Origin of the sequence: Flavobacterium sp. LM5 (assembly GCF_002017945.1) — a bacterium.
In the GTDB taxonomy this organism is placed as follows: Bacteria; Bacteroidota; Bacteroidia; order Flavobacteriales; family Flavobacteriaceae; genus Flavobacterium; species Flavobacterium succinicans.
On the sequence record NZ_MUFX01000003.1, the window covers coordinates 1 to 230,686 of the forward strand.

174 protein-coding genes, 13 tRNA genes, 4 rRNA genes and 3 pseudogenes (1 of these 194 cut by a window edge) are annotated in these 230,686 nt (G+C 35.9%); 80 read left to right on the top strand and 114 right to left on the bottom strand.

Features of this window, described 5'->3' with window-relative positions; translation table 11 throughout:
• Window positions 1-54 precede the first annotated feature (54 nt).
• From BXU11_RS10710 to BXU11_RS10730, 4 genes are all read right to left on the bottom strand, one after another.
• Window positions 55-128 (bottom strand) — tRNA-Ala (locus tag BXU11_RS10710).
• Between the two features lie 88 nt (window positions 129-216).
• Window positions 217-290, bottom strand: a tRNA-Ile gene (locus BXU11_RS10715).
• Window positions 291-419: 129 nt separating this feature from the next.
• Window positions 420-1,933 (bottom strand): 16S ribosomal RNA (locus tag BXU11_RS10720).
• Between the two features lie 1,025 nt (window positions 1,934-2,958).
• A complete protein-coding gene (locus tag BXU11_RS10730; protein WP_078212541.1) occupies window positions 2,959-4,149 on the bottom strand; it encodes an ectonucleotide pyrophosphatase/phosphodiesterase in 1,191 nt (396 codons plus the stop codon).
• A 159-nt stretch (window positions 4,150-4,308) separates the two neighbouring features.
• Between BXU11_RS10730 and BXU11_RS10735 the strand changes: the two genes are divergently transcribed.
• The 6 genes from BXU11_RS10735 to BXU11_RS10760 all read left to right on the top strand — a co-directional run bounded on the left by BXU11_RS10735 (window position 4,309) and on the right by BXU11_RS10760 (window position 8,943).
• Window positions 4,309-4,509, top strand: a complete 201-nt coding sequence (locus BXU11_RS10735) for a hypothetical protein (protein WP_078212542.1) — start codon at window positions 4,309-4,311, stop codon at window positions 4,507-4,509.
• A gap of 205 nt (window positions 4,510-4,714) precedes the next feature.
• Window positions 4,715-6,085, top strand: a complete 1,371-nt coding sequence (gene rmuC / locus BXU11_RS10740) for a DNA recombination protein RmuC (protein ID WP_078212543.1) — start codon at window positions 4,715-4,717, stop codon at window positions 6,083-6,085.
• Window positions 6,086-6,090: 5 nt separating this feature from the next.
• The gene (locus tag BXU11_RS10745; RefSeq protein ID WP_078212544.1) at window positions 6,091-6,456 is read left to right on the top strand and encodes a 6-phosphogluconate dehydrogenase; all 366 of its coding nucleotides are present in this window, start codon (window positions 6,091-6,093) and stop codon (window positions 6,454-6,456) included.
• A 3-nt stretch (window positions 6,457-6,459) separates the two neighbouring features.
• On the top strand, window positions 6,460-7,005 hold the full coding sequence (locus BXU11_RS10750) for an acyl-CoA thioesterase (protein WP_078212545.1): 546 nt from the start codon (window positions 6,460-6,462) through the stop codon (window positions 7,003-7,005).
• Window positions 7,006-7,093: 88 nt separating this feature from the next.
• Window positions 7,094-7,636 (top strand): YceI family protein, encoded by a 543-nt coding sequence (locus BXU11_RS10755; RefSeq protein WP_078212546.1) that lies wholly within the window; start codon window positions 7,094-7,096, stop codon window positions 7,634-7,636.
• An 11-nt stretch (window positions 7,637-7,647) separates the two neighbouring features.
• A complete protein-coding gene (locus BXU11_RS10760; RefSeq protein WP_024982072.1) occupies window positions 7,648-8,943 on the top strand; it encodes a TIGR00341 family protein in 1,296 nt (431 codons plus the stop codon).
• A 213-nt stretch (window positions 8,944-9,156) separates the two neighbouring features.
• Here BXU11_RS10760 and BXU11_RS10765 read toward each other — a convergent pair whose 3' ends face one another.
• The 4 genes from BXU11_RS10765 to BXU11_RS10780 form a co-directional block, all read right to left on the bottom strand.
• Window positions 9,157-10,617, bottom strand: coding sequence for a peptidoglycan endopeptidase (locus tag BXU11_RS10765; protein ID WP_078212547.1), 1,461 nt, complete (start codon window positions 10,615-10,617; stop codon window positions 9,157-9,159).
• Window positions 10,618-10,854: 237 nt separating this feature from the next.
• Window positions 10,855-13,623, bottom strand: a complete 2,769-nt coding sequence (locus BXU11_RS10770; RefSeq protein ID WP_078212548.1) for a bifunctional aconitate hydratase 2/2-methylisocitrate dehydratase — start codon at window positions 13,621-13,623, stop codon at window positions 10,855-10,857.
• Between the two features lie 331 nt (window positions 13,624-13,954).
• Window positions 13,955-14,908 (bottom strand): MoxR family ATPase, encoded by a 954-nt coding sequence (locus tag BXU11_RS10775; protein ID WP_024982069.1) that lies wholly within the window; start codon window positions 14,906-14,908, stop codon window positions 13,955-13,957.
• 76 nt (window positions 14,909-14,984) lie between these two features.
• On the bottom strand, window positions 14,985-16,388 hold the full coding sequence (locus tag BXU11_RS10780) for a peptidylprolyl isomerase (RefSeq protein ID WP_078212549.1): 1,404 nt from the start codon (window positions 16,386-16,388) through the stop codon (window positions 14,985-14,987).
• A gap of 317 nt (window positions 16,389-16,705) precedes the next feature.
• Here BXU11_RS10780 and BXU11_RS10785 point away from each other — a divergent pair, with 317 nt between their 5' ends.
• Window positions 16,706-18,295: a peptide chain release factor 3 gene (locus BXU11_RS10785; RefSeq protein WP_078212550.1), complete on the top strand. Its 1,590-nt coding sequence runs from the start codon at window positions 16,706-16,708 to the stop codon at window positions 18,293-18,295.
• Window positions 18,296-18,383: 88 nt separating this feature from the next.
• On the opposite strand, the gene BXU11_RS10790 is transcribed toward BXU11_RS10785, so the two are convergent.
• The 19 genes from BXU11_RS10790 to BXU11_RS10880 all read right to left on the bottom strand — a co-directional run bounded on the left by BXU11_RS10790 (window position 18,384) and on the right by BXU11_RS10880 (window position 36,004).
• A complete protein-coding gene (locus BXU11_RS10790) occupies window positions 18,384-18,686 on the bottom strand; it encodes a DUF3467 domain-containing protein (RefSeq protein ID WP_078212551.1) in 303 nt (100 codons plus the stop codon).
• Window positions 18,687-18,794: 108 nt separating this feature from the next.
• Window positions 18,795-23,105 (bottom strand): DNA-directed RNA polymerase subunit beta', encoded by a 4,311-nt coding sequence (gene rpoC, locus BXU11_RS10795; protein WP_024982065.1) that lies wholly within the window; start codon window positions 23,103-23,105, stop codon window positions 18,795-18,797.
• Window positions 23,106-23,353: 248 nt separating this feature from the next.
• Window positions 23,354-27,166, bottom strand: coding sequence for a DNA-directed RNA polymerase subunit beta (rpoB, locus tag BXU11_RS10800; RefSeq protein WP_078212552.1), 3,813 nt, complete (start codon window positions 27,164-27,166; stop codon window positions 23,354-23,356).
• Window positions 27,167-27,431: 265 nt separating this feature from the next.
• Window positions 27,432-27,800 (bottom strand): 50S ribosomal protein L7/L12, encoded by a 369-nt coding sequence (rplL, locus tag BXU11_RS10805; protein ID WP_024982063.1) that lies wholly within the window; start codon window positions 27,798-27,800, stop codon window positions 27,432-27,434.
• Window positions 27,801-27,888: 88 nt separating this feature from the next.
• Window positions 27,889-28,389 (bottom strand): 50S ribosomal protein L10, encoded by a 501-nt coding sequence (rplJ, locus tag BXU11_RS10810; protein ID WP_024982062.1) that lies wholly within the window; start codon window positions 28,387-28,389, stop codon window positions 27,889-27,891.
• A gap of 22 nt (window positions 28,390-28,411) precedes the next feature.
• A complete protein-coding gene (gene rplA, locus BXU11_RS10815; RefSeq protein WP_024982061.1) occupies window positions 28,412-29,101 on the bottom strand; it encodes a 50S ribosomal protein L1 in 690 nt (229 codons plus the stop codon).
• A gap of 13 nt (window positions 29,102-29,114) precedes the next feature.
• Window positions 29,115-29,552, bottom strand: a complete 438-nt coding sequence (rplK, locus tag BXU11_RS10820) for a 50S ribosomal protein L11 (protein WP_024982060.1) — start codon at window positions 29,550-29,552, stop codon at window positions 29,115-29,117.
• 66 nt (window positions 29,553-29,618) lie between these two features.
• Window positions 29,619-30,170 carry a transcription termination/antitermination protein NusG gene (gene nusG, locus BXU11_RS10825; protein ID WP_024982059.1) on the bottom strand — a complete coding sequence of 184 codons (552 nt, stop codon included), beginning with the start codon at window positions 30,168-30,170 and terminating at the stop codon, window positions 29,619-29,621.
• A 10-nt stretch (window positions 30,171-30,180) separates the two neighbouring features.
• Window positions 30,181-30,378 (bottom strand): preprotein translocase subunit SecE, encoded by a 198-nt coding sequence (gene secE / locus BXU11_RS10830; RefSeq protein WP_024982058.1) that lies wholly within the window; start codon window positions 30,376-30,378, stop codon window positions 30,181-30,183.
• Window positions 30,379-30,401: 23 nt separating this feature from the next.
• Window positions 30,402-30,472 (bottom strand) — tRNA-Trp (locus tag BXU11_RS10835).
• Between the two features lie 55 nt (window positions 30,473-30,527).
• A complete protein-coding gene (gene tuf / locus BXU11_RS10840; protein WP_024982057.1) occupies window positions 30,528-31,712 on the bottom strand; it encodes an elongation factor Tu in 1,185 nt (394 codons plus the stop codon).
• A 54-nt stretch (window positions 31,713-31,766) separates the two neighbouring features.
• Window positions 31,767-31,838: transfer RNA gene (locus tag BXU11_RS10845), tRNA-Thr, on the bottom strand.
• 67 nt (window positions 31,839-31,905) lie between these two features.
• Window positions 31,906-31,986: transfer RNA gene (locus tag BXU11_RS10850), tRNA-Tyr, on the bottom strand.
• A gap of 45 nt (window positions 31,987-32,031) precedes the next feature.
• Window positions 32,032-32,105: transfer RNA gene (locus BXU11_RS10855), tRNA-Thr, on the bottom strand.
• An 89-nt stretch (window positions 32,106-32,194) separates the two neighbouring features.
• Window positions 32,195-32,497: a ribosome hibernation-promoting factor, HPF/YfiA family gene (gene hpf, locus BXU11_RS10860; protein ID WP_024982056.1), complete on the bottom strand. Its 303-nt coding sequence runs from the start codon at window positions 32,495-32,497 to the stop codon at window positions 32,195-32,197.
• Window positions 32,498-32,533: 36 nt separating this feature from the next.
• Window positions 32,534-33,472 carry a tyrosine-type recombinase/integrase gene (locus BXU11_RS10865; RefSeq protein ID WP_369803206.1) on the bottom strand — a complete coding sequence of 313 codons (939 nt, stop codon included), beginning with the start codon at window positions 33,470-33,472 and terminating at the stop codon, window positions 32,534-32,536.
• A gap of 28 nt (window positions 33,473-33,500) precedes the next feature.
• Window positions 33,501-33,698, bottom strand: coding sequence for a 30S ribosomal protein S21 (gene rpsU, locus BXU11_RS10870; protein WP_024982054.1), 198 nt, complete (start codon window positions 33,696-33,698; stop codon window positions 33,501-33,503).
• A 161-nt stretch (window positions 33,699-33,859) separates the two neighbouring features.
• Window positions 33,860-35,029: an acyl-CoA dehydrogenase family protein gene (locus BXU11_RS10875; protein ID WP_078212553.1), complete on the bottom strand. Its 1,170-nt coding sequence runs from the start codon at window positions 35,027-35,029 to the stop codon at window positions 33,860-33,862.
• A gap of 27 nt (window positions 35,030-35,056) precedes the next feature.
• Window positions 35,057-36,004 carry a helix-hairpin-helix domain-containing protein gene (locus BXU11_RS10880; RefSeq protein WP_223253724.1) on the bottom strand — a complete coding sequence of 316 codons (948 nt, stop codon included), beginning with the start codon at window positions 36,002-36,004 and terminating at the stop codon, window positions 35,057-35,059.
• Window positions 36,005-36,130: 126 nt separating this feature from the next.
• Between BXU11_RS10880 and BXU11_RS10885 the strand changes: the two genes are divergently transcribed.
• Entirely contained in the window at window positions 36,131-37,600 is a 1,470-nt protein-coding gene (locus BXU11_RS10885; RefSeq protein ID WP_024982051.1) for an APC family permease, read from the top strand.
• 60 nt (window positions 37,601-37,660) lie between these two features.
• On the opposite strand, the gene BXU11_RS10890 is transcribed toward BXU11_RS10885, so the two are convergent.
• From BXU11_RS10890 to BXU11_RS10930, 9 genes are all read right to left on the bottom strand, one after another.
• Window positions 37,661-37,888 carry a hypothetical protein gene (locus tag BXU11_RS10890; RefSeq protein ID WP_024982050.1) on the bottom strand — a complete coding sequence of 76 codons (228 nt, stop codon included), beginning with the start codon at window positions 37,886-37,888 and terminating at the stop codon, window positions 37,661-37,663.
• Window positions 37,889-38,131: 243 nt separating this feature from the next.
• Window positions 38,132-39,400 (bottom strand): DUF2851 family protein, encoded by a 1,269-nt coding sequence (locus tag BXU11_RS10895; protein WP_078212554.1) that lies wholly within the window; start codon window positions 39,398-39,400, stop codon window positions 38,132-38,134.
• A 57-nt stretch (window positions 39,401-39,457) separates the two neighbouring features.
• The gene (locus BXU11_RS10900) at window positions 39,458-39,940 is read right to left on the bottom strand and encodes a 3'-5' exonuclease (RefSeq protein ID WP_024982048.1); all 483 of its coding nucleotides are present in this window, start codon (window positions 39,938-39,940) and stop codon (window positions 39,458-39,460) included.
• A gap of 10 nt (window positions 39,941-39,950) precedes the next feature.
• The gene (locus tag BXU11_RS10905; RefSeq protein WP_078212555.1) at window positions 39,951-41,312 is read right to left on the bottom strand and encodes a pyridoxal-phosphate dependent enzyme; all 1,362 of its coding nucleotides are present in this window, start codon (window positions 41,310-41,312) and stop codon (window positions 39,951-39,953) included.
• A gap of 12 nt (window positions 41,313-41,324) precedes the next feature.
• The gene (locus BXU11_RS10910) at window positions 41,325-43,271 is read right to left on the bottom strand and encodes a putative porin (RefSeq protein ID WP_078212556.1); all 1,947 of its coding nucleotides are present in this window, start codon (window positions 43,269-43,271) and stop codon (window positions 41,325-41,327) included.
• Window positions 43,272-43,401: 130 nt separating this feature from the next.
• Window positions 43,402-44,955 (bottom strand): RagB/SusD family nutrient uptake outer membrane protein, encoded by a 1,554-nt coding sequence (locus BXU11_RS10915; RefSeq protein ID WP_078212557.1) that lies wholly within the window; start codon window positions 44,953-44,955, stop codon window positions 43,402-43,404.
• A gap of 11 nt (window positions 44,956-44,966) precedes the next feature.
• Window positions 44,967-48,041: a TonB-dependent receptor gene (locus BXU11_RS10920; protein WP_078212558.1), complete on the bottom strand. Its 3,075-nt coding sequence runs from the start codon at window positions 48,039-48,041 to the stop codon at window positions 44,967-44,969.
• A gap of 520 nt (window positions 48,042-48,561) precedes the next feature.
• The gene (locus tag BXU11_RS10925) at window positions 48,562-50,031 is read right to left on the bottom strand and encodes a RagB/SusD family nutrient uptake outer membrane protein (RefSeq protein ID WP_078212559.1); all 1,470 of its coding nucleotides are present in this window, start codon (window positions 50,029-50,031) and stop codon (window positions 48,562-48,564) included.
• Between the two features lie 52 nt (window positions 50,032-50,083).
• Entirely contained in the window at window positions 50,084-53,182 is a 3,099-nt protein-coding gene (locus tag BXU11_RS10930) for a TonB-dependent receptor (RefSeq protein ID WP_078212560.1), read from the bottom strand.
• Between the two features lie 197 nt (window positions 53,183-53,379).
• Here BXU11_RS10930 and BXU11_RS10935 point away from each other — a divergent pair, with 197 nt between their 5' ends.
• Complete coding sequence (locus BXU11_RS10935) at window positions 53,380-54,039, top strand: ribonuclease HII (RefSeq protein ID WP_078212561.1); 660 nt, start codon at window positions 53,380-53,382, stop codon at window positions 54,037-54,039.
• Window positions 54,040-54,050: 11 nt separating this feature from the next.
• Here the strand turns inward: BXU11_RS10935 and lipB are convergent, their stop codons facing one another.
• The 3 genes from lipB to BXU11_RS10950 form a co-directional block, all read right to left on the bottom strand.
• Window positions 54,051-54,758, bottom strand: coding sequence for a lipoyl(octanoyl) transferase LipB (gene lipB, locus BXU11_RS10940; protein WP_078212562.1), 708 nt, complete (start codon window positions 54,756-54,758; stop codon window positions 54,051-54,053).
• 187 nt (window positions 54,759-54,945) lie between these two features.
• Window positions 54,946-55,692, bottom strand: coding sequence for a hypothetical protein (locus BXU11_RS10945; protein WP_078212563.1), 747 nt, complete (start codon window positions 55,690-55,692; stop codon window positions 54,946-54,948).
• 149 nt (window positions 55,693-55,841) lie between these two features.
• Complete coding sequence (locus BXU11_RS10950; protein ID WP_078212564.1) at window positions 55,842-56,576, bottom strand: hypothetical protein; 735 nt, start codon at window positions 56,574-56,576, stop codon at window positions 55,842-55,844.
• 179 nt (window positions 56,577-56,755) lie between these two features.
• Between BXU11_RS10950 and BXU11_RS10955 the strand changes: the two genes are divergently transcribed.
• The 3 genes from BXU11_RS10955 (at window position 56,756) to lysS (ending at window position 60,867) form a co-directional block, all read left to right on the top strand.
• The gene (locus tag BXU11_RS10955) at window positions 56,756-57,988 is read left to right on the top strand and encodes a hypothetical protein (protein WP_223253725.1); all 1,233 of its coding nucleotides are present in this window, start codon (window positions 56,756-56,758) and stop codon (window positions 57,986-57,988) included.
• A 17-nt stretch (window positions 57,989-58,005) separates the two neighbouring features.
• Window positions 58,006-59,016 carry a hypothetical protein gene (locus BXU11_RS10960; RefSeq protein ID WP_223253726.1) on the top strand — a complete coding sequence of 337 codons (1,011 nt, stop codon included), beginning with the start codon at window positions 58,006-58,008 and terminating at the stop codon, window positions 59,014-59,016.
• 147 nt (window positions 59,017-59,163) lie between these two features.
• Entirely contained in the window at window positions 59,164-60,867 is a 1,704-nt protein-coding gene (lysS, locus tag BXU11_RS10965) for a lysine--tRNA ligase (RefSeq protein ID WP_078212566.1), read from the top strand.
• Window positions 60,868-60,935: 68 nt separating this feature from the next.
• On the opposite strand, the gene BXU11_RS10970 is transcribed toward lysS, so the two are convergent.
• Window positions 60,936-61,862: a glycerophosphodiester phosphodiesterase family protein gene (locus tag BXU11_RS10970; RefSeq protein ID WP_139363493.1), complete on the bottom strand. Its 927-nt coding sequence runs from the start codon at window positions 61,860-61,862 to the stop codon at window positions 60,936-60,938.
• Between the two features lie 377 nt (window positions 61,863-62,239).
• Here BXU11_RS10970 and BXU11_RS10980 point away from each other — a divergent pair, with 377 nt between their 5' ends.
• The 7 genes from BXU11_RS10980 to BXU11_RS11005 all read left to right on the top strand — a co-directional run bounded on the left by BXU11_RS10980 (window position 62,240) and on the right by BXU11_RS11005 (window position 69,495).
• Window positions 62,240-64,348, top strand: coding sequence for a ribonucleoside triphosphate reductase (locus BXU11_RS10980; protein WP_078212569.1), 2,109 nt, complete (start codon window positions 62,240-62,242; stop codon window positions 64,346-64,348).
• A gap of 217 nt (window positions 64,349-64,565) precedes the next feature.
• A complete protein-coding gene (gene nrdD / locus BXU11_RS17690) occupies window positions 64,566-64,724 on the top strand; it encodes an anaerobic ribonucleoside-triphosphate reductase (protein WP_074917703.1) in 159 nt (52 codons plus the stop codon).
• Window positions 64,708-65,397 carry an anaerobic ribonucleoside-triphosphate reductase activating protein gene (locus BXU11_RS10985; protein ID WP_078212570.1) on the top strand — a complete coding sequence of 230 codons (690 nt, stop codon included), beginning with the start codon at window positions 64,708-64,710 and terminating at the stop codon, window positions 65,395-65,397. Before nrdD ends, BXU11_RS10985 begins: the two co-directional genes overlap by 17 nt.
• A 269-nt stretch (window positions 65,398-65,666) precedes the next feature.
• On the top strand, window positions 65,667-66,188 hold the full coding sequence (locus BXU11_RS10990) for an outer membrane beta-barrel protein (RefSeq protein ID WP_078212728.1): 522 nt from the start codon (window positions 65,667-65,669) through the stop codon (window positions 66,186-66,188).
• A gap of 318 nt (window positions 66,189-66,506) precedes the next feature.
• Window positions 66,507-67,436, top strand: coding sequence for a quinolinate synthase NadA (gene nadA / locus BXU11_RS10995; RefSeq protein WP_078212571.1), 930 nt, complete (start codon window positions 66,507-66,509; stop codon window positions 67,434-67,436).
• Entirely contained in the window at window positions 67,436-68,977 is a 1,542-nt protein-coding gene (nadB, locus tag BXU11_RS11000) for an L-aspartate oxidase (RefSeq protein ID WP_024982027.1), read from the top strand. Before nadA ends, nadB begins: the two co-directional genes overlap by 1 nt.
• A gap of 71 nt (window positions 68,978-69,048) precedes the next feature.
• Window positions 69,049-69,495, top strand: a complete 447-nt coding sequence (locus BXU11_RS11005) for a hypothetical protein (RefSeq protein ID WP_024982026.1) — start codon at window positions 69,049-69,051, stop codon at window positions 69,493-69,495.
• 53 nt (window positions 69,496-69,548) lie between these two features.
• Here BXU11_RS11005 and hemL read toward each other — a convergent pair whose 3' ends face one another.
• From hemL to BXU11_RS11025, 4 genes are all read right to left on the bottom strand, one after another.
• Entirely contained in the window at window positions 69,549-70,838 is a 1,290-nt protein-coding gene (hemL, locus tag BXU11_RS11010) for a glutamate-1-semialdehyde 2,1-aminomutase (protein WP_078212572.1), read from the bottom strand.
• A gap of 60 nt (window positions 70,839-70,898) precedes the next feature.
• The gene (locus tag BXU11_RS11015; protein WP_078212573.1) at window positions 70,899-71,696 is read right to left on the bottom strand and encodes a glucosaminidase domain-containing protein; all 798 of its coding nucleotides are present in this window, start codon (window positions 71,694-71,696) and stop codon (window positions 70,899-70,901) included.
• Window positions 71,693-72,583 (bottom strand): 1-aminocyclopropane-1-carboxylate deaminase/D-cysteine desulfhydrase, encoded by an 891-nt coding sequence (locus BXU11_RS11020; RefSeq protein ID WP_078212574.1) that lies wholly within the window; start codon window positions 72,581-72,583, stop codon window positions 71,693-71,695. The genes BXU11_RS11015 and BXU11_RS11020 overlap by 4 nt, the downstream gene beginning before the upstream one ends.
• A gap of 111 nt (window positions 72,584-72,694) precedes the next feature.
• Entirely contained in the window at window positions 72,695-73,036 is a 342-nt protein-coding gene (locus BXU11_RS11025; RefSeq protein ID WP_078212575.1) for a hypothetical protein, read from the bottom strand.
• A gap of 101 nt (window positions 73,037-73,137) precedes the next feature.
• On the opposite strand from BXU11_RS11025, the gene BXU11_RS11030 reads away from it, so the two are divergent.
• The 5 genes from BXU11_RS11030 (at window position 73,138) to ilvA (ending at window position 78,554) form a co-directional block, all read left to right on the top strand.
• A complete protein-coding gene (locus tag BXU11_RS11030) occupies window positions 73,138-73,326 on the top strand; it encodes a DUF5522 domain-containing protein (RefSeq protein ID WP_078212576.1) in 189 nt (62 codons plus the stop codon).
• A gap of 683 nt (window positions 73,327-74,009) precedes the next feature.
• Window positions 74,010-75,995 (top strand): urocanate hydratase, encoded by a 1,986-nt coding sequence (locus BXU11_RS11035; protein ID WP_078212577.1) that lies wholly within the window; start codon window positions 74,010-74,012, stop codon window positions 75,993-75,995.
• Window positions 75,996-76,022: 27 nt separating this feature from the next.
• Window positions 76,023-76,559 (top strand): DUF4136 domain-containing protein, encoded by a 537-nt coding sequence (locus tag BXU11_RS11040; protein ID WP_078212578.1) that lies wholly within the window; start codon window positions 76,023-76,025, stop codon window positions 76,557-76,559.
• A gap of 312 nt (window positions 76,560-76,871) precedes the next feature.
• Complete coding sequence (locus BXU11_RS11045; RefSeq protein ID WP_078212579.1) at window positions 76,872-77,300, top strand: hypothetical protein; 429 nt, start codon at window positions 76,872-76,874, stop codon at window positions 77,298-77,300.
• A gap of 9 nt (window positions 77,301-77,309) precedes the next feature.
• The gene (gene ilvA / locus BXU11_RS11050) at window positions 77,310-78,554 is read left to right on the top strand and encodes a threonine ammonia-lyase IlvA (protein ID WP_078212580.1); all 1,245 of its coding nucleotides are present in this window, start codon (window positions 77,310-77,312) and stop codon (window positions 78,552-78,554) included.
• A 59-nt stretch (window positions 78,555-78,613) separates the two neighbouring features.
• Here the strand turns inward: ilvA and BXU11_RS18100 are convergent, their stop codons facing one another.
• Complete coding sequence (locus BXU11_RS18100) at window positions 78,614-81,730, bottom strand: Ig-like domain-containing protein (RefSeq protein ID WP_223253727.1); 3,117 nt, start codon at window positions 81,728-81,730, stop codon at window positions 78,614-78,616.
• 239 nt (window positions 81,731-81,969) lie between these two features.
• Here BXU11_RS18100 and BXU11_RS11070 point away from each other — a divergent pair, with 239 nt between their 5' ends.
• The 6 genes from BXU11_RS11070 to BXU11_RS11095 all read left to right on the top strand — a co-directional run bounded on the left by BXU11_RS11070 (window position 81,970) and on the right by BXU11_RS11095 (window position 90,343).
• Complete coding sequence (locus BXU11_RS11070) at window positions 81,970-82,353, top strand: group III truncated hemoglobin (protein WP_189318527.1); 384 nt, start codon at window positions 81,970-81,972, stop codon at window positions 82,351-82,353.
• A 358-nt stretch (window positions 82,354-82,711) separates the two neighbouring features.
• Window positions 82,712-85,543, top strand: a complete 2,832-nt coding sequence (locus BXU11_RS11075) for a TonB-dependent receptor (RefSeq protein ID WP_078212581.1) — start codon at window positions 82,712-82,714, stop codon at window positions 85,541-85,543.
• 24 nt (window positions 85,544-85,567) lie between these two features.
• Complete coding sequence (locus tag BXU11_RS11080; protein WP_078212582.1) at window positions 85,568-86,878, top strand: DUF5690 family protein; 1,311 nt, start codon at window positions 85,568-85,570, stop codon at window positions 86,876-86,878.
• A gap of 15 nt (window positions 86,879-86,893) precedes the next feature.
• Window positions 86,894-88,054: a TIGR03364 family FAD-dependent oxidoreductase gene (locus BXU11_RS11085; RefSeq protein WP_078212583.1), complete on the top strand. Its 1,161-nt coding sequence runs from the start codon at window positions 86,894-86,896 to the stop codon at window positions 88,052-88,054.
• Between the two features lie 4 nt (window positions 88,055-88,058).
• A complete protein-coding gene (locus BXU11_RS11090; RefSeq protein WP_078212584.1) occupies window positions 88,059-88,733 on the top strand; it encodes a phosphonatase-like hydrolase in 675 nt (224 codons plus the stop codon).
• A 71-nt stretch (window positions 88,734-88,804) separates the two neighbouring features.
• Window positions 88,805-90,343: a fibronectin type III domain-containing protein gene (locus BXU11_RS11095; RefSeq protein ID WP_078212585.1), complete on the top strand. Its 1,539-nt coding sequence runs from the start codon at window positions 88,805-88,807 to the stop codon at window positions 90,341-90,343.
• Between the two features lie 5 nt (window positions 90,344-90,348).
• On the opposite strand, the gene BXU11_RS11100 is transcribed toward BXU11_RS11095, so the two are convergent.
• Complete coding sequence (locus BXU11_RS11100; RefSeq protein ID WP_078212586.1) at window positions 90,349-90,924, bottom strand: helix-turn-helix domain-containing protein; 576 nt, start codon at window positions 90,922-90,924, stop codon at window positions 90,349-90,351.
• Window positions 90,925-91,160: 236 nt separating this feature from the next.
• Complete coding sequence (phnW, locus tag BXU11_RS11105; RefSeq protein ID WP_078212587.1) at window positions 91,161-92,258, bottom strand: 2-aminoethylphosphonate--pyruvate transaminase; 1,098 nt, start codon at window positions 92,256-92,258, stop codon at window positions 91,161-91,163.
• A 514-nt stretch (window positions 92,259-92,772) separates the two neighbouring features.
• On the opposite strand from phnW, the gene BXU11_RS11110 reads away from it, so the two are divergent.
• The gene (locus tag BXU11_RS11110) at window positions 92,773-94,536 is read left to right on the top strand and encodes an aromatic amino acid hydroxylase (protein WP_078212588.1); all 1,764 of its coding nucleotides are present in this window, start codon (window positions 92,773-92,775) and stop codon (window positions 94,534-94,536) included.
• Between the two features lie 117 nt (window positions 94,537-94,653).
• Here the strand turns inward: BXU11_RS11110 and BXU11_RS11115 are convergent, their stop codons facing one another.
• Window positions 94,654-95,274 (bottom strand): DUF4230 domain-containing protein, encoded by a 621-nt coding sequence (locus BXU11_RS11115; protein WP_024982007.1) that lies wholly within the window; start codon window positions 95,272-95,274, stop codon window positions 94,654-94,656.
• 2 nt (window positions 95,275-95,276) lie between these two features.
• A complete protein-coding gene (locus tag BXU11_RS11120) occupies window positions 95,277-96,233 on the bottom strand; it encodes a GSCFA domain-containing protein (protein ID WP_139363494.1) in 957 nt (318 codons plus the stop codon).
• An 80-nt stretch (window positions 96,234-96,313) separates the two neighbouring features.
• Here BXU11_RS11120 and BXU11_RS11125 point away from each other — a divergent pair, with 80 nt between their 5' ends.
• Window positions 96,314-96,691, top strand: a complete 378-nt coding sequence (locus tag BXU11_RS11125) for a RidA family protein (RefSeq protein WP_078212589.1) — start codon at window positions 96,314-96,316, stop codon at window positions 96,689-96,691.
• 59 nt (window positions 96,692-96,750) lie between these two features.
• Here the strand turns inward: BXU11_RS11125 and alaS are convergent, their stop codons facing one another.
• A complete protein-coding gene (gene alaS / locus BXU11_RS11130; RefSeq protein ID WP_078212590.1) occupies window positions 96,751-99,381 on the bottom strand; it encodes an alanine--tRNA ligase in 2,631 nt (876 codons plus the stop codon).
• Between the two features lie 193 nt (window positions 99,382-99,574).
• On the opposite strand from alaS, the gene BXU11_RS11135 reads away from it, so the two are divergent.
• The 6 genes from BXU11_RS11135 (at window position 99,575) to BXU11_RS11160 (ending at window position 105,838) form a co-directional block, all read left to right on the top strand.
• Window positions 99,575-100,552: a M23 family metallopeptidase gene (locus tag BXU11_RS11135; RefSeq protein ID WP_078212591.1), complete on the top strand. Its 978-nt coding sequence runs from the start codon at window positions 99,575-99,577 to the stop codon at window positions 100,550-100,552.
• Window positions 100,553-100,618: 66 nt separating this feature from the next.
• Window positions 100,619-100,951: a MerR family transcriptional regulator gene (locus BXU11_RS11140; protein ID WP_024982002.1), complete on the top strand. Its 333-nt coding sequence runs from the start codon at window positions 100,619-100,621 to the stop codon at window positions 100,949-100,951.
• A 62-nt stretch (window positions 100,952-101,013) separates the two neighbouring features.
• On the top strand, window positions 101,014-101,601 hold the full coding sequence (locus tag BXU11_RS11145; RefSeq protein WP_024982001.1) for a LemA family protein: 588 nt from the start codon (window positions 101,014-101,016) through the stop codon (window positions 101,599-101,601).
• 58 nt (window positions 101,602-101,659) lie between these two features.
• Window positions 101,660-102,097, top strand: coding sequence for a TPM domain-containing protein (locus BXU11_RS11150; protein WP_078212592.1), 438 nt, complete (start codon window positions 101,660-101,662; stop codon window positions 102,095-102,097).
• Window positions 102,097-102,912 (top strand): YgcG family protein, encoded by an 816-nt coding sequence (locus BXU11_RS11155; RefSeq protein WP_078212593.1) that lies wholly within the window; start codon window positions 102,097-102,099, stop codon window positions 102,910-102,912. Before BXU11_RS11150 ends, BXU11_RS11155 begins: the two co-directional genes overlap by 1 nt.
• 367 nt (window positions 102,913-103,279) lie before the next feature.
• The gene (locus BXU11_RS11160; protein ID WP_078212594.1) at window positions 103,280-105,838 is read left to right on the top strand and encodes a TonB-dependent receptor; all 2,559 of its coding nucleotides are present in this window, start codon (window positions 103,280-103,282) and stop codon (window positions 105,836-105,838) included.
• Between the two features lie 78 nt (window positions 105,839-105,916).
• Here BXU11_RS11160 and BXU11_RS11165 read toward each other — a convergent pair whose 3' ends face one another.
• A complete protein-coding gene (locus tag BXU11_RS11165) occupies window positions 105,917-106,705 on the bottom strand; it encodes an SDR family oxidoreductase (protein ID WP_078212595.1) in 789 nt (262 codons plus the stop codon).
• A gap of 87 nt (window positions 106,706-106,792) precedes the next feature.
• Here BXU11_RS11165 and BXU11_RS11170 point away from each other — a divergent pair, with 87 nt between their 5' ends.
• Window positions 106,793-107,521: a DUF2490 domain-containing protein gene (locus BXU11_RS11170; RefSeq protein ID WP_223253728.1), complete on the top strand. Its 729-nt coding sequence runs from the start codon at window positions 106,793-106,795 to the stop codon at window positions 107,519-107,521.
• 45 nt (window positions 107,522-107,566) lie between these two features.
• Here BXU11_RS11170 and der read toward each other — a convergent pair whose 3' ends face one another.
• Window positions 107,567-108,877, bottom strand: a complete 1,311-nt coding sequence (gene der / locus BXU11_RS11175; protein WP_024981997.1) for a ribosome biogenesis GTPase Der — start codon at window positions 108,875-108,877, stop codon at window positions 107,567-107,569.
• A 139-nt stretch (window positions 108,878-109,016) separates the two neighbouring features.
• Between der and BXU11_RS11180 the strand changes: the two genes are divergently transcribed.
• Window positions 109,017-109,514 carry a hypothetical protein gene (locus tag BXU11_RS11180; protein ID WP_078212596.1) on the top strand — a complete coding sequence of 166 codons (498 nt, stop codon included), beginning with the start codon at window positions 109,017-109,019 and terminating at the stop codon, window positions 109,512-109,514.
• 20 nt (window positions 109,515-109,534) lie between these two features.
• The gene (locus tag BXU11_RS11185) at window positions 109,535-110,302 is read left to right on the top strand and encodes a TlpA disulfide reductase family protein (RefSeq protein ID WP_078212597.1); all 768 of its coding nucleotides are present in this window, start codon (window positions 109,535-109,537) and stop codon (window positions 110,300-110,302) included.
• 301 nt (window positions 110,303-110,603) lie between these two features.
• Here BXU11_RS11185 and era read toward each other — a convergent pair whose 3' ends face one another.
• Window positions 110,604-111,485 (bottom strand): GTPase Era, encoded by an 882-nt coding sequence (gene era, locus BXU11_RS11190; RefSeq protein WP_078212733.1) that lies wholly within the window; start codon window positions 111,483-111,485, stop codon window positions 110,604-110,606.
• Between the two features lie 151 nt (window positions 111,486-111,636).
• Between era and BXU11_RS11195 the strand changes: the two genes are divergently transcribed.
• Window positions 111,637-111,709 (top strand) — tRNA-Met (locus BXU11_RS11195).
• A 35-nt stretch (window positions 111,710-111,744) separates the two neighbouring features.
• A tRNA-Met gene (locus BXU11_RS11200) sits at window positions 111,745-111,817 on the top strand.
• Between the two features lie 125 nt (window positions 111,818-111,942).
• On the opposite strand, the gene BXU11_RS11205 is transcribed toward BXU11_RS11200, so the two are convergent.
• A complete protein-coding gene (locus BXU11_RS11205; RefSeq protein WP_024981993.1) occupies window positions 111,943-112,761 on the bottom strand; it encodes a hypothetical protein in 819 nt (272 codons plus the stop codon).
• A 180-nt stretch (window positions 112,762-112,941) separates the two neighbouring features.
• On the opposite strand from BXU11_RS11205, the gene BXU11_RS11210 reads away from it, so the two are divergent.
• Window positions 112,942-113,430: a DUF1761 domain-containing protein gene (locus BXU11_RS11210; protein ID WP_078212598.1), complete on the top strand. Its 489-nt coding sequence runs from the start codon at window positions 112,942-112,944 to the stop codon at window positions 113,428-113,430.
• A 467-nt stretch (window positions 113,431-113,897) separates the two neighbouring features.
• Window positions 113,898-114,731, top strand: coding sequence for an 8-amino-7-oxononanoate synthase (locus BXU11_RS11215; RefSeq protein WP_369803207.1), 834 nt, complete (start codon window positions 113,898-113,900; stop codon window positions 114,729-114,731).
• A gap of 60 nt (window positions 114,732-114,791) precedes the next feature.
• Here BXU11_RS11215 and BXU11_RS11220 read toward each other — a convergent pair whose 3' ends face one another.
• From BXU11_RS11220 to BXU11_RS11235, 4 genes are all read right to left on the bottom strand, one after another.
• Entirely contained in the window at window positions 114,792-116,735 is a 1,944-nt protein-coding gene (locus tag BXU11_RS11220) for an OmpA family protein (RefSeq protein ID WP_078212599.1), read from the bottom strand.
• 9 nt (window positions 116,736-116,744) lie between these two features.
• Window positions 116,745-117,656 carry a type IX secretion system membrane protein PorP/SprF gene (locus BXU11_RS11225; RefSeq protein WP_078212600.1) on the bottom strand — a complete coding sequence of 304 codons (912 nt, stop codon included), beginning with the start codon at window positions 117,654-117,656 and terminating at the stop codon, window positions 116,745-116,747.
• Window positions 117,657-117,717: 61 nt separating this feature from the next.
• Window positions 117,718-127,179 carry a gliding motility-associated C-terminal domain-containing protein gene (locus BXU11_RS11230; RefSeq protein ID WP_189318528.1) on the bottom strand — a complete coding sequence of 3,154 codons (9,462 nt, stop codon included), beginning with the start codon at window positions 127,177-127,179 and terminating at the stop codon, window positions 117,718-117,720.
• A gap of 813 nt (window positions 127,180-127,992) precedes the next feature.
• Window positions 127,993-129,906 (bottom strand): ABC-F family ATP-binding cassette domain-containing protein, encoded by a 1,914-nt coding sequence (locus tag BXU11_RS11235; RefSeq protein ID WP_078212602.1) that lies wholly within the window; start codon window positions 129,904-129,906, stop codon window positions 127,993-127,995.
• Window positions 129,907-129,970: 64 nt separating this feature from the next.
• Between BXU11_RS11235 and BXU11_RS11240 the strand changes: the two genes are divergently transcribed.
• The gene (locus BXU11_RS11240; protein ID WP_078212734.1) at window positions 129,971-130,351 is read left to right on the top strand and encodes a DUF983 domain-containing protein; all 381 of its coding nucleotides are present in this window, start codon (window positions 129,971-129,973) and stop codon (window positions 130,349-130,351) included.
• 1 nt (window position 130,352) lies between these two features.
• On the opposite strand, the gene BXU11_RS11245 is transcribed toward BXU11_RS11240, so the two are convergent.
• The 7 genes and pseudogenes from BXU11_RS11245 to topA form a co-directional block, all read right to left on the bottom strand.
• Complete coding sequence (locus tag BXU11_RS11245; protein WP_078212603.1) at window positions 130,353-131,405, bottom strand: FAD-binding oxidoreductase; 1,053 nt, start codon at window positions 131,403-131,405, stop codon at window positions 130,353-130,355.
• A 79-nt stretch (window positions 131,406-131,484) separates the two neighbouring features.
• Window positions 131,485-132,474 (bottom strand): gliding motility protein GldN, encoded by a 990-nt coding sequence (gldN, locus tag BXU11_RS11250; RefSeq protein ID WP_078212604.1) that lies wholly within the window; start codon window positions 132,472-132,474, stop codon window positions 131,485-131,487.
• 41 nt (window positions 132,475-132,515) lie between these two features.
• A pseudogene (gene gldM / locus BXU11_RS11255) lies at window positions 132,516-134,053 on the bottom strand (gliding motility protein GldM).
• A gap of 50 nt (window positions 134,054-134,103) precedes the next feature.
• Window positions 134,104-134,748, bottom strand: a complete 645-nt coding sequence (gene gldL / locus BXU11_RS11260; RefSeq protein ID WP_024982270.1) for a gliding motility protein GldL — start codon at window positions 134,746-134,748, stop codon at window positions 134,104-134,106.
• 46 nt (window positions 134,749-134,794) lie between these two features.
• On the bottom strand, window positions 134,795-136,195 hold the full coding sequence (gldK, locus tag BXU11_RS11265) for a gliding motility lipoprotein GldK (protein ID WP_078212605.1): 1,401 nt from the start codon (window positions 136,193-136,195) through the stop codon (window positions 134,795-134,797).
• Window positions 136,196-136,303: 108 nt separating this feature from the next.
• A complete protein-coding gene (locus BXU11_RS11270; protein ID WP_078212606.1) occupies window positions 136,304-137,455 on the bottom strand; it encodes a formimidoylglutamase in 1,152 nt (383 codons plus the stop codon).
• A gap of 3 nt (window positions 137,456-137,458) precedes the next feature.
• Window positions 137,459-139,978 (bottom strand): type I DNA topoisomerase, encoded by a 2,520-nt coding sequence (gene topA, locus BXU11_RS11275; protein ID WP_078212607.1) that lies wholly within the window; start codon window positions 139,976-139,978, stop codon window positions 137,459-137,461.
• A gap of 322 nt (window positions 139,979-140,300) precedes the next feature.
• Between topA and miaB the strand changes: the two genes are divergently transcribed.
• The 7 genes from miaB to groL all read left to right on the top strand — a co-directional run bounded on the left by miaB (window position 140,301) and on the right by groL (window position 147,012).
• On the top strand, window positions 140,301-141,746 hold the full coding sequence (gene miaB, locus BXU11_RS11280; protein ID WP_078212608.1) for a tRNA (N6-isopentenyl adenosine(37)-C2)-methylthiotransferase MiaB: 1,446 nt from the start codon (window positions 140,301-140,303) through the stop codon (window positions 141,744-141,746).
• A gap of 88 nt (window positions 141,747-141,834) precedes the next feature.
• The gene (locus BXU11_RS11285; protein WP_078212609.1) at window positions 141,835-143,088 is read left to right on the top strand and encodes a sigma 54-interacting transcriptional regulator; all 1,254 of its coding nucleotides are present in this window, start codon (window positions 141,835-141,837) and stop codon (window positions 143,086-143,088) included.
• A 70-nt stretch (window positions 143,089-143,158) separates the two neighbouring features.
• Complete coding sequence (gene lptE, locus BXU11_RS11290; protein ID WP_024982276.1) at window positions 143,159-143,662, top strand: LPS assembly lipoprotein LptE; 504 nt, start codon at window positions 143,159-143,161, stop codon at window positions 143,660-143,662.
• A gap of 28 nt (window positions 143,663-143,690) precedes the next feature.
• A complete protein-coding gene (locus BXU11_RS11295) occupies window positions 143,691-144,551 on the top strand; it encodes a tetratricopeptide repeat protein (RefSeq protein ID WP_078212610.1) in 861 nt (286 codons plus the stop codon).
• Window positions 144,552-144,554: 3 nt separating this feature from the next.
• Window positions 144,555-144,893, top strand: coding sequence for a preprotein translocase subunit SecG (gene secG, locus BXU11_RS11300; protein WP_024982278.1), 339 nt, complete (start codon window positions 144,555-144,557; stop codon window positions 144,891-144,893).
• 140 nt (window positions 144,894-145,033) lie between these two features.
• Complete coding sequence (gene groES, locus BXU11_RS11305) at window positions 145,034-145,309, top strand: co-chaperone GroES (protein WP_024982279.1); 276 nt, start codon at window positions 145,034-145,036, stop codon at window positions 145,307-145,309.
• Between the two features lie 71 nt (window positions 145,310-145,380).
• The gene (gene groL / locus BXU11_RS11310; RefSeq protein WP_078212611.1) at window positions 145,381-147,012 is read left to right on the top strand and encodes a chaperonin GroEL; all 1,632 of its coding nucleotides are present in this window, start codon (window positions 145,381-145,383) and stop codon (window positions 147,010-147,012) included.
• Window positions 147,013-147,137: 125 nt separating this feature from the next.
• Here groL and BXU11_RS11315 read toward each other — a convergent pair whose 3' ends face one another.
• From BXU11_RS11315 to xrtF, 8 genes are all read right to left on the bottom strand, one after another.
• The gene (locus tag BXU11_RS11315; RefSeq protein ID WP_024982281.1) at window positions 147,138-147,809 is read right to left on the bottom strand and encodes a DedA family protein; all 672 of its coding nucleotides are present in this window, start codon (window positions 147,807-147,809) and stop codon (window positions 147,138-147,140) included.
• Between the two features lie 142 nt (window positions 147,810-147,951).
• Entirely contained in the window at window positions 147,952-148,296 is a 345-nt protein-coding gene (locus BXU11_RS11320) for a heavy-metal-associated domain-containing protein (protein WP_078212612.1), read from the bottom strand.
• A gap of 25 nt (window positions 148,297-148,321) precedes the next feature.
• Window positions 148,322-150,331 (bottom strand): TonB-dependent siderophore receptor, encoded by a 2,010-nt coding sequence (locus BXU11_RS11325; RefSeq protein WP_078212613.1) that lies wholly within the window; start codon window positions 150,329-150,331, stop codon window positions 148,322-148,324.
• A 230-nt stretch (window positions 150,332-150,561) separates the two neighbouring features.
• Window positions 150,562-150,975, bottom strand: a complete 414-nt coding sequence (locus BXU11_RS11330; protein WP_078212614.1) for a hypothetical protein — start codon at window positions 150,973-150,975, stop codon at window positions 150,562-150,564.
• Window positions 150,976-151,026: 51 nt separating this feature from the next.
• Window positions 151,027-152,382 (bottom strand): MBL fold metallo-hydrolase RNA specificity domain-containing protein, encoded by a 1,356-nt coding sequence (locus BXU11_RS11335; RefSeq protein WP_078212615.1) that lies wholly within the window; start codon window positions 152,380-152,382, stop codon window positions 151,027-151,029.
• A gap of 28 nt (window positions 152,383-152,410) precedes the next feature.
• Window positions 152,411-153,238, bottom strand: a complete 828-nt coding sequence (locus BXU11_RS11340) for an ATP cone domain-containing protein (protein ID WP_078212616.1) — start codon at window positions 153,236-153,238, stop codon at window positions 152,411-152,413.
• Window positions 153,239-153,290: 52 nt separating this feature from the next.
• Window positions 153,291-153,731: an exosortase F system-associated protein gene (locus BXU11_RS11345; protein WP_078212617.1), complete on the bottom strand. Its 441-nt coding sequence runs from the start codon at window positions 153,729-153,731 to the stop codon at window positions 153,291-153,293.
• On the bottom strand, window positions 153,706-154,272 hold the full coding sequence (gene xrtF, locus BXU11_RS11350; protein ID WP_369803208.1) for an exosortase family protein XrtF: 567 nt from the start codon (window positions 154,270-154,272) through the stop codon (window positions 153,706-153,708). Before xrtF ends, BXU11_RS11345 begins: the two co-directional genes overlap by 26 nt.
• Window positions 154,273-154,327: 55 nt before the next feature.
• On the opposite strand from xrtF, the gene BXU11_RS11355 reads away from it, so the two are divergent.
• From BXU11_RS11355 to rpe, 10 genes are all read left to right on the top strand, one after another.
• Window positions 154,328-154,783 (top strand): GAF domain-containing protein, encoded by a 456-nt coding sequence (locus BXU11_RS11355; protein ID WP_024982289.1) that lies wholly within the window; start codon window positions 154,328-154,330, stop codon window positions 154,781-154,783.
• A gap of 10 nt (window positions 154,784-154,793) precedes the next feature.
• Complete coding sequence (locus BXU11_RS11360) at window positions 154,794-155,738, top strand: energy transducer TonB (protein ID WP_162150407.1); 945 nt, start codon at window positions 154,794-154,796, stop codon at window positions 155,736-155,738.
• Window positions 155,739-155,895: 157 nt separating this feature from the next.
• On the top strand, window positions 155,896-156,165 hold the full coding sequence (rpsO, locus tag BXU11_RS11365) for a 30S ribosomal protein S15 (protein WP_024982291.1): 270 nt from the start codon (window positions 155,896-155,898) through the stop codon (window positions 156,163-156,165).
• Between the two features lie 246 nt (window positions 156,166-156,411).
• Window positions 156,412-158,547, top strand: a complete 2,136-nt coding sequence (locus BXU11_RS11370) for a polyribonucleotide nucleotidyltransferase (protein WP_078212618.1) — start codon at window positions 156,412-156,414, stop codon at window positions 158,545-158,547.
• Between the two features lie 198 nt (window positions 158,548-158,745).
• The gene (locus tag BXU11_RS11375; RefSeq protein ID WP_078212619.1) at window positions 158,746-159,195 is read left to right on the top strand and encodes a hypothetical protein; all 450 of its coding nucleotides are present in this window, start codon (window positions 158,746-158,748) and stop codon (window positions 159,193-159,195) included.
• A gap of 108 nt (window positions 159,196-159,303) precedes the next feature.
• Window positions 159,304-161,028, top strand: coding sequence for a tetratricopeptide repeat-containing sensor histidine kinase (locus BXU11_RS11380; RefSeq protein WP_078212620.1), 1,725 nt, complete (start codon window positions 159,304-159,306; stop codon window positions 161,026-161,028).
• A 1-nt stretch (window position 161,029) separates the two neighbouring features.
• Window positions 161,030-161,776, top strand: coding sequence for a LytTR family DNA-binding domain-containing protein (locus BXU11_RS11385; RefSeq protein ID WP_078212621.1), 747 nt, complete (start codon window positions 161,030-161,032; stop codon window positions 161,774-161,776).
• Window positions 161,777-161,927: 151 nt separating this feature from the next.
• Window positions 161,928-162,176, top strand: coding sequence for a hypothetical protein (locus tag BXU11_RS11390; RefSeq protein WP_024982296.1), 249 nt, complete (start codon window positions 161,928-161,930; stop codon window positions 162,174-162,176).
• A 151-nt stretch (window positions 162,177-162,327) separates the two neighbouring features.
• Window positions 162,328-163,191, top strand: a complete 864-nt coding sequence (locus tag BXU11_RS11395; protein WP_007804760.1) for an RNA polymerase sigma factor RpoD/SigA — start codon at window positions 162,328-162,330, stop codon at window positions 163,189-163,191.
• Window positions 163,192-163,741: 550 nt separating this feature from the next.
• Window positions 163,742-164,407, top strand: coding sequence for a ribulose-phosphate 3-epimerase (rpe, locus tag BXU11_RS11405; protein WP_024982298.1), 666 nt, complete (start codon window positions 163,742-163,744; stop codon window positions 164,405-164,407).
• A gap of 62 nt (window positions 164,408-164,469) precedes the next feature.
• On the opposite strand, the gene BXU11_RS11410 is transcribed toward rpe, so the two are convergent.
• The 17 genes from BXU11_RS11410 to BXU11_RS11490 all read right to left on the bottom strand — a co-directional run bounded on the left by BXU11_RS11410 (window position 164,470) and on the right by BXU11_RS11490 (window position 182,475).
• The gene (locus BXU11_RS11410; RefSeq protein WP_024982299.1) at window positions 164,470-164,889 is read right to left on the bottom strand and encodes a CBS domain-containing protein; all 420 of its coding nucleotides are present in this window, start codon (window positions 164,887-164,889) and stop codon (window positions 164,470-164,472) included.
• A 124-nt stretch (window positions 164,890-165,013) separates the two neighbouring features.
• Entirely contained in the window at window positions 165,014-165,823 is an 810-nt protein-coding gene (locus BXU11_RS11415; RefSeq protein WP_078212623.1) for a zinc-dependent peptidase, read from the bottom strand.
• A 69-nt stretch (window positions 165,824-165,892) separates the two neighbouring features.
• Window positions 165,893-165,966, bottom strand: a tRNA-Arg gene (locus BXU11_RS11420).
• A gap of 62 nt (window positions 165,967-166,028) precedes the next feature.
• On the bottom strand, window positions 166,029-166,478 hold the full coding sequence (locus BXU11_RS11425; protein WP_078212624.1) for a GatB/YqeY domain-containing protein: 450 nt from the start codon (window positions 166,476-166,478) through the stop codon (window positions 166,029-166,031).
• 196 nt (window positions 166,479-166,674) lie between these two features.
• Window positions 166,675-168,627 carry a cell division protein FtsZ gene (ftsZ, locus tag BXU11_RS11430; RefSeq protein WP_078212736.1) on the bottom strand — a complete coding sequence of 651 codons (1,953 nt, stop codon included), beginning with the start codon at window positions 168,625-168,627 and terminating at the stop codon, window positions 166,675-166,677.
• Window positions 168,628-168,706: 79 nt separating this feature from the next.
• Complete coding sequence (ftsA, locus tag BXU11_RS11435; protein WP_078212625.1) at window positions 168,707-170,104, bottom strand: cell division protein FtsA; 1,398 nt, start codon at window positions 170,102-170,104, stop codon at window positions 168,707-168,709.
• 6 nt (window positions 170,105-170,110) lie between these two features.
• Window positions 170,111-170,833, bottom strand: a complete 723-nt coding sequence (locus BXU11_RS11440) for a cell division protein FtsQ/DivIB (RefSeq protein ID WP_078212626.1) — start codon at window positions 170,831-170,833, stop codon at window positions 170,111-170,113.
• Window positions 170,820-172,169, bottom strand: a complete 1,350-nt coding sequence (murC, locus tag BXU11_RS11445; protein WP_078212627.1) for a UDP-N-acetylmuramate--L-alanine ligase — start codon at window positions 172,167-172,169, stop codon at window positions 170,820-170,822. Before murC ends, BXU11_RS11440 begins: the two co-directional genes overlap by 14 nt.
• 36 nt (window positions 172,170-172,205) lie before the next feature.
• A complete protein-coding gene (gene murG / locus BXU11_RS11450; RefSeq protein WP_078212628.1) occupies window positions 172,206-173,297 on the bottom strand; it encodes an undecaprenyldiphospho-muramoylpentapeptide beta-N-acetylglucosaminyltransferase in 1,092 nt (363 codons plus the stop codon).
• Window positions 173,298-173,338: 41 nt separating this feature from the next.
• On the bottom strand, window positions 173,339-174,631 hold the full coding sequence (locus BXU11_RS11455) for an FtsW/RodA/SpoVE family cell cycle protein (RefSeq protein WP_078212629.1): 1,293 nt from the start codon (window positions 174,629-174,631) through the stop codon (window positions 173,339-173,341).
• A 33-nt stretch (window positions 174,632-174,664) separates the two neighbouring features.
• A complete protein-coding gene (gene murD / locus BXU11_RS11460; protein ID WP_078212630.1) occupies window positions 174,665-175,996 on the bottom strand; it encodes a UDP-N-acetylmuramoyl-L-alanine--D-glutamate ligase in 1,332 nt (443 codons plus the stop codon).
• Between the two features lies 1 nt (window position 175,997).
• Window positions 175,998-177,236, bottom strand: coding sequence for a phospho-N-acetylmuramoyl-pentapeptide-transferase (mraY, locus tag BXU11_RS11465; protein ID WP_078212631.1), 1,239 nt, complete (start codon window positions 177,234-177,236; stop codon window positions 175,998-176,000).
• Between the two features lie 69 nt (window positions 177,237-177,305).
• Window positions 177,306-178,769 (bottom strand): UDP-N-acetylmuramoyl-L-alanyl-D-glutamate--2,6-diaminopimelate ligase, encoded by a 1,464-nt coding sequence (locus BXU11_RS11470; protein ID WP_024982310.1) that lies wholly within the window; start codon window positions 178,767-178,769, stop codon window positions 177,306-177,308.
• Window positions 178,766-180,772, bottom strand: coding sequence for a penicillin-binding protein (locus tag BXU11_RS11475; RefSeq protein ID WP_024982311.1), 2,007 nt, complete (start codon window positions 180,770-180,772; stop codon window positions 178,766-178,768). Before BXU11_RS11475 ends, BXU11_RS11470 begins: the two co-directional genes overlap by 4 nt.
• The gene (locus tag BXU11_RS11480; RefSeq protein ID WP_024982312.1) at window positions 180,763-181,110 is read right to left on the bottom strand and encodes an FtsL-like putative cell division protein; all 348 of its coding nucleotides are present in this window, start codon (window positions 181,108-181,110) and stop codon (window positions 180,763-180,765) included. Before BXU11_RS11480 ends, BXU11_RS11475 begins: the two co-directional genes overlap by 10 nt.
• Before the next feature lie 8 nt (window positions 181,111-181,118).
• Window positions 181,119-182,027 carry a 16S rRNA (cytosine(1402)-N(4))-methyltransferase RsmH gene (rsmH, locus tag BXU11_RS11485; RefSeq protein WP_189318530.1) on the bottom strand — a complete coding sequence of 303 codons (909 nt, stop codon included), beginning with the start codon at window positions 182,025-182,027 and terminating at the stop codon, window positions 181,119-181,121.
• Window positions 182,002-182,475, bottom strand: a complete 474-nt coding sequence (locus BXU11_RS11490; protein ID WP_078212633.1) for a division/cell wall cluster transcriptional repressor MraZ — start codon at window positions 182,473-182,475, stop codon at window positions 182,002-182,004. The genes rsmH and BXU11_RS11490 overlap by 26 nt, the downstream gene beginning before the upstream one ends.
• Before the next feature lie 333 nt (window positions 182,476-182,808).
• On the opposite strand from BXU11_RS11490, the gene BXU11_RS11500 reads away from it, so the two are divergent.
• Both BXU11_RS11500 and yihA read left to right on the top strand, forming a co-directional pair.
• On the top strand, window positions 182,809-183,582 hold the full coding sequence (locus tag BXU11_RS11500; protein WP_024982315.1) for an alpha/beta fold hydrolase: 774 nt from the start codon (window positions 182,809-182,811) through the stop codon (window positions 183,580-183,582).
• Window positions 183,583-183,598: 16 nt separating this feature from the next.
• Window positions 183,599-184,219, top strand: coding sequence for a ribosome biogenesis GTP-binding protein YihA/YsxC (yihA, locus tag BXU11_RS11505; protein ID WP_078212635.1), 621 nt, complete (start codon window positions 183,599-183,601; stop codon window positions 184,217-184,219).
• A gap of 62 nt (window positions 184,220-184,281) precedes the next feature.
• On the opposite strand, the gene murF is transcribed toward yihA, so the two are convergent.
• Entirely contained in the window at window positions 184,282-185,568 is a 1,287-nt protein-coding gene (murF, locus tag BXU11_RS11510) for a UDP-N-acetylmuramoyl-tripeptide--D-alanyl-D-alanine ligase (RefSeq protein ID WP_078212636.1), read from the bottom strand.
• Between the two features lie 67 nt (window positions 185,569-185,635).
• A complete protein-coding gene (gldJ, locus tag BXU11_RS11515) occupies window positions 185,636-187,321 on the bottom strand; it encodes a gliding motility lipoprotein GldJ (protein WP_078212637.1) in 1,686 nt (561 codons plus the stop codon).
• Window positions 187,322-187,526: 205 nt separating this feature from the next.
• Here gldJ and porU point away from each other — a divergent pair, with 205 nt between their 5' ends.
• The 5 genes from porU to BXU11_RS11540 all read left to right on the top strand — a co-directional run bounded on the left by porU (window position 187,527) and on the right by BXU11_RS11540 (window position 195,976).
• Window positions 187,527-191,360 carry a type IX secretion system sortase PorU gene (gene porU / locus BXU11_RS11520; RefSeq protein ID WP_078212638.1) on the top strand — a complete coding sequence of 1,278 codons (3,834 nt, stop codon included), beginning with the start codon at window positions 187,527-187,529 and terminating at the stop codon, window positions 191,358-191,360.
• 37 nt (window positions 191,361-191,397) lie between these two features.
• Window positions 191,398-192,546 (top strand): type IX secretion system outer membrane channel protein PorV, encoded by a 1,149-nt coding sequence (gene porV, locus BXU11_RS11525; RefSeq protein WP_078212737.1) that lies wholly within the window; start codon window positions 191,398-191,400, stop codon window positions 192,544-192,546.
• 135 nt (window positions 192,547-192,681) lie between these two features.
• Window positions 192,682-193,164: a cytidine deaminase gene (cdd, locus tag BXU11_RS11530; RefSeq protein ID WP_078212639.1), complete on the top strand. Its 483-nt coding sequence runs from the start codon at window positions 192,682-192,684 to the stop codon at window positions 193,162-193,164.
• Between the two features lie 169 nt (window positions 193,165-193,333).
• A complete protein-coding gene (gene pdhA / locus BXU11_RS11535; protein WP_024982322.1) occupies window positions 193,334-194,332 on the top strand; it encodes a pyruvate dehydrogenase (acetyl-transferring) E1 component subunit alpha in 999 nt (332 codons plus the stop codon).
• Between the two features lie 6 nt (window positions 194,333-194,338).
• Window positions 194,339-195,976 carry a dihydrolipoamide acetyltransferase family protein gene (locus BXU11_RS11540; RefSeq protein WP_078212640.1) on the top strand — a complete coding sequence of 546 codons (1,638 nt, stop codon included), beginning with the start codon at window positions 194,339-194,341 and terminating at the stop codon, window positions 195,974-195,976.
• A 57-nt stretch (window positions 195,977-196,033) separates the two neighbouring features.
• On the opposite strand, the gene BXU11_RS11545 is transcribed toward BXU11_RS11540, so the two are convergent.
• Window positions 196,034-197,266: a glycosyltransferase family 4 protein gene (locus BXU11_RS11545; RefSeq protein ID WP_078212641.1), complete on the bottom strand. Its 1,233-nt coding sequence runs from the start codon at window positions 197,264-197,266 to the stop codon at window positions 196,034-196,036.
• A gap of 111 nt (window positions 197,267-197,377) precedes the next feature.
• Here BXU11_RS11545 and BXU11_RS11550 point away from each other — a divergent pair, with 111 nt between their 5' ends.
• Together BXU11_RS11550 and BXU11_RS11555 are read left to right on the top strand one after the other, a co-directional pair.
• Window positions 197,378-197,959 (top strand): tRNA-(ms[2]io[6]A)-hydroxylase, encoded by a 582-nt coding sequence (locus BXU11_RS11550; protein WP_078212642.1) that lies wholly within the window; start codon window positions 197,378-197,380, stop codon window positions 197,957-197,959.
• Window positions 197,960-197,982: 23 nt separating this feature from the next.
• Complete coding sequence (locus tag BXU11_RS11555; protein WP_078212643.1) at window positions 197,983-200,730, top strand: AsmA-like C-terminal region-containing protein; 2,748 nt, start codon at window positions 197,983-197,985, stop codon at window positions 200,728-200,730.
• A gap of 150 nt (window positions 200,731-200,880) precedes the next feature.
• Here the strand turns inward: BXU11_RS11555 and pncB are convergent, their stop codons facing one another.
• From pncB to BXU11_RS11605, 10 genes are all read right to left on the bottom strand, one after another.
• Window positions 200,881-202,065, bottom strand: coding sequence for a nicotinate phosphoribosyltransferase (gene pncB / locus BXU11_RS11560; protein WP_078212644.1), 1,185 nt, complete (start codon window positions 202,063-202,065; stop codon window positions 200,881-200,883).
• 265 nt (window positions 202,066-202,330) lie between these two features.
• A tRNA-Leu gene (locus BXU11_RS11565) sits at window positions 202,331-202,416 on the bottom strand.
• A gap of 6 nt (window positions 202,417-202,422) precedes the next feature.
• Window positions 202,423-202,495: transfer RNA gene (locus BXU11_RS11570), tRNA-Phe, on the bottom strand.
• A gap of 57 nt (window positions 202,496-202,552) precedes the next feature.
• Window positions 202,553-202,661, bottom strand: a 5S ribosomal RNA gene (gene rrf / locus BXU11_RS11575).
• 155 nt (window positions 202,662-202,816) lie between these two features.
• Window positions 202,817-205,696, bottom strand: a 23S ribosomal RNA gene (locus tag BXU11_RS11580).
• Between the two features lie 191 nt (window positions 205,697-205,887).
• Window positions 205,888-205,961 (bottom strand) — tRNA-Ala (locus tag BXU11_RS11585).
• Window positions 205,962-206,049: 88 nt separating this feature from the next.
• Window positions 206,050-206,123 (bottom strand) — tRNA-Ile (locus BXU11_RS11590).
• 129 nt (window positions 206,124-206,252) lie between these two features.
• A 16S ribosomal RNA gene (locus tag BXU11_RS11595) occupies window positions 206,253-207,765 on the bottom strand.
• The 16S, 23S and 5S rRNA genes sit together here with 4 tRNA genes alongside, the layout of an rRNA operon.
• A 784-nt stretch (window positions 207,766-208,549) precedes the next feature.
• Window positions 208,550-209,776: an ABC transporter permease gene (locus BXU11_RS11600; protein ID WP_078212645.1), complete on the bottom strand. Its 1,227-nt coding sequence runs from the start codon at window positions 209,774-209,776 to the stop codon at window positions 208,550-208,552.
• Between the two features lie 25 nt (window positions 209,777-209,801).
• On the bottom strand, window positions 209,802-210,296 hold the full coding sequence (locus tag BXU11_RS11605; RefSeq protein ID WP_024981989.1) for a YkgJ family cysteine cluster protein: 495 nt from the start codon (window positions 210,294-210,296) through the stop codon (window positions 209,802-209,804).
• A gap of 57 nt (window positions 210,297-210,353) precedes the next feature.
• Here BXU11_RS11605 and BXU11_RS11610 point away from each other — a divergent pair, with 57 nt between their 5' ends.
• Together BXU11_RS11610 and BXU11_RS11615 are read left to right on the top strand one after the other, a co-directional pair.
• A complete protein-coding gene (locus tag BXU11_RS11610; protein WP_078212646.1) occupies window positions 210,354-211,064 on the top strand; it encodes a bifunctional 2-polyprenyl-6-hydroxyphenol methylase/3-demethylubiquinol 3-O-methyltransferase UbiG in 711 nt (236 codons plus the stop codon).
• Entirely contained in the window at window positions 211,064-211,609 is a 546-nt protein-coding gene (locus tag BXU11_RS11615; RefSeq protein ID WP_078212647.1) for a YfiT family bacillithiol transferase, read from the top strand. Before BXU11_RS11610 ends, BXU11_RS11615 begins: the two co-directional genes overlap by 1 nt.
• Before the next feature lie 11 nt (window positions 211,610-211,620).
• On the opposite strand, the gene BXU11_RS11620 is transcribed toward BXU11_RS11615, so the two are convergent.
• From BXU11_RS11620 to BXU11_RS11660, 8 genes and pseudogenes are all read right to left on the bottom strand, one after another.
• Entirely contained in the window at window positions 211,621-212,016 is a 396-nt protein-coding gene (locus BXU11_RS11620; protein ID WP_078212648.1) for an energy transducer TonB, read from the bottom strand.
• Between the two features lie 200 nt (window positions 212,017-212,216).
• Complete coding sequence (locus tag BXU11_RS11625; RefSeq protein ID WP_078212649.1) at window positions 212,217-212,849, bottom strand: 7-carboxy-7-deazaguanine synthase QueE; 633 nt, start codon at window positions 212,847-212,849, stop codon at window positions 212,217-212,219.
• A 127-nt stretch (window positions 212,850-212,976) separates the two neighbouring features.
• Complete coding sequence (locus tag BXU11_RS11630) at window positions 212,977-214,638, bottom strand: tetratricopeptide repeat protein (protein WP_024981984.1); 1,662 nt, start codon at window positions 214,636-214,638, stop codon at window positions 212,977-212,979.
• Window positions 214,639-214,655: 17 nt separating this feature from the next.
• Entirely contained in the window at window positions 214,656-215,564 is a 909-nt protein-coding gene (locus BXU11_RS11635) for a PstS family phosphate ABC transporter substrate-binding protein (protein ID WP_024981983.1), read from the bottom strand.
• A gap of 232 nt (window positions 215,565-215,796) precedes the next feature.
• Window positions 215,797-216,594: an energy transducer TonB gene (locus tag BXU11_RS11645; RefSeq protein WP_024981981.1), complete on the bottom strand. Its 798-nt coding sequence runs from the start codon at window positions 216,592-216,594 to the stop codon at window positions 215,797-215,799.
• Window positions 216,595-216,630: 36 nt separating this feature from the next.
• A pseudogene (locus BXU11_RS11650) lies at window positions 216,631-217,187 on the bottom strand (ExbD/TolR family protein).
• Window positions 217,188-217,211: 24 nt separating this feature from the next.
• Complete coding sequence (locus tag BXU11_RS11655) at window positions 217,212-217,826, bottom strand: biopolymer transporter ExbD (RefSeq protein WP_035717748.1); 615 nt, start codon at window positions 217,824-217,826, stop codon at window positions 217,212-217,214.
• A gap of 58 nt (window positions 217,827-217,884) precedes the next feature.
• Window positions 217,885-218,715, bottom strand: a complete 831-nt coding sequence (locus BXU11_RS11660) for a MotA/TolQ/ExbB proton channel family protein (RefSeq protein WP_024981979.1) — start codon at window positions 218,713-218,715, stop codon at window positions 217,885-217,887.
• Between the two features lie 363 nt (window positions 218,716-219,078).
• Here BXU11_RS11660 and BXU11_RS11665 point away from each other — a divergent pair, with 363 nt between their 5' ends.
• The 3 genes and pseudogenes from BXU11_RS11665 to BXU11_RS11675 all read left to right on the top strand — a co-directional run bounded on the left by BXU11_RS11665 (window position 219,079) and on the right by BXU11_RS11675 (window position 221,471).
• On the top strand, window positions 219,079-220,596 hold the full coding sequence (locus tag BXU11_RS11665; protein ID WP_078212650.1) for a helicase HerA-like domain-containing protein: 1,518 nt from the start codon (window positions 219,079-219,081) through the stop codon (window positions 220,594-220,596).
• A gap of 3 nt (window positions 220,597-220,599) precedes the next feature.
• Window positions 220,600-220,968: pseudogene (locus BXU11_RS11670) on the top strand (DMT family protein).
• A 143-nt stretch (window positions 220,969-221,111) separates the two neighbouring features.
• Window positions 221,112-221,471 (top strand): cupin domain-containing protein, encoded by a 360-nt coding sequence (locus BXU11_RS11675; protein WP_078212651.1) that lies wholly within the window; start codon window positions 221,112-221,114, stop codon window positions 221,469-221,471.
• 208 nt (window positions 221,472-221,679) lie between these two features.
• Here the strand turns inward: BXU11_RS11675 and BXU11_RS11680 are convergent, their stop codons facing one another.
• Both BXU11_RS11680 and BXU11_RS11685 read right to left on the bottom strand, forming a co-directional pair.
• A complete protein-coding gene (locus tag BXU11_RS11680) occupies window positions 221,680-223,026 on the bottom strand; it encodes an NAD(P)/FAD-dependent oxidoreductase (protein ID WP_078212652.1) in 1,347 nt (448 codons plus the stop codon).
• 61 nt (window positions 223,027-223,087) lie between these two features.
• Entirely contained in the window at window positions 223,088-225,478 is a 2,391-nt protein-coding gene (locus tag BXU11_RS11685) for a penicillin acylase family protein (protein ID WP_078212653.1), read from the bottom strand.
• A gap of 246 nt (window positions 225,479-225,724) precedes the next feature.
• On the opposite strand from BXU11_RS11685, the gene BXU11_RS11690 reads away from it, so the two are divergent.
• Both BXU11_RS11690 and BXU11_RS11695 read left to right on the top strand, forming a co-directional pair.
• Entirely contained in the window at window positions 225,725-226,363 is a 639-nt protein-coding gene (locus BXU11_RS11690) for a flavin reductase family protein (protein WP_078212654.1), read from the top strand.
• A gap of 151 nt (window positions 226,364-226,514) precedes the next feature.
• Window positions 226,515-228,314, top strand: coding sequence for a hypothetical protein (locus BXU11_RS11695; protein WP_078212655.1), 1,800 nt, complete (start codon window positions 226,515-226,517; stop codon window positions 228,312-228,314).
• A gap of 135 nt (window positions 228,315-228,449) precedes the next feature.
• On the opposite strand, the gene kynU is transcribed toward BXU11_RS11695, so the two are convergent.
• Window positions 228,450-229,739: a kynureninase gene (kynU, locus tag BXU11_RS11700; RefSeq protein WP_078212656.1), complete on the bottom strand. Its 1,290-nt coding sequence runs from the start codon at window positions 229,737-229,739 to the stop codon at window positions 228,450-228,452.
• Between the two features lie 617 nt (window positions 229,740-230,356).
• Between kynU and BXU11_RS11710 the strand changes: the two genes are divergently transcribed.
• Window positions 230,357-230,686, top strand: partial view of an IS1182 family transposase gene (locus tag BXU11_RS11710; RefSeq protein ID WP_078212658.1) — the start only. 1,119 nt of this gene lie beyond the right edge of the window; 330 of the gene's 1,449 nt are visible here — the first part of the coding sequence; it begins with the start codon at window positions 230,357-230,359; its stop codon lies off the right edge, out of view.

Here is a 230,686-nt window from a genome sequence, read left to right on the forward strand (position 1 = left end):
GTACTAAGACCTTATTGTCTTAATTCTTGATACTATCATCTTGATACTATCTTGTGGAGAATAACGGAGTCGAACCGTTTGACCTCCTGCGTGCAAGGCAGGCGCTCTAGCCAGCTGAGCTAATCCCCATTTTTTGTAAAATTCCAAATTTTTAAATTCCAAATTCCAAAAAAAAAGGATTTCAACCTCTAGAATTTCCTAATTAAGTGTAAATAGTAGTCCCGGGCAGACTCGAACTGCCGACCCCTACATTATCAGTGTAGTACTCTAACCAGCTGAGCTACGAGACTCTGTTTTTTACTTAATTCTTTATTCAATTTCTTTAAATTAACAGCAAGAGTAATATAATCGGTGTCATAGCACCTTTAAAATCTTCTTCTTTTTCCTTAGCGTGCTTTACGCTAACACTAAGGCTCTAGAAAGGAGGTGTTCCAGCCGCACCTTCCGGTACGGCTACCTTGTTACGACTTAGCCCTAGTTACCAGTTTTACCCTAGGCAGCTCCTTGCGGTCACCGACTTCAGGCACCCCCAGCTTCCATGGCTTGACGGGCGGTGTGTACAAGGCCCGGGAACGTATTCACCGGATCATGGCTGATATCCGATTACTAGCGATTCCAGCTTCACGGAGTCGAGTTGCAGACTCCGATCCGAACTGTGACCGGCTTTGTAGATTCGCTCCTGGTCACCCAGTGGCTGCTCTCTGTACCGGCCATTGTAGCACGTGTGTAGCCCAAGGCGTAAGGGCCGTGATGATTTGACGTCATCCCCACCTTCCTCACAGTTTGCACTGGCAGTCTCGTTAGAGTTCCCGACATGACTCGCTGGCAACTAACAACAGGGGTTGCGCTCGTTATAGGACTTAACCTGACACCTCACGGCACGAGCTGACGACAACCATGCAGCACCTTGTAAATTGTCTTGCGAAAAGTCTGTTTCCAAACCGGTCAATCTACATTTAAGCCTTGGTAAGGTTCCTCGCGTATCATCGAATTAAACCACATGCTCCACCGCTTGTGCGGGCCCCCGTCAATTCCTTTGAGTTTCATTCTTGCGAACGTACTCCCCAGGTGGGATACTTATCACTTTCGCTTAGCCACTGAACTTGCGCCCAACAGCTAGTATCCATCGTTTACGGCGTGGACTACCAGGGTATCTAATCCTGTTCGCTACCCACGCTTTCGTCCATCAGCGTCAATCCATTAGTAGTAACCTGCCTTCGCAATTGGTATTCCATGTAATCTCTAAGCATTTCACCGCTACACTACATATTCTAGTTACTTCCTAATAATTCAAGTCTAGCAGTATCAATGGCCATTCCACCGTTGAGCGATGGGCTTTCACCACTGACTTACTAAACCGCCTACGGACCCTTTAAACCCAATGATTCCGGATAACGCTTGGATCCTCCGTATTACCGCGGCTGCTGGCACGGAGTTAGCCGATCCTTATTCTTACAGTACCGTCAAGCTCCCTCACGAGGGAGTGTTTCTTCCTGTACAAAAGCAGTTTACAATCCATAGGACCGTCATCCTGCACGCGGCATGGCTGGATCAGGCTTGCGCCCATTGTCCAATATTCCTCACTGCTGCCTCCCGTAGGAGTCTGGTCCGTGTCTCAGTACCAGTGTGGGGGATCTCCCTCTCAGGACCCCTACCCATCGTTGCCTTGGTAAGCCGTTACCTTACCAACTAGCTAATGGGACGCATGCTCATCTTTTGCCGTTGTGACTTTAATGTGAAAATGATGCCATTCTCACATACTATGAGGTATTAATCCAAATTTCTCTGGGCTATCCCTCTGCAAAAGGTAGATTGCATACGCGTTACGCACCCGTGCGCCGGTCTCTAGTTCCGAAGAACTATACCCCTCGACTTGCATGTGTTAAGCCTGCCGCTAGCGTTCATCCTGAGCCAGGATCAAACTCTTCATCGTATATTGTGCGCTTAATAAATTAAGCTATTTTTATGCGAATCCAATTCTATCGGTGTTTATTCTAATCTCTCGATTATCTTACTCTTTTTTTCTTTGTCTTATCTTTCAATAAGACGGCTGTCAATTCAATATGTCTAGGAACGTATTCTTCTTGTTTTCTGCGCTTTTCGTTGTCGCGATTAGCGGGTGCAAAAGTAGAAATTCTTTTTTTAACTGGCAAGAAAAAAATGAAGTTTTTTTTGAGATTTTTATCTCGTTTAAATCATTCTCTCTTATCAATCTCTCAAGGAACTTCCCGTGTTTTGCGGGGTGCAAAGGTAAATAACTCTTTTATTTCTCACAAGCTTTTTTTGATTTTTATTTTTGAAAATCTCTTTTCTTTTGTATCAATCGCTTGCCAGTTTTTAAAAGAACGTTGCCGTTGTTGCGGGTGCAAAAGTAGACCCTTTTTTCGTTTAAACAAGGCCTTTTTAAAACTTTTTTTGATTTATTTTTTAATAATTCAATAAAGCTCTGATAATCATTATTTAACCAAAACTTTACGAATTGAAAAAACTTCATTATTCAACAACTAATCCTAAATCACTAGTAAAATACACTTTTCATACTCTATCTATACTTTATCCATACAGTATATATAGTGTATAAACAGCTTTTACAGTATAAAATATAGAGTTTGAGGCTAGAGGACAAAACCACTCTCTTTATATTTATTTTATCTCCATACATATAAAGCATTAGTCCATATACAGGATTAGCGCTTAGATACGACTTTACGCGTTAGGGATAGTAGTGAAAAGCCCACAGACTAGTGTAGTGAGAACGAAACTAGTCGAGGACTTGTAGCGGATAGCCCGGCTCCTTATATATAGTAGCACATAAATTCTGGCTTAAAACCAAACTTCTCTATATATAAGGAGAACGCCATAACAATTGTATACACCACGATTGCACTAAATGTATAGCCTGAGGATTTGTGCAGTAGAAAGGATGATGTATGAACTACATTGTAAGTCTAATGGAAATTAGTTACGCAACATCGCTTTCACCTCGGCCAAATCTCCATCTATTGTTTCTGTTTTCAGTCCTAGGATTTCGGCAATTAAGGGATAAACACTAACGTTACGAAACGATTTTGCTTTTTTTCCTATTTTAAAGTTGGGGCCTTTGGCATAAAAAATTGCTTGCATATCTTGTATATCGTTATCATAGCCATGTGTACCACCGCTAACTTTTTGATCGGGTTTATAAACCAAACTAAATCCTTCCTCGGCCTCTATCACAAAGTCGAGTGCTCTTGGATTGGCGCCAAAATGCAGTCGCTTAGGTACTTTTGCCGAAGGATACCATTTAATGTTAGGCACTTTTTTTAAAGCATTGGCAATAGCCTCAGTATATTCTGGTTTTGCTTCAAGACTCATAATGGGATTGATTACGGCAGCATATCCGTACCATTCTGGTTGAAGGTAATCGAGAATGGCTACTTTTTTGTCATTGCTAATTGATGCCATTCCGTGGTCTGAGAGCACAATGAGATTGATTTCTTTACCGATAGGAAGCGCATCAAGCCGCTGCATCAATTGTCCAATTACTGCATCCACTTCAGTAACTGTTTTTTTATTTTCGGCTGATAAAGGACCAAAATCATGCCCAGTTTTGTCGGGTTGATCAAAATACAAGGTGATTAAGTGTGGTCTTTCGGATTCTGATAGACTAAGCCAATCGATAACGGTATTAATACGACTTTCGTAACTTACTGTATCATCATATATTTTAAAGATACTCGGACTCTTTACTCCTGTATCCGAACCGGGCCAGTAGTAACAAGCGGTTTTTACTCCCTGCTGTTCCGCTAGGTTCCAAATCGGATTTCCTCCATAAAAATGCGCTTCTCTTTTGACTGCCGTTTTTAAGGTAAATACTTTTTGTATCTCCTTATCATAAAAATTATTGTTTACTATTCCATGATGATCCGGGTATAACCCTGTGACAATGGAGTAATGATTAGGAAATGTTTTGGTAGGATAACTGGGCTGCATGGACTTGGCTTTTACACCATTTTGGGCCAAACGATCCAAATTTGGAGTATCAAATATATCGGGATAGTCCCATCTGAATCCGTCTAATGACACTAAAACGACATAGGGCTTGGCAACCTTCTGACTAAACCCGTTGCAAAAAGAAAGCAAAAAAATGGATATTACTAGTATTCTCATGTTTAAAATTTGTCCACAAAGATACAACAAGACAGCAAAACAAAGCGATCCAAACCAAAATCAACCACAGTTAATAGCTGCGGTTGATGCTCGTACTTGAGATAGGCATGTGTTTTGATAGTATTACACTTATTAATAACTACTTAAACTTTTATTCCCATGTTAAAAAAGACCCTTTTAATAGAAAACAAATCTTCTATTTCAGCCAAAAATTTACAGCTCATTGTTAAATCAGAAACTAGAGAAGGAACGGTGCCCATTGAGGAAATCGGTTTTTTGGTTTTGGATCATCCTGAAATTTATATTAGTATTCCTGCAATGAATATATTAATTCAGAACCATACTAACATTAAATTTTAAAGCAATAACATTATAAACAAAAAGTCCTCAACTAGAGCAACCATACAATAAAAATGATGCATTACAAATCCTTTTACTCCATTTATTCAAGTAGAAAATATAAATACCTTTAGTCCTGCTTCGGTGGGACTTTTTTTATTGACAAACTCCAACTTGTCACTCCATATTAAATTCTTACTTTTACTTTTCTAAAAAAAACACCTCTATGTCTGAATTATTTTCTTTTTTACTGGTTTTTATCGTTGCACTTGGCCTTGGATTTTTCATAGGAAAACTGTTGTTTTCAGCTCGTTTTGAGTCACAAAAAATAAGCTTGGAAGAGAAAATCAATACTGCACAACATTTGCTACAACAACAAAAAGAACAAGCTACAATCGATAAAACTACTTTTGAAAAACAATTACAAAGTAGCCTTCAAGAAAAAGAAGCCATTCGAAATGAAAAAGATAGTTTAGCCATTCAACTTTCTAAAAAAGAAGTGGATTTTGATAATTTACTTGAGCGTCATAAAGAACAAAAAAATGAAGTGGAACAACTTCAAGAAAAATTCACCAAAGAATTCGAAAATTTAGCCAACAAAATTCTAGACGAAAAATCGAATAAATTCACCGAACAGAATAAGGAAAACATGAAGAATATCTTGAGTCCGCTTCAAGATAAGATTCAGTTATTCGAGAAAAAAGTAGAAGATACCCATAAAGAAAGTATTGATTATCACGCGGCGTTACGTCAGCAAATTGTGGGTTTGCAACAAATGAATCTTCAAATGAGTAAAGAAACCTTAAACCTTACCAAAGCATTAAAAGGAGATAGTAAAATGCAAGGAAATTGGGGTGAACTCATATTGGAAAGGGTTTTGGAAAAATCGGGGTTGGAAAAAAACCGCGAATATTTTGTACAACAATCGCATACTACTTCTGAAGGAAGCAGAGTATTTCCCGATGTTGTTATCAATCTACCCGACGGCAAAAAAATGATTGTGGACTCTAAAGTGTCTTTGACCGCCTACGAAAAATACATTAATGAAGAAGACGATAATTTAAAGGCTGGATATCTAAAAGAACATATTCTCTCTATAAAGCGCCACGTAGAGCAATTAGGTGAGAAAAATTATCAGGATTTGTATCAGATGGAAAGTCCTGATTTTGTTTTGCTATTCATTCCGATAGAGCCGGCATTTGCCATTGCACTAAATGAAGATACAGGCTTATACAATAAAGCCTTTGAGAAGAATATTGTGATCGTTACTCCATCGACTTTATTAGCCACATTACGCACCATTGACAGCATGTGGACCAACCAAAAACAACAAGAAAATGCGGTAGAAATTGCGCGCCAAGCGGGTGCTCTGTATGATAAATTTGAAGGATTTGTTGGCGATTTGATCAAAATAGGAAAGAAAATTGATGAAAGTAAAGTTGAATATGGAGCCGCGATGAATAAGCTAGTGGAGGGCAAAGGCAACCTAATTGTAAGTGTAGAAAAATTAAAAAAAATGGGCGCCAAAGCCAAAAAAGCTTTGCCTGAAAATGTTCTAAAAAGAGCTGAAAATGACACAAACAACCTTATAAACTAAAACAAATGAAAAAAATTGCTGCTTTATTACTACTCGCTGGAGTGCTAATCGTTTCTATTTATATGGCCTTTATTTATTACATTCCTGTTAGCGATGGCGTGCGTTCTGGAGAATTAATCCGTTTGAGTCATAAAGGTGTGGTCATCAAAACTTGGGAAGGCGAATTGAGCCAAGGCATTTCGGGAGCACAAATTTTTCGCTTTTCAGTTTTAGACAAAGACAAAGCAGTTATCGATAGTTTAAAAGTGTTACAAGGTCATTATGTTCGCTTAACCTATGAAGAAAAAAAGCGCACTTTTATGTGGTGGGGCGAAACTCGTTTTTTTATAACCTCAGTACAAAAAGAAGTCTCTCCATTTAATAATCGATAATTCATGACCTCTATATTCAAATCTGTTTCAGCTTCTCATATTACCATTTCTGAACTAATGCTCCCCTCGCACACCAATTTTAGCGGTAAAATCCATGGAGGATATATCTTATCGTTGCTAGACCAAATTGCTTTTGCAAGTGCTTCTAAATTTTCCGGACACTATTGTGTTACTGCTTCTGTTGATACAGTCAATTTTCTACAACCTATTGAAGTGGGCGAATTGGTCACTATGAAAGCCTCAGTGAACTATGTAGGTAGAAGTTCAATGATTGTAGGCATTAGAGTCGAATCCGAGAACATACAAACAGGCCTTGTCAAACATTGTAATTCGTCTTACTTTACGATGGTTGCCAAAAATGAATTAGGAAAAAGCGTCAGCGTACCCGGTTTAATTTTAAGAACCGAAAATGACGTACGCCGTTTTAGCAATTGTTTGAAGCAAATTGAACTCAAAAAAATCCATGAAGAACACGAAGAAGTGTTTGATTTTTATTCCCCAGAAAATCTAAAAAACATAACCAAATACAATATTAAGTTAGAATTATAACTTCATTAACAGACAAAGCGGTTAAAAAAAATTAATTTGCTCAACATACATATAAAGTGTAACTTTAAGTGAACCTATTGTTCATCACATGACAAAAAACACTTTGATTTTTCTCTGTATGTTCAGCCTGCTGGCGCAAGCTCAAAATGAATGGTCAACTACCAAAGGATCGATTCATTTTGAAGCCTCTGTACCTTTTTTTGAAGAAATCAAAGCAACAAATAACGAAGTATCTTGTTCGGTGATTTTAACCACAAATGAAATTAATTGTACCGTTTACATACAACAATTTCGGTTTAAACTCCCATTGATGCAACAACACTTCAATGAAAATTATTTAGAAAGTGACCGCTACCCCAAAGCCTCTTTTATTGGGAGAATAGAAAAATTAAATTATGAATCCCTTACAGAAAAACCCAACGAATATACCATTAAGGGCATCATTAAAATACATGGAAAATCGAAGCCTGTGTTTTGCAAAGCTTGGATCGACAAATCCAACAATGGCCTATCGCTTTCTACCACTTTTATTTTAAACACGGAAGATTTTAACATAAAAATACCCGTAATTATTACCTCAAAAATATCAAAACAAGTTAGCACCACCCTCAAGGTAACGCTAACAGAATAAAAAACAACACAATGAATCGAATACAAAGTTTTTTAGATCTACACACTGGCGAAGAAGACAAACAAAAAGTACTTGAAAACGTAAAAGCCAACATCTCTTTTAGGGGATCTACTGTTTGGATTTTGGCTTGTGCCATAGTCGTAGCGTCAGTAGGTTTAAATGTAAATTCAACTGCAGTGATTATTGGTGCGATGTTGATCTCGCCGTTAATGGGACCGATTGTTGGCGCAGGTTTTAGTTTAGGTATATTTGACTTTGAATTACTAAAGAAAGCCGCCAAAAATCTCTTGATTGCGACTCTTGTAAGTTTGTTAGTATCGACTATTTATTTCATGCTAACGCCTTTTAAAGAAGCCCAAAGTGAGCTTTTAGCACGTACAGCGCCCAATATTTACGATATTCTTATAGCCTTTTTTGGAGGATTAGTTGGCGTTATAGCCATTACGCGAGTTGAAAAAGGAAATCCGATTCCTGGTGTTGCAATTGCCACAGCTTTAATGCCGCCATTGTGCACTGCTGGTTACGGACTAGCTATCGGGAATTGGAAATATTTTCTTGGGGCACTTTTTTTGTACACCATCAACTGTGTTTTTATCTGTATTTCAACCTTTGTAATTGTAAAATATCTTAAATATCCTGAAGTCAAAATTGTTGATCAACGCTACCGTAAGAAAATAAAATACACCATTTCGACCATAATCTTATTACTGATTTTGCCAAGTGTGTATTTTGCTTACTTATTAGCTCAAGAAAAAAAATACCATCAAAGGATTGAATTGTATTTAAATCAAGAATTTATAGAGAACGGCTTCACTATTGTCTATCAAAAAATAAATTACAAAGCCAATCCCAAAAGCATCGAGTTGGCCTTTCTAAATAAAAAAGTAAGTAGTCAGGAGGAAAAAAAACTGAATGCTTCTCTAAAAAAATACAAAATAGAAAACACTAAACTTATCATCAAACAAGATACGACCGACATAAAGAAGTTAATTTCCGAGAATTATATCAACGAGAATTCGAAGGAAACCAAAAAAGATTTAATCATTGTGAATTTAAAGAATAAACTAAAAAGCAACTCATTTGACAATAAAGGATTAAGAGGAGAAATTAGCATTTTATTTCCAGATATAACCAACCTTTCTATTGCCAATCATACGTACAACGAAAACACGGATAGTACACTTATCAAAACCGTAGCGGTATATAACAGCAGAAAGCCTTTGACTACCAATGATGAAAAAAAACTAAAAGAATGGCTAAAGAAAAGAGTTCAAAAAAACAATGTAATTCTACTCCGAGAAAATTAATGGATTAGACTTACTTCTATACTAAACAGCAATTTTTTCATCTCGCTATTTGGGCGTTACTACAAGGGTCGGGCTTTTTCGTTACAATCTTTTTGAGACCGAAAAAGCCTAAAAAAGGATTTTCACTGCAAACGAAGTTCACTGAACTCCTATGAAAATAGCATGAGTGAAGTAATGCCTAACGCAAAAAATGCTAATAAAAAGACAATTGGTCTATTTCAATACACGATTAACTTGTGCAAAGTTTCGTTGGTAATAATTTTCTTTTGTTGAAGAAATAATCACACCGTTAGATGTAGAAGAGTGAATAAATTTAATTTCGTTACCTTCGACTTCTACTACCATTCCCACATGGTTAATACGACCACTACCACGAGTTTTAAAGAAAATCAGATCCCCTTTTTGAGCTTCTTGGGGTGCTATTTTTAAACCAACATTGGCTTGTTCGAAAGAAGATCTAGGCAATTTAATATCAAAGGCATCAAAGGTTGTATACATCAATCCTGAACAATCAAAACCTGCTCTTGAAGTACCACCAGATCGGTAACGAATGCCTAAATTATCAGAAGCTTTTTCTATTAAATGATCCGCAACTGCAAAATCTCCAAAAAATTTAGTAGCACTTTCTTCATTAGAAGATACTACCTCGTTTTTAGCACTTCCGATCGCAATTGCATCTGTAGTTGAAGACTTACCCTCATTTATTTTTAAAACCAAACCAACTCTAAGCGTGTTTTTAATCGAAGGATTTAAACGTTCTAATTCGGCAACAGTGATATTGTACTTCTTTGCAATTCCAAATTTTGTTTCTTTTGGCATAACTTGATGCACTGAGGCTTCAACTGATTTAGTTATAGCTACTTCGTTTTCTGTAGCTTTATCTTCAACTTTTACAACAGCTTGATCTTGTCCCGCCAAAGTAACAGCTCCTTGAGTAGTAGCAGAAGACGGCTCACCGACAGGTACTGTAGTCACTTGTTTATCTTGTAAAGGGACATTCAACATTTGTCCAATGGCCAAGTTTTTATTAATTAGATTGGGATTTAATTGCTCCAATTCTGCAACTGAAATATTATATTTTTTAGATACTCCATACTTGGTTTCCGTTGCCAATACTGTATGAGGTTGAACGGCTTTGTGTTCGGCAACAATAGCACTTACATTTTGAGTTTCCTTACTACTTGCAGCATTTTCACTTATGAGACTAACACTATCTCTATCCACAACCGCCACTTCAGGACTTAGCACAAAATTTGCAGGAACAATGAGTTTAATTTTCTTTCCTACTTTTAAACCCACTAGATCAATCGATGGATTACTTTTTTTAATATCATCAACTGAGAGACTATGTTTTTTGGCAATCCCATACAAAGTTTCTTTGGGTAAAACTTCATACTCAATTGTTTTGGAACGTTTCATTTTGGCCGCTAATTCTTTTTGAGCCAACTCTTTTTTATAGTTTTTATTTGGAATTTTCAAAACCGATTTCAATTTTAAAACTCCTGAAGCTTTTGGATTCAATTCAAAAATAACCTTTTGACTTACATGGTATTTTTCGGCTATTGTTGAAATGGTTTCACCTTGTGAAATTTGATGTTGAATGTATTTTTCTTGCGAAAAAAGAGTAGAGGTAGCAGTACTAAAAAACAATAAAATTAAGCCAAAATATTTCATGAATTTTTCTTTAAAAATTGGGGGCGATTTTTATCAAAAACGGAGTTAATCTAAATTTCACACAAAAAAAGCATGATTTTATACGCAAAAAACAAACTTTTCTCAACAATTACAAATATACTTATTTAACTAAATAATAGTGTTAAAAACACAATAAATTAGAGCTGCATTTAACAAAGAAAAATAAAAAAGCCTGAGTTTAAAACTCAGGCTTTACAGTTAAAATACAGCAATTAATTAAATCAACTGCTTATTTGAGGGTGTGAATTTAGTCAAATTGATTCCTTTAACAGCCGCTATGTATTCTTCAATAGTTGGTGTTCTACCCAACACGGTTGAAAGCACTACTACAGGCGTAGAAGACAATAAAGATTCTCCTTTTTTACCATCAGTATCCTCCACCACTCTTCCTTGAAACAGACGCGTTGAAGTAGCCATCACCGTATCACCTTTTTCAGCTTTTTCTTGGTTACCCATACAAAGATTACAACCTGGTCGCTCTAAATACAACATATTCTCGTATTTAGTTCGTGCTGCACCTTTAGGTGCGTTATCATCAAACTCAAACCCAGAATATCTTTTTAAAACTTCCCAATCACCTTCGGCTTTTAATTCATCTACTATATTGTACGTTGGCGGAGCTACTACAAGTGGTGATTTGAATTCAACTTTACCTTGTTGCGCTTCAACATTCTTAAGCATTTGAGCCAAAATCTTCATATCTCCTTTATGTACCATACAGGAACCAATGAATCCAAGATCTACTTTTTTAGTGCCACCGTAAAAAGATAATGGTCTGATCGTATCATGAGTGTATCGCTTAGAAACATCCACATTATTTACATCTGGATCTGCAATCATTGGTTCAACAATTTGATCCAAATCAATTTCTACTTCTGCATAATACTTAGCTGTTGCATCTGGTCTCAAGGCAGGTTTATCTCCTGATGTAATCTCAGCAATTCTAACATTCGCTTTGTCAATTAAGCCTTGAAGCACATGATTATAATTATCCATCCCTTTATCAATCATGATTTGGATTCTGCTTTTAGCAATCTCCAACGATTCGATTAAAGTTGCGTCCTCAGAAATACAAATAGCCGCTTTTGCTTTCATTTCAGCAGACCAGTCCGTAAAAGTAAAGGCTTGATCAGCTGTAAGCGTACCCAAATGAACCTCGATTACACGACCTTGAAATACATTTTCGCCACCAAATTTCTTAAGCATTTGTGCTTGTGTAGCATGGACCACATCTCGAAAATCCATGTATTCTTTCATCGTTCCTTTAAAAGTCACTTTTACTGAATCCGGAATTGGCATAGACGCCTCACCTGTAGCCAAGGCTAACGCAACAGTACCAGAATCTGCTCCAAATGCAACGCCTTTAGACATTCTAGTATGCGAGTCGCCACCAATAATGATAGCCCAATCATCTATAGTAATATCGTTCAATACTTTATGGATAACATCCGTCATAGCATGATATACACCTTTAGGATCACGCCCCGTGATTAATCCAAAGTCATTCATAAATTTCATCAATTTTGGGATATTAGCCTGCGCTTTTTTATCCCAAACCGAAGCTGTATGACATCCCGATTGATACGCACCGTCTACTATTGGCGATATTACAGTTGCTGCCATAGACTCTAATTCCTGAGCTGTCATCAATCCTGTCGTATCTTGTGAACCTACAATATTCACAGTAACTCTTACATCAGAGCCTGCATGTAATACTTTTTTAGAAATAGTACCTACAGCGTTTTTGTTAAATATTTTCTCTACTGCTGTAAGACCCTGTCCGTCAATAGTTATTTCTTTGGACGGAGCATACACTAATGGAATATCGATTCCTAAAAGATTAGCGGCAAATGTTTGTAGTTTTTTTCCAAACACAATAGCATACGATCCTCCAGCTTTAATAAATTCCATTTTTTGAGGAGTAAAAGCTTTTGAAATATCAATAAGCTCTTGGTCTCCTTTATATAATTTCTTTTTCTTAGTATTAATGGTAAGTACCGTTCCTGTGGCTACAGAATATACTTCTTCTAAAATAGGGTCACCGCTTTCGTTCAACACAGGTTTTCCATCTGCATCTAATTTTTTAACCCAGTTTTTCAAATCAATCCCAATTCCTCCAGTAACATCTACTGTAGTTAGAAAAATAGGTGAAATTCCATTGGTTCCTCCAACAATAGGCGCAAAGTTTACAAAGGGTACATAAGGACTAGATTGCTTACCCGTCCAAAGTGCCACGTTGTTTACCCCTGACATTCTTGAAGACCCTACACCCATGGTACCTTTTTCAGCAATTAGCATCACTGATGCATCAGGATGTTGTGCTTGTAAGGCTTTGATTTCTTCTTGGGCCTGAGGTGTTATCATGCATTTTCCATGCAACTCACGATCCGATCTAGAGTGTGCTTGATTCCCTGGAGAAAGTAAATCTGTAGAAATATCTCCTTCGCCAGCAATAAAAGTAACCACTTTTATCTCTTCCTCTACTTCTGGTAATTGAGTAAAAAACTCGGCCTGTGCGTAACTTTTAATAATATCAATTACAATCTCATTTCCATTCTCATAGCCTTCTTTAAGTCTCGCCATATCTGCATCGTAAAGATACACTTGTGTTTTTAAAACTTTAGCTGCTTCGATGGCTATAGCTTTATCTTCCCCTAAAACTAAGTCAAGTAAAACTTTAATAGAAGGACCACCTTTCATGTGCGATAACAATTCAAAAGCAAAAGAAGGTTGTATTTCTTCAACTACTACTTCTCCAAGAATAATTTCTTTTAAAAACTTCGCCTTAACATGAGCCGCACTAGTAGTTCCTGGTATGGTATTATAAATAAAAAACTGCAGCGAATCTTTACGATCTACATGATTTACATCTTTAATTTGTGCAATAATCTCAGACAACAATTCTGCACCATCAATAGGTTTAGGATGTAGCCCTTGTAGTTTTCGTTCTTCGATTTCTTTAATGTAATCGCTATAAGTGTTCATAATGGAAAGGTTTATAAAGTTAATGGCTAATTGTACTTATTTTTCGATTACCAAAAGCCATAAATAAGGTTTTAAATTGCATGAGCAAAGCTAGGAATTAAAGCGGAAACTTAAAAAAAATTTAATAGAAGTCTTATTTTTGAAAATTATTATTACCAAAACAACTCAAACATTATCTTTTATTAATAAAAATTTATTTTTTTATTAAAATATTATGTATTCAGTATTTAAAGAAGGTATTTTTAAGAATTTCAAAATACAGCACAGCTAAAAAAAAGGCTCTTAGCTATCATTTTAACTAAGAACCTTTCTAAATAACAAAACTACAACGTTATAAAAGCTTTGCTATGATCATTTCTTCAGAAATTCCTTCTGCATCGGCTTTATAATTTTTGATGATTCTATGGCGCAAAATTCCAACTGCAACAGCCTTCACATCTTCAATATCTGGAGAAAACTTTCCATGAAATGCTGCATTGGCTTTGGCCGCAATAATTAAGTTTTGTGACGCTCTAGGGCCTGCTCCCCAATCTAGGTAATTCTTTACAAACTCATTCGACAACGGATTATTTGGACGCGTTTTACTAACCAACGTTACCGCATACTCAATAACATTATCCGCAACAGGAATACGACGAATTAGATGTTGGTATTCAATAATTTCTTCAGCACTAAACAAAGGATTAATCGTTAATTTAACATCAGAAGTAGTGTTTTTTACCACTTGCACTTCTTCCAAAAAAGAAGGATAATCTAACTTGATCGCAAACATAAAACGATCCAACTGTGCTTCTGGCAAAGGATAAGTACCTTCTTGCTCAATTGGGTTTTGAGTAGCTAATACAAAATAAGGCAAATCTAATTTATAGTTATGCCCTGCAATAGTCACCGCACGTTCCTGCATGGCTTCCAACAAAGCTGCTTGCGTTTTTGGAGGCGTTCTATTAATTTCATCTGCCAAAATGATATTCGAAAAAACAGGTCCTTTAATAAATTTAAACTGTCGATTTTCATCTAAAATTTCACTCCCTAAAATATCAGAAGGCATTAAATCAGGCGTAAATTGAATTCGCTTGAAATCTAAACCTAGTGCTTGCGCCAGTGTATTTACCATTAATGTTTTGGCCAAACCCGGCACCCCAACAAGCAATGCATGACCACCTGAGAATATAGAAAGTACGATTTGATCAATCACATCGTCTTGACCTACAATTATTTTAGCAATTTCAGTTTTGAGTTGGTTTCGCTTTTGAACTAAAGCATGAATCGCATCGACATCCGACATATAAATGGATTTAAATTAAAAAAGAGTTAGTACTATGAAATCATAAAACTAACTCTTTTTATTTATTTTATAAAAATTATTTTTTCAACCAGTTATTGGTAAAAGCACAATCTCTGTACTCACCGTTGATCTTAATATAGGTTTCTTTAATTTTTTCATCAAACCATTTCCCTACTGCTTTGATCTGTTTTTCTTTCAAAGCTAAATCTTTGATTTTGATGTAGTCTTTGGAGTAGTCGGCGGTATGTTCGTCGATTCTATTGGTAACTGTAATAATTTTGAAAGTTTTTTTACCTTGCTCTTCTTCCATAAAGGGTTGAGAAATCTCTTGATCTTTAAGATTTGACACTCTACTGTATAGACTTGGATCCATTTTGGTTAATTCGAAACGAGTATCTTGGGTTTTTGGATTAATCAAAGCACCACCATTAGCTCTAGTTTCTTTTTCATCAGACGTTGTTCTTGCAGCTTCTGCAAAAGTAATTTCTTTATCGATGATACGTTTTCTAATCAATTCAATTTTTTCTTTAGCTTCTCTAATAGAAGTCTCAGTAACTGTAGGCGTAAGCAAGATGTGTCGCAATTCTAATTCTTGTCCTTTTATTTTTTCAACCATAATAATATGGAATCCAAAATCAGTTTCAAATGGCTCAGAAATTTCACCCTCAGCAAGCTTGAAAGCAACTTCTTTAAATTCTTTAACAAAAGGTGTTTTTCTATTCATTTTGTAAAAACCTCCTGTAGCTCTTGAACCGGGATCTTGAGTATACAAAACGGCTTTGGTAGAGAAACTAGCACCTGCCTCCACTTCTTTTTTAAACCCTTTCAAGCGATCGATGACTTTTTGTTTGTCCTCTTGAGTCACTACTGGTGCGACTACAATTTGAGCTACTTCCATCTCCGCTCCGAAAAAAGGTAAATCTGCTTTAGGAATAGCTTTAAAGTAATTACGAACTTCTTCCGGTGTAATCTCCACACCATCAACAATTTTTTTACCCATTTCTGAGCTTAATTTTTGTTCCTTTAGTACATCAAAAAAAGTCGATCTTAAATCTTCTTCAGTTCCTTTTTTGTACATGGCAATCACTTTATCCATGGATCCTAGACTTTCTACCATATAATTCAAACGCTCTTCCATCATTCCTTTGATCTCAGCGTCAGAAACTACAATACTGTCTTGAATGGCTTGATGCGCGTACAATTTATCTTCCAATAATTTACCCAGCATCTGGCATCTAGTAATCCCGCTTACCGATCCTCCTCCGGCTGTTATCTCTAAAAATGATTTGTCTATATCAGAATCTAAAACAATATAATCACCAACCGTTGCAATAACTCCGTCCACTTTTTGACGCTTAGATCGGACTTCTTCAACCTTATCAATTGCTTTATCTTTTATTATTTCCTGTGCCACTGCAGCAGAAGAAAACAGAATAACTAAACAGAAAGGAAGTGCAAAATTGTATTTTAAAAACTTCATCGAAAAAAGGTTAAATTTATGGGTGTTATATTTTTTTTTGAATTACTAAAGTCTGTAGCATAAAGCAAAACAGCACAACCTTAACTAAATAAGTAAACTCTTAAAAGGCTATACTCTTTTGTTAAATGACAAGTAAATTGCAAACAAAAATAACAATTCAAAGAGATAATACAACTATCCCACCTACTATTAACATAAAATTATTACGTTAATTGATATAGTAATCACTACACCTGCTAATTTGACAATAGAAATAGCCTTACATTTTTTTAAATCGCATATTTAAATAGTATTTTTGCAAACTATTTAGAGTATATATGAGTTTTTTAAAAGAAATACATCGCAGAAGAACATTTGGCATCATTTCACATCCTGATGCTGGAAAAACGACACTAACCGAAAAATTATTGCTTTTTGGAGGGGCCATTCAAGAGGCTGGTGCCGTTAAAAACAATAAAATCAAAAAAGGGGCTACGAGTGACTTTATGGAAATTGAGCGCCAAAGAGGAATCTCTGTTTCTACTTCGGTATTGGCCTTTAATTATAAAGAAAAAAAAATCAATATCTTGGACACGCCAGGTCACAAGGATTTTGCCGAAGACACCTTCCGCACCTTGACGGCTGTTGATAGTGTAATTGTAGTAATTGACGTTGCAAAAGGAGTCGAAGAACAAACCGAGAAATTGGTCGCTGTTTGTAGAATGAGAAACATTCCGATGATTGTTTTCATTAACAAATTAGACCGTGAAGGTAAAGATGCCTTTGATTTGATGGATGAAGTAGAACAAAAATTAGGCCTCACGGTAACACCATTAAGTTTCCCTATCGGTATGGGGTATGATTTTCAAGGTATCTACAACTTATGGGAACAAAACATTAATCTTTTTAGTGGAGATAGCCGCAAAAATATTGAAGAAACCATCGCTTTCTCAGACGTACAAAGTCCTGAGTTAGAAAAAATAATTGGTCAAAAACCAGCAGACAAACTTCGCGAAGAATTAGAATTGATTGACGAGGTATATCCAAAATTTGACCGTCAGGATTATTTAGATGGAAAATTACAACCTGTCTTTTTTGGTTCAGCTTTGAACAACTTCGGTGTTAGGGAATTATTAGACTGCTTTGTTGCCATCGCTCCATCACCAAGAGCAAAAGAATCTGAAACCCGTTTGGTAGACCCGAAAGAAGAAAAGATGGCTGGCTTTGTGTTTAAAATTCATGCTAACATGGATCCTAAACACCGAGATCGCTTGGCGTTTATAAAAATTGTTTCTGGAACTTTTGAAAGAAACAAACCTTACTATCATGTTCGTCAAAAGAAAAATCTAAAATTTTCTAGCCCGAATGCCTTTTTTGCTGAGAAAAAAGAAATCGTTGACATCTCCTATCCGGGTGATATTGTCGGTCTTCATGACACAGGTAATTTCAAAATTGGTGACACCTTAACCGAAGGAGAAATCATGAGTTTTAAAGGTATTCCAAGTTTCTCACCAGAACACTTTAGATACATCAACAACGCAGATCCATTAAAAGCAAAACAACTAGACAAAGGAGTGGACCAATTAATGGACGAAGGTGTCGCGCAATTATTCACCCTTGAAATGAACAATCGTAAAATCATTGGTACGGTTGGAGCGCTACAGTATGAAGTTATTCAATACCGTTTAGAGCATGAATATGGTGCAAAATGTACCTATGAGAACTTTCCGGTTCACAAAGCATGTTGGGTAAAGCCTGATGATGCTAAAAATGAGGAGTTCAAAGAATTTAAACGTATCAAACAAAAATTTTTGGCCAAAGACAAATACAATCAATTAGTATTTCTGGCCGATTCGGATTTCACCATACAAATGACACAAAGTAAATTTCCAAGCGTAAAATTATTTTTCACTTCAGAATTTGAATAATACAAGAAAGCCAACTATAAAAAGTTGGCTTTTGTTTTACTTATAATTCCAAACAAAAAAAGACTTCATAACGAAGTCTTTTTTGCATTTAAGCTTGTCCAGCTGGACCAAAATTTAAAGGAATTGGCGCTTGTTCAGTATCTTTGATTTCCCCATTAGCCACTTCAAAACGATGTACATTATCCGCCAATGCCTTTATTAATCTTTTGGCATGTTGAGGCGTTAGAACAATTCGTGACTTTACTTTAGCTTTAGGCAAACCTGGCATGATACTTACAAAATCCAAAACAAACTCAGAAGAAGAATGATTGATAATTGCTAAGTTAGAATATACTCCTTCAGCAATCGTTTCATCTAATTCAATATTAATTTGTTCTTGTTGATCTTTCATCTTATAGAAAATTTAATGATTAGTAAACAATGATTAGTAACGCAATAATAGCAAAAAGTGATTAGCCAAAAGACTAATCACTTTTTGCTATCTGCTAATTACTAAAAATTAGTATATGTACTCTTCTTTGTTAGCCATCATATCATTGTAGTCGTCTTTTGACCCCACAATGGTATTGTCATACTCTCTCATACCAGTACCTGCAGGAATTCTATGACCTACAATTACATTTTCTTTCAATCCTTCTAAGTAGTCAATTTTACCTGCAACTGCAGCTTCGTTTAACACTTTAGTTGTTTCTTGGAAAGAAGCAGCAGAGATAAATGATTTCGTTTGTAACGATGCTCTTGTAATACCTTGTAAAATTGGAGTAGCAGTTGCTGTTATAACATCACGAGCTACTACCAAGTTTTTATCGGTACGTTTCAATAAAGAGTTTTCATCACGCAACTCACGTGGAGTAACGATTTGACCTGGTTTCAATACTGCAGAATCACCTGCATCTTCCACCACTTTCATTCCGTAAAGATTATCATTTTGAACGATAAAATCTTTGGTATGAATCAATTGATCTTCTAAGAATAAAGTATCTCCTGGATCTTGAACTCTTACTTTACGCATCATTTGACGGATAACCACCTCAAAGTGTTTGTCATTGATTTTTACCCCTTGTAAACGGTACACCTCTTGAATTTCATTCACTAAGTATTGTTGTACCGCAGCTGGACCTTGAATTCTCAAAATGTCATCTGGAGTAATAGCACCATCAGACAATGGCACACCTGCTCTAACGAAGTCATTTTCTTGAACCAAAATCTGGCTTGATAATTTCACCAAGTATTTTCTAACATCACCAAATTTAGATTCGATGATAATTTCGCGGTTACCTCTTTTGATTTTTCCAAAAGAAACTACCCCGTCAATTTCAGAAACTACAGCTGGATTAGATGGATTACGAGCTTCTAACAACTCTGTAATTCTAGGTAATCCTCCCGTGATATCGCCTGATTTAGAAGAACGACGTGGAATTTTTACCAATACTTTACCTGCTTTAATTTTCTCCCCGTTATCTACCATTAAGTGAGCACCTACTGGTAAGTTGTAAGAACGGATCAATTCACCATCTTTACCGTAAACCAATAAAGTTGGGATTAATTTTTTGTTTCTTGACTCAGAAATTACTTTTTCTTGGAAACCAGTTTGCTCATCGATTTCAACCATGAACGATTGTCCTTGCTCTAAATCTTCGTATGCAATTTTACCAGTGAATTCAGAAACGATAACACCATTATATGGATCCCACTTACAAATTACTTCACCTTTAGCAACAGATTGACCATCGGCTACATAAATACTAGAACCGTAAGGTATATTGTGTGTACTTAATAAAATTCCGGTCTTTTCGTCTACTAATTTCAATTCAGTAGAACGAGAAACCACGATATCAACTGCATTACCTTCGTTATCTTCTCCTTTAACTGTTTTTAAATCTTCAATTTCAAGTTTACCTCCAAAACGAGCAATAATACTAGAATCTTCAGAAATACCTCCAGCAACCCCTCCAACGTGGAATGTACGCAATGTCAACTGTGTACCTGGCTCACCAATAGACTGTGCAGCAATAACACCAACAGCTTCACCTTTTTGGGTCATCTTACCGGTAGCTAAGTTTCTACCGTAACATTTTGCACAAATTCCTTTTAAAGCTTCACAAGTTAATGGCGAACGTACTTCTACTCTTTCTACTGGAGAAGCTTCGATCGCTTTCATGATTGCTTCGGTAATTTGTTGACCTGCACTAACCAAAACTTCGTTAGTTAATGGATTCACAACTTCTTGTAAAGCCACACGACCTAGAATTCTTTCTCCTAAAGATTCAACGATTTCCTCATTTTTCTTCAAAGCAGAAACTTCAACACCTCTTAAGGTACCACAATCTTCGATGTTTACAATTACGTCTTGAGAAACGTCATGTAATCTACGTGTTAAGTATCCAGCATCTGCCGTTTTCAACGCCGTATCCGCAAGACCTTTACGAGCACCGTGCGTAGAGATAAAGTACTCTAAGATCGAAAGACCTTCCTTAAAGTTAGAAAGAATCGGGTTTTCAATAATCTCTCCACCACCAGCAGTAGATTTTTTAGGCTTAGCCATCAAACCACGCATACCAGTTAACTGACGAATCTGTTCCTTAGAACCCCTCGCCCCAGAGTCAAGCATCATATACACCGAGTTGAAACCTTGTTGGTCTTCTCTAATATTTTTCATTGCTAATTCTGTCAATTGAGCATTGGCAGAAGTCCATACGTCAATAACTTGGTTGTAACGTTCGTTATTGGTAATAAGACCCATGTTGTAGTTAGCAGAAATACCTTCTACTTGCTCTCTTGCATCAGCAATTAATTTTGTTTTTTGTTCTGGAATTCTAATATCACCTAAAGAGAAAGATAGACCCCCTTTGAAAGCGAACTTATAACCCATGTTCTTCATATTATCCAAGAAGGCAGCTGTAGTAGGTACATCAGTCGAGCTTAATACGTGACCGATAATATCTCTTAAGTTTTTCTTAGTTAATACATCATTGATATATCCTGCAGCTTCAGGCACTACTTCATTAAATAATACACGTCCTGCAGTAGTTTGAATGATTTGGTAAACTAATTCACCATTTTCATTAAAATCTTTTGCTCTAATTTTAACTCTAGCATTCAACTCTAATCTACCTTCATTCAAAGCGATATTCACCTCTTCAGCAGAATAGAAAGTTAAGCCTTCACCTAAAATGGTTAATTCAGGAGTAGTTAAACGCTCTTTGGTCATATAATATAGACCCAAAACCATATCCTGAGATGGTACCGTAATTGGAGCACCATTGGCAGGGTTCAAAATATTATGTGACGCTAACATCAACAATTGCGCTTCCAAAATTGCTTCTGGTCCTAATGGCAAGTGAACTGCCATCTGATCCCCATCAAAATCCGCGTTAAACGCCGTACATACTAATGGGTGCAATTGGATCGCTTTTCCTTCAATTAATTTTGGCTGGAATGCTTGAATACCTAAACGGTGCAAAGTAGGAGCACGGTTAAGCAATACAGGATGTCCTTTGATTACATTCTCAAGAATATCCCAAACCACTGGCTCTTTTTTGTCAATAATTTTCTTAGCCGACTTAACTGTTTTTACAATACCTCTTTCGATTAATTTACGAATCACAAAAGGTTTAAACAATTCAGCTGCCATATCTTTTGGCAATCCGCATTCGAATAATTTTAACTCTGGTCCTACAACAATAACCGAACGAGCAGAATAATCCACACGTTTACCTAATAAGTTTTGACGGAAACGACCTTGTTTCCCTTTTAACGAGTCAGATAAAGATTTTAATGGACGATTCGATTCTGTTTTAACTGCAGAAGCTTTTCTAGTATTGTCAAATAATGAATCTACAGATTCTTGCAACATACGTTTTTCGTTTCTCAAGATTACTTCAGGAGCTTTAATCTCCATTAATCTTTTCAAACGATTGTTACGAATGATTACACGACGATACAAGTCATTTAAATCAGAAGTTGCAAAACGACCACCATCTAGCGGCACCAAAGGACGTAATTCAGGTGGAATAACTGGAACTACTTTCATAATCATCCATTCAGGACGGTTTTCACGGTTCAAGTTAGATTCTCTGAAAGACTCAACCACTTGTAATCTTTTTAACGCTTCCGTTTTACGTTGTTTAGATGTTTCGTTATTCGCACTATGACGCAAGCTGTATGACAACTCATCTAAATCAATACGCGCTAACAAATCCATAATACACTCTGCTCCCATTTTGGCAACAAATTTATTAGGATCAAAATCATCTAAATATTGGTTTTCCATTGGAAGGGTATCTAAAATATTCAAATACTCTTCTTCAGTTAAGAAATCAAGACGTTTCAACGATTCGCCTTCGGCATTTTTAGCAATACCTGCTTGAATTACTACGTATCTCTCGTAGTAAATAATCATGTCTAATTTTTTAGAAGGTAATCCTAAGATATAACCAATTTTATTTGGCAAAGAACGGAAATACCAGATATGCGCAATAGGCACTACCAAATTGATATGCCCTACTCTATCTCTTCTTACTTTCTTTTCCGTAACTTCTACACCACAACGGTCGCAGATAATTCCTTTGTAACGGATTCTTTTATATTTACCACAAGCACATTCAAAGTCCTTAACTGGACCAAAAATTCTTTCACAAAACAAACCGTCACGTTCTGGTTTGTGCGTTCTGTAGTTGATAGTTTCAGGCTTCAAAACTTCTCCTCTTGACTCTTTCAAAATAGACTCAGGAGAGGCCAATCCTATCGAAATTTTATTGAATCTTTTTACAGGATTCTTATCTTTATTGTTGTTTCTATTATTCATCATAGTTTTTACTATTGATTTATTTGCAATTAAAAATTGATTTTAGATTGATGAGTACAAGTATTTTAATTTAAAAAACTCGACTCATTAAGCTCTATTACCACGACTTACTTCTCAAAACTTCTCTCTGAAGTGCTAGTTATATGAACATTCATATAAAAAATCGGAACGGTTTACGGGTATAAATCCTAAAAACTTCTATAAATGAGTAATCAGCTCCAATTTAATTGAAGCTGACTACATTCTTTTTGTTATTCTTCTAAACGCAAGTCAAGTCCAAGACCTTTCAACTCATGCATCAATACATTGAAAGATTCTGGCAATCCTGGTTCTGGCATAGTTTCGCCCTTAACGATAGCTTCGTAAGTTTTAGCTCTACCAATTACATCATCAGACTTCACTGTTAAGATTTCTCTAAGTGTACTAGAAGCTCCATACGCTTCTAATGCCCAAACCTCCATCTCTCCAAAACGCTGACCTCCAAATTGCGCTTTACCACCTAAAGGTTGTTGCGTAATTAATGAGTATGGTCCGATAGAACGTGCGTGCATCTTATCATCAACCATGTGACCTAATTTCAACATGTAAATTACCCCCACAGTTGCTGCTTGATGGAAACGTTCTCCAGTACCACCATCATAAAGGTGTGTATGTCCAAAACGTGGTACACCAGCCTCATCTGTCAAAGCATTGATTTGATCTAACGAAGCACCATCGAAAATTGGAGTAGCAAATTTTCTACCCAAATTCATTCCAGCCCATCCTAAAACAGTTTCATAAATCTGACCGATGTTCATACGTGAAGGTACCCCAAGTGGATTCAATACGATATCAACAGGCGTTCCATCTTCCAAGAAAGGCATATCCTCATGACGAACGATACGAGCAACAATACCTTTGTTACCGTGACGACCCGCCATTTTATCCCCAACTTTCAATTTACGTTTTTTAGCGATATACACTTTTGCTAATTTCAAGATTCCAGATGGCAATTCATCACCAACAGTAATCGTGAATTTCTCTCTACGTAATGCTCCTTGTAAATCGTTCAATTTAATTTTATAGTTATGAATTAAATCATTAACCATTTTATTAGTTACATCATCTGCAACCCATTGACCTTTACTTAAGTGAGCAAAATCTTCAACAGCATAAAGCATTTTTTGAGTGTATTTTTTACCTTTTGGTAATACTTCTTCACCCAAATCATTCATTACACCTTGAGACGTTTTTCCATTAACGATCAAGAAAAGTTTTTCAATCAATCTGTCTTTTAATTCAACAAATTTAACTTCAAACTCCATTTCTAAAGCGCCTAAAGCATCTTTATCTTGTGTACGTTTACGTTTATCTTTTACCGCTCTTGCAAATAATTTTTTATCTAAAACAACACCGTGTAATGAAGGAGACGCTTTTAATGAAGCATCTTTTACATCACCAGCTTTGTCACCAAAGATAGCACGAAGTAATTTTTCTTCTGGAGTTGGATCTGATTCTCCTTTTGGAGTAATCTTACCAATCAAAATATCACCAGGTTTTACCTCGGCACCAATTCTGATCATACCATTTTCGTCCAAATCTTTAGTCGCTTCCTCAGAAACGTTAGGAATATCATTAGTCAATTCCTCGTTACCTAATTTAGTATCTCTAACTTCTAATGAATAATCATCAATATGAATAGAAGTAAAAATATCATCACGAACTACTTTTTCAGAAATTACAATCGCATCCTCAAAGTTATATCCTTTCCATGGCATAAACGCCACTTTAAGGTTACGACCTAAGGCTAATTCACCATTTTGAGTAGCATATCCTTCAGATAAAACTTGACCAAGAGTAACTCTGTCCCCTTTTCTTACGATAGGTTTCAAGTTGATACTTGTTCCTTGGTTGGTTTTTCTAAATTTAATTAAATTATATGTTTTTTCATCAGCCTCAAAACTCACCATTCTTTCTTCTTCAGAACGGTCATATTTGATAGTTATGATGTTTGCATCTACATATTCTACAACTCCATCTCCTTCAGCATTAATCAAAACACGAGAATCTGAAGCTACTTGACGCTCTAAACCAGTTCCTACAATAGGAGCTTCTGGGCGAATCAAAGGTACTGCTTGACGCATCATGTTAGATCCCATCAACGCACGGTTCGCATCATCATGCTCCAAGAAAGGAATTAACGAAGCTGAAATCGATGCAATCTGATTAGGAGCAACGTCAGCATAATCAACTTGAGTAGGCTCAATAACTGGGAAATCACCTTCTTGTCTTGCAATAACGTTATCAGCAGTGATTTTTCCAGTAGCATCCATTTCAATGTTTGCTTGAGAAATCATCATACCTTCTTCTTCTTCTGCACTAAGATAAACAGGAGTTGATTCTAAATCAACTACACCATTCGTTACCTTACGGTAAGGCGTTTCAATGAATCCCATTCCGTTTACTTTCGCATAAACACCAAGAGAAGAAATCAAACCAATGTTTGGTCCCTCAGGAGTTTCAATAGGGCATAAACGACCATAGTGCGTATAGTGAACGTCACGAACCTCAAAACCAGCTCTCTCTCTTGAAAGACCACCTGGTCCTAGAGCAGAAAGTCTACGCTTGTGCGTGATCTCGGCCAATGGATTCGTTTGATCCATAAACTGAGATAACTGATTCGTTCCAAAGAAAGAATTGATTACCGACGATAATGTTTTTGCATTGATCAAATCGATAGGTGTAAACACCTCGTTATCTCTAACGTTCATACGCTCTCTAATGGTTCTAGCCATACGAGCTAAACCAACACCGAATTGTTGTGACAATTGTTCACCAACTGTTCTAACACGACGGTTTGATAAGTGATCAATATCATCAATCTCAGCTTTTGAGTTGATCAATTCGATCAAATATTTAACGATAGTAATGATATCCTCTTTGGTAAGCACTTGCTTTTCCATTGGGGTATCAAGACCTAATTTTTTATTAATTCTATAACGACCTACTTCACCTAAATTGTAACGTTGGTCAGAGAAAAACAATTTATCAATAATACCACGAGCCGTTTCTTCATCAGGCGGTTCAGCGTTACGTAATTGTCTATAGATATGCTCAACAGCTTCTTTTTCAGAGTTGGTTGGATCCTTTTGTAAAGTATTATGAATAATAGAATAATCTACTAAATTGTTATCTTCTTTGTGTAACAAAATAGACTTCACATTAGAATCGATAATTTCCTCAACATTATCTTTATCGATAATAGTATCTCTATCTAAAATAATTTCGTTACGTTCAATAGATACTACTTCACCAGTATCCTCATCTACGAAATCTTCGTGCCATGTATTCAATACACGAGCCGCTAATTTTCTTCCGATGTATTTTTTAAGACCTGTTTTAGAAACTTTAATTTCCTCAGCAAGGTCAAAAATTTCAAGGATATCCTTGTCTCTTTCAAAACCAATCGCACGGAATAAAGTAGTAACAGGTAATTTTTTCTTTCTATCGATATAAGCATACATTACGCTATTGATATCAGTAGAAAACTCTATCCATGAACCTTTAAAAGGAATTACTCTGGCAGAATATAATTTAGTTCCATTAGCATGGAAGGACTGTCCAAAGAAAACACCAGGAGAACGGTGTAATTGAGAAACTACAACACGTTCAGCACCATTAATTACAAATGTACCACTTGGCGTCATGTAAGGTATTGTACCAAGATAAACATCTTGAACGATAGTTTCAAAATCTTCGTGTTCAGGATCTGTACAATATAGTTTTAATCTTGCTTTTAAAGGCACACTATAAGTAAGTCCTCTTTCAATACACTCTTGAATGGTATAACGTGGTGGATCTACGAAATAATCTAGGAACTCCAATACAAAGTTATTTCTTGTGTCTGTAATTGGAAAGTTTTCCATGAAGGTATTGTATAAACCTTCGTTGCCTCTTTCGTCAGATTTAGTTTCTAATTGAAAAAAATCTTTAAACGACTTTACCTGAACATCTAGAAAATCTGGATAGTCAGGAATATTTTTTGTGGAGGCAAAATTCAATCTTTCAGTCTGATTTGTTAACATCTATGGACAAAATTTTGATTAAAAAAAAGTAATTTTTTTGTGTAAAACACTGTTTAAACTATACTTTCTTTTTGAATCAATACCTCTTTAAAAATAAAATAAGAGTATACTCTTTTTAAATTTTCTTTCTTCGTATTGATTTAAAAAACACTCTTGTATTTTAAACTATTTGATAATAAAACGGATATTTTTATTATACGAAAAAGGGTTTAGGTCATTGGAACTTAATCCAAGACCTAAACCTAGTTCTCAAAACTGAGTTTAACTATTTAAGCTCAACTACAGCTCCAGCCTCTTCTAAAGATTTTTTAAGACCTTCAGCCTCTTCTTTAGAAACACCTTCTTTAACGTTGCTTGGAGCACTATCAACTACATCTTTAGCTTCTTTCAAACCTAAACCTGTAAGTTCTTTTACCAATTTAACTACAGCTAATTTAGAAGCTCCAGCTTCTTTCAATACAACTGTAAATTCTGTTTGAGCTTCTTCAGCAGCAGCTTCTCCACCACCTGAAACTACTACAGCTGCAGCAGCTGGTTCGATTCCGTACTCATCTTTTAATATTGTTGCTAATTCGTTAACTTCTTTTACAGTTAAGTTAACCAATTGTTCTGCGAATTGTTTCAAATCTGCCATTTTTTCTATCGTTTTAAAATGATTTGTAAAAATATAATTTATTTATTGTGCGCTAAATAAGCAACAAGGATAACCCTTGTTTTGAGTATTATGCCCCAGTCTCTTCGCTGTTAGCGAATTGATTTTGTAAAGCAGAAATAACTCTTTGAGCTGGTGATTGTAATAATCCAATGATTTCACCAATAAGCTCTTCTTTAGATTTAATTGTAGCTAAAGCATCTAATTGATCATCACCAATATAAATTTCAGAGTTAATATAAGCTCCTTTTAATACAGGTTTTGCTGATTTTTTTCTGAAATCTTTGATAATTTTACCAGGTGCATTTGCAACATCTGAAATAAAGATAGCACTGTTACCAGTCAAAACTGATGGTAAATCACCATAATCATTATCAGAAGCTTCCATTGCTTTTGCAAGCAAAGTATTTTTTACAACCTCTAATTTAATACCTGCTTTAAAACAAGCTCTTCTCAAGTTTGAAGTAGTTTCTGCATTTAATCCAGAAATATCAGATACATATACAATGTTTGTACCAGCTAACTGTGCAGTTAATTCTTCAATCGCGATTGATTTTTCTTCTCTAGTCATACTAAAAATTATTAACTACCAATTATACTGCTTTTGGATCCAATGCAATAGCAGGACTCATAGTGCTTGTAAGGTGAATACCTTTAATATAGGTACCTTTAGCAGCAGTTGGCTTAAGTTTGATTAATGTTTGAATAATTTCGTGCGCATTGTCATAAATTTGCTCAGCTCCAAAAGAAACTTTACCAATTCCTGCATGAACAATACCAGTTTTATCAACTTTAAAGTCGATCTTACCAGCTTTTACCTCAGCAACAGCTTTTGCAACATCCATAGTTACAGTACCTGTTTTAGGGTTTGGCATTAAACCTCTAGGTCCTAAAATACGCCCTAATGGACCTAATTTACCCATAACAGCAGGCATAGTGATGATAACATCAACATCTGTCCAACCATCTTTAATTTTTTGTAAATAGTCATCAAGACCTACGTAATCAGCTCCAGCTGCAGTAGCTTCTGCTTCTTTATCTGGAGTAACTAATGCTAATACTTTTACATCTTTACCAGTTCCATGAGGTAATGTTACAACACCTCTCACCATTTGATTCGCTTTTCTTGGATCAACACCCAAACGAACTGCGATATCAACAGACTCATCAAATTTTGCAGAAGCAATTTCTTTAATCAATGCAGCAGCATCTTTCAAAGAGTACAATTTGTTCTTTTCAATTTTTGAAGCAGCCTCTTTTTGCTTTTTTGTCAATTTTGCCATGTTTTTCTCTTAATTAAAAAGGAGAATCTCCTGATACAGTTATACCCATAGATCTAGCTGTTCCAGCAACCATACTCATAGCAGACTCCATAGTGAATGCATTTAAGTCAGGCATTTTGTCCTCAGCAATAGCTCTAATTTGTTCCCAAGTAACACTAGCTACTTTTTTACGATTAGGCTCTCCTGAACCAGATTTTAGCTTTGCAGCTTCCAATAACTGAACAGCTGCTGGAGGAGTTTTTACAACAAAATCAAATGATTTGTCTTTATACACAGTAATTTGTACTGGGCATATTTTGCCAGGTTTATCTTGAGTTCTAGCATTAAATTGCTTACAGAACTCCATGATATTAACCCCAGCAGCTCCTAAAGCAGGTCCAACCGGTGGCGACGGATTCGCAGCACCTCCCTTAACTTGTAGTTTAACTACCTTACTAATTTCTTTAGCCATTTTTTAAAAAATTTAACACGGCAATCATTGGAAGCGATTGCAGTGGTTATTATAGTGTAACAAAAATTATACTTTTTCTACTTGCATAAAACTCAATTCCAAAGGTGTTTTTCTTCCGAAAATTTTCACCATAACTTCAAGTTTACGCTTTTCTTCATTGATTTTCTCAACGGTACCATTGAAACCATTGAAAGGACCATCAATAACCTTAATCGTTTCACCAACACTAAAAGGAATTGCACGAGTATCTGTATTTACAGTTAACTCATCAACTTTTCCTAGCATTCGATTCACCTCTGAAATCCTTAAAGGAACCGGCTCACCGCCTTTAATTTCTCCTAAAAACCCAATAACACTTGTGATAGACTTAATAATATGAGGTACTTCACCAACCAAGTTTGCTTCTATCATTACATACCCAGGAAAATAAACTTTATCTTTTGCAATTTTCTTTCCTTCCTTTACAGTCACTACTTTTTCAGTAGGAACCAATACTTGAGATACATAATCCTCCATCCCTAATCTAGCGATTTCAGTCTCGATATAGGCTTTTACTTTATTTTCTTGCCCGCTTACCGCACGAACGACATACCACTTTTTTAAATTATTTTCAGTCATCCCAAGAAATTTATGCTTTCAACCAGTTAAAAAATCCTTCTAATGCTTTTGCAAACATTTCATCTACTCCCCATGTCGCCAAAGCGAATAGCACTGAAAAAACAGCAACAACAATTGTTAGACGTTGAACCTCAGCCCAAGCTGGCCAAGTAACATTTGATTTCAATTCTTCAAATGCCTCTGAAATGTAATTAACAACTTTTGCCATATTTATACTGTGTGTTTATTTTGCACGGGCGGAGGGATTCGAACCCCCATCAACGGTTTTGGAGACCGCTATTCTACCCTTGAACTACGCCCGTAGTTAAGCCAGTACCAATAAAGTTACTGGCTCATTATATCAATTATAGCTTAAAACTATAGGATTTCAGTCACCTGACCTGCTCCAACAGTTCTACCACCTTCACGGATAGCAAAACGTAAACCTACGTTTAATGCAATTTCGCTTAATAATTTAACTTCAATAGTTAAGTTATCTCCAGGCATAACCATCTCTACACCAGCTGGTAAAGAAATAATACCAGTTACGTCAGTTGTACGTACGTAGAATTGTGGACGGTAGTTATTGTGGAATGGAGTGTGACGTCCACCTTCTTCTTTTTTCAAGATATACACCTCAGCTTTGAAGTGATCGTGAGGCTTAACAGAACCTGGTTTACAGATTACCATTCCTCTTTTGATATCTTCTTTTTGAATACCTCTTAACAAGATACCAACGTTATCTCCTGCTTCACCTCTATCAAGGATTTTACGGAACATCTCAACTCCAGTAATAGTAGAAGTTAATTTCTCAGCTCCCATACCAATGATTTCAACTGGATCTCCAGTATTAGCAACACCAGTTTCGATACGACCTGTAGCTACAGTTCCACGACCAGTAATTGAGAATACGTCTTCAACAGGCATCAAGAAAGGTTTTGCAACATCTCTTTCTGGCTCTTCGATCCAAGCATCAACAGCTTCCATTAATTCAAGAATTTTAGGAACCCAAGCAGCATCATTATTCAATCCACCTAAAGCAGAACCTTGAATAACTGGACCGTTATCTCCATCATACTCGTAGAAAGATAATAAGTCTCTGATTTCCATCTCAACTAATTCTAACAACTCAGCATCATCAACCATATCCACTTTATTCATGAATACAACGATTCTTGGAATACCAACCTGACGTCCTAAAAGGATGTGCTCACGAGTTTGTGGCATTGGTCCATCAGTAGCAGCAACAACAAGAATAGCACCGTCCATTTGAGCAGCACCAGTAACCATGTTCTTAACGTAATCCGCGTGACCTGGACAGTCAACGTGAGCGTAGTGACGGTTAGCCGTTTCGTACTCTACGTGAGAAGTGTTAATTGTAATACCTCTTTCTTTCTCTTCTGGAGCATTATCAATTTGATCAAATGATTTTGCTTGACAGTAACCTGCGTCAGACAATACTTTCGTAATTGCAGCAGTTAATGTAGTTTTTCCGTGATCCACGTGCCCAATTGTACCAATGTTCAAATGGGGCTTGTTACGGTTAAAATTTTCCTTTGCCATTTTACTTAATTTTTAATCTTAGTTATATATTTATTTCAATTTCCTACTTACTTGAGCCAACTACGGGAATTGAACCCGTGACCTCTTCCTTACCAAGGAAGCACTCTACCTCTGAGCTAAGTCGGCAGAATCCTTAATTAAGAAGTTTAAAGCTTAAAAAACTCTACATCAATAATCATTATTCTATAATTTGTGGGGAGAGCAGGATTCGAACCTGCGAAGTTCACACAGCAGATTTACAGTCTGCCCTCGTTGGCCGCTTGAGTATCTCCCCTTAACCCATTACTTTAAAGAACCTATTTTTTTTAAGAAAAACTTGAGCCGGCGGAGGGACTCGAACCCACGACCTGCTGATTACAAATCAGCTGCTCTAGCCGACTGAGCTACGCTGGCAAATATTAAAAAAAGCCCGCTATTTCTAACGGACTGCAAATGTATAGATTTTATCTCTTAATCAAAACATTTTTTAAAAAAAATTTGAATTAAATATGAGATCTTATTTTTTCTTTCCTTTTTACCAGCAAACGCTCGACTGATTCTGCTGCCAAATCAACCGCTTCTTCAAAACTCTTACACTGTTTTTTAACTACAAAATCGTCTCCTGGGACATTAATCTTAAGCTCTACAATTTTATTCTCCTTTTCACTAGTCTTTTCTACCTTCATAAATACATCAGAAAAAACCACTTTATCATAGTACTTTTCCAACTTATCCATTCTCACTTGAACAAAGTCTACTAGCTTTTTGTCTACAGTAAAGTTAACTGCATGAACATTTACCTTCATAATCATTACATTTTGGGTTAAACTTGAGTTTTTAAACTATTTCCTATTTCTTGGATGCGCCTCTTTATACACTCTTTTAAGCTCTGCCAAACTACTATTGGTATAAACCTGAGTAGACGCTAAACTAGAATGGCCCAATAATTCTTTAATTGAATTTAAATCAGCCCCATTATTCAACATGTGTGTAGCAAAGGAATGCCTTAACACATGAGGACTCTTTTTTACCTTTTCAGATACTTTACTAAAGTACAAATTAATTGTTCTATAGACAAAAGATTGACTTAATTTTAACCCTTTGGTCGACAGAAAAAAATAATCCTCATCCAACACCACTTCCAAACTCTCCCTCTCAACAAGATACAAACGAATCAAATCAATCACAGCATCTAACAAAGGAACCAATCGCTCTTTATCTCTTTTCCCAAAAACCTTAACCAACCCCTCCTCACAATCAACATTAGCCAACCGCAATTCAATCAATTCAGACCTTCGCATTCCCGTAACGTAAAACATCTCCACCATCAACCTATTTCTGATCGCTTCAAAACCCATCAACCCTAAACCATCATCCACCTTCATTTCTTTTTCTGAAAAAGGAATCTGAACATTCCTAACCACTTTCAATGCCCTATGTTTCACCAAAGGACTTATCTGAAGCTGTTTTGACTTTATCAAGAACTTATAAAAAGCTTTTAAAGAAGCTATTTTTCTATTCACCGTAACATTAGCCACACCTGAGTCCACCAAATAAACTACCCAACTTCTTATATGACCATAAGCCACATCTTCCAATCGAACATCTACCGCAGTTTGCTCCAAAAATCCTTCAAAAGCATCCACATCTTCTACATATGCTTTTTGCGTATGCACCGAATACTTTTTCTCCAAAGCTAAATACTCTCGAAATGCTATTTTATTTAAAACCATAGTAAACAAAAAAAAACCGTTAGCATCAAAGTTATTAACTTTAATCACTAACGGTTATAATTTTTATAAAAAAGTATTAGATATTCTCTAATCCGTCTTTCATGTTTTGAATGTAAGCTGCTTTTTGAAACTTCATTCTATTGATAACTGATGGCTTTATAAAAGCAGTACGCGCTCTTAATTGACGAACAGTTCCAGTTTTGTCAAATTTTCTTTTATAGCGCTTTAATGCTCTATCGATATTTTCTCCGTCTTTAATTGGTATAATTAACATAATTTTATCACCCCCTTTCGTTAAGTGCGCAAAAGTAAGTATTAATTATTAATTATGAATCATAAATCATGATTTTTTTTTACCCTAAGCACAAACAAAGTCCCTTCACTCTAAAAACTAAAATCCAACTGTTATCCTTCTAACTTGATTATGGAGAAATATTATTTCACTGCAGGTTCATAATTTTGATTATCAATAATCATTTTTCCTAAAATCTCTTTTAAGATTTCTGACGTCCCTCCTCCAATAGGCCCTAGACGACTATCCCTAAACAAGCGTGCCAATGGATACTCTTCCATATAGCCGTAACCTCCTAGCATTTGCAAACAACTATAAATAGTTTCATCGGCCACTTTTGTAGATTTCAATTTTGCCATTGTTGCTTCCTTTACCACATACTCGCCTTTATCAAGACGCGCTACAGCAGCATAATTGAAAACTTTACAATGCTCAACCTCAGTTGCATGTTCTACAAGAGTATGTCGTAAAGCCTGAAACTTACTGATTTTCATCCCAAAAGCTTCGCGATGAGACATATAATCTATAGTGTAATCAATAGCATATTCAGCTCTAGCATGTGCATTGATTGCCATAATCAAACGCTCTAAGGCAAAATGCTGCATGATATAAGAAAAACCTTTTCCTTCCACACCCATTAAGTTAGCCACAGGCACTTCCACATTATCAAATGCAATTTCAGCAGTATCTGATGCTCGCCAACCCAATTTATCAAGTTTAGTAGCCGAGACTCCTTTTGAAGCCGTATCCATCAAAAATATACTAATGCCTTTATTACCAAGATTAGGATCCGTCTTTGCAGCTACTATATAATAATCCGCATAGACACCATTAGTAATAAACGTTTTTGAACCATTAATTATATAAGTATCACCATTTTTTACTGCAGTAGTTTTCATACCAGCAACATCGCTGCCACCAAAAGGCTCAGAAATGCACAATGCACCTATCTTTTCTCCAGCAATACTTGGCACCAAATAGTCTTTTTTAATTCTTTCATCACCTTCAGCATTTAAATGCGTCATCGCAAGGTAAGCATGAGCCCAAATAGCAGCTGCAAAACCTGAAGATTTAATTTTTTGCAACTCTTCTAACAAAATAACGGTGTAAAACAAATCCAAGTTTAATCCTCCATATGCCTCGGGATAAGAAATTCCAAAAAAACCCATCTCTCCAAATTTTTTCCAAATAAAACGATCAATAGTTCCTGTTTTTTCCCATTTCTCAATATGTGGAACCACTTCTTTTTGCAAAAAGTCTCTCAAACTCGTTCTAAATAAATCATGTTCTTCTGAAAAATATACTGAATTCATAAAATGTGCTTTTTATTTATTTTTTTTTTAGAACTTCAAATATAATGCAATTATTTTAGCTTTATCTACAGGAAAACCTTTGATTTTTGACAAATCCTCAATATTAACAAAATCACCATTCATACTTCTAGAAATTAATATTTGTTTAACCAGCGAATATTTGAAGTAATAAAATTGTGACAGTTCCTTTTGAGAAGCATTATTTATATCGATCAAACTCAAAGACGGAAGCCTCGTTATAGAAAAACTAGTTTCAATTTCACTTATCACCTCAGGCTTCAAGCCCCAAACTTCATTTAATTGTTCCATCGAGACAAATCCTCCTAAAGTATTTCTATGCGTAATGATTCGATTCGCCATCACATCACCTACACCATAAACTTTGATCAATTCCTCAAGAGTGGCCAGATTGATGTCTTTTTTTAGCTTACGAGATGCAACACTTGTATATTTTTTATAACCATTCGCTTTCTTGGGATGGGTAATCCAATCAGGAAACTTAAAAAAAGGAGCTATAGCATGCAACAACGAATCAGAAACACCAGTTACTTGTTGAAATTCTTCGGCTGAATTTACATATTTATCTTTTTGGCGAAAAGCGTGAAGTTTATCTATTTCTTGAACAGACATTCCTAATTTGTAGCCTTTAAAATCGGATATAAAATTTGGATTAAAAGCATACATTTTTGAGGTTTTAGTGGAGAATTCATTGAAAGTAGAAATAGTATCTTGCAAAGAAAGCCACTTGTTTTTAGTTAAATCACTTGACTTATCTGGAGTAAAATCGACAAACCAATACATAAATTGTAACAAAACTATAACAATAACCAAAGCAAAAATTCCTTTTCTTTGCCCGCTTGAAAATGAAAAAAAGGAGAAATTGTTTTTAAACATGATTGAAAGCACTAATGAATTAATGTTAAAAATAGAAAAAAGGGAATTGATTTCAAACAAAACACTTTCTTTACCATCCATTTAACCAAAAGTTTATCAGAAAAGATTCTGATAATCTAAAATAAAGCAAGGTAAAATGAGATATTTTTTTTATTTTTTATAAAAAACAATACATTTGAAACTTAATAACTAAAACAAAAAGTAACCATGTCAATTTGGAGAGTTAAACCAATATCTGCCTTTGAAGCAGATATGAAAAAAAGTGATTTAAAAAGAGTTCTTGGAAAATGGAGCCTTACTGCCATTGGAGTTGGAGCCATTATTGGTGGAGGGATCTTTGTACTAACCGGTACAGGAGCATATTATCATGCTGGGCCTGCATTAGCAATTTCGTTCATAATAGCAGGAATTGCTTGTGTATTTGCCGCCTTATGTTACTCAGAATTTGCTTCCATTTTACCTGTTGAAGGCTCTGCTTATGCTTATGCCTACGGTACTGTAGGTGAAATTTTCGCCTGGATTATCGGTTGGGGATTGATTCTTGAATATGCCATGGGTTCCATGACGGTCGCTGTTTCGTGGTCGGGATATTTCAATAAAATGCTCAAAATGTTTCACATTGAACTTCCTGATTATCTAACAACAGATCCTGCAAGCTATACAGGAGAAGGTTTTTCAATGAATCTACCGGCTTTTTTAATTGTTTTACTAGTAATTTCAATTTTAATAAAAGGAACAAAAAGCGCGGCCAAAGCCAACAATATGATTGTTTTACTTAAAGTTGCAGCTGTATTATTTGTAATCATTGCTGGAGTTTTCTTCATCAATACAGACAACTGGTCTCCATTCATACCTGAGGCTACACAAATCATTGATAAAGAATCTACTCATAATGCATATGGATTAAAAGGAATTGTGTCAGGAGCTGCAGCAATCTTTTTTGCTTACATTGGTTTTGATGCTGTATCTACTCAATCTGGCGAAGCTATAAACCCTAAAAAAGATGTTCCTTTTGCAATTATTGCCTCTTTATCAATTTGTACCGTTCTATACATTTTAGTTTCTTTGGTATTAACAGGTATGATGAACTATCAAGATTTCAACCCACTAGGAAAATATCCAGATGCCATCAAAGCTCCAGTAGCTTACGCTTTTGACATCGCTGGACAAGGATGGGCAGGCTTTATTATTACTTTAGCAGCCACTGTAGGTTTGGTATCTGTATTGATGGTTATGATCATGGGACAATCTAGAATTTTCTTAGGTATGTCAAAAGATGGATTAATCCCTCAAGTGTTTTCAAAAGTAAACCCAATTTCTGGAACACCAAGAACCAACTTAATGATTTTAGGAGCAATAATCGCTATTGTAGCTGCTTTTACCCCAATTAACGAATTAGCCGACATGACCAGTTTTGGTACTTTGTTTGCCTTTACAATGGTTTGTATTGCGGTTTGGATTCTAAGAGTAAAACAACCTAATTTAACGAGAACCTTCAGAGTTCCTGCGCTACCAGTTATTGCGATTTGTGGTATTTTAATCAACACATATTTGATGTATAATTTGAGTGTAAAAGCCCAAATGTTTTCTGGTGCTTGGCTAATCATAGGAATTATTGTTTACTTTGGCTATAGCAAAACAAGATCAAAATTAAATGATGATAATTCGATAGAATAATTCTTTAACCTATAAGACATTCAATAAAAAACTCCAACATCAAGTTGGAGTTTTTTGTTTTTATAAGTCAAATACTGAGGATCTTTTGGCGCGAATTAAGTCTTTTAAGCGGATCCAAAACGCAAAGGTAAGGTAGACCGCAAAGCCCAAACCTACGGTTACAAATGATAGGTAAATAAAAAAAATACGAACGTTACTTGCTCGCATACCTAATTTATCTGCTACTCGAGAGGAAACATGGAATCCATGTTTTTCTAAAAAATATTTTAATTTTAGAATGACTGCCATAGGTGCTTTACTTTTTTAATACTTTTGGGACAACAAAAATAATTGATTAAAATTAAACTACTCTTGTTTTGCTTTAAAATGAAAATAAAATAGCCAATTACCGCTCCTTAGCCCCGATTGCTTCGCTAATTCGCTACGCTCGAGTGTAGTGGAAATCCTTTTTTTTTACACCTGACAGGTTTCTAAAAGCTGTCAGGTGTAAAAAAAATTGTAGCGGAAAGCGGGACTTTGCTCCAAATGAAATTAAGTCTTTAACAATTGGTCACCAACAGCACACTGAAAGCATTTGTTTTTTTGACAATATTCTGTCTTGAGTTGTAATAAAGCCTGAGTTTGAAACGCATTTGAACTTGAAACTCCATAGCTTTTAAACTTGTCGACTATAGCATTTTTCTCGGGCGATAACTCACGCATGAGTGATACTAAGTCCTCGGAGATTTCTTTACCGTGTTGCTTTGCATAAGCAAATTGAATAGGAATAACGGTATTAATTAGCACTAATTCGATAAAAGAGGTACTTATTTTTTTGCTTTTTCGAGGACTTTCTTTATCGAATTGATAGTGAGTTTCCCAATACTTTGAAGGGCTGACTGCAAATTGTTGGTATAACTTAAGTAATGAAAACTCATGAATACTGGTTGAAAACAATTGAACTCTAACATGATACAATGCAGCCAATTGAGCTAAGCGAATCGTGGGGAAATTATCCGGACGATGTTTAAAAAACTGCAACGGGGCAAGCACAGGTTTGGACAAAGCGTGTTTTTGCAACAAATAATAGAAGCGAAATTGTAAATCCTTATAATAAACATCCTCTTTATCTTGTTCAAGTAAACCGCCCATGCCGAAGAGAAGCGCTTCGAGGTTTTGTAAATCAGATGTTTCTTTTCGAACTACACTGAAAGGAATTGATTGTGCGATTTTACAAAATGAGTCGCCATTAGTATTGAGGCCAAAATTTTTAGCTAGACTTATAAAAAAAACTGCTTCCCAATCGTTGTTGGTTTGTGACAAACTATCAAAAATGAATTGCGATTTACGCTCTAAACGCTCAAAAAAAAGTCGTTCTTGCCAATTGGACCATACAAAAGGATCGATGGCACCAATTGTATTTTGACAGTAAATCCATGACTTAGGAGAAAGCAAAGAATGGTATTTAAGTATTAAATCAGGAACTAGATAGCTTTGGAGCTCTACCACAGGAATTTCAGTATTATCGGGGCCATACACAGCGGTATCGTATTCCCAAACAACATGAAGAATAACATTATTATAGGCATCATCTCGTTCGTGATGGTGTACATACCAATCAGAAGATTTAACGTGAACTTCTATATTACCTGCCCATTTTTGACCGTCAATAGTGACTTGAGCATTAAAAAAATCAGGACCCGCTAATTCATGAAAAACACCAGGATGTAGTATAGTAACAGTATTGTTTTGGACTGTTTTTAACTGCAGGGTATTGATTTTTTGATATTTCCAGATATAGTGTAAAAAATCTTCTTTCATAATCTCCAAATAGTCAACAAATTAACCCCGAAGATAATTAAAAAATAAGAAAGAAAATTATTTCAATAAATATAATTGAGCACAAGCTCTGGCATCAGAAAGGGCTTCGTGATGACGCAAAGGAATATTCATGATTCTACAACAATCGCTCAATTTGGCAGGTTTCAATCCTTTGGCTTTGTAGATTTTTACAGTACATTCCCAACGAGAAGCAATGTTTAAGTCTTCATAATGCAAACCTGAAAAGGCCATAGCCTTGATTAAAACATTACGATCAAAACTTTCGTTATGTGCTACAACAATTTGATTTTGAATTCGTTTTTGAATTTCAGGATAGACTTCTGCAAAAGTTTTGGCATCAGCAGTATCCTTAGGATAAATGCCATGCACTTGAATCGTATAGGGATTGTAACTGTTGTTCGGCGGCTGTATGAGCGATACAAATTCGTCTACAATTTCGCCATTTTCAACCACTACAATCCCTACTGAACAAGGATGATATCCTGAAGCAGTTTCAAAATCGATAGCAACGAAGGATATCATACTATGCTTATTTTATAGATCCAATGATATCATATTTGGTAATAATATGATGTTTCCCATTTCCTAAATCGATCAAAACGGCCGCATTTTCTCTGGTAAATAATTTTGACACCTCTTCAATCGGTGTTCCCATGGCTACTATAGGATAAGGCGCACCCATAATTTCACGCAAAGGACGTTCGGCAGAATTCTTGTCATTGATATAACTTTGAAACAACAACGACTCATCCACTGAACCAACAAATCCGTTGACATCTACTACTGGAATTTGTGAAATTTTATATTTACGCATACGTTCAATAGCATGCGAAACTAATTCTTCTGTTCTAGCAATGATAAGTGATTTATCCAAATGATCTTTAATCACATCTTCTGCTTTGGTAATTTCTTCTTCTAAAAACCCGCGTTCACGCATCCAATCGTCGTTAAACATTTTTCCCACATAACGACTTCCTGAATCATGAAACAAAACCACCACAACGTCTTCTGGCTTAAAATGATCCTTTAATTGCAACAATCCTTTCACAGCAGCACCAGCTGAATTGCCCACAAAAATCCCTTCTTCAAGCGCAATTTTACGAGTATACACCGCAGCATCTTTGTCGGTTACTTTAGTGAAACCGTCGATTAATGAAAAATCAACGTTCTTTGGTAAAATATCTTCCCCAATACCTTCAGTGATATAGGAATAGATTTCGTTCTCATCAAAAATTCCAGTTTCATGATATTTTTTAAACACCGAGCCATAGGTGTCAATGCCCCAAATTTTGATGTTTGGATTCTTTTCTTTTAAGTATTTTGCGACACCAGAAATAGTACCACCAGTTCCTACTCCTACAACAAAATGGGTAATTTTGCCTTGTGTTTGCTCCCAAATTTCCGGACCAGTTTGCTCATAATGTGCTATTGCATTCGATGGATTGTCATACTGATTCACATACCATGAGTTAGGCGTTTCCGTAGCCAATCGTTTAGAAACTGAATAATAAGAGCGTGGATCGGTAGGTTCAACATCTGTAGGACAAACGACAACCTTGGCCCCAACCGCTCGTAGTATATCCATCTTTTCTTTGGATTGCTTGTCCGATATTACACAGATCAGTTTATAGCCTTTCACAATCGCTGCCAAAGCTAATCCCATACCAGTATTTCCAGACGTTCCTTCGATAATGGTGCCTCCAGGCTGCAAACGACCATCTGCCTCAGCATCTTGAATCATTTTTACCGCCATACGATCTTTTACCGAATTTCCAGGGTTGAAAGTTTCTACTTTTGCTAAAACTAACGCATCAATACTAGCCACTACTTTGTTTAATTTTACTAAAGGAGTATTACCTATCGTTCCTAATATGTTTTCGGAATAATTCATTATAAAAAAATATTAATTAAAGAAATTCCAAATTAAACCAAAACGAATCGTAAAATCGCGATAAGGTGTATTTGGAGCTGAAAAATAATTGTTTTTACTAAAAACAGAATTGAAATGTTCTGCTTTTAGATAAATTCGAGTACGCTGTATTTTGGCATTGACAAAGAAGTCCAACATCGGAAAATTTCCGATCTTTTTATCATTCTGCACAAAAAACTCACCAACAACTGGATTATAGTCGTTAGCATAATATGAAGTAAAGTAGTTTAACACAAAACCCGTCTGCAAGAACAACGCGTTGTTTTTGAAAAAATAATCCGAAAAATAAATGGCATTTCGGAATGTAAAATCAGGAACATTTAGAATAAAATCAGATTGCTTCACCTTTTGATACAATAAGGTATTATCTAAAGCAAATTTACCAAATGTAAATTCTCGACTAGCTTTTAAAGAAAAATAATTGATCGCATTATTGTATTGGTTTGGAGCTATGATTTGTTGTCTCAGGTTTTTTTGTGCTGCTGTTGTCACGTCTTCAAAATACAAATAATCATTTAAAACGGTATACTGACCAGAAAAGTTCAACCATTGAGTGTCGGCTTTGACAGTGAATGTTGTATTTTTTTCATTCTTAAAATCATTGGACCAATTGTAGTTCACAAAACTAGATTGAAACAAGTTAAAGGTATTATTGGCTATTTTGTTTCGGTTTTGAAACGCAACTGAAAATTGATTTTCATCATCTAAATCAAAGGTCAGTTTGGCTTCTAGATTAGATAATGACTGATTAGTAATCGATCTAGTATAGCTAAAGTCGCCATTCCATTTGCCTTTATTATACAAATATTGACCTCCAAAACTATTGATATTTTGACTCAACAAGCCCGGAATTACACCTGAGTTTAAAATTAATATTTTGCCGTAGTAAAAGTTACTTCTAAAATCATCCACGAAGAAATTGAACTTTCCTAAAGTTAGATTTTCATAAGCAAGACCTACTCGATTATACATCTTATTATAATGTGTTTGATCGTTCATTCCGCTAGACACGTACGATTCTCCAAATCGTAACACAGGAGTATTCCCAACTGTAGAAACAACCGTAGCTTGATTGTATTCAAAAAGTTTATTTTCGTAATTAAACTGGTGATTCAACCACAGATTATGTTCTACTTTTTTGGAGTTGATTCTGAATTCATGATCAAGAAACAACCTTCTTCCTATTAAGAACGACTTAGCATCGGTTAAGAAAACTTCTAATCGAGCTCTATTGTCATAATTAGGATCTTCACCTTCAAAATCTGAAAGCGTAGTGATCCCACTATTCTCACCATTCAAAATGTCTTGATACGTAAAATGAAAATTGGCCAAATATCTTTTGTTCAAGGTATGATAACTGGTCGTAAACCTAAAATTCCCGGAACTTGACAATTGATTAATATAATTCCCCAAAGATCGAAGACCTCGATAAGCGATAGAAAAATTAAGATTTTCATTGACATTCACCGTAAAATATGAATCCAACGATTGTCCTTGTTGAATAGTGGTCTTAAAATATAACTCCGTTACCGGTGTTGCCACAGATGCGTACCGAATTTGGTTGGCTTCCATGAAGTTGAAATGCTTGGCTTTGAAACCCATTTCTGGAAAAATATCATTTTTCACTAAACCATATTGCAGTGTATTAAACGTTTGCCCATCATTAGAAAATGACAACAACCCAAAATTATCCTTACGCAAGTAATTGTGAGAATACTCTTTTTTGATGGTTAACGAAGTATCAATATAGGTGGTATCCTTCTCGAGCGTAATGATGCGATATAAGTCGATTGGGGCAACTTTGTTTTTTATGGTATCAATGGGTTTACTACTCTCGTTTTGAGTAGTACTTCTGCCTGATTTTTGGGAAAACAAAAGAAAAGGAAATAAGATAATTAAAACTAAGAGTGGGTTTTTCATCTATTATTATCTGTATGGAATGAATTTTAGACAAAGGTAGATTAATAAACTATATAAAAAAAAAAACTCCATTAAGCAATAAAAAAAACCGTCTCACTATGAGACGGTTTGTGTAAAATAAGAAACCGTATTACCAACCCGGATTTTGTTGTCCTTTTAATGTTGGATTATTATTTGTTTCCTGTAACGGAATAGGCCATAAAAATCTTCTATCTGTAGATGGTATGGGAGCTGTTAATGTTCCTGTAAATGGAGTCCCTAAAGTGTAAGAACCTACAGCTGGAAAACCATTTCTGGCTTTTGCAGGAATCCCCGTAGTTGGTGCGATATCATCATTTAATAACCTATGGATATCACCCCATCTTTTTCCTTCACAAATAAACTCAATTCTTCTTTCTTTTAATATAGCACGAACTAAATCTGCTGGAGTAGCAAAAGATGCACCTGTGTATGCTTGAGACAAAGGAACTGCAAGAGCACGATTACGTACACTATTTAATTGTGTTAAGGCAACTGCCGTATTACCTAGTCTAGCATTTGCTTCAGCAACAGCAAGTACCATTTCAGAGTAACGAATTAAAGGAGAGCCATCAGAATAATTTGTTACATCTTTATACTTTCTCGTAAACACAACGTTATCAACCACTTCAGTTTCCAATCTTCTTTTATCATCTACTAACCATTGTGGATCTCTCCATATAATAGGTGAGATAGCAATCAAGTTACGTCTGTTAAATTGAGAAGCAAGAGCTCCATTCACACCTGGATTAGTGTTTGCTGTATTATAAATAGAGAAAATTGATTCATTGTTACCATAATTATTTGCAAAAACAGCCATCGGATTAGCTTCCAATGCATACTGAGAAGGAAGTTTTGCAAACTCTGTAAGAACAGATGACCACATTCTCATGTTTTGATACATCATGATTTTAACAGATATAGCCGCACCTTTAGTAACTTTAACTATTTTTTCAATTCCAGCTCTTTGAGTCTTTGATGGCGCATTTTGTTCTGCGAAATTCAAATCCTCAAGTGCTAAAGCATAACATTCAGCAACAGTATTTCTTCCTTTCGTAAGGTTAGCATCAACATCTTCTGGTGTAATTATAGCTTCGGTTCTGTATGGAACACCGGGATGTGAAGCGTTAGCAGTGTGGAAATAAGGCATTGAAAAATGCTTTAACAACTCTAAATGAGTGAAAGCTCTCCAAAATCTAACCTCAGCACGATATCCGTTAGCAACAGCTTCTGTAACTACACCTTTAGCTACAGCGCCATCAAGCCCCTTCAATACAACATTTGATTTGTTGATCAGTTGATAAGCGTCTGACCAGTAAAAAACATTGTTAGGAGTTGTAGGATCATAATTTGCTTCATAAGTTAATTGATAAAAAGCTTGAGTATTAACAACATCCTCCCCTCGCGCCTCATTCTGTTGAAAATAAGCTGCACCAAAAACATAACCTCTTGGAACAGGTGAAGCTTCCGTCCCATTAAAAACACCCATTTGAGCAGCGTTATAAACTCCATTTACAGCAGCGAGCACTAAAGTCGGACTTGAAAAAGCAGTCTCAGATTTAACTGTTCCATAAGGATCAATATTAACAATTTCTTCCGAGCAAGAATTCAATAAGAATCCTGCAAAAAGTGCTAATGTTACTAAAAATTTATTTTTATTTTTCATCTTTCTTTTAATTATAGTCCAACATTTAATCCCACTGAAAACACTCTTGAACGAGGTACAACATTGTAGTCAACCCCGCCAATCTCCATTTCAGGATCTTGACCTGAGTACTTAGTAATGATTATAGCATTTTGAGCTAAAACATACAATCTAAATGACTTAATATTTAATCTATCTGTCAAACTTGAAGGAAAACTATACCCAACTGAGATATTATCAAATTTGATAAAATCCCCCTTTTCAATAAATCTTGAGTTAGCAACGGTAGGTCCATTTACAATTGGATCTGAAGCAGAACGTAATCTAGGTGTCCATCCATCACCAGGATTTTCAACACTCTGCCATCTACCTAAAATTTCAGTTGAGTTGTTATTAAAATTCTGACTCAACATTTCTAATCTTGTAACGTTCATGATTTTATTACCACCACTAAAACGAACTAATGTACCAAAATCAAAATTATGATATCTTAACTTAAGATCAAAGGCACCAAAATAAGTAGGCAAAGTATTCCCAAGTTCAATCAAGTCAGGAGTCCTAGCAACAGTAGCTATGTCTGAAGGATTTGATGGATTAAATACACGGTAATTGTTAGTTGCTAAATTCCCTTGAACTAAAGACCCATCATTTTGCACATATACAGGATTTCCGTTTGAAGGGTTAACTCCCCAATATTTAACTCCGTATAAAGCATTTAATGAACTTCCTTCTCTTATGATGTTGTATGTAGATATTTGATCAATTCCTTTTGATAAAGATATCACCTCATTTTTATTCAAAGACAGGTTAGCATTAATATCTAAAGTCAAATCTTTTTTATTGATTACATTAAAATCTACACCAAATTCCCATCCAGAATTTCTAATATTCCCAACGTTTGCGGTGTACTGGTTATTAGGCACCCCCAAAGACATAGGCGTTTGAAATCTTTCAACGAGTTTATCTGCATCATTCACGTAGTAGTCAACAACAAACTTCACTTTATTATTTAAAATCCCAAAATCAACACCAATATTACGTTTCTCAATTACTTCCCATGTTAAATTAAGATTTTCCATATTAGTAAAAGCAATTCCATTTAAATCACCATACTTTCTTGGTCTATAAGTTCCTAAATAAGGAAAATCCCCTCCTAAAACACTAAAATTACCTGTTTTACCCCATGATGCACGAACTTTAAAATCATTAACATAATTATTAAGAGTTTCAAAAAAGTTCTCATTTGAAGCTGTCCAGCCTAAAGAAACTCCAGGAAAAATTTCAGACCTTAGATTTGGCGCAAACTTTGACATAATATCTTTACGTAATGAAGCTTGTATATAATATCTTTTATCAAAATTATAACTTGCTCTTCCTAAGTAAGAGACAATAGCATTTGCAGATTTATACCCACTTGAAAGAGGTGTCCCATAAGATCCTGTAATCACATTACTTTGAAAAAAAGCATCTGCCAAATCAGTACCTCCTGCAACATATCCATTAACATCTGTTTTCTGGTATTCATTTACAGCAGAAAGTCCAATACTGTGTTTGTCAAAATCTTTATTAAATGACAACACATTTTGCCAGTTGTAAGATTGCGAGATATCAGTACTATTTTCTATTCTACCTTTTGTACTTACTCCATCACCATGAAATGGGTCCCAATAACGCAAACCTGTAGCGTTTGATTGATCTAAACTTACTTGAGATCTTAATGTAAGCCAAGGTTTAATAGCAATTTCACCATAAACACTAGCAAGAATTCTATTACTATTTGTGTTTTGAATATTCTTATCCAACACATATCTAATGTTCGGTAAGTTATTCGCAATAAACTCTGTGTTTTGACCACGCCCTACAATTGTATTTGCACCTACTATAGCAATATTATATCCTTGAGGACCAGAAGGGTCAAATACTGTTGTGTTAGGTAATTGACGTATAACATTAAACATAGCACCAGAAAGTGAGTTTGAACCAGTGTTAAGACCATTAGTAAGAGTTCTAGATAAAGCTACATTAGAACCCACTTTAATAGTTTTTCCTATTTTTTGATCTACATTAAATTTAGCAGTGAAACGCTCTAAATCATTGGCTCTTATAATTCCGTCTTGCTTTGCATATCCAACAGAAGCATAGTAAGAACCATTACCCAAACCACCTGACATATTAAAGTTATGCTCTAATTGCAAAGCATCACGCAAAACAGCATTTTGCCAGTCTGTATCAACACTATTACCGACAGCCCAAGGAGCTAATCCTCTATTTGTCCTTTTTTCATTATTGATAGTAATAAAATCATTTGTTTTCAACAAATCTAACTTTTTAGCTACCTGTGACACACCAGCATATGTACTGAATTCAAAAGATGTTTTACCCTCTTTTCCTTTTTTTGTAGTAATTAATATAACACCATTTGAGGCTCTGGAACCATACACAGCAGAAGCTGCACCATCTTTTAAAATTTCAAAAGATTGGATGTCATTTGGATTAATGTCAGCAAGTGCATTATTTGCAGCAAATCCACCTAAATCACCAGTTGAAATTGGAAGACCATCAACAACAATTAAAGGGTAAGTACTAGAATTGATAGAGTTAACCCCTCTAATCCTGATTCTTGGTGCAGCACCTAAAACCCCAGAATTTTGAGTTATTTGTACTCCAGATGCTCTACCAGCCAATTGTTGATCAAAACTTTGGGTTACCAGACCTTTGATAGATTCACCTTTTATTTGTGAAATAGAACCAGTTATTTCTTTTTTCTTTTGAATACCATATCCAACGACAACAACTTCTTCTAATTTTTGCCCATCATTACTTTTCATCTTAGCGTTTACAACTGAAGATGCTCCAACAGTAACTCTAACGTTTTCCATTCCTAAAAATGAAAACACTAACACATCTCCTTGTTTTGCTTTTATCGCATACTTTCCGTCGAAACCTGTTTGGGCACCAGTCTTTGTACCGCTTATTACAACATTCACTCCAGGTAAGGCGCCCGTTTCATCGGTAACTGTTCCTGTAACTGTCTTTTCTTGAGCAAAGACAAATTGCATTGACATGGCCAATAGCAAAGAAAAAATCCATTTGAATTTTGATCTCATATTTTTATTATTTGAATTAGTTATGAAGCAAAAATCATAATAATTTCTTAATACACCAAAAATAAATAACATAATTATTTTCACAAAGTATTCATCAACACCATTCTATTTGTTAATATTTTGACATTATAACAAAACAAACCGACTTAAAGCGAATAATTTAAACATTTATTATCATTTTTTAAGAACATAGACATATAATACATAACACAATAATTTAACAAAAAATGTTGTTTTAAGTTAAATAAAAACAAAAAACGTATAGACGGAAAAATATTAGTCCTTTTTTTCTGTATTTCTCATCATGCTTTTACTAAAAAACATCATTAATTAATTATTTATTCAATAATAAAAACAACATATCATAAAGTAATTAACACTTCAAAAAATAATTTAACAGTATTACACAAAAGACAACAAAAAGACTCTTTAATTAGATGCAAAAAAAAAGCAGTAGCAAACTTTTGTTCACTACTGCTTTTTAAAAAACATAAAGGACTTTTTAGCTACTTCGTTGTAACTACCTTCCTCTATTTACCGAATCATCAATATTTGCATTGGCATCGATTTCAGTTTGAGGAATTTTCAAGAAGAAACGATTGTCATCTGCAAGCAACCCATAAGGCAACCCAGCACTACCATTTATTCCTTGCAAACGTTGATTTCCTGTTCTTGGCATTGCGTTTCCTAAACGTTTAGCATCAAACCATTCCACACCATTTTCCATGAATAATTCTTTTCTTCTTTCGATTAGAATTTCATCAATAAGGGCCTGACCTGCATTAGAACTCTGAACCGCTTCTGCATCTCTATTTTTTTGCAAAGCATATAAAATAGCTTTTGCTTCTGTTTCTTTTCCTAAACGAGCTTTCGCTTCGGCATCGATCAAAATCAATTCAGCAAAACGAATTAATGGAGAATGTGAGCTTGTAGTAAAAGAGAATTTATTTGACACATAATATCTAAAGTCGGTTACAGGGTATGTAGAAGATTTCAAATTAAACAACTTATTCGGCCCAATACCTCCTCTTACATCAGTTGAAGAAAATAATTTGACAAAATCTGAATTCACATACACATTAAGGTAAGCCGTTGCTCTGTGATCAGAGAAAGCATGAGGTGCCAAAAAGTAATACATTGATTGCGCTTCCGATTGTGGTGATCCCCACAACCATTCTTTGTTATTGTAATCTTTAAACCCATTACCATAACTCAAGGCATCAAGTACTGCTGTAACATTTCCACCATAGGCAGAATTTGCAGTCACTTCAGCTAAATCCCATTTCCCCATTACTTGATAAACTTGAGCCAAAAGAGCTGAAGCCACTTGTTTATTAACATATGATTTCCCCAAACGAGAAGTACTACACAATTCGATCGACTTTATTAAATCTTCAACAATAAAATCATACATTTCTTTTACGGTTGTCATTGGCCCACCTACCAAAGTTGGCTCTTTGTATATTGGTGGTGCTGGATAATTTGGATCTAATTTGTATGATTTTGAAAACTCCAAAACCAATTGATGATAAAAGAAGGCACGCAATGCATAACCTTGACCTGTTAATTCATTTTTATCAGTTGCTGTTAATTTTTGACTACCAAGTACACCCTTGATAAATGAATTGATTTGATTAATCATGAAATAAGGATAATTCCAAGAGAAATTTGTTCTTCTATAAACGGGTTCACGATTATCGTTTTCATAATCAAAAGCATACCAGTTACTAGCAACGATAGCATCATTACCCTTTACCGTTCTAGCAAAAAACATTGAGTTCACCCCTCCTGAATCAGTACTCATGTATTGTGCTCTAAAATTTCTCATGATTCCAGACAAAGCCCCATTGGCAGTGTTTCTTGATTCAAAAACATCTTCTATTGGCACTCCAGTAGATGGCTTAGCTTCATTTATAAAGTCATCACCACAACTTACTAACGATAAAGCCCCTAAAAAAGCTACTATCGATATTTTTATTGTTTTTTTCATAATATTTACATTTTAATTTGCAACTGTCAAACAGTTACTAATAAGCATTTAATTAAAAATCAAGTTTTAACCCTAAAGAAGCCACACGTTGATTGTATGATCTACTATCTGTAACTCCATCAAAACTTTGCTCTGGATCAATTCCTTTGTGTGATTGAATGGTAAACAAATTATCACCTTGAACATATACACGAACATTGTTCATTCCTAATCTATTCACTAATTCTTTGTTCATATTATATCCAACATTTAAAGCTTTCAAACGGATATAGTTGTTTTTGAACAAAAATCTGGTGGATTGAGAACCAAAATCATTATTACCTTGGTATAATTTAGGAACATCAGTAATATCCCCAGGATTTTGCCAACGATCTTCTAAATCAACGTGACCTGGACGTCCTGGATCTTTTAATCCTGTCATTAATGACGCATAAGAACTATCATAAACATAAGCTCCAAAACTAAAATTAAACAATACATTCATATCAAAATTTTTGTATCTGAAATAATTGGTTAAACCACCTACTACATCTGGTAAAGAAGATTTTCCTGTATAGTTTCTAGCTGCTTTTGAATAGGTTTTCGTTGTATTACGATTTCCATCTGCATCTACTCCATCTGCATACCACATTCCACGTCCGTCGGTTGGATCTACCCCAGCCCATTCTTGCATCCAGAAATCATAAATAGACCTTCCCTCTTCCCATCTTTTAGTTCCTGTAATTACAGACGCTTGCGTTAAAGCAGTCACTTCATTTCTGTCAAAAGAGAAATTCAAATCAGTAGTCCATCTGAAATCACTATTTTGAATATTGGTTGTATTGAAATACACCTCTAAACCATAGTTTCTCAATGAACCCGCATTAGTTAAATAAGTAGTACTTCCTGTAGAACCTGCAAGCGGAATTGCATAAATCAAATCAATAGATTCTTTGTTGTAATAATCTGCACCAAATCGAACACGATTATTCCATAATCCAACTTCAATTCCGATGTTAGCTGAAGCTGTTTTTTCCCAAGTTAAGTTTCTATTTACAGGATTACCAAGCGTAATACCTGCATTAGTCAATTCTGAAGTTCCTAAGTTGTACAATTGCTCATAAGGAAAATAAGATGAAGTCTTGTTGTTTCCTAATTCACCATACGATCCCTTTAAACGCAAAGCACTAATAGTCTCGTTATCTGCTAAGAAACTCTCATCTTTAATACTCCAAGCACCTCCGATAGAATAGAAATTACCCCAACGCACCTCTTGAGCAAAACGAGACGATCCATCCGATCTATAAGAACCTTCAATAAAATATTTACCAGCATAGTTATAAGAAACCCTTCCCAAATATGAAGCTAATCTTTCTTCATTGATACTTCCACCTACCCCAACTGGATTAGTAGCCCCATTATTCACACCTACTCCTGGCAAAAATCCTTCACCGCTAGAATACATAGCGTCTACTTTAAACTGATAAGCCTCTTGAATAGCATCTATAGAGAACGTATGATTCCCAATTTCTTTTTTGTAGTTCACCATATTAGTAAAGTTAATAGAGGTTGAAATATCTCTGTTTTGAGAAATTCTACCATTAACGTTTTGTGCATTACCATAAAGTGGAGAACTATAGTTATAATTGTCGTACAAATATTTTTGATACGCAAGAGTTGATTTAAAAGTTAAACCTTCCATGATATCAAGGTTTACATACCCATTTAAAGTAATATCATCTCTATTATTTCTAACAATATAATTTGAAATTGCTCCTGCAGCATTTTCATTTTGAAAAGAAGGACGAGCCGCATTCAATGATCCTTGATTTGCACCATAATCGTAAATTTTATTCCCTAAAGAATCTAAAATCAAGCTACCATTCGGATCATGACGATACACAGGATAGATAGATGACACGCTATAAATCCATTGAATTGGACTATTATAACTATTACCACTTTGAGTTGGGTAGTTTTGAGAAGAGGCTGTATACCCCATATTCAATCCTGCACTAATCGTTTTGTTTACTCTTGTAGCAATATTTAAACGCACTGCCGTTCTATCAAAATCAGAACCTCTCAAAGCTCCTTCTTGACTCAAGTTATTTGCAGAAAAAGCATAAGTTGTACTTTCTCCACCACCATTTACTGCGATAGAATTTTCTCTTCTGATAGCAGAATTATTAATTAAAGTATTCTCCCAATCCGTAGACCAATACTTGTCAGTAGTCACTAATTTACCATCAACCCCTACAGGAACAGCAGCTTTATATGGGTTATATCCTAAAACAGAAACCAATCCATTTGAAGCATTAGTCGCAGCCAATGTTGGACTTTGTCCATTAGCAAGATTAACATTTTTTCGAGCTTCCCATGTCATCTCCATCAATCGATCAGTTGATACCAATTCATGCATTTTCACAGCATTTCCTCCAACACCAATAACAGAATTCACAGAAACACTTGTTGGCGCATTGAATTTACCTTTTTTGGTTGTAATAATAATTACACCATTAGCACCTCTAGAACCATATAATGCAGTAGACGAAGCATCTTTCAATACGTTCATAGATTCGATTTGATCCGAGCTAATAGAGTTGATATTTCCATTATATGGCGCACCATCCAAAATAATTAATGGCTCAGAAGAAGAACTAATTGAACCAATACCACGAATTCTAATCGCTGGATTCTCCCCTGGTTGCCCACCAGAAGTAACAACGTTAACCCCTGCAACACTACCTTGAATTGCCGATAAAACACTAGTTGCTTGTTGCTTTTCTAGCACATCCTTCCCTACAGTAGCAACAGAACCCACAATTTCTTTTGATTTTTGTTTACCATAAGCAACAATGACTACTTCTTCAAGTTCTTTGGCACTAGAATCTAAATTGATTTTTAGATTGGTTTTTTCCCCAACAGCAACCTCTTTGTCTTTCATTCCCATGTAAGAAAACACCAAAACATCTCCAGTCTTTGCTTTAATTGAAAAAGCACCATCAAAATCAGTTTGAACACCAAAAGTAGTTCCTTTAATAAGTACATTTGCGCCTGGTATCGGCCCCGTGTTATCCGTAACTTTTCCTGTGATCGTTTTCTCTTGTGCAAAAGCAAATTGCATAGACAAAACCACTAGAAGAGAAAAGATCCATTTAGATTTCAATCTCATGATATTTTATTTTTATTAGTAATGTTGCAAAAATTATAAATTATTACTAAAACCACAAGGAATCTCCGAGGCCTTGCAAACACTGAGAATTTTAAAAAAACACATCTTGTTCTATATTTCTGCATTTTTTTGATATTGTATTTATAATCCAAAAAAACGAGAATAATTTAAAATAGTAATGTTAAAAACCATACGATATGCTAAGTCCTAATTTTTTCATAAAATTCTACGAAAGCGGTTGCGATGAAGCCGGAAGAGGCTGTCTAGCAGGCCCTGTAACTGCCGCATCCGTAATCCTTCCATTACATTTTAAAAACAATTTACTTAATGATAGCAAAAAGTTAACAGAAAAGATTCGAAAAAGTCTTAAATGCGTTATTGAAAATGAAGCGATATCCTACGCAATTACCCATATCGAACCACAAGAAATTGATGACATCAATATTCTGAACGCATCGATAAAAGCCATGCAAGAATGTGTTGTAAAATTGGATCCAAAACCGAATGCTGTCATCATTGATGGGAATGCCCCATTTATTCCAAAAAAAGGAATTATCACGAAAGGTGTTAAAATATTTTCAAAAGAAGAAATCGAATTTTTAACTGGATTACAAAACGCCAGCATTGTAAAAGGGGATGCCAAATATATGAATATAGCTGCAGCATCAATTTTGGCCAAAACCTACAGGGACGAATACATGGATCGTATTCACGAAGAATTCCCCATGTACAATTGGAAAAAAAACAAAGGCTACCCAACGCAAGAGCATCGAGCAGCCATTCAAAAATATGGAGTTACAAAATACCATCGCATGAGCTTTCGACTATTACCCGAACAACTCAAACTCGATTTGTAATAAACAAAACTTTAAATCATACTAACAAAAGTAGCTTCGAACAGTGATGCAAAATGTTTTTTAATTTTTTGCTTCACATCTTCTTCATCTACCACTGCCACACCAAGCTCTACATTGAGCGATGTAACCGCTTTGCCACGAATACCACACGGAATAATATTATCAAAATAACCCAAATCAACATTCACATTTAAAGCAAATCCATGCATAGTCACCCAGCGTGAAGCACGCACGCCCATGGCACAAATTTTTCTAGCAAACGGAGTACCTACTCCCAACCAAACACCCGTTTCACCCTCACTCCTTCCGCATTCTAATCCGTACTCTTGCAAGGTCAAAATGATGGCTTCCTCCAAAAAACGCAAGTATTTATGAATGTCCGAGAAAAAATTCTCCAAATCCAAAATAGGATAACCCACAATTTGCCCTGGGCCGTGATACGTAATATCGCCCCCGCGATTAATTTTGTAAAACGTAGCACCTTTTGCTGACAATTGGGTTTCGTTTAAAAGCAAATTGCTCAAATCACCACTTTTCCCTAAAGTATACACATGTGGATGTTCCACAAAGAGCAAATAATTTGGCGTAGGAAGATGGGTTTCCTCTCTACGATTTCGGACTTTTAAATCGACAATTTCTTTGAACAAGGCCTCTTGATATTCCCAAGTTGCTTTATAATCTTTACTGCCTAAATCTAGAAGTTGGATATTTTTATTCATTTTACGTATCTAAAATTCGCTTAATTCCATAAAGAACAGCATTTTTTTATCTCAATATTCGGGCGTTACCACAAGGGTCGGGCTCTTACGTTACAATCTTTTTGAGGCAGAAAAAGCCTCAAAAAGGATTTTCACTGCAAACGAAGTTCATTGAACATCTATGAAAATAATATAAGTGAAGGAATCCCTAAAACTCAACCTCTATATTCATTTTTTCAGGATGATCCATATAGTCCGAAAAAGGATATTGAAGGGTAATCGTTTTTCTATCCTCGCTAAATAAGGCCGATGCATTGGAAACTTTTTTAACGGGCTTGGCAAAATGATATTTCAAAATATAATTTGAAGAAGCAAAAATCATTTTATTCATTTCCGTTGCTTCATTATTTTCATCCTTACTCTCATTTTTATTAGAAGTCGCCATTCTTGAAAAGGTGTTTCCTTTAAGAGTATATACCAAAGTCGAATTATTATTAGCAATTCCTTCCTGAAGCAATCCTGAACCAAACTCAGCCGATTTGAATCCTTTATTTTGCAAAGCACTCATAGCATTTACTGCGACCATAGCATCCTGCAAGTCTGACACCTGTTTAAAATCAGTAGATAAAGTGAATAAAAATTGCTTTTGTTCTTGATTCATTTGCATTCGCACGTTGAAATTTTCTAATTTCTTCAACAATTGTTGCTCATCTATAGGTAATTTAGCGATACTATCTTTATTTTCAGCAATGATCTGTTTAAAAGTAAAAGTAGAATCCAGATTTTTTTGCCCCATTAGTGAGTCCTTGGGCATCATGGTCATTAATCCTGAACCATCAAGATCTACACTAAATTTTCCTGAACCATCCGTATTTACATAAATATTTTCGGTCACTGTACAACTCGTCACTAAACTAGTGATCAAAAAAACAAAAAGCATTAATTTGGCTTTCATATTCCAATAGTATTAACCTCTAAAATGAGGCATTTGAAAAAATTACTACATTTTAACGAAAGAATGTAGCACACATTTAATTTGAGCCAAAGATACTAAAAACACTTGTTCAAACTCAAAATAGTCAAGCTCTTTACCTATTTTTAGTATTATTCAAATACAATAGTCACCGCAGTACTTTCGGGGTTTATCAAACTTTCAAGCAGATCAAAAGTGATTGCTACCGATTTTTTGTCCGGACTTATTTTGGCATTTGCCACGGATACCGACTGTATCTTTTTAGGAAAATGATAGTTGAATGTTAATTTTTGATGCAACTTCATAGGAGACAATTTAGACTTATATTGTACTAAATTCTCTTGTTCTTTCTTTAAAAACTTCTCACTAATAATTGTTACCACCCTTTTAAATTGGTTTCCTGAATACTCAAAAGAAACCTTATAATAATGCTCCTCAGCACTCAAAGCATAATTATGAACAATGTCACTCACATATTCCTGAGTCTTATACAAATCTGCAATTTTGGAAGGATGAAGAAAATCTTGCTTAAAGGTGGTTCGAAACTCTTTTTCAAAAGAATTCTTTTTGATATGGACCTTCACACCTTTGTATGCATTAAACACGGCCTTTTCTTCAAGTGTTAACTTTGAAAAAGTGTCATCATACTTTTTTATATAATCATCAAAAACATAGGTAGTATCTTCAAAAACTTCATTTTTGTTATACTCTTCACCAGCTATCTGCTGATAACTTTGCTCTACTCGATGCAATTCAAAAGTAGCCTGCCCACTTCCATCGGCATTTACCACTATCGTTTCGGTTACTTGACACCCCACTAAAAGGAGCAAACACATAACCATCAAAAAGGTGTTTTCTTTCTTCATATGATACAATTAATCGATCAAATATAAAGAAATAACCTATAAAAAAATATTTCCAGTTAATAAACCGTATATAAATCAAAGTCACTAGGCATAAAATTTATGAATTACAAAAATATTGCGCTAAAGGATTACAAAATAAAAAAATAAATTTGTGCACCTAAACCTAATAAACTTAACCTATGCATCGCATTTTAAAAAACAAAAAGATTTTCCTAGCACTAACGATCACTGTTTTAGTTTTTGCTGGTTGTGAAACTGACGTAAACTACAAAACGTACCAACCTAATTATTTATCTAGTATTGACGCTACCCAATTACCCGCTGCCAACAAACCGATGACAATGTTTGAGGATGATGAAGATCCTGCCAGAATGTATGACAAAAAAGACCGATGGTTTCGCGTCAACGAACCGTTACAAATTATCCAAAAGGAAAAAGATTCCATTCAAATTTCATTGTACTCGCCAGTAGCGCTTTCCGACGTAAAAATCTATGCCAAACTAGCCAACTACGACAAGCGATTTGTGTTGTTTCATTTTAGCAAAATCCCAGCTTTTCACAGATCCGTACATCAAATACCATTGGTAGTTGGCAAAAACGATTATTTATTAGAAAATGGAAAAACCGTTACTATTGACAAAATAGAAGGCTTTGCATCGAACGAAATCACGTTTACAACCGCATCAACCGATCCCTTATTTGCTAAATTTCAAAAAATTAAATCCAAACACCTAGTACAATTTCATGATGGGTACCACATCAACGAATTAGGGAAATTTCTCCCAATGAATCCTGTTTTGGCCAAAGAAGCGATCACTATGATCATCAACTATTCCTATGCGCTAAGTCACCCAATTTATTATGACACTTTTAAAAACTATGACAAATACAAACAAGAGCAAGCTACTTTAGCAGGGACTCCCGTAAACGGTGCGATTGACTGGCATGGCAATGGAGATGACACCAACGGTAATTATGACTATTACACCAAAGAAGAAATTGAAAAAATTTACTGGAACTATCTTGATTCAAGAACAGTTTACATGGCCATGGTGGGCGGTGCTGCTGCTTTAGGAGGCGGACCACTGGCCTCACATTGGGAATCCTCATACGTTAGAGGGCATTGGCTAGGCGATATGTCGGTTTGGTCTCATGAATACTCTCATCATATTGGTTTTGGACACAGTAGTAATTTGGCCAATAGCGGCGAAGGAGGTGGCCAACAAGAAATGCTGACACATTTTTACAAATACTTGATCTATTTAAATGACTTGCCTTTTATTGACCCCGAGATCCTTAAAGGGTGGACAAAAACCAAGTATTTAAACGGCACATACAACAAACCTGTTTTTAAAATCAACAACAACAATCCCTTTTTACTAAAGTACAAAGGAGAAGGAAAATGGAACTAATACAATACGATAACACAATGAAAAAATATTTTTACCTTATACTACTTCTATCTACTCTAATCAGTTGTAGCAAAGACAGTGACGAAACATACGAGCCGACCAACTATCAACACTATTTTTTAACGAACGAAGCGACCATCAACGCCAATCAAATTGTAGGCGGACCTGGAAAACTAGAAACAAGAGCCCTAACTATTGCCAACAACAAATTATACGTTTGCAATGGTGATGTTTTAGAAATTTTTGATGCTACCACATTAGCATACCTTTCTAGTGTAAAAAACTACACCAAAGGAACCACTACTATTCCGTTCACCAAACTATCTTCCGTCTCTATAGACAATGGCAGAATCTACCTTGGAAGTATTGATTCAAGAATTTTTGTTTTGGATGAAAAATCACTTTCGGGTATCAATACGATTGGAAACGGTCAATGGTGGCAAACTTTTGTACACGTTTTTGGTTTAAAAGCAAAAGACGGCCTTTTATTTGTTAAAGAAAAAAACACAAGCATTAAAGTATTCCAAACGGCACAAATCACAGAATCTAGTAACTGGAATCTAGTACCCATCGCTAAACTCAACACCTTAAAAGGAAGCGATGAAATCTATTCGATGGATGTTTCCAATGGAAATCTGATCGTAGCTGGGCGTAACGCCAATGGTTATTTACATTACAACCTAACCGATATTGTAAAAAACGGCACCAACTCCTTAACGGTCCCTATTTTACCCAACACTAAAGTCATCATCGATTGCAATCCAACCTCAGTAGCTTTTAGCAACGACTGGGCCATCACCACCGAAAATATAAAAGGAAATACTCATATTCGCTTGTACCCCAAAGGGGCTTTTCTAGATCAATCCTATACTCCATTGCTAAGCAACATGGATGTTATGGGACAAAATCCATTTACAGGCATTGCTAGTTGTGCTCTTTTGGATCAACGCTTATTTGTACCGGACAACCTTAATCAAACCATCCGAATCCTGAAAATAAATAAAATTACCATTGCGGAACAGAAATAAAATCGCATTCAGTTTTCATTTTCATATAGAAGAATTTTGAACTAAATTCAAAAGCACTACTCGCAATCCCTTTCCAAAAAATCTAAAATCTAAAATCTGAAGTCTGTATTCTTTTCTTATCTTTGCAGACTTAAAATTCAGAACATAATGGCCTTATCAGAACAAGAAATTATCCGAAGAGAAAAACTTCAAGCATTACGTAATCTAGGAATCAATCCTTATCCTGCCAATCTTTTTCCAGTTAATCATACCTCAAAGCAAGTAAAGGAAACTTTTGAAGAAGGCAAGAAAGTTATTGTTGCAGGACGTTTAATGAGCGTTAGAGACCAAGGAAAAGCTTGTTTTGCTGAATTACAAGATAGCGAAGGACGTATACAATTGTACGTAAATCGCGATGTTTTATGCCCAGAAGAAGACAAAACGTTATACAATCAAGTTTTTAAAAAATTAACCGATTTAGGAGATTTTATTGGTATTGAAGGAGAATTGTTTACTACTAAAGTAGGAGCACAATGTATTCGTGTAGATGAATTTACCTTTTTGAGCAAAACTTTACGCCCTTTACCATTACCAAAAATCGACGAAGACGGAAAAATTCACGATGCGTTCAACGATGCCGAGTTGCGTTACAGAATGCGTTATGTAGATTTGACCGTGAACCAACACGTAAAAGAAACCTTTATCAAAAGAACTAAATTGTTCACAGCAATGCGAACTTTCTTTAACGACGCTGGGTACTTAGAAGTAGAAACTCCTGTTTTGCAATCCATTCCTGGTGGTGCAGCGGCGAGACCATTTATAACGCATCACAACTCTTTGGATATTCCATTATATATGCGAATTGCCAATGAATTGTATTTGAAAAGACTAATCGTTGGTGGTTTTGATGGTGTGTACGAATTCTCAAAAAATTTCCGTAACGAAGGTATGGACAGAACCCATAATCCTGAATTTACCGCTATGGAAATTTATGTAGCCTACAAAGACTACAACTGGATGATGGAATTTACAGAGCAATTATTAGAATATTGCGCAACGGCTGTAAACGGAACTAGCGAAGTGACTTTTGGCGAACACACTATCAATTTCAAAGCGCCTTATGCTCGTGTAACGATGACCGATGCCATCAAGCATTTTACAGGTTTTGATATTTCTGGAAAAAGCGAAGCCGAATTGTTTGAAGCTGCTAAAGGTATGGGAATTGAAGTGGATGAAACTATGGGTAAAGGAAAATTGATTGACGAAATTTTTGGCGCAAAATGCGAAGGAAATTATATTCAGCCGACTTTCATCACTGATTATCCAAAAGAAATGTCGCCATTGTGTAAAGAACACCGCGATAATCCAGAATTAACAGAGCGTTTCGAATTAATGGTTTGCGGAAAAGAAATCGCTAATGCCTACTCAGAATTGAACGACCCAATAGACCAAAGAGAACGTTTTGAAGACCAAATGCGTTTGGCTGAAAAAGGAGATGATGAGGCAAACGGAACTATTGACGAAGATTTCTTGAGAGCATTAGAATACGGAATGCCACCAACCTCTGGATTAGGAATTGGAATGGACCGCTTGATGATGTTCTTGACCAATAATGCCTCTATTCAGGAAGTGCTTTTGTTCCCACAAATGCGACCAGAAAAGAAAAAAGCAACCGTGGAATTGGAAGCTGATGAAAAAGTAATTGTTGCCATTTTACAAGCCAATGACAATCAAATGGAATTTAGTTTACTAAAAATCAAATCCGAATTGAGTGGTAAAAAATGGGATAAAGCAATGAAAAACCTTTCCGCACTTGGAATGACCGAAGTTGTGGTTGATGGTGATGTAAAAGCTTGTCGATTGAAGGAGTAAAATTTTCATAATCATAAAAATAAACCCGATAATATGACCTATTATCGGGTTTGTTGTTTCTATACAAATTACTTTTTTACTACTTCTTTAATATGCTTCAAGCGTAGCTTTTTATCTTTAGCAAAGCGTTGCAATTGCTCACTAGCTTCAGGAAAACGATCCGAAGACAGAATAGTAGCACCGTTCGATACTAATTGATAATACAATGCCTCGCCATTAGTCGCAGCACTTTTATCAATATTACCCATAGTCCCTACGATACACGCAATTTTTCGACTGTGCAAATAACTGTACACTTCAGGTTTCGGTGCCGACGTTCCCACAAAAGCGATCATTTTTTCTGCTTTTACTCCCAACGCTTCCATACGCTCTACGTCCTCTTTTCCTCTTGCCGAAACAGACAGCATCAAATCAGGAGCCAAACGCGCCACCTCAGCAGCTTGATTAGCATTGTAAGTAATAATTACCGAATACGCTTCTGCTTGGTTACGACGCACGGCATCGATTATTTTTTGCATCGGCACTCCTTTTTTGACATCTAGGTTAAAAATCACTTTCCCTTTACCCCATTGCAACACCTGATCTAGTGTTTCAATTTTGTAAGGAGTTGCTTTACCCTGTGGATCTTCGAGATAGAATTCCTGTAATTCTTTATAAGTATAGTTTCCTATCAGTCCTGTACCCGTTGTGGTGCGGTCCAATTTATCATCATGCATCATCACCAAAACCGAATCTTTGGATAACGCAATATCTGTTTCAATGATGGCGGGATTATACTGAATGGTATTTTGAAACGTAGCTGTACAATTTTCTGGAAATCCCGGCATTGGTGCCCCACGATGTGCACTCACCAAAGGAAGCGATTTTTTGGAATACCTCAAAAATTGTTGCAATTCGTTGACCGACTTAAAGGCAATTCTATGTTCTGTAGTTTGAGCCTGTAGCGACAACAAAACCAAAAAAAGTACGAGTAAAAATAAACGTTTCATTTTCATATTATAAATTTTAGCTTTCAAAAATATTGAAATGAAATCCAATGCCTCTTTCTTTTTAAAAATTTTAAGATTTAAATAGACAATAAGTTATTAACAACGCATAGCCAATAAACCGGCAAACCGAACAATTTCAACACTTCCGATTCCTTTTCCTATGGGTATAAAAAAAGACAAAACATGACAAATATCAGTCCCAAGAACAGCCATTAGGGGTAAAATTGCACTATACAAAAACAAATTCCAAAACAAAACTATAACACTGATTTCAAGTCGTTTACAACAAACCGACTTGGAATTTTTATGTGTCATTTATATTTTTAAGCAAAAAAACCATCTATTTTTTTAACAACATTTTACAAACTAAAACTTTCAGAATCATGGAAAAATACGTAATCAAACGGAATGGAGAATACAAACCTTTTGCAGCATTCAAAATCAAGGATGCACTTGAAAAAAGTTTTAAAAGTGTTCATCAATCAGTAGATGAACAAGTCTTTGTAAAAGTGATGGAAGAGTTAGATTCCATGACAACTTGGTCCGTAGAAGAAATCCAAGATTGCATCGAAAAAACACTTTTTGAAAACAAACATTTTGATGTCATGCGCTCATTTATGTTGTTCAGACACACACGTAAATTGCAACGCGAGCATGCAGAAGGCATCAACGAGGACACCACTTATGTAGACAGCACACAAACTATTGAAGAATATATTCATCAAACTGACTGGCGTATCAATGCCAACGCCAACACTTCCTACTCCAATGCTGGTTTGGTAAACAATGTAGCTGGAAAAATCATTGCCAATTATTGGTTAGATAAAGTCTACACCAAACAAGAAGGCTATGCACATAGAAATGGCGACATCCACATTCACGATCTCGATTGTTTAACGGGATACTGTGCGGGTTGGAGTTTAAGAGTCCTACTTAACGAGGGTTTCAATGGTGTTCGCGGCCGTGTAGAAAGCAGACCACCAGCTCATTTTAGAGAAGCCTTAGGACAAATGGCTAACTTTTTAGGTATCCTTCAAAGTGAATGGGCCGGAGCACAAGCCTTCAGCTCTTTCGATACCTATTTAGCTCCTTATGTTTTCAAAGACAATTTATCGTTTGACGAAGTACTCAAAGCCGTTCGTAGCTTTGTCTACAACTTAAACGTACCCGCTCGTTGGGGGCAATCTCCCTTTACCAACATCACCTTGGATTGGGTCGTGCCAGAGGATTTAAAAACACAAATTCCAACCAAAAAAGACCATCACTTTTTCGAAAATGAAACCAGTACAGATCTTTTAGAACGTGCCAAAGCAAGAGGCGTAAATACCTTAACCGAATTGCGTTACGAGCATTTCCAAACCGAAATGAACCTCATCAACAAAGCGTATTACACCGTAATGACCGAAGGCGATGCCAACGGACAGCCATTTACCTTCCCGATTCCTACGGTCAACATTACCGAAGAATTTGATTGGGATGGTGAAAACACCGAATTATTGTTCGAAAACACAGCCAAAATTGGATCTTCATATTTCCAAAACTTCATCGGCAGCCAATATGTGCTCGACGAGAACGGAAACAAAGAAGAAAACCCCAACGCCTACAAACCCAATGCCGTTCGAAGCATGTGTTGTCGTTTGCAACTCGATTTACGTGAGCTGTTAAAACGAGGCAACGGACTATTCGGTAGCGCCGAAATGACTGGAAGCATTGGCGTAGTCACCATCAACATGGCGCGTTTGGGCTATTTATACAAAGGCAACAAAGCCGGTTTAATCGAACAGTTGGACAACCTGCTGTACATTTCCAAATCCACCTTAGAAAAGAAAAGAGTCTTCATTCAAGAAATGTACGACCGCGGCTTGTTCCCGTACACCAAACGTTACTTATCGCATTTCCGCAACCATTTCTCCACCATCGGAGTGAACGGCATGAACGAAATGATCCTGAATTTTAGCAATAATACCGATACAATCACCACGCCAACCGGTATCGAATTTGCCGGTGAAATCTTGGAACACATTCGTAATCGCATGAAAGAATTCCAAGAAAGTACCGGAAACTTATACAATCTCGAAGCCACACCAGCCGAAGGAACCACGTACCGATTTGCCAAAGAAGACAAAAAACGCTTTGCCGATATCATCCAAGCTGGAGAGGGAGAGAATTTTTATTACACCAATAGTTCACAAATTCCAGCCGATCATACCGAAGATCCGTTCGAAGCCCTGTATTTACAAGACGGCTTACAATGCAAATACACTGGCGGAACCGTGCTACACCTCTACATGAGCGAAAAAATCAGTTCCTCCGAAGCCTGTAAACAATTTGTCAAAAAAGTAATTTCCAATTTCAAACTGCCCTACATCACCGTAACCCCAGTATTCAGCGTATGCCCTGTACACGGTTACTTGAATGGCGAACACGAATATTGCCCAAAATGTGACGAAGCTTTAATTCAAGAAAAAGAAAAAGAAGCACTAGCCAGCTAATTTTTAGGAGCAGCAACAAGGGGCTTATCAACCAACATCGTTCCCGCTCTTCGCTACAATTCCCCGCAGAAAAAGCGGGGGATTTTCACTGCGATCGGGGCTAAAGAGCCACAAAGTACCCTTTTGGAAACATCCAAAAAAGGTTGAACCATAACAATTCAAACCTTTAAACCACCTTAAACTTTAAACATTTAAACAATCTAAAACCCTAATAAAAATGAAAACACATCCTGTTTTAGCACAAAACCCAGAACGCAGAACCAAATGTCTAGTGTACACTCGAGTGATGGGCTACCACCGTCCGGTAGAAAGCTTTAATATTGGTAAAAAAGGAGAACACAAACAACGCACCCATTTCAATGAATGCAAGTGTTAGTACACCCCTTTACAGTATAACTCCATTCACCTTATTGGATTATCCGCATCAGTCAGCCTGCATCCTTTGGTTTGCAGGCTGCAACATGCGGTGCCAATATTGCTACAATCCAGAAATCGTGTTAGGCAAAGGTAAACTCACCTTTCAGCACGCTATTGATTTCCTAAACACCCGTAAAAACCTACTCGATGCTGTAGTTTTTAGCGGTGGCGAATGCCTATTACACAAAAACTGCATCGAATTCATTGCAACCGTTAAAAAAATGGGCTTTTTGGTAAAAATTGACACCAACGGTTCCAATCCGAAAGTACTCCAAACCTTACTCGAGCAACAAACCATAGATTACGTGGCCTTGGACTTCAAAGCCATGCCCCATACTTTCGAAACAATAACCCAATCTGATTTGTTTGCCCCTTTCGAACAATCCCTCGAATTGCTACTCAAACATTCCGTACCCTTCGAAGTACGCACCACCATCCACTCTGATTTAATCTCAACATCAGACCTTCAAAAAATGATCCATTATTTGGAGCGTAAAGGCTATCATGGCCAATACTATATTCAGCACTTTGTAAACGAAGCGCCTACCATCAAAAAACTAGGTCATTCTCAACGCCAATTTAATGCGCAAACCTTTACTGCTGAAAAACTACAACTTGTGATCCGGAATTAAGCCCGTCCTCCAAAGCAAAACAACATCAAAACACCGCGGTACCACTTCCAATGTTTTCACAAACACTACTCAAAAATTTGTATTTCTTTTCCAAACCCTCCACTTTACTACATCCACATCCGATTCTAAACCGGATAATATTTGATTTACAGCAAATTAAAAAACAGTAAAATAATTCACAGTGAATGAAAAAATAAGTTAATTCTTTCATAAAAAAATATGTAGTATTTTGTTTATACCTAAGTTTGAAAAACAAAAAACTATATCTTATGAAAAAAATTACACTTACTGTACTCGTACTATTGGTTACCAACTTCGTTATTGCACAAGCAAAAGACGGTCAACTTTCCAAAAAAAAATGGCTTATTGAAGCCAACACCGGATTTGGTGATAACGTAGGAAATACTTCTTTTTACTTTTCTTCTAAAGACGGAAAAACTTCCTATAATGTTGGGCTCGAAGGAGGTTACTTCATTAAAGATAATTTAGCGCTTAAACTAGGATTAGGTTTTGGCGAAACCGCAGGAAGTGGATCTAACGACCCCATAGCCTATAAAATAGGGGTAAAATATTACTTCAAAAAAATGATTCCCATTGAAATATCCTATAATGGAGTTGGGATTGGAGACACAGACGCTAACCCAAAATCCGTAGGCATACAAGCCGGTTACGCTATTTTTATAGGCAAAAACATTAGTATAGAACCAGGCATTAGATATAATAAAGCCCTATACAATCAATATTTCGATGATAGTTTTCAATTCAATATTGGTTTTGCTTTGCATCTATAAAAACTGCACAACTACTCATAATTCATGCCTCCAACAAAACATTGGAGGTTTTTTTTGGCCATGATACTCCTTCCTCTGGCATCTTTAACTTCAATACTCGGCTTACAGTTATCCTAAAACAACATTCAATCCTTTCGATTAACTTACATCTTTTAGAAAAAAAGTATCCTTTTAAAAGCTTTCAAATCTCATCAACAAATTGTGACCAAAAAAAACGAACCACTTCTAAACCTGATATTTATCATTGTGATTTAAATAAGGTAACAATACTTTTACAGCCCCTTTAAAAAAATAAATTATTTAAAAAAAGGAAAGAAAATGGAAGATTTAAAAGCAAAAATTTTAGCGCTCAAAAAAGAAAAAAATGCCGTCATTTTGGCCCATTATTATCAAGATACCGACATTCAAGATATTGCAGATTATGTAGGAGATAGTTTGGGTTTGTCCCAAGAAGCTACCAAAGTTGAAGCATCGATTATTCTTTTTGCTGGCGTACATTTCATGGCCGAAACCGCCAAAATTTTAAATCCATCCAAAAAAGTCATTCTACCTGATCTCAATGCTGGCTGTTCTTTGGCCGATTCTTGCCCTGCCGATGCCTTCAAAAAATTCAAAGAAGCCCATCCAGATCACTTAGTAATTACCTATGTGAATTGCTCAGCCGAAGTAAAAGCGCTAACCGATATTGTGTGTACTTCTGCAAACGCACTAAAAATTGTCAACTCAATCCCTAAAGAAACACCCATTATTTTTGCGCCAGACAAAAACTTAGGAAGATATATCAGTAATGAAACCGGTAGAGAGTTATTGCTTTGGGACGGATCCTGCGTTGTACACGAAGCTTTTTCACTGGAAAAACTTATTGATTTGTACCAACAAAACCCCGATGCCGAAATCATTGCGCATCCCGAATCAGAAACGCACATTCTCAAAACCGCGCATTATATTGGCTCTACCGCTGGCATGATCAACTATGTCAAAAACAGTACTTGCGAAAAATTTATAGTAGCTACCGAAGTGGGTATTTTGCACAAAATGCAAGAAGAGGTACCCAATAAAATCTTAATTCCAGCACCTTCCAAAGAGGACAATACTTGCGCTTGTAGCGAATGTGCCTATATGAAAGTGAACACTTTGCAGAAAGTATACGATTGCCTTTTAAACGAAACCCCCGAAATCATCATACCCGAAACCATACAAAAACAAGCTTTACGACCAATTGAGCGCATGCTTGAACTCTCAAACTAATGATACAAACCAACTACTTAATCATAGGATCTGGCGTAGCGGGTTTAACCTTTGCCTTAAAAATAGCAGCGCGATTTCCAGAAAAAAAAATAACCATTGTTACCAAATCCAATGCCGAAGAATCGAACACCAAATATGCGCAAGGCGGTATTGCCATTGTAACCAACAAACTAGAGGACTCTTACGAAAAACACATTCAAGACACCTTAATCTGTGGCGATGGATTGTGCGATGAATCGGTAGTCCGAAAAGTAATTACCGAAGGTCCAAAACGCCTACAAGAATTAATTAATTGGGGCGCACAATTTGACAAAAACGCTCAAGGCCATTTTGATTTAGGCAAAGAAGGTGGACATTCGCAAAACCGCGTGGTGCATCACAAAGACCAAACAGGTTTCGAAATAGAACGCGCCATTTTACAACAAGTGTACCTTCAAGACAACATCACGGTTTTGGATCATCATTTTGCCATTGACCTAATAGCCGAAAACAATCATTGTTTTGGAGCTATCATTTTGAATCAAAAAGACAAAACTATCTTGCACTGTTATGCCAACTACACCCTTCTAGCCACTGGCGGAATAGGAAATGTATATGGTCATACTACCAACCCCGTGATTGCTACTGGCGACGGAATTGCCATGGCCTACCGCATACAAGCCAATATCAAAGAAATGGAATTCATTCAATTCCATCCTACCGCTTTATTCCATAATGTTTTGGGAACTCAGTTTTTAATTTCAGAGGCCGTAAGAGGCTTTGGTGCGTACTTAAAAACCAAAAATGGTTATCGCTTCATGCAAGATTATGACGAGAGATTAGAACTAGCCTCACGAGATATCATTTCGCAAAGTATCGATTTGGAATTAAAAAAATCAGGTGAGTCGTGCGTTTACCTCGATTGTACACATTTGGATATGACTACATTTACAGCCCATTTCCCCACGATCTTCGAACATTGCAAAAGCATTGGCATTGACATTACCAAAGATTGGATTCCAGTAGTTCCTGCCCAACACTATTTATGTGGAGGTATTCAAGTAGATACCCACGGAAAAACATCTGTACAGCATCTTTTTGCCTGTGGCGAATCCTCCAGAACTGGACTGCATGGCGCCAACAGACTAGCCTCCAATTCATTATTAGAAGCCTTGGTTTTCTCCAATACCATCTTCGATTATTTGTCAAATTTAGACGAAAAAGACACATTAGAACCCAAAACAAACCTAAAATCAAGCATTCAAAAAGACCGATTACCACTAATCATCAACTCCGTTTTGAGTCAAATGAAAAGTGAACTACAGCTCTTAATGCGAAGTAATGCCGGAATAGTACGAAACAATCACGATCTAAAAAAAGCCAAGCACCAATTGAATAGCTGGCTCAAAGAACTTCAAGATCTAGAGGACAATTACCAAGGCAACACTGCTTTTTTCGAACTAAAAAACATGATTACCATTGGGATTTTAATCGTGCAACATTCATTGTTGAGAGATCAAAATCATGGCGGTTTTTTCAAAATCAAAAAAGCCAAATACTAAAACATTGTTAACATTAAACCTTTCTCCTTCTTTAGGGTCTTACCTATATAACCCTAAAAATTGAGAAGAAAATGAAAAAATTAGTTTTGGCTGCCCTATTGGCAGTAAGTTTAAGCAGCGTAGCTCAACAAAGGAGAGAAAGACCTAATCGTGACGAAATGGAAAAATTAACTCCAGAACAACGTCAAGAGAAGCATTTGAAAAAAATGACAACTGATTTAAATTTGAATGCCAAACAACAAGAAGAAGTAAAAAAATTATTGGCCGATCAAAGTGCAAAAGCAGCCGATTTTAAAGCCAAAAGAGAGGCCAAAAAGGAGGAACGATTATTAGCCAATGCCAAAGAACGAAAAGCAATGGCTGAAAAAATGAAAGCCGAAAAAGAAGCTACTGAGGCACAAATGAAAAAAATTCTTAGTCCTGAACAATACACCAAATGGGAAAATGACAGAGCCATTCGACAAGAAAAAATGATGGAAAAAAGAGGTGACAGAAAAATGAATAAAGGCGGTTATTAATAAAAAAAGGGAGTTTCAACTACAAGAAACTCCCTTTTCATTTGTATTCCATTCTACTTAAAAGTCTTCGATACTTTATCAATAGCTTGAATAGTAAAATCTAAATCTTCATAGGTCAAGGCATCAGTAATAAACCAAGTTTCATAAGCCGATGGCGCAATGTAAATGCCTTCGTTCAACAAGCCATGAAAGAATTTCTTAAAGGTTACATTATCTCCTTTAGCAGCCGATTGAAAATCAACTACAGGCTCTGCATCAAAATGAACCGAAATCATGGAACCTACTCTATTAATGGTAAAAACCACACTATTTGCCGTAAGTACATTACGAATTCCTGCTTCTAAATAAGCGGTTTTCTCTTCCAATCGTTGAAATACTGCTCTGTCGTTGTTTAATGACTCTAGCATCGCCAAGCCAGCCGCCATCGCTAACGGATTTCCAGATAAAGTTCCTGCTTGATACACGGGACCTAATGGCGCTAAGTAATTCATAATTTCTTCACGAGCAGCAAAAGCTCCTACTGGCAATCCGCCACCAATTACTTTTCCAAAACAAACGATATCCGCTTGAATGCCGAATAATTCCTGAACTCCACCTGCTGCCAAACGGAAGCCAGTCATCACCTCATCAAAAATCAATAAAATTCCGTTAGCAGAACACAACTCACGTAAACCTTCTAAGAATCCGTTGAGTGGTGGTACACAACCCATATTTCCCGCTACAGGCTCTACAATAATGGCTGCAATTTCATTTGGATTAGCAGCAATCAAAGCGCTAACATTTTCTAAATCATTGTAACGAGCCAGCAAAGTATCTTTGGCGGTTCCTTCGGTTACACCTGGACTATTCGGTACTCCAAAAGTACTTAAGCCACTACCCGCTGCAATCAAAAACGAATCGGAATGACCGTGATAGCAACCTGCAAACTTGATGATTTTATCTCTTTTGGTAAAGCCACGCGCCAAACGAATGGCACTCATACAAGCTTCTGTCCCCGAATTTACAAAACGAATTTTATCGATATTTGGCACCATCGAAACTGCCAAAGCAGCAATTTTAGTTTCTAACTCTGTAGGCATTCCAAAAGAAGTACCTAATTTGGCACGCTCGGTTACAGCCTCCACAACGGGTTCGTAGGCATGACCCAAAATCATCGGCCCCCAAGAATTAATGTAATCAATCAATCGGTTCCCATCTTCATCATATAAATACGCGCCTTGCGCTCTTTGTACAAAAATCGGAGTACCACCTACAGCTTTAAAAGCTCGTACTGGCGAATTTACGCCTCCTGGAATTACTTTTTCCGCTTCAGCAAAAAGCTGACTGCTTCTTTGGTATATCATATTTTTACTATTTATAAAGTATTTTTAATTCTAAAATATCAACTTTAATCAACGTTTATCTTACTTCACAATCAATTTTTGCCCAATTGAAATGGCGTTGTCTGTTAAGTTGTTTTTGCGTTGTAAATCTTCAACCAAAACATTGAATTTTTTGGAAATGGAATACAACGTATCACCTTTTTGGACTTCATACAGCGAAGCATTACTTGCCATTGACTCCTTTTCTTTTTGATTTTCATCAAAAGCATATTTTTTGCCTAGAACCTTGTTGTCGTATTGATGCAATTGGTAACGTTCGATATACGAAATTAATTTAGTAGGATATTGTGGATCGGTAGCGTATCCAGCGGCTCGTAGCCCTTTAGCCCAAGCTTCATAATCGCCTTTACGCAATGAAAACAAGGCTGCATATCTTTTTTTATTGGTCAAAAACAAGGCATGATCTTTATAAGACCCCTCAGGATTATCGTATTTACGGAAGCACTCTTGGGGTGAATCATCATCATGATAGACACTTTCTCCAGCCCAATCGCTATGGCATTTTATCCCAAAATGATTATTAGAATTAACGGCCAAAGTACCTCTACCCGCTCCCGATTCTAAAATTCCTTGCGCTAAAATAATGCTTGCTGGAATGCCGTATTGTTTCATATTGCTCATGGCTACCTCTTTGTAACGGGCAATGTATCTGTGCACCACATCATTGGTAGTTACCGTTTTTGAGGTAGATTGAATGACTTCTGTTTTATTTTTTTTGGAGTAAGAAGTGTTGTTTTTGGAAGAAGTAACTGCTTTTTTAGAGCTATTACAACTCACCAAAACTATAAAGGTAAAAAAATATAATGCTTGTTTAATCATTGTAAAATTATTGGCTTATGCTTGTTTTTTAATTGAATGTTCATCCCTTCAATCCCTTGTAGTCCGCCGGTATGAATCATCAATATTTTGGATTTCGGGGGAAAAAAGTTGCGATGAATGAGATCTACTACTCCAAATGCCATTTTTCCTGTATAAATAGGATCTATTGGAATTTTGGTTTGGAGAAAAAAAGAATTGATCCAATCGATCAATTCATCGGTTACTTTTCCATAACCTCCAAAATGATAATCGGTTACCAAATCCCAATTTTTATTGGTTACAAATTTACGAATTTCATTTTGTAAAAAATCCCCTTTTAACGCTGGAAATCCCAAAACTTTTTGATGCGGCAAAGCACTGTTAATGAGTCCCGAAATGGTCCCTCCCGTTCCAACTGCGCTACAAACAAAATCAAAATCGGCATCGAGCTCTGTTAGGATTTCTTCACAGCCTTTGACTGCCAAATCGTTCGTGCCACCTTCGGGAACCAAATAAAAAGACCCGAATTGTGCTTTAAGTTCTTCAATAAAAGCAGCGTCTGTTTTATGACGATAGGCTTCACGGGTGACAAATTCAAAACGCATGCCGCATTCTTGAGCAAAAGACAAAGTAGGGTTTTCCGAAATTTTATCGCGCAATTCATCCCCTCGAATCACACCGATAGTTTCAAAACCTTGCTCTTTTCCAGCATAGGCAACAGCAGCAATATGATTGGAAAAAGCGCCCCCAAAAGTGAGTAACACCGAATGATTTTCGGCTTTGGCTTGGAGTACATTGTATTTTAGTTTTCGGAATTTATTGCCTGAGACAAAAGGATGAAGTAAATCCTCTCTTTTTATTTCAAGAGTAATTCCATTGGGCAATTCGTAGATTATTTTTTGATTCAAAGTGTATAGATTTTATAAAATTAACCGCAAGGTTAGCAAAGATTTACGCAAAGTTCACTAAGCTTTGCGGTCATTGCGCTTTCTTTGCGAACCTTGGGATTAAATAGGCTTTTAATTTCTTTTTGTGTGCAAATACTTTAAAAAACTAAAATACTTTCTAGTTTCAAGGTACTCCAAATTGGATTCGTTGGCATAAGCTTCGCGTTCAAAACTCAGGTTTCGATAGGCCAGATTTTTATCTTTGTATTGGTACCATCTTAGCAAAAACTCTAGGCTGTACCAAATAAAAAAAGGGACAATCAGCAATTCGAGTTGTTGTCGCAAATGTATTTTTTCGTGATTGAGGAAAATGAGATTCTCTTTGTATCCTGCTTTTTTAACTAGCACAAACGGAAAAGCAGCGAGGCCGCTATATCCTTTTGGAATTAAATATTTAGCAACAATAAGAATCATTTCGCTTTAAAATTTATAGATTTGCAACTGTTGCAGCCTTTTATTTAAGGAAAACACCATTCGTTCTAGTAGCAGGAACATCCCCAAAAAACAAGTCGCTTATGTTAGAGCAAAGTAATGAAAATAAATTAATCGAGGGTGAAGATTTTTACTTTACTCCCGAAGGCTATAAATGTTTTACCGAAAAGCATCACCTAAAAAGAGGGTATTGCTGCAAAAGCGGTTGCCGTCATTGTCCGTATGGCTATGATAAGAAAACGGGAGGGTTTAAGAAGGTAGACAGAGGTTAGAATTTAGAAGTTAGAGGTTAGAAAATTGAAGGCAGAAAGCAGATTGAAGAAGGCAGAAATTAGTCATCAGTGGTCAGTTTTTAGTGTTCAGATTGAATAAAATAGAAAGCAGATTGTAACAATAGCCTAGTTGAATTTATTACACTTAAAATACAAAAACTCATAGAAATGGATGTCCTTTCTTTACAATACAGAATCAAAATATACAAGTCCTACCATCGGTCGGATATTCGATATCCTTAGTCGGTTTTGAACTAACTAGAGGGTAAAGACAATGCCACTAGATTAAGGATTAAATGATAAAATGATTGCTGATTTTTTATTAACGATTTTTGATTGATGATATACAAAATACTGAAAATCAATTACTCTTCACTTACTTATTCCAAAATCTAAAATCAAGAATCGTTAATCTTCAATCTAAAATCTCTTAACTTAATGACAGTGAACTAGAGGGTGACGATATAGCCCAAGTAGTTTTGGAAACGAAAAGTCCTTGGTCTACGGGTCGCGAGAGGGATAGGAACTGTCCGCCATTGCGGAGTGGATAGCCCGACCGCAATACTCCAAGTGGCCGTATCACGACAACGCTGCATAGGCCACTTGGGGTATTGGGGTCTCGCCCAAATCTTACTAAAAAGTATCGCTATTATTTTATTTTCGATTGTAAAAACAAAAAAAAGATGACATTTAAAGAACAAATTCAACAAGGAATTCCTGATATATTACCACAACCTAAGCCGTATGATGCTGCTATAAATCACGCGCCAAAACGCAAAGAAATTTTAACAGCAGAAGAAAAAAAGCTAGCGTTGCGCAATGCGTTGCGTTATTTTGACCCGAAACATCATTCGGAATTAGTACCTGAGTTCTCGGAAGAATTAGAGAAATACGGGCGCATTTATATGTACCGTTTTCGTCCTGATTACAAAATGTACGCACGTCCGATTGATGAATATCCAGGGAAAAGCGAGCAAGCGAAAGCCATTATGTTGATGATTCAAAACAACTTGGATTATGCCGTGGCGCAGCATCCGCACGAGTTGATTACGTATGGCGGAAATGGTGCGGTGTTTCAAAATTGGGCACAATACCTTTTGACGATGCAATACTTATCGGAAATGACCGATGAGCAAACGTTGACGATGTATTCTGGCCACCCGATGGGATTGTTTCCGTCGCATAAAGAGGCGCCGAGAGTGGTGGTGACCAACGGGATGGTGATTCCGAATTATTCGGCACCAGACGATTGGGAAAAAATGAATGCCTTGGGCGTTTCGCAATACGGTCAAATGACGGCTGGAAGTTATATGTACATTGGTCCACAAGGCATTGTGCACGGCACGACCATCACGGTTTTGAATGGTTTTAGAAAAATTAAAAAGAATCCAAAAGGCGGTTTATTTGTAACTTCTGGATTGGGTGGAATGAGTGGCGCGCAACCCAAAGCGGGAAATATTGCGGGTTGTATCACGGTTTGCGCCGAAGTAAATCCGAAAATTACCCACATTCGTCACAGCCAAGGTTGGATTAATGAAGTGATTGAAGATTTAGACGCTTTAGTGCAACGTGTTGCCTTGGCAAAAACCAATAACGAAACCGTTTCTATTGCTTACTTAGGCAATATCGTAGACGTTTGGGAGCGTTTTGACCAAGAAAATATGCATATCGATTTGGGTTCTGACCAAACTTCATTGCATAATCCGTGGGCTGGCGGGTATTATCCAGCAGGCATTTCGTTTGAAGAAGCCAATGAAATGATGGCCAACCAACCGGACCTTTTTAAAGAAAAAGTCCAAGAAACGTTGCGACGTCACGCAGCGGCTATCAACAAACATACCGCAAAAGGCACGTATTTCTTTGATTATGGTAACGCGTTTTTGTTAGAAGCCTCAAGAGCGGGAGCTGATGTTATGGCTGATAATCCAACGCTTGGCAGAGAATTCAAATATCCTTCATACGTACAAGATATTATGGGACCGATGTGTTTTGATTATGGATTTGGTCCTTTCCGTTGGGTATGTACTTCCGGAAAACCAGAAGATTTGGCCAAAACCGATGCTATTGCTTGTGCCGTTTTAGAAAAAATGATTGAAACTTCACCTATTGAAATTCAGCAACAAATGCAGGATAACATTCAGTGGATAAAAGGTGCTCAAGAAAACAAATTGGTCGTAGGTTCACAAGCGCGAATTTTATACGCCGATGCCGAAGGACGTACTAAAATCGCCGAAGCATTTAACCAAGCCATTGCTAAAGGCGAAATAGGTTATGTGGTTTTAGGTCGTGACCACCACGATGTTTCAGGAACCGATTCGCCTTATCGAGAAACTTCGAATATTTATGATGGTTCAAGATTTACCGCTGATATGGCCATTCATAATGTGATTGGTGATAGTTTCCGCGGCGCTACTTGGGTGTCTATCCACAACGGCGGCGGTGTGGGCTGGGGAGAAGTTATTAATGGTGGCTTTGGTATGGTTCTTGATGGTTCCAAAGAAGCTTCTAAACGTTTGGCATCAATGTTATTTTGGGATGTCAACAACGGAATTTCTCGCAGAAGCTGGGCGCGTAACGAAGGAGCGATTTTTGCCATCAAACGCGCTATGGAAGTAGAACCTTTACTAAAAGTGACGCTTCCGAACCTTGTTAGCGATGATTTGCTTTAATATTTTGTTAACCTAAAAGATAAACTCATGAAACTAATTAAAATTTTCGCCTTATTAGCAGTAGTATTTTTAAGCTCTTGTAGTAGTATTAGCGTACATTCAGACTACGACAAAACAGTAGATTATAGCACCTTCAAAACCTATGCTTTTTACAAACCAGGCATTGACAAAGTAGAGATTTCGGATCTGGACAAAAAACGTATCTTGAGAGCAATCGATCAACAAATGGCTGCCAAAGGATTTACCAAAAGCGAAACACCTGACTTGTTGATCAATATTTTTACCAAATCAAGAGAACAAGTTAGCGTAAACCAATTCAACGCTGGTTGGGGTTATGGTTGGGGCTGGGGTTGGAATCCTTGGATGATGGGTGGTAACCAAACCACCGTTTCAACTTCTACTGAAGGCACCTTGTATATCGACCTTATCGACGCCAAAAAGAAAGAAATGATTTGGCAAGGTGAAGGTATTGGAACCTTAACTAAAAACACGGACAAAAAAGACGAAGTAGTAGCTGAATTTGTGGGGAAAATTTTAGCACAATATCCTCCTGTGAAAAAATAAATCGCGGTGAATACCTTATTTGTTTATATTTGCGGCATCACATTTTTTATATGAAAAACAATAACACAATTATTAGCAGCATTTCAATTATCATTCGATGAGAATGTGAGGCGCTGTATAGTATTAACAATAACAATATAGAACCTCCCAATTGGGAGGTTTTTTTTTAGATATGACACAAAACACTAGTATTATTATTAACATCATTATTATTCGTCTTTGTTGACGAGTTAGGATGTTATGTATAACTATAAAACCTTTCTCGTCACTTGAGAAAGGTTTTTTTTTGAATAAAAATGAACCACAATTACAATGAAAGAAAAAATTACCCTAACCCTGTTTTGCGAAAAAGAAGAAACGCTAATCAGTAAAATTGCCTTGATATTCACTCGCAAAAAGATAAAAATCGATCATTTTTGGGTAGAATATTGTGAGCACACTTTTGTATATAAAATCAGGGTTGGTTATTGGGATCACGATTCCAACAGCAAAACTATGCTTGCCCTTTTGGAACGAATTATAGAGGTTTTTTGTTGTTACACTCAAAATCAAAAGGAACTAGAAACTCATCAAATCTTACTTTTTAAAATTCCGATAATTCACAAAGATCAAATCACACATTTTCCTATCTCTTATCTATTTCAAGAAAAGGAGCATTGGATTTGTTGTGGTAAAATAACCAATGAGTACTTTTACGCGTTACAAAACACCCTTACACAAGCAATATTACAATTCAATTAAAAAAACAAAATGAACTTATTTCAATCCATACAACAAGCGCAACAAGAATTAGCCAACGTAGTTCCCGCTACTCCTTTAACAGAAAACCTCAATCTTTCAGAAGAGTTTGACGCGACCATTTTACTTAAAAGAGAAGACCTACAAGTTGTGCGTTCTTATAAAATCAGAGGCGCTTACAACAAAATGAAATCCTTAACCGATAGCGAAAAAACAAACGGTATAGTGTGCGCCAGTGCTGGCAATCACGCACAAGGCGTGGCGTACTCTTGCCATCTTTTACAAATACAAGGTAAAATCTATATGCCCAAAACCACGCCCAATCAAAAAGTAAAGCAAGTACAACTCTTTGGCAAAAAATGGGTCGAAATTGTTTTAACTGGTGACACCTTCGATGATGCCTATGCCAAAGCTGTTGCCGACGCCAAGGACAACCAAAAAGCATTCATTCATCCTTTTGATGATGAAAAAGTCATTGCGGGACAAGGTACCGTAGGACTCGAAATTCTTGAACAATACCAACAACCCATCGATTATGTATTCGTTCCCATTGGCGGTGGTGGATTAGCCTCTGGCCTATCCACGGTTTTTAAACACCTTAGCCCAAATACCAAAATTATTGGCGTTGAACCACAAGGTGCTCCTTCAATGAAAACATCGATTGCTAATCAAGCCAATACACCCTTAGACACTATAGACAAATTTGTGGATGGAGCGGCTGTAAAACAAGTAGGCAACCAAACGTTTGCCATTTGCCAAAAAAACCTAGACGATATCATTCTAGTTCCCGAAGGAAAAGTGTGCACTACTATCTTACGTTTGTACAACGAAGAGGCGATGGTTGTAGAACCCGCAGGTGCTTTGACCATTGCAGCGTTAGATTTTTACAAAAAACAAATCAAAGGTAAAACTGTAGTTTGCGTAGTAAGCGGCAGCAACAACGACATAGAGCGCACCGCCGAAATCAAGGAACGTTCCTTATTATATGAAGGATTGATGCATTATTTTATGATACAATTTCCGCAACGCCCCGGAGCGCTTAAAGAATTTGTCAATGCCATTTTAGGCCCAGACGATGATATCACCTACTTCCAATTTGCTAAAAAGAACAGCCGAGAAGTAGGCTCTGTGGTAGTAGGTCTAGAAGTGAAAAATCCAAACGACATTTTGGCCATCAAAGACAATATGAAAAAAATGGGGTTTGTGTACCAATACCTCAACGAAAAACAAGATTTATTCACACAATTAATTGGTTAAAAAAAGGCTGCCAAATAAATGGCAGCCTTAAAAACCTTTTTCAACAAAAATCGAAGTTATTATTTTAGAATTTTCTTAGAGAAAATACCATTTCCATCATTTATTTTAACCACATACACACCTTTTGGTAATCTTGAAAGATCAAGTTCAACTTCACTTCCTTTACTAAAATCAACATCTTTAACCAAAACTAGTTCTCCTGACATGGAATACAATTTTACTTCACCAAATCCTGAATTTACAGTAGTAATATTCAATAAATCTTTAGTGGAATTGAAATAAACTACTGTGTTATTTTCTAGTGGTGCCTTCAATTGTTTTACCTCTGCAACCTTATTAGCAGTCGATTCTGTTTGCGCCAATTGCCATTGTTGATTTAGTCCGCCTGAGTAAGTCCAAACCTGAATAGAGGCGCCATTTAGTGTTGAAACATTTTCTACATCTAATGCTTTTCCGCTATTCAAGTTTATTATTTTATAATAACCTCCACCAATAGCCGAAACGGTCCATTTCAATTCATTTGAATTTGTGAATGCTCTTTGTACAACTTTTACGCCATCAGCAGTGCTGTTATTCTCGGTAGCCAAATACAGTTGCGTCGATTTTACGATAATATAAAAATCACCACTACCATCAGGAACCAATTTCCAACGTTGATTATTTCCTCCTCCATTGGCAATGTCATATTGCTGAATTCTCGCCCCGCTTGTCGTGGCACTATCTGCAACATCTAATCCTTTGTTACTATTTCTTGAAATAATATTATAATATCCTGGAAAAGGAGTTGTAACAGAAATAGTACTTGTAGCTGTTTTTGCACCTTCAACTGTTGTTGCTGTAATTATTGCAGTACCAGTAGCTATTGCTGTCACTAATCCTGTTGCATTAACAGAAGCCACTGCTGTATTACTTGAGCTCCAAGTAACGTTTTTATTCGTTGCATTATTTGGCGCAATAGTCGGCACCAACTGTAAGGTTCCAGCAACTATAATCGATGAAGAAGTTGGATTGATGGCAATAGAGGAAACTGGAATCGATGCCATATTTTTGACTTCAATTTTATCAATATTAAATTCCCCACCAATAATTTCTAAGCGTAAAATTTTGTTATTCCCTCCTGAAAATGGAATATTAGAAACTGTAACCGGCTGATAAACATCCCACGAACCTGTATTGGGCACATTCAAAGTCGCCAATACAGCGCCATCTAACAGCACCCGTAATTGCTTACCAGTATATATAGACGCTAGAGTTGCTTCTATAGCATAAGTTCCTGCTGTTATATTAGAAGTGTATTCTGTCCACTCACCAGTGGCAGTCCATCCAGTAGCAAAACCACTAGTTCCGGCAATAGTAGTAATGTCAACACCTTCATTGGTTCGGTATGCGCCACCTTGATTTGTAGATTCGTTATCAAAATAGGCATTATTTTGACCTCCTTGATCATAATTCTCTGCCTGAATTACTCCTGGCAAAGTCGCTGGAATACCTCCATAAGGCAATTGCCCTTGAACTGTGACGGAACTAGTAGCTGTTTTGTTTCCACTAACTGTAGTAGCCGTTACTACTGCTGTACCCTGAGCAATTCCTGTAACCAAACCGTTTGAATTAACTGAAGCTATAGCACTATTACTAGAACTCCATATTACATTTTTATTACTTGCATTAGCAGGAGAAACTGTGGCTGTAAGCTGAGTACTTGCATTTATAAACAGACTTACATTCGTTGGACTCACACTTACACCAGTAACAGGTACTGCGTCCAATGGCATCCAATTAAAAGTTACTGCGGATGCTGCTGGAACTGTATAATTAAAAGCTGCTGATCCAGAAACAATTCTGATCGTATTTTCAGCCCCACCAGCATTGTACACCAAAAGTGAAAGTGAACCATCTGTATTTTTAAATCCTGCAGAAGTTATAGAACCATTGGTACTGCTGGTGGCCACTCTCAATGCTCCAGCCTTTACAAACTTCGATATTTGACCAATAATGTAATAAGCAACATTTTTAGTATAACTTGTACTATTGGTTATGGTTACAGCTCCTAAACAAGTAGTACATCCACCCGGCGTATGCGGGCCTAAATTTGTGTTATTAGCTAGATTCCATTCTAAAACAGTCTTTGACCAGTTATTCGTTGTACCAATAACCACATTTTGCATATGCCAACCAAAATCCCCACTAAAATCTCCACTAGGACCAGTATATTGTTCTGTAAAATAAACGTTTTTATTTGTTGCATCGTGAACTACAGACATTGCCAAAGCATCGCCTTCATACATATGAAAAGCAGCACCTTCAGCATAACTACTATTGTTTAACACATCAATAGGATAAACGGTATTATCACAATTATGATCAAAAGCTATAATTTTTACATAACCATAACCAGCGGCTGCCATTTGTGGGCCAAGCTGACTATTAATAAAATTCTTTTGTTCCGTTGAATTCATCAACATACTGGGTTCATTATTACCGTGTTCTGGTTCATTTTGAGGCGTAATTCCCCAAATAGCAATACCTTGGGCTTTCATAGCATCTAAATACTTTACAAAATATTTAGCATAAGCCGCATAATATTGTGTTTGCAGACTTCCACCGATCCATGAATTATTGGTCTTCATCCATCGAGGAGCCGTCCATGGAGTGGCTAATATTTTAATATTCGGATTGATTAACAGTATCTTTTTAATCATTGGAATCAAATAAGTCGCATCAGGACCATTCAAGCTAAAATTATTCATATTCACATCTCCTGAAGTTTCATTGTAACTATAAGAAGAGCTACTCAAATCCGAAGCACCAATACTAATACGAACAATATTCACGTTCAAACCCGTTGTTGGATTGTATAAATCATTGAGCAACTGGTTTTGTTGCGTTGCAGCCATAGCGCTAATCACTTCACAACTACCCTCTGTAAGGGTGTAACCAAAACCATCCATAGTTTGATAAGTCGTTGCAGGAGTAATAGTAACAGTCGAAGGATTACTTCCAGAAATAGAACCGAAACTAACATTCGCTTGCTGTTGCAACAACTTTGTCTGATTGCCAGTCGTCATCCAAGGCGTAACGACTTGAGCTTCTGCCTTTAAAAAAAAAGCAAACAGAATAATTACGAAGAGAATTAATGGCTCTCCAACATTTCTATTTTTTTTGTTTTTTTCATTCATAACATCTTGTTTTAATATTTCCTTTATTTAATAGTATTGCATCATTAGTAAATTAATTGCCTGTTAAAATTGTAAAGGTAATATTAGATCAATTTCAATAAAAAACAATCATTTTTAATCACTACAAAAACACATCAAACAAGCCAATACTAGAAACTACGGGATTTCATCTTGCGAACCACAACAGTATATCCAACATTAAATCTTATTTTTGCATTACTTTTTACACACAAAAAATTATGATTTCAAAAGATATACAAGACCTAAACGACATCAAAAAAATGGTCGATACGTTTTATAGCAATGTACGTCAAGACGAGGCAATCGGCCCCGTTTTCAACGAAAAAATAGGTGAACGTTGGCCAGAACATCTCGAAAAAATGTACCGCTTCTGGCAAACCATTCTGCTAGAAGTCCACACCTATTCGGGAAGTCCGTTTCCGCCACACAAACAATTACCGGTAGACAAAACGCATTTCGACCGCTGGATGGCGATTTTCACCACCACTATCGACGGTTTGTTTACAGGCCCATTAGCCGAAGAAGCTAAACTTAGAGCCAAAAATATGGCTGAAATGTTCAACTATAAGATTGAGTATTTTAGGAAGGCTGAGAAAGAATAAACCTTCTGTTTCTTTTTATTAAAGCTGTAACTTATTTAGTTACGGCTTTTTTTATGTTCGTTACTTTATTGTTATAAAAATACTTTAAAACTCAAGTAATTCATTGCTAACAACTCTTTTTAGTAAAAATAAAAACCGCTGAACACTAATTTTTACACACCACCGTGCTTCACTACTAAATTCTCAACAAAAACCTATAAAAAGCACCATTATTCCAATTTTTGGTAACATAAAATTTACCTAGTAACATTGTTTTAACTTTTTAATAAAATAAAAAATACTTTTTGATAATTCAAAAAATTTACCAATATTAAACTTATTTAGTTCTTTTGTAAAAAATATTTAATATTAGTAAACAATGAAAACAAAACTAAGCCAGCTACTATTTCTACTAGTACTGAATTTTACAGGATTGTGCTTTGCTCAAAAACAGAGTATAATAGGTACTATTTATGAGAATAAATTACCTATGCCCGGAGCAACTATTTCTATTTTAAATTCCAACAAAAAAACTACTTCTGATTTTGATGGCAATTTTAAATTGAATGTAATTGAAGAGGGAAAAATAGTTGTTTCTATCAGCAATTCTGGATTTAAAACTCAGGAATTAACTGTAACTATTAAGAATAATGAAATTTACAACTTAGGAGTAATCACTTTAGAACCAACAGAAAACGAACTAAAACTAAAAGAGGTTGTCGTGAATTCTGCACAAAAAAATAGTGAATTAAGAGCCTTGAATATGCAAAAAAGTTCTGTTAGCATTATGAATGTAATTGCTGCAGATGGTATTGGAAAACTACCAGACCGCAATGCTGCCGAAACTGTTCAAAGAGTTCAAGGGGTTTCTATTGAACGTGATCAAGGAGAGGGAAGATTTGTATCCGTGAGAGGATTACCTCCTTTTTGGGCATCAACAACAATAAACGGTAATAGAATTCCAACTGCTGAAGAAGAGACGACTTCTAGAGCAACTGCTTTTGATTTCTTTCCCTCAGAACTAATTGCTTATGTACAAGTAAACAAAGCTTTGACACCTGATATTGAGGCTGACGGTATTGGCGGTAGTGTAAACTTCATTACTCATACTGCGCCAATGAAACAGACCCTTAACGCTACCATTGGTAGTGGTTACAATGATAAATCTGGAAAAGGAGTGTATAATGCGGCATTGACTTTTGGTGGCCATACCAAAGACAAAAAATTTGGATATCTTTTGAATTTTACTCGATTTAACAGAAACTGGGCGACCGATAACTTCGAAGCGAGAAGAAATGGGGACGAAGGAGTCTTTAGAATGGAATTAAGAGATTATACTGGAGAACGTAAAACAACTGGAGCTAATGTCGCTTTAGATTACAACTTGAGCCCAAAAAGCAAGATTTATTTAAAATCAATGTACGGAACGCTTTCTGATTTTGAGACACATTACAAACAAAGAATTCGTTTTGACAGATTTAGCACCACAACAAATACTACTAGAGTTGAGTTGCAAAACATCAATAATACTTTGATTACAGAACTTAAATCTATCAACATTGGCGGAAAACACGAATTAAACAACGGTTCTATTGATTGGGATTTGGCTTCGTATGAAAATGAATTTAAATACGGTAATATTCCAGATGCTGAAAACAAATCCTATTTTGTTATAAAGTACAGACAAGATGGCGTAGGTATAAATCCTAGCTACATGACAAACAAAGGAGTAGGTCAACGTGCTTATTGGGCAGTTGATGGCGGAAAGTTAGACTATAAGAATCCAGATGCATTATTTGGCTTCTATAGTGATCCTAATTTCAAAACTGATGCTACTAAAATGAGATTTGGTGATTTAGAGTTCTACAAAGTAGCTATTACAGAAAGAGATAAAATCGTGGCTTCATTTAATCATGAAATCAAAGCCAATGACAAATTGACTTTAAAATATGGTCTTAAATTTAGAGATAAAGAACGTACTGCTAAATTCTCTGACATCTTTTATACTTGGAAATCCGGAACAGCTCCACTCCTTTCAGACTCTCAAGGTTTCATTATTGACCAACCTGGTAGAGCCGATTATTTAAAAGAATTAAACACTAGCATTTCTAGTACTTTGGGACCAGTACTTTCTACTAATGGAATGAAAGATTTCTGGAAGAAAAACCAAAACAATCTTGCTATTAGCCCAGCAGATTCTGAAGCATTAGAATATAATAAAGGGTTAGGAAGAAACTTTGATGTTAACGAAACGCACGCCGACGCTTATGGAATGGGGACTTATAAAATCTCAGAAAATCTTACTGCTTTAGGAGGTATTCGTTTTTCAAATACTGAAACAAAAGTAAATGGTTATAATGTAATTAACGGTGTATTGACACCTGTTGAAAATACAAAAAAATACTTAGCGGTATTACCAATGTTTCATTTAAAATACCAAGCTAATGACAATTTAAATGTAAGATTTGCAACGACAAGAACTTTTGCTAGACCTAATTTTGGTGATATTACCCCTGGTGGATCATATGTTGAAGCGGACAACGAATTTAAAGGTGGAAACCCAAATTTAAATCCAACGTATTCTTGGAATTTTGATTTAATGGGAGAGTATTATCTTTCTAATGCTGGTTTGATTAGTGGTGGGGTTTTCTACAAATCAATTAAAGATCCAATTTTTCAAGATTCTTACCAAGGAACCTATAACGGTAAGCCAGGTGTTGAATTTAGTACACCAAATAATGGAAACGAAGCTTGGATTGGTGGTTTAGAGTTAGGTATCATGAAACGTTTTGATTTCTTGCCAGGTTTCTTGCAGTATTTTGGTACGCAATTGAATGCCACATTCATGACCTCCGAGATGACAACAACTACAGGAAGAGAAGTGGGTTTACCTTATCAAGCGAAACAATTATACAATGCGCAATTGTTCTTTGAAAAAGGAGGATTCAACATTAGAGCAGCCTATAACTACAAAGGTAAATACGCTATCGCTTTTGCAGATCAAGACAAGAACGATATTTACTACGGAAAATATAGCACTTTGGACATAGGTCTTTCTTGTAAAATCACTAAAAACCTATTGTTTTTTGCTGACATCAACAACATCCTAAATAATCCTTTGATGTACCACTACGGAAACTCAGAAGATCGTCCAAAACAAGTTGAATTTTATGGTATAAAAACGGCTTTCGGTGTAAAATTTACACTATAAATCAAAAGTACCTCAACTTAAAGAATGAGAAATACTAAAACAAAAAATAATTGGTATGTACCAAAAGCGGCATTTGCTGCTTTTGGAGTATACTTTTGTATGTATGCCTTCCGAAAACCATTTACAATAGCAAGCTTCGAAGGCATAACATACTGGGGAGTGGACTATAAAGTGCTATTGATTATTGCACAAGTTATGGGCTATTTTCTATCAAAATTCATTGGCATCAAGATTGTATCTGAACTTAAAGAAAAAGATAGATTAAAGTTTTTATTTGGCTTCATTGCATTTGCATTTCTTACGCTTTTAGGATTTGCATTAACTCCAAGGCCGTATAACATTTTCTTTATGTTTTTGAATGGCTTACCCTTGGGAATGATTTGGGGCATTGTTTTTTCTTATATCGAAGGCCGAAAAGCAACAGAAATTTTAGGACTAATTCTATGTACTAGTTTTGTTGTTTCCTCAGGTTTTGTAAAATCGGTTGGAAAATTCACCATGAGTTATTTTGGAGTAACCGAATTTTGGATGCCTTTTTTAACGGGTTTATGGTTTATCATTCCGTTAGTCTTTTTTGGCTTGCTTTTGGATCGTTTGCCAAAACCTTCAAAAGAAGATATTGCATACAAAACGAAGCGAGTTCCCTTAAATCAAAAAGAAAGAAAAAAATTAATTCTTACCTTTTGGGTTCCCTTATTTTGCTTAACTATTTTATATATTAGTTTAACTATTCTAAGAGATTTTAGAGACAATTTCACCGGTGAAATCTGGGACGCCTTAGGCTTTAAAGATGCCGTTTCTTTGTATACCTATGCCGAAATACCAATAGCTTTTACGGTTCTTTTGGTATTAAGTTTTATGGTTACTATAAAAAACAACACAAAAGCGTTCTTGATTTATCACTACATTTTACTAACAGGTGTTTTGATTATTGGCTTGTCGACTATAGCATATAGCAGCCATCTTTTATCCCCAATGCCTTGGATGATTATTACTGGTATTGGAATGTATTTATGCTACATACCTTTTAACGGTTTGTTTTTTGATCGTATGATTGCCACTTTCAAAATAAAAGGTAATGTGGGATTCTTAATCTATTTTGTGGATTCCTTCGGTTACTTGGGTAGCATTTTAATATTGCTATTTAAAAATTTTGGATATAAAAAAATATCATGGTTACACTTCTATATTCAATTGAATTATGTAATTGCCATTATTGGTTTTTTTACGATTATAATGGCGGCAGTACTTTTTCAAAGAAAGATTAATAAAATGAATTCGGCTGCAACATCCATAGAAGAAGAAACAACTTTTCAACTTCCAGAACTGAACTAAAACACATTCATCACGATGCAAAACAAATATGATTTACTTGTAGTTGGCGGAGGAATTCTAGGACTGTTCCATGCCTATCATGCATTGCAAAAAAAACTAAAAGTGGCTATTATTGAAAAAAATAGTTTACCAAGTGGAGCCTCTGTTCGAAATTTTGGACAGGTAATCCCATCTGCAATGAATTTAAAATGGCAAAATTTTGGTAGAGAAAGTGTTTCAATCTACAAAAAGCTACAAGACCAAACCGACTTAACCATTCGACAAAACGGCTCCGTATATTTAGCCTCAAATGAAGAAGAAGTACAATTGATTGAAGAATTGAGCCAAATAAACAAAGACCAAAATTACGATTCTATTTTATTGACAAAAAAAGAATGCTTACAGCGTTTTGACGGATTAAAATCCGACTATTGCAAAGCGGGTTTGTTCTTTCCCGAAGAGATAACAGTTGATTCTGGAGAGCTGATTAGACGTTTTCAAAGACTCTTAATCGAAAAATTTGGCTTAACCTTTTTTTACAACACCACCATTACATCAACTAGCGAGAGTTCTTTAGGTTGTGAAGCAATTGCGGCCAATGGCCAAAAATTTATAGCATCTAAAATTATAATTTGTGGCGGAAGTGAATTCAAAACACTTCATCCTAATATCTATGAAAATAGCGATTTGGTTGCGACAAAACTTCAGATGTTACAAACTAAACCGCAAGGCATATATGCTCTCCCAAGTAATATACTAACAGGCTTAACCATTCGTCGCTATGAAGCATTTGAAGAATGCCCATCGTATGCTAGTATAAAAGCAAAAGAAGTTTCGAGTAGCTTCGATAAAAAATTTGGGATCCATATTCTTTTCAAACAATCCTTAGACGGTTCAATCATTATTGGAGATTCTCATGAATATGCTGATGCAAAAGACATCGACGTTTTAGGCTACGATCTAAATATGGAAATTGATGCTTTTATGATTAATGAAGCTAAAAAAATAATCGACCTACCTACCTTCGAAATACAAAAAAGATGGTTTGGTATCTATTCACAATGCAAAACTCAGGATATTTTTGAACACAATCCTAGTCCAAATATTCATATTATCACCGGAATTGGTGGCAAAGGCATGACAGGAAGTGCCGGATTTTCTAGACAAAAAATAAATTTAATATTCAATAAAAATTAGACAAATGAAAAACATAAAACTTGCAGTATTAGACATGGCAGGAACCACTGTAGATGAAGACAATGTGGTGTATAAAACACTTAGAAATTCAGTAGTAAAATACGGCATTGAAGTGGATTTAGAAACGGTATTGAAATATGGAGCAGGAAAAGAAAAATTAAAAGCAATAACAGATGTCTTAGAATTTTTAAATCAACCTACAGATAAAGCTACAACAATCTTTGAGGATTTTTCTATAGCCTTAAAAAATGCTTATGAAGAATTAGAGGTTAAACCCATCGTTGGAGTTACTGAATTTCTGGATGAATTGAGAGCGAAGAACATTATAGTTGTATTAAATACAGGTTATAATTCTAAAACCGCAAACCAATTATTGGAAAAATTAGGTTGGAAAAAAGGAGTTCAATATGACGCCTTGATTACTGCTGATGATGTTGTGAATGGAAGACCTAGCCCTGAAATGATTCTAAAAGCTATGGAGCTTTTTGATATTAAAGACAGTAAATCGGTTTTAAAAGCTGGTGACTCTGCAATAGATATAGAAGAAGGAAAGAATGCCAATTGTGGAATTACTATTGGAGTATTGTCGGGAGCACAAACTAAGGAGGAACTAGAAGAAGCAAATCCTGATTACATTTTTGATAATATCACGCAAATTAGTTCGTTGTTTGTTTGTTAGCTCTAATTTGTGATTTAATCCCAGTCTTAATTGGCTGGGATTAAAATTTTTTGTTTTTTAAAATAGTAGTGATGAATAATTATACCGTACCCTATCTACAAGCACCTGATTCTAATTCTATTCTTATTTCGTGGATTACCAATGACGAAAATACTCCTCAAGTAGACTACGGATTTGAAAAAGATGATTTATCGAATACTGCTTGTGGAACGAGCAAAATTATGGAGAAAGATCATATTGTGCATCACGTTAAACTAAATGATTTACTTCCTGATACGCGTTACTTTTACAGAACCAAATCAGGTACTACATATTCAGAAATATATAGTTTTAAAACACAAGTTGACCCTTCAAAATTCCTTCAAAAATTACGTTTCATTGTAATTGGTGATCACCAACGCTTTGATGATGCATATCCAAATCTTGTTGCAAATGCTGTGACTAAAGCATTAGAAATATGGAACGGAAATACAATTGAGGAAACAGTTCATTTTGTAATGAATTTAGGCGATCAAGTACACAATGGAGGCGAACTTTCACATTATAGAATACATCATTTTCATAAATCAAGTGAATTATCTACAAAAGTTCCTTTCGTTACCGTTTTAGGAAATCATGAGTATTATGGAGATTCCGAAGCCAAAAATTATTTTGCGCATTTTGATTATAGCCATTTAAAATACAATAATATTCAGGCTGCAAAAGCTATTAATGGCACAGAATATTACGCTTTTAAAATCGCAAAAGCATTGTTTATTCATTTAAACAGTAATTCGAATAGTGAGAATCAAACACAATTTGCAAGTAAGATAATTCATGAAGCTGATAGTGATAAAAACATTGAATGGATTTTTGCTGCGGCTCATCACCCTCCAAAAGCAGAACAATTAAAAAAAGATGGAAACGATTACATCAACAATGAAATCCTTCCAATTCTACAATCCTCTGCTAAAACTTGCGTTTATTTTGCTGGACATGCGCATCTTTATGCAAGGGGAGCCAGTAGAAATAATAGAATACATGAAATCATTAATGGCGGTGCCTCTTGGGATCAATATTGGACGGATGCTCCTGAGGCAGTTACGCTTTATGAAGATGTTCAAAAAACAATAGAAGCCCATATCTTTCAATTGGTCGAATTGGATTTCGAAACACAACAATTAAAAGTGAATACCTACTCAACTGGGAATGCGCAACTAAACAAACCTTTGTATTTACTAGATAGCTTTTATAAAAAACAGAAGGAAAATCGTCCCAACACTCCATTCATTAAATCATTTGACCATAAAATCAAACTCCCTTTTACTTTTGAGAGTTCTGAATATATTGGTTATGAACCGTTTAATAGCAGTGAATTTCAAATACTAAAAGCTGTTGAAAAAGAAGACGTCATCGTCCTTTCAAAGAAAAGAGATTACGAGAAATGGTTTGGAAGTTCAGGTTTTCCTGATTACACTCCAATAAATATTTATGAATCTACTTCAATTTTTGCATTGACTGTAAATGATAATGAACTAAAAACTGGACTTTACAAAATTAGAGTTAGATATCGGGACCAAAACTTGTCTTGGTCAGAATGGTCAGAAACAGTAACTTTTACAATAGAATAACTTTTCTATTCTTTCTCTGAATAAAAATAAAGAACTAACATTGAACACTTTGCATTAGAATTATTTACTGGTACATGTGGAATTTTACCATTAAAATATAATGAATCGCCTTCTTTCAATAAGACCTCTTCATTATCTATAATATACAAAACTTCGCCAGTTAAAACATATTTGAATTCCCAAGCATCTGTAATTACTTTGTCACGTTTACATCCGGGTTCCAATGTAAGAAGTACAGCTTCAAATCCTAAGGCATGCATACTTTTACTAAATACATGCAAATAACTAAATCCTGTTGCCTCTATTTCCTTTTCTAGGATTTGTTGCTCTTCCTTTGGTACATGAATAAATTTAGCATTTGATTTTTGTTCGACACCTTCAAAAAAGTAACTGGCATCAATTTCTAAAGATTGAATCAAATCTAATAGAACAGGCAATGAAGGTATTGTTCTTCCATTTTCAATTCTAGAAATTAACCCATTACTAACATTAGCTCTATTAGCCAATTCTTGTATTGTTAATTCATTTTTTTTTCGAAAATCTTTAATTCTTTTACCTATACCTATCAGAAAATCATTCATTTTTATTATAGTATTTAAAAACAACTTTATCGCTGTTATCCATTAAAAACAGAAAAATCTATCAAAACTTAACTTAGAATGTAAATGTAATTTTAAAAATGCTAATCGCAATAGCATACCTTTAAAAATAGCAACATACAAAACACATTTAATAAAAAATGACAAACCATAAGTTTGCCATTTTTAAAACATAATCTAAACAAATTGCATTATTATTCTAAACAAACCATAAATTACTAATTCAAATAATTAATCTTATAATTCTTAAGTATCATAATCAATAGTTCAATATCATTCGCATTAATATCTCCAATATTACCAATTCTAAAAACATTCAAATTGCTTAATTTCCCTGGATAAATGACAAAACCATATAATTTTAAATAATCATACAAAGATTTAAAAGTAAACGAGGTGCTATCTGGAAACAAAAATGTAGTAATAATAGGAGATTGAATATCGATAGCAATACAACAGTTGAAACCAATACTTTGCATCCCTTCAACCAAAACCTTTTGATTTTTTACATATCTAGCATATCGGCTTGCAATCCCTCCTTCTTGGATTAATTCTAATATAGCTTGATAAAAGGCACGAACAACATGTGTAGGTGACGTAAACCTCCACTTTCCAGGATCATTTTCCATATTTACCCATTGATCATAAAGATCCAACGATAACGAAGTGCTATTCCCTTTGCATTTCTTAATGCTTTCGATAACCGAAATAATAAATGAAAATCCAGGAACCCCTTGCAAACATTTATTGGAACTACTTATAATAAAATCTATTTCCAAAGCATCAATGTCTATGGGTATACCACCCAAACTACTCATTGCATCAACAATAAGAACTTTTTGGTGTTGCTTCACCACTTTACAAAGCTCCTCTAAAGGGTTTAAAATTCCTGTCGTAGTCTCACAGTGTACAAAGGCAACGTGAGTAATTTGCTTATTTTCGGACAAATAATTATCTAAAACTTCACTGTTAATTATTGAAGTTTCATCAAAAGCCAACGCAGTAACATTTTTTTTGGCAATTGTGGCTATTTCATGTATTCTTTCTCCGTAAGCCCCATTTTTAAGTACAAGTAAATGATCATTTTCACCAACACTTGAGATTATAGTACTTTCAACTCCATAAGTACCACTACCTTGTAGCAACGTTACCGTATGTTTTTTATTAGATAAATTGTTTATTTCTAATAATTTTGAACGAATATCCTCAACCAATGTTTTGTATTCATCATCCCAAGTACACCAATCCTTAAGCATGGATTTTTTTACGGAATCAGTCGTAGTTAAAGGTCCTGGTGTTAATAATTTATAGTGCATATTGTAATAGTTTTTTTTTGTAAAAATAGAATTTAAAAATATTAAAATTATATAAATAGTAAATATTAACCATAATTTAATATACAATTTTTACTATTTGTAAACATACTACAAGAGAAACAAAATAGGATACCAACATAAAATTAGCAACAATTCAATATGAGCAAACAAATGAGGCGGATAAAACGGTTTAAAAAGCAACTTTTTCTACCAAATACCATCCAACTAGTGTATAAATCTATGTTCGAAAAATTGTTTTAAAATCAGGAGCGACACAAAAGGCATTGTCAGCTATCATAGGTTCCCGCCATCCGCTCTAATCTTTGGTACCGAACCCCGGCACCAAAGGATTTCCACTACTGTCGGGGCTAAAGGACTTTCATTGGGCTATTTTGAAAAAGAAAACAATTGTTAAAATCCCACAAAAACACTTGGTTTACTAAAAATACCCAATAAAAACCTGCAAATAATCATTCGAAATTGTATTTTTACAAAAAACTATACCGTTTTCGCTATGAATGCAAAAATAGAAAGCAATCCCCTAATCGAGCGATTGCCGAAACATTTGAAACAATTTATCAAACCTCAAAACTACGAAGACTACACACCCATCAACCAAGCCGTTTGGCGCTATGTGATGCGCAAAAACGTAGACTACCTATCCAAAGTTGCTCACAGTTCGTACCTAGAAGGTTTACAAAAAACAGGTATCGAAATCGACTCCATTCCGAGTATGTACGGTATGAATCGCATATTGTCCGAAATTGGATGGGCAGCGGTTGCCGTAGACGGTTTTATTCCACCCAACGCTTTTATGGAATTCCAAGCCTATAATGTGCTGGTGATTGCCTCAGATATTCGTCAATTAGAACACATCGAATACACTCCAGCTCCAGATATCATTCACGAAGGCGCGGGACACGCTCCTATTATTGCCAATCCAGAATATGCGGAATACTTGCGACGTTTTGGCGAAATTGGTTGCAAAGCCATTTCTTCGCATAAAGATTACGAAATGTATGAAGCCATTCGTTTACTTTCGATTTTAAAAGAAGCCGAGGGAACGCCACAAAGCGAAATTGAAGCTGCTGAAAAGGCAGTAGAAGATTTACAAAACAATATGGGTGAACTTTCTGAAATGGCTCAAATCCGAAACTTGCATTGGTGGACCGTGGAGTACGGTTTAATTGGCACACTTGAAAACCCAAAAATATACGGCGCTGGTTTGCTTTCCTCAATTGGAGAAAGCGCTTGGTGTATGACCGATAACGTCAAAAAAATACCGTACACTTTTAGCGCAGCGCAACAAAGTTTTGACATCACCAAAGTGCAACCTCAACTCTATGTAACTCCTGATTTCGCTTATTTGAGCTTAATCCTAGAAGAATTTGCCAATACGATGGCTTTGAGAACGGGCGGTTTATCTGGCATCAAAAAACTCATCGATTCTAAAGCTTTGGGAACTGTAGAATTGAGTACTGGTTTACAAATCTCGGGTGTTTTTACCAACGTGATTGAATATGAAGGCAAACCCATTTACCTACAAACCACCGGAAAAACAGCCTTGGCGAACCGAGAAAAAGAATTAGTAGGACACGGAACTGCTGCTCACCAAGAAGGTTTTGGTAGCCCTATCGGGAAACTCAAAGGCATCAACCTCGCTATTGAAGATATGAGTCCACGTGACTTAAAAGCATACGACATTTACGAAGGAGAAACCGCCACTTTGGAGTTCGAAGGCAACATCAAAGTAGTAGGCGAAATCATAACTGGGAAACGAAATCTACATGGTGAAATCATCTTGATTTCTTTCAAAAACTGTACGGTTACGCACGGTGAAACGGTACTTTTCCGTCCAGAATGGGGTACTTACGATATGGCGGTGGGTAAAAAATTAGTTTCTGCTTTTTCTGGCCCTGCAGATGTGAATAGTTTTGATTTGATAGCTCACGTACCGAGTAGCAAAACCATCAAAGCTTCAACCTCAGAAGAAAGAGATGCCTTAGAAGTATTGTATCATACCGTTCGTAATATCCGTGAGACCAAAGACACAACAACATCATTGGCTCCAATTTTTGATAAATTAAAAGAAGAACATTCAAATGACTGGTTGCTTAGTGTTGAATTGGCAGAACTTTCAAAAGCAAGAAACGAAACGCAATTACTTTCGGACGTTCTTGCACATTTAGAAAATCTTAAAAAGCAACGCCCTGAAGTAGCCAAATTAATTTCGAATGGTTTGGAATTGATTTTTGAAAAAGAGGAAACAGCACATTAAACATACGACACAAAATTTACAGACACAGATTACATAAATGACCACAGATTTTTTTGTATGATTTTTTTTTAAAATCTGTGTCAATTTGTGAAATCTGTGAAATCTGTGTCAAACATTTTATAATTTCAAATCCTGTTTTAGCTGGCTTTCGGTTTCGATGACTTCACCATTGTATTGTAGTTTCCAGCCCAAAGAATTGGTTAATATGAGCATTTTGGAGATTTCGCTTACCAAACGATTTTTAGCATTGGTTTTCAACGTCGATTTGTCTACTTTTTTAGCCAAATTAGCTCGTACGGTTTTGTTGATTTTGTTGTAATCAGCACCTGTAAATTCATTGAGTTTGCTTTGCTCCACATCATAATATTGGATGTCAGGATAAATCGAAATCTCTTCTTTTGGAATGGAAAGAATCGTTATGGTTTTGTTCTTTTCATCGATATCGTATTTCATTTGATGCAAATCATAAGCCACTGTTACTTTGGCATTCACCACAACAATTGCCTTTTTCTCGAAAGAAACCATGTCCATTAAAAACTTTGCTGAATTCTTAAACGTGATGACTTCCGAAAAATGGCCTTCGGTCACCACCAATTTCCCAACATTTAGGATTTGTTGCTGAATGAGATTCGTATTGTAATCGAACTCGTCTTCTTTTTCTTTTTTAAAATCGCAGTATTTAAACAATAACAAGCCAATGACTACTACTCCAACTCCAATTAAAATGCGTTTCAACATAACTAAAATTTCATAAATGAATACTGTGCCTCTAATGTAGCTATTTTTTCTTTCAGGTTCGCCTCAAACTTCTGATGGCTTTCAGAATTAGGATTAAATGGTCGATGCGCCAAGCCTTTTTGTATGGTTTGTACCAATTCCATTGTAGCTATTGCATTGGCATCAATTTGAGTCGCCGTAAATCGTTCCCAGATGTAATCAATCGCTAATTGACTAGGATGTATCATATCGTCTGCATAAAACCGATAATCCCTAAGCTCGTCCATCATGATTTCGTATGAAGGAAAGTAATCAGTGTTCAGTTCTAAGTGTTCAGTTTTAAGATTATCGTGAATTGCAGCTATCAAATGCGCTTTACTCACTTGATTTTCGACAAAACCGTCTTTGAGATGGCGAACGGGTGAAACAGTAAAAATGAAATTGCATTTTGGATTTAGGGTTGCAATCAAAGAGATTGTATTTTGAATCGATTTTTGGATTTTATCAATCGACAATAATTCTTTGGTAAATTGCTTTTGTGGCACTTTATGACAATTCGCTACAATTGCATTGGTTTCGATATGGCGATACACCCACGAAGTACCATAGGTTATGATAAAATGGGTAGCTTCTTGCAACTGCTTTTTGGTTTCCGAAAGAAGTTGATTCAAATTATTCAATAGCGCTTCTGGATCATCGGTACTACAATCTGAATGCACTTCGTAGGAATGCCAACGTTCGTTATGATAAAAGATGTCTTCTTTTGAGAAAGTTTTTTGCAGAACTACTCTTTCAATCATTTTTTCGATGGAAACAGAATTAAAGATAATTCCAAAAGGATTCACCAGCGTATTAAACTTAAAATATTGAAATTTATTTCCAATATTTTCAGCAAAACAAGACCCCATAAGAACCATTTTCGATTGATAATCAATAGGGAAATTACTTTTTGAAATTGATATTGGAGTAGATAGTAGCAAGGCGATAGGTTTTGAGACCAAATTTAAAGTAGTTTTTACAATTAAACTAGTATTTTTACTAAGCTTAACTTTTAAAAATCATGATCAAAAAAGAATATATCGAACCTAATGAAGGATTTTCTCAGACAGTTATTGTAACAACAGGCCATTACAAAACCATATATATTTCTGGACAAATAGGGATAGGAAATACGCTCGAAGAACAAACCAAAAACACCTTTAAAAATATAGAAAAACAATTACAACTGGGAAATGCCTCTTTTAAAGATGTGGTAAAAATGACTACTTATATCGTCAACTTCAATCCTGAAACAGATTTACCCATTTATAGAAAAATTAGAAAAGATTTTCTTAAAACCGAACAATACCCAGCAAGTACTTTGGTAGGGATTGAGAAATTAGGAAAAAGAGAATGGTTGATAGAAATTGAAGCCATTGCCGTAATTAACGCTTTATAAACAAAAAACCCTTTTAGCATATTACTAAAAGGGTTCCTTTTTCTTTATATTTCCAAAAACTACTCCACAAAATCAATAGCTTTAGCTAAAGCCTCTGGAATTCCAGCGGCATTTTTACCTCCAGCTGTAGCAAAGAAAGGTTGTCCTCCTCCACCTCCTTGGATGTATTTTCCTAATTCACGAACTACTTGTCCGGCGTTTAAATTTTTATCGACTACTAAACCTTTGGATACATAACAAGTCAACATCGGTTTATCTTCATTAACTGTTGCCAAAACAATAAAAATATTGTCTCCCAAATTCCCTAATTCATACACTAAATCTTTAGCGCCTTCTGCATTCAAATCTACTTGTTGCGCTAAGAATTTCACTCCGTTGATTTCTTGAAAAGCAGCTGCTAATTCGCCTTTTAAGTTCTTAGCTTTATCTTTTAACAAAACTTCTATTTGTTTCTTCAGCTGAGCATTCTCATCTTGTAAACCTTGTATCGCTTTGATTGGATCATTTGGATTTTTCAAAACCTCCTTAACTTCTCTATAAGTCATCAATTGAGATTCAAAAAATTCTTTGGCAGCCACACTTGTAATAGCTTCTATTCTTCGAATTCCAGCCGCAACAGCTCCTTCTGAAACAATTTTGAAATGCCAAATCTCTGACGTGTTATCCACATGAGTTCCCCCACAAAGTTCAACAGAGTCTCCAAACTTAATCATACGAACCAAGTCACCATATTTTTCTCCAAATAACGCAATTGCACCTTCTTCAAGTGCTTGTTCTTTGGCGATACCCCTTTTTTCAATCAAAGGTAAACTTTGACGGATTCTGGCATTAACAAAGTTCTCTACTTCTTTCAACTCTTCCTCACTTACTTTAGAAAAATGAGAGAAATCAAAACGCAGAGAAGCAGAACGCACCATAGATCCCTTTTGTTCAATATGGGTTCCCAAAACTTTACGCAAAGCCTGATGCAACAAGTGAGTTGCCGTATGATTTGAGGAAGTTCTTGCTCTTTGTTTTTTATCTACAATCGCTTGAAAAGTATCCGTAAGATTTTCTGGCAATGATTTTGCCAAATGCACGGTTTGATTGTTTTCTTTTTTGGTATCGATTATGTAAGTGATGTTTCCATTGCTAGCTTCAAGATATCCTTTATCGCCAGTTTGTCCTCCACTTTCTCCATAAAAAGGAGTAGAATTAAAAACTAATTGAAAGATTTCTCCTTCTTTTACACTCTCTACTCTACGGTATTTTGTGATTTTTACTTGGTGTTGCAAACGATCATAGCCTACAAACTCCTGAATATCATCTTCTACAATTACATTCCAATCCCCTGCAGTAACTTTTGAAGCCGCACGAGAACGTTCTTTTTGCAATTGCAATTGTTCTTCAAAAACTTTTTCGTCTAGTTGCAGTCCTTTTTCAGATAAAATCAAAGCTGTTAAATCGATTGGAAAACCATACGTATCATACAATTCAAAAGCTTTTTTACCATCAATCACCTTGCTTTGATTGTTAGCAATTACTGCGTCCAACAAAACCAGACCTTGATCTAGTGTGCGCAAGAAAGAACTCTCTTCTTCGCGAATCACGTTAGAACAAAGGGCTTTTTGAGAACGAATTTCAGGGAAAGAAGCACTCATTTGTGCACTTAAAGTATCTACTAATTTATAGATAAAAGGCTCTTTGGTATTTAAGAAAGTAAAGCCGTAGCGAATAGCACGACGTAAAATTCTACGAATAACATATCCTGCACCTGTGTTGGATGGCAATTGCCCGTCGGCGATTGCAAAAGCAACAGCACGAACGTGATCTGCAATAACACGAATCGCAATATTTATTTTTTCTTCTTCTTCATTGGACGCTTTGATGGTATATGTTGTACCAGTAATTGTCTCGATTTCTCTGATGATTGGGGTAAACACATCCGTATCATAATTCGATTGCACTCCTTGTAAAACCATACAAAGACGTTCAAATCCCATACCTGTATCTACGTGTTGTGCTGGTAATTTCTCAAGAGAACCATCTGCTTTACGGTTGAATTCCATAAATACATTGTTCCAAATCTCCACCACTTGAGGATGATCGTTGTTTACCAAATCTTTACCTGGAACTAACGCTTTTTCTTCAGCAGAACGAATATCAACGTGAATTTCGGAACAAGGACCACAAGGACCTTGGTCTCCCATTTCCCAGAAATTATCTTTTTTATTTCCTAATAAAATACGTTCTTCAGCGATTAAAGTTTTCCAAATATCATAGGCTTCTTGGTCGAAAGGAACATTTTCTTCAACGCTTCCTTCAAAAACAGTTACATATAATATGTCTTTGTCTATTTTATAGACTTCTGTCAGTAATTCCCAAGCCCAATGAATGGCTTCTTTTTTGAAATAATCTCCAAAAGACCAATTGCCTAACATCTCAAACATAGTATGGTGGTAGGTATCAATTCCTACTTCCTCCAAATCATTATGTTTACCTGAAACACGCAAACACTTTTGAGTATCTGCAATACGTTGACTTTTTGGTGTACCTAAGCCTAAAAAATACTCTTTGAATTGCGCCATTCCAGAATTGTTAAACATTAGCGTCGGATCGTCTTTTAAAACGATGGGCGCCGATGGAACAATAAGATGGCCTTTGCTTTCAAAAAAATCTAAAAATTGCTTACGTACGTCTTGTGATTTCATAATGTTAATTGAGATATTACTCTTGAGTTGTTGCTATAGTAAAAAACAGATTCCCTTGTCTTTTAGGAGCCTACATTTCTGTGCTTTTTAAACTATCTTAAATATTGTAAAAATAAAGTCGAACATTTGAAACATTTCTTAAATTTGTTCGACTAACTCATTTACAGCTTGCAAAAATAGGGTATTTTAAAATATGGCCAAAGTAAAATATTATTACGATTCAGAAAAATTAGCATATCGAAAAATAACTCCAAAAAAAAGGAAAAAATTCGGTTTTGCTCTTTTGTTTCTAGTTGCTTCGGCTCTTTTTGGTTTTCTTTCATTTGTAGCATTACTCAACGTTCCTTATTTCAAAACACCAAATGACCGCATTCAAGCACGTGAAATAGAGCACTTAAAAATCAACTATGCCATTTTGAGCAAGAAAATTGAACAATTACAAGATGTAGCTACACAAATTGCCGAAAGAGACAACAACCTGTACAGAACCTATTTCAATACCGCACCGATTGAAGATAGCGAACGTACCGCTGGTTTTAAAGATCAAAATAGATATGCGAGCCTTCAGGGATTTAACAACTCGCAATTAGTGGTATCGACCACCCAAAAAATCGATGTTTTAAGTAAACAATTGGCCATTCAATCTAAATCCTTAGATGCGATTTTAAAATTAGCTGAAGCAAAACAAGAGTTTCTTTCGTCGATTCCAGCCATACAACCCGTAAGAAACGAGAACTTAAAACATGTCGCTTCAGGTTTTGGATACCGAACTGATCCTTTTACCAAAGCACGCAAAATGCACAACGGAATGGATTTTACCGCCAAAACAGGCACACCAATCTTTGCCAGTGGCGACGGAGTGGTTGCAAGAGCTGACAATGGCGCGTCCGGTTTTGGGAATCATATAGTGATTCGGCATGGTTATGGCTATGAAACTTTATATGCCCATTTAAGCAAATACAAATGCCGAGCAGGACAGCGTGTCAAAAGAGGTGACATTATTGGGTATGTTGGGAGCACGGGACGTTCAGAAGCACCACATTTACACTATGAAGTACATAAAAATGGCAAAGTAGTGAATCCGTTGAATTTTTATTACGGTTCAATTTCTGCAGTAGAATATGTTGCCATTTCTAATGCTGCCAACCAAGAAAATCAATCGCTGGATTAATGCTTTTAAAAAAGTGTTCCGTTTAAAAGTAATCAGCTACTATAATTTATAAAAAGAGAGTAAAAAATGCATATAGAATTAGCACCAGATAAAAGATATTACAGCATTGGAGAAGTAGCCAAAGCCTTTGGCGTTAATGCCTCTTTGATTCGATTCTGGGATAGTGAATTTGATATTTTAAAACCTAAAAAAAATGCCAAAGGGAACCGAATGTTTACTCCCGAAGATGTCAAAAATTTACAATTAATCTATCATTTGGTCAAAGAAAGAGGGTTTACGTTAGAAGGTGCTAAAACCCATTTAAAAGAAGGACAAAAGAAAACATTAGACAAATTTGAAATTATTCGAAAATTAGAAGCCATAAAAACACAGTTAACCAACATCAAAAATGAGCTTTAAACCCTGAAAGAAAACTTAAATTAAAATTAAACACTAAATAATAAACCTTAAAATTAAAACACATGAAAAGATTTTTGCCTTGGATTATTGCAGCAGTAGTTATTTTTGGAATCTATAGCTGGGTGAAAGGAATTAACAACACAGCTGTGGGTTACGAGCAAACCATCAACGAAGCTTGGGGAAATGTAAACACTTCCTACCAAAGAAGAAATGACTTAATTGGCAACCTTGTCAACACAGTAAAAGGAGCTGCTGATTTTGAAAAAAGCACTTTGACAGCCGTTATCGAGGCTCGCGCCAAAGCGACTTCCGTAACAGTGGATCCAACGAACATTACACCAGAACAATTAACAGCATTCAACTCAGCACAATCAGGTGTTTCCTCTTCATTATCTAAATTATTGGTTTCTGTAGAACGTTACCCTGACCTTAAAGCTAATGCTAACTTCTTGAAATTACAAGACGAATTGGCTAGTACTGAAAATCAAATTTTGACTGCTAGAACTCGTTTTAACGAAGCGGTTAAACCTTACAATACGCACATAAAAACCTTCCCTAACTCTATTTTTGCTGGAATGTTTGGCTTTAAAGAAAAAGCCTATTTCCAAGCTGTTGAAGGTGCAGAAAAACCTGTGGAAGTTAAATTCTAAACCTCCCCAACCCCTCCGAAGGAGGGGCTTTTTTTATACCAATAAAAAAACTAAACAAATGTCAAAAGTAGAAGACTTTTTAACTAAAGAAGAGGAAAGTGCCATAGTAGAAGCCATTCGTGTGGCCGAGAAAAATACTTCGGGCGAGATTAGAGTTCATATAGAAGCTACCACTTCTCTTGATGCTTATGACCGTGCTATGGAGGTTTTTCACGAACTCAATATGGATGCTACTGAATTACAAAATGGTGTACTCATTTATCTTGCAGTGAATGACAAAACCTTTGTAATCTGTGGCGATAAAGGTATAAACGATGTAGTAGCTGCTGATTTTTGGAACTGTACGCGAGACGCTATGATTAACCAGTTCAAAGTAGGCAATTACAAACAAGGTTTAATTGATGGTATCCTGAATGCTGGCGAACAACTCAAAAAACACTTTCCTTGGCAAGAAGGCGACACCAACGAATTATCAAATGAAATTTCTAAAGGATAATGAAAAAAAAGCAGAAGGCAGAAGGCAACAGACAACAGACGATAGGAAAACTATTTCTTTTTATTTTACTTTTATTAAATAGTAGTTTTTTATCAGCTCAATTTACCATTCCAGAAAAACCTAGTGCTCAAACTTCGGTGTATGATTACGCCAGTCTTTTTGATGCTAATGAAAAAGCCCAACTAGAAGAAAAACTTGTACGCTATTCTGATTCAACTACAACACAAATTGTGGTTATCACGATTGAAAGTTTAAAAAATGAAGACATCAATCAATTAGCGACCAAATGGGCACAAACTTGGGGATTTGGTCAAGCCAAAGAAGACAATGGAGTCATTCTTTTAATTGCAAAAAATGACCGAAAAATTGCGCTTCAAGCGGGTTATGGTCTAGAAGACAGACTGACTGCAGGTATTGGCGGTGAAATCATCCGAAATATTATTCTTCCAGAATTCAAAGCAGGCAGCTATTATAATGGCGTCGACAAAGGAACCGATGCCCTATTCGATGTTTTTAAAGGCAAATACAAAGGAGAACGAAAAAAAGCAAAAGGAGATAGTTTTCCTATTCTTCCCCTTATCTTTATTATTGTCATGCTCATAATTTTGTTCTCTAAAAACAAAGGCGGAGGCAATTCTGGAAACCGAGGCGGCGGCGGCCCTAGCCTACTAGATGTCATCATTTTAAGTAACCTTGGCCGTGGCGGCGGAGGTGGATTTGGTGGTTCATCTGGCGGAGGTTTTGGCGGTGGAGGATTCGGTGGAGGATTCGGCGGTGGCGGATTCTCTGGAGGAGGCTCAAGTGGAAGTTGGTAAGTAAAACTTCTACTTTAGTGTCAAAACACATTCACAAAAGCATAAAAAAACAGCGCAATGATAACACATTGCGCTGTTTTTATTTTAAAACAAAAAAACTTGTTATTCAGTAGCTTGCTTATTGAACAAAAAATATTTTTTAATTCTACTAATTTTGTAGAATTAATAATATATATTTGCTCCCGAAATATTTTCAACCCAAAATAAGACTACAATGAAAACGAATCAAAAGAATGCTTATTCAAAGGAAAAGCTAAAAAAGAAACAAGTATCAATTATTAAAATTAGTGATTGTATGATGTGTATGTGCCTAGCCAAATAAAAATTTATAATTTAATTCGACTATTTACATATAATTTATATAATAATGAAAAATATCTATACAAAAACACTATCAACCCTACTTTTAATTTTACTATTTTCAACTTCCTATGGCCAAAGCCTTTTAGAGGGAGAAATTAGAAACGATGACAACGCACCTATAGAAGGTGTCAATATATTTATAAAAGGAACTACCAATAGTTCCACCTCTGATGCTAATGGTAAGTTTTCCATTCAAGCCAAAGCTTTACCATTTACCATTATTGTGCAATACGCAGGTTTTAATACCAAAGAGATTAAAATCACCGAATTACCTACTAATGCAAAACCATTACAAATAAATATCTCTACTGGAGAAGAAAAAGTATTATCTGAGGTAGTGGTTACCTCAAGACGTAGAATAGAAAAAGCTCAAGATATTCCCATTGCCATTTCAGTTGTAACAGGCAAACAAGCAGAACAAGCTGGGGCATTCAACGTGAATCGTCTAAAAGAATTGGTTCCGTCTGTTCAATTGTATTCTTCCAATCCAAGAAATACTGGAATTAACATTCGTGGTCTGGGATCTCCTTTTGGACTGACTAATGACGGTATTGACCCAGGTGTTGGTTTTTATGTAGACGGTGTTTACTTCTCTAGACCTGCCGCTACAACCTTAGATTTTATAGATGTAGATCGAATTGAAGTATTGCGTGGTCCGCAAGGTTCTTTGTTTGGAAAAAACACAACTTCGGGTGCATTTAACATCACTTCTCGCAAACCTAGTTTTACTTCAGATGCTGACTTTGAAGTGAGTTATGGTAATTACCAGTTCATTCAAGCCAAAGCCTCTGTTACAGGAGCTTTGAGTTCTAAAATTGCTGGTAGAATATCATTCTCTGGTACTCAACGTGATGGATTAATCGAGAATATTGTAACAGGAAGAGCTACTAATACACTAAACAACCAAGGAATTAGAGGACAATTACTTTATACTCCTTCTGAGAGAACAAATATACTATTCGCAGCAGACATCACTTTGCAACGTCCTGACGGATATGCTCAAGTAGTGGCTGGTGTTGCTCCTACACAAAGAGCGGCTTACCGTCAATTTAATGCCATAATTGCTGACTTGAATTACCAACTTCCAAGCTTGAATGCTTTTGACCGCAAGATTGACCACGACACCCCTTGGCGCTCTGGACAAGATTTAGGTGGCGCCTCTTTAAATATTGACACAAAAATTGGTAGCGGAACACTTACCTCAACAACAGCTTGGAGATTCTGGAATTGGGATCCATCGAATGATAGAGACTTCACAGGTTTACAAGTATTGGCATTATCACAAAACCCTGCCCGACATACTCAATTTACGCAAGAAGTTCGCTATGCAGGACAATTAAGTTCATCGTTAAGTGGTGTGGTAGGTTTGTTTTTCATTGACCAAGAAGTAAAAGGAAGAGGAAATGAAGAATCTGGAAAGACACAATGGCGATTTGCTCAAAGTACTACTAGCCCATTATGGAGAACACCAGGTCTTTTTGAAGGATATGGTATAAGAACCAACTCGAATGTACGTTCAACAAGTGCCGCTGTATTTACTCAATTGGATTGGGCAATCACTGAAAAATTACACGTACTCCCAGGTTTACGATATAATTATGACAAAAAAGCTGCTGATTACGACCGTAAAACCTACGGAGGGCTTCAAACAACAGACCCAGCTTTACTTGCACTTAAAAGATTGGTTTATACAGACCAAGCGTTCACTTCAAGTACTGATGACACAGACTTTTCAGGAAATTTAACCGTGAACTACAAAGTATCCGATAAAATCAATGCGTATGCTACCTATGCAAAAAGTTATAAACCGGTTGGTGTGAATGTAGCAGGACTTCCGACTATTGCTGGCCAACCAGCTCTTGACCTTGCAGTTATTAAACCTGAAAGCGTTAACCATTATGAATTCGGTATAAAAAGTTCACCTATTAAAAATTCGGTTTTGAACTTGACCTTCTTTAATACTGAGATTAAAGATTTCCAAACCAATGTGCAAGCGGCTGAATTGGGTGTAAATCGTGGCTACCTTGCCAATGCTGATAAAGTAAGAGTAAAGGGTATAGAATTAGATGCTAGTTTTATACTTAACAAACACTTTAGCTTTAACGCTGTCGGTACTTATAGCGATGGAAAATATGTTACATTCACAAACGCCCCATTGCCACTAGAAGAAACTGGAGCTGCGGTATCGTTTAAAGATGTTTCTGGAACAGACTTGCCAGGAGTTTCAAAATGGGCAGGAAGCCTTGGGGGTGAATACACTAAAAATGCTAAATTTTTCGGAAGCATCGGTAAATTCTTCATTGCCCTTGATAGTTTTGCTCGTTCTGAATTCTCTTCAAGCCCTTCTGCATCGAAATATTTGGTAGTACCAGGTTATGCTATATTTAATGGTCGTTTGGGGTTCCGTGTTGCAGATGGTTTGTCGGCGTACATTTGGGGACGCAACTTATTCAACAAAGATTACTACGAACAATTACTTCCTGCTGGTGGAAATTCAGGGCAATATGCAGCAGTACTTGGTGACCAAAGAACGTATGGTGTCACCTTAAAATATTCTTTATAGTGTAAATGAACTTCATTTTTTTACTTGATTTTGAGCCGTCTGAAATTACTATTTTAGATGGCTCTTTATCATAAACATCTATCTTACTTTACTCTCTAAAACGAAATGATGAAGCATTTTTGGGAAAAATCTTTTCAAATAAATCCCTAAAACTTCTTTACCTCCAATATAAGCTTCAAATTTATTGGCTTCAATAGCCTTAATCATTTTAGAAGCAAAGACATCCACGGGCATTCCGTTTTGTGTCGCTTCATCATTTGATTTTTGAGCTTCTCCGCTTGCGGTTAAAGCATTTATAGCAACATTAGTTTGTACAAAGCCAGGACAAATAAGTGTGACTTTTATATTGTCTTTTTCATGTTCCATACGTAAAACATCGAAGAAACCATGTAATGCGTGTTTTGCTCCGCAATAACCTGAACGATATGGACTTCCAAATTTACCCATTAAACTGGTTACAGTTACAAAATGACCTTTCTTTCGTAGTATAAAATGCGGCAAAAGCGCTTTTGTTAAGGCCACCGTTCCCAAATAATCGACCTCGATCAATTTTTTATCAACTTCAAAATCAGTTTCAGCAATTAAAGAGCGTTGACTAATTCCACCATTATTAATCAAAATATCAATGGAACCAAAAAATTGCAAGGCTTTAGAAACAGTACTTTTGGATGCATCAAAATCAGACAAATCAAAAGGAAGCACCACAACATCAGTGCTATTACATTTTTCCTTTACTTGCTCTAAAGCTTCCAGATTTCGCCCAGACAAAATAAGCTTTGCCTGTTTTGAAGCTAAAGCATAGGCTAATGCCTCCCCTATTCCACTTGAAGCACCTGTAATCCAAATTACTTTTCCAGTTACATTCATAACATTTTGATTTTTTACTAAGATATAAAATAAAACATTTTTTTTGCACTATTCTATTCGTAGACTTACATTTACAAAAAAAATATTTTGAAAAAAAAGTTCCTTATTCTTCTCTTTTTATCCTACTTTTTTTCCTTTTCTCAATCAGAAAAAAACATCGACCACCAAAGCATTCTTTGGACTCGGTATTATAATCTACTAACTTTAAATGACAATTGGTCCATTCATACAGAGTTTGACAATCGCGTTTTCTTGAAACCAATTGCTGAAAATCTATTTGTTTTTAGAATCCAAGGTAGATACAAATGGAATTCAAATATAGAAACTGGAGCTGGTTTCACTTACTTTTCGGTTTATACACAAGACCCAAAACAGGACTTTGATTTTGAAATTCCTGAATATAGAGGACAGCAGGATGTAACGTATAAGTTCAATCTAAAAAAAATAACCCTCAACCAAAGACTACAAGTTGAAGAAAGGTTCATACACAACGCTTCTAAGACAGGACTTACAGATGGCACTACCTTCAGTTGGCGATTTCGCTACCGATTGCAAGCAGAATTTCCGTTTTGGGAAAAAGAAAAACAATATCTCAAAGCAATTGTATTCGACGAGATTATGCTAAATGCTGGAAAAAGTATCATCTACAACACCTTCGACCAAAATAGAATCTATGGTGCCTTACAATATGGCATCAACAAAAACATTGCTATTGAACTTGGCTATCTAAAAAGCTTTCAACAACGTCCTAGCGGGGTCGACTATTTCAATAGAGACATCATCAGACTGAGTATTTTTCATAAAATGCATTTATAAAAAAAAAGACCAAAACACTTTTTATGTTTTGGTCTTTTAAACTTATTACTTTTCTCGAATATAAATATCAATCGGAACACCAGAAAAGTCCCATTGTTCTCTAATTTTATTTTCTAAATAGCGTTTGTAAGGTTCTTTTACATATTGCGGCAAATTCGCAAAAAATACAAATTGCGGTGTAGCCGTTGGCAACTGCATACAATATTTAATCTTCACATATTTACCTTTAGTAGCTGGCGGTGGATATGCCTCGATAACCTTCAACATAAATTCATTAAACTTAGAAGTAGGTATTCTTTGTTGTCTATCCTCATATACTTTTACAGTCGCTTCTAATGCTTTCAACAAACGTTGTTTGGTCAAAGCCGAAACAAAAAGAATTGGCACATCTGTAAATGGCATCAATTCCTTTTTAATTTTCTCTTCGTAATCACGAGTAGACATCGTATCTTTTTCTACCAAATCCCATTTGTTTACCAAGATAACAACACCTTTTCTGTTTTTTTCAGCTAACCAAAAAATACTTTGATCTTGTCCTTCAAAACCACGAGTAGCATCAATCACCAAAATACAAACATCTGCGTGTTCAATAGCACGAACGGAACGCATTACAGAATAAAATTCTAAATCTTCTTTTACTTTGGCCTTACGACGAATTCCAGCTGTATCTACTAAATTAAATTCAAAACCAAAACGATCAAATTTTGTATCAATAGCATCACGAGTAGTTCCCGCAATATCCGTCACCATAAAACGATCTTGACCAATCAAAGCATTGATAAAACTCGACTTTCCAGCATTAGGACGTCCTACTACAGCAAAACGAGGCAAAACTACTTCTTCTTTTACAGGCTCAGGTTTAACTGGAAAAGCTTCAATCAAAGCATCCAACAAATCACCTGTTCCACTTCCAGAAATACTTGCAAAAGTAAAATACTCTCCTAATCCTAAATTATAAAACTCTACTGCGTCTTTCTCACGCATCGCATTATCTACTTTATTCACGGCCAATAAAACAGGCTTAGTCACTTTACGCAACAACTTTGCTACCGTTTCATCCATCGGTGTAATTCCCTCTTCTACATCTACCACAAAAACAATCACATCGGCTTCATCTATTGCCAATTCAACTTGTTTGCGGATTTCTCCCTCAAAAACATCATCAGATCCGCGGACATATCCACCTGTATCTATCACAGAAAACTCTTTTCCGTTCCACTCGCTTTTACCGTAATTTCTATCTCTGGTTACCCCAGAAACCGAATCTACAATAGCTTCTCTTCTTTGTATCAGCCTATTAAAAAGGGTTGATTTCCCTACATTAGGTCTTCCTACTATCGCAACAATATTATTCATTTTATTCGTATTCAAATAGTTATCCTTAGCGCACACTTTTGCGGTTAAGGCGTGCAAAGGTAGTGTTTAAAACTATGAGAATCAATTTTTTTGATATATTAGCACAACTAAACTATACCCAACCCAATATCCCAAAACCATGGACCCAGATAACGAAATTAGATTACGCCTACGATTTTACAAAGACATCACCGAAAACACTGACGCCGTTCGCGCAAAATTCGAAAAATTCATTCATGAAAAATCCCCTGATTATTATGCCAAAATCAGAGGCTATCACATTTGGCTCAACATCAAAGGTGATAAAAAAAGATATTGGTCACCCCATTTGCATCTCGAATTAGAAAAAAAATCCGAAAACGAAACCCATATCCGTGGCCTCTTCGGGCCAGACCCAACGTTGTGGACCTTATTTATGTTTCTGCATTTTATGATTGCAGGTACTTTCATCGTGTTTTGCGGTATTGCCTACACACATTATGTCCTCAAAGAATCCACACAATGGGATTTAATCGTACTTTCTATGATGATTTTTGCTTGGTTTCTCCTCTATGTCATCGCCCGACAAATAAGATCCAACGGCGAAAAACAAATGAACGACTTAGAAAAAGTGTTTTTAAAAATAATTGAATCTTAATCATTAAAAACCAAAAAAATATGAAAATCCGATTACTAGTAGTATTTATACTTTTTGCGTCTTGCACCAATACTACTCAGTACGGAATGCTAGACACTGACCCAAATTTAATTCAGAAAGATTTTATGCAATGGTACACCTATCATTACAACACCATTATTCTATCATCTGACTTCAAGTCAATTGACGAAAACTATAACATCATCAACAAAGAAATTTTCTTAAAAAAGCTAATATTAGGAAAATACATTCCAATTCAATTAGTATCAAAAAACGGTCAACAATTTTACCAACTATTCAAATTAGACCCAAACTGCGATCCAAACATACCAAGCACTATTAAAAACGAAAGTTTACAATCCTACCACAATTTCAAAAAAGAAGGCACATCAATTCCACATTTTAACTTTAAAGATCTAAAAGGAGTTAAATACAACAATGAGAACACAAAAAACAAAATAATAGTTTTAAAATGTTGGAACCTACATTGTCAAAAATGCATCGAAGAAATACCTGAACTCAATTCATTAGTAGAGAAGTACAAAGCCAGAACAGACATTGTATTCATAAGTTTAGCTGATGACAGCAGTCAAAAATTATCGAGCTTCCTAACCAAAAAGAAATTCAACTATGCCGTAGTATCAAATCAAGCGTTATTCATAAAAAACACTTTAGGAATTTCGACATTTCCTACGCACATCATCATCAACAAACAAGGAAAAATTTCAAAAGAAGTGACTACTTTTAAAGAACTAGCAATTGCGTTACAAAAAGAAGCTCTTAAATAAGTAGCCATTCCAGCTCTCCATTACAACTCCTCGTTCCAAAAAACTGTGGTTCTAATGCGCTTGAAGGAGCTTCCGCTGGTCGCTCTGCAACCACAAGAACCACTAGTTTTTGGTACTCCGGGGTTTCCATTACGATCTGGGCTAAAAAAAAATAGTAGAGACAGGTCGCGACCTGTCCCTACTATTTTTTCAAACATGCGTTCGGACAGGTTTCAACCTGTCCCTACTGATTATATCCGAAACGATTCAACATATTGGCATTGCTTCGCCAATTTTTGTACGGACAGGTAGCGACCTGTCCCTACTGATTATACCCGAAACGCTTCAACATATTGGCGTTGCTTCTCCAATTTTTATTCACTTTCACATACAATTCAATATGAATTTGTTTGCCAAAGAATTTTTCCAAATCAACACGGGCATCCATTCCTACTTTTTTCAAAGCGGCACCTTTATGCCCAATGATAATTCCTTTTTGTGTATCACGCTCTACCATAATCAAAGAGCGAATACGAATAATAGTATCTGTTTCCAAAAATTCTTCGGTAACAATTTCTACAGCATAGGGAATCTCCTTACTGTAATTCAACAATATTTTTTCGCGAATAGTTTCGTTTACAAAGAAACGTTCCGGTTTATCTGTTAATTGATCTTTAGGATAGTAAGCTGGAGATTCAGGTAACAAAGCAATGATTCTTTGAAACACTTCAGGAACATTAAAATTCTGCAAAGCCGATATTGGATAAATTTCCGCATTTGGAACTTTGGCGGTCCAAAAAGCGACTTGTTCTTCCAATTGCTCTTGATTTGAATTGTCAATTTTGTTCAACAACAACAAAACTGGAATTTTAGAATGGATAATTTTATTAAAAAAAGCATCATCCTTTAATTCTTGTTCGCCAATTTCCACCATATAAATCAAAACATCGGCATCTTCAAAAGCAGATTTTACAAAATTCATCATAGATTCCTGCATTTCGTAAGCAGGCTTGATAATCCCAGGTGTATCCGACAAGATCAATTGAAAATCATCTCCATTTACAATTCCTAAAATTCTATGTCTGGTAGTTTGTGCTTTTGAGGTAATAATAGACAATCGTTCCCCAACAAAAGCATTCATTAGGGTTGATTTACCCACGTTTGGATTTCCAATTATATTAACAAAACCGGCTTTATGTATCATTTTAAATATATTTATTTTTACTTCGTATAGTCCGTAGTAAAAGATCATCGCTACAAAGGTAGCCATATCAACCCAATAGACGAAATAAAACATTTTTTTAATATTATGATTGGATTTCAAGAAAACCGTTGTATATTTGCACCCGAAACAACGCGGGATAGAGCAGTAGGCAGCTCGTCGGGCTCATAACCCGAAGGTCACAGGTTCGAGTCCTGTTCCCGCTACTAAGTTAATTTTACTGAGATTACAAAACGCACATCGCGGGATAGAGCAGTAGGCAGCTCGTCGGGCTCATAACCCGAAGGTCACAGGTTCGAGTCCTGTTCCCGCTACTAGAAAACACCACTTGAAAAAGCTGGTGTTTTTTTTTGATTACACTATTACCCCTACAATAGCACAAAAAAAACCCGCCAAAGCAGGTTTCTTTATCACTAAATATAAACATATTAACAAAAAATCATATTGTTTCTAGCAAAACTATCTTTCCTTTTGAAGTAAGCATTGTTAAATTCAAGGCATCTTTATTCCATAATTCTTCAGAGACAGGACCTTTAAAATTATTGTATGATATATTAAGCTCTCGCAATTTCTTCAATTTTTCTAGCCCTCTAGGAATCAATCCTTTCAATTCATTATCAAACAAACTCAACTGCTCTAAATCACTCAATTTTGCTACATTATCATGAAGCACGCCGTTGAAATGATTACCGTTGAGCAAAACAGTTTTTAAAGTTCTAATTGTATATAAAGAAACCGGCAATTCTCCTTCTAAATCATTGTTATATAAAGACAAAACTTCAAGTCTAACCAATTTACCAATGCCAGTAGGCAAATTCCCTATCAACTGATTCATTCCCAAATCTAACTCCAGTAAAGAATCTAAATTTTCAATAGTACTAGGTATCGCTCCTTGTAAATTATTTTGAGAAAGATTTAGAGAATTCAACTGAACTAAATTACCAATCGCTTTAGGAATGATTCCCTCGATTTTATTTTGTTTCAGATGCAACTTTTTCAAAAAAACCAAATCACCAATAGCAGCAGGTACAGTTCCTGAAAGATTATTACCCGACAAATCAATTCCAACCACTTTACCCTCTTGTACCGTAACACCATACCAAGTAGCTACAGGAGCTGCTAAATTCCACTTAATTTTCCATGTATTTCCATTGGTACTATAATACAACTGCAACAAAGCATCACGCTCTTTAAAAGTAACCGATGCAAAAGCGCTTGTCGAAAAAGACAACAACAAGAAGAAAAAAACTTTTTTCATAACATGTTAACTATATCTTAATTTTATTTTCTAAAAGTAAGGCAGACAAAGTTTAAATACAAATAAAATCGACCAAATGCATCAATAAAAAAAATAAGCACTGTAATCCTACAAGAATTTAAAAAAGTGCAATTTATTTTTTTTTGTACATTTGAATACTAACCTAAAAATGAATCAATTATGGAAATGAATTTTCAATCGCTATTTGTAGCAGCTTTGCTTACCCTTTTTATTGGATTTGTTTGGTACCATCCAAAAGTATTTGGCACCATTTGGATGAAAGAAGCAGGACTAACAGAAGATCAACTTAAAACTGGAAACATGTTGAAGATTTTCGGACTTACTTACCTGTTTTCTTTGTTTATTGCTTCTATTGAAATGACATTAACTATTCATCAAATGGGAGCATTAGGAATGGTTGGAGGTCCCTCAAAAATGAACGAAGTACTACCTTCCTTTACCGCTTTTATGGCTGATTATGGAACCGCCTTCAGAACCTACAAACATGGCGCATTGCATGGATTCATCTCTGGATTGTTTTTTGCGTTTCCGATGATAGCCATCAATGGACTATTTGAAAGAAAATCTTGGAAATATATTTTTATTCATGCGGGCTATTGGATCATCACGCTAACCTTTATGGGAGCCATTATTTGCGGATGGAAATAATTGAGAACTGATTCGTTTTAATTTATTTGGAACGAATCAGTTTTTATACAGGATTTTTTTAGCAATTTTCCATTATATCACTTCTTTTTTTGCGTACTTCCACAATCCTTACTTTTTTAGTTTAAATTTGCTTTCGAATCAATATTTCCCTTTTTGAAAGCATCGCTTACCTTTATTATATATCATTCCTCCAAAAAATTACCTGAGCACTGGGACACTATCGCTAGTAATAATACCTTTTTACAACGTGATTACTTAGAAATTTTAGAAGTCTCTTGCCCGACAATATGCAATGTTTTTTTATTGGGATATTTGACAGCGATAAATTGGTTGGAGTAGCAATAAGTCAATTTTTAGATTTAAAAAAACTAGCCTCCTTTGGAGAACGAGATAAATGTATAAAAACCATTCTACGAAACTTCCTGTTCAAACAATTTTCCTCCCATGTACTATTTCTTGGAAACTGTATGCTCACGGGCGAAAATGCCTATGCTTTTTCTCCTTCTATTCCTTTTGAACAAGGTCTAACTGCACTTTTTGAAGCCAGAAAAAATATTGAAAAAAAATTAAAAGAACAAAAAATAGAGGTTCATCTATTGACAAGTAAAGATTTCTCTAAATCAGAAATAGAAAAGATCAATCAAACTCCTTTTCGTTCTGTTTTTCAATTTACTACACAACCTAATATGATTTTTTCAATTCCTGAGCACTGGAAAACAGAACAAGATTATATACAGGCATTGAACAAAAAATACCGAGATCAATACAAAAGAGCTAGAAAAAAATCAGAAGGGCTCACAAAACGAAAACTCTCTTTGGACGAAATTGAACAGCACCAAACTTTAATTTACGAACTATATTATCATGTAGCTAAAAATGCTCCTTTCAATTCATTTTTCTTGTCAAAAAATCACTTTATTGAATTAAAAAGAATTTGGAAAGATGACTTTCTTTTTTATGGCTATTTTATAGAAAACAAACTAGTAGGATTTAATACCTTGATTAAAAATGGTGAAGCCATGGATACCTATTTTTTAGGTTATGATGAAAAGATACAACGCGAAAAAATGCTATACCTGAACATGCTATACGACATGATTGCATACTCCATCAAAAAAGAATTCAAAACAATAATCTTTGCCAGAACAGCCCTAGAAATCAAAAGTTCTGTAGGAGCCAAACCAGAGACAATGTTTGGATTGATGGAACATAAAAATCCTATTATTAATTATTTTCTGCCTCATTTATTCAAATACTTAGAACCCAAAACCATTTGGATCGAAAGAAATCCGTTCAAGTAAGCCCTTAAAAAAATGCCCTCATGATGTATTTCAGAGGGCATTTTTATTGTTTTGAAAAAGCTACAAGCTTGTCACTATAAATTCACTTCTTCTATTCATTTGATGTTGCTCTTCGGTGCAGTTAGACTGGTTTGTTGGTTCGCAACCACAGTCGTTTACCAATTGTGATTCTCCGTATCCGCGTCCGGTTAATCTGGATTTGTCGATACCTTTTGAGACCAACCAAGCAATTGTTGCTTTGGCTCTACGTTCAGATAAAGCCATGTTGTATTTGGCTGTTTGTCTGCAATCGGTATGCGAGCGGATGTCGAGTTTCATCGTTGGGTTTTGTTGTAACGCATCGAGTATTTTGGCCAAATCCAAAGCCGCTTCACTACGAATATTGGACTTGTCTAAATCAAAATAAATCATTTTGATCCCAAAACATTTCCCTAAATCATCGCCAATAGCTACTTTGCATATAGCACTTTCTAATGCCAAATTCACCATACTTTCACCCGATGTGGCTGGGATTTTTATTTTGCTTTCATTGGTTTTATAGTCGGTTTTACTTGCTCTTACAATGTAGGTACGTCGACATTCAATGGCAAATGTATAATTACCTTGATCATCTGAGGTGGTGGTGCCAATGACTTTGTATTGCTTGTTGAGCAACGTAACTGTTGCTCCTGCTAAAACTTCTCCAGTATCGCTATCAGTGATTTTTCCTTTTAAAACTTGTTGGCAACGACTCTTGCTGGTAAAGCGATAAATATCATCGGAACCCATACCTCCTTCACGATTCGAGGTGAAAAATCCTTTATTGGTCTCGCTATCGCGGTAATATGAAAAATCATCTTTGGGAGAATTCACCTCCGCTCCATCATTCTCTACTTCGCCAAAAGTACCATCAGCATTGATTTTGGCTGTAAAAATATCCAAACCTCCCAATCCAGGATGACCATCTGAAGCAAAATAAAACTGATTATCATTGGTCACAAAAGGAAACGTTTCTCTCCCCTCGGTATTGATCTCGGGACCTAGATTGGTCGGTTCGCCAAAAGTTCCATTGCTATTAATAGCTACTTTATACAAATCAGATTGTCCAAGAGTACCTGGTCTATCTGAAGCAAAATAAAGGGTTTGCTCATCAGGACTCAACGCTGGGTGAGCCGTACTGAATTGATCGCTATTGAAAGGCAATTCGGTAACATTGGTCCATCTTTGGTTCACTAGCGTGGCTTTGTATATTTTAAGTAGTGTAACCTTATTGACATCTTTACCTTTTTTACCATCCAAATAGTTGTTTCGGGTAAAATACATGGTGTTCCCATCTTTGGTAAACACAGGGGTAGCTTCATGAAATTTAGAATTCACATTCGCATCATAGCGTTGTGCAAGGGTTGGCACCAGTTCACCATCTACGGCTGCTGCGTACAAATTGGTAAAGTGTTCTCCGGTCCAAGCGTGTTTGTGTTGGCCTACTCCGCCGGTATCTCTAGCTGATGCAAAAACCAATTTATTGTCCACAACTGCACTGCCATAATCTGAATATTTAGAATTGATACCCGCATTGGCAATGGTATACATTCCCACATTGGCTTTGATGTCTTCTAAATAATCCGTGTTATTTTGTAAGCGCTTGGCTCGGCTGTCGTTACTAGCTTTTGCTTCAAATTTGGATAAAACTTGAGCTGCTTCTTTGGTCTTGCCCACGGCCTTTAACGATTGTGCATAACGATAGTAATATTCTGGCGCCAATTCTGTTGCCATTTCATACAATTGTCCATACCATTGAGAGGCTTTCTCAAAATCAGCATTAAAATAATAGGCATTCCCTAATTTCTCGAACATCTCGGCAGATTGATACCCTTTGTTAGCTAATCGCTCGTAGGTTTGAATCGCATCTACATAGGCATAGTTACCGTAGTTTTTGTTGGCCGAAGAAACTTTGGCTTTTTGAGCATAACTATTCCATGAAGAAAAAATTAGCGCCAATATTGTGAAGAGGATAGTATTTTTCATAATCAACTTTTAAAAGAATCGAGGCGTTAGTATTTTGTTACTGTTCTTAAAAATCTCGTAGCGCAAGAATATCTCATGAGAGCCTGAATTGTAATTCTCTAAATTGGTCGTTTCTAAATCATAACCGTAGCCAATATACATTCCATCGCTAACTTGAAAACCAACCATGGCACTCATGGCAGCGCTCCATCGGTAAGCAACTCCAAGCGTAAGTTTTTCAACAAACATAAAGTTGGCAGAAACATCCACTTGCAAAGGCGAACCTTCTACTACTTTGGTTAAAAAAGCGGGTTTGAATTTGATATCGCTCGACAAATCAAAAACATAACCTCCAATGAAATAGTAATTTATTCTTTCTTTGAAAATCGCTACTTCATTATCATTATAGCGATTGGTTTGAATGAAGTTTGGAACCGAAAGTCCCAAGTAGGCTTTGTCGGAATGGTAGTAAATCCCCGCTCCTACGTTAGGAGTAAATACATTTCGCAAATTTTGAAATTGTGCATCGCCTTGGTTCACTGGATTCAATTTACTCGCGTTCAAATTAAACAGATTAGCCGTAGCTTTCATTCCAAAAGACAATTTGAAATCCGCTGATGTTTGAATGCTATAGGATAAATCGGCTGAAATGGTGTTTTCATTGGTTGGTCCTATTTTGTCATTCACAAACGACACGCCCAATCCTAAATTGCTATTGCTAATTGGAGTATTAATCGAAACAGCATTGGTCGTGGGTGCTCCATCAAGCCCTACCCATTGGGTACGATGCAAGGCAAAAATACTCATGGCACCACGACTTCCAGCATAGGCAGGATTGATATTAATGGTATTGTACATGTATTGGGTAAACTGTGCGTCTTGTTGACCATAGCTCGCCGCCGCTACTAACAATAAAAGGAAAGAAGTTAATCTTGTTTTCATATGCTTTTATTTTTAGCCTGAGAGCAAGCTCTCAGGCTCTTTTTTCTTTTTTTTGAGTTAACTATCGTGATAGGTAAAGGAATCCTGCTTTTTGCTTCATCACCCCACTAAGTGGTTTTTTATATTTTACCACATAATAGTAGGTACCATTAGGCAAAGCATCGGCTTTGTTTACCGTTACACGACCTTCGGAAATTCCGACAAACACTTTCGATGTATTGTCATAACCCTCTACTTCAAAAACCAATACACCCCAACGGTTGTAGATCTCTACGGTATTCTCTGGATAGTTTTCTATACGATCAATAGTAAAGACTTGATTATCCCCATCATTATTAGGTGAAAATGCATTGTGAACTAAAATATCACAAGAACTATCACTGTCATCAAAATCACACGGATCTTTCACTACAATAGTTACTGTTGCCGTAGCACAATTGTTTGGATTAATCACATCACAAATACTATACGTTAAAACATATGACCCAACCGGTGTGCCTACTGGAATAGTGATTTTTCCTTGTGCATCTACACTTACGCCTGCTACTCCATTACTATCAACAATACTCAATACTACTTGAACTGAATTAACCGATCCGTTGTTTATTCTATCATTAACTAAAACATCTAAAACAGCTCCTTTGGATGAATTAATAGGTTGGTTACTGTAATCGTCGTTGGTTGCTGTAATTATAGGTGCTACTACTGTGATTCTGACTGTGGCTTGATCACAAACAATAGGAGATTTTTTAGTACAAATTTCATAATCAACAGCATAAGTTCCTGAAGGAGTACCCGCTTTTACATCTACAGATCCATCTGGATTCAAGGTAATGCTTCCCATTGGATCGGGCGTAATAACTGCAATGATTACATTAGAAGTTGTTGCAGGAATAAGTTCTATAAAGTCATTCTCAAATACATTTAATACGTTTTTAACTCCCCTAATTCCGTCAATTGGACCTACCTTATCATCGTCAGCAAAAACAGAAGGAGGTGCAGGGGCTGGCATGGCTTGAACTATTACTTGCATCGTTGCTCGACTACAAATAACAGGCAAGGTCTTAGTACAAATCTCATACACAACATCATAAACTCCTGCAATCATAGTTGAGGGTACTGTGATGGTTCCGTCAGCATTCAAAGTTAGACCAGATGGAACGCTTACTCCTGTTAATGTTACAGTATTGAACGTTGAAGGTGTTAAAATAACTCTATTTACAGTGTCATTCAACAATACACTAGAAGAGATCCCACCAACTGTCTCAAAGAAAAATACCGTATTGTCCTGAATGGCATTAATTGTATTCACCACAACTGTAACTGTAGATTGATCGCAAACCGTTGGATTAATCTTATCACATATCGCATACACTATAGTATAAGTTCCCGCTGGTGTACCACTTGGAACCTCAACAATTCCAGTAGCTGTATTTAAAAATGGCACCAAACCTCCACTTACTAATCGAGATGCAGGACTCACGACTGTAATATTTACCAAGTTGATTGTTGCTGCTACTCCATTTAAACGATCTGGATCAACAGCATTAGCTACTAACACATTTCCAGCATTCGAACTACCACTAGCTCCATTTACCACAGGTAAAATATCATCTTCAGAAATAATTACTGGGCTTTTAACTGTAATTTTAATGGTGGCATTTGAACAATTCGTTGGATTCAACTTCTCACAAATAGTATAGAAAATAGTATAAACACCTGCTGGAACACTTGCTGGAATTACTATTTCTTTAGTAACACTATCAACCTTTGGCACTGGGAAACTTTGTCCACCAGGTAAGACTATATCTGTTACTGTAACGGTAATTTGATCAAATGTAACTTCAACACCATTTAAGGTATCTACTCCACTACCATAATCCTTACTGAATGGCATAAGTACTAGTGGATTAAGCGTGCTATCGACAGTTATCTCATCGTTTTTAGCAATAATTTGTGCAGCGCTTACCACTACATTAGATATTACTGTATCACAATTACTTGGATTGGTTACCTCACAAATAGTATATTCTACTGGGTAGGTACCTGCAGGAGTATTAGCACCTACAGTTACAGTTCCGTCTGCATTTAAAGTCAAGCCTGTTGGTACACTCACTGGAGTAACACTTACATTACCTGGCGCTGTTCCAACTACTACTGGTAAACCATTTAACGTATCGTTTGCTGTTAAAGCTGTGGTAGTACCACCTGGTAACCCATTAACTGGCGTGGTAGTTTCTGTTACTGCATCAATAATAGGCGCATTTACAACAACGGTAACAGTTGCTGTAGCACAATTCGTTGGGTTTAGTATTTCACAAATTTGATATGTCAAAGTATAATTTCCTGCAGGAGTACCTGCCGCAACAACCACATTGGTGCCGTCTAACGTGATTCCAAGATTTGTTGCATTCACAAAACTAGTTAATACATCTGAAGTGTTTACAGTTTTACAATTTAACAAATCACTTGATAACACATTAGTAAATGAAATTCCACCAGTGTTCCCATTTACAGGTGATCCAATATCGTCATTGGCAACAATAAAATTAGTCACTAGTAAATTCGCTTCACATGTTGTTTTATTACCACATGAATCTTCAATAGTAAGCGTAATAGTTGTGCTACCTGATAAAGCTAAAGATCCTACTGTAGGTGATTGTGTAATAATGAGAGAATTGCTAGCTGTACAATTATCGGCTACAACAATGCTTTTTGTAAAGTCAGGCACTAAAGCTTTGCAATCAGCATCTGAGACTATTGTCTGATTAGATGCACAAGAAGTAATCACAGGTGCCATTGTATCTTGAACCGTGATAGTTTGAACGTGGGTTGTTGTTAATCCACAAGTATCCTTGGCAATCCATGTTCTTATTAAAGTATAACTTCCTGAACAGGCTCCAGCTGTAGTAGTTTCTGTATAAGCAACTGTTGCTATTCCACAATTATCTGTTGCTGTTACTATTGGAGCTATTGGAACTGAAGAACATTCAACGGTAACATCAGTTGGAAGTGCTTCTACAAATGTTGGAGCTGTGATGTCTTGAATCGTGATTACTTGAGTAAAAGTAGCAGAAGAATTACCACAGCTGTCTTTAGCAATCCAAGTATTTGTATAGGTTCCGCTATTTCTACAAGAACCTACTGTGAAAGAACCACTAGTTTTAGTATACATCACAGTTCCTTCACAATTATCAGTAGCAGTTGGCGCTTGTGATTGTGCTACAGCCAAACCAGCTAGATCACCACATTCTAATGTAATATTTAAAGCATTAGCCGATATATTCCAAGTTGGAGCTGTTGTATCTTGAATAGTTATCATTCTTGACACAGAAGCCAAAGCTCTTCCACAAGTATCCGTGGCTGTCCATGTTTCTGTAACGGTTCCTCCACAAGAATTAGGTGTAGCTGTAAAAGTTGAAGCATTTGAAGTTCCACTAATTTCACATCCTCCTGTTAATCCATTGCTATAGGAAATGGTACTTGGTGCTGGTAATGCTCCACAAGCTACAGTAATATCTGCAGGTGCGGTCATCGTTGACAAAGCTGCTGGGCTTACTGTAATTGTTCTTGACACAGAAGCCAAAGCTCTTCCACAAGTATCCGTGGCTGTCCATGTTTCTGTAACGGTTCCTCCACAAGAATTAGGTGTAGTTGAAAAAGTTGAAGCATTTGAAGTTCCACTAATTTCACATCCTCCTGTTAATCCATTGCTATAGGAAATGGCACTTGGTGTTGGTAATGCTCCACAAGCTACAGTAATATCTGCAGGTGCGGTCATCGTTGGCAAGGCTGCTGGGCTTACTGTAATTGTTCTTGACACAGAAGCCAAAGCTCTTCCACAAGTATCCGTGGCTGTCCATGTTTCTGTAACGGTTCCTCCACAAGAATTAGGTGTAGTTGAAAAAGTTGAAGCATTTGAAGTTCCGCTAATTTCACATCCTCCTGTTAATCCATTGCTATAGGAAATGGTACTTGGTGCTGGTAATGCTCCACAAGCTACAGTAATATCTGCAGGTGCGGTCATCGTTGACAAAGCTGCTGGGCTTACTGTAATTGTTCTTGACACAGAAGCCAAAGCTCTTCCACAAGTATCCGTGGCTGTCCATGTTTCTGTAACGGTTCCTCCACAAGAATTAGGTGTAGTTGAAAAAGTTGAAACATTCGAGGTTCCGCTAATTTCACATCCTCCTGTTAATCCATTGCTAAATGAAAGTGTACTTGGTGCTGGTAATGCTCCACAAGCTACAGTAATATCTGCAGGTGCGGTCATCGTTGACAAAGCTGCTGGGCTTACTGTAATTGTTCTTGACACAGAAGCCAAAGCTCTTCCACAAGTATCCGTGGCTGTCCATGTTTCTGTAACGGTTCCTCCACAAGAATTAGGTGTAGTTGAAAAAGTTGAAGCATTTGAAGTTCCACTAATTTCACATCCTCCTGTTAATCCATTGCTAAATGAAAGTGTACTTGGTGCTGGTAATGCTCCACAAGCTACAGTAATATCTGCAGGTGCGGTCATCGTTGACAAAGCTGCTGGGCTTACTGTAATTGTTCTTGACACAGAAGCCAAAGCTCTTCCACAAGTATCCGTGGCTGTCCATGTTTCTGTAACGGTTCCTCCACAAGAATTAGGTGTAGTTGAAAAAGTTGAAACATTCGAGGTTCCGCTAATTTCACATCCTCCTGTTAATCCATTGCTAAATGAAAGTGTACTTGGTGATGGTAATGCTCCACAAGCTACAGTAATATCTGCAGGTGCGGTCATCGTTGACAAAGCTGCTGGGCTTACTGTAATTGTTCTTGACACAGAAGCCAAAGCTCTTCCACAAGTATCCGTGGCTGTCCATGTTTCTGTAACGGTTCCTCCACAAGAATTAGGTGTAGTTGAAAAAGTTGAAGCATTTGAAGTTCCACTAATTTCACATCCTCCTGTTAATCCATTGCTAAATGAAAGTGTACTTGGTGCTGGTAATGCTCCACAAGCTACAGTAATATCTGCAGGTGCGGTCATCGTTGACAAAGCTGCTGGGCTTACTGTAATTGTTCTTGACACAGAAGCCAAAGCTCTTCCACAAGTATCCGTGGCTGTCCATGTTTCTGTAACGGTTCCTCCACAAGAATTAGGTGTAGTTGAAAAAGTTGAAGCATTTGAAGTTCCGCTAATTTCACATCCTCCTGTTAATCCATTGCTATAGGAAATGGTACTTGGTGCTGGTAATGCTCCACAAGCTACAGTAATATCTGCAGGTGCGGTCATCGTTGACAAAGCTGCTGGGCTTACTGTAATTGTTCTTGACACAGAAGCCAAAGCTCTTCCACAAGTATCCGTGGCTGTCCATGTTTCTGTAACGGTTCCTCCACAAGAATTAGGTGTAGTTGAAAAAGTTGAAGCATTTGAAGTTCCACTAATTTCACATCCTCCTGTTAATCCATTGCTATAGGAAATGGCACTTGGTGTTGGTAATGCTCCACAAGCTACAGTAATATCTGCAGGTGCGGTCATCGTTGGCAAGGCTGCTGGGCTTACTGTAATTGTTCTTGACACAGAAGCCAAAGCTCTTCCACAAGTATCCGTGGCTGTCCATGTTTCTGTAACGGTTCCTCCACAAGAATTAGGTGTAGCTGTAAAAGTTGAAGCATTTGAAGTTCCACTAATTTCACATCCTCCTGTTAATCCATTGCTAAATGAAAGTGTACTTGGCGATGGTATTGACCCACAAGCTACTGTAATATCTGCAGGTGCTGTCATTGTTGGCAAGGCTGCTGGGCTTACTGTAATTGTTCTTGACACAGAAGCCAAAGCTCTTCCACAAGTATCCGTGGCTGTCCATGTTTCTGTAACGGTTCCTCCACAAGAATTAGGTGTAGCTGTAAAAGTTGAAGCATTTGAAGTTCCACTAATTTCACATCCTCCTGTTAATCCATTGCTAAATGAAAGTGTACTTGGCGATGGTATTGACCCACAAGCTACTGTAATATCTGCAGGTGCTGTCATTGTTGGCAAGGCTGCTGGGCTTACTGTAATTGTTCTTGACACAGAAGCCAAAGCTCTTCCACAAGTATCCGTGGCTGTCCATGTTTCTGTAACGGTTCCTCCACAAGAATTAGGTGTAGCTGTAAAAGTTGAAGCATTTGAAGTTCCACTAATTTCACATCCTCCTGTTAATCCATTGCTATAGGAAATGGTACTTGGTGCTGGTAATGCTCCACAAGCTACTGTAATATCTGCAGGTGCTGTCATTGTTGGCAAGGCTGCTGGGCTTACTGTAATTGTTCTTGTTTTTGAGATTGTCCTTCCTAGTTGGTCAGTGAAAGTCCAACTTTCAGTAACAGGTCCACCACAAGTTGATGGGATCGCACTTAGAGTTGAAGTTACAGAGCCACTAATGGGGCATGTTGTTGAATTATTACTATAACTAAGAGTGCTTGTTGTTACTGCTCCACAAGCTACAGTAATATCTGATGTAGTAGCAAATTGTGTCCCTGGCGCAGCAAGAATTGTCAAAGTTACTGCAGTTCGATTTGAACTTGAACAAGTTCCGTTAGACGTTTGGCCATATAAAGTGCGTGTCGCAGCAGTTGTACTTACTAAAGTCGGTGGATTTACCACATTTCCACCTATAGCTGCATCGTACCAAACGATACTAGATCCCGAAGGAACGGTGGCAGTAGCCGTCAAAGTCTGTAATGAACCCGTTTCGCATACTGTTACATTAACTGGCAATGTTGGCACAGCAGGTAAAGAATTAATTGTCACCACAACACTTCCTGTCATATTAGCAATACATCCTGTAGTAGCATTAGTAGCTACAATTGTATAAGTCCCTGCAGCAGTTTTTTTACCAAAACTAATAGCACTGCCTGTTCCTGCAACAGCTGTTCCAATATTTCCTCCCTCTAATTGCAATTGATAATTGATTCCTGATTGAGAATTCGCAAGTCCTACTTCAACACCGGTTCCTCCTGAACAATAAGCTCCTCCACCAATTATAGCGAAGGTTGTTGGAAGTTCTGGCTGGTCTTTAACAACAATGTTTGACGAAACTAATGAAATACAACCTGCTGCATTTCTAACTTTAAAAGTATAGGTTCCAGCATTGGCAGTTACGACTCCTATTCCTGAAATACTAACTACAGCTGGTGTAAAGGTATAAGTATTGGTTGCATCGTAGCCTGTGATTTGAAAACTCCCTGTAGCTACTGTGCATGTGGGTTGGGTAATTGTACTTACCGTTGGAGTATTAGGATTTGAAATAGTTGTAATATTTACTGTTGCACTAGTTGAAGTACATGCCCCTGGATTAGAAGTTGAAACTACATAATAGCCATTACCTTCTGGTAATGATGACCATATTAATGCTGAACCAGTTCCTGATTTAGCAGTTTGAACCGCCACATTACTCGAATTATATAATTGATAGGTCACTCCGTTTGCAGAAGTAGAAGAGGATACGGTACCGTTCCCTCCTGGTGAAACACAAATTGTACTTCCTGTTAAAACTAGAGCAGTAGGTAATGCAATTGGAGTGATTGAGATACTAGCTGAATCATTAGTATTGTTATTATCTGGTTGACTACCAGCAGGAATACTGGCGGTATTTAAATAAATCCCACTGGCCTTTACAGTAGCAACAATTTTTAAAGTTACTACTTGGGCATTAATCAAATTACCAATACTCCAAACTCCAGTTGTTGAATTATATGTTCCAACTGAAGCAATAGAACTTACATAAGTGTAACCTGTGGGCAATAAATCGTTAACAACTAATCCAGATGTATTGTTAGGACCTTTATTAGTGACTTTTACCGTAAATTCCACATTTGAACCGACACAAGGACTAGATAGATTAACTGTTTTTAGTACTTCAAGATCAGCACATAATGTAACAGTAACAGGCTTAGATTGTATTAAAGAACCACAGGTTAAAGTAGACGCTAGTGAATAGGAACCTGTTTGTGTGGCCGTATAGGTATTTGACGTAGCTCCTGGAATTGCAACTCCATTATAATACCACTGATATGGAGCAAAACCAACAGGCGTTGTCAATACCGCAGAATTATTTACGCAACCTCCTCCGGAAATATATGTCATAGTAGGTTCATCTGGCTGTTGTGCAAAATTAGAAAAGAAACCAGCCATAGAAAAACCACCACCCTGTTGAACAATAGAAACAGTCAATTTTGCAGTACTCTCTACCGAAATTATTTCTGGACTACCTATTTCGTCATTTGTAAAATTTATTAAATACCATCCTGTAGTTCCTAACTGGTATCTTGCCCCAGCTAGTGTTTCTATGTTGGTGCCATTAACATTGACTACTGCCGTAGCATCATTCAATAGTACATAACCAAAATAAGGCAATGATTCAGGTACAGTATCTGGATCATTATTGGAACCATTAACATTACCCTTATCATCCACATAGTCTCTGAATTTATATGTTTCAATAAAATTAGAACCTCCACAAGCAGATACTGGTGCTATTACTGATATGTCCACTTCGCACGATTGCGCTGTTCCTGAATAAACCGCTATGTTTTCTGTTGAGAAAATTCTGGATGCAGTAAACTCTTTTCCCGTCCCAGCAACGCCATTGACAAAAGTATAAAAATCACCCGCATTTGCTAAAGTAGCATTAGTGGTCCCTGTCAAAGCTCCTGTTATAGAATAACTATTGATAGTTATAGCAGTGTTGGGCTTGGTGGCAACAATAGTAGTTTGCTCAGCAGTATCATTACCTTTTCCTTTTTGAATAAAGTATTCGGTACCTAAAACAGCCTCCGGAGGTATTTGATCAAAAGTACCATCCCCGCAGCCACTTGGTTGATCAAGTCTAGCAGCTGTATTCATTACTGTGCCATTTGAGGATTCTACTAAAGATCCCATTTCCGCTTGAAACAAATAACTTTGACCTGCATTCAATGTTGTTAAGACGCTACCATTTAATTTTATTGTAGTACCATTATTAATGGCCATGATTGAGTATGTAGGTCTTTCAGTTCCTGCAATATTTCCATTTCTATAATACCCTATTCTATATCTTACCCCAATACCCGCATCACCAAAACTAGTCAAAGACGCATTCCCTTTTATAAAGGTATCATTCCCTTCACTACCCAGTTCATCTGAAGCTACATTACGAAGATTAACAGATGTTGGTCCACTACTTGTTACAATTATACCTGCAGCATTAATAATTGTATTCAAAGAATGAATGGGTAATGTATTTGGCAAGCCACTGAATCGATAAACGGCGGGACTACCTTTTGTGGCGGTTAAATTTGTGATAACAGTTCCATCACTTTTCTTTAAAGTAATATTTACTGTTGATGTTGAATTAGTAGCTATGATAATTTCATTTGCCTTGCTAAAGTATTGCCAAGGTGCTGGAGCTATGTAATGATCTGTAAAGAATTGCGAATAAGCATTATTACTTAACGTCAATAACAATAATAAAAAAATGTAATTTTTATATAAACTAGAGTTTGATTCTAAAAATTTGAAAGTAGAGGTTTTAATCATAAATAAATAATAATTCAAATTTGTTAATAAGCCATTTTTACGATTAATACTCGCTGACGCAGTTAGAAAAAAATTGGATACGAAAAAGTGTAAGGACTTTATTCCAATTATGAATTTATACGTAGAATTAATACTACAAATAATAATTTTAATAATTGGCAAAATTAATAGTATTTCAATCATAACATAATAATTACTAGTTAATTAAACAAAAAATCGATTAAAAGCACAATTATATCGATGAAATGCATTTTTATCTTATAACTCTTCAATAATTAGTAATGATAAAGAGCAAAAAAAATCGATAAAAAGAACATCTTATCTTATAATAATATTTATTTTCCTGTTAATACGAGTAATGATTTTTCCTAAAAACAATAGATTTTAGGTATATATACTTGTTTTACAATATATGTAACTTAATCGTTCCTAAGTATTTGCAAAAAATGAACCTATAACAAGAAAAGTAGAGGGAGGGAGTAATAACTTCTATGAGCTACCAATGCAAAAAATTTCAAAAAAAACATCAATGACGCTGAAATCCTTTTAAAATGGGAGATAACAATAGTAAGTTTTGAAAAAAAATATTTCTGATAAAACTTTAAAAAAAATAAAAAAATTTTGTTCAAAAGAACGAGAACTACTTTTTTGTTCAATTAATGGAAGAGAGTCCAAAAAATGGAAAGAATTGCCCGAAAAATTCAAAAATATAATATTGATGAATTTTTAAATAAAAAAAACACCAAAGGCCTTTGTATATAACAGAAGACCTTTGGTGATAATAGAATGAAAATGAAGTTGTACCTAGATTAATTATAAATTATCGATTTCTTCTTGAACAATTTCCCAATCTGTAAGTAATTGATCTAATTCTTCTTTCTTTTTATTATAGGCAATAAAAAACTTGGCATCCTCAATATGCTTGTCGTAATTAGAAGCTAACATTTTATCATCATGTTGAATATCAATTTCCAATTGCTTAATTTGACTTTCAATTTTGCTCAATCTATTGTGCAATGCCTTATTCTTTTTTTGATCCTCGTAAGACGATTTCGACTTGGCATTGTCCTTTGGTAACGTCTGCTTTTCAATATCTTTTTTCTCAACTTCACGCATGTTTTCCAGATTGCGTTGCTCCAAGAAAAAATTTATATCACCTAAATATTGTTTAATTTTTTGATCTTTAAACTCATAGACAATATTTGACATTCCTTGCAAAAAATCACGGTCATGAGACACTAACAATAAAGTTCCTCCAAATTTTTGCAATGCGGCTTTCAAAACGTTCTTAGACTTTATGTCAAGGTGATTGGTAGGCTCATCCATCAATAAAACATTAATGGGCTGCAACAAGAGCTTGCATAACGCCAAACGATTTCTTTCACCTCCAGAAAGCACTTTTACTTTCTTCTCTACATCATCACCTCGAAACAAAAAAGCACCCAACATGTCCCTAACTTTCATTCTGTTTGTATCGGTTGCCGCATCTTCCATAGTTTGCAATAAGGTAATCTCTCCATCCAAATATTCCGCTTGATTTTGAGCAAAATACCCTACTTGAACGTTGTGTCCCAGCTTGATTTCACCAGAATACTCAAACTCGTTAACAATGGCTTTTATTAATGTGGACTTTCCTTGCCCATTTTGTCCCACAAAAGCTATCTTACTTCCTCGTTCTACTAGCAAATCTATTGCAGACAAAATGGTTTTATCACCATATTTTTTGGTCACATTATCTAACTCTAAAACCACTTTCCCCGGTTCTTTGGAAACAGGAAAGGTGATACTCATTACCGAGTTATCATCTTCATCTACCTCAATACGCTCCACTTTATCCAATTTTTTAATAAGTGATTGCGCCATCGATGCTTTGGAAGCTTTGGCACGGAATTTTTCAATCAATTTTTCGGTCTCTTCGATTTTCTTGGCTTGATTTTTTTGGGTCGCCAATTGCTTTTCGCGGATCTCATGTCGCAATTCAAGGTATTGAGAATAAGGCTTATTAAAATCATAGGCTTTACCCAAAGAAATTTCAATAGTCCTATTGGTTACATTATCCAAGAACATTTTATCGTGCGAAACAATGACAACAACGCCAGGAAAATTTCTCAAAAACCCTTCTAACCAAATAATACTTTCAATATCCAAGTGGTTGGTAGGCTCATCTAATAATAAAATATCATTAGACTGTAGTAATAATTTAGCCAACTCAATTCGCATTCTCCAACCTCCAGAAAAAGTATCGGTTTGATTATCGAATACCTCACGCTTGAAACCTAATCCTAATAAAATCTTTTCAGTATCACCAACATAATTATAGCCTCCAAGCAATTCAAAACGATGGGTATAATCAGAAAGATCTTCAATTATTTTACTGTATTCTTCACTTTCATAATCGGTACGAGATACCAACTGATGGTTGATCTCTTCAAGCTTTTTTTCGACAATTTTAATCTCGGTAAAGGCCTCATAGGCTTCTTCCAAAACAGTTCTTCCTGCCTCAAAATCGATATCCTGACGCAAAAAACCCATCCTAATTTCTTTCTCTTGAGCAATACTTCCAGAATCGGGAGCAAAATCTCGAGCTAAAATTTTCAGCATAGTTGATTTACCAGCACCATTCTTACCCACAAGTCCTACTCTATCACCAGCACCAAGCCGAAACGTTACTTCTTCAAACAAATAAGAACCACCAAAAGAAACCGATAAATTATGTATATTGAGCATAGAATGTGACTAAAGTTACCAAGGAAGCAATCTAAAATTGTACCTTTGTTAAAAATTTATGCAAATGTTAAAAAAAGGATCCAAACTAAATAGCATTTTAACAGGAACTTGTCCGAAATGCCAAAAAGAAAGCATGTATCTTGACAAAAATCCCTATACTATTAATAAAGTACTTACAATGAATGAGACCTGTAGCCATTGTGGGTTAAGGTATCAAATTGAACCTTCTTTTTTTTATGGAGCGATGTATGTTAGTTATGGTTTAAATGTTGCCCTTGGAATAGCTACATTTATTGTTTCGTATTTGTTATTACATATTAGTATTAAAAATTCTTTTTTTGCAATAATTGGTATTTTAGTCTTATTATTTCCTTTGGTTCTGAGAACATCACGCAACATTTACATTAATATATTTGTTGACTATGATCCTCAACAAGAAAAGTAATTTATCGCTTTATTTTTTTCAGAAAACGTGTCCAATTTATTTCGGTAGATAAAGGCTGATTCTCTTCAATACTTAAAAAAAGAGATTTGGCCATAGAAGGCGCGAGCATAACGCCACGTGTACCCAGTCCATTTAACACATGAATACAATTATATTGATCATGTGTACCTACTAGTGGTCTTCGATCTCGCACAGTAGGGCGAACTCCAGCAAAATGCTTTACAATTTGAAACTCACAGTTTATGATTTCTTTAATGCGATCCACTAACTCATCTCTTCCTTGATCCGTTGGCAAATTAGTTTTATCACTCCAATTATAAGTAGCTCCTACTTTATACAAATCATTCCCAAGTGGTAAAATAAAAATACTGGTATTAACAATAACATCAACAGACAACATAGGCGCTTTAATGATAAACAATTCGCCTTTGGTTCCGTCTAATGGAAGAAAATTAAAAAAAGGATTATGATGCAATCCGAAACCTTCTGCAAAAATGATATGTTTTGCTTGTATTCCATTGTATTCAACTCCATACTCTGCAAAAACTATATTAGAATAGTGAAAATCTTCTTCAAAAAATAAATTCAACTCTTTAAGATAAGCACGATAAAGATTCAACAAAAGTGCAGTGTCAACATAGCCAGTGTGTAAGACTTCACCGTAACCAAAAGGAGCATCAATTCCTTTAAAAGCATCATAATGTAGCGTAGTGGATAGAAAAGGAGCCAAATTATGTTTGTCCGAAGCAGTGAACCAGTTATTTTGCTCTTCTACAGAAAAAAATTTTCTATAAATAGGCATCTTATGGTCCACATTGACTTTTATCTTGTTGGTTAAGCAAGAATAAAAATCATTCATTTCTTTCAACTGTTGGGCAGCATCCCAAACTTCACTAAAGCGTTTTAAGATGACGGGGTTGTACAAACCACCAGCAACATTAGACGAATTTTGTGAATTGTTATCATAAACAACTACTTGTTTATGATTATTCAATGCTAAATCAGCAAAAGAAATACCTGCCAAACCAGCACCTACAATTATATAGTCAACCATATTTAAAAGTTAAAAAATGAACAAAAACAAAAAAACTCTTACCATAACAGTAAGAGTTTTAATTGTACTAATCTTAAAATTAATAATTCCACATATCCTGTTCGAAATTGCGGATTTTCTCTTTAATTCTTTCAGATTCTAAAAGTTGATTTTGAGAATTATCTTTCATATATTCTTCGATAGCTCTATCTCCGTATACATTCTCTTCTTTGTACACTACACCATTGAAACGTCTAGAATTCAAAATTTGATCAAAAGAAATCGGCATAGTAGAATTTTTCTCATTAAAAGCTTTAGCCTCATGCAAAACTTCTCTAGCGGCTGGAAAAAATATCCAGAACAATTCAATGTAATCTTTTTCCTCACTGTTCATGGTGAATACGTCTGGGGTAACTGGACAAATCCCAAGCAAACGATACTTCAACTCACTTTGACGCTTATCGAAATACCAAAATCCTTTAATTTTGTATTGCGCAACATCCTGAGCTGTTAAATCATTTTTAATGATGTACTCTAAAGGGATCGTCTTTGTAGGTCCAACAGTTTCATCAACATAAGAAACTTTCTTGTTTTTCCCAGTACCTGTAACCACTTTTTTCTTCACAACACGTGATCTGTAAGCATCTGGATCTTGATTTATTAACTCACGACCAGCATCAGTGGTATCAATACGGGAAAGAGAAGCTTGAATATCCTTAAGCGACTTTTTGGTATTAAAATAACTATCCGTATACACTTCAGTTATTTTACCCATTTTCATAGCCTTGGTTAACACATCATACATTGAACGTCTATCTTGACCAATGTTAGCTGTGTCGATAGGGAAATATAAAGGGAAATTGATTTTTTCACTTAAGTCAATGATCTCCCATGTGGTTTTACCCATTAAGATATCTCTGTCATGAACATACCCATATGCCAATGGCTTATCGTTATCCGAAATACGCTGTGCGGCTGTTTTAAGTCCAATTTCACTTGGAGTTTTAGCATTCAAAAGGTTGGATTGTGAAAACCCAGCTACACTACCGAATACTGAAACAATAGCTACAATAAAAAATCTTACATTCATCATGGTGTCTTATAAAATATTAAGCAATTTATAGAATACAATTATTGTATTTCAAAAATTACTGGAGCAGTTCTAGGTAACAAATAACTACCTGCTCCTACTAATTTAGTTTTAATTTCAGAAATAGTTACCTGATCTCCTCTTCCTGCTTTGGACAATGCAGAAACACATTGAGCATTTAAACGGTTTCCAGAAACCTGTACAGTAGGTTGACCTGCAATTTTAAAGTTAAAACCTACAAATCTAAACCAACCGCGAAATCAAAATCAACCAATTTCGCACCGATTGTAGCTACTTGCAAGTTAGACTTAGGCCCTTTAACAACACCCATTTCGCCTCTAATTGTTCCAGATGGCCCAGGAATACCTTTAATTCTATATACTCTTTTATCAGAAGCTACTTTACCATCTGACATTTTCCCAGAAACATTAATTACAACTTCAGAACCTGATCCTGGACTCATGTTGTATTTACCATTTCCTACTTTTGTCAAACCAGGAGCAGTAGCCACAACGTCTTTATCAGAAATACCAGCGAATGAAATAGACATAGGATTCACAACACCACGGTATACAACATTCATTTTATCAGCAGATATTGTCGCAGAATTTGGTCTAGGAACCACAACATATTTACCTGCGAATTTTAAAGGAATTGTTTTGCCATCTTCTAAGAAAGAAAACTGACCGTTAATGTTTTGCTCTCCTACACCACCAGCAGTCAATGAAATAACAGCTTGACCATTTTCTAAACGACCTGGACCTTGAAAAGAAGTTGGCTTGGTGTTTTCATCATAACGACCTAAAACCACCTTACCTTTAACATTTTCTCCTTGAAAATAAGCATTTTTCTCTAATACAACAATTGCTTGGTAATTACTATAAGAAGCTGCTTCAACAGCTGCTTTTCCTAAGGCAGAGTTATACACATCAGCCTCTGCTTTTTTAACATCATTTTGCCAAGCAGAAAGCTTAGCTACAGAAGCTACCGCTGGAAAACCTTTAAAGTGATAATTAAGATATTTAATCTTGTTACCATCTTTATCCGTTACTTCACCAATATTAAATTTATCTTGTACTTCACCAATAATAGAAGCGAATTTTTTATCAGAACCTAAAGCTGCTTTCATATCAGCTTTATAATTTTCAATTTTAGCAATAATTTCCTCTCCTTTTTTGGTATATCCTTCTCCAACAAACCAGTTGTCGATATTATCACCTTTATCCATATTTTCATAAGGCAATTTACCAGTTTCTGCATCAACTGTAAAACCTTTTAAAACATCAGATTTCAAAGTAGCTATGTAAGCATCAAATTCTTTAGTAATAACTTCTACTTTGTGTGCAGTAGCTGCAGCAGCAATAAAATTACCTTTTGCTTCGGCTGCTTTTGTATCTAAGGACATCAAAAGGGCTTGGTTATTTTGAGTAGAAGCAGCATTTGCACTTTCAAATTTTTCATTCATCAATCCAAAAGCAGACAATACTTCTTTGGACATATTCATTGCTAACATCGCGATGAAAACCAGATACATCAGGTTAATCATCTTCTGTCTAGGGGTTAATTTTCCTCCTGCCATTTTTTCTTAAATAATTAGTTTAATAAATAATAATTTTAGTGTAAAACTAATTATCCTTTGTTGTTCATTGCAGAAAGCATACCTCCATAAACATTGTTTAATGAAGCGATATTCGCAGTCATTGAAGCCATTTGCTCTTTCAATTTACTAGCGTTTTCTGCGATTTCTTTGTTCGCCTCAGCATTTCTTGAAGCGCTTTCTAATTGAACTTTATATAAACTATTTAAAGACTCCATTTGAGAAGCTGCCATTGTCAACTCATCGCTGTATTTTTTAGTAGATGCAATAGAATCAACTGTTGGAGAAATTGCTTTTGCAGCTCCTTCAAAGTTTTTGATACTTGTACCTAAACTAGCCATCAATTCAGAGTCGATTTTAGCCTCTTTCAACATGGCATCTAATTTTTGAGATAAAATTCCTTGAGCATCAACTTTTTCTTCTTTTTTAACTTGAGCCTTTGCTTGACCGTTAGCCAATTCTGGATAAACTAAAGTCCAATCCAATTCGTCTTCTACTGGTTCAAACGCAGATAAAGCAAAAATAGCCGCTTCAACTAAAAGACCGATTGACAACATCAAAGTTCCAGTTAATGGTCCTAATTCAAAGTGCGTAATTTTGAATAATGCTCCGATAATTACTACTGCCGCTCCCATACCGTAAGCGAAATTCATTGTTTTTTTGCTTAATAATGCCATAATAATTTACTTTTTTAGGTTAATTTAAAATATTTAGATTGGGTTTTTATTTTCTTTTTCCTTTAGATCCTGTTGCTTGAGTTCCCATGTAATCTTGAACAGTTCTAAATCCGATAAAACTTCTAGCTGAATCAGCATATTCAAAATCTCTAGTACTCACTTGCAAGAAGTACGCAACATCTTTCCAAGATCCTCCACGAACTACTTTTCGCTTATTAGAAGCGTCTGAAACGTTTGGATTCATTGTAGAAACATATTCAAATCCGTTTGGATCATAAGCATCATTAGTCCATTCTGCTACGTTACCAGACATATTATATAGGTTATATCCGTTTGGTTCATATGATTTTGCTTCAACAGTATATAAGGCATTGTCTGCTGCATAATCACCACGGCTTGGTTTAAAATTAGCCAAGAAACATCCTCTATCATTTTTGGTGTATGGACCTCCCCAAGGGTAAGTAGCAGATTCTAAACCACCTCTAGCAGAATATTCCCATTCCGCTTCAGTAGGTAAACGGAAAGAGTTTACTAAATCACGTCCTTTTTGTTTGGATTTAATGTAGGTGTTTTTGTTTTGTGTTCTCCAAGCACAAAATGCTTTAGCTTGCGTCCACTTCACTCCCACTACTGGATATTCGCCATACGCTTTGTGCCAAAAATAATCATTGTGCATAGGCTCATTATAAGAATATGCGTAATCTTTGATCCAAACTGTAGTATCTGGATACACATTAATTTCTTCTGTTCTAATAAAATCTTTTCTAGAACCATTTTTAGCTTTTGCAGCTGCTTGTATGTCCATCCAAGTATATTTATACTTCAATTTATTTACATCAATTGTTCTAAGACCGTTGTAGGATTGGTCTATTGGCAAATACATGGAATCCATTACCTCTGCATAAAACTCATCAGGATATTTTTTAGTTTCCTTGATTAATTTTACTTTACGATTTAATTTTCTGGCTGCATAAGGATCTTTGTCTGTACCAACACTGTAATAATTATCGTACATATATTTATCATAAGCGGTCATTTTTGCTGGATCTGCGTCATTGAAAGCAAAATCAGCAATACTACCAGCTTTCTTACCTTGGCCATCTGTAGGTTTCTGGCCATTCATATCAGCTAGAATTGCTAATCGAACTCTAATAGTAGAATCTTTCACCCATTCTACAAAAGAACGGTATTCGCTATTCGTAATTTCGGTTTCATCCATGTAAAAGGAACGCACGGTAACGGTTTTTGTTGGCGCATCATCAACAGCAGCTATATCATTATCTGATTTACCCATAATAAAAGACCCCCCAGGAACTAATGTCATTCCATACGGTTTCTCTGGGTGCCACTTGCCGCCTTTAACGCCTACTAATTCTCCTTTATCGCTTGATTTACCACAGCCGATCAACAGAGTTAATAAAGCCGTAAAAACAATGATTTTCTTCATATAAATTTGGGGGTTAACTATTCAATTAATTAAGGCCGTAAACCTATTTAATATTTTTTAAATAAACAATTTTTACTACTAACAAATACTTAAAATTTTAATTAAGTTTTAAACACTGTTTTTTCTTTGTGCTTTCCACCATCTTTCAGGCAATTCTTGATTGCAAGCCTGCAAGTATTCTTCATAAGAACAGGGTAACAACGTATTTCTTTTTAGTTTATTGTTACCATGCGATAAAAAAGGAATTTCAATCCACCAACGATCCGTTTTATTACTCTTATAAAAAACCAACTCTTCGTCTTCTAATGGCACTATATACTTGAGATAATTATCTTTTGTACCAAAAGGATATTCTCCTGAGCGATATTGAAAGCCTTCTATAAAATACCAAACAATTTGAGCCATCAGGACTGATTCATTTACGGTATTGGTATGATTAAAAATACCAAACATGGAAACCTTATCACTTATTCCAGCATATCGGGACAAAGCACAAATCTCTTTCCCAGTAAAACCATTAGGAGAAAAAGTATTAAAATTTCCTGAATCTGATGACTTAACAGATGTTAAATCCAAACTTACTACATCAGCATCTCTAAATACGGGTTCTGCTAAGGCAATATTGTTGGAGATTTCTCCCAATCGATAAGCGTCAAAAAAAAGTTTTTCTATAATATCGATTTCTTCTTGTGAATTATAATAGGTTTGATAGCCAATATTACAATAGTTAAATAAATTATTTGGCGCATCAATCACCATTTTAGTCAAATAAGAATCATTAGATAATCCATCTGTTTCTTTACCAAAATCAAATTTATTATCAATGGCTACTAAATTCACCATTTGCTCTAAATCGTCATAAGCCCGATACAAGGCGTACGTTAAATCCTGAGAACCACCAATAACTATAGGCACAATTCCTTTTTTTATCAAACTTGAAGTCACTTTTTTTAAAGCAAAATAAGTATCTGAAGCAGCATTTCCAGGCAATATATCACCTAAATCCGCTATACCCATATTCCAATTTCCATTATACAATTGATATACGGATTGACGAAAGGCTTGCAGATCCACTCTAGAGAAATGTATTGTATCGCCTCGGTTTTCAAGTACGCCGATCAAAGCAATCTTAACTTCGTTTAAATCCGGAAAGGAATCATCAGTATGCACTAAAAGAGTCCCTCCGATTTGATGCAAAGACAACGTATGCTTAAAATCAAGCGTTTCACTATTTATGGGGGTAAGGAAATCAAACTCCATGGCTTACTTTTTTTTAGCTACAGTTTTCTTAGCAGTGGTCGTTTTTTTAACCGCAGGTTTTTTAGCAGCTGTTTTTTTTGCTGGCGTCTTCTTTGCAATCATTTCTTGCACTTCAGCTAAGGTCAGTTTCGAAGCATCTACATCTTTACTCAATTCAATTTTAATCTTTCCTTTAGTAATCACCGAACGTCCCCAACGGGCTTTTTCGACCAAAATCCCCTCATCTTCCCAATTATGAATAACTTTATCTATATTCTTTTGAATTTTATCCTCAATCAAAAATTCAATATCCGCTTGTGACAAATTATCAAAATCAAATTTTTTCGAAACATTGATAAAAATACCATTCCATTTGATAAAAGGACCAAATCGTCCGGTTCCCTTTTGAACACTTTCCCCTTTATACACAGCAATTGGTGCATCGGCTAATGCTTTCTCATCAATTAATTCTTGAGCTCGCTCTAACGAAACATCCAAGGGATCTTCACCTCTTGGCAAAGAAATAAAAGCTGCTCCGTGGCGAACATAAGGACCAAAACGACCATTACTCACCTCTACTTCTTCTCCTTTATATACACCTAAATTCTTTGGCAATAAAAATAAATTTAGTGCTTCTTCTAAAGTGATATTACCAATATTCTGTTCATTGCGCAAACTCGCAAACTTCTTTTCTTCATCTTCTGCATCGCCTATTTGCGCCATCGGACCAAACTTACCTAAACGAACCGAAACAGGTTTTCCGGTAGCAGGATCTGTTCCTAAAATCCGCTCTCCACTTTCACGATCAGCGTTGGCTTCAACATCTTTCACATTGGGATGAAATTTATCGTAGAACTCCTTCATCATTTGAGCCCATTCGATATTTCCTTCAGCAATTTCATCAAAATCCTGTTCAACTTTTGCCGTAAAATGATAATCTAATATGGAACCAAAATTCTTTACCAAGAAATCAGTAACGATTGTTCCGATGTCGGTTGGCACCAATTTCCCTTTATCTGAACCCGAATTTTCCTTTAAAAGTTTTTCAGCAATTTTGCCTGATTGCAAAGTCAGCTGTGTATACTTGCGCTCTTGACCTTCAAGTGTTCCTTTCTCCACATAATTTCTGTTAATAATAGTAGAAATAGTTGGCGCATAGGTAGAAGGACGACCGATACCTAGTTCCTCTAATTTTTTAACCAAAGAAGCCTCGGTATAACGAGCTGCTGGTCTAGAATAACGCTCTGTTGCTGTAATAAATGAATTCGCTAGTGGCTCATTTACCTTCAAAGCAGGCAACATCCCTTCTTGCTCTTCCTCATCATCATCATGTCCTTCTAAATAAACTTTAAGAAAACCTTCAAAAAGCAACACTTCTCCCGAAGCCACAAAAACCTCAGCATGATTATTAGCCTCAATTTTTACATTGGTACGCTCTAGTTCGGCATCACTCATTTGAGAAGCCAAAGTTCTTTTCCAAATCAAATCGTACAAACGTGCTTGATCTCGATCTACATTTACAGTATGCAAAGACATGTCTGTTGGACGAATCGCCTCGTGAGCTTCTTGAGCTCCTTTACTCTTATTGGCAAAAGTTCTAGGTTTGGAAAATTCTTTCCCGTATGATTTTATAATTTCGGCCTCCGCAGCCGCCATAGCTTCTTTTGACAAATTCACGCTATCGGTTCTCATATAAGTAATCAATCCCGCTTCGTACAAACGTTGCGCTAGCTGCATGGTAATACCAACTGGCAAATACAATTTACGAGCTGCTTCTTGTTGCAACGTTGAAGTGGTAAAAGGCGCAGTAGGTGATTTTTTAGTTGGTTTCGTTTCTAAATCAGCTACCTTATATAATGAACTAGCATTTTGATTTAAAAAATCTTCAGCTTCTTGTTTGGTAACAAAATTTTTAGGTAGTTTGGCTTTCACCGTTTTCCCTGCTTCGTTGGTAAACTCAGCAGCAACTGAGTAACTTGCTACGGCAGCAAAATTTTGTATTTCTCGCTCACGCTCCACAATCAAACGAACCGACACTGACTGTACACGTCCAGCAGAAAGCCCTCCTTTGATTTTTCTCCAAAGTACTGGCGACAATTCATATCCTACTAATCGGTCTAATACACGACGGGCTTGTTGTGCATTGACTAAATTATAATCAATTTCTCGAGGATTATCTATAGCTTTAAGAATCGCATTTTTGGTAATTTCGTGAAAAACGATACGTTTGGTTTTTTTTGCATCTAATTTCAATTCCTCTGCTAAATGCCAAGAAATAGCTTCTCCCTCGCGGTCCTCATCACTTGCTAACCAAACCATTTCGGCATTTTTAGAAAGTGTTCTTAGTTTACTCACCAAAGCCTTTTTATCGGCTGAAACTTCATACTTAGGTTTAAATCCATTCTCCACATCTACCCCAATTTCTTTAGAAGGTAAGTCGGCTATATGACCATAACTTGATTCTACTTGAAACTCACTTCCTAGAAATTTTTCGATTGTTTTGGCCTTTGCAGGTGACTCCACTATTACTAAATTCTTTGCCATATTCCATTTGTTTATGTCGGCAAAAGTATAGGATTTTTTTAAATTTCACCTTTTTATCATTTTAAAAGTCAAAATTAGCCGTTAAACAAAGACAGACATTCATGCGCAATCCATGTATTTATTCAATCAATAGAAATAAGATTAGTATTTTTCTACCAATTATTTTATCAAAAAGGAGTTAGATAAAGAATGTGATAATTTTTCATCCAACTTCAAAAAAAATACTGAGCTACTTAAAAAAACGAATGTTATTGATAATTCCACATCTGCCATCTTGTCATATTCGATAAAAATCTATTATCTTTGCGCTTTTAAAACACCCATGGAAAAGATTATTGAAGAAAGCAAACAAGGCGAAAGTCTCGTTTTAGAAAACAAACCCGAGAACACCAAAAAACTCTTTATAGAAAGTTACGGTTGCGCAATGAATTTTTCAGACAGCGAGGTAGTAGCTTCTATTTTATCAAGTAATGGTTACAATACGACTCAAAAATTAGAAGAAGCCGACTTGGTGCTAGTGAATACTTGCTCAATTAGAGACAAGGCCGAGCAAACCATCCGCAAACGCTTGGAGAAATACAATGCTGTAAAACGCATCAACCCTAAAATGAAAGTAGGCGTTTTGGGCTGTATGGCCGAACGTTTAAAAAGTCAATTTTTAGAAGAAGAAAAAATAGTAGACTTAGTAGTTGGTCCAGACGCCTACAAAGACTTACCAAATTTATTGAACGAAGTCGAAGAAGGCCGAGATGCTATTAATGTGATTCTTTCCAAAGAAGAAACCTATGGCGATATATCACCAGTTCGTTTAATGACCAACGGTGTGAGTGCTTTGGTGTCCATTACAAGAGGTTGCGACAATATGTGTACGTTTTGTGTTGTGCCATTTACTCGCGGACGCGAACGCAGTCGTGATCCTCAAAGCATTCTGAAAGAGATTCAAGATTTATGGAATCACGGCTATAAAGAAGTAACCCTTTTAGGCCAGAATGTCGATAGTTATTTATGGTACGGTGGCGGCTTGAAAAAAGATTTTGTAAACGCCTCCGAAATGCAAAAAGCCACTGCCGTGGATTTTGATCATTTATTAGAAATGGTAGCCGTAGGATTTCCGAAAATGAGAATTCGTTTCTCAACCTCTAATCCTCAAGACATGCACGAAAGTATTTTGCATGTAGTGGCCAAATATTCAAATATTTGTAAACATATTCATTTGCCTGTTCAATCCGGAAGCAACCGAATTCTAAAAGAAATGAATCGCTTGCATACCCGTGAAGAATACATGACATTGATTGACAAGATTAATGCTATCATTCCAAATTGCGCCATTTCTCAAGACATGATTGCGGGCTTCCCTACAGAAACCGAGCAAGACCATCAAGATACGTTAAGCTTAATGGAATACGTGAAATATAGCTTTGGCTACATGTACAGCTATTCCGAACGACCTGGAACTTTGGCAGGAAGAAAAATGGAAGATGATGTTCCCGAAGACACCAAAGCCAGAAGATTACAAGAAATTGTAGACTTACAACAAGTACATGCTCGCTTTAGAACTGAACAATATATAGGACAAACCGTAGAAGTTTTAGTAGAGAAAGTGTCCAAAAAATCACCTAACGAATTCTCCGGAAGAAATTCACAAAGCATTACAGTTGTTTTTCCGAAAGAAAATTATAAAATTGGTGATTTTGTAAACGTGCTAGTTGAACGCACCACTAGCGCTACACTTATCGGTAAAGCAATTGGGCTTAGCGAGATGAATTAAGAAAAAGTTTAATAGTTTAAAATGGTTTAAAGTCGTCCCAAAAAACAACTCGAAACCATTAAACACTTAAACCTTTAAACAAAACAATATGGAAACAGTTCAAGCAATAAAACAACGATTTGAAATTATCGGGAATGATCCCAAGCTCAATCGTGCCATCGAGAAGGCCATCCAAGTGGCTCCAACAGATATTTCCGTTTTGGTTTCTGGAGAAAGTGGTGTAGGTAAAGAAAACATACCTAAAATCATTCATTCTCTTTCACATCGAAAACACGGAAAATACATTGCCGTAAACTGCGGTGCTATCCCTGAAGGAACTATTGACAGTGAACTTTTTGGTCACGAAAAAGGAGCTTTTACAGGCGCCACCAATACTCGTGAAGGCTATTTTGAAGTAGCCGATGGCGGAACCATATTTCTTGATGAAGTAGGCGAATTGCCTTTGACTACTCAAGTTCGTTTACTGCGTATTCTTGAAAATGGTGAATTTCTAAAAGTAGGTTCCTCTCAAGTTCAAAAAACCAACGTAAGAATTGTGGCCGCCACCAATGTTAATTTATTTGATGCGATAGAAAAAGGAAAATTCAGAGAAGATCTATACTACCGTTTAAGTACAGTAGACATTACACTACCTCCATTGCGAGATCGCAAAGACGATATTCATTTATTGTTCAGAAAATTTGCAGCCGACTTTGCGCATAAATACAAAATGCCTCCGTTAAAACTAGACGATAATGCCGTTTTGGTTTTGCAAAAATTCCGCTGGGGCGGTAACATTAGGCAACTTCGAAACGTAGCAGAACAAATCTCTGTCTTAGAAACCAATCGCGATATCAATGCTGCCATTTTGCAATCTTATTTACCTGTCGAGAGTAGCAACTTACCCTCGGTAATAAAAGACAAAAAAGGTGATAGTGACTTTAATACCGAAAGAGAAATTTTATACAAAGTCCTTTTTGATATGAAAAGCGACTTGCACGATTTAAAAAAACTCACCTTAGAATTAATGCAGAATGGTAGCTCAACAGTGCAAGAAACCAATCAGAATTTGATCCAGAAAATTTATGGTTCAAAATCAGATAGCGAAATTGAGTATGAAGAAGAGCCAAGAACAGCCGTAATCACTACTCAAAACATCGACAACAATTATCAAGAACCTGAGGAAAACTATCTTTTTGCCGAAACCATTGAAGAAGAAGAAATTCTGAAACTAGAACAAAAAGAAATCGAGCTGATTAAAAAATCATTAGAAAAAAACAAAGGAAAGCGAAAAGCCGCCGCCGATGAATTAGGCATTTCAGAACGCACTTTGTATCGAAAAATCAAACAATTTGATTTGTAAGAAGTAATTGTAATTCAAAGCAAAACAACAGTACCTAATACAAAACAGTGAACCTTTCACTTTATATTATATGAAAAAAATACTTTATTTATCTGCCGTAGTAAGTCTTCTATTACTTAACAGCTGTGGTGTATACAACTTCACAGGATCAGGAAAAATAGACGCTAAAACCTTTCAGGTCAATTTCTTTCAAAACAATGCCGAGTTGATTGAACCTGGAATCGACCGAACTTTTACCTTGCAATTGCAAGATTTGATTCAAAACCAAACCAATCTAAACCTAGTAAAATACGGTGGTGATCTAGTATATGATGGTGAAATTACCGATTACCGAATCAGTCCAATGACCGCAACCGCCGATCAAAAAGCGGCTCAAAACCGATTAAAAATAAGAATCAAAGTAAATTTTACCAACAAAAACAAAGAAACCGATAATTTTGACAAAACGTTTGAGTTTTTCTATGACTACCCCGCCGACCAACAACTTACAGGCGCTACCTTAAATACCGCACTCAAAGAAATTTTTGACCGAATTTCACAAGACATATTTAATGAGTCATTGGCTAAATGGTAATTGAAATAAATTCCTATATTGCAACCCTATGAATGTTACCGATTATACTTTTCTGCTCAACCAACCCGAAACGATAAATACTGTTTATACAGACGCTTTGGGCAATGTTTTGAATGACTTTCCTTATTTTCAAAGTGCACGAGCATTACGATTAAAAGGCTTATTCATCCAAAACAGTTTCAAATATAATTATGCTTTAAAGGTAACCGCTGCACATACAACAGATCGCTCCGTATTGTTTGACTTTATTACAGCTGATCAATTTGTCACCATCAAAAACGAACACCATGAAGATAAAAATGGTGCTGTAATGAATATTGAGGTGATCGATTGTGAAATAGTCCCTCATAAAAACATTCAAGAGCAACAAAAAAATGCCTTAGAATTATCGATTCTTACTTCTATCAAAGAAGCTTCAATTCTAAATACTCCTTCAAAAGAAATATCTACTACATCCGAAAGTGTTATTGAACTTGAAAAACCCTTTGATTTTTCGGCAAGAGAAAAACATTCTTTTCAAGAATGGCTTCAGTTATCAAGAGTTAAGCCTATTGATCGAAACCAAGACAACCAAGACAAAGCCATCGCAGAAAACTTGGAAGAAGAAGAACGAAAGAAAAAAGCGGCCATCATTGATAAGTTCATAGAAACCAACCCTAAAATTGCTCCTTTAAAGCAAGGATCGACACCGGCGCCTCAATTTGAACTCAACGCTTCAGACAATACGCACTTAATGACGGAGACCCTAGCCAAAGTCTACTTAGCACAAAAAAAATATCAGAAAGCAATTCAAGCCTATGAAATATTAATTTTGAAATATCCAGAAAAAAGTAGTTTCTTTGCAGACCATATCACAGAAATAAAGTTTTTACAAAATAACAATAATTAAACAATGAGCACATTTTCAATTTTTTTAGTTTTAATAACTATAGTTTGTTTTTTACTAATCGTAGTAATCATGGTTCAAAATCCTAAAGGTGGCGGTTTATCATCAGCTATTGGAGGATCACAAATGTTGGGTGGTGTTCAAAAAACAACTGATTTCTTAGACAAAAGTACTTGGACATTAGCAACGATTTTGATTGCATTAATCTTACTTTCTAGCTTAAGTTTCACAAGCTCAATGGGTGATTCTGATTCTAAAATCATCCAAAAAACAGAAACTGCTGCACCACAAACAGCACCAGTTCAAAATGCACCAGCAACGCCTGCTGCACCAGCTACTAAATAACAGTAACTCTTATCATATAAAAATGCCAGCCTGTCAAAGCTGGCATTTTTTTTAAGTAAAAGTGTCAGTTTATTGGACTTGGCACAGTTTCTGAAATTCAAGAACACAATTAATAATTAATTCATAATAAAATTAAAACCATGGCATTAAACATTAAACCCCTATCGGATAGAGTTCTTATCGAACCTGTTGCCGCTGAAACAAAAACAGCTTCAGGGATTTTTATTCCTGATACCGCAAAAGAAAAACCTCAAAAAGGAACTGTAATTGCTGTTGGTAACGGAACCAAAGACCACGCAATGACAGTAAAAGTAGGCGATACCGTACTTTATGGTAAATATGCGGGTACAGAATTAAAATTAGAAGGAACCGATTATTTGATTATGCGCGAGGATGATATTCTTGCAATTATCTAAAAAATTAAACAGTACGGACAAGTCGCGACTTGTCCCTTCAATTTATTAATTATTCTAAAAAAATAAAAAAAATGGCAAAAGATATTAAATTTGATATTGAAGCACGTGACGGTTTAAAACGTGGGGTAGACGCATTAGCTAATGCGGTAAAAGTAACACTTGGACCAAAAGGACGAAATGTTATTATTGGAAAAGCTTTTGGAGGACCAAATGTAACGAAAGACGGTGTAACGGTAGCTAAAGAAATCGAATTGAAAGACCCATTAGAAAACATGGGAGCTCAAATGGTAAAAGAAGTAGCTTCAAAAACCAACGACTTAGCGGGAGATGGTACTACAACTGCAACTGTTTTAGCGCAAGCCATCGTAAAAGAAGGTTTAAAAAACGTAGCAGCTGGAGCCAATCCAATGGATTTAAAAAGAGGAATCGACAAAGCGGTAGAAGCTATTGTTGCCGACTTAACCAAACAAGCTAAAGTAGTAGGAAGTGATTCTGAAAAAATCAAACAAATTGCTTCTATTTCTGCCAACAATGACGAAGTAATTGGTGAATTAATCGCTACTGCTTTCGCAAAAGTTGGAAAAGAAGGTGTAATCACTGTTGAGGAAGCTAAAGGAACCGAAACCTTTGTAGATGTAGTTGAAGGAATGCAATTCGACAGAGGCTATTTATCTCCTTACTTCGTAACGAATCCAGAGAAAATGGAAGCTGAATTAGAGAATCCATACATTCTTTTGTATGACAAAAAAGTTTCTTCATTAAAAGAATTATTGCCAGTTTTAGAGCCTGTAGCACAATCAGGAAAACCATTATTAATTATTGCAGAAGATGTAGACGGAGAAGCTTTATCTACTTTGGTGGTAAATAAATTACGTGGTGCCTTGAAAATTGCTGCTGTAAAAGCACCAGGTTTTGGCGATAGAAGAAAAGCAATGTTAGAAGACATCGCAATCTTAACAGGAGGAACTGTAATCTCTGAAGAAAGAGGCTACACTTTAGAAAACACCACTATCGAAATGTTAGGAACTGCGAAAAGAGTAGCAATCGATAAAGACAACACAACTATTGTGAGTGGTGCTGGTGAAGCCGATATGATTAAAAATCGTGTGAACCAAATCAAAGGTCAAATGGAAGCTACTACGTCTGACTACGATAAAGAAAAATTACAAGAGCGTTTGGCTAAACTAGCTGGCGGTGTTGCTGTTCTTTATGTAGGTGCTGCTTCTGAAGTAGAAATGAAAGAGAAAAAAGACAGAGTTGACGATGCTTTACACGCTACTCGCGCTGCTGTAGAAGAAGGTATTGTAGCTGGTGGTGGTGTTGCTTTATTAAGAGCTAAAAATGTATTAAGCACATTAAAAGCAGACAACGCTGATGAAGCTACTGGTATCCAAATCGTATCTCGCGCAGTAGAGGCTCCATTGAGAACTATCGTAGAAAACGCTGGATTAGAAGGTTCTGTTGTAGTAGCCAAAGTAGCTGAAGGTACAGGAGATTTTGGTTACAATGCTAAAACTGACGAATATGTTGACATGCTTGCCGCTGGAATTATTGATCCTAAAAAAGTAACTCGTGTAGCTTTAGAAAATGCAGCATCAGTTGCAGGAATGATCCTTACTACTGAATGTGCTTTGATTGATATTAAAGAAGAAAATGCCGGAGGTGGAATGCCAATGGGAGGCGGTATGCCAGGAATGATGTAATAAACATTAATTCCCAATACAAAAATTCCAAACTCCAATTTGGAAACCATAAAAAAATCCGAAGTTTAAAAGCTTCGGATTTTTTGTTTGTATAAAAAACTAAGGACTAATTACTATGAACTAAATTATTCTGGTCGCTTTTTCAACATTTTCATAAATACTGGAAACGTGGAAATAAGAATAATTCCTATCACAATAAACTCAATGTGTTTCTTAAGATCGATACCGTATTTCAAAAACACACCATATAAATAATGCCCTGCAAAAATCAATACAAAGGCCCACATAAAAGAACTCAAAATATTAAAGAACATAAATTTCTTTTTATCCATTGATACAATTCCTGCTACAATGGGCGCAAAAGTTCTAAAAATAGGCAAAAATCTCGCATAAATAATCGCTTTTCCACCGTACTTTTCAAAAAAGTCTTTGGATTGTAATAAGTATTTCTTCTTGAACCAAAAGGTGTCTTCTTTTTTAAACAAATAGTACCCACTTTTGGCACCAAACCAATAGCCTACCATATTTCCCAAAATACCTGCAATAGCTACCATGGTAGCTAAAAAAGTAACATTAACAAAATCACTTTCAACAACAAACAAACTCTCTACAAGATCGCGGCTGTATATTCCCGATAAGAACAACAAACTATCACCAGGCAGGAAGAAACCGGCAAAAAGACCCGTCTCTGCAAAAACAATAAACAGAACAACATACAATCCTATTTGAATGCCACCCACACTTAAAGTGATATAAAACTCAGGATTCAATAATTGGGTCCATTCAAAATTATTCATATGCTGTCTTAAATTTGGATTTATAAGTTGGTGAAATTAGGGATTTTTTAACAAAGCGACAAAACAAACCCTTATTTTAAAATTTTATTAACGATTTGAAAAGAAAACACCCAAAACGATAGTCTTGGGCGCTTCAAAATTTTTATTCTTTACGTTCATACATACAACAAGTATGCAATTTTTCATAATCTTCTTTAGTAGCCTTCACCTCATCAGTATCATGCCCTACTTTGGCAACGGCTTTCTTTACGGCCAATGGTGTACATTTTTCTTCATTCAAAATCAAACTCAATTGATGCGATTCGATATCCCAAACAGCAGACTTTACTCCTTCTACTGAAAGAGCTGCTTTTTGAATGCGCTTTTGGCACATCCCACAATTTCCGTTGACCTCCATCATAATTTTGGCATTTTTATTCAACTTTTCTTGTGCTTGAGCAACAACGCCAACAAAGGCCATTACCATAATTAATACTAGTTTTTTCATGTTATTTTGGATTTAATAGTTAAGGTTATTTTAGTTTAAAACGCAAACCAGCGTAATACATTTGCCCAAAAATTGGCGCATACACTATAGAGGCATCAAAATTTGGTCCAAAAGGCGCATCGGCTCCAAGAATGGCAGTCGGCTGCTTGTAATTCCCAATGTTCTCTCCTCCCACATAAACTTCAAAAGAAGAAGAAAAAACACGAGTAATTTGTGCATTCACCAAACTATAAGCTGGCGAAAATTCCGGCAAACGATCGACTGCTGGATTCGAGGCAGTAACTGGCAATTGTTGCTTACCTAACCAATTGTAAGTAGCATCAAAACGCCATTGTCCTCCTTTTTCTGTACGATGGGTTTCATATTCAAGATTCGCAAACAAACGATGTTTAGCTTGCAAAGGACGTTGATACACTCCAGATAAATATTGTGTTTGAATATCATAATATTTATAGGCCGAACGCAAATTAAAGTGATTAAACAACTCATAGTTAAACTCTACCTGCAAACTATTAGCATACGATTTCCCTTTCAAATTATAAAACAAAACCTCTTGAGGCGATTGCATCACATCAACCACTACTTGATTTTGAAAATCAGTTCTATAAAAATCTATCCCTGCATCAGCATTTCTACCAAACAATTGAAATTTTTGATTAAAACTCACGCCATAATTCCAAGCAATTTCAGGGTTTAACCCATAAATTTTCCCCTCCGTATCCAAAATAGAAAGCGCTCTAGAACTGGCAAACAATGACTGATTTTCGGCAAAAACATTGGCCGCACGTTTCCCTCTTCCTGCTGAAAAACGAAACACCGATTTTTCCCAAGGATTGTAACGAAGATGCAAACGAGGGGTTACAAAAGTCCCCAATCTGTTGTGATTGTCCACTCTTCCGCCCAAAACCAAACTAAAATTATCATCATTATCATACGTATACTCAAAAAAGGCTCCTATAGAATTATCCACTCTTCCAAAATCCTTCAAGCTCACAAACTCTTGATAATTATCATAAGCAAAGTTGATTCCTGTAGCAAATTTATGCTTGGTATTATTGATAATCGAATTGAAAATCAAGTTCGAATAAAAACTAGTTTGCTTAATATCATATACGTTCAACCCATAATATGAGTTTTGATCGTGCAACGTAAAAGCATTCTGGAAACCAATACTCTGAAAAGGCTTATCCTTAAATACATAGCCTACTTTTGTCGACAAATCCAATCGTTGCGTATTGATCTCAGAACCCCATTTATTAGTCGTTCCTTTGTCTTTCTCAGTATCAAAACCAACTTCGCCCGATTGCTTGGCATCATTCATGTACCTGAAATTGATAAAACTCACCAACCCCTTTTCAGCATCATAGTACTGGTAACGGTTCATCACATTAATTTGCTTTGCCAACGGATTATCCAAAAAACCATCTTTGTTCTGATCCATTTCAGACACACGCGTATTGGCATGCAAAAACAAACTACTACTCCATTTTTTAGACAATTGCGTATTAAAATGCGTATTCAACTCAAATCGAGAATCAGTAGAACCATACGCATTCAAAAAGAACGGAATATCATTAATCGGTTTGATCAATTCGGTATTAATTTGCCCCGAAATACTCTCATAACCATTCACCACACTTCCGGCACCTTTAGTAATTTGAATACTTTCCACCCACGTTCCCGGCGTAAACGACAAGCCATACGCCTGCGAAGCACCACGAACCGAAGGCACATTTTCTTCCGTAATCATTAGGTACGGACTCGTAAGCCCCAACATTTTAATTTGTTTCGTACCCGTCAAAGCATCCGAAAAATTAACATCAATAGACGGATTGGTTTCAAAACTTTCGGCCAAGTTACAACAAGCCGCCTTTAGCAATTCTTTGCTCGTTACCAATGTAGTATTTCCGGTAACCGTATAGGATTTCTGTAATCCTTTGCGCTTCTTAGTCACCTTTACTTCGTCTAGATTTTCTTGAGAAAAAACCGGCAACGCCAGTAAAAAAGCAGCCAAAAGCCATATTTTATTTTGCATTATTTATTCTGAATTATGCTGTCGTTCCAACACAATTAGGGCGTGACCCCATTGCCACAAGCGGGCAACAAAGCAACGTACTATTCGCCCACTTGTGACAATGCGGTCGGGCTATACGCACTACTTCGGTAGTTAGCTACTATCCCTCACGCAAAACCATAACACAACAAAAAAATTGCGTCACAACGACAACGGTTTATAAAATTTTAAAAAAAATTAAATAAACAAAATCAGGCGTAAAAAATATATTGATGATACAATTGATAAAGCGGAGGCGCAGGAACGTCCACATAAAAAGGAGTACTTTCCGCTTTCTTAAAATTGGTCTTTGTAGTAAAACCAAATAACTGAGTCTGTTGTGGCACACCAACAAATGGCGAAAACAAACTAGATAAAACTATCTTTACAGTAGCTTCATCGGCTTTTTTATCCAAATGAACCCATTTGTCCTTACAACAAGTGTCCTCTCCCGCCGAGTCGGCAATAGCGCAACAATCTTCAGGCTCAGTAACAGATAAAAAATCCGAATCTAAACTTATCGATACAATCGAATCACCACAGTAATGCACGTTAATTGTCATCCCTATATTAGGAATCAACAACAACAGCACTAAAAATAAACTAGTGATTTTTTTTACATTCATGCCGCAAAATTACAGATTAGTACACTAAAGCAGTCAAAATATTTGTTAAAATTACAACTCAAACACTTGTCCCATCAAAGGCACCACACATTCAAAACCATACCGCTCTTGAACCTTAATTCGAAGTTCATCCGCCGGTTGATTCTCACCATGAACCAAAAACACTTTTTTGGGTTTATTTTGCAAAGACGAGAGCCAACGCAACAAATCGTTTTGATCACCATGTGCCGATAATCCTTCAATCTCAAGAATAGTGGCTTTAACCTCATAATATTTACCACGGATTTTAATCTCCTCTGCACCTTCTAACAATTTTCTACCCCTAGTTCCTTCGGCTTGATAGCCAATAATAATCACTGTAGTTTCAGGGAGCCCAATGTAGCGTTCTAAATAAGTCAAAACCCTACCTCCGGTAATCATTCCGCTTGCTGCAATGACCACTTTAGGCTGTTTGTTGAAAATGATATCCATAGTTTCTTGATAATCTGCTACCATAGTAAACATGTTGCACATCCCCACAAACTCTTCCTCAGACAATTTATGCCATTTTCTATTATTCTCAAAAATCTCCAAAACACTAATTCCCATTGGTGTATCAATAGCATAAGGCACCGATGGAATTCGACCTTCTTCTTTCAATTGCCACAACAAGAACATCACACTTTGCGCTCGTTCGACAGCAAAACTGGGCAAAATCACCGTTCCGCCTTTGGCTACAGCATTGTTAATATACAACTCTAGCTCCAGCTTAGGATCGGTTGCTGGATGCAATTTATTGCCATACGTACTTTCTAAAAACAAATAATCACCTCGCAGCGGAGGCGTCGGTGGAAACATCAAAACATCGTTATCCCTTCCAATATCTCCAGAGAAAACCAAATATTGATTTTCTAAATGCAATTCGATACTACAAGCGCCTAAAATATGCCCTGCATTACTAAAAACAGCTTCAATTTCAGCATCCAAAGCAATAGCCGTTTTAGGCTGAATCACTCTAAAATGGGAAAACACGCGTTCGGCTTGAGCTACAGTATAAAGCGGCTCAGCAATTTGATGTTTTGAATAATGACCTTCATTGGCTTTGTTGGCTTCTTCCTCTTGAATTTTAGCACTATCCAACAAAATTAATTTGGCGATCGCTGCAGTAGGGCTCGTGCAATAAATTTTTCCCTTAAAACCTTGATCGACCAATCTTGGCAACCAACCGCAGTGATCCAAATGTCCATGAGTCAACAAAACAAAATCTATCGACGAAGGCAAAACTGGCAAAGGCTCCCAATTCAATTCTCGCAAGGGCTTAATCCCTTGAAACTGCCCACAATCAATCAAAATGCGAATTCCGTTACTTTCGACGAGCGTTTTAGAACCTGTTACGGTTCCTGCTCCTCCAATACATGTAATTTTCATGAGGAATGTTTTTTTTTTAAATTAAATGCTAGTTATCACACAAATCTCTTACTTCTTTGAGTACATTTTGTATCCTATTTGGACTCAAACCAATCGTATTCAAAACCGAAGAATGGGTCAAAACATCTTTTACCAAGAGTAAATCTTCTTGCAATAAATGATCCTTTTCGGCCACAGACAAAGTCGTCAAACAGGTAATTGGATATAATTTATTTTGGTCTGTTTTGGATTTCAAGCCATTATTTTCAGGATAATTCCAACTCAAAAGTTGTAATCCAGAACAGTTTGCAAAAGTGATGGCATCGGTTGTAAATCGGTTATTGGTTACTATCCAACAAGAATTCAAAGGGCTTTGAGTATTAAAAAAAGGATGCGATTTCGTCTTTAAATCATTGAATCTTGACAAAATGTACATCGGGACTTTTACATCCGAAGCCACTTCTCTACCCGCATGAAACTTACATTCAATCATTCCGAATTCTGAGTGTTTTTGAATCAAAACATCTATTTCATGTGTAACACATTTTCCTTGTAAAACTAAATTGGTTTGCACTCGATAGCCTTCCGATTCAAAAAGACGGGCAATATATTTTTCAAAATAAAAACCCGCAGGACCTAACATTCGTATGGCTTCACGCAAGTTGTACCGCGCTGCATGTGCATTTGAATTTTTCTTCAGCAACCCAAAAGCTAATTTATAAATTTGTTTGGTCGCCATTCCATCATAAAGTTGTGCACTGATGGCAGCAATAATTTGATCAGCTTGTTCCCTATTTGCACCGGCTTTGCGTAATGATTTCAATAATTTATCAGCATTAAAATCAACGGTATCTCCTGAATATTTAACAACTTTCATCGCACTTTAGTTTACTTAACTCTAAATCCAACTAAAGATAGCTATAAATTAGTTACTTAACCTTTTTTTGATAATAAAATCCAGGGATAAAAAGCAGGATAAAAATAGGTTGAATCAAAAACCTACGCACATAAAAAAGAAGTAAATAGTTTTGATTTTGAAAAGAAAGAAGGAAAAAAAAGGCACCCACTAATAAGACAAAAAAAACAGCAAAAAGTAAACACGAAAACTGAAGCATATCCTTGTCTTCAAAAATAACATACAATAACCCCAAGGAAACCAATGTATTCAATCCGAACCTAAAAAACAATCCCAAAAACAACTGAAACGAATCATATTGCGGCAAGGATAAACCAGCAAAATCACTTTTAAAAAAGACCAAAAAAGGATCATAAAACAGTTGGTTTTCAAATTCACGAATTAGCGCTAAAAGAAAAACCAGCAGCAATCCGAGCATGATTTTGCCTTTATTTTGAAGTATTTTTTTTAGCATAAGTAGAAAAGTAGTTAACCCAAACAAACCAAAGAATAAAAACAACACCATAAATAAATAGCGGAAAAATCACACCATGCAAAAGGTGCTCATATGCAGGAAAACGATACAAAAGAAGGCTCAAAAACACTATTCGCATTACATTTAGCACGTAGATCAACACACAGCCTCCGAGTAAAAAAAAGAAAGTAGTCTTAAACCGTCCCGCAAAAGCAATCACAAAAGAAACAAAAAGAATCATTACACTTACCGCATTGCACCCTTCAATGATTCGAGCGACTTCCTTCATATATAACAAAATACTGATTTTTGTATTTTCTCGATAAACAACATCGCTATTGGGGACCAAGATTTGTAGCATTTTCTTGGTATGACTAGCCACAAGACGTGTGATACCATCTAACTGATCTCCATCAAATCTGGACAAATACCACTGATAACAAAGAGTAAGCCCGATAAATGTTAACAAAAAAGCCCCTATGAATTGCAAAAAAGGCTTATACAATGTCCAATAGTTCCTCAAAATTGATTTTTTTTTCAAATTTATGCAAATTATAATACTGGCATTAAATACTTTTGTTTAAAAAAATAAAAAAATGACCTTCCAAGAATTACAACCAAAAGTAATCGCTATTACCCATAACGATACTACTTCAAGAGACGAAAAATTACTGGCCATTTGCCAACTATTGAACGAAAATATTGAATACTACAATTGGGTAGGTTTTTACTTTGCCAATCACGAATCCAAAACCTTACACTTAGGCCCTTATGTGGGCGCTGAAACCGACCATACGGTGATTCCTTTCGGCAAAGGAATTTGCGGACAAGTAGCTGAATCGAATGCGAACTTTGTGGTTCCTGATGTAGCCGCACAGGACAACTATATTGCCTGTAGCTTTACAGTGAAATCAGAAATTGTGGTGCCACTATTCGTAAATGGTGTAAACATTGGTCAAATCGATATTGATAGCCATGTGATTGATCCTTTCACAGAAGCTGACGAACGATTCTTGGAGTTTGTGAATGAAGAAATTGCGAAACTATTTTAAATCATTTTTTATGAGTGTAAAAAAACGTTTTGCCGTATTGCTTCTATTAATTTCCTCAACGATTTATTCCCAAAACGGCACCAAGAAATTATTTCACATCGATAAATATCTAGTTACATCCAACGAAAAAAACTTTGAATACATCAAAGAAGTTGAAGAATATGACACGAATAAAAAAGCATATCCCATAAAGATATACTACAAATCAGGCAAAATATATCTAATAGGAACTACTTTAAACAAAGACAAAGTTGTCCTAGACGGTAAATGCTTGTATTACTATGAAAATGGCAAAAAAAAACGAGTAGCAAACTATGAAAATAATATACTCGTAGACAAGCAATATTATTATCACGAAAATGGAGTTCTCAAATTAGAATCAGAATTCGAAGTAAGCAAAAACAAAAAAGAGTCTACACTGAAAATTCTTAACTATTTTGATGAAAATAATGTACAAAAAGTAACAAATGGCGAGGGAGAATATGTAGAAGAAGGCTGGAACGATCAAACCTCTACTGGCACAATAAAGAACTTTTTAAAAGAAGGTATTTGGAGAGGACATTTAATAAAGGAAAAAGTCAGTTTTACCGAACAATTCAACAAAGGAAAACTAGTTGTAGGCCATAGCATTGACTCTTTGAATAACAAATTCACTTACAATGTAGTCAACGAAAGAGCACATCCCAAAAAAGGCATGAATGATTTTTATAATTATTTAAAAAAAAACGACATCATTCCAAGAAACATCAATGGTAAAGTTACAGGCAAAATAATCATTAACATTGATATTGACAAAAACGGTAAATTAGAAAATGTTTCTTGCTATACAGGAGACCAATATGGCATTACAGAGAATGCTGTAAAATTAATTGCTCAATATGAAAACTGGATACCAGGAAAACACAGAGGCATTACTGTTAAAACACATTTCACATTACCTATTGCCTTTGAATAAATTATCGCAGTGTTTTTAAACAACTAACACCTAACCACTTGTCAACTCTAAAAATAAAGAAACGTTTCTTTTGTTCTAGTCAAAATTATTTTCTACTTTTGCACCCGTCTTACAAGAGTTGTTCGACATACATAAAAATCATTTAAATAATATTAGCATGTATTTAACTAAAGAAGTTAAAGCGGAAATTTTCGCTAAACACGGAGGAAAAGCAGAAAACACTGGATCTGCAGAAGGACAAATCGCTTTATTCACTCACAGAATTAGCCACCTTACTGAGCACTTGAAAAAAAATCGTCACGATTATAATACTGAGCGTTCTTTGGTACTATTAGTAGGTAAAAGAAGAGCTTTGTTGGATTACTTGAAAAAGAAAGAAATCAACAGATACCGTGAGATTATCAAAGTATTGGGTATTAGAAAATAATCAATATACAAAAAAGAGGTGCGAAAGTGCCTCTTTTTTTATTTAAAACATGCAGTTATTAAATTTTTCAAAAACAACTGACAATCATCAGGATAAGAAGTCAAATTTATATAAATGTATAGCTGTCTTTTGCTATATTTGCAACTGATAAAAAAGTTTGGTTTTTCATTGGGTTTTAGACGATAACTACACACAACAACTACAACACAACTAAAACCCATTGTATAATCCAATAAGAAAAAAAGTATGATTCCACAATTATTTGTAGAAAGTATCGATTTAGGTGATGGCAGAAGCATCACAATCGAGACAGGTCGTTTAGCCAAACAAGCCGATGGATCTGTTGTAGTAAGAATGGGCGACACGATGATCCTTGCAACAGCAGTTTCAGCACGTAGCGCCAACCCAGCAGTAGATTTTTTACCTTTAACAGTAGATTACCGCGAAAAATTTGCAGCAGCTGGTCGTTTTCCTGGAGGTTTCTTCAAAAGAGAAGCACGTCCTAGCGATAGCGAAGTATTAACCATGAGATTAGTTGACCGTGTTTTACGTCCTCTTTTCCCAGATGACTATCATGCTGAAACACAAGTTATGATTCAATTAATGTCTCATGACGAAGAAGTTATGCCAGATGCTTTAGCTGGTTTAGCCGCATCAGCTGCCTTAGCGGTTTCAGACATTCCATTTTACAACTTAATTTCTGAAGTGCGTGTAGCGCGTATCGACGGAAAATTTGTAATCAACCCAAGTAGAGAAGACCTAGCAAAATCTGACATCGACATGATGATTGGAGCTTCTATGGATTCTGTAGCGATGGTAGAAGGTGAAATGAAAGAAATTTCGGAAGCAGAAATGGTAGAAGCTATCAAATTTGCTCACGAAGCGATTAAAGTTCAAATTCAAGCACAATTGCGTTTGCAAGCTGCTTTTGGTAAAAAAGAAATTCGTACTTACGAAGGAGAAAAAGAAAACGAAGCAATTTACAAAAAAGTTAAAGCTGCTGCTTACGATAAAATTTATGCTATTGCAAAAGTTGGATCAGCTAAACACGAAAGAAGTGCCGCATTTGCTGAAGTAAAAGAAGAAGTAAAAGCTTTATTTACTGAAGAAGAATTAGCTGCTGATGGCGATTTAGTTTCTAAATATTTTTACAAAACCAACAAAGAAGCGGTTCGTAATGTCGTATTAGAATTAGGGGTACGTTTAGATGGTAGAAAAACAACTGATATTAGACCAATTTGGTGTGAAACAGATTATTTACCAAGAGTACACGGTTCTTCTTTATTTACTCGTGGAGAAACTCAAGCTTTGGCTACGGTAACTTTAGGAACTTCTAGAGAAGCTAACCAAATCGACTCTCCATCAGAACAAGGAGAAGAGAAATTCTATTTACACTATAACTTCCCTCCTTTCTCTACTGGTGAAGCAAAACCATTAAGAGGAACTTCAAGAAGAGAAGTAGGTCACGGAAACTTGGCACAACGTGCGTTAAAAAACATGATTCCTGCAGATTGTCCTTATACTATCCGTATTGTTTCTGAAGTATTAGAATCTAACGGTTCTTCTTCAATGGCAACCGTTTGTGCAGGCACGATGGCTTTGATGGATGCTGGAGTTCAAATGGTAAAACCAGTTTCTGGAATTGCTATGGGATTGATTACTGACGGTGAAAAATTTGCGGTATTGTCTGATATTTTAGGTGACGAAGATCATTTAGGAGATATGGACTTTAAAGTAACTGGAACTGCTGACGGTATCACAGCTTGTCAAATGGACATCAAAATTGATGGATTGCGTTATGACATCATGGAACAAGCGCTTAACCAAGCTCGTGACGGACGTATGCATATTTTAGGCAAATTGACTGAAACTATCGCTACACCTAGAGCTGACGTTAAAGCACATGCTCCTAAAATCATCACTAGAACCATTCCTGGAAACTTTATTGGCGCTTTGATTGGACCTGGTGGAAAAGTAATTCAAGAATTACAAAAAGCTACAGGAACTACCATCGTAATCAACGAAGTAGACGAACAAGGGGTTATCGAAATCTTAGGAACGGATCCTGCTGGAATTGAAGCGGTATTGGCCAAAATCCAATCAATCACTTTCAAACCACAAATGGGGGAAGCTTATGAAGTGAAAGTAATCAAAATGCTTGACTTTGGTGCTGTGGTAGAATATACTGCTGCCCCTGGAAACGAAGTTTTATTACACGTATCTGAGTTAGCTTGGGAACGTACTGAAAATGTTGCCGATGTAGTTAATATGGGTGACATATTTCAAATAAAATATCTTGGTCTTGATCCAAAAACAAGAAAAGAAAAAGTATCAAGAAAAGCATTGTTGCCTAGACCTCCACGCGAAGAGAAAAAAGAATAACGATTTAAGTAAAGGTCACTATTCAAAAGCCCCTTATTCATTATGACTAAGGGGCTTTTTTTTGCATAAAAATTAGCAACATCCTAGGGCTATCTGTGAATTTCACAATAAAAATTAAAAATAAATAAACGACTTTACATTTAATTGATATAAAAAAAATATCTTTAACCTTATTAACCTTATAAACAAGTATTAGACATGGCATTTACAGTTATTCAAAACACAAAAATTAACACAACTCCTTTTACTTTTAAAGACACTTCAGATATTGAAATACCTATTGCTCCACTGGTAAGCGCTAAAATTATACCTGCATCAGGATCAATACCTGAAATCTTAAAAATTAGAGCTACACTTTATATCAATGCTGAGGGGGAAATTGGCGAACCTGCCATAAATGTAATCCCTAATGACAATTTATTAAATGTTTATTTCGAAGCAAATTTCGATTTAGGCACCCCTGAATCTAGTGATGTTTGGTATGTAGAATTTGATTATACTTCGGATTCTTATGATCCTCCTTTAGGAAACGTAAAAAAAGTAGTTTCTTACCTAGTAGATACCAAACCTTCTTCAGGGAAGCAATTAGGCGGAGGACTTGATGAAGATCCCAAAATCTCAAGAGGGACAGAGACAGTAGTAAAATAATATTGTAAATATTTTCATAAATAAACATCACATCTTAAAATGTACAAACATCATTTAAGATGTGATTTGTTACTGTATTTTCGTATAAAATTAAACTAGTCCTTTATAATGATTCAATTGAAGCAATTTATTATTTTTTTATTGTTCTTAGTTCCCAATGTATTGTTATCACAAACAGAATTAACCAATAAAGTTTTCATTAGTGCTTTGAAAAAAAAAGCGATTCAATACCAGGATGAAATCTATTTCAACAAAGCAAAATATTTTTTTTTAAAAAAAGAATGTGATTCTACCTTAGTAAACACGATGAAACAATTGAGTTTCAGAAAAAACAAAGAATTAAATGATTATTGCCATTATTTACGAGCATTATGTTTAATTGAAAAAGAAATTTATAATGAAGCAAAAAAAGAATTAAAATTAATAAATAAAGATTTCTTTTTTTATCCCTTAGTAAATATAAAAATGGGTTCGTTATATTATCGAAATAATAAATTAAAAACAGCAATTTTTTATACCGAAAAAGCAATAAACGAATCCAATTTAGGTCAGAAAGGAATAAAAATAAGCTCATTATATGATCACATAGGAACGTATTACATCCATCTTAAATCTTTTAAAAAAGCAGAAGAATACCTCTTTAAAAGCCTCGAATTACAAAAGAAAGAAGAGGTGTCTCTTTTTATGATATATACTAATATCGCCAATCTTTATTACGAACAGTACAAAGATGCTCAAGCGATTACTTATTTTGAGAAGGCGTATTTTTTACCTAAAGAAATAAAAGATTTTGATAATAAAAGGAGGGCTTCTTTAAATATGGCTGTCGTCGAAGAAAATCGCGGCAATTTCAAACAAGCCTTAATCTATCGTAAAGAATACGGTCAATGGAAAGATTCCCTCAACAACCAAAACAAGGTCTGGGCAGTCGCAGATTATGAAAAAAAATATGCCGTAGCTCAAAAACAAAAACAAATCTCGGTACTCAAAGTAGAGAATGAATTAAAAAATACGCAACGCAATACCATGTTTTTTTCTACCATAGGTTTACTACTCCTTTTAACCGGTGGTGTTTATGTTTATGGACAAAAAGTAAAAAATACCAAAATCATTTTAAGCCAAAAAGAAAAACTAGACGAACTCAACGCGACCAAAGACCAACTGTTTTCTATTGTAAGTCACGATTTGCGTTCGTCCGTCAATGCACTCAAAACCAGCAACACCAAACTCACAAGCTCCCTAGAATCCAAAAACTACGACGAACTCGACAAACTCCTTCATCAAAATAGCGCGATTGCCAATGGCGCTTATAGTCTACTAGATAATTTGTTGCATTGGGCGTTATTACAAACCCAACAATTGTATTTTCATAAAGATTCGGTGCATTTGTTTTCTATTGTACAACAAATAGAATACAGCTACAAACCCTTACTGTTAGAAAAAACAATTGCCTTTGAAAACGAAGTATCCAAAAACTGCTTTATCTTCGTAGATCTCGATTCGTTAAAAATCATTTTGCGCAACTTGTTGGATAATGCTATTAAATTCTCTCCAGAAAACAGCAGCATTCGTTTTTATAGCCTAGACACCCCATCCGAGTTCCATCAATTCATCATTGAAGATCAAGGCATCGGGATGCGTCCAGAAACCATAGCAGAGTTATTAGAAGACAACGAACTATTGGCCAAGAAAAGCAATTCAGAAATCATAGGAACAGGACTCGGCATGCAATTATGCAAACAAATGATCCAAAAAAATGGCGGAACACTGGCCATAGAAAGCGAACTCAACAAAGGCACTAAGATGATTTTATCATTCCCAAAAACCGTATAATATGGACACCATCAACATTCTAATCATAGAAGATACGCCAGAAGAAAGCAACGCCTTGAGCAAAGTACTTTTGGAAAACAACTACAACATCGTTGGTGTAGCAAGAACCTTTAAAGAAGCCTTAACGCTGTTTTATAATGAAAAGATAGATATTGCCATTATAGATGTTTTTTTGGATGGAAAACCCGACGGCATTGCTTTTGCTGAAACGATTAGCATAGTTCCCAATACTATAAAGCCTTTTGTGTTTTTGACCAGTTCGCAAGACCGTCAAATCTTCGAAAGAGCCAAACTCACCAAACCGTTTAGTTTCTTGATGAAACCTTTTAACCCATTAGAAATTTTGTATGCTATTGAAATGGCAGTAGAAAAATTTTATGCCCAAAGCCAAGTCTTTCAAAGCGAAGAACAAGATACCGTGGTAAGCCATGAGTATTTGTTCATCAAGAAAAAAAATGCCTTAAAAAAAGTAGCCCTAAAAGACATCCTCTACATCGAAGTGGAAGAACGGTATTGCAACATCATTACTGAAAAAGAAAAATTTGTGATTTTAATTTCGTTGACCAAAATCAGTGGCTTACTCAATCCTAATGAATTCATCAAAACCCATCGAAATTACTTGGTCAATATAAACAAAATCGAAGAAATCATCCTTGCCGACAATTTAATCATCGTACAAGGCGGACACAAAGTCAACTTAAGCGACACCTACAAAGACTTCATTAAGAAAATGAATATTTTGTCTTAAAACAAATAAATCTCTCAAAAGGAGATTTTTTTTTTTTGATGTAAACCCTAAGAAGTGCTTTCATGGCAAAAAAAAGGAGCCTCACGACAATCGCTTCCAAAAATCTTTATAACAAAAGTATTTTTACACCATCATTAACAAAGCAACTAAAATGAGTATAGCAGCAAAAAACCAATTTGAAATGAGACTTTTGAAACAACTTCTAACTATCAAACTAAATCCATGGATTGGAATTCTAGTTTCGTTACTGATCATAGTACCTAGTTTGTATCAAATTTTAGACGATGTGACAGTTTTACGCAAAGAATATCTTTTTTTAGCGATAGGATTCCCTTTATATATTAAATCTCTAAAAAAATTATTTGATGATATGCTACAAACACCAAATGATTTTTTGTAATCACCAACATAAACTCCTATACACAAGCCCTCTGTTAGTACTTTAGCAGAGGGCTTTTTAATTTATTTAAAAAAAACATCATAAATTGTAACTTTTAAACCACTCTTACCGTATAAGATTTGTACACTTAAACAATAAGGAGACAAATACCATGAGACAACTTAAAATCACCAAGCAGGTAACCAATCGTGAAACTGCATCATTAGACAAGTACTTACAAGAAATAGGAAAGGTAGACTTAATTACTGCCGATGAAGAAGTAGAATTAGCACAACGTATAAAAGCCGGTGATCAAAGAGCCTTAGAAAAACTAACTAAAGCTAATTTACGTTTCGTAGTCTCTGTTGCCAAACAATATCAAAATCAAGGACTAACGTTGCCCGATTTGATCAATGAAGGAAACTTAGGATTGATTAAAGCAGCACAACGTTTTGATGAAACTCGTGGTTTCAAATTCATTTCGTATGCAGTATGGTGGATTCGTCAATCAATCCTTCAAGCTTTAGCAGAACAATCTCGTATCGTTCGTTTACCTTTGAACAAAATTGGTTCTATCAATAAAATCAACAAAATGTACGCCTTATTAGAGCAATCTAATGAGCGCCCACCTTCTGCAGAAGAAATTGCAAAAGAGTTAGACATGACTGTAAATGATGTAAAAGAGTCTATGAAAAACTCTGGTCGTCACTTATCGATGGATGCCCCTTTAGTTGAAGGAGAAGATTCTAACCTTTATGATGTTTTACGTTCAGGAGAATCTCCAAACCCAGATAGAGAATTAATTCACGAATCATTACGTACGGAAATTGAGCGTTCTTTAGAAACGCTTACTCCAAGAGAAGCAGATGTAGTTCGTTTGTATTTTGGTTTAGGTGATCAACACCCAATGACTTTAGAAGAAATTGGTGAAACATTTGACTTAACTCGTGAGCGTGTGCGTCAAATTAAAGAAAAAGCTATCCGTAGATTAAAACACACTTCTAGAAGTAAAATCTTAAAAACCTATTTAGGATAAATTCAAAAGTAAATTCCAAATCCAAATTTTATTATTTTTGGCATTTAGAATTTCAAAAAATGGAATTTTAAAAGTAACGACGGTCTGATTAACTGTTCGTTTTTTGATTGATGATTGAAAACTCCGGCTGATTACCGGAGTTTTGTTTTTTTGCAGGGCAAACAAAACTCCAGTCAATTCGCTTCGCTCGGGTATCCGGAGTTTTGTTTTTTGCAGGGCAAACAAAACTCCAGTCAATTCGCTTCGCTCGGGTATCCGGAGTTTTGTTTTTTGCAGGGCAAACAAAACTCCAGTCAGTTCGCTTCGCTCGAGTATCCAGAGTTTTGTTTTTTGCAGGGCAAACAAAACTCCAGTCAGTTCGCTTCGCTCGGGTATCCGGAGTTTTGTTTTTTTTTTAACACTCCACATATTTTTTTTTTGAAACCAAGAGAAAAATCTTGAAAACGACTATCATTCAATGATTGCGAAATGGCTTTGATTTCAGAAAAAAATCTTTGCGAACTATGCGATTAAAAAAATTATATTTGCAAAAAAATAACACAACACAACAATGAGTAAAAACACCCTTATAGCGCCTTCGGTTCTTGCAGCCGATTTTGCTAACTTACAGCGTGATATCGAAATGATTAATGCAAGCCAAGCTGATTGGTTTCATATTGACATCATGGATGGCGTTTTTGTACCCAACATTTCGTTTGGTATGCCAGTTCTTGAGGCTATCGCAAAACACGCCACTAAAACAATTGATGTCCATTTGATGATTGTAGACCCAGATCGTTACATCAAAACTTTTGCTGAACTTGGGGCCAATGTATTAACGGTTCACTACGAAGCTTGTAATCATCTTCACCGTACCTTACAAGCTATTAAAGCTGAAGGGATGCTAGCTGGTGTAGCCATTAATCCGCATACCTCTATCGATTTATTAGAAGACGTGATAAATGATATCGATTTGGTTTGTATTATGAGTGTAAATCCAGGATTTGGAGGACAATCCTTTATTGAAAATACCTATACTAAAGTAAGTAAACTAAAAGATTTGATTATAAAAAAAGGCGCCAACACCATCATCGAAATTGACGGTGGAGTAACGAACAAAAACGCAAAACAATTAGCAGAAGCCGGAGCCGATGTATTGGTTGCAGGAAGTTTTGTTTTTAAAGCCAACAACCCAACAGAAACTATCGCTGATTTAAAGACCATCACGGCTTTTTAAATCAAAAAACAGTTGTAATCAAAAGGCTGTAACCTATGTTTTAGGATACAGCCTTTTGTTTATTAATGCAGATCAATTAAATACTGGATTAAATCAGTTGTTGTGACTATTCCAACCAACAATTCTCCTTCACAAACGGGTAACGCGTGAAAATCATTGTGGGTTAATATTTCGGCGGCTTCCTTAATGGAGGTTTCAGGTGATATTGTTGTGACTTTTTTAACCATAACTTGCTCAACTGAAAACATATTATAAACGGTGGTATCCACCACTTCCTCATCATCGTCAATAGCATCTGCAAAAGAAATTCGAAGCAAATCCGTATAACTTAATATACCTAAAATTTTATTACCTCTAACAACGGGTATATGACGAATTTTATGATGTTTGAACAAACTTTCAGCTTTAGTTAAATCATCCGACAAGTGAAGCTTAACCAAATTTTTGGACATAATTTTTGAAACGGGGACAGTATTTTTCATAATCCTAACTTTTACTATTCTCAAATTTATAGTAAAAAAAAATCAAAAATCCTGATGATTATCAGACGAGAAGTCAATTGTTTTACTTAAATTATCGTGATTAAGATTTTTGCTAAAAATTTTTCTAGGCTATAAAATTCTTTTCATTATAATTTATCATTCGTTTAACGTGTCCGTATAAGGTGGGATGATTTTTTTCAAAATCTTTAGGGGTTTCAAAAAAATGTTCAAGTAGAACAGAAATGAACTCGAATTGATTCTCATAAGCATACTTTCGAAAATAAGCCTTATCATTAATTGCTTGAATCAAATGTGGTGTTTTAAAAATAGTGAGTATCGCTTCAAATTCATCTTGAAAAATAACCGAGTTGACATCGTTTTTCTTTAAACAATGAAAATGCAATACATGAGTAAATTCATGTAATCCCAAATTTATATTATCCGAAGCTACTCCATGTCCCGACAAAAAATCTGTCCAAGAAAAAACAACAGTCTTCATTCTAGGATTAAACTCTCCCTTGTGATACAAATCGTTTAAAGTAGAATAATACACCGTTGGGTAAACAAGAATTATATGAAACAAATCACTTAAATAATGCCTCATCCCAAACGTCAACATCACATAAGTTCCAGCAACAAGTAACCGCATTTCTTCGGTGATGTTTATTTCGTGTCCAATAAATTCATACTTTTCAATAAACTTATTTATTCTGTGTTCAAAAACCCGTTTCTTGCTAGGGGATAACCTAACATAGAAAGGGAAATTTAGACTTAAAAAACTTCTTTGCTCCTCAGCAATAGGCGTTGGAAACAAATGCCAATGGACTAGCAATGGTTTATTATAAAAAAACACATAAATTGGCTCAAGGATGCTAAAGAAAACAAATGCCAATCCAATAAATCCAAGTAAAATTTGCACTAAAAAAATTTCCATTTCTTGCCTTTACAAAATAATTATTTCATAAAAAAAGGACAAGAAACATACATTCCTCATCCTTTGTTGTGACCACGGCAGGGTTCGAACCTGCAACCCTCAGAGTCGAAATCTGATATTCTATCCAGTTGAACTACGCAGTCTTACCTTACCAAATTAATTTTTTAAAATTCCAAGTTGAAAAAACTTAGCGTTCATTAAAAAATTAAGACAATAATTTTTTTACAATTGTTGATATCGTTTTTCCATCAGCTTTCCCTGCTAATGCCGCAGAAGCCAATCCCATTACTTTACCCATAGCTGCCATTCCAGAAGCGTCATTATCAGCAATGATTTTAGCCACCACAACTTCTACTTCAGCTTCACTCAATTGTTCTGGTAAAAACTTCTCGATTACAGCCGCTTGTAACAACTCTGGTTCAGCCAAATCAGCTCTTCCTTGTTTAGTATAGATCGCTGCACTATCTTTTCTTTGTTTTACCAAACGTTGCAACAATTTAATTTCTTCTTCTTCGGAAATTTCTTCTTTAGCACCACTTTCAGTTTGCGCTAAAAGTATTGCAGATTTCACTGCTCTTAAAGCTTCCAAAGCCATAGTGTCTTTTGCTCTCATGGCGGTTTTAATATCGTCCATGATACGTACTGATAAACTCATTGTATCGTTATTTTAAGTATTTGTAATTCCTAACCTGCTATTACGCTTTTCTTGAAAAGAAATCATTAAAGCGTTGCAAATTTAGAACAATTTAATGGCAATAACAACTCTTAACCCTAACACGAAAATAATAGTTTGTCCATAAAAAAGCCTGAAAATATCAGGCTTTTTTTTATGATATATTCTAGAATAATACTTAATCTACATTGTCATGCAAATAAGAATTATTAGAACGAAATTGCAAATCATTATTACTATCCGTACTCACAGACACTCTTGAAGTTGTATTTACCGCTTGTGTATTAGTCAATTCAACTCCTAGACGTTTATAAGCAGGTTCACGCTCTAATTCATCAATCCGAGTTACATTATTGTGAAACTTATAATTGAATTCTTTTAATTTCTTTCTTCGTTCTTCTGCTCTAAAACGTAAAGTTTCTTCAATGGTCATATCCATTGGAGATATAGCTTCAGCAGGCATAGCATGTGGCTCAACAGAAGGCACTTGCTTCATTGTGATATTCAATTCAGCTGGAACTTCCTCTTCTTTTTTGGCTACTGGTTTTGACTGTAGAAAATCATTTTCTACTTCCATATACTCCTCCAAAGAATATCTTACAACGCCATTATCGGATAATTCAGTAACTGGAACAAATTGAACTGGTTGTACAACATGAATATCATTGGCTTCGTTTGTCAATTCAAAAATTAATTTCTCCTCCACTTTCGGTGCAACAGGCACTACAAAAGCAGGCTTAGAAGCTACTGGCAAATCAAAAGAAAAAGCTGTTTGAGAATCCTCCGCTGCTGCTTTTGCTTCAGGTAATTGCACTTCTTCTTTAGAAGGCAAGGCAATAGTAAAATCCAAATCTTCTATTGGTGAAACAATTTCAAAAGTAACATCTAAATTTTTGATAAATTCAGACATAACCATCAACTCATCATTATTAATAGCTGGTTTTGCAACCTCAAAAACAACCGGTTCTTCTTCCTCGATTTCCTCTTCTAATTCAAAAACTACACGCTCATTTGACTCCTCTTTACTCGTTTCATTACTATTAAAACTGGTAACTGGCGTACTAATTAAATTATGAACACTTCGTTGCTCTTCTTCAAGTGTATGGATGATTTTTTTTGGCTCAGTATTTACAATTTCATTTTGCTGTTCTACGTCAAATCCAGTGGCAATAATAGTCACCGAAATGGCATCCCCTAACAAATCATCTTCACCCACACCCATGATAATATTGGCATTATGACCTGCTTCATTTTGAATATGATCATTAATTTCACCAATCTCATCAATAGTTATTTCGTTAGCACCAGAAACGATAAGCAACAATACATTTTTGGCACCCGTAATTTTATTATCATTTAATAGCGGCGAATCCAAAGCAGAAACAATAGCTTCTTTCGCTCGGTTTTCACCCGACGCATTCGCTGACCCCATAATAGCCGTTCCACTATTATAAAGTACCGTTTTGGCATCGCGTAAATCGATATTTTGTGTATAATGATGCGTAATTACCTCGGCTATACCTCTAGAAGCAGTTGCTAAAACCTCATCAGCTTTAGAAAAACCAGCTTTGAAACCTAAATTACCATAAACTTCTCTTAGTTTATTGTTGTTAATTACGATTAAAGAATCCACTTGTCTACGCAATTTTTCGATACCAATAATCGCTTGCTCTTGACGTATTTTACCTTCGAATAAAAACGGTAAAGTTACGATTCCAACCGTCAGTATATCTCTTTCTTTAGCCAGCTGCGCAATTACGGGAGCGGCTCCAGTTCCGGTACCTCCACCCATACCCGCAGTGATAAACACCATTTTGGTATTACTGTCTAACATTTTTTCGATATCACCAATACTCTCAATGGCAGATTGATGTCCTACATCAGGGTTTGCACCAGCGCCTAAACCTTCTGTTAAATGTACTCCCAATTGAATTTTATTGGGAACTGGGCTGTTTTGTAGGGCTTGAGAATCGGTGTTACAAACGATAAAATCCACACCGTTAATTCCTTGTTTAAACATGTGATTTATGGCATTACTACCACCACCACCTACGCCAATAACTTTAATTACATTTGATTGGTTTTTTGGCAAATCAAATGAAATGCTTCCAAATTCTGAGTTGCTTGTCATCTTATTGGGTTTTTGATATTCTATTTTTATTTTTAGCTCTTTTGCTTGGGGCAAAAAAGGAGGAAATCTGACTCTTTAATTATTCTGCGTTTTCTAAGAACTCCTTTATTTTATCGACATATTTGTCTAAAAATGATCTTCTGATTTTGTTTTCAGTGGATTCACCATTTGGAATATGTTTTTCTTGTTGTGGTTTGGTCTCAATTTGAGCAATCTCATCAACAATTGGAACTGAAAGCACTTCTGGCGCCGGTTCTCTGTAAACAGGAATTCTATCAATACTTGGTGCTTTTTCAATTTTAACGGCGCTTTGCGATTTTTTCTCAATGCTGTTCATGACCAATCCCACGGCGGTTGCGTACAAAGGGCTAGAAATTTCCTCATCTGAGTTACCCGCTAAATGTTCATTTGGATACCCAATTCTAGTATCAATACCTGTAATATATTCTACTAACTGCTTGATATGCTTTAATTGTGCACCACCTCCGGTTAATACAATACCAGCAATTAACTTTTTACGAGGATCTTCGTGTCCGTATAATTTAATCTCAGCGAAAACTTGTTCAATGATTTCTACTACACGAGCATGAATGATTTTTGACAAGTTTTTCAACGAAATTTCTTTAGGCTCTCTACCTCGTATTCCAGGAATAGAAACAATTTCGTTGTCTTTATTTTCACCTGGCCAAGCGGATCCAAACTTCACTTTCAACAATTCGGCTTGTTTCTCTACGATAGAACAGCCCTCTTTAATGTCTTCTGTGATTACATTCCCACCAAATGGAATAACAGCAGTGTGTCTGATAATACCATCTTTAAAAATGGCTAAATCTGTGGTTCCCCCTCCAATATCAATCAATGCAACACCTGCTTCTTTTTCTTCTTGACTTAAAACAGCATCGGAAGAAGCCAAAGGTTCCAATGTTAACCCTGATAATTCGATACCTGAACTTTGTATACATCTCCCTACGTTACGTATAGACGAAGCTTGTCCCACTACGATATGAAAACTACTTTCCAATCTACCTCCATACATTCCAACGGGCTCTTTGATGTCGGATTGTCCGTCAATTTTAAATTCTTGGGGCAAAACATGAATAATCTCTTCACCCGGAAGCATGGCTAATTTATGCACTTGACTAATAAGTAAATCAATATCACAGTCTCCTATAACTTCCTCTGGATTATTTCTGCTGATATAGTCACTATGTTGAATACTACGAATGTGTTGACCTGCAATACCTACCACCACATCTTTAATTTTATAACCTGAATTATTTTCGGCTTCAAGAATAGCTTGTTGAATGGATTGTATCGTTTGGGTAATATTATTTACTACACCACGAGCCACACCTAGGCTTTTGGACTTACCAACTCCCAAAATTTGCAATTTCCCATATTCATTTCGCTTGCCAATCATGGCAACTATTTTGGTTGTTCCTATATCTAGACCTACCGCAATATTCTCTTTTTCCATTTTCTATTATTTAGTACACACTACTTGTTTCGTAAACCGAAGATCAATTTTTTTGTATTTTGTAATTGAACTATCCAACGCAACTTTTTGAAAAAAAGCTTTATAATTTTTAAATTTTTGTTCAACGTTTATTACTTGGCCAAAATCTATTTGATAATTAAAATTTCTATTTAACATCACTACACCATCATTCGGCATAATTTGTATTCCAATGATATTTTTTTTCAAAAAAGGATCGTCATAAATCATTCGGAATAGCTCCACTAATCCTTCTTTGTTTTGATCATCTATCTCACCTGAAACTAGAAGTACTCTTGCCGTGTAATTAGACGATAAAGGCATTTTGACACCATTATAATCGATATAATATTCCCGGCCTCGTTCATTGATTCTTGCAATAGGAGTCTTTTGTTTGACTTCTGCTTTCAACGTACCATCAACACTCACAAACACTTGTGATTTCTCAATCATTGGATGTGAGTCAATGATTTTTTCGAGTTTATTCAAATCTAAGGCATCTCTTTCAATAGTTTTTGGATCAGTTCTATTTTCTATCAACATTTTATTAACCGTTTTTTGTTGTACAAAAAGCGGGTTTTTACCAACAAAAACAACTACTGCTCCTGCTACTTTTCGTTCTCTGTTGCGTTTTCCTGTAAAAGAATACAAAAAAATGATTCCAATCACAAGGATCACCAAGCGTATCAAAGACCAATTAACGCGTTTCATCAAGTGCTGCTTTAATTGATGGAACCATTTCGCCAAGATCTCCTGCACCAATGGTCACTACCACTGTGGCATCAGACCCTTTTAAAGCAGGAATCAATTGGTCTTTCATAATTAATTTTTTATTAGTTGATGTCATTTTATCCAATAACCATTGCGAGGTAATTCCTTCCATTGGAAGTTCTCTCGCTGGATAAATATCTAACAACAATAACTCATCAAACTGCGACAAACTGGTCGCAAAATCATCCGCAAAATCTTTAGTTCGACTAAACAAATGCGGTTGAAAAACAGCCAAAACTTTTTGTCCTGGATACAATTCTCTTACCGCTTGATGTACGGCATTAATTTCTGTTGGATGATGTGCATAATCATCTATATAAACAAAATCAGATTTTTTGATCTGATATGAAAAACGTCTTCTAATCCCTCTAAAAGTCGACAATGCCTTGGCAATCGCTGCGGTTGGTGTACCGTAGGTTTTAGCCATAGCTAATGCCATCAAAGCATTCATTAAATTATGTCTTCCAGGCAACCCAAAACGAAGATTAGCGATCACTTCTGTTGGTGTTTGCACATCAAAAACATAACTAGAACCTTCAACCCTTATATTAAAAGCCTTAAAAGTAGCGTCTTCGTTAATGGCACAGATCATCCCTTCAAGAGGTAAATCTTTAGCAATAAACAACTTAGTTTTATCGGTTACTTTATTCGCAAATTCCCTAAAAGAATCCTCAATAGCATCACTTGTTCCATAAATGTCTAAATGATCGGCATCCATTGAGGTAACGCAGGCAATATCGGGGTGCAAATGTAGAAAAGATCTATCAAATTCGTCTGCTTCTACCACACTAATTGTCTTACCTAAACCAATTAAATTTGAATTGTAGTTCTCCACAACTCCACCAATGAAGGCAGTCACATCGGCTCCACTTTCATATAAAATATGGCCTAAAATACTGGAGGTCGTTGTTTTACCATGCGTTCCAGCTACGGCAAAACTGAAGGTGTTTTTGGTAATTATACCTAAAACTTCAGCACGTTTTTTTACAATAAATTTTTGATCTAAAAAATAATTCCACTCCGAATGTGACTTTGGTACAGCTGGAGTAATGATAACCAAAGTGTTTTCTGACTTAAAATGTTCTGGAATTAATGCAATTTCATCTTCAAAATGAATCTCAATCCCACTTGCTATAAGTTCATTGGTCAAGATCGAAGGTGTTTTATCATAACCCGACACTTGTTTTCCTATATTCTTGAAATAACGAGCCAAGGCACTCATCCCAATACCTCCTATTCCAATAAAATAAACGTTATGTATTTGTGATAAGTTCATGTTTCTATTTTTTTTTGCATTTAACAAATTGTCTTTCTATCTATTCAACAATTCTTCAATTTCATCTACAATTTTGATCGTTGCCATTGGCATGGCTAGTTTTTTTATATTATCGCCTAAAAGCTGTTGTTTACCTTTATCTTTCAATAACGCTTCTATCACAATACCAAATTCAGACTCTAAAGCGGCTTCTTTTATCATGATTGCCCCTTTTTTATCGACTATGGCTTGTGCATTTTTTGTTTGATGGTCTTCGGCTACATTAGGCGAAGGAATAAAAATCACAGGCTTACCCACGATGCATAACTCCGAAACCGAAGAAGCACCAGCTCTTGAAATCACAAGATCAGCGGCAGCATACACTAAATCCATTCGTTCAATAAACGCCACAACATGTACTTGATTTGATGTATGTTTAGCGTATTGATCAATATACAATTTCCCACATTGCCAAATGATTTGTACTTGCTGAGCCAAAAGAAATTTCAATTCTTTTTCGATTAATTGATTGATGCGTCGAGCCCCTAAACTACCTCCTAAAACAAGAATTGTTTTTTTATTAGGATCTAATTTAAAAAAGGCAACAGCCTCCTCTTTTTTAGATGAGACATCAATTAAATCTTGTCGTACTGGATTTCCAGTCAAAATCATTTTTTCGGCAGGAAAAAATCGCTCCAAATCATTGTAGGCTACACATATTTTAGAGGCCTTTTTGCTGAGCAATTTATTTGTAATTCCTGGATATGAATTTTGTTCTTGAATTAAAGTCGGAATATTTAAAGTATTCGCCATTTTTAATAAAGGACCACTCGCAAAACCTCCAGTTCCAATAACAACATCAGGTTTGAATTCTTTTAAAATTTTTCGAGAATCCCACAAACTACTGATCACCTTGAAAGGAAACATAGCATTTTGGAGCGTCAATCGTCTTTGCAATCCTGCAATCCAAAGCCCTTTAATATCATATCCGGCTTGAGGTACTTTTTGCATTTCCATCTTATCATTGGCACCAACAAAAAGAAATTCCGCCTCAGGAAAACGTCTTTTTAACTCGTTCGCAATTGCAATTGCAGGATAAATATGTCCTCCAGTACCGCCACCACTTAATATGAATCTAAATTTTGACATCTCTAAAAATTTTAAAATAAATAATCTTATTCAGCTAATTCTTATTTGTTAAGCACAGCATTCATAGGATTAGAATGATCTTCAATAGTATATACCTCTTCTTTTGATTCGTTTGTATCGGATTCGATTTGTGCATCAATTAACTTTTGAAGCGCATCCTCACGTATTTGTTTATCCTTAAGTTCCTTTGCAATTTCTTCCTCCTTTTTGGTCACACTTAAAATAACACCTAAGGCAAAACAAGTCATCCAAATCGAACTACCTCCACTACTAATTAAAGGCAACGTTTGCCCCGTTACCGGCAACAATTCAACGGCTACCGACATGTTAATCATGGCTTGAAAAATCATAGGAAACCCCAAAGCAATTACAATTAATTTCCCAAATAGCGTATTGGCTTTATGAGAAGCAATAACAAAGCGAAACATCAAAAGCAAATACAACCCAAGAACAGATAAACCACCAATCAATCCCCACTCTTCAACGATAATGGCAAAGATGAAATCAGAGGAGGATTGAGGTAGAAAATTTTTCTGGACACTTTTACCAGGCCCTAAGCCGTATAAGCCTCCGGATGCGATTGCTGTTTTTGCTTTTTCAATTTGATAATTATCTTCATCCGCCTTATCAGATAAAAATCGTTCCATACGACTTTCCCAAGTACCCACTCTACTAAAGAATTTAGAATCGGGAAAGGCCTTGGCGATTAATACAAAAAACGTCAGCATTACAATTCCAGAACCAATAATTATAGCAATGTATTTTAAAGGATATTTCCCAACAAACACCAACATTAACACCATGGCAAAAATTAAAGCCGCAGTTGAAAAGTTAGAAGGCAAAATAAACATTAAGGTTAAAAAAACAGGCAACCACAACTCAATTAATGAAGATTTAAAATCAATAGGATTTTCTCTTTTTTTAGACAAATAACGAGCTACAAAAACAAAAAGTACAATAGACGCTAAAGTCGAAGGCTGAAACGTAATTTTGATGAATGGAATTTGAATCCAACGACTCGCATTGGCTCCCGCTATTACTGTCCCCTTAATTAGTGCATAGGCCAAAAGTACCCAAATTACTGGCAACAAACCCTTGGATATGGCTCGAAAATACAAATAAGGAACATTGTGCACCCAATAAATAATCATAAATCCAATACCAATATGCCCTAAATGTTTTAACAAATACCCTAAAGTATTCCCTTTACCCAAACCGATATAGGCTAAATTACTACTCGCACTAAAAACAGGCATAAACGAAAACAGAGCCAATAAAGCCACGAATGACCATATTACCCTATCTCCTTTTAATTTGTTTACTAGTTCCTTCATAATTACAATATTCTAGAGAATTATTTATTTCTATTACAAGTTAAATACCGCTTGTTTGAATTGACGTCCACGATCTTCATAACTTTCAAACAAGTCGAAACTCGCACAAGCTGGGGATAACAAAACGGCATCTCCTTTTTCGGTAAAACTTTGTGCTAATCTCACCGCTTCTTGCATCGAATTTACTTCTACTACATCATCTACCACATTTCCAAAAGTGGCAATAATTTTAGAATTATCAATTCCTAAACAAATAATGGCTTTCACTTTCTCGCGAACCAAAGACATTAATTCATTATAATCATTCCCTTTGTCCACACCACCTACAATCCAAACCGTAGGTACATTCATACTGTCTAATGCAAAATAAGTAGCATTAACATTGGTCGCTTTTGAATCATTAATATATTGTACATTTTGAATTTTCAACACCTTTTCTAAACGGTGTTCTACTCCTTGAAAATCAGACAAACTTTCACGAATGGTCGCGTTTCGAATTTGCATCAATTTAGCTACAGAAGTGGCTGCCATGGCATTTTTCATATTGTGCTTACCTTCTAATGCGATGTATTCTGTTTCCATTGAAAATTCTTCTTGATTCATTCTAACTTCCATAATATTATTTTTTAAAAATGCGCCCAGTTCAAAGGTTTGAGTGATCGAAAAGGGGATTAATTGTGCGTTTGTTGTATTGTTGTTTAACCAATTTTTTGTAGCTTCATCATCAGCATCATAAATCAAATAATCCGAGGCTGTTTGATTCATTGTAATTCTAAATTTTGAAGCAATATAGTTTTCATATTTATATTCGTATCGATCCAAATGATCTGGACTTATATTGGTTAAAATGGCAATATGTGGTTTGTAATTAATGATTCCATCTAACTGAAAACTACTTAATTCCAAAACATACACATCATATTCACTTTCTGCTACTTGCCATGCAAAACTTTTTCCAATATTTCCACCTAGCGCCACATTGAGACCCGCTTGTTTTAGCAAATGATAGGTCAACATTGTAGTGGTAGTTTTTCCATTACTACCGGTAATCCCAATAGTTACCGCATTTGTAAAAGGAGCTGCAAACTCAATTTCAGAAATAACTGCAATTCCACTTTCGATCAACTTCTTTACTATCGGAGCTTTATCAGGAATTCCGGGGCTTTTCATCACAACCGTTGCATTTAGAATCAAGGCTTCGGTATGTTGCTCTTCTTCCCAAGGAATGTTATATTGATTAAGAACGTCTTTATATTTTTGTTTTATCTTTCCAAAATCAGATACAAAAACATCGTATCCTTTTTTCAACCCTAAAATTGCGGTTCCAACACCACTTTCACCACCTCCTAAAACTACAAGTCTCATACTATCTTAATTTTAAAGTTACGATTGACAAAATCGCTAACATGATCGCTACAATCCAAAAACGAGTTACAATTTTACTCTCGTGATATCCTTTCTTTTGATAATGATGATGCAATGGAGACATTAAAAAAACACGTCTACCCTCGCCAAAACGTTTCTTGGTATACTTAAAATAAGCCACTTGCAATACCACAGAAAAATTTTCAACTAGAAAAATTCCACATAATAACGGAATCAACATTTCTTTACGAACGGCAATAGCCAAAACAGCTATAATACCACCAATAGTCAAACTACCGGTATCGCCCATGAATACGGAGGCTGGATATGAGTTATACCAAAGAAATCCAATTAAGGCCCCCACAAAAGAGAAAATAAACACGGTCATTTCCCCGGAATGCGGGATATACATAATATTGAGATAATTAGAAAAAATGATATTACCCGAAACAAACGTAAAAATACCCAGCGCAAAAACGGACACCGCCGAAGTACCAGCCGCTAATCCATCTATTCCATCTGTAAGATTCGCACCATTGGATACCGCCGTAATAATAAAAATAACTACAGGAATAAAAATCAACCAAGCCCATTTTTCATAGCCTTCTCCAGTCCAAGCCAAGAGTTCAGCATAATCAAATTCGTTGTTTTTGAAGAAAGGAATCGTAGTTGCTGTAGATTTTTCTTCTATGGGTGCAGGCATAATCACGGCTTCGGTAGTATTCGTGGCGGTTTTGAAAACATCAATTTTACCTGTATCTGTTCGTACGGTTACCGCTGGACTAAAATAAAGCACCGAACCTACTATTAATCCCAAACCAACTTGTCCAAACACTTTAAAAATACCTTTTAATCCCTGCTTATCTTTCTTGAAAATCTTGATATAATCATCTACAAAACCAATGGTACCCATCCAAAGCGTGGTTACAATAAGCAAAATAATGTATATATTTTGCAACCTTGCAAACAATACTACTGGAACCAACGTTGCAAAAATGATAATTAGTCCACCCATAGTAGGTGTTCCTGCTTTTTCATTTTGACCTGCTAAACCAAGTTCTCTTACCGTTTCTCCTACTTGTTGATTGCGTAAAAAACCAATAATTCGTTTACCGTAAATAGTAGACAATAGTAATGACAACATGAAAGCCAAAGCCGATCTAAAGGTGATGTACTGAAATACTCCAGTTCCAGGAATATCCATTGTCTTGTTTAAGTATTCAAATAAGTAGTACAGCATATTTTTTATTTTTTAAAATTTACATTCCAAATAAAACCAGTCTTTTTGGAATTTTTATTTTGTTAATTTTTATTTTCCTAATTGCTCCAATGTTTCCTTAACAATTTTCATATCGTCAAAATCGTATCGTACGCCTTTAATCTCTTGATACGTTTCGTGACCTTTACCCGCAATCAAAATAATGTCATTTGGATTAGCTAGCTGACAGGCAGTTTTGATCGCTTGTTTTCTATCGGTAATTACCAAGACCTTCTTAGAATTATGAGGTGCTACACCCGCTTCCATTTCGGCTATAATTGTTTCGGGTTCTTCATCTCTTGGATTGTCAGAAGTAAGCACTGCTTTATCACTTAGATCGGCAGCTGTTGCCGCCATAATGGGACGTTTCGTTTTATCCCTATTACCACCACAACCTACCACAGTAATCAATTGTTCGTTCTGAGTTCGAACATCGTTTAGCGTATTCAAAACATTCTCTAAAGCATCTGGCGTATGCGCATAATCTACTACAGCAGTAATGTTTTGAGCTGAAACAATGTATTGAAAACGACCCGAAACACTCTCTAATTCTGACAATAATCGAAGTACTTCCAAGGACTCTAATCCTAACTCCATAGCAGCACCATAAATAGCCAATAGATTATAAGCATTAAAAGTGCCTATTAATTTTACCCAAACTTCATTATCGTTGATTTTCAACAACAACCCAGACAATTGACTTTCGAGAATCACTGCTTTATAATCCGCATATGATTTCAATGCATATGTTCGCTTTTGTGCTTGCGTATTTTGAAGCATTATTGCTCCATTTTTATCATCATTATTCGTAATTGCAAAAGCACTTTTAGGCAAGAAATCAAAAAAAGCTTTCTTCACATCGCGGTACTCTGCAAACGTAGGGTGATAATCTAAATGATCGTGCGACAGGTTGGTGAAGATACCTCCAACAAAATGCAAGCCCTCTGTTCGTTTTTGATGAATGCCATGAGAACTCACTTCCATAAAACAAAATTCAACCCCTTGACTAACCATTGTATTTAAATAATAGTTAATCGTTAAAGAATCTGGAGTAGTGTGTGTAGCCTTAAACTCTTGATCGTCCACTAGAATTTTGACTGTCGAGATCAAACCAACTTTAAATCCTGCTTTCTTAAACAATTGATACAACAAAGAAGCGACGGTTGTTTTACCATTTGTCCCAGTAATTCCAACTAATTTCAATTTTTGTGAGGGATTCTCATAAAAATTGGTAGCCATGTAAGCCAAAGCCGTATTGGTATCATTGACTTTAACATAGGTTACATTTGGATGCAATTGGTTTGGAAACTCATCACATACAATAGCCGTAGCTCCTAATGCTATCGCTTTATCTATAAATTGATGCCCATCTGCGATAGCTCCCCTAATGGCTACAAATACATCGTTAGCTTCTATTTTTCTAGAATCAAAATGCAAATGATTCACTGTAATATCAGTGGTTCCATTTAGGGCTTCAATGGCTACTTTGTAGAGTATATCTTTTAATGTTTTCATGATAATTCTAATACTATTGTTGCGTTTTTAGCTAAACTTTCACCTGCCATTAGTGACTGTTTTTTCACTTTCCCAATCCCATTTACTTTTACTTTAAGACCCAAGTTTTCAAGCAGAGCAACAGCATCCATGCCTGGCATTCCTTTTACATTTGGAATTGATTTAAAATTCTTTTGTGCTTTGGCAAAATAAGCATCGTAATTTTGCTCTTGATTCTTAACTTTTCTATTTAAATTTTTTATCTCGTTTGTGGTCGGAGAATCTGTAAATATTTTTTGAGCGATACGCTTAAAAACAGGTCCTGCTACATCGGCACCATAATAGTTATTGTTAGCCGTATTCGGTTTATGCACCACTACAATACAAGAATATTTAGGTTCATCGGCTGGAAAATACCCTACAAAGGATGAAGAATAATATTTTTCTGCACCTCCAGCTTTGGCATAATTTACTTGTGCCGTACCCGTTTTTCCTGCCATTGAAAAATCTTTTGAATACAATTTATTCCCTGTTCCTTTTTTAACCACATTGGCTAAAACAGCTTTCAATTTATCAATAGTTTCTTGCGAGCAAATTTTTGGATTCAGGATTACTTTATCGAATTTTTTAATCGAGGTATTCCATTCCTTAATTTCTGAAACAAATAGTGGTTTTACCATTTCACCATTATTCGCCACCGCATTATAATACGTTAAGGTTTGCAATGGCGTCACCGATACGTTGTACCCAAAAGCCATCCACGGCAATGTTACTCGCGACCAACTTTTATCAGAAGGCTGAGGAATATATGGTCTGCCTTCTCCATTGAACCCTAATCCCAATTTTTTGTTTAAACCATAGGAATTGATATGATTCACAAACTGAGTTGGATTGGATTTATAATTTTCGTACACCGCTTGAACCATTACAGTATTTGACGATAACTCAAATCCTCTTGCTAAAGAAATTTTACCATAGCCCCCTTTTTTAGAATCTCTTACAGCTCGTCCAAAATATCTTATTTCGCCGCCTTTGCTATCAAAAACAGTACTAGTATCGGCTTTTTTATCTTCTAACAATGCCATTAAATCAACCAATTTAAAGGTTGACCCTGGCTCGTGCGACTCACGAATGGCATAATTCAATCGCTCAGAATACATTCCTGTGCTTTCGTTTCTTCCTAAATTTGAAATGGCTTTCACATAACCTGTTTTGGTCTCCATCACTACCACACAACCATGATCCGCTTGGTATTCTTCTAATTGCTTCAACAGTGCATGATGCGCAATATCCTGAATATAAACATCAATTGTTGAAATTACATCATATCCATCTTGAGGTTCTACTTGATTTACATCGCTAATTGGCTTCCATTGTCCTTTGGCTATTTTTTGTTTCAAAATTCGGCCATCTTTACCATTTAAATAATGGCTATAGGCACCCTCTACGCCTACTGGATTAATATGACCATAGATATCTCTCCCAATATACCCAATAGTTCGCTCGGCTATTTTACCGATAGGATGCTCACGAACAGTTTCTTGTTCTACAATAATTCCCCCTTTATAAGCCCCAAGATTAAATAAAGGAAACTTTTTTAGTGAAATATAATCGGTGTAACTTAATCCTTTGCACAATAAAAAATAGCGATTACGGTGGGCTCTTGCCAAACGCAATTCTTTTTCCAAAGCATCGGAAGATTTATTCAAAAGTTTACCGAGCGAATCCGCTAATTGTTTTACATTTTTTTCAAAATCTTCTGCTTTTGGCGCTATGGCATCAAACCGAATTTCATAATTTGGTATTGAGGTCGCCAAAAGACTTCCATCTGCAGAATAAATATTTCCTTTATTGGCAGGAATAACAAAATTTCGAACGGTTCTTTCTTTGGCTAACTTGCGGTAATAATCGCCTTCTACCCATTGAATGTTCGTCAACTTCACGGCAATAGCTGCTGCCATAATGAAAATGAAAAATGCCACTAGATAAACACGATATGATATGTTTTTGTCTTCTACTGCCATAATCTTTCGAATAAATTCGGTTCTTCTTCTTTGTTTACTCTAATTTTTACCGGAGGTACCGTTGATGGAAAAATTTGTTTAATTTCCATTTTTCTGGCCACCGTTGATTCCATTTTTAACTTCATCAACGTGGATCTTCTGTCTACAAACTCAGAACGAAGTTCTTTCACTTCATTATTCAACTCACTTATTTCAAATACCTTCTGTTCAAAACGCTGCGTATTGGCTATCATCAAAATAACAAGTAGCACTAAAAAAACGATAAAACGCCAATTTTTAATAGCATCATCATGAATCAAATATTTCGCTTTTAATATGGCGTAAATTCCTTGTTTCATAATGGTAGTTATTTTTTTTCAGCTATTCGTAACTTGGCACTTCGTGCTCTATTATTAATTTTTATTTCTTCGGCGGTAGGAATAATTAATTTTCCTATGGTTTTGAAAGGGACAGAAAAATTGCCAAAAAAATCACGTTCTGGCTCTCCTTCGAACATTCCATTTTTAATGAATCGCTTCACCAATCGATCTTCGAGAGAATGATAGGAAATTACACTTAATCGTCCTTCAGGATTCAAAATTTCGAGAGATTGTTCTAGAAACTCTTTCAAGACATCCATTTCCTGATTCACTTCAATTCGGATGGCTTGATAAATTTGAGCTAATATTTTATTCTTTACGCGTTCTGGTAAAAATCTAGCCAAAACATCTTTCAACTCTTCCGTTGTTTGTATTGGACTTAGTGCTCTGGCCTCTATAATTGTTCTTGATAAAGCAGGTGCATTTTTCAATTCACCATAGTCATAAAAGACTCTTCTTAAATTCGCATCATCATATTCATTTACTACTTTGTATGCACTCAGATCGTTTCTCTGACTCATTCTCATGTCTAATTCTGCATCAAAACGAGTAGAAAATCCTCTTTCAGGTACATCAAACTGATGAGAAGAAACACCCAAATCAGCCAAAATACCATCTACTGCCTTTACATTATGAAACCTCAAAAAACGTTTTATGAATCTAAAATTTTCATGAATTAAGGTAAAACGTTCATCCTGTAAAGCATTTGCTAAAGCATCTTCATCTTGATCAAAAGCAAAAAGTCTACCTTCTGGCCCTAATCGTCTTAATATTTCTGCAGAATGCCCGCCTCCGCCAAAAGTAACATCTACATACACTCCATCAGGCTTGATATTCAAACCATCAACTGTTTCTTTTAGCAATACTGGATTATGATATTCCATTGTCGTTATAATTTATATTTCCCATTACTTCTTCTGCTAATTCTGCAAAATCAAGATCCTCCCCACTTATTGATTTTTCATATAACTCTTTGTCCCAAATTTCAACTATCGTTACTGCCGATGAAAAAACAACATCTTTTGCAATACTTGCAAATCCAACCAAATCTTTAGGAATCAACATCCTACCTAAAGCATCGATTTCAACCACTTTGACTCCTGCGGTAAAACGACGAATAAAATCATTATTTTTTTTCACAAAACGATTCAATCCATTTACTTTCTGCATCATCACATTCCATTCGGCCATTGGATACAATTCTAAGCAAGATTGAAACACAGAACGCTTCAAAACGAAACCGTCTTGAAGTGAGGAAGCCAATTGCTTTTTTAAGGGTGAAGGCAACATTACCCGTCCTTTAGCATCAACTTTACATTCATATGTACCAATTATTGGATCCACAACATTTGTATTGAATAGTATTTAGCAAAAATATATAAATTTCTACCACAAATTACCACTTTATACCACTTTGTTGATAAGTTTACCCACACACCCCACAAAAACTTTAGTTTACACGATATCAATGCCTTAAATTAGATTTCGGTATTTGTAAGAAAGTTAAGATTTGAAAAAAAATAGAACAAAAAAACTCAATAATCGATGCAGAAATAAATTGGAAAGAAAAATTAAAAACAACATACCTTATTTATTTACTCAAAAAGGAGTTACAACAATTTATTTTAATTTAATTAATCCTATATTTGTCGAAATTGAAATTGAGTTACAAAATACATGGAAAAATATTACAAAATAGAAGGTAAGTATAGCTATTATGAAGCAGGGGAAGGAACGCCGATCGTAATCCTGCATGGGCTTATGGGTGGGTTAAGCAACTTTGATGCTGTAGCGCAATATTTTTCGAACAAAGGATACAAAATTATCATTCCAGATTTACCCCTCTATACCCAAAACATCTTAAAAACAAATGTAAAAAGTTTTGCGGTTTACGTAAAAAACTTCATAACCTTCAAAGGCTTAGATCGCGTTATTTTACTAGGAAATTCGTTAGGAGGACACATAGCATTGTATCATACAAAAATGTTTCCTGAAAAAGTAGCTGGCCTTGTAATTACAGGAAGCTCTGGCTTGTACGAAAGCGCTATGGGCGATAGTTATCCAAAAAGAGGCGACTATGAATACATCAAAAAGAAAGCTGAAGATGTATTTTATGATCCTAAAATTGCTACTCCTGAATTGATCGATGAAGTTTTTGCTACTGTTAACGACCGCATCAAATTAATAAAAACATTGACCATTGCCAAAAGTGCCATCCGACACAATATGGCCAAAGACTTACCAAAAATGCATGTACAAACTTGTATTATTTGGGGAAAAAACGACAAAGTTACACCACCTGAGGTAGCAGAAGAATTTCATAAATTATTGCCCAACTCAAGTTTACATTGGATTGATAAATGCGGGCATGCTGCCATGATGGAGCACCCAGAAGAATTCAACCGCATTTTAGAAGATTGGTTATCCCATACGCATTTAGCCGCACATTAATATTATTGAGTACTCTATGAAAATCAATACTGCCGAGTTTGTAATTAGTAATTCTGATGTAAGCAAATGTCCTCAAGACTTCTTACCAGAATACGCTTTTATTGGAAGATCCAACGTTGGAAAATCATCCTTGATCAACATGATCACCAATCATAAAAAACTGGCAAAAACATCTGCAAGACCAGGAAAAACACAATTAATCAATCACTTTTTAATCAACAACAACTGGTTCTTGGTTGATTTACCTGGTTATGGTTATGCAAAAGTCTCAAAAAAAACCAAATCTATTTTTCAGGAGTTTATTACTGACTATTTCGAAAAAAGAGAACAACTGGTTTGTGCCTTTGTATTAATCGACATTCGCCATGAAGCACAAACTATAGATATTGAATTCATGTCGTATATGGGAGAAAGCGAAATTCCGTTTTGCATCATTTTCACCAAAGCCGATAAGATTAGCAAAGTAAAAGTTAATGCACACATTGCAGCGTATAAAAAGAAAATGATGGCTAACAACTGGACCGAAATGCCTCATCATTTTGTGACCTCTTCTACAGAAGGGACCGGAAAAGATGAGTTATTACAATATATTGACGAAGTGAATCAAGAAGTTTTCAAAAACAACTCACAATTTTAGCGATCACTAAAAAATAAAGATTACAAAAAACGCAACTTTAATAAGAGTTGCGTTTTTTTATACTATAATAATTGTAATGTTTTTTCCAAAGCCATCCCTCTAGAACCTTTAATCAGCAAAGTACTTCCCACAACAGGATGCAAATTTAGGTACTCCCCAAAAGTATCAAAAGTATCAAAAAAGTAAAAACCACTTTTACTTTTCAAATTATTCTCATAAAAAGCCTTGCCAACAAAAAAACATACAACACTAGCCTCATCTTGTAATCGTTCAACTATAGCCGAATGCTCCTTGGAACTGTCTTCTCCCAATTCGAACATATCGCCTAAAACCATAATCTTATTAGGTTTTTCTAACTGCAGAAAATTATCAATCGCCACAGCCATACTGCTAGGATTTGCATTATAAGCATCTAAAATAATTTCGTTTGAACCTTTTACCACCATTTGGGATCTGTTATTTTCAGGTACATAATTTTCTAAAGCACATTTAATATCTTCTAATGGCACTTTAAAATAGGCCCCAATCGCTATAGCCGCATTCACATTATTCGCATTATACAAACCAATTAAATGCGTAGTAATAACAATTGTTCCTAAAGCAACCTCGACAAAAGGGTTAGCACTTACAGCGCTAATATCAACATCAGCATTGGACTTATCAATACCAAAAGAAAAACTTGAAAGTGATTTTGACTTCTCGACTTGAATTTCATCTTCAAGATTGATAAAGGTCATTTTATTTGCTGTAGACAAATAAGTAAACATTTCACTTTTTCCTTCAATAACACCTTGTACCCCACCAAAACCCTCTAAATGCGCTTTTCCGAAATTAGTTATGTACCCATAATCTGGCGTGGCTAAAGAGCATAAAAATTCAATTTCCTTTTTATGATTGGCTCCCATTTCGACCACTCCAATTTCCGTTTCTTTGGTAAAAGAAAGTAAGGTTAATGGAACACCTATATGATTGTTCAAGTTTCCAACGGTAGCTTTAGTATTATATTTCTTGGACAACACTGCATGAATCAATTCTTTGGTTGTAGTTTTACCATTACTTCCCGTAAGAGCCACTATTGGAATTTGAAGATAATTTCTATGATATTGAGCCAAATGCTGTAATGTCACTAAACTATTTTCTACCAAAATTGTTCTTTCATCAATATAAAATGAATCATTGTCAATGATTACAAATTTAGCTCCTTTTGTCAATGCTTCCTCTGCAAACGTATTAGCATCAAAATTATCGCCTTTAATGGCTACAAATAAAGAGTTGGGTAAAATCTTTCGCGTGTCAATTGAGACTGTGTCACATTGCAAAAATAAGTTATGAATGCTAGCTATATCCATAAGAAAAAGAGTTAAAACAATAAAAGCCCTATTGAAAGGGCTTTTATATTATTAATAAAACAGTATTTTAATTTCTTGGCGATCTTCTTTTTTGAGCTTTTGGCCCAACACTAGACATCGCACATCTAAATCCGATGTAATCAGTCGCCATATCTTGTGGTAAATATCTACGCTGTGCAGGATCTAACCAATAAGCTCTGTCTCTCCAAGACCCACCTTTGTAAACGCGTACATCGTCATTAATTAAAGTAGTTCTTTTACTAGATGAATCATACTTTCTTGACATTTTACCCAAAGAATCTACAGTTACATTATGCTTTGGAGCATTGTACATTTTACGTGCTTCTTTTTCGCTTTTAGATTCTTCACCTGAATTTCCAAAATCATAAAAACGAGTCGATTGCTTATCACCATCTCTGTAGTTGATGTTATTACTTTTATCAAAGTTTTGTCTCAAGTACGTCTCATTTTCGTCAACTGGAACTTGAGCAATTTGTCCTGGATATGCTCTAGCTATAATTTTACCATTACTTAAAGTATCATATTTTATAGTTGAAGAAGTTACAATTTCAACCTTACCATCTTTACCTATTTTATTTTTAGTATATAAATTACCTCTAAAATAGTTAAAATCATTCGCTTCATTGTCAACAATAGGACGATATACATCGGCAACCCATTCGGCAACGTTACCAGCCATATCATACAAACCGAAATCATTTGCTGGGTATTTTTTTACTTCATTAGTAATATCAGCACCATCATCTGACCAACCTGCAATTCCACCGTAATCTCCATTACCTTGTTTAAAGTTCGCCAATTGATCCCCTCTACTAACACGTTTTCCTGAACGAGTATAGCTTCCAGACCAAGGATATTTCTTTTGACCTTTGTAAGTATTGTATTCTCTTTGTCCTACATCAGCAGCGGCAGCATACTCCCACTCTGCCTCAGTCGGCAAGCGATATTCTGGTAACAAAATCCCAGAAGAACGCTGAGCATAAACGTTTTTATGTTCTGTTACTTTTCCATCTTTCGAAGCTCTAGGCTCTTTTCTTTTGGATTTCTCTTTTAATACAATTTCTTCATTACCACCATACACAGAGGTTGGCGAAGCTAAATACGTTTCAGAACTGAAAGGGCTTTCTGCAGAAACATCAGTAACTTTGGCGTTTTTCTTTAAGTAACCTGCTTTTTCAAGCATTCCTTCGTTCACACGATCCGTTCTCCATTTCGCAAACTCATTGGCTTGAATCCAATTTACTCCAACAACAGGATATTCAGCATAAGAAGGATGCCTTAAATAATTATTAGTCATCGTTTCGTTATATCCTAAACGATTTCTCCAAACCAAGGTGTCAGGAGAAGCACCTGCATAAATATTTTTATAATTTTCTTCTGTTGGAGGAAAAACCTTCTTTAACCATTCTAAATATTCTAAATACATAGAGTTAGTAACTTCGGTCTCATCCATGTAAAAAGACTGAACGTGCTGTTGTGTAGGCAAATTATTCCAATCATGCATCACATCATCTTGAACTCTACCCATTGTAAAAGTACCGCCTTCTACAAAAACTAAACCGGGGCCAGCTTGATTTTTGTTTTTAGCAACAACATTTTTTTGTCGATCTAAGTTCCAGCCTGTGGCTCTGGAGGCATTACTTGAGCTAGATTTTTTACTACAACTAGCCAATCCTGCAATTAACAAAATTGATGTAATCAATTTTAAGTTTAAAATTCTCTTTACTTTCATACTATTAATAGGTCATAATTTGGTGCCGCAATATAACAATTAAGCTTTTATTAACAACATCAATTCATAATAATTTTAACGGGCCTTTTAGTTTTGTTCCGTGCTTGAATACCAACGCAAAAATATATTTTTTATTATTAAAACCTAACCGATTTAAATTATTTTTACCCTTTACATTCGCATTATAAAATTAGTCTAGCCAAAAATGAAAAACACCATATACCTTTGGATACTTCTTATTCTCTCTTTTTCGTCGAGTGCACAGCAAACAGGCACTTTGATGATAAATTGGAGCGAAACTAAACTTATAAATTTTGGTGATTATGCGCTCAAAATACCCACATTCAATGGCGAAAACTTTGAATTCGACCCTGTTAAAAGAAAATTAAAATTTAACATTTTAATTAAAGACAGTCCTCTTAATGGAGGAATAATTTTGACAAATTTTACTTATCAAAACATCAATAGTGATGATTTAGGAGATTTAGCACTCGAAAACATCCCTTTCACACCAGAAGAGAGCATCCAAAAAATCCAATCAAGAACCTTAAATTTCTCTTTGTTATCTTTTTCCCCGATAATTAAAGACAACTTTGGCCTAAAAAAAATCACATCTTTTACCTACAAAACAACATACAATTCCAATAAAGAAACCAATCAGAACAAATCAACAGCCACTTATGCACTCACCAATTCGGTTTTAGCAAATGGAAATTGGTACCAATTTCAAATTCAAAAGTCAGGTGTCTATAAAATCAACAAAACGTTCTTACAACAACTTGGGCTTAATACAAACGCAATTGACCCTAGAAAAATAAAAATCTACGGAAACGGAGGGCGAATGATTCCATTAACCAACAACAATCAATACCCGATTGACCTCGAGGAAACACCCATAGAAGTTATTGGCGAGAGTGACGGCGTATTTAACAATGATGATTATATTCTTTTTTATGGCGAAGGTACTGATACTTGGAATGCAGAAAGCAACACTTTCAACAACTTATATGATGACAACTCCTATTATTATATAAATGTAGACGGCAGCAATGGCAAAAGGATTTCCACGCTTACTCAACCTACTGGAAACACTACATTACTGCTTTCTACGTTTGATGACACACAATTTCACGAAGTAGACAAAATCAACATCAATCAACTTGGCCGTCAATGGTATGGTGAAAAATTTGACACTAACAACGAGCAAGAATTTGAATTTCAGCTACCCAATATTGACAATTCAATTCCTGTCAAAATCAGTGTAGAAGCGGCTTCTGCAGGTTTCACAACAACCTCCTTTACGATTGCATCCAACGCCTCTTCAATTGGCACCATTAACTTTCCACCCATAACCAGCAATTCTACCCTAGCGTTTCAAACTGGAAACTTACCTTCGACCAGTACTTTCATTGGACTGGAAAACAATAAAATAAAGCTCACTTATAACAATGGCGGATTACCCAATGCTACAGGATATTTAAACTATATAAAAATAGTTGCTAAAAGAAAATTAATCGGTTACGGAAAACAATTTCATTTTCAATATGACGCAGCATTTTCTTCTAGTGGAATCGTCGAATACACCATTTCCAATGCAACTGGCATCACACAAGTTTGGGATGTTACAGCGCTCAATTCAATTCAAAAAATCACAAATAACGGTCAAGGGAATATGAACTTCAAAGCAAATCTTGGAGAAATCAAAAAATACATAGCCCTTGATGCCAATGATTTTTTAACACCAAGCACATCTAAAAAAACCAAAACCGCGAACCAAAACATAAAAGGGACTCTATTCAAAAACAATCAAGGTCAATTTCAAGATATTGATTATATCATCATCAGCCCAGCATTCCTGATCAATCAGGCTGAAAAACTGGCTAACTTTCACCGAAATTATTCAACATTAAACGTAAAAGTAATCTCCCTCGAGTCCATTTATCATGAGTTTTCATCTGGAAAACAAGATATAGGCGCGATTAGAAACTGTATCAAATACGTGTACGACAACGCATCAGCACCAGAAAAAAGAGTAAAATACATCAATCTCTTTGGCGACGCTTCCTTTGACTACAAAAATAGAATTAGCAACAACACTAACATTGTCCCTATTTATCACGCCTTGCGAAGCAATGCTACAGGTGAGTCATCCTTTGCTTCAGATGATTTTTATGGACTGATGGATACTAACGAAGGCAACATCACCAACACCTTTGGAGGCATCGATATTGCCGTAGGCCGGATGATTGTAAACAATACCCAACAAGCCGATGAAATGGTGCAAAAAATAATAGAGTACCACGATGCAAAATCATTTGGTAATTGGCGTAACAACTTCGTTCTTATAGCAGATGATTCAGATGTAGCCTCCGATGCTTCTTTACAAGAAAAACAAAATAATTTAGGCGACCTAATTACAGCAGAGAAACCTTTTATAAATGTTTCTAAAATCTTACTTGATTCTTACATTCAAGAAGCTTCATCCGGTGGTTTCAGATACCCAAAAGCAAGGACAGATCTATTTAATGCTTTCGAAAAAGGGGCACTAGTTTTTAACTATTTGGGACATGGTGGTGAAGACGGATTAGCAGCAGAACGAATTTGGGAAAAATCAGATGGACAAAACTTGAACAACCGATTCAAATATCCACTTTTCGTAACTATTACCTGCGAATTCTCAAGATTTGACAATCCTTTACGCTTAACCGCTGGTGAATACACTTATTGGAATCCCAAAGGTGGTGCCATAGCCATGATTACCACCATCCGCTCCATCGGACAATTCAGTGCCGAAAACTTTAATCCGTTATTAACAAAAAACTTATTGTCTTTTGGCTCCAACTCTTATGTTTCCATGGCAGAAGCGCTTCGGATTTCCAAAAACGCCAATCCAAATTCATCTACTAATGTTGTGGTTTTTATTGGTGATCCTGCTTTACAACTGGCCATTCCGAAACCAAAAATCAATTTAACCAAAGTAAACGACATCTCAGTTTCACAACCTATAGATGATTTCAAATCGCTATCAAAAATGAAAATTACGGGCGAAATTACAGATGAAAACAACACTCTTTTAACCAACTACAACGGCGAAATTGCCACCATAATTTCGGATAAAAAAATCACAAGAAACACCCTCAATAATGACGGCAATAGTCCCAGCATTGCGTTCGGAGTTTTGGGAGAAGCTATTTTTAGAGGAAACGCTACTGTAAAAAACGGACAATTTGAATTTAGTTTTGTAGTACCAAGAGATATTCGAATTCCAACGGGTAACGGAAAAATTAGTTTTTATTCTAAAAAAGAAAACGCACTAGAGAATCAAACCGGACACAACACCAACATTATTATTGGCGGAATTAATGAAAATGCAGCAGTAGACAATATAAGTCCAAAAGTGAAGTTATATATGAACGATGAAAATTTCGTTTCAGGCGGAACAACCAATCAATCTCCCATTTTAATAGCACAATTGGAAGACGAAAATGGAATAAATACGGCTAGCGGAATTGGTCATGACATTGTTGCTATTTTAGACGGAGACGAGAGCAATCCTTATGTCTTAAATGATTATTACGAAACCAAACTAGATGATTTCACCTCAGGCATCATAAGATTCCAGTTCCGAGATCTCGCGATTGGTCTTCACACTATAACCATCAAAGCATGGGACGTTTACAACAACCCCGTAACTGCCGAAATACAATTCTTGGTTGTTGGAAGCGAGTCGATTACACTTACAAACGTATTGAATTACCCCAATCCTTTTGTAAATTATACCGAATTTTGGTTTACTCATAACAAGCCTTTTGAACCGTTAGAAGTACAGGTACAAGTTATGACCGTTACAGGCAAAATAGTTTGGTCTAAAAATCAAATCATAACCACTGAGGGCTTTCTATCCAGAGAGATTACTTGGGACGGAAAAGATGATTTCGGGAGTCGCATTGGCAAAGGAGTGTATGTATATCGACTTACGGTCAAATCGACTTTGACTAACAAAAAGGCTCAAAAAATTGAAAAATTGGTCATCCTATAAATTATAGTATATTTGTTCAATGATTTTTTATAAACTAATGAGAAAACTATTACTGATTTTTTTTATTGTTCTAGCAACAACCAGAACCATGGCTCAAGAACGCGCCATCACCACCGGAGTCCCTTTTTTACAAATAGCTGCAGATGCTAGAGCAGCCGGAATGGGAGACATCGGAGTGGCCACCTCACCAGACACCTACTCACAACAATGGAATCCAGCCAAATATGCCTTTGCTACAGATAAGCAAGGATTCTCTGTAAGTTACACACCCTACCTAACCGATATTGTAAATGACATTTCGTTAGGACAAGTAACGTACTACAATCGTTTTAATGAAAGAAGCGCGTTTGCAGGAAGCATCAGATATTTTGGTCTTGGTGAAATAGAACTTAGAGCTGATGCGAATGACCCAGCTCGATTAGTTTCTCCTAATGAGTTTGCTATCGACGGATCATATTCCCTACAATTAAGTGACAAATTTTCCATGGCAGTTGCTGGTAGATTTATCAATTCCAATTTAAAAGTAGCATCAGACAATGGTGACGCTTCTGCTGCAAGTACTTTTGCAGTAGATATTGCAGGTTATTACCAGTCCGAAGAAATAGCATATTCAGATTTTAATGGCCGCTGGAGAGGTGGTTTTAACATCCAAAACTTAGGACCGAAAATTAGTTATGACAATGACGAATTCAGCAATAATTTTCTTCCAGCAAATTTAAAAATTGGCGGTGGTTTTGATTTCATACTAGATGATTACAATAAAGTTTCAGTCAATTTAGAATTCAACAAATTATTAGTTCCAACACCACAGTTTGAAAGTACCGATACTGCAGCAGAAGCCACTCAAAAAAGAGAAGACTATCGCAAAATAGGATGGGTTTCTGGAATTTTCAAATCGTTTGGTGATGCACCTGGAGGATTTAGCGAAGAACTAAAAGAAGTCACCTACGCCTTAGGAGTTGAATATGAATACCAAGATTCCTTTTCTTTACGCACAGGATATTTCAACGAAAGCGATCTAAAAGGAGCCAGAAAGTTTTTCGCTTTAGGCGCTGGATTCAAATACAATGTAGTCAAAGTGGACGTGTCGTATTTATTTTCTGCATCAAAAGTAAAAAACCCTTTAGAGAACACCTTACGTTTCTCCCTGACCTTTAATTTTGGGGATAAATACGAAAATTATTAAAACCATATAAAGTAACATTCGATCCAAATTTCAATAGAAAACTCTTTTGAAATTTGGATTTTTTTTCCTTAACCACAAAATAGAAATAGTCAAAACCTCACTTGGCATTCCTTGGAAATAAATACTTTTACACAAATGAAAGAAATAAGCATCACTACTTCATTCCAACAATTCGACAGCTTGTTAGAATTGCCTTCTGAAATTCAACACTTAATGCAAGAAGCTGTAAAAATCAGAAAAAACGCTTACGCTCCCTATTCACAATTTAGAGTTGGTGCAGCTTTACTTTTAGACAACCAAGAGATAATTTGTGGATCCAATCAAGAAAACGCAGCGTATCCATCAGGACTTTGTGCTGAACGTGTCGCTATTTTTTATGCAGGAGCCAAGTATCCTGGAGCTAAAATTACCAAAATAGCTATTACAGCCTCTTCTGACACGAACCCAACTACCGAACCCATTCCGCCTTGTGGCGCTTGTAGACAATCAATTGCTGAATACGAAATCAAACAAGATCAAGCTATTGAAATATTTTTCATGGGAGAAACTGGCGTGATTTACCAATCCGATTCATTAAAAAACCTACTCCCGTTTATGTTTAACAAAAAATTCCTATAATGAGCATAAAAACTAGTTGTTTAATTTTATTGCTTACTAGGAATGTTCTATTTTTGCATTTCGAAAATTTAGATTGAATTAGAAGTGCGTTTATCAAAAAACGTCCTTTTACAAACTTAATTTTACACCATCTCAAATAGTATTAACACTTACAAAAGAATTAATTCAGATGAAAGAAGTTACAAAAGAAGTATATTTAAAGTGGTATGAAGACATGCTTCTTTGGAGAAAGTTTGAAGACAAACTAGCGGCTCTTTACATACAACAAAAAATAAGAGGTTTTCTTCATTTGTACAATGGTCAAGAAGCCGTTTTAGCGGGAGCACTTCACGCTATGGATTTGACAAAAGACAAAATGATCACTGCTTACAGAAACCACGTACAACCTATCGGAATGGGCGTTGACCCAAGAAGAGTAATGGCCGAACTATTAGGAAAAGCTACTGGTACTTCAAAAGGTATGGGTGGTTCTATGCACATTTTCTCAAAAGAATTCCGTTTTTATGGCGGACACGGTATTGTAGGAGGACAAATTCCTCTTGGAGCTGGTTTAGCCTTTGGAGACAAATACAACAATACTGGAGGTGTTACTTTAACTTATTTCGGAGATGGTGCTGCTCGTCAAGGTTCACTTCACGAGGCTTTCAACATGGCTATGCTTTGGAAATTACCCGTAGTGTTTATCGTTGAAAACAACGGATACGCCATGGGAACTTCTGTAGAAAGAACAGCTAATCACTCTGACATTTGGAAATTAGGTTTAGGTTACGAAATGCCTTGCGGACCTGTTGACGGAATGAACCCTGTGAAAGTAGCAGAAGCAATGACAGAAGCGATCGAAAGAGCAAGACGCGGTGACGGACCAACATTCTTAGAAATGAAAACGTACCGTTACAGAGGACATTCTATGTCTGACGCTCAATTGTATCGCTCAAAAGATGAAATTGAAGAATACAAAAAAATCGACCCTATTACTCAAGTTTTAGATGTAATCTTGGATCAAAAATATGCAACTGAGGAAGAAATTGAAGTAATTGACCAACGAGTAAAAGACTTGGTTGAAGAATGCGTGAAATTCTCTGAAGAATCTCCATACCCTGAACTACAACAAATGTACGACATGGTATATGAAGAAGAAAATTATCCGTTTACCCCTCACAAATTATAATAAATTATGGCAACAATTATCACAATGCCCCGTTTGAGCGATACTATGACAGAAGGAACGGTAGCAACTTGGTTAAAAAAAGTAGGCGACAAAATAAATGAAGGCGACATTCTAGCTGAAATCGAAACAGATAAAGCAACCATGGAATTCGAGTCTTTTAATGAAGGAACACTTCTATATATTGGTATACCTGAAGGAGAAACAGCACCAATTGATTCTCTACTTGCCATCATCGGTGCAGAAGGAGAAGATGTAACAGCATTAATTGCCGGTGGAGCTGCCGCTGCCGCTCCAGCAGCAACAGAAGCTCCAAAAGAAGCAACTGTTACTCCAGCAGCAACAACTACTGCTACAGCTCTTCCAAAAGGAGTAATCGTAGTAACTATGCCACGTTTAAGCGACACTATGACCGAAGGTACAGTAGCAACATGGTTGAAAAAAGTTGGTGATACAGTAGCAGAAGGAGATATTTTAGCTGAAATCGAAACCGACAAAGCTACAATGGAATTTGAATCTTTCAATGAAGGAACTTTACTTTACATTGGAATTGAAGAAGGAAACACAGCACCAATTGATAGTCTTTTGGCTATTATTGGACCTGCAGGAACAGATATTTCTGGGGTAGCAGCTGGCTTTACTGCTGGTGGAACTACTACTTCTCCTGTAGCGACTGAAACAGCGGCTGCACCTGTAGCAACTGAAAAAAGCATTGAAACTATTCAAGAACCAAGTGCTGACGGACAAAGAATATTAGCTTCTCCTTTAGCTAAAAAATTAGCTTCTGAAAAAGGAATCCAATTATCACAAGTAAAAGGCAGTGGTGAAAATGGTCGTATCACAAAAAGCGATATCGAAAACTTTACACCACAAGCAAGTGCTACTACTCAAGCAGCTCCGCAACAAGCTCCTGCCGCTAAGACTGAAACTGTAGCAGCTCCAAAACCTTATGTTCCTGCTGGACAAGTAGCGACAGAAGAAATCAAGAATTCGCAAATGCGTAAGATTATCGCAAAACGTTTATCAGAATCTTTGTTCACAGCACCTCATTACAATTTGGTAATTGAAGTAAGTATGGACGAAGCAATGAAATCAAGAGCCGTAATCAATGCTGTGCCAGATACTAAAGTTTCTTTTAACGATATGGTGATTAAAGCAAGTGCATTGGCGTTAAAGAAACACCCAAAAATCAATTCACAGTGGAAAGATGACGCAATAACTATCAACTATCACGTAAATATTGGTGTAGCAGTAGCTGTTGAAGACGGATTAGTTGTTCCTGTGTTACCTTTTACTGACGGTATGAGTTTATCACAAATTGGTACAAGCGTAAGAGATTTAGCAGGAAGAGCAAAAAACAAAAAACTATTACCTACTGAAATGGAAGGAAGCACTTTTACCATTTCTAACTTAGGTATGTTTGGTATTACTGAATTCAACTCTATCATCAACCAACCGAATTCAGCTATCCTTTCCGTTGGAGCAATCGTTGAAAAACCTGTAGTGAAAAATGGACAAATTGTAGTTGGTAACACTATGATGTTATCATTAGCATGTGACCATAGAACTATTGATGGAGCAACAGGCGCTCAGTTTTTACAAACATTAAAACAATACATTGAAAACCCAGTAACTATGTTAGCATAACAAAAGTTTTCTTTACTATAGAAATCCCGTTTTGAACTTTCAAAACGGGATTTTTTATTACTTATTCTTGGCTTCAATCCACTTTGACATGTATTTTGTACTGGCAAGCGTATGATGTTGCAAAAGCGTACCATAAAAATTATTCAACCTATGTCCCTCAATGTTGGACAACAAATACTGCAATCGCCCTACAAAAACACTTTCAAAAAGCTCTTTTTGATATCTTTGATTCAGGATAGCAAACCCATTTTGTTGTGATGTAAGCCAGCTGAATTTATCAGTATACAATTGCACTGCGGCATCGACAAAATCCTCTACAGCATCATTAACAAAACCATTCCAAAGCAAATCTCCCTGCATAGATTCTGCACCAATAGAAGTTGTTACACTAGGCGTACCTACTTGCATTGCTTCTAATAACTTCCCTTTTATACCTGCTCCAAATCGCAAAGGAGCCAAAACTACTTTTGATTGTTGAACTACTTCCTGAGCGTCTTCAGCACGTCCCATAATAAAAAAATTCGTTTTAGGATGATGCAATTGTAGCACTTTTTGAGAAGGATATGCTCCGTAAATTTTTAAAGTTGCGTTCGGTAATTTTTGAAGAATTTTAGGCCAAATCGTCTCTTTCAAATATTGAACGGCATTCCAATTAGGCTCATGAAGAAAGTTACCGATAAAAACGAAACCATCTCGTTCTTCATACAAAGGCAATTCACTTACAAGAGAAGCGTCGAACGCATCCGAAAGGATTGGTATGTAAAACAACAAAGAAGCATCAATTTTAAAAACAGCCTGTAGAACATCCATTTCAAATTCGGACACCATTAAAGTCAAATCACATCTTAAAATGCTTGCAATCTCACGCTTTGCTACTTCTTCAACCAATAAATCTTCTAGAGAAAACGGTCTGTTTTGTTTAAAAGCTTTTTGTCTGGCCAATCGCAAACAATGCAAATCTTCAGTATCTAAAATTCTAATCGCATTAGGACAATTTTCAATAACTCGCCACCCAAACTGTTCTTCAATCATAAATCGATCAAACAAAACCACAGTGGGCTGTAAAGACCCTACAAACTCATCAAAACTAGAATCATTTAGCTTTATAGCAACTTTATCAATACCAAACTCTGACAAATCAATCATAAATTCACTATCTTGAGCTGCACTAGCAAAAGTTACCTCATATCCTTGCTTTTGAAACAAACCAATGAGTTGCATCATTCTACTTCCCGCAGCCGAAGAATTAGGCTCTGGCCAAACAAAACCAATTACCAATAGTTTTTTCATATCAAATTAATTGTAGATACAAAATAATACTATTTCATTCTGATTCTAGCTTTTTGAAAGAAAAATCAAAACTAAAAAGCTAAATTTGTAGTCAATAAATTGAATAATATCATGTTAGGATTAAAATTAGCCACAGACCCTCGTTGGGTGACCATAGTTGAGTCAAATATTGAAGAAATTCTTACAGATCATGCTTGGTGCGAACAAAAAGCGGCTTCCAATGCCATATATATTATCATTAACAATTCGGAAAAAGAAGAATTGGTAACCGAAATGACCAAAATCGCTTTAGAAGAAATGGAACATTTTCAAATGGTACACAACATTATCAAAGAAAAAGGATTAACGTTAGGCAGAGAAAGAAAAGACAATTATGTTAATGACTTAGTTAAGTTTGCTAAAAAAGACGGTAGCCGTAACGATGCTTTGGTTGAACGTTTATTATTTGCAGCCATGATCGAAGCCAGAAGTTGTGAGCGCTTTAGAGTCCTTTCTAAAAACATTAAAGATCAAGAATTAGCCAAATTCTACCATGAACTCATGATTAGTGAAGCCGGGCATTATACAACTTTCTTAAAATTCGCCAAACTATATACCGAAAAAATAGATGTCGACCAACGCTGGCAAGAATGGATCGACTATGAAAGTTCTATTATTGGAAACTACGGAAAATCAGAAACAGTGCACGGTTAATTTTAACTATAAATACAACAACAATGAACAAAAAAACACTCATCATCAAAATACTAAAATTTTCAGGGATTGGGATCTTCACTTTATTGTTGTGTATGTTTCTTACCCCCATTATTTTTTCTGATACAATAAAAGAAGAAGTAAAAAAATATGCCAACACCAAACTTGAAGGTGAACTGAATTACGGAGACGCTAATCTATCGTTTTTTAAACATTTTCCATCATTGACATTGACTTTAAACGATGTCAATTTAAATGGTTCCATCCCTTTTGAAAAAGAAAAATTTGTATCTGCCAAAGAAATCGCTTTTGGCATCGATGTAACAAGTTTACTTTTTGGGAAAGCAGTAGACATTGACCAAATTATTATAACCGAAGGAAACATCAATGTAAAAGTGGATAAAAATGGTCAAGCCAATTACAATGTGTACAAAGGAAATGAAGAAACACCTAAAAAAGATGAAGAGGAAAGCAATACCGCTTTACAACTTGAAAAAATTGAAATCCTCAACAGCAAAGTAGTTTATGATGACCAATCAACGGCAATTCATATTGATTTATTTGATTTTAATTATACTGGAAAAGGGGATTTAAGTTCGAATCTATTTGATTTATACTCTAAAGTCGATATTTCTAAAATGAATTTCATCTACGAAAACGAACCGTATTTGATGAATAAAAAAGTGGCTGGAGATTTAATTACTAGGGTTAATGTAAATTCATTGTCATTTGTTTTCGAACAAAATAACCTAAACATCAATAAGCTTTTAGTTGATTTTAAAGGAAAATTTGATTTTCTAAAAGACGGATACAATATTGATTTTAACATTAAATCAAATGATAGCGAACTCTATGATTTGATTAATGCTTTTCCTCCTAAATTTATCACTTGGCTAGAAAAAACAGAAATTAAAGGAAAAACCGACCTCCTTTTAACCCTAAAAGGAAAATACATTGCTTCTCAAAAAATAGCACCAGACTTACATTTAGACTTAAAAATAAAAGACGGTTTTGTAAACTACAACAAAAGTAAATTTCCTGTTTCTAATTTAAACTTAGATTTTAACGCAAAACTACAATCTCTTGACCCAAACCAATTAGTATTGGATGTAAATGGTATTTCTTTAAATATTGAGAAAGAATATTTAAAAGCAAAATGGCACTCTAAAGGAGTGGAAAACATTGAACTGAATGGAGAATTATTCAGTTTCATTGATTTAGAAAAACTAAATAATGCATTAGGAATTCCGAATCTAACCGTAAAAGGGCTTTTAACTGGAAAAGGAACAATGAATGGAACTTTCAATGCGAAAAATAATAGTTTTCCCATAGCTGATATTGCTTTGGAGCTTAAAAATGGTTTTATTCAAACAGAATATTATCCCAATCCAATAACCAACATCAATTGTAATGCTACTATAAAAAATCAAAAAGGGTCAATAGATGATTTGAAAGTAAAATTACAACCTGCTAGTTTCACTTTTGAACAAGAACCCTTTACAGTTGAAGCCAACTTAGAAAATTTCAAAGATTTAACCTATGATGTAAAGGCAAAAGGAGTTTTAAATATCAGCAAAATATATAAAGTATTTTCTCAAAAAGGATTAGATATTGAAGGATATATTAAAACTGATTTAGCACTTAAAGGAAAACAAAGTGATGCCGAAAAAGGCAACTATAACAAATTGAATAACAGAGGAACACTAGAAGTTAGAAACATTGCTATAGCATCATCATATCTTCCAAAAAAACTTTTAATCAAAGAAGGTATTTTCAAATTCAATCAAGACAAAATGTCTTTCGATACATTTATAGCTAGTTACAGTCAATCCGATTTTAAGTTAAATGGTTACTTAAAAAATGTGTTTAACTTTCTAAGCCCAAGAAAAGGGACACTTAAAGGTGCTTTTACTTTGCAATCAAAGTTCATTAATGCGGATGAATTTATGAGTTCAGAAACAACTAATACAGCTGCTGCAAACTCAACTAAAGAGAACCCTACTAAGTCAACAACTAGTACTGGAGTCATAATTATACCTAAAAATCTTGATTTACAGTTCAAAGCCATTGTTCAAAAAGTCGATTTTCAAGAATTACATCTTACTAAAGCCAATGGAAATTTGAAAATGAAAAATGGTAAATTATACCTTCAAAACACCAATTTCAACCTTATTGGATGCCAAGTAGGAATGAATGCACTATACGAAAGCTTAACTGCTAAAAAAGCACTATTTGAATACCAAATTAAAGCCACAGATTTTGATATTAAAAGAGCTTATAAAGAAGTTAAAATTTTTCGAGAAATGGCAAGTGCCGCAGAAAAAGCACAAGGAATAGTTTCTTTAGACTACAAACTTAAAGGCCGTTTAAACTCAAATATGGAGCCAGTATTCCCATCATTAGTAGGGAACGGAGTTTTATCCGTAAAAGACATTAAACTCTATGGAATGAAAATGTTTAATGTAGTTGGAAGCCAAACCAATCACGATAAAATGAAGAATCCTGAGCTTTCTAAAGTTGACATTAAAAGTTCGATTAAAAATAACATTATGACTATCGAACGTTTCAAATTCAAATTCGCTGGCTTTAGACCAAGAATAGAAGGAACCACAAGTTTGGATGGTAGACTAAATCTAAAAATGAGGTTGGGACTTCCTCCATTGGGAATATTTGGAATACCAATAACCGTTACGGGTAATAAAGATAATCCAAAAATAAAAATTGGCAAAGAAACCCAGGAACTTGAATCTACTGAGGACAAAGAGGATTAAAAGAATAGAAACGCTACTGTAACCACAGTAGCGTTTCTATTCTTTTATTAAGTCTTCAGATTGCTTACCTATAAGTACCCTACTTCACTAAGTCATCAAAATAAAATAACTGCATAAATTAAGTTGCTACACTAATTAATTGATCGCACCTTACTCAATCACTAAGGAACGCTTGACAACATCGACCGCTTCTAGTGTACCCGTATGCTTCATGGAAACATCAGACAATTTAACAGCATCAATCCACCCCCAATTACCTTGTAACACTTTAGTAAGTTTAATAACAATATTCATCGGTTTAACACCAACATCGTTCGATAAATTAGTACCAACACCGAATGAAAACCCAATTTTATTTTTACAATAGGCTGTAATTTTTGCTACTTTCTCATAATTAAGTCCATCCGAAAAAATTATAGTCTTAGTCAGTGGATTAATCCCTAGATCACGATAATGATTAATAATCTTAGCCGCAAAAACAACCGGATCGCCACTATCATGACGAACTCCATCAAACAACTTTGCGTATTTCTTATCAAAATCCCTTAAAAAGACATCTGTAGTAAATGTATCCGTTAGAGCAATTCCTAAATCACCTTGATACACTGTTGTCCAGTTTTGCAATGCAGAAATATTAGCAGACTTATACCCAAAAACCGCACCATGAAACATAAACCATTCATGAGCATGCGTACCGATAGGTTTAGTTCCATTCAAATATGACAAATAAACATTACTAGTCCCAACGAAATTAGGCAAACCACAAACATTCGAAGTATGTACCACTATTTGATGAACTTCATAAGAATAACGACGTCTAGAACCAAAATCAGCAATAGTGATTCCAAGTTCAGAATACTTCTTCATTTTATCTTGTACTACATGAACTACTTCTTCATTCGTTTGTCTCGACTCACCCGTCAACTTATAATACAGTTCACATATCAGAGCCATCAAAGGAACTTCCCACAAAATAGTGCGGTACCACATACCCTCTATATAAACTTGTAAGTCACCTCCTTTTTGCTCTACAGTTATTTCAGAAGGGTCATACCGATAACCTTGCAAAAAATCCAAATAAGTACGTTTTAAGTAAGGACACGCATTGATCAAAAAGGCTTTCTCATCATCACTTAACTGTAACCTACTCATCTCTAGAATAGCACTTTTCAGAACCGTCGCAAAACCTTCTGGAAATACATGTTTACCTCTATTTATAAATTGATACCTAACACAAGACTCAGGAAACAATTGAAAAACGGCCTGCTGCATCGTGAATTTATAGAAATCATTATCTAAAATTGATTCAAAAGTAACTAAAGAGCTATCTGACATAATGTTATATTTATAGAAAGTTACAAAATAAATCACAAAAGGTAGTAATTACAACAAAAACTTGTGATCATCTGTAACCCCCACAAGAGTCATTATCATCCCACATGGTTCCCGCTATCCTCTAAATCTTGCTTGGGCTTTATTCGCCCAAGCAAGGATACCGCTGCTATCGGGGTTAAGGAGCTACAATGGGCCTATTTATAGGCATTGTTACAACCAAAAAACTCCATTAGATATTCTCTAATGGAGTTTTTTTTTGTTTTTGTACTCAGAGCGGGACTTGAACCCGCACGAACATTGCTGTTCACTGGATTTTAAGTCCAGCGTGTCTACCAATTTCACCATCCGAGCAATTAGTGGTACCTCCAGGGATCGAACCAGGGACACATGGATTTTCAGTCCATTGCTCTACCATCTGAGCTAAGGTACCCTACTTTTAGGAGTAGTTATAAAAAAACCCTTCACTTTTGATGAAGGGTTTTCTAAAGAAAGGCGGCGACATACTCTCCCACAAATTGCAGTACCATCTGCGCAGGCGGGCTTAACTTCTCTGTTCGGAATGGGAAGAGGTGAGCCCCGCCGCAATAACCACCTTAAGGTCGTTTTGCAATGGGTAACCAGTTTGTACTGATTAACATTACATAATATCTTAACATACTGAGATAAAGAATATAAAAAGTTTCAACTTGCCTTGAGCGAAGTCGAAAGGAGAAAGTTCTCTCCCGAGAGCTTTCGCTCTCGGGAAAAAGGTGTACATAAGCTTACGGGTTATTAGTACTACTCGACTATGACATTACTGCCTTTACATCTATAGCCTATCAACGTGGTCATCTCCCACGACCCTTAAAAGAAATCTCATCTTGTGGTGGGTTTCGCGCTTATATGCTTTCAGCGCTTATCCCTTCCAAACGTAGCTACTCTGCGGTGCCCCTGGCGGGACAACAGATACACTAGAGGTTTGTCCAATTCGGTCCTCTCGTACTAGAATCAGATCCACTCAAATTTCTAACGCCCACAGTAGATAGAGACCGAACTGTCTCACGACGTTCTGAACCCAGCTCGCGTGCCACTTTAATGGGCGAACAGCCCAACCCTTGGGACCTTCTCCAGCCCCAGGATGTGACGAGCCGACATCGAGGTGCCAAACCCCCCCGTCGATATGAGCTCTTGGGGGAGATCAGCCTGTTATCCCCGGCGTACCTTTTATCCTTTGAGCGATGGCCCTTCCATGCGGAACCACCGGATCACTATGCTCTACTTTCGTACCTGATCGACCTGTATGTCTCTCAGTCAAGCTCCCTTATGCCATTGCACTCTTCGCACGGTTACCAAGCGTACTGAGGGAACCTTTAGAAGCCTCCGTTACTCTTTTGGAGGCGACCACCCCAGTCAAACTACCCACCAAGCAATGTCCTCTCTATCGAGAGTTAGGCCTCAGATAAACAAAGGGTTGTATTTCAACAATGACTCCACAACGCCTAGCGACGCCACTTCACAGTCTCCAACCTATCCTACACATCATTTATCCAAGGTCAATACTAAGCTATAGTAAAGGTGCACAGGGTCTTTTCGTCCCACTGCGGGTAAACGGCATCTTCACCGTTACTACAATTTCACCGAGCTCATGGCTGAGACAGTGTCCAGATCGTTACACCATTCGTGCAGGTCGGAACTTACCCGACAAGGAATTTCGCTACCTTAGGACCGTTATAGTTACGGCCGCCGTTTACTGGGGCTTCAATTCAATGCTTCTCCGAAGATAACATCTCCTCTTAACCTTCCAGCACCGGGCAGGTGTCAGGCCCTATACTTCATCTTACGATTTTGCAGAGCCCTGTGTTTTTGATAAACAGTCGCCTGGACCTCTTCACTGCGGCCCCGATTACTCGGGGCGACCCTTCTCCCGAAGTTACGGGTCTATTTTGCCTAATTCCTTAGCCATGAATCTCTCGAGCACCTTAGGATTCTCTCCTCGACTACCTGTGTCGGTTTACGGTACGGGTACTAATTACCTGAAGTTTAGAGGTTTTTCTTGGAAGCCCTTAGGCGCACTATCTCTTTGACCGAAGTCTCCGAGTACTATCGTATTTCCCCAAGCCGCGTGGATTTGCCTGCGCAGCTTATAGGTAGGTACTTCAACGAACTATTCCGTCAGTTCGCGGCGCTTTCATCACTCCGTCACCCCATCACAGTAATCAGTAGTACGGGAATATTAACCCGTTGGCCATCGACTGTCCCTTTCGGGTTCGCCTTAGGTCCCGACTAACCCACAGCTGATTAGCATAGCTGTGGAAACCTTAGTCTTTCGGTGTGCGGGTTTCTCGCCCGCATTATCGTTACTTATGCCTACATTTTCTTTTCTAACCAGTCCAGCATGCCTTACGACACACCTTCAACCCTGTTAGAATGCTCCCCTACCACTTACAATTGCTTGTAAATCCATAGCTTCGGTAATATGTTTATGCCCGATTATTATCCATGCTCGTCCGCTCGACTAGTGAGCTGTTACGCACTCTTTAAATGAATGGCTGCTTCCAAGCCAACATCCTAGCTGTCTGGGCAGACAAACCTCGTTCTTTCAACTTAACATATATTTGGGGACCTTAGCTGATGGTCTGGGTTCTTTCCCTCTCGGACTTGGACCTTAGCACCCAAGCCCTCACTGTTATCAATCATTATATAGCATTCGGAGTTTGTCAGGAATTGGTAGGCGGTGAAGCCCCCGCATCCAATCAGTAGCTCTACCTCTATATAACTAAAATAACGCTGCACCTAAATGCATTTCGGGGAGTACGAGCTATTTCCGAGTTTGATTGGCCTTTCACCCCTACCCACAGGTCATCCGAAGACTTTTCAACGTCAACCGGTTCGGACCTCCACACTGTGTTACCAGCGCTTCATCCTGCCCATGGGTAGATCACACGGTTTCGCGTCTAACACTACTGACTAAAGCGCCCTATTCAGACTCGCTTTCGCTACGGATCCGTGGCTTAACCACTTATCCTTGCCAGCAACGTTAACTCGTAGGCTCATTATGCAAAAGGCACGCCGTCACCCCACGAAAGGGCTCCGACCGCTTGTAAGCGTATGGTTTCAGGATCTATTTCACTCCGTTATTCACGGTTCTTTTCACCTTTCCCTCACGGTACTGGTTCACTATCGGTCTCTCAGGAGTATTTAGCCTTAGCGGATGGTCCCGCCAAATTCAGACAGGGTTTCACGTGCCCCGCCCTACTCAGGATACCACTATCCTTTACATTCATTACTTATACAGGGCTATCACCTTCTTTGGCTCTACTTTCCAGTAGATTCTAATTCTTTATGCAAGAAATCTCGTGGTCCTACAACCCCAACATTGCCGTAACAACATTGGTTTGGGCTAATCCGCGTTCGCTCGCCACTACTTACGGAATCACTTTTGTTTTCTTCTCCTCCGCCTACTTAGATGTTTCAGTTCAGCGGGTTTGCCCACCTATCGGTGTACTATGTCTTCAACATAGTGGGTTGCCCCATTCAGGTATCTACGGATCAATTCGTGTGTGCCAATCCCCGTAGCTTTTCGCAGCTTATCACGCCTTTCTTCGCCTCTGAGAGCCTAGGCATCCCCCATACGCCCTTATTTTGCTTATTGTACCAATCATAAAATTAATTATGACCGTTTTTTTTCGCTTTCTCTAATAAATCAGAGAAAACTGCTTTCTACTTTTTATTATTTCTTATCTCAATATGTCAATGAACTTTAAATAAGTATTAAGTATTCTGTATTAAGTACTAAGACCTTATTGTCTTAATTCTTGATACTATCATCTTGATACTATCTTGTGGAGAATAACGGAGTCGAACCGTTGACCTCCTGCGTGCAAGGCAGGCGCTCTAGCCAGCTGAGCTAATCCCCCATTTTTTGTAAAATTCCAAATTTTTAAATTCCAAATTCCAAAAAAAAAGGATTTCAACCTCTAGAATTTCCTAATTAAGTGTAAATAGTAGTCCCGGGCAGACTCGAACTGCCGACCCCTACATTATCAGTGTAGTACTCTAACCAGCTGAGCTACGAGACTCTGTTTTTTACTTAATTCTTTATTCAATTTCTTTAAATTAACAGCAAGAGTAATATAATCGGTGTCATAGCACCTTTAAAATCTTCTTCTTTTTCCTTAGCGTGCTTTACGCTAACACTAAGGCTCTAGAAAGGAGGTGTTCCAGCCGCACCTTCCGGTACGGCTACCTTGTTACGACTTAGCCCTAGTTACCAGTTTTACCCTAGGCAGCTCCTTGCGGTCACCGACTTCAGGCACCCCCAGCTTCCATGGCTTGACGGGCGGTGTGTACAAGGCCCGGGAACGTATTCACCGGATCATGGCTGATATCCGATTACTAGCGATTCCAGCTTCACGGAGTCGAGTTGCAGACTCCGATCCGAACTGTGACCGGCTTTGTAGATTCGCTCCTGGTCACCCAGTGGCTGCTCTCTGTACCGGCCATTGTAGCACGTGTGTAGCCCAAGGCGTAAGGGCCGTGATGATTTGACGTCATCCCCACCTTCCTCACAGTTTGCACTGGCAGTCTCGTTAGAGTTCCCGACATGACTCGCTGGCAACTAACAACAGGGGTTGCGCTCGTTATAGGACTTAACCTGACACCTCACGGCACGAGCTGACGACAACCATGCAGCACCTTGTAAATTGTCTTGCGAAAAGTCTGTTTCCAAACCGGTCAATCTACATTTAAGCCTTGGTAAGGTTCCTCGCGTATCATCGAATTAAACCACATGCTCCACCGCTTGTGCGGGCCCCCGTCAATTCCTTTGAGTTTCATTCTTGCGAACGTACTCCCCAGGTGGGATACTTATCACTTTCGCTTAGCCACTGAACTTGCGCCCAACAGCTAGTATCCATCGTTTACGGCGTGGACTACCAGGGTATCTAATCCTGTTCGCTACCCACGCTTTCGTCCATCAGCGTCAATCCATTAGTAGTAACCTGCCTTCGCAATTGGTATTCCATGTAATCTCTAAGCATTTCACCGCTACACTACATATTCTAGTTACTTCCTAATAATTCAAGTCTAGCAGTATCAATGGCCGTTCCACCGTTGAGCGATGGGCTTTCACCACTGACTTACTAAACCGCCTACGGACCCTTTAAACCCAATGATTCCGGATAACGCTTGGATCCTCCGTATTACCGCGGCTGCTGGCACGGAGTTAGCCGATCCTTATTCTTACAGTACCGTCAAGCTCCCTCACGAGGGAGTGTTTCTTCCTGTACAAAAGCAGTTTACAATCCATAGGACCGTCATCCTGCACGCGGCATGGCTGGATCAGGCTTGCGCCCATTGTCCAATATTCCTCACTGCTGCCTCCCGTAGGAGTCTGGTCCGTGTCTCAGTACCAGTGTGGGGGATCTCCCTCTCAGGACCCCTACCCATCGTTGCCTTGGTAAGCCGTTACCTTACCAACTAGCTAATGGGACGCATGCTCATCTTTTGCCGTTGTGACTTTAATGTGAAAATGATGCCATTCTCACATACTATGAGGTATTAATCCAAATTTCTCTGGGCTATCCCTCTGCAAAAGGTAGATTGCATACGCGTTACGCACCCGTGCGCCGGTCTCTAGTTCCGAAGAACTATACCCTCGACTTGCATGTGTTAAGCCTGCCGCTAGCGTTCATCCTGAGCCAGGATCAAACTCTTCATCGTATATTGTGCGCTTAATAAATTAAGCTATTTTTATGCGAATCCAATTCTATCGGTGTTTATTCTAATCTCTCGATTATCTTACTCTTTTTTTCTTTGTCTTATCTTTCAATAAGACGGCTGTCAATTCAATATGTCTAGGAACGTATTCTTCTTGTTTTCTGCGCTTTTCGTTGTTGCGATTAGCGGGTGCAAAAGTAGAAATTCTTTTTTTAACTGGCAAGAAAAAAATGAAGTTTTTTTTTGAGATTTTTATCTCGTTTAAATCATTCTATCTTATCAATCTCTCAAGGAACTTCCCGTGTTTTGCGGGGTGCAAAGGTAAATAACTCTTTTATTTCTCACAAGCTTTTTTTGATTTTTATTTTTGAAAATCTCTTTTCGTTAATCTCAATCGCTTGCCAGTTTTTAAAAGAACGTCGCCGTTGTTGCGGGTGCAAAAGTAGACCCTTTTTTCGTTTATACAAGCCCTTTTTAAAACTTTTTTTGATTTATTTTCTAAAATCCTAAAAACATGGACGTTAAAATAAGCGTTTTTGAACTATTAATAATCAAAACTCTCCTTTTCTATCGTTTTCTTAAAAAATAGACTCATCTTGCCTTTCGCAAAACATCTCTAAAACCCTAAATCCGCGTTAGGGATAGTAGTGGAAAGCCCACAGACTAGTGTAGTGACAACGAAACTAGTCGAGGACTTGTAGCGGATAGCCCGGCTCCTTATATATAGTACCACCAAACTTCTGGCTTAAAACTAAATCTCTCTATATATAAGGAGAACGCCCAAATATTATTCATAACGAATTGCGCGAACTGGAGAAATACGAGTAATGATATAAGAAGGAATCAGAAGCACTACGAAACACACCACTACGGTCATTAGGTTAAGTAAAATAATATAACCTACATTAAAATACACCGGCGCCTCATTTACATAGTAGTTTTCAGGATTCAACTTAACTATTCCAAAATAATGCTGCGCCAACAAAATTGAAAACCCAATTATATTACCCCATAGCAAACCACGAATGATTAGATAAAAAGCATTATAGAGAAATATTTTTCGTATAGACCAATTATCGGCCCCTAAAGCTTTTAGTATTCCTATCATTTGCGTGCGCTCTAAAATGAGTACCAACAAAGCAACGACCATATTAATAGTAGCCACAAGAATCATAATGACAAGAATCACTACTATGTTTATATCAAAGAGTTTTAGCCACTCGAATATATAACTATATTTTTCAACTATTGTTTTACTATCTAAGGTAGCGGGTATTTCTTGATACACCTTATCACCTATTTCCTGAATCGCATCAAAATCATCTGCAAAAACTTCAAAAGCACCAATTTGATTACTATTCCATTTATTCAATCGCTGTACATGCCGAATATCACCAATGATAAAGTTAGCGTCAAATTCTTGAAATCCAGAATTGAAAATGCCTACAATCTTAAAACTACGCACATTATACCCTTCTTTTTTCATGAAATAGGTATGAAAAGAATCATTTAACTTCAATTGTAAACGTGAAGCGCTATAGGAAGAAATCAACACTTCCTGCTCTAGTACACCTGCAACATTAGGCAACCGACCAGAAACCAGATATTCCTTAAGATATTTCCAATGATAATCAGCACCAACACCCTTAAACAAAATTCCTTCGAAGGATGATTCAGTTCTAATGATCCCCGATTTCGTAGCTATTGCTTGTATGTGCTCAATTTGAGGAATGGATTTGAAGTCTGGATAAAAAAGTTGTTGCTTTATAATTGGAACCAAAGATGCCTCAGACTGATTACTGTCAAAATTAGAGATAACAATATGCCCATTGAAAGCGGCTATTTTTTCTCGAATCTTTTGTTGCAAACCAATACCTGTTGCCACAGCAACCATCATCATAATTATTCCAATAGCAATTGCTGCAATAGCAATGTTTATAATCGGAGCCGAAATACTACTTTTATAATCTTTAGCGGTGATTAATCGTTTGGCGATAAAATATTCTAGCTTCAAGGAAGTTTGTTTTATTTTAATATTACTATAAAGGCATTTTCTTTTTCATTTCCTCCACTACAGCATAGGCAGCAGGACAAATTGGAATATTCTTTAATGTAATATCAGTAATTTGTTGGAATTTTTTTCTGTCAGTATGCGGGAATTCACGGCAAGCCTTTGGACGGACTTCATAAATAAAGCAAGTATTATCATGATCCAAAAAAGAACAAGGCACTTGCTGCAACACATAATCTTTATCTTCATCTATACGCAAGTATTGCGCAATAAACTGTTGCGGCTTCATTCTTAAATATTTAGCGATACGCTCTATATCAGCATCAGTAAACAAAGGCCCTGTCGTTTTACAACAATTAGCACATGATAAGCAATCGATTTTTTTAAAAACAGCATCGTGTAAATCCTGCATTTGGTAATCCAAATTTTTAGGCACCTTCTTTTTTAGCTTATCGAAATACTTTTTGTTTTCGTTATGCTTATCTTTGGCTAGTTTCTCTAATTCTACTAAATCCGGCTTCAAAGGCTATAATTTTGGTTAAAACACAAAAGTAAACTTAAATCATCAAAATCCATAAAAATGAAAGACCTTTTTGGACAAGCTATATATGACTACCATTTTAATAATGCGCCCGAAAACTTAATTACAGAAACCAACATTTCTGAAAAAGACGAAATGGATGTAAGCTACCTCTTCAGAGATTTTGAAAATATGCCAAAAATTGAACAAAAGGCAATTACAATGTCTTACGGAAAAGTCCTAGATATAGGAGCCGGAGCTGGAAGCCATAGCTTACTCTTGCAAAATAATTTTAAACTTGATGTAAAAGCTATCGATATTTCAAAAAAAGCCATTGCAACCTGCAACGCGAGAGGAATAGAGCAAACAGAAGTACAAAACCTTTTAGATTGCGAAGAAAAAGAAACCTACGACACCATCCTTCTATTAATGAATGGCACTGGTATTTTTGGCACATTAAATGAAGCGCCGAAGTATTTAAATAAATTAAAAAAACTGCTCAATAAAAAAGGGCAAATCTTGATCGACTCCTCAGACATTATCTATATGTTTGACGAAGATGAAGACGGAGGCAAGTGGATTCCTGGTAAAGGTTACTATGGCGAATTACGATTTAAAATAAGCTATAAAAACGAAACAGAAGATGAATTTCCCTGGCTATATTTAGACTTCAACACACTTCAAAACATAGCCAACGCCAACGGATTCAATTGTCAACTAATTGAAGAAGGTGAACATTACGATTATTTAGCACAATTAACTATAGCATAATGAAAGACAACGAACTTGAAAAATTAAAATACCCTATAGGAAAACACCAAAATCCTGAGGCTTATACAGAAACATACCTAAAAGAACAAATAGAAACAATAGAAGATTTTGTTTCAAAACTAAAAAATGAAGTCCAAGACCTTAATGAACAACAACTAGATACCCCGTACCGACCGAACGGCTGGACGGTACGCCAAACCATTCATCATTGTGCTGACAGCCACATGCACTGCTACATAAGAATAAAATGGGCTTTGACAGAAAACGAACCAACTATAAAATATTACGAAGAAGCGTTATGGGGCGAAATTGTAGACAATCAAACTATGCCCATAGCACCAACATTACAATTACTAGAAGGATTACATTTTAGATTAGTTTATCTATTAAAGCGATTAACCAAAGAAGATTTACAAAAAACTTTTATACACCCAGAACACAATAAAGCTTTCTCTATACAAGAAATCATAAGCCTTTACGCCTGGCATGGCAAACATCACTTGGCACACATTACTACATTAAAAAGAAGTAAAAAGTGGTTATAACAAAACTAAGTTTAACTATTACCACTTAGTTTTAAAGAAAATTCATAGTATACCCTCACAGGCTTACCATTATGTTCTGCCGGCTTCCATTTTGGACATTTCGACATTACCTTTTTTATTTCAGAAGACGAAGTGGTATCCAAATTTTTTAACACTTTGACATTAGTAACTACTCCAGTTGGTTCGATAATAAAACCAACTTTCAAATTACCCGTAGGACCATCATAATCTGGCAACGAAAAATTTTTCGCTATGAATTCCATAAAATTACCGGAATATTCAGGAAATTCCGGCCTTAATTCTACAATATTATATTCTACTATCTCATCATTAGCCATAGTCAAGTCTTGAGAATAGCAAAATGAAAAAAAGAAACTGCAAATAGCAACAAATAAAAACCTCTTCATAATATAGTACTTTTATAACATTAAAATGATAATTAATAAAAGATAAATATATCTAAAAAAGGGTTAAAAACTACATAATCAGCAAAAAAAAGGACAAAAAAAATGAATGACAAAATACTAAAACGTAATAGCTTAATATTCATAATAATGCTCATCTAACTACATCAAAAGAAACAAAAATATGTTTCACTAAAATAGTTCTAAGGAATATTTAAGTACTTATGCGTTTGAAGTGACACTCTCCATTTAGGATTATTCATGACATAGTCTACAATTAAAGGAGTCATTTCTTCTTTCTTACTCCATTCAGGTTGCAAAAACAAAATAGCATTATCATTCACCTTCGCAGCTTGTTCTTCCGCAAAAATAAAATCATGCCTATTATGAATGATTACTTTTAACTCATTCGCAACTTCATATACAGAAGAATCAGGCAATTTGTTTTTTTTAGGAGACAAACAAATCCAATCCCATAAACCTGAAAGAGGATACGCTCCGGAAGTTTCGATATGAACTTTCATATCAAAAGACTTAAGTTTAGAGGTCAAAATATTCATATCCCACATCAAAGGTTCTCCGCCTGTAACAACAACAGTGTCTGCATATTTTACAGCATTAGCCACAATCGCATCAACAAAAGTCGGAGGATGCAATTCTGCATTCCAACTTTCTTTGACATCACACCAATGACATCCTACATCACATCCACCAATACGGATAAAATACGCTGCCGTACCCGTATGAAAGCCTTCACCTTGAATAGTGTAAAATTCCTCCATTAAAGGCAACAGGTTTCCTTTATTAACTTCTAATTGCTTTTCTTTTGATAACATTCTTATAAATTAGGTGTGCAAAGATACTACATAAAAGCCTTATAGATAAGTTAAAATAAAAAATGCTTAAAAAACAAAAAAGCGGCAAACCAAAGTTTACCGCTTAATTATAGTAATATAAAGCTAATTATTTCAATGTAGCTAAAGACTTAGTAGCATACTCATTCATTGGGTCTACCGAAAGTGTTTTATTAAAATATTCCACAGCTTTCACTTTATCTTTATTTGCATAACTTGCTGCAAGGTTATTGTAACTTTCAATAATTTTAGACTTATGACTTGCATTAGCTAACTCCCCTTTTTCAGTTAATTTAGCAATATAAGCTTCATAGTTGGCAATTATAGCATCTTCAGCTTCAGCTAAGCGATTAATACGTGCTTTGTAAAGAAAAGCATCTTGGTATGACGGAGCAGCTACAAGCACTTTATCTAAAGCAGCTTCAGCACTTTTTAACTCAACCACATCAGCTTTTATATCCTTTTTACTATTGGCATAAAAAACAGATAAAGCATAATAAATATTGTCATCAACAAAATTTTTATCTTCAGTATTTTTTGTTCCTAACTGAAACACCATTGACGCTTCTTTATAGAATTTCTTAGTAAATAACTTTTTACCAATATCATTTAAATTTTCAGTAGCCAATGGTTCTAATTCTAAGGCTTTGTTCAAATCTGCTATTCCATTTGAAAATAAAGCTTGATCAATACTTAATCCATCAGCAGCCATTGCTTTCTTAAATTTAATCTCAGCAAGATAAATATAATCTCTAGCAATGATTTTACTACTTGGATTACTCATAAACTTTTCCAAAGATTTAAGTGCATCATCAACATTACCATTTTCAAAGGCTGAATACCCAAGATATCTAAAAATTCTAGGATTTACATTGTCCAATTTAACCATTTGATTTGCTTCCTTTTCTAACTCAGTATAATCTTTTATTAGAATCAGAAAGTCAGCTCTCCTCATTCTTGAGGCTAGAGAATAATCCGTTAATGACATATACTTGTCATAATGACCTAAAGCAGTTTTCATGTATTCTGCAGATTTTGAAGGCTTATTTCTTCCCCATTTATAATAGGTTTCAGCTAGTTCACGATATACAGGACCATAACTAGGATTAATAGCAATTACTTCATTGAATGAATTTATTGCTAAATCAAAAGACTTAGCTCCTTTAAGTAACACCCCCAATTGCATTTTAGCTCTCAAAAGTGTTGGGTCAATTTGAAAAGCATTTCTATAAGCAGAATACGACTCATTTTGCTTGTTTTCTAAATAGTACGCATCACCAATAGCTAAAAACAGCTCTGCATTTTGAGGACTATCTATTTTAGCTTTTTCTAAAATAGCAATCGCCTTCTTTACATCAGGTGAACTACTGTTCATATAGGCACGCGCCACAAAAGTAGGAACGGTAGCGTCTTTGCGTTTAGCATCCTTGATAGCTACATCAAAATTAGCTTGAGCAGCTGTAACATCTTTAGCATCAAGATCCATTTGACCTAGACCAATATAATTCAATTTTGCGCCATCGCTACCAGCAATTCCTTTTTGAAAAAAGATCTTTGCTGAATCTGTTTCTTTTTGATATAGATACACATTCCCTAACAAAAAGGAAGCGCTTCCGTTAGAAGGTTTAGCCTGCAAAACATTTTTCAACATCACTTTAGCCTTTTCAAATTGCTCTGCATCAATTGCTTTTTTTGCTTGCTCTATATCTTGTGCACTAACTAAGGCACTAGCAGTAAAAAAAGCAATACTAAAAAATTTAAATTTATTCATCTTTATACTATTTTTTATTACTTAATCTTATCATTATCAATTTCATTCCTAATATTAAATTTTCTTCCAGGAACTCTCACAGGCATTAATCCTGATTTGAGTATAATACGCTGCCCTATATCACCAGCAATAAAGGAAGCGAAACCCATCCCTAAGCCAGAAAAACCTTGGCAATTTATTATATACAAATCCCGTACCAATGGATATGAACCTTCAGCAATATTATTTTGATTAGGACTTACAAAAACTTCACTTTTTAACCCTTTAACACTTAGTATTTTAGTATTCGCTAAATAAGATTTCATCTTTAAAGAAGGCTGAGAAATCCAATTCATCCCTATAACACCAATCATCCCTTCATTTTCGGCAACAAATTTAATTACTTCTTCATTGGAAGCAAAAGAATAAACACCCACTTCAGGAAGCTGATCTACTTTGGCAATGTTCTTCATAAAAGTAACCGTACTCGAATTAGGATTATCAAAAACAATTCCCTTAATACCAGATTGAGTATCGCCTTTCAAAAACCGAACAATATCACTAAGAGCAATCAAAGTATCATTACTTGACTTATTACTCACTAAAGCAATAGCATCCTTCGCAAAAATAGTGATTTTTGGTATAATCTTTTTTTGAGAAAAGTTAATTTTTTCCTTATCCGATAGATTTCTTGTTAATATCGCAATTGAAGCCTTTGCACTAAACAAATCATTTAAGGCCTCACCTTCGGATTTTGAAACCAAATGTAACTTTGCGTCATATTTACTTTGAAAAACATCAACTTGATCTTTCAACATTGGCAAAACTGTTTCATCAACAGTAATAGAAGCTTCCCCCTTTAATATTGTCTCCTCTTTTTTTGTGTCTTTACAAGCAACCCAAAAGAAAACAATAATGACCACAGAAAACAAACTAATTTTTTTCATGATAATTACTTATTAGAACTGTAAAATCGATTAAAACGAATAAATGAATATACAATTAGTAACACCCCTAAAGCTATTCTATACTTAAATTCCATTTCAAAAGGGAATTCTTTCCAAAATATTACAATCAAACCCATCACTAAATACAGAGAAAAGAACAACACCCCTATAACGAGAAGAAATCGCTCTTTAGGCGATTTCTTCTTCATAGTATCAACTAAATTTTGAATCATTATTCTGCAGATTGAATAGTAATTGGTAAAGAGTATAAAACCCTAACTTTTTTACCATTTTGTTCACCTGGAATCCATTTAGGACATTTATTCAAAACTCTAATAGCTTCTTTTCCTGTTCCGTATCCAATATCACGTAAAACTTTAATATCAGTTAAAGAACCATCTTTCTCCACTACGAATGTTACATAAACCTTCCCTTTCAATCCTTCTTCTTCAGGTGCTTGGTAATTGTTACCTACAAATTTGTAGAATTTTTCCATACCACCTGGAAACTCAGGTTTTTGTTCGATACCTGCAGTGTTGTACACTGTATTATCCTCTTCCACAACTGCTGCAGTACCTGTTCCAACTGGCTCATCAACAGTTAAAACTGCATCAGGGTCACCTTTGATAGTTTCAGCACCAATTTTTTTCTCTTTGATGTCTTTCACTTCAACAATTTCCTCTACCACTTCGTCAGCTTTCGCCACAACTGGCTTCACAAATTTAACTTGATCCACTTTTGGTGGTGGTGGTGGTGGTGGAACGTTAGGTTTTACCTCTTCTTTTTTCTTCTTTGGAGGTAACTTAACAGCCGTAATCTTTACATCAAGACTTTCATCATCGGATGAATCTGGCAACAAACTGGCAATCATTGGAGCACTTACCGCTAAACTAAATACAATTGCTCCCATGATAAGAGCCCTTATAGATGTTTTACGATTAGATTTTCTTAATTCATAAGCACCATATAGTTTGTTACGCCCTTCAAAAACGATATCAAGCCATTGATTTTTTAATATATCTAATTTCATTTTTCTTAATTATTAGGTTATTAACAAAATAGCTAACTATTTTGCCGCTAACAATTTTGTTTCTTCAGGCGTAAACTCGTTTACAATAGCATATGTAGGAACTTCTACAATAGCCATTTCATCCAATATATCCACCAAGTTACGATAAATAGATTTTTTACTTGGTTTAATAATTACAATGATTCCATTTTTAGGCTTTCCAATTGAAGCAGAATACTCTAAAACTGTTTTTCTTCTTTTCATCAATTCTGCGCGAATTCCTTCTTTGCCATAACCAATGTCTTTAGGCCAGCAATAGGAGCGTTTAGCATACCCATATAATAAACCAATTTACCATTCTCTCCGATTAAGATAGTCATTGTACGATTTTCATCAACTTTGATTTCTTTTTCTTCCTTGTTTGGTTCATCTTTATCTGGCAACCCCAAATTCATTGATTGAGGTTTTGATAGTGTTGTAGTCAACATGAAGAAGGTAATCAATAAGAAGGCCAAATCTACCATGGCTGTTAAATCAACCCTTGAGTTTTGTTTTTTACTTCTTACTTTTCCACCACCTTTTTTGCCTCCACCACCGGTATTTAATTCAGCCATTCTAGTGTGTCTTTTTAATTAAAATTATTCTGCTCTTAAACCAGTTAATAAACTAAAATTATTGATTTTTTGATCTTGCAAAATATCCATAATTTGTTTAATTGATTTGTAATCCTCTTTAGCATCTCCTTTGATAGCTATTGCCAATTCTTTATCATTAACTTCAATATTAGCACGTCTTGCATTTAAAAGCCATTCTTTTAATTGATTATCTAATGAATCTTTAGGGATACCTGGTTGTCCTGCTTTTGCTCTATCAGCCGATTTCATATCTAAGATTTGTTTTAGATTCTGAATTGGCACACCAAAACTTTCCATCAAAGCAAACTCAGAAGTATCATCATCTGAATACTCCAAACCATATTTTTCACCCATCATTTCAAGTGTTCTTTTACGAACTTCTTTACCTTTAATGTCAAAAAATACTTTTCCTTTACCAATAGTGATTGTTGCCAAATTATCAGTTGGAACTTTTGTTTGCACAGTAGATTGTGGTGTATCTACAGGTAAAACTTCAGGTGCTTTAGCGGTAGCAGTCAAAATAAAGAACGTTAGCAAAAGGAACGCAACATCACACATCGCGGTCATATCGGTAGTTGGTGCTGCTTTTTTCCCTCCTTTAGTATTTAATTCTGCCATTTTTTTTGAATTTATTTTATCAAATGGAGTTTACAATATAAACTCCATTTGATCCTAATTATTGTTTTAAACTACCTCTAAATTTTCTGTAAGTATTAACGATTGTAGTACCTGCCTCATCAATAGAGTAAGTTAAATCATCAATCTTAGCAGTAAAGAAGTTGTAAGAAATAATAGCAACTACAGAAGTAGAGATACCAGTAGCAGTATTAATAAGTGCTTCAGAGATACCATTTGCAAGTGCAGATGAATCTGGAGAACCTGCAGCAGATAATGCAGAGAACGCTTTAATCATACCTGTTACTGTTCCTAACAAACCTGCAAGAGTTCCTAAAGATACTAGCGCTGAAATGATTGTCATGTTTTTCTCTAACATTGGCATTTCTAAAGAAGTAGCTTCTTCGATTTCTTTATGGATAGTTTCAGAAGCCTCTTCACTGTTGAATCCTTCTTTTTTAACGTCTTGATATTTCACTAAAGCTGATTTAATTGCATTAGCTACTGAACCTTGTTGTTTATCACAAGCAGCGATAGCCTCATCAATTTTACCTTCTTTAATTTCAGTTTGTACTTTTTTCATGAAAGTATCTAAGTTTCCTTTTCCAGCAGCTTTGGTAATTACCATGAATCTTTCGAAAGAAAAAACAATTGTCATTAACAACAATCCCATCAATACTGGTACAATAGCTCCACCTTTGTAAACCATTGCTAAGTAGTTTCCTGGTAGTGGGTGACCTGTATTTACTCCTCCTTCAAAGTTAGAACCATCTCCCATTACAAAGTTCCAAACCATCCATCCAACAAAAATACATGATGCGATGATGATACCTGAAACCATTCCTCCTCCTTTTGAAGTGCTTTCTTTCTTTTGTGCTTTAACGTTTGCCATTTTTTTTAATTTTAGAAATTTTAAATAAATTATTTAGTTATTATAAACTTGTAGAAACGCAAATTTATATGTTTAGTTTAAATAAAAAAACTTTTTTAATGCTAAAATTCCACAACATCATTTCATAACTCAATTAGACACATAAGAAAACATAATTATTCACACGTTTTCGTAAAATTTAATAAGAATACTATAAAATTAAAAACAAATTAAAACGAAATACTGAGAATATGTTACGTATAAAAATGAGTTAAAAAAACAAGATTCTTACAAATGTATGACAAAAACACAGTTTAAGTCTATTATCCCAGGAGGGCGTTAGAAAAAAAATCTTAAATTGCATCCTATCAAAAACACCTAAAAATGAACCAGAAATCAAACTTCAAAACTATAATTTCGGAGGGTTATGCCACTAAAGGACAAAACATTGTGCTTGGTGGTGTACTTTTAGATCAAGAAGCCATAGAAGACACTTGGATAACTATACCACTCAAAACAATGAACCGACATGGACTAATTGCAGGAGCAACCGGAACAGGAAAAACAAAGACGATTCAGGTACTTTCTGAGCAATTATCGTCTAAAGGAATTCCAGTTTTGATGATGGACATCAAAGGAGACTTTAGTGGTATAGCAATGCCTGGGGAAGAAAAGTCTTTCATAACAGAACGTCACCAAAAAATAAACATCCCATTTAGACCTACTAGTTATCCTGTAGAGCTTCTTTCGTTATCAGATCAAAGTGGTGTTCGACTAAGAGCTACCATATCTGAATTTGGTCCAGTACTATTTTCTAGAATATTAGATTTGAATGACACTCAAGCAGGTGTTATTTCGGTAATTTTTAAATATTGCGATGACCACCAAATGCCCCTTCTGGATTTGAAAGACATGAAAAAAGTCATCAATTACATTACTGAAGAAGGGAAAGATGAGATTGCCAATGCTTACGGGAAAATTTCAACAGCTACAACTGGTACTATCCTTAGAAAAATCATCGAATTAGAGCAACAAGGAGCTGATTTGTTTTTTGGCGAAAAATCATTTGAGATTGATGATTTAATGCGAATTGACGAAAACGGAAAAGGCTATATCAACATCATTCGGCTTAATGACATACAGGATAAACCTAAATTATTCTCCACTTTTATGCTAAGCCTTTTAGCGGAAATCTACCAACAGATGCCCGAAAAAGGAGATGCAGAACAACCCGAATTGGTTTTATTCATAGACGAGGCACATTTAATTTTTAATGAAGCCAGTAAAGCGCTTTTGGACCAAATAGAAACTATCGTAAAACTAATTCGCTCAAAAGGAATAGGAATCTACTTTATTACCCAAAACCCAATGGATATTCCAAGTGGCGTTTTGGCTCAATTAGGTTTAAAAATTCAACACGCCTTGAGAGCCTTTACCGCCAACGACCGTAAATCCATCAAACAAACCGCCGATAATTATCCTTCAAGCGAATTTTACAATACAGAAGAACTATTAACCAGTTTAGGAATCGGAGAAGCCTTAGTTACGGCATTGAACGAAAAAGGCATCCCTACTCCACTTGCAGCCACTATGATGCGAGCTCCTACAAGCCGTATGGATGTATTGACCGAAAGCGAAATACAAGCTATAAATTCTAAATCAAAATTAGTTAAAAAATACAGCGAACTTATTGACAGAGAAAGCGCTTATGAATTATTGACTCAGAAAATAAATGCCGCTCAAGAACAAGCCACACAAGCAGCAACTGAGGCCAAAGAAGAAAAAACATCTTCTGGACCAAGCACAACAGAAGTAGTCACAAAATCTGTTTTGAAAGTAGTAACAAGTGCTACCTTCATTCGAGGAGCCTTTGGAATATTGTCCAAGTTATTCAAAAAATAGTCTATGAAAGGCGCACTAACAATCGGTTTGTTAATTTTGTCGAATATATTTATGACCTTGGCTTGGTATGGGCATTTAAAGTTTAAGGAACTCTAATGGTTTGAAAACGCAGGACTTATCACCATTGTATTCATCAGTTGGGGTCTCGCGCTTTTTGAATATTTCTTTCAAGTACCTGCCAATAAAATTGGGTATCAAGAAAATGGAGGACCGTTTAGTTTGATGCAGTTAAAAGTAATTCAAGAAGTTATCACTTTGATAATTTTCGTTTTATTTTCATTGCTTTTTTTCAAAAACGAAACCTTTCGATGGAATCATGCTGTTGGCTTTTTGTTTCTAGTGCTAGCCGTTTATTTTATCTTTAAAAAGTAAATTATAATAATTAGGGCGTGACCCCATTTACAAAAAGGGGCAACTAGCAACAGCGTTATTCGCCCCTTTCTGTAAATGCGGTCGGGCTATCCATGCTACTTTGGTAGCTTATTCCTATCCCTCACGCAAAAAAACTATACAAAATGAAAAAATACACCTTACAAAAATCCCCTTTTATCGTCCCTACAACAGATGGTAAACTAATCGAAGAACATCACGGCATCCCAACTACTCAAAATAGAGACGTTTCTATTGCACACATGATTGCCCCACCACAATGGAGCGAACCCTTTCAAACCCCAGAGTTTGATGAATACACGTATATCATCAAAGGAAAAAAACAATTTATAATCGAAGGAGAGACCGTAATTCTTGAAGCTGGGCAATCGATACATATTCAAAAAAACACCCGCGTTCAATATTCGAATCCATTTGAGGAGCCTTGTGAGTACATTGCTATTTGCACTCCCGCTTTTGATTTTAATAAAGTCCACCGCGAATAAAACCAATTTTATTGAACCATATAAGACATTGAAGGGCATGTAAGTTTGGGTGGAAAATCTTAAATCATTTGAGACCTTGAAGGACATTTAAGAAAAAGAATGAAATTGAAATAATATAGTGTCTACCATTTAAATCGGTCTAAATTTATTTTCAAATCGAATAAAACAAAATCACAAATCTAGCATCATGTTTAGATTTGGGATTTTTTTATTTTACATTCAATAACTGAATAATTTTTTCTTCCACTTCTGGGCTGTCCCATTTTTGGGCAATATCAGGAAACTGCATGATTTCCTCCATAATTTTATTTTGAAAATCACCAATAGCCAAAGCTTCAGCATAAGGCTGCAAACTAAACGTTACGCGGCTGTACAAGGGCATCCATTTGTCAGGATGTTTATCCGAAAACCATTTCTCTATTTTCTTTTGCAATAAAAATTTTGGATCGGCAGTTTTGGAGCTCATTTCTTCAAAATTTCGTCTCGAAAGTTCGGCAATAGCATCAGCATTAGGCTTTCTCGACTTCTGATATTCAGAAAAAATAGTTTTCCAATCGTCGCCATATTTCAAAATCATTTCATTTAGCGTGGTAATATCTTCAAAACCAGCATTCATCCCATGACCATAAAAAGGGACTATGGCATGAGCAGAATCTCCAATTAACGCCACTTTATCGCTGTGCGTCCATGGAAAACATTTGGTCATTACCAAATAGCTTGTTGGGTTTTTGAAAAAATCTTCGACCAAATCTGGAATTACGTCTTTGGTATCAGGGAAGTATTCTGCAAAAAAATCAACTAAAGTCGTTTCATCTTTTAAATTTTCAAACGAATTTTCCCCTTCAAAAGGCATGAACAACGTACAAGTAAAACTTCCATCCAAATTGGCTAATCCCATCAACATAAAATTACCACGAGGCCAAATGTGCAGTGAGTTTTTATCGATTTTATGGGTTCCGTCTTCATTGGCTGGAATATGCAATTCCTTATAACCAATTTTCATGAACTCTTGCGAATAATCAAATTGAGATTGACGCTGCATACGATGACGAACTCTTGAAAAAGCACCATCGGCTCCAAAAACTATATCATACTTTAATTCCTTCCATTCCCCTTGCTCAGTTTCTCCTTCATAAAGAGAGGCATTCGCCAAAGAAACGTCCCAAATTTTTCTATTAAAAAAGAATTCAGCTCCTGCTTCTTCCGCTAAATCAATCATTCTTCTATTGAGTACTCCTCTGGAAAGCGAGAAGATGGACTCCCCTTCTTTTCCGTAAAACTGTGTGGTGAAAGTCCCATCTTTAAGATGAATTCCTCTTTTGTCAACTTGAATACCGATTTTTTTTATTTCTTCTTCAAGACCAATATCCTGAAGTGTTTTCCAACCACGATTAGACATCACTAAATTAATAGAACGTCCAGAAAACTCAACCGTTCTAATGTCTGGACTTCGGTCGTAGACATGCACTGTGTGCCCTAATTTTTTCAGGTAAATTGCCAATAAAGTTCCAACTAAACCAGAACCTACAACGGCTATTTTTTGAGGTGTTTGCATTCAAAGGGTATAAAAGTTAAGCAAAATTAGGGATTAATACGGGTATCCCCTTTATAAAAATCTATTTTTTAATGGGATTAAAGATTAATTTTGTTGAAGTTGTAACGATTTCGGCTTTGTTCATTTTCATTTTTCTGAATTTGCCTTCGTTATACATTTGCGTTTGGTCGGCATAATGAGCGCTCATTGGATTACCAGATTGACCAGTAGGGATGATACTCCAACTATTTTCCACATCCGAAAAATCGATAACTCTTCTGGTGGAAGGTCCTCCAGTTACTTTATAATTCCCTGAAGCATTCAGACCAAACATCAAATTGTTAATCACCTCATTTGTCCCCGCAATTTCAAAAGGCCCCACATTGAAAATTGGCTTCAATGCGCTGACCTTACCTAATGGATGTTGGTGTTCTACAGTATGCACTTTGTTCCAAGTCCAAGATGCGACGTTAGTACCTAATTGCTTTTCGAGAGCCACTACGGCTTCTTTGTATGACTTTTTCAAAATAAAAGCTTGCGTTTCTTTGGTTCCTTTTGTAGTGCTATCATCCCACCAAATCGAATTAGGATTCGCAATTAGCTTTGTAGCTACTTGTTTCCCGATATGTGTTCCTAAAAATTGCTCGAATTTATCTTTACCTAATTCGTCTTCAAACGTATTCTTCAAATACAAATAAAGCCATTTGTTGTAAATTGTTGGAGCCACTTGGTTAAGATTACTATCCCCTTTCCAATCCTTCAAGATAGTAAATGCTTGTTTTTGATTTTCTGAAAGTGATTCCGTAGCAATAGAAGCCAACATCACTTTAAGCGTTTCATTTACTGTTGAAGAAGTATTATCAACTATCATCTGGCTTACGGCTTGTTTATTCCATTTTTGTTTGGCATCTAAAAGCGTTGTAATTCGCTTGGCTCTATCTTCTGGAAGATAATACCCTGGATATAGAAAACCATCAACAGCTTCGGGTTGGTTGTTGGCCGAATAGACATAATTCCAAGATGGATTTATGGCCGATGGGTTTTTAGAAAAGTCCAAATATTCTGCAATATCTTCTTTCCCTGATGCGCCATTCAAAATAAAATTTGGATTCACCCCAGGTTGATGTTTGTATAATTTACCTGTTGCCCACCAAGCTACATTTCCTTTGGCATCACCATACATAACGTTCAATCCGGGAGCGGCTATTAGTGCCACGCCTTTCTGAAAATCTGCTATATTTTGGGCGTGAGACAATCGGTACACTGCTTCTAAAATCTGAATCGGTTGTTGCGTATAAATCCAAGAAAGCGCTACAGGTTGCCTAGTATTCAACCCTTTGATTAAATCATTCACAATAGGCCCATGACGGCTAATTTTCACTTTCAAATTGACAGAAGATGAATCTTTGACTTTTATAATTTTGTCCTGAATTGTATATTTTTGATACCCTTTTGGAGTTAAATAACTGTTAGCATCATCAACTTTGTTTTCTTCATTATACAAATCCAAATCATCATTTTCGAACATCGTCAATCCATAAGCATACTTCCTATTGTGCCCCAAAAGTGGATAAGGTGTTCCTGCTAAATAATAACCGTACAATTCAAAATCAGGTGTAACGATGTGAGCTTCATACCAAGTAGCTGGTTGAGAAAATCCAATATGAGGGTCGTTGGCAAAAATAACTTTACCGTTCTCTGTTTTTGGCGGCGCAATAACCCAACTGTTACTTCCAATAAAAGGAGGAATTGGGGATTGGTCAAGCAATGCAGTTACTGATTTTGCTATTGCCGAATATTCTTTTGTATCCACTTTCGCATTTTTGATTCTAGTAGTTCCCAAAGAACCGTCCAAACCAAAATCTTTCAGATATTCTGCTCCTAATTGGTCACGAATATCAGTCAATAATGGGTCTGTTTTTTGCGCCATTGCAAAACTGAATGACATGTATCCAAAAATATTATAGACATCTTTGAGGGTGAATTTTTCTTTTTTAACCCCAACTAAATGAAACTCTATAGGTGTAGTTCCCTCTTCTAGATATTGGTTAATTCCATCTAAATATGCCATAGCTAATTGATAATCTTTACCATTTTTATCCAATTTGGCAATTGCAACCTCAGAAGCTTCTTCTATGCCTAAACCCGCAAAAAACATATCATTTTGCAACGCAACTGAACCGAAAATCTCTGATAACCTTCCGGGAGCAATGCGTCGCATCAATTCCATTTGCCATAAACGGTCTTGAGCATGCACATAACCCAAAGCTACCATCGCATCTTTTTGACTATTGGCATAAATATGAGGCACTCCAAAATCATCGAAATATACAGTGGTGGTCTTCTCTATATTTTTCAAAGCAAGTTCACCATCATATTTAGGTTTGGTGTAAAAAGCATAGCCTACTAAAGCCAAAACTAAAACAATTAAAAACAAGAAAAGAAATAGGGCAATTTTTTTAACTACTCTCATGGTGTGAATTTTATTATAGGCTATGATTTAATTGTGTTATCCTAATTGATTTCAAGCATCAAGAAAGACATTCGCAATTCATTTTTAACAAATTAGAAAAACAAATATAAAGGAATCCTAATGACATTTATCAAAGAAACTATCGAACATAGGAATCTTTTGTCAAAAAAATCATAAATATATGCAAATTTTGTTTAATAAATATTCAAAATAGATAAACAAAATTTATCTTTGGCAAAAAAAACCATGAAGCATTTAACCAAAGAAAGCATCGTACAAATGGATAAGATTTCGAAACTAAACCTTATCAATTCGTGTACAGGATATAAATCTGCCAATTTGATTGCTACCAAATCTATAGATGGAGACACTAATGTGGCGGTATTTAGCAGCATTACACATTTGGGGAGTAGCCCTGCTCTAATTGGATTTATTATGCGCCCTACAACAGTTCCCAGAGACACTTATAAGAATATTATGGAGACTGGTTATTTTACCGTAAATCACATCACAGTTGATATGATTGCCGATGCACACCATACATCAGCCAACTATGACACTGGTGTCTCAGAATTTGATAAAACCAATTTAGTTGAAGAATACAAAGACAACCTTCCAATTCCATTCGTAAAAGGAAGTCCTATTCAATTGTATTGTAAATATGTGAATGAGTATTTTATTAAAGAAAATGACACCATTCACGTAATTGCCTCCGTCGAGCATTTATTTTTTGAGGAAGAATTGCAACACAAAGACAGCTGGTTACAACTAGACAAAGCCAATGTAATTGCGTTAAATGGCTTAGACGGCTATTGTTTACCCAAATTGGTTGATCGTTTCAAATATGCTAGAAAAGACCAACCTACTTCTTCCATATTTGAATAATTTATAGCCACATACATTATTAGCAACTATTTATCAAAAATCTATATTTTATTTCTAATCAAAATCTCGATCTATGAACTATCATGACATTTATCAGTTTATTACTCAATACTATTCATAATATTTGTATGCAATAAAATGCTGCAAATAAATGAATAATAGAAAAACACCTCACACATTTCACATCCCAGTAATGGGATTGGCCTATACTATTGATAGTCCAATACGCGTTGGGCATCTAGGAATTTCCTCAGTAGTATCCATCGCAGACGATGAATTGATTGAAAAAATGAATGCATTTTACAGTGAAAAGTTTGAAATTCCTTACAAAGAAATCACTCAAAAAATCCATGATTACAGAGCGAAAAGAATTACATCGTATCTGAATTTAGTGGACGGTATAGTGAAGAAAAAGTTTGAAGATTTCAAATCAGAATTAGTAGAAAGCAAACAAGCTTTGGATAATTATATTGCTCAATTACCCAACAGCTCCGATGTAAAAAAAGGTTTTTTAGAATTAATGGATGAAGGAATCGCATTCAAAGAAAACTTAAAAAATTACATTGAAAATCAATTGAATCCGGGAGAAATTGACGTCAACATTATGACGAAATTAGACAAAGAAAACTCCTCAAATCAAGAACTTTTACCAGTAGAATTTAACGATGCACATGCTGCTTTACGAGGTTTTGCTCAAAGTAATTTGGAATCATCAGTGGTTTTAAGTGCCGGCATGAATCCAAGGCTGTACAGTTATTTTGAAAATTTTTCATGCTTTTTTCCTGACCTAAACAACAAATTAAAAAAGAAAATCACTCTAAAAGTAAGCGATTTTAGATCCGCAATGATTCAAGGCAATTTTTTAGCCAAAAAAGGCCTTTGGGTTTCTGAATATCGTATTGAATCGGGATTAAATTGTGGAGGTCACGCCTTTGCCACAGATGGTTTTTTACTAGGTCCCATTTTGGAAGAATTCAAACAAAAGAAAGAACAACTTATCCAATCGGCTCACGATTTGATGGTCAAAGCATTGGGACAAAAAGAACTTCCTACCCCAGCATCCCCGCTTGAACTAAAAATCACGGTACAAGGTGGTGTTGGAACTGCTGATGAACATGCCTTTTTACTAGATCATTATCAAGTAGATTCTGTAGGTTGGGGCTCTCCCTTTTTATTAGTTCCCGAAGCTACATCGGTAGATCAAAACACACGTAACCTTTTAATTAAAGCACAAGAAAAAGATTTTTACTTGAGCCACATTTCACCTTTAGGAGTTCCTTTTAACACCTTGAGAGGAACTAGTAATGAAATTGTAAGAGAAAAACGCATACAAGCCAATAAAGCTGGTAGCTCTTGTCCCAAAAAATTCTTAGCATTGCATAAAGATGTCAATGGCAACGGAATTTGTACAGCATCTAAAAAATACCAAGACCAACAACTGGAAGCTTTGGAAGAAAAGAAATCCTCTCTTTCTGAGGCACACTATCAAAAAAGTAAAAACAGTATCACAGAGAAATCTTGCTTATGCGTGGGACTAGCCAATGCTTCTTACTTGGAGAACAATATTCCAATAAAAGGGCAAGACCAAGGCATTGTGATTTGTCCTGGACCGAATTTAGCTTATTTTGACCAAGAGGTTTCTTTGAAAAAAATGATTCAACACATTTATGGAAATGATACCGTACTTCGAGTAACCAATCGTCCAAACGTGTTCATTAAAGAACTAAAGATGTACTTGGATTATTTTAAAAATGAATGTGCTGAAGCTACTAACGAAATTTCGGCAGCACAGCTCAAAAAACTCCAAGCTTTCAAAAAAAATATGTTAGAAGGTATTGAATATTATCAAAATGTATTACTGAATACCAACCGTTTTACTGCTATCGCAAGAGAACTAGAAATGCAATTGAATGCTTTTCAAAAAGAGTTGCTATTTATTGAAGTAAAATAAGTATGGCGATGGCGTTTAGAAGAAGGCAAATACTTCCTTTTTCGAAACGTACGCTATAGGTTTTCTATCTGTTAGTTACATTTCTAAAAAAAGTCGGTTGGATTGTTCTAACCGACTTTTTTGTTAGGATTTATACTATTTTTGAAGAATTCCTTGCTTCAGAATTTGCCCGAAACGATACATATCTTCATAAGAAGTATACAAAGGTACTGGTGCTAAACGGATTACATTTGGCTCTCTCCAATCAGTAATCACACCATTTTTCATCAAATAGTCGAATAAACTGCGTCCTTCACCGTGTAAAAAAACAGACAATTGTGAAGCTCGTTCCTCAGGATTACTTGGAGTGATAATCTCAAAAGTACTGTCTACTTCTTTATCTATTTCGTGTAAAATAAATTCTAAATAAGAAGTAATATGGTCACGTTTTGCAATCAATGCCTCCATCCCAACTTCGTCAAATAAATGCACCGAAGCCAAATAAGGCGCTAGGGATAAAATTGGTAAATTACTGATTTGCCAACCATCGGCTCCGTGAACAGGGTCAAATTGAGGTTCCATTTTGAAACGTCTTTCTTTGTTGTGTCCCCACCAACCTGCAAACCTCGACAAAGTACTATCGTTGTGGTGTTTTTGATGTACAAAACAACCCGAAGCGTTTCCGGGACCTGAGTTCATATATTTGTAACTGCACCAAGCGGCAAAATCTACTTCCCAATCGTGCAGTTCTAGTTTGATATTTCCGGCAGCGTGTGCTAAGTCCCATCCTACTTTTGCGCCTACGCGATGCCCTGCAGCAGTGATGGTTTTAATATCAAAAACTTGGCCAGTGTAATAGTTCACTCCACCAATTAAAACCAACGCTAGCTCATCGCCTACTTCGTTTATTTTACTAATAATGTCTTCGAGGCGAATGTTATGTTCTCCTTCTCGACGTTTGATTTCAACTATGGCATCGTTTGCATTGATGCCGCTGTTTTGAGCGTGAAATTGCACTTGACTCTGAAACATATATTGGTCTGAAGGAAAGGCTTTTTCTTCGCAAATGATTTTATACCTTTTGGGCGTAGGCTTATAAAAAGAAACCATCAACAAGTGAAGATTGACTGTTAGGGTATTCATCACCGTTACTTCGCTAGGCAAAGCACCTACAATTTTACTTAATGGTGCTGCAAAACGTTCGTGATAATCCCACCAAGGTTTGTCGGCATAGAAATGACCTTCAACGGCAAGATTGGCCCAATCGTTCATTACTTCATCAACATAGGTTTTGGTTCTTTTGGGTTGCAAACCAAGAGAGTTTCCTGTAAAATAGATTACTTTTTGGTTATTGACTTGAGGGAAAATAAATTCGTTTTGATAGCTTCTCAACGAATCTTGTGCATCTAATTGCTGTGCAAATTCGAGCGTATTTTTGAAATTCATAAGTGTTGTTTTGATGGGTAAATGTAGTAAAAAGGGGGCTTCGATGAATTGTGCGGGCCAGAAAAAATAGAGGAAGTCTTTTTTACCATGAAGAGATTAAGAAAATTAAGATTAGTAGAAGAGATCTACTCAGGTTTTTTTGTTTTTTGGTGATTGAAAAAAAAGTAAACACGAATTACACAAATTTACAAGAAAAGACATTGTTTTTAATTGCACAAATGTATTGACACCAATGATATTTGTATCCTTATTTTTTTGGTTTGAATAGCGTTCTGAAAAAACCGTATTACATAATGGGAATTCTGTAAAATCTGGAGAGTAGCTGTTTTGAAGAGGAATTGCGTTAGGGATGGGAATGAAAATAAAGAGCGCTGGCACTGTAGTATTGCCCTAACGAGGAAGCGACCAACGGAAGCTCCCGCAGTAGGAGCAATAGTTAGTGCCAGCGCTCTTTATTGTAATGTACAGCCCGTAATACGCCCCAAAAAAAAATCTCGCCATTGCTGAGGCCACTGAAAAAGTACTTTAAGGAATAAAAGCGATAATTAAAGGAGTAGAAAGCTTAGCTTTCCTGCTCCTTTTTTATTATATTTAGCTGTAATTTTAATATTTTTTAAGTGTTAGTACAGCAACAAACAATACGATTCAGCGAGCATTCTACATTGTATGATTTAATCGTTCCAAAGGAAAATATTTTAAGAAAGATCAATGATTTGATTGATTTTTCCTTTATTTACGACGAGTTATTGAATAAATACTGCGCCGATAATGGGCGTATGGCAGAAAGTCCTGTTCGTATGTTCAAGTATCTGCTTCTTAAAACAATTTATACCGTTTCTGATGTTGATGTAGTAGAGCGTTCGCGTTACGATATGTCCTTTAAATATTTTTTGGACATGAATCCAGAAGACGATGTTATCAATTCTAGTTCGTTGACAAAATTCAGA

Excerpts from the sequence above, each read along its gene's own strand:
- BXU11_RS10915 (WP_078212557.1), bottom strand. The coding sequence starts at position 44,955 with ATGAAAAATAAAAATAAATTTTTAGTAACATTAGCACTTTTTGCAGGA.
- BXU11_RS11035 (WP_078212577.1), top strand. The coding sequence starts at position 74,010 with ATGACATTTAAAGAACAAATTCAACAAGGAATTCCTGATATATTACCA.
- BXU11_RS11550 (WP_078212642.1), top strand. The coding sequence starts at position 197,378 with ATGTTAGGATTAAAATTAGCCACAGACCCTCGTTGGGTGACCATAGTT.
- BXU11_RS11315 (WP_024982281.1), bottom strand. The coding sequence starts at position 147,809 with ATGAATAATTTTGAATGGACCCAATTATTGAATCCTGAGTTTTATATC.
- rplJ (WP_024982062.1), bottom strand. The coding sequence starts at position 28,389 with ATGACTAGAGAAGAAAAATCAATCGCGATTGAAGAATTAACTGCACAG.
- BXU11_RS11675 (WP_078212651.1), top strand. The coding sequence starts at position 221,112 with ATGAAAAAATACACCTTACAAAAATCCCCTTTTATCGTCCCTACAACA.
- BXU11_RS11075 (WP_078212581.1), top strand. The coding sequence starts at position 82,712 with ATGAAAACAAAACTAAGCCAGCTACTATTTCTACTAGTACTGAATTTT.
- secE (WP_024982058.1), bottom strand. The coding sequence starts at position 30,378 with ATGGCAAAAGTTGTTAATTACATTTCAGAGGCATTTGAAGAATTGAAA.
- BXU11_RS11375 (WP_078212619.1), top strand. The coding sequence starts at position 158,746 with ATGGCATTTACAGTTATTCAAAACACAAAAATTAACACAACTCCTTTT.
- mraY (WP_078212631.1), bottom strand. The coding sequence starts at position 177,236 with ATGCTGTACTACTTATTTGAATACTTAAACAAGACAATGGATATTCCT.
- BXU11_RS11625 (WP_078212649.1), bottom strand. The coding sequence starts at position 212,849 with ATGTTATCAAAAGAAAAGCAATTAGAAGTTAATAAAGGAAACCTGTTG.
- BXU11_RS10735 (WP_078212542.1), top strand. The coding sequence starts at position 4,309 with ATGTTAAAAAAGACCCTTTTAATAGAAAACAAATCTTCTATTTCAGCC.
- BXU11_RS11475 (WP_024982311.1), bottom strand. The coding sequence starts at position 180,772 with ATGGCAGTAGAAGACAAAAACATATCATATCGTGTTTATCTAGTGGCA.
- BXU11_RS11695 (WP_078212655.1), top strand. The coding sequence starts at position 226,515 with ATGAATAATAGAAAAACACCTCACACATTTCACATCCCAGTAATGGGA.
- BXU11_RS11545 (WP_078212641.1), bottom strand. The coding sequence starts at position 197,266 with ATGAAAAAACTATTGGTAATTGGTTTTGTTTGGCCAGAGCCTAATTCT.
- lptE (WP_024982276.1), top strand. The coding sequence starts at position 143,159 with ATGAAAAAAATACTTTATTTATCTGCCGTAGTAAGTCTTCTATTACTT.
- BXU11_RS11500 (WP_024982315.1), top strand. The coding sequence starts at position 182,809 with ATGGAAAAATATTACAAAATAGAAGGTAAGTATAGCTATTATGAAGCA.
- BXU11_RS11385 (WP_078212621.1), top strand. The coding sequence starts at position 161,030 with ATGGACACCATCAACATTCTAATCATAGAAGATACGCCAGAAGAAAGC.
- BXU11_RS11285 (WP_078212609.1), top strand. The coding sequence starts at position 141,835 with ATGGAAACAGTTCAAGCAATAAAACAACGATTTGAAATTATCGGGAAT.
- secG (WP_024982278.1), top strand. The coding sequence starts at position 144,555 with ATGAGCACATTTTCAATTTTTTTAGTTTTAATAACTATAGTTTGTTTT.
- BXU11_RS11440 (WP_078212626.1), bottom strand. The coding sequence starts at position 170,833 with ATGAAACGCGTTAATTGGTCTTTGATACGCTTGGTGATCCTTGTGATT.
- phnW (WP_078212587.1), bottom strand. The coding sequence starts at position 92,258 with ATGCACTATAAATTATTAACACCAGGACCTTTAACTACGACTGATTCC.
- BXU11_RS11645 (WP_024981981.1), bottom strand. The coding sequence starts at position 216,594 with ATGAAATTAGATATATTAAAAAATCAATGGCTTGATATCGTTTTTGAA.
- murG (WP_078212628.1), bottom strand. The coding sequence starts at position 173,297 with ATGTCAAAATTTAGATTCATATTAAGTGGTGGCGGTACTGGAGGACAT.
- porU (WP_078212638.1), top strand. The coding sequence starts at position 187,527 with ATGAAAAACACCATATACCTTTGGATACTTCTTATTCTCTCTTTTTCG.
- BXU11_RS10960 (WP_223253726.1), top strand. The coding sequence starts at position 58,006 with ATGAAAAAATATTTTTACCTTATACTACTTCTATCTACTCTAATCAGT.
- BXU11_RS11045 (WP_078212579.1), top strand. The coding sequence starts at position 76,872 with ATGAAAGAAAAAATTACCCTAACCCTGTTTTGCGAAAAAGAAGAAACG.
- ilvA (WP_078212580.1), top strand. The coding sequence starts at position 77,310 with ATGAACTTATTTCAATCCATACAACAAGCGCAACAAGAATTAGCCAAC.
- hemL (WP_078212572.1), bottom strand. The coding sequence starts at position 70,838 with ATGATATACCAAAGAAGCAGTCAGCTTTTTGCTGAAGCGGAAAAAGTA.
- BXU11_RS10785 (WP_078212550.1), top strand. The coding sequence starts at position 16,706 with ATGAGTTTTTTAAAAGAAATACATCGCAGAAGAACATTTGGCATCATT.
- BXU11_RS11540 (WP_078212640.1), top strand. The coding sequence starts at position 194,339 with ATGGCAACAATTATCACAATGCCCCGTTTGAGCGATACTATGACAGAA.
- BXU11_RS11270 (WP_078212606.1), bottom strand. The coding sequence starts at position 137,455 with ATGGAGTTTGATTTCCTTACCCCCATAAATAGTGAAACGCTTGATTTT.
- BXU11_RS11100 (WP_078212586.1), bottom strand. The coding sequence starts at position 90,924 with ATGAATGATTTTCTGATAGGTATAGGTAAAAGAATTAAAGATTTTCGA.
- BXU11_RS10775 (WP_024982069.1), bottom strand. The coding sequence starts at position 14,908 with ATGTCGGATGTCGATGCGATTCATGCTTTAGTTCAAAAGCGAAACCAA.
- BXU11_RS11070 (WP_189318527.1), top strand. The coding sequence starts at position 81,970 with ATGATTTCAAAAGATATACAAGACCTAAACGACATCAAAAAAATGGTC.
- pncB (WP_078212644.1), bottom strand. The coding sequence starts at position 202,065 with ATGTCAGATAGCTCTTTAGTTACTTTTGAATCAATTTTAGATAATGAT.
- hpf (WP_024982056.1), bottom strand. The coding sequence starts at position 32,497 with ATGAAGGTAAATGTTCATGCAGTTAACTTTACTGTAGACAAAAAGCTA.
- BXU11_RS10780 (WP_078212549.1), bottom strand. The coding sequence starts at position 16,388 with ATGAAGTTTTTAAAATACAATTTTGCACTTCCTTTCTGTTTAGTTATT.
- groL (WP_078212611.1), top strand. The coding sequence starts at position 145,381 with ATGGCAAAAGATATTAAATTTGATATTGAAGCACGTGACGGTTTAAAA.
- BXU11_RS11205 (WP_024981993.1), bottom strand. The coding sequence starts at position 112,761 with ATGAAAAAAGTTTTTTTCTTCTTGTTGTTGTCTTTTTCGACAAGCGCT.
- BXU11_RS11230 (WP_189318528.1), bottom strand. The coding sequence starts at position 127,179 with ATGATTAAAACCTCTACTTTCAAATTTTTAGAATCAAACTCTAGTTTA.
- BXU11_RS10765 (WP_078212547.1), bottom strand. The coding sequence starts at position 10,617 with ATGAAATATTTTGGCTTAATTTTATTGTTTTTTAGTACTGCTACCTCT.
- BXU11_RS11185 (WP_078212597.1), top strand. The coding sequence starts at position 109,535 with ATGAAAATCCGATTACTAGTAGTATTTATACTTTTTGCGTCTTGCACC.
- BXU11_RS10925 (WP_078212559.1), bottom strand. The coding sequence starts at position 50,031 with ATGAAAAAAACAATAAAAATATCGATAGTAGCTTTTTTAGGGGCTTTA.
- BXU11_RS11685 (WP_078212653.1), bottom strand. The coding sequence starts at position 225,478 with ATGAGAGTAGTTAAAAAAATTGCCCTATTTCTTTTCTTGTTTTTAATT.
- lipB (WP_078212562.1), bottom strand. The coding sequence starts at position 54,758 with ATGAATAAAAATATCCAACTTCTAGATTTAGGCAGTAAAGATTATAAA.
- BXU11_RS10950 (WP_078212564.1), bottom strand. The coding sequence starts at position 56,576 with ATGAAGAAAGAAAACACCTTTTTGATGGTTATGTGTTTGCTCCTTTTA.
- BXU11_RS11425 (WP_078212624.1), bottom strand. The coding sequence starts at position 166,478 with ATGAGTTTATCAGTACGTATCATGGACGATATTAAAACCGCCATGAGA.
- BXU11_RS11320 (WP_078212612.1), bottom strand. The coding sequence starts at position 148,296 with ATGAAAAAACTAGTATTAATTATGGTAATGGCCTTTGTTGGCGTTGTT.
- BXU11_RS11095 (WP_078212585.1), top strand. The coding sequence starts at position 88,805 with ATGAATAATTATACCGTACCCTATCTACAAGCACCTGATTCTAATTCT.
- kynU (WP_078212656.1), bottom strand. The coding sequence starts at position 229,739 with ATGAATTTCAAAAATACGCTCGAATTTGCACAGCAATTAGATGCACAA.
- BXU11_RS10910 (WP_078212556.1), bottom strand. The coding sequence starts at position 43,271 with ATGAAAAACCCACTCTTAGTTTTAATTATCTTATTTCCTTTTCTTTTG.
- miaB (WP_078212608.1), top strand. The coding sequence starts at position 140,301 with ATGGAAAAGATTATTGAAGAAAGCAAACAAGGCGAAAGTCTCGTTTTA.
- BXU11_RS11295 (WP_078212610.1), top strand. The coding sequence starts at position 143,691 with ATGAATGTTACCGATTATACTTTTCTGCTCAACCAACCCGAAACGATA.
- BXU11_RS11165 (WP_078212595.1), bottom strand. The coding sequence starts at position 106,705 with ATGAATGTAACTGGAAAAGTAATTTGGATTACAGGTGCTTCAAGTGGA.
- BXU11_RS11660 (WP_024981979.1), bottom strand. The coding sequence starts at position 218,715 with ATGGCAAACGTTAAAGCACAAAAGAAAGAAAGCACTTCAAAAGGAGGA.
- BXU11_RS11085 (WP_078212583.1), top strand. The coding sequence starts at position 86,894 with ATGCAAAACAAATATGATTTACTTGTAGTTGGCGGAGGAATTCTAGGA.
- rpe (WP_024982298.1), top strand. The coding sequence starts at position 163,742 with ATGAGTAAAAACACCCTTATAGCGCCTTCGGTTCTTGCAGCCGATTTT.
- BXU11_RS11110 (WP_078212588.1), top strand. The coding sequence starts at position 92,773 with ATGAATGCAAAAATAGAAAGCAATCCCCTAATCGAGCGATTGCCGAAA.
- BXU11_RS10920 (WP_078212558.1), bottom strand. The coding sequence starts at position 48,041 with ATGAGATCAAAATTCAAATGGATTTTTTCTTTGCTATTGGCCATGTCA.
- murD (WP_078212630.1), bottom strand. The coding sequence starts at position 175,996 with ATGAGACTTGTAGTTTTAGGAGGTGGTGAAAGTGGTGTTGGAACCGCA.
- BXU11_RS11360 (WP_162150407.1), top strand. The coding sequence starts at position 154,794 with ATGAGTGTAAAAAAACGTTTTGCCGTATTGCTTCTATTAATTTCCTCA.
- ftsA (WP_078212625.1), bottom strand. The coding sequence starts at position 170,104 with ATGGAAAAAGAGAATATTGCGGTAGGTCTAGATATAGGAACAACCAAA.
- BXU11_RS11455 (WP_078212629.1), bottom strand. The coding sequence starts at position 174,631 with ATGAAGGAACTAGTAAACAAATTAAAAGGAGATAGGGTAATATGGTCA.
- gldN (WP_078212604.1), bottom strand. The coding sequence starts at position 132,474 with ATGAATGTAAGATTTTTTATTGTAGCTATTGTTTCAGTATTCGGTAGT.
- murC (WP_078212627.1), bottom strand. The coding sequence starts at position 172,169 with ATGAACTTATCACAAATACATAACGTTTATTTTATTGGAATAGGAGGT.
- alaS (WP_078212590.1), bottom strand. The coding sequence starts at position 99,381 with ATGAAATCACAAGACGTACGTAAGCAATTTTTAGATTTTTTTGAAAGC.
- BXU11_RS11665 (WP_078212650.1), top strand. The coding sequence starts at position 219,079 with ATGAACCAGAAATCAAACTTCAAAACTATAATTTCGGAGGGTTATGCC.
- lysS (WP_078212566.1), top strand. The coding sequence starts at position 59,164 with ATGGCCTTATCAGAACAAGAAATTATCCGAAGAGAAAAACTTCAAGCA.
- BXU11_RS11220 (WP_078212599.1), bottom strand. The coding sequence starts at position 116,735 with ATGAAAAATACTATCCTCTTCACAATATTGGCGCTAATTTTTTCTTCA.
- BXU11_RS11125 (WP_078212589.1), top strand. The coding sequence starts at position 96,314 with ATGATCAAAAAAGAATATATCGAACCTAATGAAGGATTTTCTCAGACA.
- rplA (WP_024982061.1), bottom strand. The coding sequence starts at position 29,101 with ATGGCAAAATTGACAAAAAAGCAAAAAGAGGCTGCTTCAAAAATTGAA.
- topA (WP_078212607.1), bottom strand. The coding sequence starts at position 139,978 with ATGGCAAAGAATTTAGTAATAGTGGAGTCACCTGCAAAGGCCAAAACA.
- BXU11_RS11155 (WP_078212593.1), top strand. The coding sequence starts at position 102,097 with ATGAAAAAAAAGCAGAAGGCAGAAGGCAACAGACAACAGACGATAGGA.
- BXU11_RS11620 (WP_078212648.1), bottom strand. The coding sequence starts at position 212,016 with ATGAAGAGGTTTTTATTTGTTGCTATTTGCAGTTTCTTTTTTTCATTT.
- BXU11_RS11145 (WP_024982001.1), top strand. The coding sequence starts at position 101,014 with ATGAAAAGATTTTTGCCTTGGATTATTGCAGCAGTAGTTATTTTTGGA.
- BXU11_RS10895 (WP_078212554.1), bottom strand. The coding sequence starts at position 39,400 with ATGAAAGAAGATTTTTTACACTATATCTGGAAATATCAAAAAATCAAT.
- BXU11_RS11340 (WP_078212616.1), bottom strand. The coding sequence starts at position 153,238 with ATGAAAGTTGTTAAATATTCAGGAGATACCGTTGATTTTAATGCTGAT.
- rmuC (WP_078212543.1), top strand. The coding sequence starts at position 4,715 with ATGTCTGAATTATTTTCTTTTTTACTGGTTTTTATCGTTGCACTTGGC.
- BXU11_RS11680 (WP_078212652.1), bottom strand. The coding sequence starts at position 223,026 with ATGCAAACACCTCAAAAAATAGCCGTTGTAGGTTCTGGTTTAGTTGGA.
- groES (WP_024982279.1), top strand. The coding sequence starts at position 145,034 with ATGGCATTAAACATTAAACCCCTATCGGATAGAGTTCTTATCGAACCT.
- yihA (WP_078212635.1), top strand. The coding sequence starts at position 183,599 with ATGAAAATCAATACTGCCGAGTTTGTAATTAGTAATTCTGATGTAAGC.
- BXU11_RS11380 (WP_078212620.1), top strand. The coding sequence starts at position 159,304 with ATGATTCAATTGAAGCAATTTATTATTTTTTTATTGTTCTTAGTTCCC.
- BXU11_RS11390 (WP_024982296.1), top strand. The coding sequence starts at position 161,928 with ATGAGTATAGCAGCAAAAAACCAATTTGAAATGAGACTTTTGAAACAA.
- BXU11_RS11335 (WP_078212615.1), bottom strand. The coding sequence starts at position 152,382 with ATGAAAATTACATGTATTGGAGGAGCAGGAACCGTAACAGGTTCTAAA.
- BXU11_RS10730 (WP_078212541.1), bottom strand. The coding sequence starts at position 4,149 with ATGAGAATACTAGTAATATCCATTTTTTTGCTTTCTTTTTGCAACGGG.
- BXU11_RS11225 (WP_078212600.1), bottom strand. The coding sequence starts at position 117,656 with ATGAAAACAAGATTAACTTCTTTCCTTTTATTGTTAGTAGCGGCGGCG.
- tuf (WP_024982057.1), bottom strand. The coding sequence starts at position 31,712 with ATGGCAAAGGAAAATTTTAACCGTAACAAGCCCCATTTGAACATTGGT.
- BXU11_RS11140 (WP_024982002.1), top strand. The coding sequence starts at position 100,619 with ATGCATATAGAATTAGCACCAGATAAAAGATATTACAGCATTGGAGAA.
- BXU11_RS11090 (WP_078212584.1), top strand. The coding sequence starts at position 88,059 with ATGAAAAACATAAAACTTGCAGTATTAGACATGGCAGGAACCACTGTA.
- BXU11_RS10770 (WP_078212548.1), bottom strand. The coding sequence starts at position 13,623 with ATGAACACTTATAGCGATTACATTAAAGAAATCGAAGAACGAAAACTA.
- BXU11_RS11355 (WP_024982289.1), top strand. The coding sequence starts at position 154,328 with ATGACCTTCCAAGAATTACAACCAAAAGTAATCGCTATTACCCATAAC.
- BXU11_RS11370 (WP_078212618.1), top strand. The coding sequence starts at position 156,412 with ATGATTCCACAATTATTTGTAGAAAGTATCGATTTAGGTGATGGCAGA.
- rpsU (WP_024982054.1), bottom strand. The coding sequence starts at position 33,698 with ATGTTAATTATACCAATTAAAGACGGAGAAAATATCGATAGAGCATTA.
- BXU11_RS11345 (WP_078212617.1), bottom strand. The coding sequence starts at position 153,731 with ATGCTAAAAAAAATACTTCAAAATAAAGGCAAAATCATGCTCGGATTG.
- gldJ (WP_078212637.1), bottom strand. The coding sequence starts at position 187,321 with ATGAAAGTAAAGAGAATTTTAAACTTAAAATTGATTACATCAATTTTG.
- BXU11_RS10970 (WP_139363493.1), bottom strand. The coding sequence starts at position 61,862 with ATGAAAATGAAACGTTTATTTTTACTCGTACTTTTTTTGGTTTTGTTG.
- nadB (WP_024982027.1), top strand. The coding sequence starts at position 67,436 with ATGATACAAACCAACTACTTAATCATAGGATCTGGCGTAGCGGGTTTA.
- nrdD (WP_074917703.1), top strand. The coding sequence starts at position 64,566 with ATGAAAACACATCCTGTTTTAGCACAAAACCCAGAACGCAGAACCAAA.
- der (WP_024981997.1), bottom strand. The coding sequence starts at position 108,877 with ATGAATAATATTGTTGCGATAGTAGGAAGACCTAATGTAGGGAAATCA.
- porV (WP_078212737.1), top strand. The coding sequence starts at position 191,398 with ATGAGAAAACTATTACTGATTTTTTTTATTGTTCTAGCAACAACCAGA.
- BXU11_RS11025 (WP_078212575.1), bottom strand. The coding sequence starts at position 73,036 with ATGATTCTTATTGTTGCTAAATATTTAATTCCAAAAGGATATAGCGGC.
- BXU11_RS11615 (WP_078212647.1), top strand. The coding sequence starts at position 211,064 with ATGAAAGACAACGAACTTGAAAAATTAAAATACCCTATAGGAAAACAC.
- BXU11_RS11630 (WP_024981984.1), bottom strand. The coding sequence starts at position 214,638 with ATGAATAAATTTAAATTTTTTAGTATTGCTTTTTTTACTGCTAGTGCC.
- BXU11_RS11210 (WP_078212598.1), top strand. The coding sequence starts at position 112,942 with ATGGAAATGAATTTTCAATCGCTATTTGTAGCAGCTTTGCTTACCCTT.
- rplK (WP_024982060.1), bottom strand. The coding sequence starts at position 29,552 with ATGGCTAAAGAAATTAGTAAGGTAGTTAAACTACAAGTTAAGGGAGGT.
- BXU11_RS11080 (WP_078212582.1), top strand. The coding sequence starts at position 85,568 with ATGAGAAATACTAAAACAAAAAATAATTGGTATGTACCAAAAGCGGCA.
- rpoB (WP_078212552.1), bottom strand. The coding sequence starts at position 27,166 with ATGTTAACAAATCAGACTGAAAGATTGAATTTTGCCTCCACAAAAAAT.
- BXU11_RS10755 (WP_078212546.1), top strand. The coding sequence starts at position 7,094 with ATGACAAAAAACACTTTGATTTTTCTCTGTATGTTCAGCCTGCTGGCG.
- BXU11_RS11245 (WP_078212603.1), bottom strand. The coding sequence starts at position 131,405 with ATGGTTGACTATATAATTGTAGGTGCTGGTTTGGCAGGTATTTCTTTT.
- rplL (WP_024982063.1), bottom strand. The coding sequence starts at position 27,800 with ATGGCAGATTTGAAACAATTCGCAGAACAATTGGTTAACTTAACTGTA.
- BXU11_RS11395 (WP_007804760.1), top strand. The coding sequence starts at position 162,328 with ATGAGACAACTTAAAATCACCAAGCAGGTAACCAATCGTGAAACTGCA.
- BXU11_RS11325 (WP_078212613.1), bottom strand. The coding sequence starts at position 150,331 with ATGCAAAATAAAATATGGCTTTTGGCTGCTTTTTTACTGGCGTTGCCG.
- pdhA (WP_024982322.1), top strand. The coding sequence starts at position 193,334 with ATGAAAGAAGTTACAAAAGAAGTATATTTAAAGTGGTATGAAGACATG.
- cdd (WP_078212639.1), top strand. The coding sequence starts at position 192,682 with ATGAAAGAAATAAGCATCACTACTTCATTCCAACAATTCGACAGCTTG.
- rpoC (WP_024982065.1), bottom strand. The coding sequence starts at position 23,105 with ATGATGAATAATAGAAACAACAATAAAGATAAGAATCCTGTAAAAAGA.
- BXU11_RS11030 (WP_078212576.1), top strand. The coding sequence starts at position 73,138 with ATGTTAGAGCAAAGTAATGAAAATAAATTAATCGAGGGTGAAGATTTT.
- BXU11_RS11135 (WP_078212591.1), top strand. The coding sequence starts at position 99,575 with ATGGCCAAAGTAAAATATTATTACGATTCAGAAAAATTAGCATATCGA.
- nusG (WP_024982059.1), bottom strand. The coding sequence starts at position 30,170 with ATGACTGAAAATAATTTAAAAAAGTGGTATGTCGTTCGTGCGGTAAGC.
- BXU11_RS11015 (WP_078212573.1), bottom strand. The coding sequence starts at position 71,696 with ATGATTAAACAAGCATTATATTTTTTTACCTTTATAGTTTTGGTGAGT.
- BXU11_RS10945 (WP_078212563.1), bottom strand. The coding sequence starts at position 55,692 with ATGAAAGCCAAATTAATGCTTTTTGTTTTTTTGATCACTAGTTTAGTG.
- BXU11_RS11040 (WP_078212578.1), top strand. The coding sequence starts at position 76,023 with ATGAAACTAATTAAAATTTTCGCCTTATTAGCAGTAGTATTTTTAAGC.
- BXU11_RS11480 (WP_024982312.1), bottom strand. The coding sequence starts at position 181,110 with ATGAAACAAGGAATTTACGCCATATTAAAAGCGAAATATTTGATTCAT.
- BXU11_RS10955 (WP_223253725.1), top strand. The coding sequence starts at position 56,756 with ATGCATCGCATTTTAAAAAACAAAAAGATTTTCCTAGCACTAACGATC.
- murF (WP_078212636.1), bottom strand. The coding sequence starts at position 185,568 with ATGGATATAGCTAGCATTCATAACTTATTTTTGCAATGTGACACAGTC.
- BXU11_RS11555 (WP_078212643.1), top strand. The coding sequence starts at position 197,983 with ATGAACAAAAAAACACTCATCATCAAAATACTAAAATTTTCAGGGATT.
- BXU11_RS11115 (WP_024982007.1), bottom strand. The coding sequence starts at position 95,274 with ATGTTGAAACGCATTTTAATTGGAGTTGGAGTAGTAGTCATTGGCTTG.
- era (WP_078212733.1), bottom strand. The coding sequence starts at position 111,485 with ATGATACATAAAGCCGGTTTTGTTAATATAATTGGAAATCCAAACGTG.
- BXU11_RS10745 (WP_078212544.1), top strand. The coding sequence starts at position 6,091 with ATGAAAAAAATTGCTGCTTTATTACTACTCGCTGGAGTGCTAATCGTT.
- BXU11_RS10750 (WP_078212545.1), top strand. The coding sequence starts at position 6,460 with ATGACCTCTATATTCAAATCTGTTTCAGCTTCTCATATTACCATTTCT.
- BXU11_RS11330 (WP_078212614.1), bottom strand. The coding sequence starts at position 150,975 with ATGAATGTAAAAAAAATCACTAGTTTATTTTTAGTGCTGTTGTTGTTG.
- BXU11_RS10890 (WP_024982050.1), bottom strand. The coding sequence starts at position 37,888 with ATGGCAGTCATTCTAAAATTAAAATATTTTTTAGAAAAACATGGATTC.
- rpsO (WP_024982291.1), top strand. The coding sequence starts at position 155,896 with ATGTATTTAACTAAAGAAGTTAAAGCGGAAATTTTCGCTAAACACGGA.
- BXU11_RS10930 (WP_078212560.1), bottom strand. The coding sequence starts at position 53,182 with ATGAGATTGAAATCTAAATGGATCTTTTCTCTTCTAGTGGTTTTGTCT.
- BXU11_RS10790 (WP_078212551.1), bottom strand. The coding sequence starts at position 18,686 with ATGAAAGATCAACAAGAACAAATTAATATTGAATTAGATGAAACGATT.
- BXU11_RS10760 (WP_024982072.1), top strand. The coding sequence starts at position 7,648 with ATGAATCGAATACAAAGTTTTTTAGATCTACACACTGGCGAAGAAGAC.
- BXU11_RS10935 (WP_078212561.1), top strand. The coding sequence starts at position 53,380 with ATGCTAAGTCCTAATTTTTTCATAAAATTCTACGAAAGCGGTTGCGAT.
- BXU11_RS11610 (WP_078212646.1), top strand. The coding sequence starts at position 210,354 with ATGAAAGACCTTTTTGGACAAGCTATATATGACTACCATTTTAATAAT.
- BXU11_RS10985 (WP_078212570.1), top strand. The coding sequence starts at position 64,708 with ATGAATGCAAGTGTTAGTACACCCCTTTACAGTATAACTCCATTCACC.
- BXU11_RS10990 (WP_078212728.1), top strand. The coding sequence starts at position 65,667 with ATGAAAAAAATTACACTTACTGTACTCGTACTATTGGTTACCAACTTC.
- BXU11_RS10980 (WP_078212569.1), top strand. The coding sequence starts at position 62,240 with ATGGAAAAATACGTAATCAAACGGAATGGAGAATACAAACCTTTTGCA.
- BXU11_RS11240 (WP_078212734.1), top strand. The coding sequence starts at position 129,971 with ATGTTAAAAAAAGGATCCAAACTAAATAGCATTTTAACAGGAACTTGT.
- BXU11_RS11180 (WP_078212596.1), top strand. The coding sequence starts at position 109,017 with ATGGACCCAGATAACGAAATTAGATTACGCCTACGATTTTACAAAGAC.
- gldL (WP_024982270.1), bottom strand. The coding sequence starts at position 134,748 with ATGGCATTATTAAGCAAAAAAACAATGAATTTCGCTTACGGTATGGGA.
- BXU11_RS11215 (WP_369803207.1), top strand. The coding sequence starts at position 113,898 with ATGCTCACGGGCGAAAATGCCTATGCTTTTTCTCCTTCTATTCCTTTT.
- BXU11_RS11635 (WP_024981983.1), bottom strand. The coding sequence starts at position 215,564 with ATGAAAAAAATTAGTTTGTTTTCTGTGGTCATTATTGTTTTCTTTTGG.
- BXU11_RS11690 (WP_078212654.1), top strand. The coding sequence starts at position 225,725 with ATGAAGCATTTAACCAAAGAAAGCATCGTACAAATGGATAAGATTTCG.
- BXU11_RS11160 (WP_078212594.1), top strand. The coding sequence starts at position 103,280 with ATGAAAAATATCTATACAAAAACACTATCAACCCTACTTTTAATTTTA.
- BXU11_RS11470 (WP_024982310.1), bottom strand. The coding sequence starts at position 178,769 with ATGAAAACATTAAAAGATATACTCTACAAAGTAGCCATTGAAGCCCTA.
- BXU11_RS10880 (WP_223253724.1), bottom strand. The coding sequence starts at position 36,004 with ATGGATGGTAAAGAAAGTGTTTTGTTTGAAATCAATTCCCTTTTTTCT.
- gldK (WP_078212605.1), bottom strand. The coding sequence starts at position 136,195 with ATGAAGAAAATCATTGTTTTTACGGCTTTATTAACTCTGTTGATCGGC.
- BXU11_RS11235 (WP_078212602.1), bottom strand. The coding sequence starts at position 129,906 with ATGCTCAATATACATAATTTATCGGTTTCTTTTGGTGGTTCTTATTTG.
- BXU11_RS11005 (WP_024982026.1), top strand. The coding sequence starts at position 69,049 with ATGAAAAAATTAGTTTTGGCTGCCCTATTGGCAGTAAGTTTAAGCAGC.
- BXU11_RS11655 (WP_035717748.1), bottom strand. The coding sequence starts at position 217,826 with ATGGCAGAATTAAATACTAAAGGAGGGAAAAAAGCAGCACCAACTACC.
- BXU11_RS10885 (WP_024982051.1), top strand. The coding sequence starts at position 36,131 with ATGTCAATTTGGAGAGTTAAACCAATATCTGCCTTTGAAGCAGATATG.
- BXU11_RS11415 (WP_078212623.1), bottom strand. The coding sequence starts at position 165,823 with ATGGAAATTTTTTTAGTGCAAATTTTACTTGGATTTATTGGATTGGCA.
- BXU11_RS10905 (WP_078212555.1), bottom strand. The coding sequence starts at position 41,312 with ATGAATTATTCCGAAAACATATTAGGAACGATAGGTAATACTCCTTTA.
- ftsZ (WP_078212736.1), bottom strand. The coding sequence starts at position 168,627 with ATGACAAGCAACTCAGAATTTGGAAGCATTTCATTTGATTTGCCAAAA.
- nadA (WP_078212571.1), top strand. The coding sequence starts at position 66,507 with ATGGAAGATTTAAAAGCAAAAATTTTAGCGCTCAAAAAAGAAAAAAAT.
- BXU11_RS18100 (WP_223253727.1), bottom strand. The coding sequence starts at position 81,730 with ATGAATGAAAAAAACAAAAAAAATAGAAATGTTGGAGAGCCATTAATT.
- BXU11_RS10875 (WP_078212553.1), bottom strand. The coding sequence starts at position 35,029 with ATGAATTCAGTATATTTTTCAGAAGAACATGATTTATTTAGAACGAGT.
- BXU11_RS11150 (WP_078212592.1), top strand. The coding sequence starts at position 101,660 with ATGTCAAAAGTAGAAGACTTTTTAACTAAAGAAGAGGAAAGTGCCATA.
- BXU11_RS11410 (WP_024982299.1), bottom strand. The coding sequence starts at position 164,889 with ATGAAAAATACTGTCCCCGTTTCAAAAATTATGTCCAAAAATTTGGTT.